We start from the raw sequence: 230,686 nt of genomic DNA on the forward strand, positions 1-230,686 counted from the left end.
CGCCGACGGCAGGCTGTGGGCGGCCAGCGAGTAGCTGCGACCGGTGGAGTCGATCAGCACCGCGAACTGGTTCGAGCGCCCGGCAGCGGCGGCCTTGAAGCCATCACCGGCCTTGTACGACAGGCCCGTGGCGTCGATGTCATGCCCTTTGGCGCAACGCACCCAGCCCTTCTCCGAGAGCACCACGGTGACAGGCTCGGTAGGCATCAGTTCGTTTTCCGACAAGGCCTTGGCCTCGGCGCGCTCGACGATCGGCGAGCGGCGGTCATCGCCGTAGGTTTCGGCGTCTTCGAGCAACTCGGTGCGCACCAGCTTGCGCAGCTTGGTGTCGCTGCCCAGCAGCGTGGTCAGGCGCTTCTGTTCCTTGAGCAGTTCGTCCTGCTCGCCGCGGATCTTCATCTCTTCGAGGCGAGCCAGCTGGCGCAGGCGGGTTTCGAGGATGTAGTCGGCCTGGATCTCGGTCAGCTCGAAACGGGCGATCAGCGCCTGCTTGGGGTGCTCTTCGGTACGGATGATGTGGATCACTTCATCCAGGTTGAGGAACGCGGTGAGCAAGCCTTCCAACAGGTGCAGGCGCTTCTCGACCTTGTCCAGGCGGTGTTGCAGGCGGCGGCGCACAGTACCGATGCGGTACTCCAGCCACTCCAGCAACAGCGCGCGCAGGTTCTTGAGCTGTGGGCGACCGTCCAGGCCAATGATGTTGACGTTGACCCGGTAGGTGCTTTCGAGGTCGGTGGTGGCGAACAGGTGCTGCATCAGCTCGGCCGCATCGACGCGGTTGGAACGCGGGATGATGACGATGCGGCACGGGTTCTCGTGGTCCGACTCATCGCGCAGGTCGGCCACCATCGGCAGCTTCTTGGCCTGCATCTGCGCGGCGATCTGCTCCAGCACCTTGGCCCCGGAGACCTGATGCGGCAGCGCGGTGACGACGATGTCGCCGTCTTCGACGCGGTACACCGCACGCATGCGGATCGAGCCCTTGCCGGTCTCGTAGAGCTTGAGCAGGTCGGCACGCGGGGTGACGATCTCGGCTTCGGTCGGGTAGTCCGGGCCTTGGATGTGCTCGCACAGCTGCTCGACCGTGGCCTTGGGCTCATCCAGCAGGCGCACGCAGGCGCTGGCCACTTCACGCAGGTTGTGCGGCGGCACGTCGGTGGCCATGCCCACGGCGATACCGGTGGTGCCATTGAGCAGGATGTTTGGCAGGCGGGCGGGCAGTACCGCGGGCTCCTGCAAGGTGCCGTCGAAGTTCGGCACCCAGTCGACGGTGCCCTGGCCCAGCTCGCTGAGCAGCACTTCGGAATAGCGCGACAGCCGCGCCTCGGTGTAGCGCATGGCGGCGAACGACTTCGGATCGTCCGGCGCACCCCAGTTGCCCTGCCCGTCGACCAGGGTGTAACGGTAGCTGAATGGCTGGGCCATCAGCACCATGGCCTCGTAACAGGCCGAATCGCCGTGGGGGTGGAACTTGCCGAGCACATCACCGACAGTGCGCGCCGACTTCTTGTGCTTGGAGTCGGCATCGAGCCCCAGCTCGCTCATGGCATACACGATCCGCCGCTGCACCGGCTTGAGCCCGTCGCCGATATGCGGCAGTGCGCGGTCCATGATCACGTACATGGAATAGTTCAGGTAGGCCTGTTCGGTGAAGTCAGCCAGGGAACGGCGCTCGACGCCGTCGAGACTGAGTTCCAGTGAGTCGCTCATGCGGGCCTCGTCATTTCAGGTTCTGGCGCAACAGCATGGTGCCGCCGCGCTGGGTAAATTCAAGTTGTTTCAGGGCGCTCATGCCGAGCAGCACGGCTTGGCCATCTAGGCCTGGCACCACGAGGGCGCGTACGTCGTGCAGGCGGATGTCGCCCAGTTGCAGCGTATCGAGACGGGTGCGATAGCCCTCGGTGCGGCCATTGGCGGTGCTGAGCACGACCGCCGCGCCACGCACCAGATCCAAGTCGCGGGCCAGCGCCTCTGGGATGGCCACATCGGTGGCGCCGGTATCGAGCATGAAGTGCACCACCTGGCCGTTGATCGCGCCGTCAGCGACGAAGTGACCTTGTCCGTTACTGAGCAGGCGCACCTCGATGAAGCCCTCGCCGCGCTCGCTCTGCACCACGCTGTTGGGGTTCTGCTGGCGCTCTTCCCACTGGCCGAAAAAGCGCGTGGCAAGGAACATCGCCGCCGCCCACGCGACGATCATCAATACCTTGCCCGCACGCTGCCCCGGCGGCTTGCTCATGGGTTGGCACTCCAGCCACCGGACGGCGCGGCGAAGCGCCAGACGATCGGGCGAACCTCGCCATCGGCGCGCGGCTGGTCGTTGTTGTCCAGGCCGATCCAGGCACCGTCCTTGTCGATCACCAGCGCCTCGGCCAGCCCGTATGGCTGCTGGTAGCGCCGCGATTCCACCAAGGCGTCGGCGGCGAACGACCAGCAGCGCTCAACCGCGCCGCTGTCGGCATCGCGCCGGCAGATGCGGTAGGCGTTGCGTTCGAGGGTGAACAATTTATGATCGAACCAGGCCAGGTCGGCGAAATCCCGCGACACCGGACGCGCCTCGGGAAATGCCTGGGGCTGCATCTCGACCCCAGCCTCGCTGAGCAGCACGCAGCTGCCTGCACAGGTCCATACCGACTGCTGACGCTGCACGGCCAACAAGCCACGCCGCTCACGCTCGGCGGCGAGCCACAGACGATCGCCAGCGGGATTGATCGCCAAGCCTTCGAACAGCGCATTGAAGTGCAGCAGCATGCCGCTGGCCCGGGCTTGGCGCAGCAGCGCCTGATCAATTTTCAACCAGTTTGCCTCGCCGTCGAGCGGCAACTGCAACACCGCCGCCTGGGCCTCGCTGGCGACATAGAGATTACCCGCCTGATCGCAGGTGATGCCCTCGAAATCCAGCGCGCCGCCACGCACGAACGAGGCAGCCCAGGTACGGATCTTCAGGCCCCACGGTAGGCCGCTGTCCGGCGCCTCGGGGGCGCTGAATACCAGCGGCTGAGCCTGCCAGGTGGGGTTGCTCTGGTCGAGCCGGTAGATGCGGTCGTCGTCGCGGTCCGATACCGTCCACAACGCTCCCCGACAAAGCGCCAGGCCCGACAGGTTGCCACCGTGCATGCCCTCGACCGGATATTCGCCGGTGAGCTTGAGTTCTGGCCACTCGTCAGCCTGCACCGCAAGCGCCAACAGTGCGAGCCAGCCTGCGAACAGCAGACGAATCAAACCAGGACCTCGGCCAGGTTGCCTTTGGTCTCCAGCCAGTTCTTGCGGTCGCTGGCGCGCTTTTTCGCTAGCAGCATATCCATGATTTCGGTGGTGCCCTGTACATCGTCCAAGGTGAGCTGGACCAAGCGCCGGGTGTTCGGGTCCATGGTGGTTTCACGCAACTGCGGCGGGTTCATTTCGCCCAGGCCCTTGAATCGGGTGACCTGTGGCTTGCCGCGTTTCTTCTCCGCCACCAGGCGATCGAGGATGCCATCACGCTCGGCTTCGTCCAGGGCGTAGTAGATCTCCTTGCCCAGGTCGATACGGTACAGCGGCGGCATCGCCACGTAGACGTGCCCGGCTTCGACCAGCGGGCGGAAATGCTGGACGAACAGCGCGCACAGCAAGGTGGCGATGTGCAAGCCGTCGGAGTCGGCGTCGGCCAGGATGCAGACCTTGCCGTAGCGCAGTTGCGACAGGTCGGTGGCGCCCGGATCGACGCCGATGGCTACGGCGATGTTGTGCACCTCCTGGCTGGCCAGCACTTCGCCGCCGTCGACTTCCCAGGTATTGAGAATCTTGCCGCGCAGCGGCAGGATGGCCTGGAACTCTTTGTCGCGGGCCTGTTTGGCCGAGCCACCGGCCGAGTCACCCTCAACCAGGAACAGCTCAGCACGCATCGGGTCCTGGCCGGCGCAGTCGGCCAACTTGCCGGGAAGTGCCGGGCCTTGGGTGATGCGCTTACGCTCGACCTTCTTGCTGGCTTTCAGGCGCCGACCAGCGTTGCTGATGGCCAGCTCGGCCAACTGCATGCCCAGCTCTGGGTGCGCGTTGAGCCACAGGCTGAAGGCGTCCTTGACCACCCCAGAAACGAACGCCGCCGCCTCGCGGGAGGACAGGCGTTCCTTGGTCTGGCCAGAGAACTGCGGCTCCTGCATCTTCATCGACAGCACGAAGCTGATGCGTTCCCAGACGTCCTCAGGGGCGAGCTTCACGCCGCGCGGCAGCAGGTTGCGGAACTCGCAAAACTCGCGCATCGCATCCAGCAGGCCCTGGCGCAGGCCGTTGACATGGGTGCCGCCCTGTGCGGTGGGGATCAGGTTGACGTAGCTTTCCTGGATGCTGTCTCCGCCTTCGGGCAGCCACAGCAAGGCCCAGTCCACCGCCTCCTTGTTACCCGCCAGGCTGCCGCAGAACGGCTCATCGGGCAGGCGCAGAAACTCGCTGACCGAATCGACCAGGTAGGAACGCAGGCCATCTTCGTAATGCCATTCGACCTTCTCGCCGGTGGCCTTGTCCTCGAAGCTGATCGACAGCCCCGGGCACAGCACGGCTTTGGCCTTGAGCACATGCTTGAGACGGCTGATGGAGAACTTGGGTGAGTCGAAATACTTGGGATCGGGGCTGAAGTACACGCTGGTGCCGGTGTTGCGCTTGCCGACAGTGCCGACAACCTCCAGCTCGCTTGCCTTGAAGCCATCGGCGAAGGTCATCTGGTACTCGTTACCGTCGCGCTTGACGCGCACGCGCACCTGGGTGGACAGGGCGTTGACCACCGAAATGCCCACACCATGCAGGCCGCCAGAGAACTGGTAGTTCTTGTTGGAGAACTTGCCGCCGGCGTGCAGTTTGGTAAGGATCAGCTCGACCCCGGACACGCCCTCTTCAGGGTGGATATCCACCGGCATGCCACGGCCATCGTCGCAAACTTCCAGCGAGTGGTCGGCATGCAGGATGACCTGCACCGAGCGGGCATGCCCTGCCAGGGCCTCGTCGACACTGTTGTCGATGACTTCCTGGGCCAGGTGGTTGGGCCGGCTGGTGTCGGTGTACATGCCCGGCCGCTTGCGGACCGGGTCAAGGCCCGAGAGGACTTCGATGGCGTCTGCGTTATAGGCGCTAGCGCTGGGATTGGCCATAGGGTCTCGTCGTCAGTCTGGTGAATGCAAAAAAGCTCAAAATACAGAAAAATCTAATGCCGCATACTGCCCGCGGGCAATACCGGCAAAGGCCAACAACGCCGGCAATTGTGCGGCGAAGCCTTGGTAGCTGTGGTCGCCACCGGCCTGAATGCGCAGCGCACAGGCCCGGTAATGACGCTCGGCCTGGCGATAGTCCAAGGTTTCATCGCCGGTCTGCAACCACACTTGGTAGCGCGAGGCATCCTGGGGCGCAGGCACGTCCAACGCGGCCAGGGCATCCACGTGGTCCAGGGTCAGTTCCCAGGCTTCATCGGTGTAGAGGTTACGCTGGGTGCCGAGATAGCCGTCGAACAACCGGTGCGGGGCGACCGCTGGGTTGATCAGCAGGGCCTTGAGCCCGTGCTGCTCGGCCAGGTGGGTCGCATAGTAGCCGCCCAGAGAGCTGCCGACCAGCAAGGGGGCGCCCAGCTCGGCAATGGCGGCCTGCAATTGCTCGATAGCCTGCCGCGGGTGGTGGTGCAGGGCCGGAACACGCAGTCGGTCAGCCAGGCCAAGCCGCTGCATCACAGCTTCGAGCTGGCGCGCCTTGGTCGAAAGCGGCGAGCTGTTGAAGCCATGGATATAAAGGATGGAACCCGACATGCTGCCCCCGGTGCGCAAAGACGCGCAGTGTAGCGTGTTCGTGGGGGATTGGTTCACCACTGGGGATTTGGCAACACAATCTTCAAACATAGGGCCGCTGCGCACCGCGTACCTGTGTAGGAGCGGCCTTGTGCCGCGAAGGGCTGCGAAGCAGCCCAGGCGACTCTGCAGGATGCCGAAATCCCGGGGCCGCTTCGCAGCCCTTCGCGGCACTAGGCCGCTCTCATAGAACTACACATAACTTGTTGATTTAGCAGGGACCTGTGGGAGCGGGCTTGCCCGCGAACACCGGCGAAGCCGGTGCCATACACCGAGTCGCCTGCTTCGCGGGCAAGTCGGGGCGCCGAACCGCCGCTCCCACAGGGTACGCGGAGCGCTTGCGAAATCAGTTCTCTGCGCGACAGCGCAGCCCAAAGGGCTGGGTGAACTCCTACAGGATCCCCGCTAAATCAACGGGTTATGGCAACGCGGTCCCCTTGGCCTAATACCCAGGGCTATCAAAGTCCAATGTCACCACAAAATCCCGCGCCCGCTCGACGCCGGTCTCTATCTGCCCATCCTCATGCAGACGCAGCCAGCGATACCCCGGCTGTTCCTCGCTGACCTTAAAATCCTCGCTGCCCGGCGTGAACTGGATGCAGGTCGACGGCGTGGCCAGGTAGCGAACCCCCTGCCGCAGTTGGTCCCAGGGCTGGTGCACATGCCCCCACAGCACAGCCTTGACCTGTGGATAAGTGCCCACCCGCGCAAGCAGCGCGTCGGCGTTGCGCAAGCCGATCGGCGCCATCCAGGCGCAACCGATGTCCACCGGCTGATGGTGGCAACACAACAAGCAATGACGCCCATCCGCCGTGGCCAGCGCCTGGTCCAGAGCAGCCAGCTGTTCGTCGGCCAGCCAGCCGAAGGTCGCCCCGACCACTGCCGAATCGAGCATGACGACGCGCCAGGCGCCGATATCAGTGACAGCCTGCACCAGCTCTGGCGCCACCTGGTTCATAGCCAAGGCCTCGTCGTGATTGCCCGGTAGCCAGCGCGACGGTGCACCCAGGACCGCCGTCAGGTCACGGAAAGCCTCGTACGAAGCGGAACTGGCGTCCTGGGACAGGTCGCCGGTGCACAGCAGCAGGTCAATGCGCGACTGCTCGCGGCGCACCTGGCCGATCACATGGGTGAGGCTGTCACGGGTATTGAGGCCCAGCAACGTGCCCGCCGGATCGGCGAACAGATGGGCGTCGGTCAGTTGCACCACATGGATGGGTGATGGGGAAGCAAGTGGTTGCGGCAACGGCCATCTCCTCGGGCGGATTCAGCCCTCGATTATGGCGGCGGATCGCGGCGACGCAAATACGCCGACCCGACCCACGTCACATTTCAACGCACCGCTTCCAGCTCATGGCCGCAGGCCAGGCAGTGGCTGAGCCACTCGCCGAGGAACAGGTTGAGCTGGGCTTTCTCGTCCGGCTGGTGCATGGCCGTATTGGGATAGGGGTAGATACTGCGCAGGCGCCGGGTGTGTTCGGCACTGACCACCTCGGCCATACGTGCATCGTGATACACCTGCACTTCCAGCTCCGGCACCGGCAGCCACGGCAAGCTGTGTTCCTGGCGCACCTTGAGCGTGGTGGTGTATGGGCAGGCCAGCAGCACTTCGAGCACCAGTATCCCCAGCATCTGGTCGCCCTGGGTCATGCCGATGCGCCGCGAGCTCTGCGTGGTGCGCATGTCCGGCAACAGACGCATCAGCCGGGCATAGTTCGCCTCACAGGCGGTTTGCAGCCCGACCAGGTCGACGCGATAGCGCTCACGCAGCAGGTTCACTTCCACATCCCTCGGACTTCGTCACGGTTGAGCGCCAGCCATTGCAGGCCGATGATCGTCGCGGCGTTGCAGATGCGCCCATCGCGCACCGCCTGCAACGCGTCCTCGAACGACCACACGCGCACGCGGATGTCTTCGCTTTCTTCTTCGAGCCCATGCAGGCCGCCTGCACCTTCGCTGACGCAGCGCCCGAGGAACAGGTGCACATACTCGTCGCTGCCACCTGGGGACGGGAAGTAACGGGTCATCGGCCACAGCGCGCTGAAGGTCAGGCCGGCTTCTTCCTCGGCCTCGCGGTGAGCGACTTGCTCGGGTTGTTCGTCCTTGTCGATCAGCCCGGCGACCATCTCGATCAGCCAGGGATTTTTGACCTTGCCCATGGCACCGACCCGAAACTGCTCGATCAGCACCACTTCGTCACGCTGCGGATCGTAAGGCAGCACGCATACGGCATCGTGACGCACGAACAGTTCGCGGGTGAACTCACGGCTCATGCCGCCAGCGAACAGCTCATGGCGCAGGTGCAGCTTATCCAGCTTGTAAAAGCCCTTGAACAGCTGTTCGCGTTTGGCGATCTCGACCTCGGTCGGCACCGAATTCAGCGTATCGGTCATGCAAACTCCTTATTACCTCGTCTACCGCATCGCGCAATCCTACCCTGCGTGCCGCTCGGTTTCACCCCCTTGCAGTGACCGTTCGCACTGCCGGGACAGGCGTCGCGCTCTCTGATAGCTTAGTGGCGAACTGAGGGCCGCGCAGGCGGTCCAAGGCCGATCATCACCGTTGTGAAAGAGGCAACATGACCCTCGTCAAACTGACTTGCGTGGCTGTTCTGGCACTCGCCCTGGGCGCCTGCCAGAGCCTGTTCACCCCCAATTACCGGGCGCCGCTTGAGGTCAAGCGTGATGCCTGGGAGCATCTCAAGCCCGGTTGCAGCGAAAGCGATTGCCCGCTGGTGAACATCGACACCGTGCACTTCCCGGCCCTGCCCAAGCTCGACGCCATCGTCGAGAAACGCCTGCTGCAACTGACCGAGGACAACCAGCGCGGCACCCCGCCAGCCTCGCTGCAAGCCTATGAACAGCTGTACCTGGCACACGCCGACAAGCGCAACAGCAGTTACCTGCAAGCCAAGGTACGCGAGCAGCATGACGGCTTGGTGATCATCGAGCTGTCCAGCTACCTCGACACCGGCGGCGCCCACGGCATGCCGGGGCGCGGCTTCATCAACTATTCACGCAAGCTGGACAAGGTGCTCACGCTGGACGACATGCTGCTGCCCGGCCAGGAGCAGACTTTCTGGAAGACCGTCGAGGAGTCGCACCGCGCCTGGCAGATCAGCACCGGTATGGACAAGGACCCCGAATTCGTCAAGACCTGGCCGTTCAAGCGCTCGCCGCATATCGCCCTGACCTACGGTGCGGTAGTGGTCAAGTACGAGGTCTATGCCATCGCGCCCTACTCCATGGGCCACGTTGAGCTGAAGATCCCCTACCCGCGTCTGAACGGTGTCCTCAGGCCCGAGCTGTTTCCCGGCCGCGGCTGAGCGATAGCAGGCCATGCAGCACCCCTGCCAGCAGCAGAGCCGGCAGGGTCGCGCCAAGCTCCGGTGCCTCGGCGGCCATCAGGTGATAGGCCGCCACACCCACCGCCCACGCCAGCAGCGCTTGCCAGTGCAGACCCGACACCTGTGCAGGCAGGCGGCGGCGACGGACCAGGAAGTGGTCCACCAGCACCACGCCGAACAGCGGCGCGAACACCGAACCGATCAGCAACAGGAAGTTCTGGTACTGGGCCAGCGGCGCCAGCAGCGCGATCAAGGTGCATAGCATGCCGATCGCCAGCGCCAGGTGCTCGACCTTGAGCTTCACCAACAGCCCCGTGGACACCGCCGCCGAGTGGATGTCGGCGAAGGCGTTCTCCGACTCGTCCAGCAGAATCAGCAGCAGCGGGATGCCCAGCCCGGCACCGGCCAGTGCCAGCAGCAGCGCATTGACTTCACCACTCGGGGCGAAGGCCAGGGTATAGGCCACACCCAGGCTCATCAGCCAGGCGTTGCCGATGAAGAACCCCAGCGCGGTGCCGCCGAACACCCGGCTGGCGCGCTTGCCGAAGCGCGAGTAGTCGGCGATCAGCGGCAACCACGACAGCGGCATGGCGATAACGATGTCAAAACCCAGCGCCAGCGACAACGAACCATCGCCCGGACGGCGCCACAGGTCGACCAGATCGGCCTTGGCGAACAGGTTCCAGGTCAGCCACAGGCAAGCCCCCAGCAGCAACCAGATGCCCCATTTGCGCAGCACCTTGCGCACGAACGTCAGCGGCCCGCTGACCGCCAGCAAGGTGGCCAAGGCGCCAAAGCACAGCGTCCACAGCAGCGGGCTGCTCCACACGCTGCCCTCGCCAAAGGTTCGCGCACCCAGCAGGCCGGCGGCGTCGCGCATGACGATGATCTCGAACGCGCCCCAGCCTACCAGTTGCAGCAGGTTGAGCAGTGCCGGCAGGCGCGCGCCGTGACCGCCCAGGGTCAGGCGCAGAGTGGCCATGGCCGACAGGCCGGTGTCGCTGCCGATCACCCCCGCCGAGGCCAGCAACAGCACACCGACGGCGCTGCCCAGCATGATCGCCAGGATCGATCCCGCCAGACCCAGGCCGGGCGCCAACAGACCGCCGACCTGCAGGACCATCAGGCCGATGCCTAAAGAGAACCACAGCGAAAACAGGTCGCGGGCGCCGAACTGGCGGTGCTGACTGGGAACGGGGTGGTCGGGTGAGAAGTGGCTGGGTGTGCTCATGCTGGCGCTCGCCGGAGTTATTGTGAGTATGGGGGCGAGGACTACGTCCTCGTATCGCGGCACAAGGCCGCGCCTACAGAAGATTGCGGTCCCCTGTAGGAGCGGCCTCGTGCCGCGAAAGGGCCGCAAAGCGGCCCCGCTTTTGCTGCCTAGACTTTCTGGTACAACTGGCTGCCTTCCTGGCGGAACCGCTCGGCCTGCTCGCGCATACCCTGCTCGACCGTCACCTCGACAGTGTCGATCTTGGCGGCATATTCACGCACCTCCTGGGTGATCTTCATCGAGCAGAACTTCGGCCCGCACATCGAGCAGAAGTGCGCGACCTTGGCCGACTCCTTGGGCAGCGTCTCGTCGTGGAACGCGCGGGCGGTGTCCGGATCCAGGCCCAGGTTGAACTGGTCTTCCCAACGGAATTCGAAGCGCGCCTTGGACAGCGCGTTGTCGCGGATCTGCGCGCCAGGGTGGCCTTTGGCCAAGTCGGCAGCGTGGGCCGCGATCTTGTAGGTGATGATCCCGGTCTTGACGTCATCCTTGTTCGGCAGGCCCAAGTGTTCCTTGGGCGTGACATAGCAGAGCATGGCGCAGCCGAACCAGCCGATCATCGCCGCCCCAATGCCCGAGGTAATGTGGTCATAGCCGGGGGCTATGTCGGTGGTCAGCGGGCCGAGGGTATAGAACGGCGCCTCGTCGCAGCACGCCAGCTGCTTGTCCATGTTCTCCTTGATCAACTGCATCGGCACATGGCCGGGGCCTTCGATCATGCACTGTACATCGTGCTTCCAGGCGATCTTGGTCAGTTCGCCCAAGGTCTCCAGCTCACCGAACTGGGCCGCGTCGTTGGCATCGGCGATCGAGCCCGGACGCAGGCCATCGCCCAACGAGAAGCTGACGTCGTAGGCCTTCATGATTTCGCAGATCTCGTCGAAGTGCGTGTACAGGAAGTTCTCTTTGTGGTGCGCCAGGCACCACTTGGCCATGATCGAACCACCCCGGCTGACGATGCCGGTGACGCGCTTGGCGGTCAGCGGCACATACCGCAAAAGCACGCCTGCGTGGATGGTGAAGTAGTCCACGCCCTGCTCGGCCTGTTCGATCAGGGTGTCGCGGAACAGCTCCCAGGTCAGGTCCTCGGCCACACCGTTGACCTTCTCCAGAGCCTGGTAGATCGGCACGGTGCCAATCGGCACCGGCGAGTTGCGGATGATCCACTCGCGGGTTTCATGGATGTGCTTGCCGGTGGACAGGTCCATCACCGTGTCCGACCCCCAGCGGATGCCCCAGGTCAGCTTGGCGACCTCTTCCTCGATCGAGGAACCCAGCGCGCTGTTGCCGATGTTGCCGTTGATCTTCACCAGGAAGTTGCGACCGATGATCATCGGCTCAAGCTCGGTGTGGTTGATGTTGGCGGGGATGATCGCGCGACCACGGGCGATCTCTTCACGCACGAACTCGGGGGTGATCTCTTTCGGGATGCTCGCGCCGAAGCTGTGCCCGGCGTGCTGCTGGTCGAGCAGGCCCGCAGCGCGGGCTTCCTGGAGCTTCATGTTCTCGCGGATGGCGACGTATTCCATCTCGGCGGTAATGATGCCCTGGCGCGCGTAGTGCATCTGCGTAACGTTGGCACCGGCTTTGGCCCGGCGCGGGTTGCGCACGTGGGCGAAGCGCAGTTGGGTCAACTCAGGGTCGCTCAGGCGTTGCTGGCCGAAGTTCGAACTCAGGCCCTCGAGGCGCTCGGTGTCGCCACGCGCGTCGATCCAGGCCGAGCGCACATCGCCCAGGCCCTTGCGTACATCGATGATGACGCTGGGATCGGTATAGGGGCCGGAGGTGTCGTAGACCAATACCGGGGCGTTCTTCTCGCCGCCGAAGTCGGTGGGGGTGTCATGCAGGCTGATCTCGCGCATGGGCACGCGGATGTCGGGGCGCGAACCCTGGACATACACCTTGCGCGAATTGGGCAGCGGCTGCACGGACTGCTGGTCGACTTGCGCCGACTCGCTGAGGTGGATCGTTTTTTCTTGTTTGCTCATCACAGGCTCTCCAGACGGCTTCCAGCGGGCGGAATGTCGGGGAAGAACCTGAAGGACGCGGACGCACCCCTTGATGAGTGCAGTGCCGGATACTGGGAGTGCCATCGAGCATGAGCGTCGACAATCCCGGACCTGGCACAAGAGGCTCCCGGGAAGGAGAGCAATCTTGTTCCCTACGCAGGCGCTAACCTGATCAGGTTCAACGGGATCCGCACCTCTGCGATCTCAGCCTTTGCTTCAAGGCACCCCGACAAGAACGTGCGCAGTCTAAGCTGGAGTGGCCGACAAAGCCAAGCGTGTCGAGCCTGCCGTGATGAATGGCAACGCATGGATTGTTGCCGAGGACACATGGCACTACACTGGCGCATCGTTTCGATACTCGAAAGTACAGTAAATAAGAACCTGATCAAGGATTGCCCTATGCTGCGCAAACTTTCACTGGCGATTGCCGTGTCCTGTGCGTCCAACGGCGCGGCCTGGGCAATGGACCCGCCCACCACGGTCAAGACGGACCTGGTCAGCGTCTATCAGGAGGCAGTGGACAACAATGCCGACCTGGCCGCCGCCCGCGCCGACTACGGCGCACGCCGCGAGGTGGTGCCACAGGCGCGCGCCGGCCTGTTGCCGAACCTGTCGGCAGGCGCCGAGATGATGAACACGCGCACCCAGTTGGACGAACCGTCGATGACCTCCAACCGTAGCGGCAACACCTGGAGCGCGACCCTGGCCCAACCGATATTCCGCGCCGACCGCTGGTTCCAGTTGCAAGCCGCCGAAGCGGTCAACGAGCAAGCCGTGCTGGAACTGTCAGCCACCGAACAGAACCTGATCCTGCAAACCGCCGAAAGTTACTTCGCCGTGCTGCGCGCCCAGGACAACCTGGCCTCGACCAAGGCCGAGGAAGCCGCCTTCAAGCGCCAGCTCGACCAGTCCAACGAGCGTTTCGACGTGGGCCTGTCCGACAAGACCGACGTGCTCCAGTCCCAGGCCAGCTACGACACCGCACGGGCCAACCGGTTGATCGCCGAGCGCCGGGTGCAGGACGCCTTCGAGGCGTTGGTCACCCTCACCAACCGCCAGTACAGCTCGATCCAGGGCGTGGTGCACAGCCTGCCGGTGCAGGTGCCGACCCCCAACGACGCCAAGGCCTGGGTCGAAACCGCTGGGCGCCAGAACCTCAACCTGCAAGCCACCAACCAAGCCGTCGCGGCCGCCGAACAGACCCTGCGCCAACGCAAAGCCGGCCATGCCCCAACGCTGGACGCCGTGGCCAAGTACCAGAAAGGTGACAACGACAGCCTCGGCTTCACCAACCCCGCACCGCAAGCCGGCGTGCGTTATGGCGGTGACGTCGAGCAGACCAGCGTTGGCTTGCAGTTGAGTATCCCGATCTACAGCGGCGGGCTGACCAGTTCGCAGGTGCGCGAGGCCTACGCTCGCTTGAGCCAGAGCGAGCAGCAGCGCGAGAGCCTGCGCCGCCAGGTAGTAGAAAACACCCGCAACCTGCACCGCGCGGTAAACACCGATGTGGAACAGGTGCAAGCGCGCAAACAGTCGATCATCTCCAACCAGAGCGCGCTGGAAGCCACCGAAATCGGCTACCAGGTGGGTACCCGCAACATCGTCGACGTGCTCGATGCCCAGCGCCAGCTGTACACCTCGGTGCGCGACTACAACAACAGTCGCTACGACTACATCCTCGACAACCTGCGCCTGAAGCAGGCCGCCGGTACCCTGAGTCCGCAGGACTTGCAAGACCTGGGGCGCTACCTGAAAGCCGACTACAACCCGGACCGGGACTTCCTGCCACCGGATTTGGCGGAAGCGGCGGCGAAGAATTTCGAACGCAGGCCATGATACCGGCGCTGGCTTCTTCGCGGGCAAGCCCGCTCCCACAGGTACAGCACAAGCCTTGAAGTTTGTGATGTCCCTGTGGGAGCGGGCTTGCCCGCGAAGAAGCCAGCGAAGATGTCAGCTAATGAGTTTCGCCACCCCATCCAACAACCGCTGCAACGCCCCCTGATTAGCCACCATCACCGCCCTACCCGCCTCGCCCATGCGCCGGGCGTCCTGCGGCAGCTCGATCAGGCGGCGCACTTCGGCGGCCAAGCCCTCGGCATCATCGACCTGCTTCAACGCCCCCGCATCACGCAACATCGCGCTGATTTCGAGGAAGTTGAACACATGCGGTCCCATGATCACCGGTAATGCCAGCGCAGCAGGCTCCAGCGGGTTGTGCCCACCCGTGGCCACCAGGCTGCCGCCAACGAAGGCGATATCCGCCACGGCGTACAGGAACAGCAACTCGCCCATGGTGTCACCCACCAACACCTGGGTCTGCGCCGACAGCACATCACCGCTGGAGCGACGCAGCGTGGCAAAACGCTCGGCGCACAGGGCATGCACGGCGTTGAAACGCTCCGGGTGGCGCGGCACCAGAATCAGCAAGGCATCGCCATGCACGTCGAGCAAGCGGCGATGGGCATCGAGCACCAGCGCGTCCTCACCCTCATGGGTACTGGCCGCGATCCACACCGGGCGCTGGATGGCGCCCCACTGCTCGCGCAGCGCACGGGCGCGGGGCAGCAGTTGTTCGTCCACTTTCAAGTCGAACTTGATCGAGCCAGTCACCTGTACGCAGGCAGGGCGCGCGCCCAAGTCGCGAAAACGCTGCGCCTCGGTTTCAGTCTGCACGGCGATCAGGCTCATCTGCTCAAGCATCGGCCGGGTCAATCCGGCAAAACGCGCATAACCACGCGCCGAACGCGCCGACAGCCGCGCATTGGCAAGCGCCACCGGAATCCCGCGCCTGGCGCACTGGTGGATATGGTTCGGCCACAGCTCGGTTTCCATGATGATGCCCAACGTCGGGCGCACATGATCGAGGAAACGCCCCGCCGCCCACGGCAGGTCGTAGGGCAGGTAGCAATGCTGCACCCGCGGCTCGTCCTTGAACATCGCAAGGATCCGCTCGGAGCCGGTCGGGGTCATGCAGGTGAGGGTGATCGGCACGTCCGGGTACTGCTTGAGCAACGCGCGAACCATGGGCGCAGCGGCGATGCTCTCACCCACCGACACCGCATGCACCCAGATACCGCCAGGCTTGATCGCGGGCAGTTTGAAGGCGAAGCGCTCAAGAACGCGCGCGCGGTATGCCGGCGCCTTGCGCCCACGCAGATACAGGCGCAGCGCCACCAGCGGCAGGCCCAGGTGAAACAGCAAGGTATAGAGGGTTCTGTTCATGGCGGCGGAGTTTACCCGATCGCACGCAAGTGCACCGCAAAGCGCTCAGCCAGCCATTGCGCAGCCGGGCCCAAGGGCTCGTCGCGGCGCCAGGCCAGCTCGGCGACCAACGCCGGGGGGCGCCATTCGCTGACCAACTCGACCATCTGCGTCTGGTAAGTGGGGTACTGCACCACATGGCGCGGTAGCCAGGCCCAGCCCAGGCCGCGCATCAGCAGTTCGGCCATGGCGTAGAAGCTATCGGCGCGCCAGACCTGCGGACTGGCCACTTCGCCGCCGGGGTAGCCACTTTGCTGTGGCGTGATCAACAACTGCCGGTGCCGCGCCAATTGCTGGCAGCTCACGTAGTCGAGACGCGCCAGCGGATGGTCAATAGCGCACACCGTCACCATCTCGACACTGCCAAGGGCACGCCGCTCAAGTGACGCCGGGATGCTCTCATGATGGAAAAACAGGCCAAGGTCGGCGCGCCGCTCCACCAGCTTGCGCGCCACATCACCCTGGGCGCCACTGGCCAGTTGCACTTCAAGGTAGGGGTAGCGCGTGGCCAGTTCGTCGAGGCTGTCGATCACCGGTTGGTAGGGCATGGCCTCGTCCTGGGCCACTCGCAGCAGCGCCTCCTGGCCGCGCATCAGCGCCAGCGCGCGGCCATCCAGACGCTCGCATTGACGCAGCAGTTCACGGGCGTCCTCAAGCAACGCGGCGCCATTCTCGGTCAGGCGTGGCTGGCGACCGCTGCTGCGTTCGAACAGGGTCACGCCCAGGTCTGCCTCCAGCAGCGCGATGGCACTGCTCACCGCCGATTGCGCCTTATGCTGCTCGCGGGCGACAGCAGAAAACGAACGCAACTCGGCCGTGCGCACGAACAAGCGCAGTTGTTCAAGGTTCCATTGCTCGGTCATTAGCAACCTATCTCCAATTCAGATAGCTAATGACTTTACCGCATCCAGGCTTGCCCTAGAATGCCCAGCCAGAAACGGAGGATCTGCCATGAACGCCTACACCTATCTCGCCATCGCCATCTGCGCCGAAGTCATCGCCACTGCCTCCATGAAAGCCGTCAAGGGCCTGAACACGCCGCTGCCCTTGCTGTTGATGGTGTGCGGCTACGGCGTGGCGTTCTGGATGCTCACCCTGGTGGTGCGCAGCATTCCGGTGGGCATCGCCTACGCCATCTGGTCGGGGCTGGGCATCGTGCTGATCAGCGTCGCGGCGCTGGTGATCTACGGGCAGAAACTCGATGTGCCGGCGATGCTGGGCATGGCCATGATCGTTGCAGGGGTGGTGGTGATCCAGGTGTTCTCCAATACCGCCGGGCACTGATCCCTGCTCCCATGTGAATGTATACTGCGCACCTATCCCGCTTTAGAGGTGCCCCCATGCCATCCGCCATTTCCACTGACGTACTGATCGTCGGCGCCGGGGTCGCAGGCCTTTGGCTCAATGCCCGCCTGCGCCGGCTGGGTTATTCGACGGTACTGGTGGAGCGCGCGAGCCTTGGCGGCGAGCAGACCATCAAGTCGCAGGGGATCATTCACGGTGGCACCAAATATGCCCTGCACGGCGCCCTGACCGGGGCCTCCGAGGCCATCGCCGATATGCCACGACGCTGGCGTGAGGCGCTGGCCGGCACGGGCGAACTGGACCTCAGCAGTACTCGCCTACTGTCCGATGCCCACTACCTGTGGAGCCCCGGCACCCTGGCCGGCAACCTCACCAGCTTCTTCGCCAGCAAGGCCGTACGCGGCCGGGTCGATCAGGTCAAGGGCGAGCAACTGCCACCGGCCCTGCAGGACCGCGCATTCAAGGGCAAGGTTTACCGCCTGGCCGAACTGGTCATCGACGTGCCGAGCCTGCTGGCCAACCTCGCGCAACTGGCCGGCGACAGCCTGCTGGCCGGCGAGCATATCGAACCGCTGCATGAGGCCGACGCACTGGTCGGCCTGCGCGTCGATGGCCGCGAGATTCGCGCCCAGCGCGTAGTGCTCAGCGCCGGCGGCGGCACCGAGGCGCTGCTGCATGCACTCGGCCTGGAGCAACCGGCCATGCAGCGCCGCCCCCTGCACATGGTCATGGCCAAAGGCCCCAACCTCAAGCCGCTGTATGCCCACTGCCTGGGTGGCGGGCCCAAGCCACGGGTCACCGTGACCACCCACCCGGCCGCCGACGGCCAATGGGTATGGTACCTGGGCGGTGATCTGGCCGAAGCCGACGGCGTGGCCCGTGAGCCGGCAGCGCAGATCGCAGCCGCACAACAGGAAATCGCCGGCCTGCTGCCGTGGGTCGACCAGACCCAAGTGCGCTGGGCGACCCTGCGTGTCGAGCGCGCCGAACCGGCACAGTCGGGCCTGGTGCGCCCCGACAACGCCTTCCTCGCCGAACAGCAAGGCCTGCTGGTGGGCTGGCCGACCAAGTTGGCCCTGGCCCCGGACTTCGCTGACCGGGTACTGGCGAGCTTCGAGCGCGACGGCATACGCCCGACCACCCAAGCCGATCTTGCCAACCTGCCACGCCCGCCACTGGGCGTGCCTGCGTGGGAGCAACTGCTGCCATGAGCCTGCCTACCCTGCACGATCATCACCGCGCCCTGGGCAGCACCGGCCTGCGCGTATCGCCGCTGGGCCTGGGCACGGTCAAGCTCGGCCGCGACCAAGGCGTCAAGTACCCCAGCGGCTTCACCATCCCCGACGACGATGCCGCGCGCCTGCTGCTGGCCCAGGCCCGCGAGCTGGGCATCAACCTGCTCGACACCGCACCGGCCTATGGCCGCAGCGAAGAGCGCCTCGGCCCGCTGCTGCGTGGCCAGCGCGAACAGTGGGTGATCGTCAGCAAGGTCGGCGAGGAATTCGACGACGGCCTGTCGCACTTCGACTTCAGCGCTGCCCACACCCGACGCTCGGTGGAGCGCAGCCTCAAGCGTCTGGAAACCGACCGCATCGAGCTGGTGCTGGTGCACTCAGACGGCAACGACCTGGCGATTCTCGAGCAAGCCGAGGTGTACGACACCCTCGCCGCACTCAAGCAGGAGGGCAAGATCCTCGGCTATGGTTTCTCCGGCAAAACCGTCGCCGGGGGGCTGAAGGCCCTGGAGCAAGGCGACTGCGCCATGGTCACCTACAACCTCAACGAACAGGCGGAACGCCCAGTGCTGGACTACGCTGCCGAACACGGCAAGGCGATCCTGGTGAAAAAGGCTCTGGCCAGCGGCCATGCCTGCCTGGCACCCGGCGTCGATCCGGTGCAGGCCAGTTTCGAGCTGCTGTTCGCCCACCCCGGCGTGAGCAGTGCCATCGTCGGCACCATCAACCCCATCCACCTGGCCCACAACGTGGCCACCGTAGCCCGCATCCTCGGTCGCCACTGAAGCGCCTGGCGGGCCCAACGTAAGGAGGAGCCTCGTGCCGCGTACGCTGATCCGCAAGAACCCAAGCGACTTCAAGACCCTGGCGTTGCACGTAGAGGCCACCCCCGATGGCCTCACGTACCAAGGCATCGGTGCTCCCCAGAACTTCGCCCAGACCCTGCAACGGCGCAAGGCCATCGAGCTGCCCAACAGCGAATGCTTCATCATCGAGTTGGCCAACTTGGGCGTTTCGGTGCGCCTGACCCTGGAATGGCAAGGCCGTGACTACTGGGTACTGGTACGCCAGCAACGCCAGGATCGTGGCGACGTGGTGCTCAAGCTGATCTCCGGCTACGTACCGGCCCACGAACTCAACCTGCCGTTGCTCACGGCCCTGCAGGAAGTCGCTGAAGAATGCCTGCTGGAAACGCCGGAAGGCTGGCTTGCCGGACGCTTCGGCGACACCTGGATGCCCGCGCCTTATCAGCACACCCTGCGCTACCGGCAAAATGCCCACTTCACCCTCAGCCCGCTGTCGGGCGCGGCGCGGCCGGTGCATTGCGCGCGCCTGCCACTGATCGAACGCCCACGCGCCTACGTACACACCCCGACCGCCTCCCTACAACTGGTCTACGACCTGCGCCTGACGCTGCCGCGCGATACCAGCCAGCTCAGCCTGCTGCATGTCGACGAACACCTGGAAGAGGGCCAACTGATCGCACGCCTGGACCGCGAGCAGCCCGACCTGTTCCTGCTGCCGGTGCACCAGGAGCGCCCCGGTGCCGAACTGCTGAGCCTGACCGACGGCCAACTGCGCCCGGTCACCAGCGATGGAGTATGGCTATCGGAAAGCTTCGCCGCTCAGGACGGTTGGCTGGTGCATGACGAGCGCATCAGCTGGAAAGACTGGCGGGCACGCTTGCACGCCTGAGCACGGCCAGTACCGTACCCAGACGGGCAGTCACAACTGGAAGATCTGGCCGAACGGTCTTTGCGAGGTTTTTCAGACGTGCAGCAGCCAGTAAATGGCTACTGCACGTCTGAATAGCAGGACAGGCCCGCGACGCGAGAGGCGTCAGTGCTTGCGGATCTTCTCGACGATCGCTGTGGTGGAGCTGTTTTCTACCAGCCCCAGAACTTTCACTGTGCCGCCATAGGCCTTGACGATATCCGCGCCAACCACCTGATCGATGCCATAGTCGCCGCCCTTGACCAGCACGTCCGGCTTGACCTGGCGCAGCAGGTTCTCCGGGGTAGCCTCAGGGAAACTGATGACCCAGTCCACGGCCCCGAGCCCGGCCAGCACGGCCATGCGCCGGTCGACGCTGTTGATCGGCCGGCCAGGGCCTTTCAGGCGACTGACCGAAGCATCGTCGTTGATGGCGACGATCAGGCGATCACCTTGCGCGCGGGCCTGCTCGAGGTAGGTCACGTGGCCGGCGTGCAGGATGTCGAAGCAGCCGTTGGTGAAGACGATCTTCTCGTTGTGCGCACGCGCATCGTCGATGGCCAGCAGCAGTTGTTCCAGGCCCAGCACACCGCGCTCGGAGCCTTCTTCGCGCTGGATCGCGCGACGCAGCTCGGGGGCACTGATCGCGGCGGTACCCAGCTTGCCAACCACGATGCCTGCGGCCAAGTTGGCCAGGGCCACGGCGTGGGGCAGGTCTTCACCGGCAGCGATCGCGGCGGCCAGGGTGGAAATCACGGTGTCGCCGGCACCGGTCACATCGAACACTTCACGGGCACGCGCCGGCAAGTGCAGCGCCGGGTGGCCGGTGCGCAGCAGGGTCATGCCATGCTCGCCACGGGTGACCAGCAAGGCCCCCAGGTCGAGTTCCTCGAGCAGCTTCAGCCCCTTGGCAACCAGCTCGGCCTCATCGCTGCAACGACCAACGATGGTCTCGAACTCGCTCAGGTTGGGGGTGATCAGGCTGGCGCCACGGTAGATGGAAAAATCCTTGCCCTTCGGGTCGGCCAGCACCGGGATGTGCTTGGCGCGCGCGGCCTCGATCAGCGCCTGGTGGTTCTTCAACGCACCTTTGCCATAGTCGGACAGCACTAGCACCTTGACCCCATCAAGCAGGCTGTCGACCTCGGCACTCAGCGACAGCGCATCGGTAGCGAAGGGTTCCTCGAAGTCGATGCGCAGTAGTTGCTGGTGACGGCTCATGACCCGCAGCTTGACGATGGTCGGCTGGTGGGCGATACGCTGGAAGACCGAACGCACGCCGGCTGCCTGCAAGCTATTGGCCAGGCTATCGGCTGCCTCGTCCTGGCCGGTGACGCCGACCAACGCCGCGGGTGCACCCAACGCCGCGATGTTCAGCGCGACGTTGGCCGCGCCGCCCGGACGATCCTCGATCTGGTCGACCTTGACCACCGGCACTGGTGCCTCCGGCGAAATACGCGAAGTACCGCCATGCCAGTAGCGGTCGAGCATGACATCGCCGACCACCAGAACCGGGGCTTGATCGAAACGCGGCATGGACAACTTCATGGACAACCCATCAGACAGAATGAACAGGGGCGGGATATTAGCACAGGCCTAATCCCACCACTTCAACTCAAGATCCGCCGCACCCAGAACAGCTCGTGCCGGCGCACCGCCTTGCGCAAGAACTCGTTGTCGCCCGTGGCCGGCCAGGTGCGCCCGGCCAGCAGGCGCTGGATCTGGCGGCGCAAACGGCGCTTGAACGACAGCGGTCCCTGCAAGTCATGCTGCATACCCAAGGCCATGGCCTTGTCCAACTGGCGCGCCGGATCGAGCAGTGGGCTCCACAGGCGGTCGGCGGGCAACGGCTCGATTGCCGGAGGTAATGCGATACCCATACCGGCCGGGCCCATGGGCCAGCGGTCGTTGTCGTGCAGGTGGTTGGCGTAGAACAACGCTGTGGTCGGCTTATGCGCGCTCAGGGCGATGGCCTGGAAAATCGCCTGGGTGGTAGCCACGTGATCGGCATGCGGGTCGAGTTCAGGGTGCGGGGTAACGACCACCTCGGGCCGGTAGTGCTCGAGCAGTGCCACCAGGTCGGCGACCAGATTGCTCCAGGTCGGCGCCCCATCGCAATCGCCCGGCAGGCTCAGCGGGTTGTGCTGGCGCACGCTGCGGATATCGCCCTCGCCCGACTCGCGCGATGCCAGGGGCTTGTCCGGTTCGGCGGCCATGGCCGGCAGTTGCAGACAGTAATAACCCAGCTGTACGCAATGACTGGCCTTGACCCCGCCCCACAGCGGCACCGCCAGGCTGTCCCAACTGCGCAGGCGGCCCTTCAGGCGGGCAGCGCCAGCCTTGTCCAAGCCCAGTCGCTGGTAGTTCTCGGCCTCGATCTCGCCCTGGGTAAGGGTAACGATGGCCACCTCCGGGCAGCGGCTGTAGTAACCGAACGCGGCCAGCTCCGCGTCGTCGGCATGCGGCGCAAGGATCAGCGTGCGCTGACGGGTGAAATCGGGACTTGCCATGACGTGCAAGGTGGCCTCGGTGGCCACACGGCAGCGCCGGCCACGCACCGTCAGTTCGCCACGGGCCACGGCATTGCGCTGACCAGACAGGTTCAGGTAGCGCACGCCATCGACGCTACGCTCGAAGTCCTGGCGGTCATCGCCCACCTCGACGAACGGGTCCAGCCAACGCCCGAGCCACGTATGGCGCACGCGCACGGCTAGCACCAAGGTCTCGCCGGGAGGCAGTTCGCCAGCCAGTTTCAAGCGCCCGCCCTCGATGATCGCCGCCTGGCTCTGAGCGTCCTCGGGGAAGCAGTACTGATAGTCGTCGCTGCCACGGTAGAACAGGTGATCGGCAAACCACGCCTCATGGGCGACCCAGCCCACCAGCATGAGCAGCGGCACCAGCCACCAGGCCAGGACCACTCCCACCACCAGCAAGGCCAGCAGCGCCAGCAACAGGGCGATACGCTTGTTGCGACGGTGGACTTTCAACAACTGTTGCTTGCGTGCACTCATGGCATCAGACCTGATAGACCGGCACGGTGCGGCACCAGCGGTCCTTGTATTCACGATCGGCGCGGCCGAACGAGTAGCGCAGCGGCTTGCCCAGCGCCCTGGCATCGGCCCAGGCCTGCTGGGTATTGACGAAGCTCAGCACGCTACCGGGACTAAATTCCCGGCTCTGCGGATCGACCCCACCATTGATGTATTCCAGCGACACCCATTGCGGCGCCTCGACCCGGTACAGCACCTGGATCGCCACTGGCGCACCGTCCAGCAAGGCCACCGAGCCTGTCATGAATTCGCGCAACAGGGTGAACACCTCGACCAGCCCCTGCTTGCCCGCCACCTCGAAGCCCCAGCGACGCTCGAACAGGTCGGTGTACATGGCCGCCTGCTCGGCAGGGGTAAATTCAGCCATCGGCCGCATGACCCCGCCCGCTTCTTCGAGCAGACGCAGCTCGCGGCGCTGGTTGTAGCGGAACTTCTTCGAGTAGTCCTCAGGCTCGCGGGCCAGGGCCAGGCCCTCGGGCTGGCTGCGCAGGGTGCTCAGGGAGCCCGCGTTAAGCTCGGAGACATAGCGCATGCGCTGGCGCACCGGGACCTGCACGCCGGCGGCGACCGGCAGAATCACCTCGGCATTGCCCAGGTCCAGCAGGTGGCGCTTGCCCTCGCGCTTGAGCACTTCCTTGGCCAGGGCCAGGTACTGCCCCGAACACGGCATCGCCGCCTGCAACTGGCCCTCGATGAACCAGCCCAGGTAACGCACCGGCACGTCGAGGAAGGCCGACAGACGCGCCACCACTTCGGGGTGAGTGGCAACGCTGCCGCCGAAGCGATACCAGGCCTGGGCGTACTGCGCCGCGTCGATCTCCTGCCAGCCCCGCTCACGCCAACTGCGCAACAGCCTCAGCATGCATCGGTCGCCTGTGCCGGTTTGCCTTGCTCGCCATCCTCGAACTCGCGGGCATGCAGGCGTGCGTAGTGGCCGTTGCGGGCCAGCAGCTCGTTGTGCGAACCCCGCTCGACGATGCGGCCGTCTTCCATGACCAGGATCAGGTCGGCCTTCTCGATGGTCGACAGGCGGTGGGCGATGACCAGGGTCGTGCGGTTCTGCACGACATGGTCGAGGGCCGCCTGGATATGGCGCTCGGACTCGGTGTCCAGCGCCGAGGTGGCCTCGTCGAGGATCAGCAAGGGTGCATCCTTGAGCAGTGCTCGGGCAATCGCCAGGCGCTGGCGCTGGCCACCGGAGAGCAGCACGCCGTTTTCGCCGACCAGGGTGTCGTAACCCTGCGGCATCTTGCGGATGAACTCATCGGCGTAGGCTTCGCTGGCCGCTTTGTGCACCGCTTCGATCGGCGCCCCGGCCAGGTCGCCATAGGCGATGTTGTTGGTCACGGTGTCGTTGAACAGGGTCACCTGCTGGCTCACCAGCGCGATGTGCCGGCGCAGGTTGCGCAGGGTGAAGGCCTGCACTTCGTCGCCGTCGAGCAGGATCTGCCCGTGCTCGTGCTGGTAGAAGCGCGGAATCAGCCCAGCCAGGGTCGACTTGCCGCTGCCGGATCTCCCGACCAGCGCCACCATCTGCCCGGGTTCGACGACGAAACTGATGTCATCGAGCACTTTCTTGTCAGTGCCGGGGTACTCGAAGCTCAGGTTGCGCACTTCGAGGCGGCCTTGCAGGCGCTCGCGCTCGATGGTGCCGTTGTCTACCTCGGCCTCTTCGTCGAGCTGCTCGAAGATACTCTCGGCACCGGCCACACCGCGCTGGATGGTCGAGCTGACCTCCGAAAGCTGACGGATCGGCTTGGGCAGCAGGCCAGCCATAGTGATGTAGGCCACCAGGTCACCGGCTGAGGCCTCGCCGCGCAGCAGCAGGACCAGGAACATGACCACCGCCATGGCGCTGTAGGTAACCAGTTGCAGCGTCGGGGTGTAGACCGCACCGGTCTTGGTCATCGACAGCTGCTTCTCGGTGTTGCTCTGGCTGGCTTGCTGGAAGCGCGCTTTCTCGTAGGTTTCGCCGCCGAAGCTGCGCACCACGCGATAGCCATGGATGGTCTCGGAGGCAACGTGGGTGACATCGCCCATCGAGACCTGGATCTTCTTGCTCTGCTTGCGGAACTTGCGGCTGGTGCTGCTGACCATCAGGGCGATGATCGGCAGGATCGCCACCATCACCAGGGTCAGTTTCCAGTTCATCCACAACAAGGTGACGAACAGGAACACCACGGTCATGCCTTCACGGATCACCACCTTGATCGCATCGGTGGCCGCGCCAGTGACCATGGTGACGTTGAAGGTGATGCGCGAGATCAGGTGCCCGGAGTTGTGCTTGTCGAAGTACTGGTTAGGCAGTTCGAGCAGCTTGTTGAACAGCACCACGCGCAGGTCATGCACCAGTCCGAGCGAAACACGCGCCAGGAAGTAGTTGCCCAGGTACGAGCCGATACCCTGCCAGGCGGCAATGGCCACGATCATCAGCGGCACCGCCTGCAACAGGCGCAGCTCCCCCAGGTAAGGGTTGTTGGGGAACAACACCGCGTCCGGGTTGGCCAGACCATCGACGAAGTATTTGAGGATGTAGGCCAGCATCGGCTGCGTCGAGGCGAACAGCAAAAAGCCGGCGATGCTGAGCAGGAACAGCCCGATGTAGGGCCGCACATAGGTCAGCAGGCGGAAATAGATCGCCAATGTGGACTGGGGGCGAGGTTCAGGACTGCTCATGGGAATCCGCACACGAAAATGAGGCGGGGATCATATCACAGGGCGTTTTTCCCCCAATGAAACCCGGTAGCGGCGATGCCAGGACAAGTCGGCTAAGATAGCCGACCTGTTGATCGGAGGTTACACATGCAAGCACTGGATCACCCCACCTACCTGGCACTGCGCGAGGGCGCGCAAGTGCTCGAAGCCGACGGTTCCGGCGACAAGGTGCTGCGCTTGCGTGACGGACTGATGCTCAAGCTGTTCCGGCGCAAGCGCCTGCTCAGCTCTGCACTGCTGTTCCCGTATGCCGGGCGCTTCGCGCGCAACGCCCAGCGCCTGACCCGACTGGGCATACCCTGCCCCGACATCATCGCCACCTACCGCATCGCCAGCATCGCCCGCGACGCGGTCTACTACCGCCCGCTGCCCGGCCAGACCTTGCGCCAACTGCTGGACGATCCGGCGCAAGCCCAGGCACTGCGCGTGCAGTTCGGACGCTTCGTCGCGCGCCTGCATGAAGCGGGGGTGTATTTCCGCTCGCTGCACCTGGGCAACGTGGTACTCACCCCGCAGAACGAGCTGGGCCTGATCGATATCGCCGACCTGCAACGCCAACACTGGGCACTGCGCGACAGCCAGCGCGAGCGCAACTTCCACCACATGCTGCGCTACCCGCAGGACCGCCAGTGGCTGCTCGGCGAAGACGCCGGCGAAACCTTCCTGTCGGGCTATCGCCAGGAGCTGGAGCGGGGCCAGCACAAGCCCCGTCCGCGCCTGCTGGCCAACCTGCGCCAGTTGCTCGGCTGAAGGATCAGCGGCCGATCACCACGAACGTTGCCTTCTTGCGGTTGGAGAAGCTGGCCAGCACGCGCAACTGGTGCTTTTCCAGCCAGGCGGTCAACCACGGCTCATCGGCCCGCGCCTCGATGGCGAAGTAGCTGAAGCGCTCGGCCTCGGTGCCGTCGAACTCGCGCTCGCGCGGCTGGATCGCCGGGTAGCCACGGCCTGCGTAGTAGGCGACTCGCGCATCCTCGTAGTAGACCTTGGCCTGCGGGTCGACATTACCGGCGATCCAGCGGCCAGCCTCGACGATCTGCGGCTTGCCCGCACCGGTGGAAATCACGTTGGCCAGCATCACCAGTACGCCAACCACCACCAGCGCCTTGCCCAGTCGCGGGAAACGCTGGGCGAACAACAGCGCACCGACTGCCAGCAGCGGCACCGCCAACAGGTTCAGGAAGCTCAGGTAACGACCGTTCATGAACTGCTGACCGATGAAGAACAGCATCAGTACCAACAGGTAGACCGCCGCCGCCCAGGCAAATGGCCGAAACTCGCGCAGGTAGGTGCGCAGCGCCTGCCAACTGCTGCGCTGCAGGAACGGCAGGCAGAAGGGGCCGGTCAGCGCCACGAACTTGATCAGCAACGCCGCGAGCAGGCCAAAGAACACGATGCGCCCTGCCTCGTCGCGCGAATACTTGAATTTCAGGCTGTCGCCGAACTGCCCCGCCAATTCATGGAAGGCCACCAGCACACGCTGCGGACTGATCAGGGTGAGGTAGTAGTCCACGCGCCCGGAGCTCAATCCACCCTTGGCCAGCAACACCGACAGCCCGACGACCAGCGCGACCCCAGGCAGCAGCACGAATTGGGCGAAAGACACCCAGTTACGCCGATCACGCAAGCCGACCAACAGCCAAAGGCCCAGCGCCGCCTCCAGCATCACCGCCTCCATGCGAAACAGCATGGCTGCCGCAATCGCCAGGTGGATGACGCCAGCGCGCAGCCAACCGCCACGCGCCTGCCAGTGCATTACCAACCACAGCGTCAGGATGCAGAAGAACCAGAAGCCATATTCACGGAGGATGTCATTGCGGAACTGGTTGACGGCCGGCATCGCCAGCACCAGCAGACACGCCCAGCCAGCGGCGGACGGGACACGCTGGCGCACGGCATCGACCAGCAACGCACAGGTCCCAGCCATGAACAGCGCGCACCACAGGTAGGCACACCACTCCATGGGCAAGCGGGTGACGTTGTGGCTCGCGGCCAGCAGGTAGGTGAACCATGGCCAATTGAATACCTGCCAGGCGACCTGCGGCCCTTCGACGCTGACGCGCTGGGCAATATTCAGGTAGAACGCCGCATCGCGCCCGAGGGCGCTGGTGCCTAGCACAGCGATCAGCGACAGCAGCAGGCTGCCGATAAATGCCAGTCGCACCGAGTAGGTATCGACCATCCTTGAAACGAAAGAACCCACTGCGATTTCCACCCTGTCAGCAGCCAACATCGATTGTTATCAAACTTTCATCAGTCGCAGGGCCTTGCGCAGGTACGTCCAGCGCATGGCTTGCAACGGGCTCAGGCGCAGGGCCTGGGCATAAAAACGCCGGGCCAGGGCACGCTCGTCGGCCAGCAAGGCCGCCCGGAACAGCGACAGGTAGCGCTGCGCTGTGTAGCGCCGGCGCAGCACCTGACACTCTGCGGGCAGGCTGGCGAAGACCTCGCGCACCATACCCATGGCGTATTCTTCTTCGTTTTCGCGACTATGCCGCAAGCTGTCGGCATGCTTGTGAATGCGCGCGATCGGCGCATTGGTCACCGCCACCTGGGCATTGACCAGAAGAAAGGCGAACACCGGGATGTCCTCGCCGGTGCGCAGGCCTTGCGGATAGGGTCTGCGCAACAGCAGCTCACGGGCGAACAGCGTGCAGCAATGCGACACCGAGATACGCTTTTGCAACAGGTAGCGCCGCGCCAGCTCCAGCGCGCTGGCCCGTGGCACGGGCGTGGGCAGGCGCAGGCGCTCGCGGCCATCGGGGTAGACCGAAAGCTGAGCCCCCAGCACCATGCCCGCCTGCGGGTTGGCCGCCAGAACCTCACGCAGCGCTTCAAGGGCCCCTGGGGTCAATTCGTCGTCAGCATCCAGCAGCAGCACATAGCGCCCGCGCGCCTTGGCGATAGCGTTGTTACGCGCCGCCGCAGCGCCGGCGTTGGCTTGGTCGATCACCTGCAATTGCGGGTAACGTGCCACGTAGCCGGCCAGCACCTCGAGGGTGTTGTCCCGGGAGCCGTCGTTGACCACGATCAGCTCCAGGTCATCGGCCCACTGGCACAGGACCGAGTCCAGTGCCCGTGGCAGCAGTTTCGCGTAGTTGTAGGCGGGTACGACCAGACTGATCAGAACCTCAGGACTCGGCATACTCCGGCGCACCTTCTTTGACGACCAGAATATCTTCCATGATCAGGTACTGCAGGTCCGAGCCGAAGAACATGTTCAGGGCATCGGTCGGCGAGCAGATCATCGGCTCGCCACGGCGGTTGAGCGAGGTGTTCAGCGATACGCCGTTACCGGTCAACGCTTCGAGCGCCTTCATCATGTCGTAGTAGCGCGGGTTGTATTCGCGCTTGAGCACCTGGGCACGCGAGGTGCCGTCCTCGTGCACCACTTCCGGCACACGGGTCTTCCACTCTTCAGCCACTTCGAAGGTGAAGGTCATGAACGGTGCCGGGTGATCGACCTTGATCATCTGCGGACCAACGGTGTCGAGCATCGACGGGCAGAAAGGCCTCCAGCGCTCGCGGAACTTGATTTGCTCGTTGATGCGGTTGGCCACGCCCGGCACGCTCGGGCAGCCGATGATCGAACGACCACCCAAGGCCCGTGGACCGAACTCCATGCGCCCCTGGAACCAGGCCACCGGATTGCCGTCGACCATGATCTTGGCGATGCGCTCGGGCATGTCGTCGATCTTGCGCCACTTGGGCACATTCGGATGACGTGCGCAGGCGGCGATGACATCTTCGTTGGAGTACGAAGGGCCGAGGTAGACGTGCTCCATCTTCTCGACCGGCACGCCACGGGCGTGCGACACGTAGGCCGCCGCACCCACTGCGGTACCGGCATCGCCCGAGGCCGGCTGGACGAACAGCTCCTTCACATCATCGCGGGCGATGATCTTCTGGTTCAGCTTGACGTTCAGTGCGCAGCCGCCCGCGAAGGCCAGCTTGCCGGTCTCTTTCAGGGTGTCGCCCAGGTAATGGTCGATCATTTGCAGGGCGAGCTTCTCGAACAGCGCCTGCATGCTGGCCGCATAGTGGATGTACGGCTCGTCAGCGATGTCGCCTTCGCGCTTCGGACCCAGCCACTCGATCAGCTTGGGCGAGAAGTAGAAGCCTTTGCCCTTCTCTTTATAGCGGCGCAGGCCGATGACGTTAGCGTACTCGGTATTGATCACCAGCTCGCCATTTTCGAAGCTGGCCAGGCGCGAGAAGTCGTACTTGCTGGCGTCGCCATACGGCGCCATGCCCATGACCTTGAACTCGCCGTCGAGCATCTCGAAACCCAGGAATTCGGTGATCGCGCCGTACAGGCCGCCCAGCGAATCCGGGTCGAAGAATTCCTTGATCTTGTGGATCTTGCCGTTTTCGCCGTAGCCGAAGAAGGTGGTGGCGTATTCACCCTTGCCGTCGATACCCAGGATCGCCGTCTTTTCCTTGAAGCCCGAGCAGTGGTAGGCACTGGAGGCGTGGGCCAGGTGGTGCTCGACCGGCTCGATCTTGATCTTCTTCGGATCGAAGCCCAGTTGCTCCAGGCACCAGACGATCTTCTTGCGGTAGCGCTTGTAGCGACGGTTGCCCATCAGCAGCGCGTCGAGGGCGCGATCCGGGGCGTACCAGTAGCGCTTGGCGTAGTGCCAGCGGGCCTTGCCGAACAGGCTGATCGGGGCGAACGGGATAGCCACCACGTCGACGTCCGACGGCTTGATGCCCGCCTGTTCCAGGCAGAACTTCGCCGATTCGTAGGGCATGCGGTTTTTCGCATGCTTGTCACGCACGAAGCGCTCTTCTTCGGCGGCGGCAATCAGCTTGCCGTCGATGTACAGGGCCGCGGAAGGGTCATGGCTAAGGGCGCCGGACAGGCCAAGAATCGTCAGTGCCAAGGGTCTAGCCTCTCAAATCGGTAGAAGTGCGCCACCGGCCTCGCAGGCGGATGGCGGCTAAAGGGGCGGGATTATAACGCAAACCTGAGAGGCTGCACGGCCCTTGTAGGCGCGGGCTTGACCCGCGAAGCAGGCAGCGCGGTGGATGGCACCGGCTACACCGGTGATCGCGGGGCAAGCCCGCTCCTACAGGGGGCTGCGCCGGTTTACTCGGCGATCAGCCAGTCCATGCGCAAGCTACCGGCTGTCTGCGCCAGCTCCTTGGCCAGCCACGGCAGCAGCTCCTTGAGCTCGTCCTCAAGGCCCCACGGCGGATTGGCAATGGCCAGGCCGGAACCGTTCAGGCCCTGCGGGCTGTCCTGGTGATGCACATAGAGTTCGACCCGCAGCAGCTTCGGTGCGCCGGTGCTGGTCAGGTCCTGGTAGAAACGGGTTAGCGAGCGCTGATCCTTGATCGGGTACCAGATGGCGGCGACGGTCTGGCGCATACGACTGATCGCCTCTTTCATCGCCACGGTGCAGCGCTTGAGTTCGTCGGCCTGTTCGAACGGCGGATCGATCAGCATGATCGCGCGCTTTTCCTGCACGGGCAGCAAGGCGCGGGGCACGTGCCAGCCCTCCCCCAGGTGCACGGTCACGCGCGGATCTTTCTTCATGTTCTCTTTGAGCAGCGGCCCGTCTTCGGGGTGCTTCTCGTTGAGCAGCGCGCGGTCTTGCTGACGCATAAGGCGCCGCGCAAGCTCAGGGGAGCCAGGGTAGTAGCGCAGCTCGCCGTCCGGGTTCAGGCGCTTGATGATGCGCAGATAGTCGGCGCAGGCCGACGGTAGGTCGTCGCGATTCCACAGGCGCGCGACGCCTTCGAGGTACTCGCCGGTACGGCTCGCCTGGTCGCCCTGCAAGTCGTAGAGACCCAGGCCTGCGTGAGTGTCGATGTAGGCGAACGGCTGCTCCTTGCGCGACATCAAGGCGATGAGGCGGGTCAGCACGATATGCTTGAGGACGTCGGCGTGATTGCCGGCGTGGAAGGCGTGACGATAGTTCATGGCGGCTCCTGCGAAGCCGACAAGTTTACCCTGCCTTGCAGACCGCGTCAGGTGCAGATCGGCGCCCGCCAAGGGGCGGACGCCGAATCAGCAGGCGTTACTTGTCAGCGTGGTACGCCGCATCGGCGGTTTCGAAACGCGAAACCATGCTGGTCGACGGACGGCCCAACTTGCTCACCACGACGATGGCGATGCTGGCGAACAGGAAGCCTGGAATGATTTCGTACAGACCCAGACCCACGTAGTTCTTCCACAGGATCACCGTCAGCGCACCGACCACGATGCCCGCCAACGCGCCGTTACGGGTCATGCCCTTCCACAGCACGGAAATCAGCACCACCGGACCAAAGGCGGCGCCGAAGCCTGCCCAGGCATAGGCCACCAGACCCAGCACGCGGTTTTCAGGGTTGGCAGCCATGGCGATGGACACCAGCGCCACCGCCAGCACCATCAAGCGGCCTACCCAGACCAGCTCCTGCTGCGAAGCACTCTTGCGCAGGAAGGCCTTGTAGAAGTCTTCGGTCAAGGCACTGGAGCACACCAGCAGCTGGCAGCTCAGGGTACTCATCACCGCCGCCAGGATGGCCGACAGCAGCACACCAGCTACCCACGGGTTGAACAGGATCTTGGCCAGCTCGATGAACACCCGCTCATGGTTCTCGCTAACCGGGCCAGCCAGCTCAGGGTGGGCCGAGAAGTAAGCGATACCGAAGAAGCCCACGGCGCAAGTGCCCGCCAGGCACAGGATCATCCAGGTCATGGAAATGCGACGAGCCTTGGCGATCGACTTGACCGAGTCGGCGGCCATGAAGCGCGCCAGGATGTGTGGCTGGCCGAAATAGCCCAGGCCCCAGCCCATCAGCGAGATAATGCCAATGAAGGTGGCGCCCTTGAACATATCGAAGTGCGCCGGATTGACCGCTTCGATGGCCAGGAACGTGGTGTCGAAGCCACCGGTGGAGATCAGCACGATGATCGGGGTGAGAATCAGCGCGAAGATCATCAGCGAGGCCTGTACGGTGTCAGTCCAGCTCACTGCCAGGAAGCCACCGACGAAGGTGTAGGCGATGGTCGCCGCAGCACCGGCCCACAGCGCCGTCTCATAGGACATGCCGAAGGTGCTTTCGAACAGGCGAGCGCCGGCAACGATGCCAGAGGCGCAGTAGATGGTGAAGAACACCAGGATGACGATGGCGGAAATGATCCGCAGCAGGCCAGTCTTGTCCTCGAAACGGCTGGCGAAGTAGTCCGGCAGCGTCAGCGCATCACCGTTGTGCTCGGTCTGTACCCGCAGGCGACCGGCGACGAACAGCCAGTTGAGGTAGGCGCCGACGGTCAGACCGATGGCGATCCAGGCCTCGGACAAGCCGGCGAAGTAAATGGCCCCCGGCAGGCCCATCAGCAGCCAGCCGCTCATGTCGGAGGCCCCGGCAGAGAGCGCGGTGACCACGCTGCCGAGGCTGCGACCGCCCAGGATATAGTCGGAAAGGTTCTTGGTGGAGCGATAGGCGGCGAAGCCGATCAGCACCATTGCCGCGATGTAGACCACGAAAGTGATCGTGATTGGACTGCCCATGAGTTGTGCCCTGGCATTGTTTTTATCTCTTGCGACCGCCGTGCGTGACGACGGTTGCACCCAGGCGGCGAATCCTATGCAACAACATGAACAAGGTGCAACCATTTTTCATTTGCAAGTTGCACCCCGCGATGGCTTTCGGAGAAAAACCGCTTTTTTGCTTCCTTTCGGAGCAAACACTGCACTTTTGATACTAAAACGCACCAACAATGCCCTATTTGATCCACGTCCAAAGCCCTTCGGACGAGTTGCACCTTAGTCGCGAAAAATTCGGGTTGCACCCGGTTGCACCCGAATTGTCCTACAGGCTAATCTTGCCCTCAGCTTAGGCCACGCCCGTGGCCAATAACGAGGATAAGAAATGGCGACGACCACCCTTGGGGTCAAACTCGACGACCCTACCCGTGAGCGACTCAAGGCCGCTGCGCAGTCCATCGACCGCACGCCGCACTGGTTGATCAAGCAAGCGATCTTCAACTATCTCGAGAAGCTCGAGGGTGGCGCCACCCTGCACGAACTCAACGGCCAGGCGACCGGCCTTGGCGATGACGCCGGCGAAGTGACGGGCGATCACAGCCACCAGTGCTTCCTGGAGTTCGCCGAAAGCATCCTGCCGCAATCGGTGCTGCGCGCAGCGATCACCGCCGCCTACCGCCGCCCCGAGCAGGAAGTCGTGCCGATGCTGCTGGAGCAGGCGCGCCTGCCAGCAGCCCAGGCCGAGGCCACCAACAAGCTGGCCGCGTCGCTGGCCGACAAGCTGCGCAACCAAAAAAGCGCCGGTGGCCGCGCCGGTATCGTCCAGGGCCTGCTGCAGGAGTTCTCGCTGTCCTCGCAAGAAGGCGTAGCGCTGATGTGCCTGGCCGAAGCCCTGCTGCGTATCCCGGACAAAGGCACCCGTGATGCGCTGATCCGCGACAAGATCAGCACCGGCAACTGGCAACCGCACCTGGGCAACAGCCCATCGTTGTTCGTCAACGCCGCCACTTGGGGCCTGCTGCTGACCGGCAAACTGGTCAGCACCCACAACGAATCCGGCCTGACCTCCTCGCTCACGCGCATCATCGGCAAGAGCGGCGAACCGATGATCCGCAAGGGCGTCGACATGGCCATGCGCCTGATGGGCGAGCAGTTCGTCACCGGCGAAACCATCGCAGAAGCCCTGGCCAACGCCAGCAAGTTCGAATCCAAGGGCTTCCGCTACAGCTACGACATGCTCGGCGAAGCCGCACTGACCGAGCACGACGCGCAGAAGTACCTGGCCTCCTATGAGCAGGCGATCCACTCGATCGGCAAGGCCTCGCATGGCCGCGGCATCTATGAAGGCCCAGGCATCTCGATCAAGCTCTCGGCCCTGCACCCGCGCTACAGCCGCGCCCAGTACGAGCGCGTGATGAGCGAGCTGTACCCGCGCCTGCTGTCGCTGACCCTGCTGGCCAAGCAATACGACATCGGCCTGAACATCGACGCCGAAGAAGCCGACCGCCTGGAACTGTCGCTCGATTTGCTCGAGCGCCTGTGCTTCGAGCCGTCGCTGGCTGGCTGGAACGGCATCGGCTTCGTCATCCAGGCCTACCAGAAGCGCTGCCCGTACGTGATCGACTACGTCATCGACCTGGCCAAGCGCAGCCGCCACCGCCTGATGATCCGCCTGGTCAAGGGCGCGTACTGGGACAGTGAGATCAAGCGCGCCCAGGTCGAAGGCCTGGAGGGCTATCCGGTGTACACCCGCAAGGTATACACCGACGTTTCCTACATTGCCTGCGCCCGCAAGCTGCTGGCGGTGCCTGAAGCCATCTACCCGCAGTTCGCCACCCACAACGCCCACACCCTGTCGGCCATCTACACCATCGCCGGGCAAAACTATTATCCGGGCCAGTACGAGTTCCAGTGCCTGCACGGCATGGGCGAGCCGCTGTACGAACAGGTGGTGGGTAAAGTCGCCGAGGGCAAGCTGAACCGCCCGTGCCGTGTGTACGCGCCGGTAGGCACCCACGAAACCCTGCTGGCTTACCTGGTGCGCCGCCTGCTGGAAAACGGCGCCAACACCTCGTTCGTCAACCGCATCGCCGACCACTCGATCTCCATCCAGGAACTGGTCGCCGACCCTGTCGTCAGCATCGAGCGCATGGCCACCCAGGAAGGCGGCATCGGCTTGCCGCACCCACGCATCCCGATGCCGCGCGAGCTGTATGGCCGTGAGCGGGCCAACTCGGCCGGCATCGATATGGCCAACGAACACCGCTTGGCATCACTGTCCTGCGCCCTGCTGGCAACCGCCCATAACGACTGGAAAGCCGCCCCGTTGCTGGGCTGCGCCGCCAGCGAGCAAGCGCTCCAGCCGGTCCTCAATCCGGCCGATCACCGCGATGTGGTGGGCCATGTACAAGAAGCCAGCGTTGCCGATGTCGACAACGCCATCCAGTGCGCGCTGAACGCCGCACCGATCTGGCAGGCCACCCCACCGGCCGAGCGCGCCGCCATTCTCGAACGCGCCGCCGACCTAATGGAGGCCGAAATCCAGCCGCTGATGGGGTTGCTGGTGCGTGAGGCCGGCAAGACCTACGCCAATGCCATCGCCGAAGTACGCGAGGCCGTGGACTTCCTGCGCTACTACGCAGTACAGGCGCGCAACGACCTGCGCAACGACAACTGCCGCCCACTGGGCCCTGTGGTGTGCATCAGCCCCTGGAACTTCCCACTGGCGATCTTCTCAGGCCAGGTGGCCGCAGCGCTGGCCGCTGGCAACCCGGTGTTGGCCAAGCCTGCCGAGCAGACCCCACTGGTCGCGGCCCAAGCCGTACGCCTGCTGCTCGAAGCCGGGATCCCCGAAGGCGTGCTGCAACTGCTGCCAGGCCAGGGCGAGACCGTCGGTGCAGGGCTGGTGGGTGACGAACGCGTCAAAGGCGTGATGTTCACCGGCTCCACCGAAGTCGCCCGCCTGCTGCAACGCAACATCGCCGGGCGCCTGGACAACCAGGGGCGCCCGATCCCACTGATTGCCGAGACTGGCGGCCAGAACGCGATGATCGTCGACTCCTCGGCACTGACCGAACAGGTGGTGATCGATGTGGTGTCCTCGGCATTCGACAGCGCCGGCCAGCGTTGCTCGGCCCTGCGCGTGCTGTGCCTGCAGGAAGACTCTGCCGATCGTGTGATCGAAATGCTCAAGGGCGCCATGGCCGAAAGCCGCCTGGGCAACCCCGAGCGCCTGTCGGTCGACATCGGCCCGGTGATCGACGCCGAAGCCAAGGCTGGCATCGAGAAGCACATCCAGGGCATGCGCGAAAAAGGCCGTAATGTCTACCAGGTGGCCATCGCCGAGGGTGAAGAGGTCAAGCGCGGCACCTTCGTGATGCCGACCCTGATCGAGCTGGAGAGCTTCGACGAGCTCAAGCGCGAAATCTTCGGCCCGGTGCTGCACGTAGTACGTTACAACCGCAAGGACCTGGACCAGCTGATCGAACAGATCAATGCGTCGGGCTACGGCCTGACCCTGGGCGTCCACACCCGCATCGACGAGACCATCGCCAAGGTGGTGGGCAACGTCAACGCGGGCAACATGTACGTCAACCGCAATATTGTTGGCGCAGTGGTCGGTGTGCAGCCGTTCGGCGGCGAAGGCCTGTCGGGCACCGGCCCGAAAGCAGGCGGCCCACTGTACCTGTATCGCCTGCTGTCGACCCGTCCAGCCGACGCCATCGTCCGCCACTTCCAGCGCACCGACGGCGAAAGCAAGGCTGACACCGCCCTGCGTGAGCAGCAGCTCAAGCCGCTGAATGCGCTCAAGGCGTGGGCCGAAAGCAACCAGCTGGGCGACCTGGCGATCTTGTGCGAACAGTTCGCCGAACAATCGCAAAGCGGCATCACCCGCGTATTGCCAGGCCCGACCGGCGAGCGCAATACCTACACCGTCCTGCCACGTGAGCACGTGCTGTGCCTGGCCGACAACGAAACCGACCTGCTGGCGCAGTTCGCGGCGGTGCTGTCGGTGGGCAGCTCGGCAGTGTTCCAGGACGGCGAGCCTGCCAAGGGCCTGCGCAGCCGCCTGCCGAAGGAGCTGCAAGGCAAGATCACCCTGGTGGCTGACTGGAACAAGGATGAGGTGGCATTCGACGCAGTGATCCACCACGGCGACTCGGATCAGTTGCGCGGCATCTGCGAGCAGGTGGCCAAACGGGCGGGTGCGATCGTCGGGGTCAATGGGCTGTCCAGCGGCGATCACCAGATTGCCCTGGAGCGCCTGGTGATCGAGCGCGCGGTGAGCGTGAATACCGCGGCTGCTGGTGGTAACGCCAGCTTGATGACCATCGGTTGAAGCTAAAGGGCTCAAGCTTGATGCAGGTCAGTTGAGCCAACGGGGGCGCTGCGCGCCCCTTTCGCGGCACGAGGCCGCTCCTACACGACCGTGCAAGCCGGCATTCACAGGGCTCACACGGACCTTGTAGGAGCGGCCTCGCGCCGCGAAAGGGCCGCACAGCGGCCCCGGTGGCTTAACAAGCTTGCTTAAGCCTCGACTCTTTTTCTGTGAAGCGGCGAAGCCACCAAAACCCTGTGATCACCTGTATCCGATCAAAGGCTCAAGCAGCAACGTCAATACTAGAGCCAACGTCCCAATCCCCCAAAATACGAAGCCAGGTGCCATCCATAGCCAATTGGCCCACGACATTCGCGCATTCCCGCTACCCGCCTCATCGCCTTCGATCAGATTGACAGCCCGTTGAATCCAGACAACTACCCAGGTCAGCAACGCTAAAGAGCTGAAAATCAATAAAATCGTAATAACGGGCAACAATTCGAGGGTTTTTTCATCAAGCAGCAACAAAGGCACCACTGAAAACAGGTAGAGCATAAACAGCCCCAAAGAAGACCAGCGACAGCGCTGGCCGCTTGAGCGAAGGCTTTGCTCGATGCGCCGCATCAGTGGGTAAAAATACAAAATCTGCCATAACGCACGCATCAGCGGCCACGTCTTGTCGCGCCTGGCGCGCCGTTGATGGACCCAGTGGCGATGGAAGCAGAAGAACCAGTACAAGCCAAAAGTGAAGAAGGTCAGCACGGCCAGCTTCTTCGGTGCCACGATGAAAAAACTCGGGGGTCGGTATTGCGTATGGGTAGGGTCATTCGACATTGATGGGGCTTCCATGGGACGGCAAATTCCAAGCCGTCATCTAACCGCCATCGCCGACGAACATCAGCCCCCTCGTTTCCGAACCGACCGTATGACAACGATCAAAAACAAGTCGGTGAATGGCACTGCTTAGGTAGGAATTCTCCAGCAGTCATCGGCGGGGCCTCCTGAACCCAGGCTGCGACTTGCCCCGCGATGTTCTTGCTAGTGTTTACCGGCCCATGCCCAGTTCCGCATCATCCATCAATGCTTTGGCCAACCCGCTGAGGTAGTGCGAAGCCCACACCAGTTGCGGGTTTTCGTCCATCACGCCGCTGAGGGTCAGGTCGCGCACGTAGCCCATCAATTCCGAGGCCTGCTCTCGAGCGTGCCGGCACGGGATGCCGGGCTCTATGCGAAATAGCGGTTGGGGGCGGCCTTCGCCCTGATAGAAGCAGGTCTTGCCGACGGTGGTCTTGTCTTCGGTGCTCATTGCTTGATCTCCCTGAATCACTTAGATGCGTGCCCCGCGATAAGGCCACTGAGCCTAGTGGAGCACCTGCTCATCGCTCGCCATCTGCACTTGGATCAACGCCGATTCGAGCAACGCTCGCAGCGACTCGACTTCATGCATCGACGCCATCATCAGCACGCTGGCCGGTGAACGGGGTTTGAGCAATACGGCCTGATGGGCCACGGTCAGGGCGCACAGGGCGTACTCCGAGGCCTGGGCCAGGGTGTCTTCGAGGGAGTGGGGATTGCGGGGTGGGTCGGGGATTATTTTGCGCATAACGAACCTCTTGCTGATCGACTGGGACCATCACCTTTCGCTGTCAAACAAAAAGGTGGCAGCTGCATGTGGGTTGACAGACCGGTCAGCAAGAGCAAAACCCCGGCGCACACGAAGTGCCCCACACACAGCCGCCATAGAGGCAAAGCCATTGAGCAAGCTCTTGATAATCGGCCTGTCAAAGCCGGTCGCTGTTTCGCAACGACCGCCCGAGACTAGAGGCCAACCCAGAGCACCGCAATGGCTTGAAAGGGGTTGGGAGCATGTTTGGGAAATGGACTACAAGCAATAGGGAAAAGCTTAAAAAATCCACCTAAATCGCAAGCTGCCTAGCGGTTTCCGGGCGGGCACGATCAGGGGCGCAGGGCCCTCACCACCATACACATCCACCCCGAGACCTATCTGCCTTGCGATACAGAGAGACATCGCCTTTGGGAAGCATCTTGCAGGACAGCCTGCCTAAAGAGCAGAAACATCTTCCCTCCCAAGAACACTTGACTCAGCCCCCTCAGGATGCATAATTCCGCTCAGGACGCGACCGAGGTCGCTCCGTCTCCGAGGCCCGGCATACTTTGTGTGTCGGGCTTTCGTGTTTCTGGAGATATGACATGTACGTCGCTTACCTTGATGAGTTTGGTCACATTGGCCCGTTTGTCTCAAAAGAAGACCCCTCCTTTCATACCCATCCGGTCTTTGGCCTCGCTGGCTTGGTTCTCCCTGCTGAAAAAGTCCGCGAGTTTTCCGCGTTCTTCTTCAATCTGAAGAAGAACGTGCTGGGTGCGAAGATTGAAAAAACCGGCACCCACCCCGCCGCATTCGAGGAAAAAGCTTCCACTTTCTTCAAGACCAGCCAATTTAACGGCCAAAGCCGCGCTCGACGACACAAAATCGACGCGGTGAACCGAATCTTCAGCAAGGTCCGTCAGTTGGGCGGATTTTTCTTCTATGTTGGCATTGAGAAAGATCAATCACCTGAAAACTCAAATGCCAAAGGGCTCTACAAGATCGTGCTACGTGAAGCGATCAAACGCTTGAACGATGAAATGGTGACAAGAAAAAGCCACTTCATGATCGTTCTCGATCAGCAGGACGATATGAACCACAAGAAAGAAAACGGCAATAGCATGCGCCTTGAACTCGTCAAGCAAGCCTCGTTTTCGATGTTTGGCGAAGAGCGGCGCATGACGTTGATCGAGCCTCCGATTCAAGTGGAAAGCCATCTGTACCAAACCATCCAATGCGCTGACTGGATCTGCGGCTTGGTCGGTAAAACGACGTACTACAGCACCCGCCCTGCGGACTGCCCGACATACAAAGTCTTTCATGATCTCTTCGCCGAGCGACTCGCAATGACTCAGCGCCGAAGCGGAGTCCGCACGCGAAAAATCCCCAACGCAGAAGGTATCGACTCGGTCTGATTACCAGGCGTTCTTGGTCACCATCAACGCACCTGATGAAACTCTTCAGGCGTATTACGGCTCGCTAGACTTCGAGGCACCCCGCCCCAGGACCGCCACCATGCCCGAGACCCTGCTCAGCCCCCGCAACCTCGCCTTCGAGCTATACGAAGTCCTCGACGCCGAAGCCCTGACCCAGCGCCCGCGCTTCGCCGAGCACAGCCGCGAGACCTTCGACGCTGCGCTTACCACCGCGCGCACCATCGCCGAGAAATACTTCGCCCCGCACAACCGCAAGGGCGACGAGCACGAGCCGCGCTATGTGGACGGCCGCGCCGAGTTGATCCCCGAAGTGAAACCGGCCGTCGAGGCGTTTCTCGAAGCGGGCTTTCTCAATGCCAACCGCGACTTTGACGTGGGCGGCATGCAGCTGCCCAGCCTGGTGTCGCAAGCCTGCTTCGCCCACTTCCAGGCGGCTAACGCCGGCACCACGGCCTACCCGTTCCTGACCATGGGCGCGGCCAACCTGATCGAAAGCTTCGGCACCGACGACCAGAAACGCCTGTTCCTGCAACCGATGATCGAAGGCCGCTACTTCGGCACCATGGCACTGACCGAGCCCCATGCCGGCTCCTCGCTCGCCGACATCCGCACCCGCGCGCAACCGGCAGGCGATGGCAGCTACCGGCTCAAGGGCAACAAGATCTTCATCTCCGGTGGTGATCACCAGCTGTCGCAGAACATCGTGCACATGGTCCTGGCCAAGCTGCCGGACGCCCCACCCGGGGTCAAAGGCATCTCGCTGTTCATCGTGCCCAAGTACCTGGTCAACCCGGACGGCAGCCTGGGAGCCCGCAACGATGTGCTGCTGGCCGGGCTGTTCCACAAGATGGGCTGGCGTGGCACCACGTCTACCGCGCTGAACTTCGGCGACAACGGCCAGTGCGTGGGCTACCTGGTGGGCCAGCCGCATCAGGGCCTGGCCTGCATGTTCCAGATGATGAACGAGGCGCGCATCGGCGTGGGCATGGGCGCGGTGATGCTCGGCTACGCCGGCTACCTGTATTCGCTCGAGTACGCCCGCCAGCGCCCACAAGGCCGCCTGCCGGACAACAAGGACCCGCAAAGCCCGGCGCTGCCGATCATCGAGCACACCGACGTGAAGCGCATGCTGCTGGCGCAAAAGGCCTATGTAGAAGGTGCCTTCGACCTGGGCCTGTACGCCGCCCGGCTGTTCGACGACACCCACACCGCGGCAGATGACGCCGCGCGCAGCGAGGCCCAGCAGTTGCTCGACCTGCTGACCCCAATCGTAAAATCCTGGCCCTCGGCGTATTGCCTGAAGGCCAACGAACTGGCGATCCAGATACTCGGCGGCCACGGCTACACCCGCGAATACCCGGTAGAGCAGTACTACCGCGACAACCGTCTGAACCCGATCCACGAAGGCACCGAGGGCATCCAATCGCTCGACCTGCTGGGGCGCAAGCTTGCGCAAAACAACGGCGCTGGGCTCAAGCAACTGATCCGCCTGATCGCCGTCACCTGCGAGCGCGCCAGCCACCACCCGACGCTCGACTTGCTGCGCGAGCCACTGGAGCAACTGGTCAATCGCCTGCAAACGGTGACTCTCGCCCTGCTCGGCGACCTGGCCCAGGGCAAGGTCACAAGCGCGCTGGCCAACTCGGCGCTGTACTTGAAAGCCTTCGGCCACTGCGTAATCGGCTGGCGCTGGTTGGAACAGGCGATTCACGCCGAGCTTGGCCTGCTCAAGGGGCATGACCGCGACTTCTACCAGGGCAAGTTGCAGGCCGCGCGTTATTTCCTCACCTGGGAAGTACCGCCCTGCCATAATGACCTCGCATTGCTCGAAGCGCGTGACGACACGTGCCTTGGCATGCAGGAGGGGTGGTTCTAGGGGGAGCCGCCGCGTACCGGAGGTTCCCGCATGTTCGATTCCAGCGGCCTACTGCGCCAGCGCTTCGCCGCGCTGCGCAGCACCGCCGAGCTGTTCTCGCTTCGCCATGTGAAGCAATCGCACCAGTCGTTGTCGGTTCGGCGCAACGTCGCCGAACCGCCGCACTTCAGCCAGGACGAAGGCGCCATGCTCACCGTGCGCGTCGACGGCGTCGAGACCTACGCGGCCACTGCCGACCTGTCGCAAAGCGGATTGCAGCATGCACTGGAGCAAGCCGAAGCCTTGGCCCGGCGCATCAAGCGCCACAGCCTGCTCGACCTGAGCGGCCAGTCAGTCTCCAGCCAGCGCCACGATCACCTCTCGCCCAACCTTGACCGCGCACTACCGAGCCTTGCCGACTGCCTCGAACTGCTCGCCGCAGAATCGGCCAGCGTGCCGAAGGACGCGCGTCTGGTGGACTGGCAGGCCAGCCTGGGGATCACCCGGGTCGAGCAGACCTACCTGAACTCCGTCGGTGCCGAACTGCGCCACGCCCAGCGCTTCATGTTCCCCGGCCTTGGCGTGACCGCAAGCGATGGTCAGGACAGCCAGAGCCGCACCTTGGGCCGGGACAATTTCGGCCAGCAGGGTGGTTTCGAAGTGATCGAGCGCTGCGGCCTGGTCGGCGCGGCACGCCGGGTCGCCGACGAGGCCCTGCAACTGCTGCTGGCGCCCAACACCCCGAGCGGCGTGCGCGACCTGCTGCTGATGCCCGACCAGATGATGCTGCAAATCCACGAGTCCATCGGCCACCCGCTGGAGATGGACCGCATTCTCGGTGATGAACGCAACTATGCCGGCACCAGCTTCGTCAAAACTGCCGACTTCGGCCACCTGCAGTATGGCTCGGCGCTGCTCAACGTGACCTTCGACCCCGGCATCGGCGAAGAGCTGGCCAGCTACAGTTTCGATGACGACGGCACCCAGGCCACTAAGCAATTCCTGATCCGCGACGGGCTGCTGGTACGCCCGCTGGGCGGTGCGCTGTCGCAATGGCGTTCGGGGCTCGATGGCGTGGCCAACAGCCGCGCCTGCGGCTGGAACCGTGCGCCCATCGACCGCATGGCCAACCTCAATATCGAGCCGGGCGAGCAAACACTGGCGCAACTGATCGGCGCTATCGAGCACGGCATTCTGATGCGTACCAACCGCTCGTGGTCCATCGATGATGCGCGCAACAAGTTCCAGTTTGGCTGCGAGTGGGGCCAACTGATCGAAAACGGCGAGCTCAAGGGCGTTGTGAAAAACCCCAACTACCGCGGCATTTCCGCCGACTTCTGGCGCAACCTGTCGGCGGTGGGCGACCGCAGCACCTTCCAGGTACTCGGCACACCCAACTGCGGCAAGGGCGAACCCAACCAGGTGGTGCGGGTCGGCCATGCCTCGCCGGCCTGTGTGTTCCGCCAGATCGACGTATTTGGAGGGGACGCCTGATGAGCATCTATCAGCAACGCTTCGAAGACCTGCTCGGCGCCCTGCGCGATGCACTGCAACCTGGCGAGCAGTTCACCCTCGGCTACAGCGCCGAGCAGTCACAATTCGTGCGCCTGAACCATGCCAAGGTGCGCCAGGCGGGAGAAGTCAGCCAGGCCAGCGTGCAACTGCGTCTGGTCAATGAGGGGCGCCAGGCCGAACAGCAGCTCACCCTGGGCGATGATCCCGAACTGGACCGCCAGCGCCTGTTCGAGGCCCTGGCACAACTGCGCCAGACCCTACCGCTGCTGCCACTCGATCCGTACCTGAGCCTGGATGAAAGCCCCTGGCACAGCCACAGCCTGCACGCGCAGCCGTTGCCCGAGCTGGACGAAGTGCTGGCGCTGGTCGAGCGCGAGGCAGGCGACCTAGACTTGGTCGGCATCTACGCCGCTGGCCCCATCTGTCGAGGCTTCGCCAGCTCGTTCGGGGCGTTCGGCTGGCACCAGGCCAACAGCTTCAATTTCGATTGGAGCCTGTTCCACGCCGACGGCCAAGCGGTCAAGGCCAACTACGCCGGCCAGACCTGGAGCAGCGAAGCCTTCGCCGCACGCCTGCGCCAGGCCCGCGAACAACTGCAGCACCTGGGCCGCCCGGCCATCACCCTCAAGCCTGGCAGCTACCGGGCCTACCTGGCACCTGCGGCCATGGACGAAATCACCGGCATGCTCTGCTGGGGCGGTTTCTCAGCCCAGGACCTGGCTACCGGCAACAGCCCGCTGCAACGCCTGTACAACGGTGACGCCCGGCTCAGCCCGCAGGTGACGCTCAGCGAGCAGGTCAGCGGCTCACTGAGCCCGGCGTTTTCCGACGAGGGCTCGCCGCGCCAGGACCTTTGCCTGATTGCCGAAGGCCAGGCGCAGCAACGCCTGGTCAGCGCCCGCAGCGCTGCCGAGTTCGGCCTTACCGCCAATGGCGCGGACAGCTACGAGTCGCCCTGCGCCCTGAGCCTGGCAGCCGGTAGCCTGCCGAACGAAGAGGTCTTGCAGCGCCTGGGCACCGGCCTGTACATCAGCAACCTGTGGTACCTGAACTACTCAGACCTGCCCGCCGCGCGCATGACCGGCCTGACCCGCTTCGCCACGTTCTGGGTGGAGAACGGCCAGATCCAGGGCCCGGTAAGCACCATGCGCTTCGACGACAGCCTCTATCACCTGCTGGGCAACCAGCTGGAAGCACTGACCTGCGAGCGCGAGATGATCCTGTCCACCAGCACCTACGGCCAGCGCAGTACCGGGTCGAGTCATCTGCCAGGAGCGCTGGTCAAAGGTCTGACCCTGACGTTGTGAATGGCAGGGCCGACCCCTTCGCCGGCGAACCCGCTTCCACAGGGTTGCTGATGAACCTGAAGGGGCCGGCACCGGACAATCGAGAACCTGAGGTAACCCATGCCCGACCGCGCCAACCTGGACCCCATCACCGCACGCTGGCTGCCCTGGGTGGTGGCCATCGCTTTTTTCATGCAGTCGCTGGACGGCACCATCCTCAACACCGCGCTGCCGGCCATGGCCCGCTCGCTGGCCGAAGACCCACTGCGCATGCAGGGGGTGATCATTGCCTACATGCTCACCGTGGCCTTGCTGATCCCAGCCTCGGGCTGGATCGCCGACCGCTTCGGCACCAAGCGCATCTTCTTTGGCGCAATCTTGCTGTTCAGCTTCGGCTCGCTGTTGTGCGCCATGGCCAACAGCCTGGGCATGCTGATCTTCGCCCGCATCGTACAAGGCCTGGGCGGTGCGCTGATGCTGCCGGTCGGGCGGCTGGTAGTGCTGCGCGCCTACCCGCGTACGGAGCTGGTGCGGATCATGAGTTTCATCACCATCCCCGGCCTGCTCGGCCCGCTGCTGGGCCCGACGTTGGGCGGCTGGCTGGTGCAGATCCTGAGCTGGCACTGGATCTTCCTGATCAACCTGCCCGTCGGCGCACTGGGCTGCTACGCGGTGTGGAAGTTCATCCCCGACCTGCGCGGCGCCGAGCGGACGCGCTTCGACGGCCCGGGCTTCCTGCTGTTCGGCGCGGCGATGGTGCTGATCACCATCGCCATGGAGGGCCTGGGCGAGCTGCACCTGCCACACCTGCGGGTGATGTTGCTGCTGTTCGCCGGCATGGCCTGCCTGGCCGCCTACTGGCTGCGTGCAGGCCGCGACCCCGAGCCGCTGTTCTCACCCTCGCTGTTCCGTGTGCGGACCTTCGCCATCGGCATTCTCGGCAACCTGTTCGCCAGGCTCGGCAGCGGTGCCCTGCCGTTCCTGGTGCCGTTGCTGCTGCAAGTGGCGCTGGGCTACTCGCCTGCCCAGGCCGGCATGAGCATGATCCCGCTGGCCGCGGCGGCGATGCTCGCCAAATCGGTGGCACGGCCATTGATCGAGCGCCTGGGCTACCGCATCGTGCTCACCGGCAACACCCTGCTGCTCGGCATACTGCTGGCCAGCCTGGGGCTGGTGACCGAACAGACGCCCTATGCGCTGCTGCTGGTGCAGTTGGCGTTGCTGGGTGCGGTGAACTCGATGCAGTTCACAGCGATGAACACGGTCACCCTGATCGACCTGGACGACGCCAGCGCCAGCAGCGGCAACAGCCTGCTGTCGGTGGTCGCGCAGTTGTCGCTGAGCCTGGGCGTGGCCTGCGCGGGTGCACTACTGGGTGGCTTCACGGCGGCGGGCAATGCCGATGGGGTAGAGACCACGCTGGGGGCGTTCCAACTGACCTTCGTGACTATCGGGGTGATGGCCATGCTGGCGGCAGCGATCTTCCTGCAACTTTCGCCGACGGACGGAAGGCGTGCCCGTCGTCCGGAAGAACACGTCGAGTCGTAGGGCGAATGGCCACGAGGCTGGTAGACTGTGCGGCATTTTTCGCTTCGCAGCAGGCCCGCCCCGTGACCGTTGAAACCACCGCCTTTGCCACCCTCCCGCTGTCCACCGCCATGCTGGCCAACCTGGATGCGCTGGGCTACACCTCGATGACGCCGATCCAGGCGCAGAGCCTGCCGGTCATTCTCAAGGGGCAGGACCTGATCGCCCAGGCCAAGACCGGCAGCGGCAAGACCGCCGCCTTCGGCATTGGCCTGCTCAACCCGATCAATCCTCGCTACTTCGGCTGCCAGGCGCTGGTGCTGTGCCCGACCCGCGAGTTGGCCGACCAGGTCGCCAAGGAGCTGCGCCGCCTGGCCCGGGCCGAGGACAACATCAAGATCCTCACCCTCTGTGGCGGCGTGTCGCTGGGCCCGCAGATCGCCTCGCTGGAGCACGGTGCGCACATCATCGTCGGCACCCCAGGACGCATCCAGCAGCACCTGGACAAAGGCACCCTGTCGCTCAGCGGCCTCAACACCCTGGTGCTCGACGAAGCCGACCGCATGCTCGACATGGGCTTCTTCGATGCCATCGCCAGCATCATCGGCAAGACCCCGTCGCGCCGCCAGACCCTGCTGTTCTCGGCCACCTACCCGGCCGGCATCGAGCAACTGGCCAAGGACTTCATGCGCCAGCCGCAGCAGGTCAAGGTCGAGGCGCTGCACAGTGACAGCCAGATCGAGCAGCGCTTCATCGAGATCGACCCGCAACAGCGCCTGGAAGCAGTGACCCGCGTGCTCGGCCACTACCGCCCGCAATCCTGCGTGGCGTTCTGCTTCACCAAGCAGCAGTGCGAGGACGTGGTCGCCCACCTCACCGCCAAAGGCATCGTCGCCCAGGCGCTGCACGGCGACCTGGAACAACGCGACCGTGACCAGGTGCTGACGATGTTCGCCAACCGCAGCAGCTCGGTGCTGGTGGCCACCGACGTGGCCGCCCGTGGCCTGGACATCGACGGCCTGGACCTGGTGATCAACGTCGAGCTGGCGCGTGACGCCGAAATCCACGTACACCGGGTCGGCCGCACCGGGCGTGCCGGCGAGAAAGGCGTGGCGATCAGCCTGGTGGCCCCGGCCGAAGGCCACCGCGCCCAGGCCATCGAAGACCTGCAAAACACGCCGCTGCGCTGGGAACAGCTGGACAATCTCAAGCACAAGGGCGGCGAGCCGCTGCTGCCAAGCATGACCACCCTATGCATCGGCGCAGGCCGCAAGGACAAGCTGCGCCCAGGCGATATCCTGGGGGCGCTGACCGGCGATGCGGGCATTCCGGGCAAACAGGTGGGCAAGATCGCCATCTTCGATTTCGTGGCCTTCGTGGCCGTGGAGCGGGCGCTGGCCAAGCAGGCCATGCAGCGGCTCAACAGCGGCAAGATCAAGGGCCGCGCCCTTAAAGTCCGTATCATTTGAAGTCAGCAAGTTCCCTGTGGGAGCGGGTTTACCCACGAAAGCGGTAGTGGATGCACCATCGCATTCGCGGGTAAACCCGCTCCCACAGGTTTGGCGTTCCCATATCCATTCCAGACAGGTTTACACCGTGCACTCCACCGACGTGATCATTCTCGGCGCCGGCGCCGCCGGCCTGATGTGCGCCCAGCTCGCCGCCCAACGTGGGCGCCGGGTGCTGGTGCTCGACCACGCCAACAAACCGGGCAAGAAGATCCTCATGTCCGGCGGCGGGCGCTGCAATTTCACCAACCTGTACACCGAGCCTGCCAACTTCCTCTCGCACAACCCACACTTCTGCAAGTCGGCGTTGGCTCGCTACACCCAATGGGACTTCATCGAGCTGGTGTGCAAGCATGGCGTGCCGTACCACGAGAAGAAACTCGGCCAGCTGTTCTGCGACAACAAGTCCAGCGACATCCTCGACATGCTCCTGGCCGAGTGCGACACAGCCGGTGCCGAGCTGCGTATGAACACCAGCATCGAGCAGATCGCCAAGACCGACGCAGGCTACACTCTGCACACCAGTGCCGGGCCATTCGCCTGCCAGTCGCTGGTGATCGCCACCGGTGGGCTGTCGATCCCAACCTTGGGCGCCACCGGCTTCGGTTACCAAGTGGCTCGCCAGTTCGGCCACGAACTGCTGCCGACACGCGCCGGGCTGGTGCCGTTCACCATCACCGAGCCCCAACTCAAGGCACTGTGCACAGAGTTGTCGGGCACCTCGCTGGACTGCGTGGCCAGCTGCAACGGGGTGAGCTTCCGCGAGAACCTGCTGTTCACTCACCGTGGCCTGAGCGGCCCGGCAATCCTGCAGGTTTCGTCGTTCTGGGAGGCTGGCGACAGCGTCGAGATCAACCTGCTGCCGGATCGCGACGCGCTGCAATGGCTGCAAGGCCAGCAGCTCGAGCGCCCCAACAGCGAACTCAAGACCGTGCTCGGTGAAGTGTTCACCCGCAAGCTCGCGAACCTGCTCGCCGAACAATGGTTCGTGTCCAAGCCGCTGAAGCAATACACACCGGCAGAACTGGCCGAGGTCGCCGAAAAACTGGCGGCCTGGCAGGTGGTGCCGGCGGGCACCGAGGGCTACCGCACCGCCGAGGTCACCTTGGGCGGCGTGGACACCCGCGAGGTGTCGTCCAAGACCATGGAGTCGTTGAAGAGCCCTGGGCTGTACTTCATCGGCGAGGTACTGGATGTGAGCGGGCACCTGGGCGGTTTCAACTTCCAGTGGGCCTGGGCTTCGGCCAACGCCGCAGCGCAGTTCGTGTAGAGTAGAATCCATTCAGCAGCACGGAACGCTTCTTGCTGGTCTGTGCTGGAGCGCCATGCTTCGCGGCACCAGGCCGCTCCTACAGAGGTACGCAATCTCATGTGGAGCGGCCTGGTGCCACGAAAGGGCCTCATCAGGTATTCATCCGCTCACTGCCCAGGGCCATCATGTCATCCAGCTCGTTTCGCCATTCATTGCGTCGCCTGTGGGGTCAAGACAAGTTCAGCTATGCCATCCGGGTGACCATCGCCCTGACCGGCAGCATGGCCTGGTGCTGGTACCAGAACGAGATGAGCCTGCTCATTCCGCTGTTCCTCGGCATCATCGCCAGCGCGCTGGCCGAGACCGACGACGGCTGGCAAGGCCGCCTCAGCGCACTGGCCGTGACCCTGACCTGTTTCGCCATCGCCGCGCTGTCGGTGGAGCTGCTGTTCCCCTACCCCTGGATTTTCGCCGCGTCGCTGGCACTGGCCGCCTTTGGCCTGACCATGCTCGGCGCGCTGGGCGAGCGCTACGGGGCGATTGCCTCAGCCACGCTGATTCTCTCGGTGTACACCATGATCGGCGTGGACCAGCGCGGCGGCGAAGTGACCGATTTCTGGCACGAGCCCCTGCTGCTGGTAGCCGGTGCAGGCTGGTACGGCCTGTTGTCGGTACTCTGGCAGGCGCTGTTTTCCAACCAACCGGTGCAACAAAGCCTAGCCAAGCTGTTCTTCGAACTGGGCAGCTACCTCAAGCTCAAGGCCAGCCTGTTCGAGCCGGTGCGCACCCTCGACGTCGAGGCCACGCGCCTTGAGCTGGCCAAGCAGAATGGACGGGTGGTCGCTGCACTCAACGCGGCCAAGGAAATCATCCTGCACCGGGTCGGCAACAGCCAACCCAACTCAAAGGTCAGCCGCTACCTGAAGCTGTACTTCTTGGCGCAGGATATTCACGAACGGGTCAGCGCCTCGCACTACCCCTACAACGCCCTGACCGCGGCGTTTTTCCACAGCGACGTGATGTTCCGTTGTCAGCGCCTGCTACGCAAACAGGGCGCCTCGTGCCAGGAACTGGCCCGCTCGATCCGCCTGCGCCAGCCGTTCGTCCTGGCCAGCGGCTACCCCGAAGCCCTGGAGGACCTCAACGCCTCGCTGGAGCACTTGCGCATCCAGAGCAACCCGGCCTGGCGTGGCCTGCTGCGCTCGTTGCGAGCGCTGGCCGCCAACCTGGCCACGCTGGACCGGCTCCTCAGCGCCGCCAGCAACCCCGACAGCCTGGCCGACGCCAGCGACAGCAGCTTGCTGGACCGCTCGCCGCGCACCCTCAAGGATGTCTGGACCCGCCTGCGCACCCAGTTCACCCCAACCTCGCTGCTGTTTCGCCATGCGCTGCGCCTCTCGCTGGCGCTGCTGGTGGGCTATGGCATGGTGCACCTGATCCACCCGACCCAGGGCTACTGGATCATCCTCACCACACTGTTCGTGTGCCAGCCCAACTACGGTGCAACACGGCGCAAACTGGTACAGCGCGTGGCCGGCACGGCCATGGGCCTGACGGTGGGCTGGGCGCTGTTCGACCTGTTCCCCAACCCGCTGATCCAATCGACCTTTGCCGTGGTGGCCGGGGTGGTGTTCTTCGTCAACCGCACCACCCGCTACACCCTGGCCACGGCAGCGATCACCCTGATGGTGCTGTTCTGCTTCAACCAGATCGGCGATGGCTATGGGTTGTTCCTGCCGCGTCTGTTCGATACCTTGGTGGGCAGCCTGATCGCCATCCTGGCCGTGTTCCTGTTCCTGCCCGACTGGCAGGGCCGACGCCTAAACAAAGTGCTGGGCAACACGCTGGCCTGCGCCAGCCAGTACCTGCGCCAGATCATGCAGCAGTATGCGCATGGCAAACGCGACGATCTCGCCTACCGGCTGGCCCGGCGTAATGCCCACAACGCCGACGCGGCGTTATCCACCACCTTGGCCAACATGCTCATGGAGCCTGGACACTTTCGCAAGGAAGCCGACGTGGGCTTCCGCTTCCTGGTCCTGTCGCACACCCTGCTCAGCTACCTGTCCGGTCTGGGTGCACACCGCGACACCGCATTACCGACCGAGGTGCATGAGCAGTTGATCGACGGCGCCGGGCAGACCCTGGCCGCCAGCCTCGACGAAATCGCCAACGGCCTGAGCGCACGCCTGCCCGTGGCGATCCACAGCGATGCCGAAGAAGCCCTGGCCAATGCCCTGGAGCAGATGCCAGACGAACTGGACGAGCATCAGCGGCTGGTGCAGACCCAGTTAGCGCTGATCTGCCGACAACTGGGGCCGCTGCGCACGCTCGCAGGGCATCTGATCAAGGAAGGGCAGCCGGGCTGAACGGCCGGGCAGGGCGCTGTACGCCGGTTAGCCAGCCCAGCGCCCTAGGCTCTGCGTTCAAAATCCATATTGGTGCATCAGACGCGCGTAGCTGCCATCGGCCTTCATCGCCGCGATGGCCTGCTCGAAGCGCGCAACGATCTGCTGGTGATCGGGATGCTGCAAGCTCACCAGGATATGCAGGCTGTTCTCCCCCAGCGGCGCCTCCACGAAGCGGATGCCATCGCGTACCGACGGCGGTTCGCGCTGCAAGTTGTAGCGCGCAACGTACTCATCCTCCACCGCCAGATCGACCCGGCCAGCCGCCAGCATCCGCACGGCCGAGGAAAAGTTGCGCACCGTCACTTTGTTCAAGCGCGTGTCGCGGTCAAAGGCCGGCGAGTAGGCATAGTCGCGCACCACGGCGATGGTGTAGGGGTACAAGTCAGCCAGGCGCTCATAGGTGAAGCGTTGGTGCTGCTGTTGCAGCAGGCGGATACGGTTGGTGAGGTAGGCGCCAGAGAACTGGCCGATACGTTCGCGCTCGTCGTTGTACCAGGCGTTGACCAACACATCGTAGCGCCCGTCGCCAATGCCCATCAGGGCCCGAGCCCAGGGCACCTCTTCGAATGCCGTGGTGAAACCTGCGCGGTTGAGCGCCGTCGTGACCAGGCTGGTGGCAAGCCCCCCACCCGGCATGCCGCTGTCGCTGAACGGTGGCCAGTTGTCGGCCACCAGGCGCAACCGCTCCTGCGCCAGGGCAGGCACCGCATACAACACGCTCAGTAAGCCAAGAACGCAAAGCAGTGGCCGCATGCTCAAGTCCCTTTGCAGTGGAGGGCCGACGCTGAAGAAGGTGATCCTTACTACCAATCCGCCTTGCAGATTACACAAGCCGACTCGGCTGGGCAGCGGACAATAATGTCATTTAGCCTCTATTTTGGCCGAATGCCGCACCAGCAGCGGTACTCGTACCCGGCATCAGGATTTGCGATGATTCAGCGCCATCCCAGGAGCCCGTTTCATGTCCATCGAATGGATCTGCAAGCACCATACCGACCTCAGCAAAGAGCACCTGTATGCGCTGCTGCAACTGCGCACGCACGTCTTCGTGGTTGAGCAGCGCTGTGCCTATCAGGAAGTCGATGGGCAGGACTTGGTCGGCGATACCCTGCACCTGATGGGCTGGCAGGGCGACAAGCTGGTGGCCTACCTGCGCTTGCTCGACCCTCAGTCACACGAGGGCGATGTGGTGATCGGCCGCGTGGTGACCGCAGAGCACGCGCGCGGCGGCGGGCTGGGCCATGAATTGCTGCTCAAGGGGCTGGAATGCGCGACGCATTGCTGGCCAGGAACGCCGGTGTACCTGTCGGCACAGGCACATTTGCAGGGGTATTACGCCCGGCATGGCTTCGTGGCATTCGGGGAGGTGTATCTGGAGGACGATATTCCGCATATCGGCATGCGCAAGGTTTGAAAGTGCTCCTGCATCAGCCCCATCAACTGAAACGCTTGCTGTAGGAGCGGCCTCGCCGGGGCGCCGGACCGGCCGCGCCTACAGGGATCACCGTCTTACTGCCGTCAGGGATACCCCAGCACATCGCGAATCGTGCGCAGGTGCTGGATGATCCACTGCTTATCAATCGCCCCCCAGTCGCGGATGCGGTAGTGCCCGGCATGGTTGCGCGCGCCGGCCTGCTGCTCGAACTCACAGGCAATGTCCAGGTCGGCCAGGGCGGCGATGGTGTCCTGCGCCGTGCGCCGAGGCATGCCAGTGGCTTCCATCAAGGCAGGCACGCTGGTCGCGGTCTGGCTGTCGATCAGCCAGGCGACATACAGGCGCCGATAGAAACTGCTGCGGGTCTTGCTCACTTGCGTGCTCATGCGGTGCGTGTGCCTCAGGTGGTGCCTGGCAGCTCCCGAAGGGTCAGGTAGACGCGCAGGTCGAATTCCAGTTGATGGTAGTCCGGCTCCATGTGCTCGCAGAGCTGGTAAAACGCCTTGTTGTGATCACGCTCCTTCAGGTGCGCCAGTTCGTGCACCACGATCATGCGCAGGAACTCTGGCGCAGCCTCCTTGAACAGCGAGGCGATGCGGATTTCCTTCTTGGCCTTGAGCTTGCCACCCTGCACCCGCGACACGGCGGTGTTCAGCCCAAGCGCACGGTGGGTCAGGTCCAGGCGGTTGTCGAACATGACCTTGTCCAGCGGCGCGGCGTTGCGCAGGAAGGCCTGCTTGAGGTCCTGGGCATAGGTGTACAACGCCTTGTCGTTCTGTACCGTGTGGCGTTCGGGGTAGCGTTGCTGTAGGTAATCACCCAGGCGCCCACTGGCGATCATCTGGCGGACCTGTTCCTGAAGGTGCGGCGGGTAGGCTTGCAGGTAGCGAAGTACGGTCATGGCAGGCAAATCGGTACAAGGAGCGCCGAGTGTAGCCAATCATGTGCCCCAGGGGAAAACCACCGGAAAATCGCTGGCATCGCTGGCAGTCATTGGCCGCGCCACCAGGAAGCCTTGCACGTAGGCACACCCCGCCGCCTTGAGCCAGTCGGCCTGGGCCTGGGTTTCGACGCCTTCGGCGATCACCGTGATGCCGTATGCGGCACACAAATCGATGACGCTGCGCGCCAGGGCGATGTCCTGCACCGAATCCGGCAGGCGCGCCACCAGATGGCGGTCGAGCTTGAGGGTGTCGATGGGCAGGTCGCGTAGCATGCGCAGCGAGCAGTCACCGGCGCCAAAGTCGTCCAGCGCCACACGAATGCCCAGCTCGCGCAGGCGGTTGATCTGCTTGACCGCTGCATCGATGTTGTACATCAGCGAGGTTTCGGCCACCTCCACTTCCAGCTGGCAACCCTGCAGGCCGTATTCACCGATCACCCGTGCCAGTTCGTCGGCCAGCCCCGGCATGGCAAACTGCGCGCGCCCCAGGCTGATCCCCAGCACCACCCCCTCGCCGAAGCGCTCATGCCACGCGCAGCGCTGGTCGGCGCCTTTACGGTAGATCCAGCTGGCCAGCTGGTTGATCAGCCGGGCCTCTTCGAGCAGTGGAATGAACAGCCCCGGCGGCACGTCGCCAACGCTTGGGTGCTTCCAGCGCAGCAACGCTTCGAAGCCACGCACACGGCCGTCGGCGAAGGCCACCTGGGGTTGGTAGACAAGGGTGAAGTCGTTCTGCTCGATGGCCGCGCGCACGCTGTCCTCGAGCATCAAGCGCGAGCGTGCGCGACCGTTGAGTTCCTGGTCATAGAATCGGTACTGCTGGCGCCCCGCCTGCTTGGCCGCATACATCGCCACGTCCGAGGCCCGCAACAACCCTTCGACGTTGGCGCCACAGTCGGGATAGGTGGCAATGCCGATGCTCACCCCAAGGCTCACTTCCAGGCCATCGACCTCCTTGAACCCTGACATGCGTTCGAGCAACTGCTCGGCGAAGCGCCCCGCCTGCTCCGGGTAAGGCAGCCCATCGAACAATGCGGTGAATTCGTCGCCGCCCATGCGTGCCAGCAACGCCGCACTGCCCAGGCAATCCTTGAGCTGCTCGGAAACCCAGCGCAACACCTGGTCGCCCGCCTCGTGGCCGAGCAAGTCGTTGATCCGCTTGAAGCCGTCCAGGTCCATGTACATCAAGGCCTTGGCCTTCCCGGAACGCTCGTTGCGCAGCAGCGCACTTTCCGCGGCCTGATAGAAGCCACGGCGATTGAGCAGCCCCGTCAGTGGGTCGGTCACCGCCTGATACTCAAGCTGTTGGTGCAGGCTGTGCACCACCGACATGTCCAGCACGGTCACCACCATCGCCCGCTGCTCGGCCGGCAGCGGCGCGCAGGACAGCGCCACCGGCACCAGTTGACCACATGACGTTCGCAACTGGGCATCATGCACACGGAAAATCTCGCGGCCGAGGTAGGCCTGGTAGAAGTCCGAGTCAAACCACAGGTTGGCGCACGGCAACTGGATCAGGTCGAGCACGTGGGCACCTTGCAGCGTGTTCACCGGGGTATCCAGCAACCGGGAAATGGCCGGGTTGGCAAAGCCGATAGTACCCGACTCATCCACCACCAGAATGCCTTCGGCAGCGTTCTCCAGGATCGAAGCATTGAACGCTCGCGCCGCTTCAAGCTCACGGGTCAGGCGCTGCAGCATGCGCCGGCTGTGCTGCTGCTCCAGCAACGCTTGTACCTTGGGCTTGAGGATTTGCGGGTCGAACGGCTTGAACAGGTAATCCACCGCACCACTGGCATAGCCCTTGAGTACAGCCGCTTCGGATTGTTCGTTGGCAGTCAGGAAAATGATCGGTGTCAGCCGCGTGCGTTGGCTGCCGCGCATCAGGCGGGCGACTTCGAAGCCATCCATCTCGGGCATCTGCACATCGAGCAGCACCAGGTCCACTTCATGCTCCAGCAACGTACTCAGCGCTTCCATCCCGGAGCTTGCGGTCAGCACCTGCCAATCCTGGCGTGACAGCAAGGCGCGCATGCTGATGAGGTTTTCCGGATAGTCGTCTACGACGAGTAGCGTCGACCTGCTGTCCGATGTTTGCGTATGAGCGACATCCATGTTGCTTCTCTTGTTAGAACGACCACGGCCTTGATTGGATCCGATATTTACTCTAGACAGCGCACATCAAGACGCAATGCACACTTATGGCGTTCAGCCATGAATCTGATGGTAGCCGACTAACGGTCGATGTGCTTTTTTTTGCCAACTGCGTCACAAATATACGCTACATGACAACCCATCAGTTCGGCTTGCGTGAACGATAGATTCACGTGGACGACAGGTTGTTCACCCCCGAACCTAAAAAAAACCCGCATGAATGCGGGTTTTTTGCACATCGCCGGATCAGTTGACCTTGGCGTTGAGCTCACCTTTGAGGTAGCGCTGGAACATGCCTTCCAGGGAGATCGGCTTGATCTTAGAGGCATTACCGGCAGTGCCGAACGCTTCGTAACGCGCGATGCACACGTCACGCATGGCCTTGACGGTTTCACCGAAGAACTTGCGTGGGTCGAACTCACTCGGGTTCTGCGCCATCAGGCGGCGCATGGCACCCGTGGAGGCCAGACGCAGGTCGGTGTCGATGTTGACCTTACGTACGCCGTGCTTGATGCCTTCGACGATCTCTTCGACCGGTACGCCGTAGGTTTCCTTAATGTCACCGCCGTACTGGTTGATGATCGCCAGCCACTCTTGCGGCACCGAGGAAGAACCGTGCATCACCAGATGGGTGTTCGGGATGCGCTTGTGGATTTCCTTGATACGGTCGATCGCCAGCACGTCACCGGTCGGCGGCTTGGTGAACTTGTAGGCGCCGTGGCTGGTGCCGATGGCGATGGCCAGGGCGTCCACTTGGGTCTTCTTGACGAAGTCGGCGGCTTCTTCCGGGTCAGTCAGCATCTGGCTGTGATCCAGCACGCCTTCGGCGCCGATACCGTCCTCTTCACCGGCCATGCCGGTTTCCAGCGAACCCAGGCAGCCCAGCTCGCCTTCGACCGAAACGCCGCAGGCGTGGGCCATGGCGACGGTTTGCTGGGTAACGCGCACGTTGTACTCGTAATCAGTCGGGGTCTTGCCGTCTTCACCGAGCGAGCCGTCCATCATGACCGAGCTGAAGCCCAGTTGGATCGAACGCTGGCACACGTCAGGGCTGGTGCCGTGGTCCTGGTGCATGCACACCGGGATATGCGGGAACTCTTCGATGGCTGCCAGGATCAGGTGGCGCAGGAACGGGGCACCAGCATATTTGCGGGCACCGGCGGAGGCCTGAACGATAACCGGGGAGTCGGTCGCGTTGGCCGCTTCCATGATGGCGCGCATCTGCTCGAGGTTGTTGACGTTGAAAGCCGGAACGCCGTAGCCGAACTCGGCGGCGTGGTCCAGCATCTGGCGCATGCTAATGAGTGCCATTGTGTATCTCTCTCCCGACAAGCGTCGTTGTTTCGTGCAAGCCTGCCGCAGGGGCGCTTGCTGTTCAAGTAGTGTGGGCCATCGTCGTGGCCCGGCCAGTCACGGTGCCTTGCAGCCCCGCCCAATCAGATCGTCGGTCGCCACCCAGTACACCAAGCCTTCGTTGCCCTTGGTGTGGAAGGCCAGCACGCCGTCACTGTACAGCGCGCCCGAAGCGCCCGGCTCGGACTTGAGCCGGTAGACCTGGTCGCTGCCCGCCAGGCGCACGTCCACCGCGTCCTGCTTGGCGTCGGCGAAGCGCCACAGCACTTGCGCCTTGCTGTCGCACACCCAGCGGGTCCAGTTGTCCGCCGATGCGGGTTGGGCCGGTTGCAGCAGCGAACAGCCTGCCAGTGTCGCCAGGGCTATCAGGGCCAGTAGCGCTTTCATCCGTTAAACCTCATGTTGGGTCCGCTACGCAGCCCCTAGTCCAAGACCACAAAAGCCAAGCTTGGTTGCCCAGGCGCCGATCAAGGGCAGCCCGGCGCCTTGCGCTGGTGTTCGTCGTCGTACTTTTCCAGGCCATCCGGGCCCACGCGCTTGCTGATCACAGGCACCGTCTCGGCCTGCCACTGAGACTGGTAGCAGCCGCCCTTGGACGACTGCGCAGGCTCGGCGTCCGAAGACGGGCTGCTGGCACAAGCGCCGAGCAGGCCCGCGAGGATCAACAACGGCAATTGCTTGACCATCAGGTCGCTCCCTTTGCCTGGCGCCGTGGTGCTCAGGCCTTGGCCCGCTGTTCGAGGATGGCGACGGCCGGCAGGACCTTGCCTTCGACGAACTCGAGGAACGCACCGCCACCGGTAGAAATGTAGGAGATTTCCTTACCGACAGCATATTTGTCGATGGCCGCCAGGGTATCGCCGCCACCGGCGATGGAGAACGCGGCGCTCTCGGCGATGGCCTTGGCCAGCACCTGGGTGCCGTTGCCGAACTGGTCGAATTCGAACACGCCCACTGGGCCGTTCCACAGGATGGTCTTGGACGATTTCAGCAACTCGGCGAAATTGGCCGCAGTTTGCGGGCCGATGTCCAGGATCATGTCGTCGGCGGCAACATCCGCGATGGCCTTGACGGTCGCTTCGGCGTCTTCGGCAAACGTCTTGGCCACCACCACGTCAACCGGCAGCGGCACGCTGACCTTGGCGGCGATGGCCTTGGCGGTTTCGACCAGGTCAGGCTCGTACAGCGACTTGCCGACCGGGTGACCGGCGGCAGCCAGGAAGGTGTTGGCGATGCCGCCGCCGACGATCAGCTGGTCGCAGACCGAGCTGAGGCTGTTCAGTACGTCCAGCTTGGTCGACACCTTGGAGCCGGCGACGATCGCCGCCATCGGCTTGGCCGGGGCCTTCAGGGCCTTGCCCAGGGCGTCCAGCTCGGCGGCCAGCAGTGGGCCGGCAGCGGCCACCTTGGCGAACTTGGCGACGCCGTGGGTCGAACCCTCGGCGCGGTGGGCGGTGCCGAAGGCATCCATCACGAACACGTCGCACAGGGCTGCATATTGCTGGGCCAGTTCATCGACGTTCTTTTTCTCGCCCTTGTTGAAGCGCACGTTCTCGAACAGTACCAGGTCGCCGGCCTTGACCTCGACGCCACCCAGGTAGTCGGCCACCAGCGGCACTTCGCGGCCCAGGGCCTTGCTCAGGTAGTCAGCCACAGGCTTGAGGCTGTTTTCGGCGGAGAACTCACCTTCGGTTGGGCGCCCCAGGTGCGAGCAGACCATTACCGCTGCGCCCTTTTCCAGGGCCAGCTTGATGGTCGGCAGCGCGGCCAGGATACGCGCATCGCTCGCGACCACACCGTCCTTAACAGGGACGTTGAGGTCTTCGCGAATCAGTACGCGCTTACCTTGCAGGTCGAGGTCGGTCATCTTCAACACGGTCATGAATGCAGTCCTTCAGGGCTGTTTGCTGCGGAGTGGTTGGACGACGTGCAAGTAGTGCTGGGCAACGTCGAGCATACGGTTGGCGAACCCCCATTCGTTGTCGAACCAAGCCAGCAGGTTCACCAGGCGAGGGCCGGAAACACGGGTCTGGCTGGCATCGACGATGGCCGAATGCGGGTCATGGTTAAAATCACAGCTGGCGTGGGGCAACTCGGTGTAGGCCAGCAAACCTTGGAGCGGTCCGCTCAGCGCGGCCTCGCGCAACACCCGGTTGACCTCTGCGGCGCTGGTGTCACGAGCGGTTTGCAGGGTGATGTCCAGGCACGAGACGTTCACCGTCGGCACGCGTACGGCTTTGGCCTGAATTCGCCCGGCAAGTTCCGGGAGCAGCCGCTCGATACCCCGGGCAAGCCCGGTCGACACAGGGATCACCGACTGGAATGCCGAACGCGTGCGGCGCAGGTCTTCGTGGTGATAGGCATCGATCACTGGCTGGTCGTTCATTGCCGAGTGGATGGTGGTGATCTGTACGTACTCGATGCCGAATGCCTGGTCCAGCACCCGCAACAGCGGCACGCCGCAGTTGGTGGTACAGGAGGCGTTCGACACCAGACGCTCGGCACCGGTCAGGCCATCCTGGTTGATGCCGTAGACCACGGTGGCATCGACATCGGCCTCACTGGCCATCGGTTGCGAGAACAGCACTCGCGGCGCGCCGGCGTCGAGGAAACGCTGGCCGTCGGCACGGGTGTTGTAGGCACCGGAGCACTCCAGCACCAGGTCAATGTCCAGGGAGGCCCAGTCAATGCCCTCGGGGGTGGCGCTGCGCAGCACTTTCACGCAGTCGCCGTTGATGTGCAGACAGTCGCCGTCGACCTTTACCTCGCCGGGAAAACGGCCATGGGTGGAGTCGAAGCGAGTCAGGTATTCGATGCTGGCCTGATCGGCCAGGTCGTTCAACGCGACGATCTCGAAGCCAGCCTCCGCCCCACGCTCGAACAGTGCGCGCAGGACACAACGGCCAATGCGGCCGTAACCGTTGAGTGCAACTTTATAGGGGCGCGGGTGGGGCATAAGTAGCTCTTGAACTCCGGCGGTTGAACGGGGCCGCTATGCGGCCCATTCGCGGCACAAGGCCGCTCCTACAGGGGACGGCATACGCAATACCCTGTAGGAGCGGCCTTGCGCCGCGAACGAGGGCCAACGGCCCTCGCCTTGCCTGTATCAGTCTTCCAGCAGCTCTTCGGCGGTACCCAGGATGTTCTCCAGGGTGAAGCCAAATTCCTCGAACAGCGCAGGGGCCGGAGCCGATTCGCCATAGGTGGTCATGCCGATGACACGGCCTTCGAGGCCGACGTACTTGTACCAGAAGTCCGCGTGGGCAGCTTCGATAGCGATACGTGCACCGACTTGCAGTGGCAGGACCGACTGCTTGTAGGCGGCGTCCTGGGCGTCGAACACGCTGGTGCTCGGCATCGACACCACGCGGACCTTGCGGCCCTGCTCGCTGAGCTTGTCGAAGGCCTGAACGGCCAGGCCGACTTCCGAGCCGGTGGCGATCAGGATCAGCTCAGGCTCGCCTGCGCAGTCCTTGAGCACGTAACCGCCACGCGCGATATCAGCGATCTGCTGGGCGTCGCGGTCCTGATGTTGCAGGTTCTGACGCGAGAAGATCAGCGCCGATGGGCCGTCCTTACGCTCCAGGGCGTACTTCCAGGACACGGCGGATTCCACCGCGTCGGCTGGACGCCAGGTATCCAGGTTCGGAGTGCTGCGCAGGCTGGTCAGTTGCTCGATCGGCTGGTGGGTCGGGCCGTCTTCGCCCAGGCCGATGGAATCGTGGGTGTAGACATGGATCACACGCTGCTTCATCAGTGCCGACATGCGCACTGCGTTACGCGCGTATTCCATGAACATCAGGAAGGTCGCGCCGTACGGCACCAGGCCGCCGTGCAGGGCAACGCCGTTCATGATGGCGGTCATGCCGAACTCGCGTACGCCGTAGAACACATAGTTGCCGTTGGCGTCATTGGCTTCGACGCCCTTGCAACCCTTCCACAGGGTCAGGTTGGAGCCGGCCAGGTCAGCCGAGCCGCCGAGGAACTCGGGCAGCAGCGGACCGAAAGCGTTCAGGGTGTTCTGGCTGGCTTTACGGCTAGCGATGGTTTCGCCCTTGGCCGCGACTTCGTTGATGTACTGCTGGGCCTTGGCGCTGAAGTCGGCAGGCAGGTCACCGGCAGCACGACGTTTGAACTCGGCAGCCAGCTCCGGGAACGCCTTGGCGTAGGCGTCGAAGCGCTGGTTCCACTCGGCCTCGGCCTTGGCACCGGCAGCCTTGGCGTCCCACTCGGCGTAGATGTCGGCTGGGATTTCGAACGGGCCGTGGTTCCAGTTCAGCTCCTTGCGAGCCAGGGCGATTTCGTCGTTGCCAAGCGGCGCACCGTGGCAGTCTTCTTTGCCCTGCTTGTTCGGCGAGCCGAAGCCGATGATGGTCTTGCAGCAGATCAGGGTCGGACGGTCGCTCTTGCGAGCGGTGTCGATGGCCATCTTGATTTCGTCGGCATCGTGACCGTTGACGTTACGGATCACCTGCCAGTTGTACGCTTCGAAGCGCGCCGGGGTGTTGTCGGTGAACCAGCCGTGCACTTCGCCGTCGATGGAGATGCCGTTGTCGTCATAGAAGGCAATCAGCTTGTTCAGGCCCAAGGTGCCGGCCAGCGAGGCGACCTCATGGGAGATACCTTCCATCATGCAGCCATCGCCCAGGAACACGTAGGTGTTGTGGTCGACGATGGTGTGGCCGTCACGGTTGAACTGGGCCGCCAGGACTTTTTCAGCCAGGGCGAAGCCCACGGCGTTGGCGATACCTTGGCCGAGCGGACCGGTGGTGGTCTCCACGCCTGGGGTATAGCCATACTCCGGGTGACCCGGAGTGCGGCTGTGCAGTTGACGGAAGGCCTTGAGATCGTCGATCGACAGGTCGTAGCCGGTCAGGTGCAGCAGCGAGTAGATCAGCATCGAGCCATGGCCGTTGGACAGCACGAAGCGGTCACGGTCGGCGAAGTTCGGGTTGCTTGGGTTGTGCTTGAGGTAGTCGCGCCAAAGCACTTCGGCGATATCCGCCATACCCATGGGGGCACCTGGGTGGCCGCTGTTGGCCTTTTGCACGGCATCCATGCTGAGGGCACGAATGGCGTTGGCACGTTCACGACGGCTGGGCATCGCTGAGTCTCCTGGGGCTTTAAATAAGTGGTGAAACGAAAAAAGGCGACCATTTTCGCCCAGTGCGGGGGCCGGGGGCAAACATTAAAGCGCCAAGCGGCAAGCTTTAAGCGGCAAGAGCGCCCCGACTTGTGACACCACCGCGCTTTGCTTGCTGCTGAAAGCTTGCAGCCCATCAGCAATATCAAAACTTTTTGATATTGACCTTGCAGGGGCATCGCTGCCTGTCTAGACTCCCGCCCCATGAATTTGCCCACCCCCATTCCACTTCAAAGCAGCGACGAGTTGGCTGCCCTGTGCAAGGCCAGCGGCGATCCGCTGCGCCTGAATGTACTGCGCGCGCTAGCCAGCGACTCGTTCGGCGTGCTGGAGCTGGCGCAGATTTTCGACATCGGCCAGTCGGGCATGAGCCATCACCTCAAGGTACTGGCGCAGGCCGAGCTGGTGGCGACGCGCCGCGAAGGCAATGCGATCTTCTATCGCCGCGCCCTGCCCGACAGCCAGCGCCATGGCGGTCGCCTGCACGCGGCATTGCTCGACGAAGTCGATGCGCTAGGCCTGCCCCAGGATGTGCTGGCACGCATTGATCAGGTCCAGCAACGCCGCGCCGCCACCAGCCAGGACTTTTTCCTACGCGTGGAAGAGAAGTTTCGCGCCCAGCAAGACCTGATCGCCGGCCTGCCGCAGTACCGCGACAGCCTGCTGGCATTGCTCGACAAGCTGCATTTCGGCCCGCATGCCAGTGCCCTCGAAGTCGGCCCCGGCGATGGCGGTTTCCTGCCTGACCTGGCCCGGCGCTTCGCCCAGGTCACGGGCATGGACAACAGCCCGACCATGCTAGACCTGGCGCGACAAGTTTGCGAACGCGAGCAACTGGATAACGTAAACCTGCAGTTGGCCGATGCACTGGGTACAACGGATGTAAACGCCGACTGCGTTGTGCTGAACATGGTCCTGCACCATTTCAGCGACCCGGCCCTGGCTTTGCGCCAGCTGGCCAGACGGGTGAAAGCGGGCGGCAGCCTGCTGGTCACCGAGCTTTGCAGCCATGACCAAGGTTGGGCCCGCGATGCCTGCGGCGACCTGTGGCTTGGCTTCGAGCAGGACGACCTGGCCCGTTGGGCCAACGCTGCGGGGCTGACTCCAGGGGACAGCCTCTACGTGGGCTTGCGTAACGGTTTCCAGATCCAGGTCCGGCATTTCCAGCGGGCCGCTGGCGACACACAACATCGGTAAATTTCAGGAACCCATCGAGATGAGCGAATACTCCCTTTTCACCTCCGAGTCCGTGTCCGAAGGGCATCCGGACAAGATCGCCGACCAGATTTCCGACGCGGTCCTGGACGCGATCATCGCCCAGGACAAATACGCCCGCGTGGCCTGTGAAACCCTGGTCAAGACCGGTGTTGCCATCATTGCCGGCGAAGTAACCACTTCGGCCTGGGTCGACCTGGAAGACCTGGTGCGCAAGGTCATCATCGACATCGGCTACAACAGCTCCGACGTCGGTTTCGACGGCGCGACCTGCGCCGTCATGAACATCATCGGCAAGCAATCGGTGGACATCGCCCAAGGTGTCGACCGTTCGCGCCCGGAAGACCAGGGCGCCGGTGACCAGGGCCTGATGTTCGGCTACGCCAGCAACGAAACCGATGTGCTGATGCCCGCGCCGATCTGCTTCTCGCACCGCCTGGTCGAGCGTCAGGCCGAAGCGCGCAAGTCCAAGCTGCTGCCGTGGCTGCGCCCAGACGCGAAGTCCCAGGTCACCTGCCGCTACGAGAACGGCAAGGTGGTGGGCATCGACGCCGTCGTGCTGTCGACCCAGCACAACCCTGAAGTGTCCCAGAAAGACCTGCAGGAAGCGGTGATGGAACTGATCGTCAAGCACACCCTGCCGGCCGAGCTGCTGCACAAGGGTACCCAGTACCACATCAACCCCACCGGCAACTTCATCATTGGTGGCCCAGTGGGCGACTGCGGCCTGACCGGTCGCAAGATCATCGTCGACTCCTACGGTGGCATGGCCCGGCACGGCGGCGGCGCGTTCTCCGGCAAGGACCCATCCAAGGTCGACCGCTCCGCCGCCTACGCCGGCCGCTACGTCGCCAAGAACATCGTCGCCGCCGGCCTGGCCGAGCGTTGCGAGATCCAGGTGTCCTACGCCATCGGCGTGGCCCAGCCGACCTCCATCTCGATCAACACCTTCGGCACCGGCAAAGTATCCGACGACAAGATCATCCAGCTGGTGCGCGAGTGCTTCGACCTGCGTCCATACGCCATCACCACCATGCTCGACCTGCTCCACCCGATGTACCAGGAAACCGCCGCTTACGGCCACTTCGGTCGTACTCCGCAGCAGAAGACCGTTGGTGACGACACGTTCACCACCTTTACCTGGGAGCGCACCGACCGCGCCGCCGACCTGCGCGCCGCCGCCGGCCTGTAAACGTCCTACAGCCGCTCAGGAAAGCCCCTGCCGAGTTGATCGGCAGGGGCTTTTTCGTGACATATCGGCTAACACCTGCGTGATCGAAATTGCCACTCCCAGGCCTAGGCTGTGGTCTCCACTTCGCCACGCAAGGATGCCGGCCATGCCATGGTTGATGCTGCTGATCCTCCCCCTTCACGTACTCATCGCCCAGGCCAGCGAATGCCCGCCTTGGTCACCCGAGCAGGCTGCCACGGAACTCAGGCAATTACGCGACACCCTGAGTCGCTGGGACGATCACTACCACCGCCAGGGCAAAGCCCTGGTGGCCGACGAACTGTATGACCAAAGCCGCCAGCGCCTGCAGCACCTGCAAGGCTGTTTCGCCCAGCCCGGCGAAACGAATCCGCTAGCCAACGCAAAAGGCCCGATCCCTCACCCGGTTCCACACACCGGTGTCGACAAGCTGCCCGACGCCGAGGCGGTAGGGCGCTGGTTGCAGGGCAAGCACGGCGTCTGGCTGCAACCGAAAGTCGATGGTGTGGCCGCCACGCTGGTCTACCGCAGGGGACGCCTGGTGAAACTGCTGAGCCGTGGCGATGGCATTCAAGGGCATGACTGGAGCCGCCACATCGGCGTGCTGAGCAACATTCCCCAGACATTACCCGAGCCGCTCAACATGCTGCTGCAAGGCGAGCTGTACCTGCGCCTGGACCAGCATGTCCAGGCGCAGGCAGGCAGCGTCGGCGCGCGCGGGGCCGTCGCCGGGCTAATGGCGCGCACGCACATGAGCGCCGAACAAGGGGCCACCGTGGGCCTGTTCGTCTGGGACTGGCCACACGGCCCGAACACCCAAGGCGAACGTCTGGCCAGGCTGGCCGCCTTGGGCTTCGCCGACAGCCAGCGCTTGAGCGTGGCCATCGACCGTTTGGAGGAGGCCGAGCGCTGGCGCCAACACTGGTATCGCACGCCCCTGCCCTTCGCCACCGACGGGGTGATCCTGCGCCAGGACAGCCGGCCACCGGCGCAACGCTGGCAAGCGAAAGCCCCCTACTGGATCGCCGCCTGGAAATACCCGTACTCACAGGCCTTGGCAGAGGTGCGCGCGGTGCAGTTCCGCGTCGGCCGTACAGGCCGGGTTACCCCGGTGCTCAAATTGCGCGCGGTCACCCTCGATGATCGTCAGATCACCCAGGTCAGCCTCGGCTCGCTCGCACGTTGGCAAGCACTCGACATCCGCCCAGGCGATCAGGTCGCCATCAGCCTGGCCGGACTGACTATTCCGCGCTTCGAACAGGTGGTGCATAGAGCCCGCGAACGACCTGCGGTCGCGGCGCCAGCCGCTGAGCAATACGGCCCGCACACCTGTTGGCAAGCCAGCGAGGGCTGCGAAGAGCAGTTCATTGCTCGCCTGGCATGGCTAAGCGGCAAACATGGGCTGGCCATGCCTGGCACTGGGCCTGCGACCTGGAGGCGCCTGGTGCAAGGCGGACAGGTGCGGCGCATGAGCGACTGGCTGACGCTCGACGCCAGCCAACTGGCTGCGCTTCCCGGTTTCGGCGAAACCAGAGCCAAGCACTTGCTGCACAGTTTCAAGGCCGGCCGCTCACGCCCTTTCGAGCAATGGCTACACGGGCTGGGCGTGCCCGCGCCGCGTACCCCGCCACTACTGGGCGACTGGACACAACTTACTACGCGTACGATCGATGAGTGGCGTGCAGTGCCCGGCATCGGCACCAAACGCGCCCACCAGCTTGCGGGTTTCTTTGCCGCGCCCCAGGTACAGGCATTGGCGCAGCAACTACAAAATCTCGGCATCGCAGGTTTCGAATGATGCCCTTAGGCAATAAGCGCTAACAAAAACGCAGGTAGGAAAAGTCCGATCTTGCTTCAGAAAGCTGGAGCAAGGGTTTCTAAATTGTGAAAACCAAGGCAGGATTTGCCGCACTATTTTGCTACCTCGCCCCATCAAGGAGGCTTAGATGAAATTCGCGCCCACCCTCACCCTGCTGGCAACCCTCGCGCTGGCGTTCGGCACAGCACAAGCCGCAGCGCCTGATACCGGGCTGACCGGCTGCGCGGCCAAGCGCAGCGCAATCGAAAACCAGCTCAAGATCGCCCAAGACCACGGCAACACGGCCCAGGCGGCTGGACTTGAAGAAGCACTGCGCGGCGTCGAGAACTGCACCGACAGTGGCCTGCGCAAGGAGCGTGAGCAAAAAGTGCTGGATGCCCGCCACGAAGTGGCACAGCGCGAAATGGACCTGAAAAAGGCCGAGAAGAAAGGCGACGCCGAGAAGATCAACAAGCGCAAGGACAAGCTCGCCGAGTCTCGCAAGGAACTGCAAAAAGCAGTGGACGAGCTGGACCGTTGATCGTTTCAGGTCGCTCGTCAGTACGCGCGATCAATGATTTCGAAACTCTGCATGACACGCTTTGCACGCGGCCTCGACCCTGTCCATCGGCCCCTTGAGCTGCGCGGCGTCCAAGGGCTGCGCGCGCGTCACCGCCACCAGCTCGCCCGTCACGCCCTCCAGTTGCCGGGCCAGGTCCTGAAAACGCGCCTGACGCTCCCACACCTCGGCACGGGCGCTGCTGTCTCCCGCATCCCGTGCCTGCGGGAAGTGCTGCCAAGGTTGATGGGACAGCTCATCGAGCGTCACAGCACCCTCGGCGAACGTCTGCCCATTGAACGGCAAGCGGCCTCGCAGCATGCCGCCCAGGTCTTCACTGGTCTTCAACATCGACTTGAAGATCGCCTTGCGCTGGCCCAACGGCGAGTGCGGATCGACACCATCGCAAGCCGTCAGGGCCAGGGCAGCGAGCAGCACTACGGTCAATCGTTTGAACATCTGGGGTCTCTTCGGCCAGCACAATCGGGCTGCCAGTATCGCTGCCCGCTGGGCAAAGACCAATAGCCATACAAAAAACAGGGCTGAATATTCATGTGCGCCCCCACAGGATTGCAACCATGACCTCTGCATTGCGACACCTCGCCTGGGCCCTGCCGGCACTGGCCCTGCTGGCCGGCTGCAACGGCGGCGAAAGCACCAAGCCCGAGCCACACGCCATCGCCACCTACGTCGATGCGACCTGGCAAGATCTACCCGCCGTCAGCGACGCCGACCTACTGGCCGGTTTCCAGGCCTGGCGTGTCGGCTGCGAGAAGCTCACTCGCGATACGGTCTGGGCCGACACCTGCACCGCCGCAGCCGGGGTCCCCGCCGACCCGGCGCAGGTTCGCGACTTCCTGCAACAGAACCTGCAAGTGCATGGCCTGCGCTCGGCCGAAAACAACGCGAACGGCCTGATCACCGGTTACTACGAGCCGGTCTATCCCGGCAGCCTCACGCGTACCGATAACGCGCAGGTGCCGGTGTATGGCATACCCGAGGACATGGTCGTGGTGGACCTGGCCAGCGTGTACCCCGAACTCAAGGGCAAGCGCCTGCGCGGGCGTCTCGAAGGCCGAGTGCTCAAGCCCTACGACACCGCCGAGGTCATCAACCGCGAGGGTGCCAAGGCGCCAGTGCTGGCGTGGCTGACCGATCCGATGGACCTACAGTTCCTGCAGATCCAGGGTTCAGGCCGGGTGCAACTGCCGAACGGGCGGCAATTGCGCCTGGGCTATGCCGATCAGAATGGCCACCCTTACCGCCCGATCGGCCGCTGGCTAGTCGAGCAGGGCCAGTTGAAGAAAGAGGACGTGACCATGGGCAGTATCCACGCCTGGGCTATGGCCAACCCGCAGCGCGTACCGGAGCTGCTGGCCAGCAACCCCAGCTATGTGTTCTTCAGTACACGCCCGGACAGCAACGAAGGGCCGCGCGGCTCGCTCAACGTCCCGTTGACTGCCGGCTACAGCGTGGCCATCGACCGTAAGGTCATTCCCTTGGGCAGCTTGCTGTGGTTATCCACCACCCGCCCGGACGGCAGCCCGGTGGTACGCCCGGTAGGGGCTCAGGACACAGGCGGAGCAATCACCGGTGAGGTACGCGCCGACCTGTTCTGGGGCACCGGCCCCGCTGCTGGCGAACTGGCCGGTAACATGAAGCAGCAAGGGCAGATCTGGATGCTCTGGCCCAAGGGCAAGCCACTGCCCGAAGTGCCCAAGGTGCCGTGATCGATACAGCGTACTTCGCGGGCTTGCCCGCGAAGACAGCGCAGCGGACTTAGGCCGAAACCACGAAGAACGAGACGATCAACGCCAGCCCCACCAGCCAGACCACCGAACGTAGCACCGCCCAGTCGGCCAGGTAGCAGATGATGTAGAGCAGCCGGCTGGTGATGTACATGACCCCCAGCACATCCTGGGTGACCTGTTCGGCATTCCCGACGATATCCGCCACCAGCACGGCTGCGGCAAATGCCGGAAACGCTTCGTAGCCATTCTGTTGCGCAGCATGGGCGCGTCGCGGCAAACCCGACAAGGTGTCGAGGAAGGCACGCGGGTCATGGTTATCGCTCATACCAAAGCGCCCACTGGCCGCCTTGGCAATCAAGGCGCACAGCGGCGGCAGGCACAGAGCGATGAGAATGCACCAAAGGGCGACGGTCATGGACAGGACTCCTTGTTTACACGGGAAGGGTTCAGAGCTTCATCACCAGCATGCCGGCCAGTACCAGCCCGCAAGCTAGGAGTCTCGGGCCACCAAAAGGTTCTTTGAGGTAGCGCATGCCCAGCAGCACGACCAGGATCACACTCACCTCGCGCAGTGCCGCCGCCTCCGCCACCGACCCCAGGTGCATGGCCCACAGCACCAGGGCATAGCTGAACAGCACACAGAACCCCACCGCCAGGCCCAATTTCCACTGCATGCGCCAGAACAGCACGAATGGCGCACGCCGGGCCACACTCGCCAGCAACGGGAACGGCCAGGCGCTGAGCAGGGTGAGCCAGACCAGATAATCCAGCGGTTTGCCCCACAAGCGCACCGCCTGGCCGTCGAACCAGGTGTAACAGCCGATGCACAGGCCGATCAGCGCGACCACCGGTAACATCGACCAGGGTAGTCGATGGCCGCCACCACCCTGCCACAGCAAGCAGGCCATGCCGCAGGGAATCAACAAAATGCCGATGATTTGCTGCTGGCTCAGGGATTCACCCGCGAACGCCAAGGTCAGCCCCAGCACGACCAGCGGCGACAAACCGCGCATCAACGGATACACCAGCCCAAGGTCTCCGACTCGGTAGGCCTTGATCAGCAGCACCCGGTACACCTGTTCGGCGAAGGCGGAGGCCAACAGCCATGGCCAGACCTGCGTCGGCGGCAGCTCGACGAACGCCACCGCCAGCACCGCGCACACCAGCGCCACCGCATCCATGCTGGCGATCACCAGCAGACGCTCGGCGCTGAACTTGATCAGGGTGTTCCACGTGGCGTGCAGCAAGGCTGCTACCAGCACGAGAGAGGTTGCAAGCACGCCTCGGATCCTTGTTTTCGTTGTTTGGCCAGCACTATATCGCGCCTACCTGGCGATCGGGCCAGCACAGGCTGTCCAGGAACTCATTCAACAAATCCGGTCATAAGGTGTGTCCCGAACCGCACGCCAGGTCATCAAAGAACTGCCCGAGCCATTCGGGTAACGACTTGGAAGCCACTGTCACAGGATTCGGGATGCTTGAATTAGTTGCCGCGTTTATCTGCCTCACCACCCTCCTCACCTACGTCAACTACCGCTTCATCGGCTTGCCACCGGCCATTGGCGTCATGGTCACGGCCCTGCTGTTCTCGCTGATGCTTCAGGGCCTGAGCCTGATCGGGTTCCCTGGGCTCGAAGCGCGCGTCGAAAGCCTGATGAACCAGATCGACTTCAACGACCTGCTGATGCACTGGATGCTGTCGTTCCTGCTGTTTGCCGGCGCGCTTCACGTGAACCTGACCGACCTACGCAGCTACCGCTGGCCCATCGGCCTGCTGGCGACCTTCGGCGTACTGATCGCCACGGTAATGATCGGCTACCTGGCGCACTGGGTTTTCGCGCTGTTCGGCTGGAACGTGCCGATGATCTATTGCCTGCTGTTCGGCGCGCTGATTTCGCCGACCGACCCGATTGCCGTGCTCGGCGCACTGCGCACGGCCAACGCGCCCAAGCCGCTGAAAACCACCATCGTGGGTGAATCACTGTTCAACGATGGCACGGCGGTCGTGGTGTTCACCGTGTTGCTGGGCATCATCGAACTGGGCGAGACCCCAAGTGTGGCCGACACCGCCACCCTGTTCGCCCGCGAAGCCATCGGCGGCGTGGTGTTCGGTGGCCTGATCGGCTACGCCACCTACCGCATGATCAAGAGCGTCGAGCAGTACCAGGTGGAGGTGATGCTGACCCTGGCCCTGGTGATTGGCGGCTCGGCGATGTGCTACGAGCTGCACGTATCGGCGCCGATCGCCATGGTGGTGGCGGGCCTGATCATCGGCAACCTGGGGCGCAACCTGGCGATGAACGACATGACCCGTCGCTACATGGACGCGTTCTGGGAGCTGATCGACGACATGCTCAACGCCTTGTTGTTCGCCCTGATCGGCCTGGAACTGCTACTGCTGCCGTTCAACTGGATGCACCTGGCAGCCGGTGGCGTGCTGGCGCTGGCAGTGCTGCTGTCGCGTCTGCTCACCGTGGCGCCCGCCATTGTCCTGCTGCGCCGCTGGCGAGCAGTGCCGCAGGGGACCGTGCGGGTTCTGACGTGGGGTGGCTTGCGTGGCGGCGTATCGGTGGCCCTGGCGCTGTCGTTGCCCATGGGCGAGGAGCGCGACTTGCTGCTGTCGATCACCTACATCGTGGTGCTGTCGTCGATCCTGGTGCAGGGCCTGACCATCGGCAAGGTGGTGCGCGGGGTCAGCCAGCCTTCGGCCTGAACCCAGGCGTGGGCGGGGCACCGCACGTGCCCCGCGGCCACCCGGTCAGCGCTCACTCGACCGCAGAGTCCGGGAACTGGTCCTGGATGTACTTGATCTCGGTACGCCCGTGCGGCGCCGGCAAGCCGTCGTCGCCCAGGTTGACGAAGACCATCTTGTCGACGGTGAGAATTGCCTTGCGGGTGATCTTGTTGCGCACTTCGCACTTGAGGGTGATGGAGGTACGGCCGAATTCGGTGGCGGTAATGCCTAGCTCGATGATGTCGCCCTGACGCGACGCGCTGACGAAGTTGATCTCGGAAATGTACTTGGTCACCACGCGCTGGTTGCCCAACTGCACGATGGCGTAGATCGCCGCCTCTTCGTCGATCCAGCGCAGCAGGCTGCCGCCGAACAGCGTGCCGTTGGGGTTGAGGTCTTCGGGTTTAACCCACTTGCGGGTGTGAAAGTTCATCGATACTCCTAACCTGCATGTTTGACGTGCCTCCATGATGGCAGACCGGCGAGTCACGCTCCATTGAGCATCGACTATCGTCGCGATAAATCGACAGAAAGTCTTGGGTGTGTCACATAGCCCCGGCTATAATCCCCGCCGATTCCAATGGCCCCCGCACGGGCGGCCATCCCGCCACCCGGTCGAGGGGCGCTGCAGCAGGTTCACCCTGTCAGGCTCGAACGGGGCGTTGTCCGCCACGCGGACGCTCAACGCACAACGGCGCCCATTCGCACACTACGAATGGAGGCTCTTCATGAGCGCTGTAAACACGCCTGCAGGTTTCACCGATTTCAAAGTCGCCGACATCTCCCTGGCCGCCTGGGGTCGTCGCGAAACCATCATTGCCGAATCGGAAATGCCTGCGCTGATGGGCCTGCGTCGCAAGTACCTCGCCGAGCAACCGCTCAAGGGTGCGAAGATCCTGGGCTGCATCCACATGACCATCCAGACTGCCGTGCTGATCGAGACCCTGGTTGCCCTGGGCGCCGAAGTACGCTGGTCGTCCTGCAACATCTTCTCCACCCAGGACCAGGCCGCCGCCTCCATCGCCGCTGCGGGTATCCCGGTGTTCGCCTGGAAAGGTGAAACCGAAGAAGAATACGAGTGGTGCCTGGAACAGACCATCCTCAAGGATGGCCAGCCATGGGACGCCAACATGATCCTCGACGACGGCGGCGACCTGACCGAACTGCTGCACAAGAAGTACCCGGCGGTTCTTGAGCGCGTACACGGCGTCACCGAAGAGACCACCACCGGCGTGCACCGCCTGCTGGACATGCTGGCCAAGGGCGAGCTGAAGGTCCCGGCGATCAACGTCAACGACTCGGTCACCAAGAGCAAGAACGACAACAAGTACGGCTGCCGTCACAGCCTCAACGATGCCATCAAGCGCGGTACCGACCACCTGCTTTCGGGCAAGCAAGCCCTGGTGATCGGCTACGGTGACGTGGGCAAGGGTTCGGCCCAGTCGCTGCGTCAGGAAGGCATGATCGTCAAGGTGACCGAAGTCGACCCGATCTGCGCCATGCAGGCCTGCATGGACGGCTTCGAGCTGGTCTCGCCGTTCATCGACGGCATCAACGACGGTACCGAAGCGAGCATCGACAAGGCCCTGCTGGGCAAGATCGACCTGATCGTCACCACCACCGGTAACGTCAACGTCTGCGACGCCAACATGCTCAAGGCCCTGAAAAAGCGTGCCGTGGTGTGCAACATCGGTCACTTCGACAACGAAATCGACACCGCCTACATGCGCAAGCACTGGGCATGGGAAGAGGTCAAGCCGCAGGTGCACAAGATCCACCGTACCGGCGCTGGTGAGTTCGACCCACAGAACGACGACTACCTGATCCTGCTGGCCGAAGGCCGTCTGGTGAACCTGGGCAACGCCACTGGTCACCCAAGCCGCATCATGGACGGCTCGTTCGCCAACCAGGTCCTGGCACAGATCTTCCTGTTCCAGCAGAAGTACGCTGACCTGCCAGCCGAGAAGAAAGCCGAGCGCCTGACCGTCGAAGTGCTGCCCAAGAAACTCGACGAAGAAGTGGCCCTGGAAATGGTCCGTGGCTTCGGTGGCGTGGTGACTAAACTGACCCAGCAGCAAGCCGACTACATCGGCGTGACCGTCGAAGGTCCGTTCAAGCCGCACGCCTACCGCTACTAAGCGGCAGGCATGCAGCTGCAAGCGGCAAGAAACGGCAGAGCCTGCCGTTGCAACCTGCAGCTCAAGCCTGACTGTCCTTGAACGATGCCCAAGCCAGATCGGCCATCACCGATCTGGCTTTTACTTGCAGCTTGCCGCCCAACGCTTGCTGCTGAGGACCGAGAGATGTCACAAGAACGCCGCTACAGTTTCGAGTTCTTCCCCACCAAGACCGATGCCGGCCACGAAAAACTGATGGGCGTCGCCCGCCAGCTGGCCAGCTACAACCCGGATTTCTTCTCCTGCACGTATGGCGCTGGTGGCTCGACCCGCGACCGCACCCTGAACACCGTGCTGCAGCTGGAAAGCGAAGTGAAGGTTCCGGCCGCCCCGCACCTGTCCTGCGTGGGTGACACCAAGGCCGAACTGCGTGCCCTGCTGGAACAATACAAGGCTGCCGGCATCCAGCGCATCGTCGCCCTGCGCGGCGACCTGCCTTCGGGCATGGGCATGGCCAGCGGTGAGCTGCGCTACGCCAGCGACCTGGTCGAGTTCATCCGCCAGGAAAGCGCTGACCACTTCCACCTCGAAGTGGCCGCTTACCCCGAAATGCACCCGCAGGCTCGCCACTTCGAGGCAGACCTTGCCAACTTCGTGCACAAGGTCAAAGCCGGTGCCGACAGCGCCATCACCCAGTACTTCTTCAACGCCGACAGCTACTTCTACTTCGTCGAACGAGCGCAGAAGCTGGGCGTGGACATCCCGGTGGTGCCAGGCATCATGCCAATCACCAACTACAGCAAGCTGGCGCGCTTCTCCGACGCCTGCGGCGCGGAGATCCCACGTTGGATCCGCAAGCAACTCGAAGCCTATGCCGACGACACCGCCAGCATCCAGGCCTTCGGTGAAGAAGTGATCACCCGCCTGTGCGAACAGCTGCTGCAAGGCGGCGCACCGGGCCTGCACTTCTACACCTTGAACCAGGCCGAACCAAGCCTGGCGATCTGGAACAACCTCAAGCTACCCCGCTGAAGGTCATGGGCAAGGTGTTGAAGCCATTCAAGGCCTTGCCCACACCAGCACCGCGACCTGCACGCAGACACTGGCCTAGATCGTGCGCCCAGCGTACTCTCCCGCCATGCGTACACTGACCCTTGCCTGCCTGTTGCTGTTCGCGTGCCTGAGCCCTGTGGCCCAGGCCGACCGCCTGCGCATCGTCAGCGACGACTGGGCCCCCTACATCTACCTGGAAAACGGCCAGCCCAAGGGTATCGACTACGAAGTCACCAACGAAGTGTTCCGCCGCCTGGGATACGAGGTGCAGTGGGAGTTCATGCCGTGGCGGCGCTGCCTGGCGATGGTCCAGCAGGGCCTGGCCGATGGCGTGATGGATATCTTCCAAAGCCAGGCGCGGGAAACGTTCCTGGTCTACCCCGACGAACCCATGTCCCAGGTCGAATTCGTGCTGTTCCAAGCCAGCACTCGCCCGCATCAGGTCGAGCGTCTCAAGGACCTTGCAGGGCTGACCGTGGGCACCTCGCCGGGCTACAACTATGGCGCCGGGTTCAACGACTCGCCACTGTTTCGCCGCGAGCCAGCCCCCACCCAGGAGGCCAACTTCGGCAAGCTGATGCTCGGGCGCATCGACTTGCTGGTGACCGACCGTCAGGTTGGCCGCTTCCTGCGTCGACAACTGGGGCTGCAAGCACGTGTCGACGAGCTGCCGCTGGTCATCAGCCGCCAGTTGCAATACCTGGGCCTGGCCCGTAAACCGGGCCGCGAAGCCCTGGCCATAGCCTTTTCCGCGGAGCTGCGACGCTTCCGACAGGAGCCGGCCTATGCCGAAATTCAGGCGCGTTACGACAGCACGGGCGATTTTCCTTTCACCGTTGAGCAGCAGGAACGCAGCACACCCTGATTGCTCTGTTATACTCGGGCCTTCCCGCCCGGCTCACGCCCGGACGCTCGGCCCCGCCACAGCCTTCCAGACACACGGCAGCGCACTGTTCAGTGCAGACCTGCCATGAACCTGGATGCGCCGTGACCGCCCAGCTGGACCGGACGCGATCGCATCCCTCAGATGCCCGTCGCGCCAGGCAGAACACCCCATAGGGCCCAGCCCCCACGAGAACAGGATTGCCCATGTCCTTTGCTTCCCTCGGTCTCTCCGAGGCTCTTGTCCGCGCTATCGAGGCTGCGGGCTATACCCAGCCCACTCCGGTGCAACAGCGGGCTATCCCCGCCGTGTTGCAAGGCCGCGACCTGATGGTTGCCGCCCAGACAGGTACTGGTAAGACCGGCGGCTTCGCGCTGCCGATTCTCGAGCGCCTGTTCCCGGGTGGCCACCCTGACAAGTCACAGCGCCACGGCCCACGCCAGCCTCGCGTGCTGGTGCTAACGCCGACTCGCGAACTGGCCGCCCAGGTACACGACAGCTTCAAGATCTATGCGCGCGACCTGAACTTCATCAGCGCCTGCATCTTTGGCGGCGTCGGCATGAACCCACAGGTCCAGGCCATGGCCAAGGGCGTCGACGTACTGGTCGCCTGCCCAGGCCGCCTGCTCGACCTCGCCGGCCAAGGCAGCGTCGACCTGTCCAAGGTCGAGATCCTGGTACTCGATGAAGCCGACCGCATGCTCGACATGGGCTTCATCCACGATGTCAAGAAAGTGCTGGCACGCCTGCCGGCCAAGCGCCAGAACCTGCTGTTCTCGGCGACTTTCTCCAAGGACATCACCGACCTTGCCGACAAGCTGCTGCACAACCCCGAGCGCATCGAGGTCACGCCGCCGAACACCACCGTCGAGCGCATCGAGCAGCGCGTCTATCGCCTGCCGGCCAGCCACAAGCGCGCCCTGCTGGCGCACTTGATCACCCTGGGCGCCTGGGAACAGGTGCTGGTGTTCACACGCACCAAGCATGGCGCCAACCGCCTGGCCGAGTACCTCGAGAAACACGGCCTGACTGCTGCAGCGATTCACGGCAACAAGAGCCAGAACGCCCGCACCAAGGCGCTGGCCGATTTCAAGGCCAACAGCGTACGTGTGCTGGTGGCCACCGACATCGCCGCACGCGGCCTGGACATCGACCAACTGCCGCACGTGGTCAACTTCGAGTTGCCCAACGTCGAGGAAGACTACGTCCATCGTATCGGCCGTACCGGCCGTGCCGGTCGCTCGGGCGAAGCTATCTCGCTGGTCGCACCCGATGAAGAAAAACTGCTCAAGAGCATCGAGCGGGTCACCAAGCAGAAGATCCCGGACGGTGACCTGATGGGCTTCGACGCTTCGCAAGTCGAAGCCGAGAAACCCGAAGTACGCGAGCGCCAGCAGAACAACGGCCGCGGTGGACGCAACCAGCAGTCCCGTGGCGAAGCCGGCAAGGAAGGCAGCGGCGGGCGCAAGGACAAGGGCAAGGACAAAGGCAAGAACAAGCCTGCGGCCGAGAAGCCTGCCGACAAGGAAAAGTCCGGCGACAAGCCACAAGGCCAACAGCGCAAGCAGCGTGACAAGAAGCCACGCCAGCAACAGGCCGCGCAAGGTCAGGGCGCCATCCCAAAACCCGCTGCCGACCGTGACCCGGAAGAATTCCTGGATGACGACGTCGACAACTTCGGTAACCGCGCCGACTACGTCAGCCCCTACCAGAATGCCAAGAACCAAGGCCGCAACCGCCGTCCGGGTGGCAATGGTGGCCAGGGTCAGGCGCAGGGTCAACGCAGCGGTGGTGGTGGTCAGGGTCAAGGCCGTGGCAATGGCCAGCAGCGCCAAGGCCAGGGTTCCGGTGAAAAACGCGCCCGCAATGGCGGCGCTGGCAACAACGGGGCCCGTCGCGACAACAACGGCGGCCGTAACCGCCGCGATGACACCGCTCGCCAGGAACCCGCCGTGCGCAACCCGCGCGACTCGCAGCCGGCGCCGGTGATCATCCGCAAGGAATCCAAGCTCGACCGTTACCCAACCCCCGAGCAACTGGACGATCTGCCAAGCCGCCCACGCGGCGAGCGCCCGGCGCTGCTGACCCGCAAGGGCTGAAGGACCGCGCCAGCGCCCACAGCACTGTAGGCGCTGGCAAACCTTCGATGAAGCACCTGTCGCACAAATAAAAACGCCGCCCCTAGGGCGGCGTTTTCGTTACTGGCGAAGCCGATTACTTCTGCTTCACGCCTTCGACGCTGATATCCAGGTCCAGGGTCTGCGAGGTTGGGCCCGGGCCCTTGATGCCGAAGTCGTTCAGGTTCAGGGTGGTGGTGGCATTGAAGCCAGCACGCTCGCCGCCCCACGGATCCTTGCCCTCACCGTTGAAGGTAGCCTTGAAGGTGACCGGCTTGGTCACGCCGTGCAGGGTCAGGTCGCCAGTCACGTCAGCGGTCTTGGCACCGGTGGACTTGACGGCGGTGGAGACGAACTTGGCGTCTGGGTATTTCTTGACGTCCAGGAAGTCGGCACTGGCGATGTGCTTGTCACGTTCGGCGTGGTTGGACCACACGCTTGCGGTTTTCAGGTCCACGCTGATCTTGCTGGCTTCAGGCTTGGCACTGTCCCAGGTGAAGTTACCGTCGAAGTCCTTGAAGGTACCGTGGATGAAGCTGTAGCCCAGGTGGCTGATTTTCCAGTCAACGAACGCGTGCTGGCCTTCCTTGTCGATCTTGTATTCGGCGGCCATGGCCTGGCCGGCACAGATCAGAGCGGAACCGAGCGCCAGAGCGGCAAAAGTCTTTTTCAACATCCTTACTTCCTTCCTTTGCAATTGAGGTTGAGAGTCAAGCTTTGCGGCCCAGCATACGGGTGAGGGTCGCGTCACGGTCGATGAAATGATGTTTCAAGGCTGCCAGGCCATGCAGCACGGCAAAAATCACCAGCCCCCAGGCCAACCACAGGTGGATCACCCCGGCGGTATCGGCCTGATCAGGCAAATCGCTGATCAGTGCCGGTACTTCGAACAGTCCGAACACCGGGATACCCACACCGTCGGCGGTAGAAATCAGGTAGCCCGCCGCCATGACTGCGAACAACCCGAGGTACAACGCCAAGTGGCCGAGTTTGGCCGAAATCCGGGTCAGTGGGCCATGATTGGCTGGTGCCGGCGGCGGTGGGCTGACGAAGCGCCAGAGCACCCGCAGCACCATGACCGCCAGCAAAACCATGCCGATGCTCTTGTGCAGGTCAGGACCCGACTTGCGCCATGGACTGTAGTAATCCAGCCCCACCATCCACAGCCCAAGGCCGAACAGGCCAAACACTGCCAGTGCCACGCCCCAGTGCAGGACGAGGCTGACAGCGCCATAGCGAGAAGATGAGTTGCGCAATTGCATGTTGGCGTATTTCCCCGTGAAAGCTGTCCACAGACTAGCGCGTAACGTATCGAATAAAAGCGGAAAAAATTGCTTCGGATTATCTAATAATCCGATATTTAGTGTGCAAGCGTCCCGTTAAGGAAACATTAACGCCAGAGGCACGCAAGGGGGATTTGGAGACACACCGCCGGGCAAGCCCACCCCCCATCGTGTAGTGCGGAGCGGGCCTGGCCGGGGCTCACATCAGTTGGCCTTGGCCTGGGTGTTGGTCACGGCCTTTTTCGCAGGCTCGGTCTTGGCGGCGGACTTCTTCGCCGGCGCAGGCTTGGCGGCAGGCTTGTGCGTCTGCTTGGCGGCCGGCTTGTGGGCTGCAGGTTTGGCTGCAGCGGGCTTGGCAGGCGCCACTTTGGCCGGCGCTTGCTCAGCCACGCTGGCAGCCGGGGTCGGTGCAGGGGCGGCGGGCGCTGCAGGAGCGGCGACCGGCGCCGGGGCCACGGTCTCAGCCTTGGCGGCCGGAGCGGCCTTGACCTCAGGCTTGTCACCCATCCCGAACAGACGCGAGAAGAAGCCAGGTTTGTCTTGCTTGGGAGCTTCAGCCTTAGCGGCCTCTGGCTTGGCCTCAGTCTTGGCGGACGAACCGCCGAACAGGTTGGAGAAGAAGCCGCCCTTGTCCTTGGTCGCGACGGCAGCGGCCGTCCCTGCAGCAGCAGCCGCCGCTACCGGTGCAGCCTTGACCGGGTCGAACGATTTGCCCGCCGCCAGATCCTGCACTTGGCTGGCGGCGCGCTGGCCACTGCGCAGTGCGCCTTCCAGCGTACCGGGGTACAGCGCATCGGTGTGCTCGCCCGCGAAGGCGATTCGCTGTACCGGGCGCTCCCACAGGCGCCAGAACTTGCTGATCTGGCCCGGACCATAGGCCAGGTAGGCGCCTCCTGTGCCTGCGTCGGTGCTGTAACGACGAACCTCGTAGCCGGTGAAGGCTCCACGGGCCTGTGGATAGAAGGCGTGCAGGCGGATCAGCACCTGATCGACCATCTGCTTGTCGCCAAACGCCTGCAACAGGCGGGCGTTATCGCCAGACAGGTTGATCACCACATTGGCGCCACCCTTGAGCGCCGGCTCGATCCACAGCATACCAAGGCCGGTGTTGCTGAAGATCTCGCCCGACATGCGCGCACGGCTCTCCCACACCGGGTTCTTGAACTTGAGCATCAACTGGTCGCGCCAGCCGTAGTTGGTGCCCTTGAGCGCGGCCAGGTGCTGGTTGTCCAGGCCGGGTGTGATCTGGATCTTGGCCAGTGCGCGCAGCGGCACGGCCATCACCAGGTAGTCGGCCTGGTAGCCTACAGCACCGACCTTGACCGTCACGCCGTCCTTGTCCTGCACGATGGCGGTGACCGGCGAGCTGGTCTTGATGGTCTTGAGCTGCTTGACGAAGGCCTGGGCCAGCACCGGGCTGCCACCAGGCAGGCGCGCAGCGCGCAGGTCGCGGTCGCTGACGTTGCGGTACACGCGGTTCTGCTGGGCGAAGTACAGCAGCGACAGGCGCGAAGGTTCGTCATAGCGCGTGCGGATCTGCTGGTTGACCAACTGGCGGGCGGTGGCGGGCAGTTGCAGCTTATCCAGCCAGGTGGCGACGTTGATCTGGTCGAGCGCGAACAAAGTGCTGTTGGCGGCCGGGTTCAGCGGGTCTTCAATCGAGCGCGCGAGGTCATCGAGGGTCTTTTCGTAACGCTTGAGCGCCTCGGCCGTGGCCGGTTGCTTGGCGGCCAGGTCGGCGGCGCTGAAGTACTCGCCGTCGATCAGATAGCCAGGGGTGCGCACGAACTCAGGCGCCGGCAAGGTGCCAACCTTGAAGCGCTCCAGGTACTGGTTGAGCACCGGCTGCGTCTTGCCATTGCCAATCCATTCACTGGTGGCCAGGCCAGAGCGCCCGCCGATACCCGACTTGGCTTCGAGCAAGGTCACCTGCCAGCCCTTGCCTTGCAGCTCGTAGGCCGCCGTCAAACCTGCCAGGCCACCGCCGACGACGATCGCCGTCGGGGTTTTGTCCTTGGCCAGGGCCGCACCACTGGACACACCAATCAATACCAACGCGCACAGGCGCACCCAAGCAGCAGCCATGTCGGCGAACTCCGGATCAGAAGTGACAGAAATAAAGGGGAGGAACGCCCCGAGAAAAGTGCGCTAAGAATACGTCAGCCCCCGCCCCCCCGCCAGCACAGCGACATCAAGTGCCTTTGCCGGCTGGTTTTTTCATCTTCGGCTGCGGTTGTCCTGCCCCTCGGCATTGCTTAGGCTAACGCGGTCAAACCAAGCCGTACCGCCAGGAGAAGTGCCCATGGGCCTCAACGATCAGTGGATGCAGCGCGACCTCAAGGTCCTGTGGCACCCCTGCACCCAGATGAAAGACCACGAGCAACTGCCGCTGATCCCCATCCGCCGTGGCGAGGGCGTCTGGCTCGAAGACTTCGAGGGCAAACGCTACCTCGATGCGGTCAGTTCCTGGTGGGTCAACGTGTTCGGTCACGCCAACCCACGCATCAACCAGCGCATCAAGGATCAGGTCGATCAGCTGGAGCATGTGATCCTGGCAGGCTTCAGCCATCAGCCGGTGATCGAGCTGTCCGAGCGCCTGGTGGCGATGACCCCGGCAGGCCTGGAGCGGGTGTTCTACGCCGATAACGGCTCATCGTGCATCGAAGTTGCGCTGAAAATGAGCTTTCACTACTGGCAGAACACCGGCAAGCCGGACAAGAAACGCTTCGTCACCCTGACCAACAGCTACCACGGCGAAACCATCGCCGCGATGTCGGTAGGCGACGTGCCGCTATTCACCGAAACCTACAAGGCTCTGCTGCTGGACACACTGAAGGTGCCCAGCCCGGACTGCTACCTGCGCCCCGAAGGCATGGGCTGGGAAGAGCATTCACGCAACATGTTCGCCGCCATGGAGCAGACCCTGGCCGAACACCACGCCAGCATCGCGGCGGTGATCGTCGAGCCGCTGATCCAGGGTGCCGGTGGTATGCGCATGTACCATCCGGTGTACCTCAGGCTGCTGCGCGAGGCCTGCGACCGCTACGATGTGCACCTGATCCACGACGAGATCGCCGTGGGCTTCGGCCGCACCGGCACGATGTTCGCCTGCGAGCAGGCCGGCATCCGCCCGGACTTCCTGTGCCTGTCCAAGGCCCTGACCGGGGGCTACCTGCCGCTGGCCGCCTGCCTGACCACCGACAAGGTGTACCAGGCGTTCTACGACGACTACCCGACCCTGCGCGCGTTCCTCCACTCGCACAGCTACACCGGTAACCCACTGGCCTGCGCGGCCGCGCTGGCGACCCTGGATATCTTCGAGCAGGACAACGTGATCGAGGCCAACAAGGCCCTGTCCGCGCGCATGGGCAGTGCCACTGCGCACCTGGCCGAACACGCCCATGTCGCGGAAATCCGCCAGACCGGCATGGCCTTGGCGATCGAAATGGTCCAGGACAAGGCCGGCAAGGTCGCCTACCCCTGGCAGCAACGGCGCGGCCTGAAGGTGTTCGAGCATGCCCTGAGCCGGGGCGCGCTGCTGCGTCCGCTGGGCAGCGTGGTGTACTTCCTGCCGCCCTACGTGATCACCCCCGAGCAGATCGACTTCCTTGCCGAAGTGGCCAGCGAAGGGATCGACATTGCCACCCGCGATAGCGTCAGCGTGGCGGTGCCTGCAAACTTCCACCCTGACTTCCGCGATCCGGGCTAGACCCTAACCTGTACGCGCCCGTGTGTAGGAGCCGCCTTGCGCCGCGAAAGGCCGCAACGCGGCCCCTGCTATTTCCGCTGCGAAGCTGCACTCTGGGGTCACTTCGCAGCCCTTTGCGACCGGTCCGGCGCCCCGGCAAGGCCTCACACAGGGCGATGTCCGCCACCACATTCCGAGCCTGAACATGAGACTGTCCCGCTTTTTCATCGACGCCCCCCTGAGCCTTGGCGAGCACGATCTCCCCGAAGCCCAAGCCCACTACATCGGCCGCGTGCTGCGCATGGCCGCCGGCGACGCCGTGCAACTGTTCGACGGCAGTGGCCAGGAATACCTCGGCCAACTGCTTGAAGTGGGCAAGAAGAGCGTGCGCGTGAGCCTCGAACAAACCCTGCCCGGTCAGGCCGACTCACCGTTGCATGTGCACCTTGGCCAAGGCCTGTCGCGCGGCGAGCGCATGGACTGGGCGATCCAGAAAGCCACTGAACTGGGGGTCAACGCCATCACCCCGATCGTCAGCGAACGCTGCGAAGTACGGCTCAAGGATGAACGCGCCGACAAGCGCCTGGCCCACTGGCGCCAAGTAGCGATCAGCGCCTGCGAGCAATGCGGTCGCTCGACCCTGCCTGTGATCCACCCGCCGCTCACCCTGGCCGAATGGCTCAAAGCGACCGAGGCGGACCTCAAGCTGGTGCTCCACCCCGTTGCGCAGCCGCTGACCAGCCACGCCAAACCCGCCCGCCTGGCGTTCCTGATTGGCCCCGAAGGCGGTCTGAGCGATGCCGAGGTGGAGCAGGCCAAGACCGCCGGTTTCCATGCCGCGCGCCTCGGCCCACGGGTGCTGCGCACCGAGACCGCGCCGGTGGTGGCGCTGTCGGTGGCGCAGCAACTGTGGGGTGATTTCTAGCGGACGTAGAAAAATACCGCGATGAAGTGCATCAGGCTGCCAGCGATGACGAACAGGTGCCAGATGCCGTGCCAGTGGCGAAAACGGCTGTCGAAGGCGAAGAAAATGATGCCGACGGTGTACAACACACCGCCAGCCGCCAGCCAGCCAAAGCCCGCCGTGCCCAGGCTGTGCAGCAGCGGCTTGACCGCTACCAGCACGATCCAACCCATCACCGCGTAGATCACGATCGACAGGATCCGCGCCTCAGAGCGCGGCTTGATCTCTTGCAGCATGCCGATCAGCGCCAGCCCCCAGACCACCCCGAACAGGCTCCAGCCCCACGGCCCGCGCAAGCTGACCAGGCAGAACGGTGTGTAGCTGCCGGCGATCAGCAAGTAGATCGACAGGTGATCGAGCTTGCGCATCACCCGCTTCGCTCGCCCGCGCGTGCTGTGGTACAGGGTGGAAATGCTGTAGAGCAACAGCAGCGTGAAGCCGTAGATGGAGAAGCTGACGATCTTCCACGGATCGCCCTGCAGGCCGGCACCGACGATCAGCCAAATGGCCCCGATACAGGCAAGGACCGCACCGACCAGATGCGTCCAGGCGTTGAAGCGTTCACCGTAATACATGCAAACACAGACCTCTTCGCTAGCCTCAAGTTTCAAGCTGCAAGCACCAAGCAAGAGGGGAGCCGCAGTGATCAGCTTGCCGCTTGCAGCTTACAACTTGAAGCTCAAGAAAGTTGCGCGTCACGCACCAGTCTTTCCAGCCCCGCCAGGTCCGGCACTCGGGCGACCTGCTCGCCCACCTGTACCGCCGCCAGTTCAAGCCCGGCCAGCGGCACATCGACGTAGTTGAGCTGGCTGTCCAACTTGCACGAGCGCGGAATACCCTGCAGCAGCACCGCCAAGTAGCGCAGCCCGGTATCGCCCAACGCGTTGAGCACCACGATCCGGGCCCGCTCACCGCACGGTGTCTGCCCGCCACAGGCCGCCTCGAAGCCGATCAACGGCAGGCGCTGCTGGCGCCAGTCCACCCAGCCCAGATGCCAGGTGTGCTCACCCGGCTCGCACACTGGCGCGCGTTGCCCGATCAGCTCGGCCACGGCGACATTCGGTAACACCAGGGTACGATCACCCAGGGGCAGCAAAAGCCCGGTCAGGCTGCTGCGCTGTCTGGCGATATGTTCAAGCATGCGGCTGGCTCCAATGGGCGATGCTGTGCAACAGGACCGACTCCTGGTAGGGCTTGCCGAGGTAATCGTTGACCCCGATGGCCATGGCCCGGTCACGGTGCTTCTGCCCGGTGCGCGAGGTGATCATGATGATCGGCAGGTGCTGCAAACGCGCATCGCGGCGGATCCGCGTCGCCACTTCGAAACCGTCCATGCGCGGCATCTCGATATCCAGCAGCAGCACATCGGGGCGGTGCTCTTCGAGCAGGGCCATGGCGTCGACTCCGTCCTTGGCGGTCAGCACGCTCATTCCGTGGCGCTCCAGCAGGCGGCTGGTGACCTTGCGCACGGTCACCGAGTCGTCCACCACCATCACCAGCAGCGGCCGACGCGGTGCCGGGCCGATCAACGAGCGCGGGTTGTCGGCCTCCCCCGGCAAGCGCGCCAGGCGCCGCTGCTGACCGCGCAACTGGCCCAGCAGGTCGAGAATCAGCACCACCCGGCCATCCCCCAACAAGGTCGCACCCGACAAGCCAGGTACCGCCGCGAACTGCGGCCCCAGGCTCTTGACCACGATCTCGCGGCTCGCTGACAGGCTATCGACCTGGATCGCGAACGACTGCTCGTGCGAATGCGTCAACAGCACCGGCAGTGGCACGCTCTGCCCCAGCAAGGCAGGCTGGCCACTGCCCTGCACCAGCTCACCAAGGTAGCGCAGGGCATAATCGTGTCCGGCATAGCTGTAGCGCGGCGGATCGCGGCGATAGCAAGCCTCCAGCTCCGCAGGTGGCACCCGTACGATGCCCTCGATGGTGTTCAGCGGGATGGCGTATTGCTCATCGCCCAGGTGCACCATCAACGCGCGGTTCACCGACACGGTGAACGGCAGGCGAATCAGGAAGCGCGCGCCCCGGCCTGGGCTCGACTCGATGCTCATCGAGCCGCCGAGCTGCTTGACCTCCTCATGCACCACGTCCATGCCCAGCCCACGCCCAGAGATCTGGGTAATTTTTTCTGCCGTGGAAAAGCCGGGACGCAGGATGAACTGCAAGATTTCATGGTCGCTGAGCTGCGCATGGGGTGACAGCAGCCCACGCTTGATCGCCTTGCTGCGCACGGCCTCCAACGGCACACCGGCGCCGTCGTCACTCATCTCGATGACGATATCGGCGCCTTCGTGCAGCAAGTTAAGGTGAATGGTGCCCAACTCCGGCTTGCCGGCGGCCAGGCGCGCCTCGCGCGACTCCAGACCGTGGTCCACGGCGTTGCGCAACATGTGTTCGAGCGGCGCCACCATACGCTCCAGGACGCTGCGGTCCAGCTCGCCCTCAGCGTTGCCCACCACCAGCTCGACCTGCTTGCCCAGTTCGCTGGCGACCTGCCGCACCACCCGTTGCAGGCGTGGCACCAGGCGCTCGAACGGCACCATCAACGTGGCAGTCAGGCCCTCTTGCAGTTGGCTGTTGACCCGCGCTTGCTGCTGCAAAAGGCTGTAAGTCTCCTGCGAGCGCTGTAGCAGCGTCTCGCGCAGGTCGAGCAGGTCCGAGGCCGACTCGAACAACGCCCGCGACAGCTGCTGCAACTGCGAGTGACGGTCCATCTCCAGCGGGTCAAAGTCGTCGTAGACGTCGCTTTCGAACGCCTGGCGGCTCAGGATCCGCCCTTGGGTCTCGATATCCAGGCGCAGCAGCTGGTCACGCATGCGCTCCAGGGTGGTTTCCATTTCGCTGAGGGCGAACTGGGCATCGTTGACCTGTTGCTCGATCCGCCCGCGAATCACCGCATGCTCGCCGGCCAGGTTGCCCAGGTCGTCCAGCAACTCGGCATCGACCTTGACCATGTCAGCAGCCCGCTCCGGGGCGACGGCAGGCGCCTCGGCCGTTGCCGTCTCGAGGTGCGGCTGGCCTGCGGCGCTATCGGTCAATGCGGCGCTGGAGAAGTTGCGGATGTAGTCGATCAGCGCAGTGGCAGCATGCAGTGGCTGGCCGAGGCGCACCGCATCAAGCATGTGCGCCAGGCGGTCATGGCAGTTTTGTAGCAGGCTGAACAACGCTGGCGTCGGCGGCAAACGCCCGGCGGCGAGCAGTTCGTAGAGAAATTCCAGTTCATGGGCCAGGTCGCCGATGGCGGCGATCTCGACCATGCGCGCACCGCCCTTGAGGGTGTGCAGGTCGCGCAGCAGGTTTTCGACCTCCACCGTGCTACGGGGGTCGGCCTGCCAACGGGCCAGGGATTCGGCGGCGCTCTCGACGATGTCCGAGCTTTCTTCGAGGAAGACCTCCAACAGTTCCTTGTCGCCGGCGTTCGCTTCGGTGTCATCCGGCGCCACCGCCAGCGGCTGTACCGTCTGGCCGCCGACCACCCCCAGCGCGCTCGGGTCGAGGGCATCGTCGAGCAGCCCGCGCAAGGCCGCCAGGCACTCGGGACGGGCACTCGGGTCCTGGCCTGCGGCAATTTCGTCGAGCAGGTCGAACAGGCTTTCGTGGCCCTCGCGGGCCACGCCGAAGAAGCGCGCCGAGGCCGACAAGCTACCCTCCTCCACGGCCCCGTACAGGTCGAGCAAGCCTTCGCAGACTTCGTCCACCTGCCACAGCTCGGCCTGGTGTGCGGCGTGGCCGAGCTGGGTCATGACATCGAGCAGGGTTTCGAGCCCCTGGCGCTGCGTGGGGTGTTGCTCCCACTCGGCCAGCAAGGTGTCGGCCTCCAGCAGGATATCCATGGCTTGGCCGAGGAAGGCTGCGAGCAACTGCGGATCGCGGCGGCTGCGGCGTGCCGGATGCAGCTCGGTGTGCTGCTGGGCGAGCCGCGCATCGACGGTCTGGCCGACCTGCTCGATCAGCTCGACCGCACCAGGGATCGGAGCCAACGGCGTGCTGCCCAACTGCGCCAGGCCCAGGTGGAACAGCGCCCGGGCGGCTTCCAGCAATTCGATCTCCACCAGCAGCAGGGGCTGCTCGTGGGCTTTGTATTCGCGGACCAGGCGATCCAGCGCCGTGGCCAGTTCTGCCACTGGCATCACCCCAGCCATCGCCGCGCTGCCCTTGAGGGTGTGCAGGGCGCGCTGCAAGCTGTCGCTGACTGGCGTGCCTGTGGGGTCGGCGGCTTGCAGGCAGGCATCGAGCCCGGCCAAGTGGCCCTGGGCTTCGTTGCGGAAGATCTCCAGTAGGTTCGGGTCGAGCCCGTCAATGTTGGCCCCGGGCGCGGCATCGTTTAGCGCCAGCGCGTGCAGGTGGGCGGCCAACTGCTCGACTTCGGCGGTAGCCGGCACCAGGCCGGCGGCAAAGTCGGCCAACAGGTCGGGCAGGCGCACGAACACCTGCTGCAACGCCACCAGCCCTTCGGCGCTAAGCACGATGCGCCCTTCGAGCACACGGTTGAGCAGGTGCTCGGCGCCCCAGGCCAGCTCTGCCAGGGCCTGGGCGTGCACCATGCGCCCACTGCCCTTGAGCGTGTGCAGGGCACGGCGCACTTCCACCAGGGCATCGCGCAGGCTGTTGTCGGCGCGCCATCGTAGCCAGTGCCGCTCAACCTCCGGCAGCAGCTCGCCGGCCTCTTCGAGAAAGACCTCGCGTAGCTCGTCGTCGATGCCATCGATCGCCGCCAAGGCCTGCGGGCTGGCCTCGCAGGAGCGGCACTGCACCCCAAGCGCGGCCAGGCTGGCGTGGGCCATGTCGATGAAACGCTGCGCGTCGGCCAGCGGATCGGCCACGCGCCATTGCAGGTAGGCCTCACAGGCGCACAGGGCATCGGCCAGGTGCGCCAGCTCGTCAGGCAACGGCTCTTGCTCCAGATGCCCCAGCCAGCCTTGTACGTAGCCTGCGCAACCGGCAAACAGTTCGGCGGCCACCGGCAGCATGAGCATGGCCATGGCCCCGCGAACTTGGTGGAACAAGCCGGGCAGCGCTTGCAGGTGTTGGCGTGACCAGTCCGACTCAAGGCAATCGCCGATCAGGTCCTTGGCCTGCTGCAACACGTTCAGCGACTCATTGAGCACCAGTTGGCGGGTATCGGCCAGGTCCGCGCCAGGCAGGCTGCCAGGTGTGGTCTCTTCCAACGGCCCGACCATGCCGTTGAGGGTCGCCTCGACATATAACAGTGCGCCGGCTACATCCATGAGCAGCGCTTCGTCGGCCGCATCGTCCTGCTCGACCAGGGCTTGCAGCGCCAGCACCTGGTCGATGATCACCCGTCGCGGCTGCTGGAAGCCCAGCACCGCAAGGGTGTCGGCGACATGCCGCAGCGGCGCGATCAGGGCCTGCAGCGGTTCGCGCGGTGGGCGCTCGGCATTCACGACAGGGTCCAGGTGCTCCTTGATACGCATCAGGTCATCGCACAAGGCCATCACTACCGAGCGCAGCGCGTCGCGCCCAGGGCCGGCCTGCATGTGCTCGCGCCAGCTGCCCAGCGACAGGTCGAGGTCGGCCAGGTCCGCCGCACCCGCCAGGCGCTGGCCGAACTCACCCAGCAGGCTGCCTTGGGCCAAGGGTTCGGCACCACGGCACTGCCGCAACTGGTTGAGCAGCGGCAGAACCACCAGCGGCAGGTCATGCCGCGCACCGCGCAGCCGGTCGAGGTAGGGCGGCAGTTGCTCAAGCCCGCGGAACAACGCCCCCAGGCAATCGCCGCGCGGGCTGACCTGGCCCTCGGCCAGGGCTCGTCCGAGCAGTTCCAGCTCTTCGGCCAGACGCGTGGCGCCGGGTAGCTGGAACATACGCAGGCAGCCATGTACCTGATGCAGGTTGTCGATGAAGAAGGCCAGGATCGACACGTCGTCCGGGGTGCCGGAAAAGCGCTCCAACGCCTGGCGCGCCTGGCCCAGGCAGTCGAGGATCGGCGCCTTGGCCCAGGCCAGGGCCACGGTGTCGTGGCGGGTATCACCCGCCATCACGCCATTCACGAGCGCTCGACCTTGGGCAAGGTGAAACCGGACACCGAGCGGCGCATCTCGCTGGCCATGCGCGCCAGGTGGCGAATGCTATCGGCAGTGGCGCCGGAGCCTGCGGAGGTCTGCGCGGTGATCTGCTGGATCACCGCCATGGTGTGGGAAATCTGCCCGGCTGAAGAGGTCTGCAACTGGGCGGCATCGGAAATGCTGTGGATCAGCTCGGCCAAGGTCTGCGACACGCCTTCGATCTCGGCCAGCGCCACGCCGGCGTCCTGGGCTAGCCGCGCGCCACGGACAACCTCGGCGGTGGTCTGCTCCATCGAGGTGACTGCCTCGTGGGTGTCGGCCTGGATGGTGCGTACCAGCGCTTCGATCTGCCGAGTGGCCGAAGACGAACGCTCGGCCAGGCGTTGTACCTCGTCGGCTACCACGGCGAACCCACGCCCGGCCTCGCCGGCCAGCGAGGCCTGGATCGCCGCGTTGAGGGCGAGAATGTTGGTCTGGTCGGCAATGTCGTCGATCAGGCTGACGATATCGCCAATCTCCTGGGAAGATTCGCCCAAACGCTTGATCCGTTTGGCGGTATCCTGGATCTGCTCGCGGATGTTGTCCATGCCATGGATGGTGTTGTGCACCACCTCATTGCCCTTGTTGGCGATGGCCACCGAGCGCTCGGCCACCTTGGCCGACTCGTAGGCGTGGGCCGATACCCGGTCGATCGACTCGACCATGTCGCCGACAGCCTCGGACGCCTCGCTGATCTGGTCGGCCTGATGCTCCGAAGCCTTGGCCAACTGGCGCGCAGTGTTCTGCGTGTCTTGCACCGCCGCCGCCACCTGCTCGGCACTGTGGTTGATAGTGGCGACCAGGTCGCGCAGTTGGTCGACCGAGTAGTTGATCGAATCGGCGATGGCCCCGGTGAAGTCCTCGGTGACTGACACTGTGACGGTCAGGTCGCCGTCGGCCAGCTCTTCGATTTCGTCCAGCAGGCGCATGATCGCCTGCTGGTTACGTTCGTTCTTCTCGGCGGTCTCGCGCAACTGGCGGTGGGTGGCGCGCACCATCACCAGCCCGATGAGGATGATCGAGGCCAGTGCCAGCAGGCCAAGCACGTAGCCGCCTACGGTATCCAGGGTGCGTCCGCCTGCAAGGTTCTCGAAGCCGTTGGCCAGGTGCGAGGCTTCATCAAGCAGGGTCTGGGAAAGACTGAAGATGTTGCTGGCGGCCTCGCGTACGCGAAACAGCTCGGGCGAGGTTTCGAGGATCTCGTCGACCGAACCTGCGACAAACTGGAACAGCTCGGAGATTTCCGCCAGACGCGCACGCGCGTCGGTGTCCTCGACCCGGGTCACGTGAATGGCCGGATTGCCCGCCAGCATGCCTTCGAGCACTTGGCCGAAACGGCTGGCATCGCGGCCAAACGCATCGGCGGCCTGCACCGAGGCTTCGTCGCCCGCCAGCACCGTATTGACCGATCCGAGGATGCGCTCGGCCAGCAGCAACTGGCGTTGGGCCACGGCCACCTGAGCGGCCGGGGCGCCACTTTGCAGCAGAATCTCGACCACCTTTTCATACTCGACCTGCAACTGTGGCACGGTTTCGGCCAGGGTCGCCGCTACCTGGTGCAGCGACAGCACGGTCTGCTCGCTGCCCAGGATGGTGTCGGTGTTCTTGCGCAGGTTGTCCCAGTCCTGGCGCACCGCATCCATTTCCTCGCGCACGGCGGCCGGTGCCGACGGCAAGCCGGTGCTCTTGTCGCCATGACGCAGGTAGTCCCAACGCCGCTCGAAATCGTTGCGCGCATCGCTCAGCTGACGGAACGCCAAGGCTTTGCCGGTGGCCGCCTCGGTGGCGTTCTTGGCGATGCGCTGGGAGAGCACGCGCAACTCGCCGGCATGCCCGATGTACTGCTTGTCGTGATTGGACTGGGTGTTGAGGTAGGCGAAATTGGCGAACAGCAGAATGATCGACAGGATCAGGACCACGAACAGCACGGTGATCTGCGCAGTACTGCGCGGGCGCTGGGCCACGGCGGCGGGAGAAACGGAAGGGCCCGGCTTGTTCACGTCGAAAATCCTCTACAACGCCACATCGAGAAAGCCCGGCGCCTGGGCCAGGGCGAACGGGCTGAAGATCGCCCAATTGCGCTCACGCGGGAAATGCCCCTGGACGTAAGGCGCGGCCGCGCGGATCAGCGGCTGCGGCGGCGACAGCTCCAGACTGTTCAAAGCGAAGTGCTGTAGCCCCATCACCTCGTCGACCAGCAACCCGGCAAACAGATCTTCGTAATCAAGCACCAGTACCCGGCGCTGCTTGCCTGGCGCTGCCGGCCCCAGTCCGAAAAACGCACACAGATCCATCACCGGCAGCAACCGCCCACGCAGGTTAGCCATCCCGCGCACCCAGGGCTGTACACCCGGCACACGGCTGCTGCGGGGCTCACGCAGAACCTCGGCGACCTCGCCCATGGGCGCGACGAACCACTGCCCGGCGATGCGAAAGCCGATGCCGCTCCACTGCTGCAGGCGGGTGTCTTGCAGCGGCTGGTCGGCCACCAGCAGGCGACAGCGCCGGTCAATGTCCAGCAGCAACTCGAAGGCGGTCAGCGACGCGCCCTGGGGGCGGGTGGTCAAGCGCCGAGCACCTCGCTGAGCTTGGCGATCAGCGCGTCTTCCTCGACCGGCTTGGTCAGGAAATCCCGGGCGCCCTGGCGGGCCGCCCAGATGCGGTCGGTTTCCTGATCCTTGGCAGTCACCACCACCACCGGAATGGCGCTGGTTTCCGGGTCCTTGCTCAACTGGCGGGTGGCCTGGAAGCCGTTCATGCCAGGCATGACGATGTCCATCAGCACCGCGTCGGGTTTTTCCTGGCGGGCCAGGGCCACGCCGTCGGCGCCGTTGTCGGCCTTGAGGACCTGGTGGCCGTGTTTTTCGAGCCACTCGGTCAATCGGTACATTTCTGTCGGCGAGTCGTCGACAATCAGAACTCGGGCCATGCTCTTTCCCCATGAGGAACGTGAAACGCCGCCTCGGCGGGCGGTGTCAGGGTGCGTGTTGCGGCTGCTCGACGAAACCGGGCACGTGGGCACGGATCGCATCGAGCAGTTCTTCCTTGCTGAACGGCTTGGTCAGGAACTGGTCGGAACCCACCACCCGACCGCGGGCCTTGTCGAACAGGCCATCGCGGGAAGACAGCAGGATCACCGGGGTGTCGCTGAATTCGTGGTTGTGCTTGATGACCGCGCAGGTCTGGTAACCGTCCAGGCGCGGCATGAGCACATCGACGAAGATGATGTGCGGCTTGTGATCGACGATCTTGGCCAGGGCATCGAAGCCGTCGCTGGCGGTGATCACCTCGCAACCGGCCTCGCCGAGCAACATCTGCGCAGTGCGGCGGATCGTGCGCGAATCGTCGATCACCATCACCTTCAGGGGGTGTTCCATAGATTTTGCCACCATTGCTGCTCTCGCCTGAGCGGCAAGCTGCGAGCACACGCGGCAAGAAAGAGCAGATCGCTGCACAGGGCTTCATTCTTGTAGCTTGCGGCTCGAAACTTGAAGCTTGTTCGCGCCTTTTTAACACAGTCCCGGTAGCCATTCCATCTGCCCGCCCCTTGACCAGGCGCGCGCCCGGCGCCACCCTGAGCCACTTTCATTTTCGTGCCATCGCGGCCAGTGGCCGCCAAGAGGAATTACCCCATGAGCGTTCGCCTCGGGATTGTCATGGACCCCATCGCGTCCATCTCCTACAAAAAGGACAGCTCGCTGGCCATGTTGCTGGCCGCCCAGGAACGTGGCTGGGAGCTGTTCTACATGGAGCAGCGCGACCTGTACCAGGCCCAGGGCAAGGCCCGCGCACGGATGCGCCCGCTGAAGGTGTTCGCCGACCCGGCGCGCTGGTTCGAGCTTGGCGATGAACAGGACAGCCTGCTGTCAGAGTTGAACGTGATCCTGATGCGCAAGGATCCGCCTTTCGACATGGAGTTCGTCTACAGCACCTACCTGCTGGAGCAGGCCGAAGCCGAAGGCGTGCTGGTGGTCAACCGCCCGCAAAGCCTGCGCGACTGCAACGAAAAGCTCTTTGCCACGTTGTTCCCGCAGTGCACCCCGCCGACGCTGGTCAGCCGCCGCCCGGACATCATCCGCCAATTCGCCGCCGAGCATGGCGATGTGATCCTCAAGCCGCTGGACGGCATGGGCGGCACCTCGATCTTCCGCCACCGCGCCGGTGACCCGAACCTGTCGGTTATCCTCGAAACCCTTACCGCCCTGGGCGCGCAGCAGATCATGGCGCAGGCCTACCTGCCGGCCATCGTGGACGGCGACAAGCGCATCCTGATGATCGACGGCGAGCCGGTGGACTACTGCCTGGCACGCATCCCGGCCAGCGGCGAGACCCGCGGCAACCTGGCCGCCGGTGGACGTGGCGAGGCCCGCCCGCTGACCGAGCGCGACCGCTGGATCGCCGCCCAGGTCGGCCCGACCCTGCGTGCCAAAGGCCTGCTGTTCGTCGGCCTGGACGTGATCGGCGAGCACCTCACCGAAATCAACGTCACCAGCCCAACCTGCATCCGCGAGATCGATGCAGCGTTCAACACCAATATCGGTGGCCAGTTGATGGACGCCATTGATCGCCAGTTGCAGGCACGCTGACCGAGGACACGCGGCAATACCGCGCAGTGGGGTATGATGCGCAGCCGCAAGCTTCAAGCCGCAAGCCACAAGCACCAACCGGCCTGCACCGAACCGCTCTTGCTTGGAGCTTGCAGCTTGTAACTCGAAGCTGCCCTTGGATATCCGATGACGCTCCCCGCCGACATCCCCTCCGACCTGCTGCCACCCCGCGTCCGCCCGGTGGACCGGCTAGGCTTTACCCTGTTCCTGGCGGCCCTGGTGCACCTGGCGCTGATCCTCGGCGTGGGTTTCAGCGTGGTCAAACCAGCCGACATCCGCCAGACCCTGGACATCACCCTGGCCACCTTCAAGAGCGAGAAAGCGCCCGAGAAAGCCGACTTCCAGGCCCAGGAAAACCAGCAGGGCAGCGGCACGCTGGACAAGAAGGCGGTTCCCAAGACCACTGAAGTGGCGCCGTTCCAGGACAGCAAGATCAACAAGGTCACCCCGCCCCCTGCCGCCCGCCAGGAGGTGCCACCGCCTGTGGTGCAGCACAAGTCCGCCGTCACCACCCAGGCGCCCAAGGCGCAGAAGGTCGAGCCCAAGCCAAAGGAAACCAAGCCCCAGCCGCAGGCCGAGGCCAAAGTGCCAGACTTCGACAGCTCGCAGTTGTCGAGCCAGATCGCCAGTCTTGAGGCGGAGCTTTCCAACGAGCAGCAGCGCTACGCCAAGCGCCCGCGCATTCACCGCCTGAACGCCGCCTCGACCATGCGCGACAAGGGCGCCTGGTACAAGGAAGAGTGGCGCAAGAAGGTCGAACGCATCGGCAACCTCAACTACCCCGAGGAGGCCCGGCGCCAACAGATGTACGGCAGCTTGCGCCTGATGGTGTCGATCAACCATGACGGTTCGCTGTATGAGGTACTGGTACTGGAGTCGTCTGGCCAGCCGGTGCTGGATCAGGCGGCCCAACGCATCGTGCGGCTGGCGGCGCCGTTCGCGCCATTCACCGGCGACATGGCCGAGTTCGACCGGCTGGAAATCATTCGCACCTGGCGCTTTGCCCGTGGGGACAAGCTGTCGAGTAACTGACAAAGACCCGCCTGGCCCGTGTAGGAGCGGCCTTGTGCCGCGAAAGGGGCGCGTAGCGGCCCCGACGATAGGTGCCATAGGCAAGATCCTGGGGCCGCTGCGCAGCCCTTTCGCGACACAAGGCCGCTCCTACAAGGGAGTGCATGGCGCATCGAGCACCTTGTCAGCCTCGCCACCTGGCGCCACACTAGCGCTCATGAAAACCATCAGCCCCAGCTACCTAAAGCACCAGTTCCTGATCGCCATGCCGCACATGAGCGACCCGAACTTCGCGCAAACGCTGACTTACATCGTCGAGCACAACGCCAACGGCGCCATGGGGCTGGTGGTCAACCGGCCGCAGGAGCTGAACCTGGCCGATATCCTGGAGCAACTGCGCCCCGACGAGCAGCCGCCGGCCAGCACCTTGCAGGTGCCCATCTACCAGGGCGGCCCGGTGCAGACCGACCGCGGCTTCGTGCTGCACAGCAACGAGTGCAGCTTCCAGGCAACGGTGGCGCTTGAAGGGCTGTCGCTGACCACCTCGCAGGACGTGCTGCTGGCCATCGCGGCGGGCGTGGGGCCCAAGCAGAGCCTGATCACCCTCGGCTACGCCGGCTGGGAAGCAGGGCAACTGGAAGCCGAGCTGGCCGACAACGCTTGGCTCAACTGCCCGTTCGACTCCGAGATCATCTTCGGCCTGGCCAGCGACCTGCGCCTGGACGCTGCCGCCGCGAGCCTGGGCATCAACCTCAGCCTGCTCACCAGCCAGGCAGGCCACGCCTGATGGCCGAACTGCGCCTACTGCTGGGCTTCGACTACGGCAGCAAACAGATCGGCGTGGCGGTCGGCCAGGTGATCACCGGCCAGGCCCGCGAGCTGTGCACGCTCAAGGCCCAAAACGGCGTGCCGGACTGGAACCAGGTGGAGAAGCTGATCAAGGAATGGAAGCCCGATGCCATCGTCGTTGGCCTGCCGCTGAACATGGACGGCACCCCCAGCGAGATGAGCGAGCGCGCCGAAAAGTTCGCCCGCCGCCTGCACGGGCGCTACAACCTGCCGGTACACACCCACGACGAGCGCCTGACCACCTTCGAAGCCAAGGGCGAGCAGATGGCCCGGGGCAACCGTCACGGCAGCTATCGCGACAACCCGGTCGACGCCATCGCCGCCGCGCTGCTGCTGCAAGGCTGGCTGGAGGCCAACACTTAAATCCGCTTTGCCGCCGGAGCCATCCGGCACCCCGCCCAAGGAGCACGCAATGAGCCTACCCAATCCCGCCGAGCTGATCCGGCAGATGGCCGTCGACCTTCGCGCCCACCTGGCCCGCCGTGCCATTACCGAACCACGCTACATCGGCATCCGCACCGGTGGCGTGTGGGTGGCCCAGGCGCTGCAAGCCGAGCTGGGCGACAGCAGCCCGCTGGGCACGCTCGACGTCTCGTTCTACCGTGACGATTTCAGCCAGAACGGCCTGCACCCGCAGGTGCGCCCCTCGGAGCTGCCGTTCGAGATCGAAGGCCAGCATCTGGTGCTGATCGACGACGTGCTGATGAGTGGCCGGACCATTCGTGCCGCCCTCAACGAACTGTTCGACTACGGTCGCCCGGCCAGCGTAACGCTGGTGTGCCTGCTCGATCTGGACGCCGGTGAGCTGCCGATCCGCCCCAATGTGCTAGGTGCCACCCTGTCGCTGGCTGCCCATGAACGGGTAAAATTGACCGGACCCGCCCCGCTCGCCCTCGAGCGCCAGGACCTCGCACCCGCATCCGCCCTTTAAGAGTCCCCCGCGATGACGCCATTCGACGCCAAGCGCCCGCTGCAGCTCAATGATCAGGGCCAGCTACGCCATTTCCTCTCGCTCGACGGTTTGCCCCGCGAACTGCTCACCGAGATCCTCGAGACCGCCGACTCGTTCCTCGAAGTCGGCGCTCGGGCCGTGAAGAAAGTCCCGTTGCTGCGCGGCAAGACAGTGTGCAACGTGTTCTTCGAGAACTCCACCCGCACCCGCACTACGTTCGAACTGGCAGCCCAGCGCCTGTCGGCGGACGTGATCAGCCTCAATGTGTCGACCTCCTCGACCAGCAAGGGCGAAACCTTGTTCGACACCCTGCGCAACCTCGAAGCCATGGCCGCCGACATGTTCGTCGTGCGCCACTCCGACTCCGGTGCTGCGCACTTCATCGCCGAGCACGTTTGCCCGGACGTGGCCGTGATCAACGGTGGCGATGGCCGCCACGCACACCCGACCCAGGGCATGCTCGACATGCTGACCATCCGCCGCCACAAAGGCAGCTTCGAGAACCTCTCGGTGGCGATCGTCGGCGACATCCTGCACTCGCGCGTGGCCCGCTCGGACATGCTCGCGCTCAAGACCCTGGGCTGTCCGGATATCCGCGTGATCGGCCCGAAAACCTTGATTCCGGTGGGTATCGAGCAGTATGGCGTGAAGGTCTACACCGACATGGCCGAAGGCCTGAAAGACGTCGACGTGGTGATCATGCTGCGCCTGCAACGTGAACGCATGGCCGGCGGCCTGCTGCCCAGCGAAGGTGAGTTCTACCGCCTGTTCGGCCTGACCACCGCGCGCCTGGCCGGCGCCAAACCCGATGCCATCGTCATGCACCCAGGCCCTATCAACCGCGGCGTGGAGATCGAGTCGGCGGTCGCCGACGGCAAACATTCGGTGATCCTCAACCAGGTCACCTACGGCATCGCCGTCCGCATGGCGGTGCTGTCCATGGCCATGAGCGGACAGAACGCGCAACGTCAATTCGACCAGGAGAACGCCCTGTGACCATCAGTATCATTGGCGCCCGGGTGATCGATCCGCACAGCGGCCTGGACAGCGTTACCGACCTGCACCTGGACGGCGGGCGCATCGTTGCCCTCGGCGCGGCGCCGACCGGCTTCAGCGCCAGCCGCGCGATCGAGGCGCATGGCCTGGTGGCCGCGCCAGGCCTGGTAGACCTGGGCGTATCGCTACGCGAGCCGGGCTATAGCCGCAAAGGCAACATCGCCAGCGAAACCCGCGCGGCGGTGGCTGGTGGTGTCACCAGCCTGTGCTGCCCGCCGCAAACCAAGCCGGTGCTCGACACCCCAGCGGTGGCCGAGCTGATTCTCGACCGTGCCCGCGAAGCTGCCAACAGCAAGGTCTACCCGATCGGCGCCCTGACCAAGGGCCTGGAAGGCGAGCAACTGGCCGAGTTGGTGGCGCTGCGCGACACCGGCTGCGTAGCGTTCGGCAACGGCCTGAAAGAGATCCCCAACAACCGCACCCTGGCCCGCGCGCTTGAGTACGCCGCGACTTTCGACCTGACCGTGGTGTTCCACTCGCAGGACCGCGACCTGTCGCAAGGTGGCTTGGCCCACGAAGGCCCGATGGCCAGTTTCCTGGGCTTGCCCGGCATCCCTGAAAGCGCCGAAACCGTAGCCTTGGCGCGCAACCTGCTGCTGGTCGAGCAAAGCGGCGTGCGTGCCCACTTCAGCCAGATCACCAGTGCCCGTGGCGCGCGGCTGATCGCCCAGGCCCAGCAACTCGGGCTGCCGGTGACCGCCGATGTGGCGCTGTACCAGCTGATCCTCACCGACGAGGCGCTGCGCGACTTTTCCAGCCTGTACCACGTGCAACCGCCGCTGCGTACCGCCGCCGACCGCGACGGCCTGCGCGAGGCGGTCAAGTCCGGTGTGATCCAGGCGATCTCCAGCCATCACCAGCCCCACGAGCGTGACGCCAAGCTGGCCCCATTCGGTGCCACTGAGCCGGGCATCAGCAGCGTCGAGTTGCTGCTGCCGCTGGCAATGACGCTGGTCGAGGATGGCCTGCTCGACCTACCAACCCTGCTCGCACGCCTGTCCAGTGGCCCGGCCGCTGCACTGCGCCTGCCAGCGGGCGAGCTGAAAGTCGGCGGCGCGGCAGACCTGGTGCTGTTCGACCCACAAGCCTCCACCGTGGCGGGCGAGCAATGGTTCTCGCGCGGCGATAACTGCCCGTTCATCGGCCACTGCCTGCCGGGTGCGGTGCGTTATACCCTGGTCGATGGGCACGTCTGCCACGAGGCCTGAGCGCGTCATCCGTTGCCTGCGCGATCCCTGTAGGAGCGGCCTTGTGCCGCTCCTACAGGGGCGGTGCAAAGGCGACCATTCATCTTCCCCGGTTGAAATCCTTCCCCCCACCCCCATATGTCTCTGCATCAGGCATTTTCGCCCCGCTGCGTGGAGACTCTCCCTTGACTACCATCGTTTCTGTCCGCCGTAACGGCAAAGTCGTCATGGGCGGCGACGGCCAGGTTTCCCTCGGCAACACCGTGATGAAAGGCAACGCCAAGAAAGTCCGGCGCCTGTACAACGGCCAGGTAATCGCAGGCTTCGCCGGCGCCACTGCCGACGCCTTCACACTGTTCGAGCGCTTCGAAGCCCAGCTGCAGAAACACTCCGGCCATCTGGTGCGTGCTGCCGTGGAACTGGCCAAGGAATGGCGTACCGACCGCTCGCTCAGCCGCCTGGAAGCGATGCTGGCCGTTGCCAACAAGGACGCCTCCCTGATCATCACCGGCAACGGCGACGTGGTCGAACCCGAAGACGGCCTGATCGCCATGGGTTCCGGTGGCGCCTACGCCCAGGCCGCCGCCCGCGCCCTGCTGAACAAGACCGACCTCTCGGCCCGTGAAATCGCCGAGACCGCCCTGAACATCGCCGGTGACATCTGCGTGTTCACCAACCACAACCTGACCATCGAGGAGCAGGACCTGGCCGAGTGATCAGCTGTTCTGGCGCCCCACCTCGGTGGTGGGGCTTTTCCACGCTGACCCATTCTGCTCGAGGACCGTATTCACCATGTCCATGACCCCCCGCGAGATCGTCCACGAACTCAACCGCCACATCATCGGCCAGGACGACGCCAAGCGCGCCGTGGCCATCGCCCTGCGCAACCGCTGGCGGCGCATGCAGCTACCCGCCGAACTGCGCCAGGAAGTGACCCCCAAAAACATCCTGATGATTGGCCCCACCGGCGTGGGCAAGACTGAAATTGCCCGACGCCTGGCCAAGCTGGCCAACGCGCCGTTCATCAAGGTCGAGGCGACCAAGTTCACCGAGGTCGGCTATGTCGGCCGTGACGTCGAATCGATCATCCGCGACCTGGCCGATGCCGCCCTGAAGATGCTGCGTGAGCAGGAAATCGTGCGGGTGCGCCACCGCGCCGAAGACGCCGCCGAAGACCGCATCCTCGATGCCCTGCTGCCGCAGGCACGGGTCAGCAGCTTCAGCGAGGAAGCCCAGCAGAGCAGCAGCGATTCCAACACCCGCCAGTTGTTCCGCAAGCGCCTGCGTGAAGGTCAGCTGGACGACAAGGAAATCGAAATCGAAGTCGCCGAGAACATGGGCGTCGAGATTGCCGCGCCGCCCGGCATGGAAGAGATGACCAACCAGCTACAAAGCCTGTTCGCCAACATGGGCAAGGGCAAGCGCAAATCGCGCAAGCTGAAGGTCAAGGACGCCCTGAAGATGGTTCGCGACGAAGAAGCCAGCCGTCTGGTCAACGAGGAAGAACTCAAGGCCAAGGCCCTGGAAGCGGTCGAGCAGCACGGTATCGTGTTCATCGACGAAATCGACAAGGTGGCCAAGCGCGGCAACGTCGGCGGCGCCGATGTGTCCCGCGAAGGTGTACAGCGCGACCTGCTGCCGCTGATCGAAGGCTGCACGGTCAACACCAAGCTGGGCATGGTCAAGACTGACCATATCCTGTTCATCGCCTCTGGCGCGTTCCACCTGAGCAAGCCGAGCGACCTGGTGCCTGAATTGCAAGGCCGCCTGCCGATCCGTGTCGAGCTCAAGGCGCTGACCCCGGAAGACTTCGAGCGCATCCTCAAAGAGCCGCACGCCTCGCTGACCGAGCAATACCGCGAGCTGCTCAAGACCGAAGGCCTGAACATCGCCTTCGCCGACGAGGGCATCAAGCGTCTGGCCGAGATCGCCTTCCAGGTCAACGAGAAGACCGAGAACATCGGTGCCCGTCGCCTGCACACCCTGCTTGAGCGCCTACTCGAAGAGGTGTCGTTCAGCGCCGGCGACTTGGCCAGCGCCCACGACGAGACGCCGATCAACATCGACGCTGCGTATGTGAACAGCCACCTGGGTGAGCTGGCACAGAACGAAGACCTGTCGCGTTACATTCTGTAAGCGCCAAGCTGAAAGCTGCAAGCGACAAGCTCGATTGTGTCGCTTGCAGCGGCGCTGCTCTACGGGTCTATCTGCGGCGCAAGGTGCATCGCCTCTTGAAGCTTGAAGCTTGAAGCTTGAAGCTTACAGCCTGAAGCTCAAGAGAGAACGCCCATGGCCCGCCTGCCCACCGCCATCAACCTGCACAAAGCCTCGAAAACCCTGAGCCTTACCTATGGGCCAGAAGAGGTCTATCACCTGCCCGCCGAATTCCTGCGGGTACACTCCCCCTCCGCCGAAGTCCAAGGCCACGGCAAGCCCATCCTGCAATTTGGCAAGATCAACGTAGGCCTCTCTGGCCTGGAGCCGGCCGGCCAATATGCACTGAAACTGACCTTCGACGATGGCCATGACTCAGGCCTGTTCACCTGGGAATACCTCGAACAACTCTGCCTGCGCCAGCAGCAGCTGTGGACCGAATACCTGGACGAACTTCACAAGGCCGGCAAATCCCGAGACCCCGCCGAATCCGTCGTGAAACTGATGCTCTAGCTCAAGGTTCCTACGAGTTAGAGCGCATTTTCTAATCTCATCTGCTTGAATGCCTGACAGACGGCCAGAGACGGGCTGTCTTGCGCATTACATGAAAGTCGGGTAACCAATGGAGCTGGCAAGTTCCCTGCATCGCCTCACCGGCAAGCAGGGCCAGGCCGGTACGTCGTGGTCTCGAGCGAAAGCAGGCTGTCTTCACACGCAAAACACCCCGCCGCTCATCACCGACACGTCGCCGGTCGCAGCACCGCTGTTCCTTATCACTGGTCACCCCGAGTAACAGTACCGGGCTGTCACAGCACGCCGGTACTCGTCTCAGGACAACGGAGCGTCGTAGATGAGTAACAAGAACAACGATGAGTTGCAGCGGCAAGCCTCGGAAAACACCCTGGGGCTGAACCCGGTCATCGGCATTCGTCGCAAGGATCTGCTGAGTTCAGCGCGCACTGTGTTGCGCCAGGCCGTGCGCCAGCCGTTGCACAGCGCCAAGCACGTGGCGCATTTCGGCCTGGAATTGAAGAATGTGCTGCTGGGCAAGTCCAGCCTGCAACCCGAAGGCGACGACCGCCGCTTCAGCGACCCGGCCTGGAGCCAGAACCCGCTGTATCGCCGCTACCTGCAAACCTATCTGGCCTGGCGCAAGGAACTCAACGACTGGGTCAGCAGCAGCGACCTGTCGCCCCAAGACATCAGCCGCGGCCAGTTCGTCATCAACCTCATGACTGAGGCCATGGCCCCCACCAACACGCTGTCCAACCCCGCAGCGATCAAGCGCTTCTTCGAAACCGGCGGCAAGAGCCTGCTCGATGGCCTCTCCAACTTGGCCAAGGACATGGTGCATAACGGCGGCATGCCCAGCCAGGTGAACATGGAAGCGTTCGAGGTGGGCAAGAACCTGGGCACCAGCGAAGGCGCGGTGGTGTTCCGCAACGACGTGCTGGAACTGATCCAGTACAAGCCCATCACCGAGCAGGTGCACAGCCGCCCCCTGCTGGTGGTGCCGCCGCAGATCAACAAGTTCTACGTGTTCGACCTGAGCCCGGAAAAGAGCCTGGCGCGCTTTTGCCTGCGCTCGCAACAGCAGACCTTCATCATCAGCTGGCGCAACCCCACCAAGGCCCAGCGCGAATGGGGCCTGTCCACCTACATCGACGCGCTCAAGGAAGCGGTCGACGCGGTGCTGGCGATTACCGGCAGCAAGGACTTGAACATGCTCGGCGCCTGCTCCGGCGGCATCACCTGCACCGCATTGGTCGGCCACTACGCCGCCCAGGGCGAGAAGAAGGTCAATGCCCTGACCCTGCTGGTGAGCGTGCTGGACACCACCGTCGACACCCAGGTGGCGTTGTTCGTCGACGAGCAGACCCTCGAGGCGGCCAAGCGCCACTCTTATCAGTCCGGGGTGCTCGAAGGCAGCGACATGGCCAAGGTATTCGCCTGGATGCGCCCCAACGACCTGATCTGGAACTACTGGGTCAACAACTACCTGCTGGGCAACGCGCCACCTGTGTTCGACATCCTGTTCTGGAACAACGACACCACGCGCCTGCCGGCCGCCTTCCATGGCGACCTGATCGAGATGTTCAAGAACAACCCCCTGACGCGCCCCAATGCGCTGGAGGTGTGTGGCACCGCGATCGACCTCAAGGCGGTCGACTGTGACATCTACAGCGTCGCCGGCACCGCCGACCACATCACGCCATGGCAGTCGTGCTACCGCTCGGCGCACCTGTTCGGCGGCAAGATCGAGTTCGTGTTGTCCAACAGCGGCCACATCCAGAGCATCCTCAACCCGCCAGGCAACCCCAAGGCCCGCTTCATGACCGGCGAAGACCGCCCGGACGATCCGCTGGCCTGGCAGGAAAACGCGATCAAGCACGCCGACTCCTGGTGGCTGCACTGGCAGAACTGGCTCGGCGAACGCGCAGGCGAGTTGAAGAAGGCGCCCACACGCCTGGGTAACCGTACCTATACCGCCGGCGAAGCTGCGCCGGGCACCTACGTCCACGAACGCTGAGAGACCCCTGCGCGGCGCCCGTGCGCGCCACGCAGCCTACTCAACCACAGAGCCACGTGCATGCCGCAACCGTATCTGTTCAGGACCGTCGAGCTGGACGACCAGTCGATCCGCACGGCAGTCCGCCCGGGTAAACCACATCTGACCCCGCTGCTGATTTTCAACGGCATCGGCGCCAACCTCGAACTGGTGTTTCCGTTCATCGAGGCACTGGACCCGGACCTGGAAGTCATCGCCTTCGACGTGCCCGGTGTCGGCGGGTCGTCGACGCCCCGCCACCCTTATCGGTTTAGCGGGCTGGCCAAGCTCACCGCGCGCATGCTCGATTACCTCGATTACGGCCAAGTCAACGTGATTGGCGTGTCCTGGGGGGGCGCGCTGGCGCAACAGTTCGCCCACGACTACCCCGAGCGCTGCAAGAAGCTGGTGCTGGCCGCCACTGCCGCAGGCGCGGTGATGGTGCCGGGCAAGCCCAAGGTGCTGTGGATGATGGCCAGCCCCCGGCGCTACGTCCAGCCTTCCCACGTGATCCGCATCGCGCCACTGATCTACGGTGGGGGCTTTCGCCGCGACCCGGAACTGGCGATGTACCACGCCTCGAAGGTGCGCTCCGGCGGCAAGCTCGGCTACTACTGGCAGTTATTCGCCGGACTCGGCTGGACCAGTATCCACTGGCTGCACAAGATCCATCAGCCCACGCTCGTGCTGGCCGGCGACGACGATCCACTGATCCCGCTGGTCAACATGCGCCTGCTGGCGTGGCGGATTCCCAATGCACAACTACACATAATCGACGACGGCCACCTGTTCCTGATCACCCGGGCCGAGGCCGTCGCCCCCATCATCATGAAATTCCTCCAGCAGGAGCGTCAGCGGGCGGTCATGCACCCTCGGCCGGCGCCGGGCGGCTGATGGCCCACCTCGCCCCTTGTGGGAGCACCTGCTGGATCAACCCGTGATGGCCCGATTGCTAAACGATGGAGTGTTGGCATGAAAGACAAACCGGCTCCCGGGACAGCCCCGGCCCCCGCCGCCAGCATGAACGTGCAGAACGCGATCACCGGCCTGCGTGGCCGTGACCTGATCTCGACCCTGCGCCATGTCGGTCGCCACAGCTTGCGCCACCCGCTGCACACCGCCCGCCACCTGCTGGAGCTTGGCGGCACCCTGAGCCGGGTTATGCTGGGCGACACCCCCTACCAGCCGCATCCGCGCGACAGCCGCTTCACCGATCCGACCTGGAGCCAGAACCCGTTCTACCGCCGTGGCCTGCAAGCCTATCTGGCCTGGCAGAAGCAGACCCGTCTGTGGATCGAACAAAGCGCCCTGGACCACGATGACCGAGCCCGTGCGCAGTTCCTGTTCAACCTGATCAACGACGCAATCGCCCCCAGCAACTCGCTGCTCAACCCCCTGGCAATCAAGGAACTGCTCAACACCGGCGGCCAAAGCCTGCTGCGCGGAGCCAGCCACCTGCTCGACGACCTGCGCCACAACGATGGCCTGCCACGTCAGGTGGACGAACGCGCCTTCGAAGTCGGCGGCAATCTGGCCGCCACACCCGGCGCAGTGGTGTTTCGCAACGAGATGCTGGAGCTGATCCAGTACAAGCCGTTGAGCGAAAAGCAGTATGCAAGGCCCTTGCTGGTGGTGCCGCCACAGATCAACAAGTTCTACATCTTCGACCTGGGCCCGACCAACAGCTTCGTGCAGTACATGCTCAAGCACGGCCTGCAGGTGTTCATGATCAGTTGGCGCAATCCCGAGCCACGGCACCGCGAGTGGGGCCTGTCGAGCTATGTGCAGGCGCTCGAAGAGGCGCTCAACGTCTGCCGGAGCATCAGCGGCAACCGCGACCCCAATTTGATGGGCGCTTGCGCCGGTGGCCTGACCATGGCCGCCCTGCAAGGCCACTTGCAGGTTAAAAAGCAACTGCGCAAGATCCGTAGCGCCACCTACCTGGTGAGCCTGCTGGACAGCCAGTTCGAAAGCCCGGCCAGCCTGTTCGCCGACGAACAGACCCTCGAGGCTGCCAAACGCCGCTCGTACCAGCGCGGCGTGCTCGACGGTGGCGAGGTGGCGCGGATTTTCGCCTGGATGCGGCCCAACGACCTGATCTGGAACTACTGGGTCAACAACTACCTGATGGGCAAGACCCCACCGGCCTTCGATATCCTCTACTGGAACGCCGACAACACACGCCTGCCGGCGGCGCTGCACGGCGACCTGCTGGACTTCTTCAAGCATAACCCGCTGACTTTCGCCGACGGACTGGAGGTCTGCGGCACGCCCATAGACCTCAAGCAGGTGAACCTCGACAGCTTCACCGTCGCCGGCAGCAACGACCATATCACCCCATGGGATGCGGTGTACCGCTCGGCACTGCTGCTCGGTGGCGAACGGCGCTTCGTGCTGGCCAACAGCGGGCATATCCAGAGCATCATCAACCCGCCTGGCAATCCGAAGGCCTACTACCTGGAAAACTCCCGGCTTTCCAGTGACCCACGCGCCTGGTTCCACGATGCCAAACGCCACGAAGGCAGCTGGTGGCCGCTGTGGCTGGAATGGATCGGCGCGCGCTCAGGCCCGTTGAAACCACCGCGCGTGGAGCTGGGCAATGCCACCTACCCGGTGCTGGGCCCTGCGCCAGGCACCTACGTGTTGGCGCGCTGATCCGATGAAAACTCGCGACCGCATCCTGGAATGCGCCCTCACACTGTTCAACCAACAGGGCGAGCCGAACGTCTCGACCCTGGAAATCGCTAATGAAATGGGCATCAGCCCTGGCAACCTGTATTACCACTTCCACGGCAAGGAGCCGTTGGTGATCGGGTTGTTCGAACGCTTCGAAGAAGCCTTGATGCCACTGCTCGACCCACCCCTGGACGTGCGCCTGGAGGCCGAGGACTACTGGCTGTTCCTGCACCTGATCGTCGAGCACATGGCCAAGTACCGTTTCCTGTTCCAGGACCTGTCCAACCTGAGCGGCCGCTTGCCCAAGCTGGCGCGCGGCATGCGCAGCCTGATCAACGCGCTCAAGCGCACCCTGGCGGCATTGCTGGCCAGTCTCAAGCGTCACGGCCAGATCACCAGCCACACCCAGGCGCTGGGACAGTTGGTGGAGCAGATCACCCTGACGTTGATGTGTTCGCTGGACTATCAGCGGGTTTTGGGACGCGAAGGCGATGTGGGGGTGGTGGTGTACCAGGTGATGATGCTGGTGGCGCCGCACTTGCAGGCCCCGGCGCGTACGGCAGCCGAGCAGCTAGCGATGCGCTATCTCGAAGGCTGAGTAAGCCCGCCCCACAGGTGCAGCGCACAATGCAGGCATTGCACCCTCCTGTAGGAGTTCACCCAGCCCTGCCGGGCTGCGCTGTCGTGCAGAGAACTGATTTCGCAAGCGCGCCGCGTACCCTGTGGGAGCGGCGGTTCGGCGCCCCGACTTGCCCGCGAAGCAGGCGACTCGGTGTATGGCACCGGCTTCGCCGGTGTTCGCGGGCAAGCCCGCTCCCACAGGTCCCTGCTAAATCAACAAGTTATGTGTAGTTCTATGAGAGCGGCCTCGTGCCGCGAAAGGCTGCGAAGCAGCCCCGACGGTCTTGCATGATGCCAAGCCTTGGGCCGCTCCTACAGGGTTTGTAAGGCCCTGTGGGAGCGGGCTTGCCCGCGCTCAAGACGACGCGGTTCAGGCCTGGGTGGTCGTGTTTGCCGGTGCCGACGGGGTGCTGCTGGCCGGGGCGGCGCTGGGCGCAGGCGCTGCGGTAGCGGCCGGAGCTGTGGCTGGCTTGGCGGCAGCCGGCTTGGCCGGGGTCTTCTTCACCGCAGGCTTCTTGGCCGCAGCGGGTTTGGCAGCTGGCTTGGCCGCAACCGGTTTGGCCGCAGGCTTGGCCGCCGGTTTTGCCGCTGCGGTTTTCGCCGCGGGCTTGGCAGCCGGTTTAGCAGCGGCGGCCTTGGCGGCAGGTTTGGCCTTGGCCAATGGCTTGGCCGCCGTCTTGCTGGCGGCGGCCTTGGAGATCGGCGTTACCGACGCACCGGTGAGTTTCTCGATCTGCTTGGTCAGCGTGTCGACCTGCTGGTGCAGTGCCTTGATCTCGTTACGGTTGGGCACGCCCAGGCGCGAGATAGCGCTATTGAGTCGCTTGTCGAAGGCCTCTTCGAGTTCGCTCCACTTGCCCAGGGCACGGTCCTTGACACCGGAGACCCGCGAAGTGGTCGAAGACTTGGCGGTTTCGGCCACATCTTCGGCAGTTTTCTTCGCCTGCTTTTCGGCTTTCTCGCCATCCTTTACCAGCGAGTCGAACAGCTTCGGACCGTCCTGATCGATCTTGGAGTAGATCCCCAGCCCTGCCAGCCAGATCTTGCGGGAATATTTCTCGATCCCGCCGACCCAGGAGCTGCTTTCTTTGTCGGAATTCTTCTTGCCAGCCATCCTGCTCTCCTTATGGTTTGTGCGCGACGCGCTCAAGCAGCTCGTGCAGCTGTTCAAGCTTGATGGACAACGCCTCAACGTCATGTTTAGACGCAATGCCAAGGCGATTCAAGGCGCGCCCTACGCGCTCGTCGAAGGCTTTCTCGATTTTGTCCAGTTGGGCCTCGACCCGGCCTGGTACGCGGACGACTTCCTGGGTGGCTTCGTCGATCTGGGTGTTGGCGGCATCGACAGCCTTGTCCAGGCGTTTCTTGCCGCGTTTCTCGACGCCTTCGCCGGCCTTGACCAGCTCCTTGAAGTAGTCGGAGCCTTCCTGGCCGACGCGGGCGTAGGCACCGATGCCCGCCAGCCAGATCTTGCGCGCGTAGCCGCGCACCTCGCCCAGGGTGCCCTGGGTTTCATCTTTTTGCTTCAGGTTCACTTTGGCCATGCTCTGCACCTCATGCTCATGCTAGGGAGGGAGGAACTGCCCGTGGGGTTTGGGCTTGAGCATAAGGTAGGGAAGGAAATTAGAATTCTCACCCTAAGAGCAGCTGCAAGCTGCAAGCAAAAGCAGATCGCCGCTTTTTCTTGAAGCTTGCAGCTGCCCCTCTCAGGCCAGCGCCTTGTCCAGCGCCCGCTCGATCTCTCCCTTGATCGTGCTGCTCATCATCGACAGCATCATCCCAAGCTTGAGTTCGACGCGGATGGCGTCCTCGAAAATCTGCACGCTGCCATTGGCGCCACTGCGCGAGACGTCGACGCGATCGCCGCTCCAGCTGGCCTTGAGGTCGTATTCGCGGGTCAGCTTTTCAACCAGCACCTCGGCCTTGGCACGGGCGGCCTCGCGGCCGAGGGTATGTTTGCGTTCGACGCTGATCTGGGTCATGCGGGTGATCCTGAGGACAAAGACATAATCGCCATTATGCCCGCCACCTGCATGCGGCACACCCCGCCAAGACAAATCCGCCCGTAGCCCCTAGAATGGCCGTAATTTTTTTCTGGTGAAGCGATATGACCGACCCGCGCAAAGGCGACCACGCCGAACCCACCACCCATTTCGGCTACCAGGACGTGCCTGAGAGCCAAAAGGCGAAGAAAGTCGCCGAAGTGTTCCACTCCGTCGCCGCCAAGTACGACCTGATGAACGACGTGCTATCCGGCGGCATGCACCGCCTGTGGAAGCGCTTCACCATCGAGCTGTCGGGCGTACGCAGCGGCAACCGCGTGCTGGACATCGCCGGTGGCACGGGCGACCTGGCCGCCAAGTTCTCGCGCCTGGTCGGTCCGACCGGCCAGGTGGTGCTCGCCGACATCAACGAATCGATGCTCAAGGTCGGCCGTGACCGCCTGCTCGACCGTGGCGTGGCCGGCAACATCGAGTTCGTGCAGGCCGATGCCGAAAAGCTGCCGTTCCCGGACAACCACTTCGACTGCGTGACCATCGCCTTCGGCCTGCGTAACGTCACCCATAAGGACGAAGCCATCCGCTCGATGCTGCGCGTGCTCAAGCCAGGCGGACGTCTGTTGGTGCTGGAGTTCTCCAAACCTACCAACAAACTCATGTCCAAGGCCTACGACGCGTACTCGTTCGCCTTCATGCCGCTGGCTGGCAAGCTGATCACCAATGACTCCGAGAGCTACCGCTACCTGGCCGAGTCGATCCGCATGCACCCTGACCAGGAAACCCTGAAAAGCATGATGGTCGAGGCCGGCTTCGACCGCGTCACCTACCACAACATGACCAGCGGCATCGTTGCCGTGCACCGGGGGATCAAGCCCTGATGCTCCTGGCCGGCCTTCTCGCCAGCGCCGAGCACGGCATCAACCGTGTGCTGCGCATGGACAGCACCGCGTTGCCGCGCCTCGCCGCGCTGGAGGGCAAGGTGGTCGAGATCGACTGCCTACAGCCGGCCCTCAAGCTATTCGTGCTGCCCGATGAAGAAGGTCTGATGCTCGCCGCCCACTGGGAAGGCGAGGTCGACTGCACGCTGCGCGCCCCGGCCGGGCGCCTGGCGCAGCTAGCCCTCGCCAAGGACAAGACGGCCGTGCTGCACAGCCCGCAAGTCCAGTTGCACGGTGACAGCGCCGTGCTCCTCGACCTGTTCGGCGTGCTGCAAGACCTCGAACTGGACTGGGAACACGAGCTGCAACGCTGGCTCGGCCCGGTGCCAACCGCCTTGCTGGCTGGTCATGTGCGCCTGCGCGCGCGCTGGACCAAACAAGGCCTGGCCCGTTTCAGCCAGAACCTTTCGGAGTACCTGGCCGAGGAGTCCCGCACTTTGGTCGGCCAACGTGAAGCCGAAGCGGCGTTCAGCGAACTCGATGCGCTGAAAGTCGACATCGAACGCCTTGAGGCGCGCCTGCGTCGTCTCGCCCACATTCTTGATACCAGCGATAACGCATGAAGCTGCTCGCCGTCCGCCGTCTGTTGCGCATCCAGCGCGTCGTGATCCGCTACCGCCTCGATGACCTGTTGTTCGAACAGCCCTTGCTGCCATGGTGGCTGGCCAGCCTGCGCCTGCTGATGCCCTGGCGCTGGCTGCCGCGCAAGCCACTTGAGCTGAGCCGGGGCGCGCGCCTGCGCCTGGCGCTGCAAGATCTGGGGCCGATTTTCATCAAGTTCGGCCAGTTGCTCTCGACCCGCCGCGACCTGCTGCCCACCGACATCGCCGACGAGCTGATGCTGCTGCAAGACCGCGTGCCGCCATTCGACCCACAAAAGGCCGTGGCGCTGATCGAAGCACAACTCGGCGCCAAGGTCAGCGAGGTGTTCAGCCGTTTCGACGTCGAGCCACTGGCCTCGGCCTCGGTTGCCCAAGTGCATGCCGCGCGGCTTAAAACCGGCGAGGAGGTGGTGGTCAAGGTGGTACGCCCTGGCCTGAAGCCGGTCATCGCCCAGGACCTGGCCTGGCTGTTCCTGATCGCCAAGGCCGCCGAGCGCGCCTCGGCCGATGCCCGACGCCTGCATCCGGTGGAGATCGTCGGCGACTACGAAAAAACCATCTACGACGAGCTCGACCTGCTGCGCGAGGCTGCCAATGCCAGCCAGCTGCGGCGTAACTTCGAGGGCTCGGAGCTGATGTACGTACCCCAGGTGTACTGGGACTTCTGCCGCCCGAAAGTGCTGGTGATGGAGCGCATCTACGGTGTGCCGGTCACCGACATGGCCACCCTCGCCGACCAGCGCACCGACATGAAGATGCTCGCCGAACGCGGTGTCGAGGTGTTCTTCACCCAGGTGTTCCGCGACAGCTTCTTCCACGCCGACATGCACCCGGGCAACATTTTCGTCAGCACGGTCAAGCCCTGGAGCCCGCAGTACATCGCCATCGACTGCGGCATCGTCGGCAGCCTCACTGACGAGGACCAGGACTACCTGGCCCGCAACCTGATCGCCTTCTTCAAGCGCGACTACCGCCGCGTGGCACAACTGCACATCGATTCGGGCTGGGTGCCGGCGCAGACCAAGGTCAACGAGTTCGAAGCGGCGATCCGTACCGTGTGCGAGCCGATCTTCGAAAAGCCACTCAAGGACATCTCCTTCGGCCAGGTACTGATGCGCCTGTTCCAGACAGCACGGCGATTCAACATGGAAGTCCAGCCGCAACTGGTGCTGCTGCAGAAAACCTTGCTCAACATCGAAGGACTGGGTCGCCAGCTGTACCCCGACCTGGACCTGTGGAGCACCGCCAAACCGTTCCTGGAGCGCTGGATGCGCGAACGCATGAGCCCCAAGGCGGTGATCGGCAACCTGTACAGCCAGGCCGAGCAACTGCCGCACCTGGCCGACATGACCCGTGACTTGCTCGAGCGCCTGTCGCAACCCCACCTGCACGACCCGCAACTGCCCGAGCGCCGCCGCGTCGGCGACAACTGGGCGCTGCGCCTGCTCGGTGCCGGTCTGCTGGTCGGCGGCGCCACGCTCGCCGCTGGCGCGGTCAGCCTCAGCGCCCCGACCGCCTGGCCAGCCTGGCTGATGCTGGCAAGCGGCCTGTACCTGATCGTGCGCCGATAGCCAGCCGCGCCGCTGGCTGGCACACTAACGCCGAGGGGCCCGTACGAGCGCGGGCCCGGTTTGGAGTCGACGATGAAAGACTGGCTGGACGAGATCAAGTGGAACAGCGATGGCCTGGTACCGGCCATCGCCCAGGACCACAAGACCGGGCGCGTGCTGATGATGGCCTGGATGAACCGTGAATCGTTACTGCTCACCGCCACCGAACAACGCGCCATCTACTGGTCGCGCTCGCGGGGCAAGCTGTGGCGCAAGGGCGAGGAGTCGGGGCATGTGCAAAAACTGCACGAAATGCGCCTGGACTGCGACGCCGACGTGATCATCCTGATGGTCGAGCAACTGGGTCATATCGCCTGCCATACCGGCCGCGAAAGCTGCTTCTATCGCGTCTTCGATAACGGCCAGTGGAAAATCGTCGACCCGGTCCTGAAGGACCCGCACGCCATCTATAGCGCAGGACACTGACATGAGCGACACCCTCGACCGCCTGGCTGAAGTGCTGGAGCAACGCAAACAGGCCGCCCCTGACAGCAGCTATGTAGCCAGCCTGTATCACAAGGGCCTGAACAAGATCCTCGAGAAGCTCGGCGAAGAATCCATCGAGACCATCATCGCCGCCAAGGACGCCGCCATCAGCAACGATTGCAGCGATGTCATCTATGAAACCGCCGACTTGTGGTTCCATAGCCTGGTGATGCTCAGCGCGCTGGGCCAGCACCCGCAGGCGGTACTCGATGAGCTGGATCGTCGTTTCGGGCTGTCCGGGCATGACGAAAAGGCCGCGCGGTCTGAATGAATGCCGGGGGCGCTTTGCGCTCCATCGCGGCACAAGGCCGCTCCTACAGGAGCGCGTGCCGCCCGAATGACCGCCGATCCCTGCAGGAGCGGCCTTGTGCCGCGATGGGCTGCAAAGCAGCCCCCAGGGCCCGACAGACAGACACACAACTTCAGGAGTTAAAAATGGGCATTTTCGACTGGAAACACTGGATCGTCCTGTTGATCGTGGTGGTACTGGTATTCGGCACCAAGAAACTGAAGAACTTCGGCAGCGACCTGGGCGAATCGATCAAGGGCTTCCGTAAGGCCATGAACGAAGAAGAAACCAAGCCCTCCGAAACCCCGCCACCTGCCCAGCCTGTGCCACCAGTCCAGCAGAACACTGCCCAGCAGGCCCAAGGTCACACCCTCGAAGGCCAGGCCCAGCCGGTCCAAGAGCCACAGCGGAAAGACTGACCCATGTTCGGCATCAGTTTCAGCGAGCTGCTGCTCGTCGGCCTGGTCGCACTGCTGGTACTCGGCCCCGAGCGCCTGCCCGGCGCCGCGCGTACCGCAGGCCTGTGGATCGGCCGCCTCAAGCGCAGCTTCAACGCCATCAAGATGGAGGTCGAACGCGAAATCGGCGCCGACGACATCCGCCGCCAGCTGCACAACGAGCACATCCTGCACATGGAAGAGCACGCCAAACGCATACTCAACCCGCAGAAACCTGAGCCCACCAGCCAGGCCAGCTCTGAAACACCCACAACGCCCGCCGCCGCTGCCTCGCCGCAGACGGCCGCGCCAACCCCTTCCGAGCCGCCACAACCCCCGCGAGCCCCATGAGCGAGAATCCGGAACATGACCAGCCCATGCCGCTGGTCTCGCACCTGACCGAACTACGCACCCGCCTGCTGCGCTGCGTGGCCGCTATTTTCCTGATCTTCGCCGGGCTGTTCTCCTTCGCCCAGCAGATCTACACCCTGGTCTCCGCGCCACTGCGCGCGCACCTGCCGGCCAACGCGACGATGATCGCCACTGACGTGGCCTCGCCGTTCCTCACGCCGTTCAAGCTGACCATGATCGTTTCGCTGTTTCTGGCGATCCCGTTCATTCTCCAGCAGATCTGGGGCTTCATCGCCCCGGGCCTGTACCGCCACGAAAAACGTATTGCCATTCCACTGCTGATCTCCAGCATCCTGCTGTTCTATGCCGGCATGGCCTTCGCGTATTTCCTGGTGTTCCCATTGATGTTCAGCTTCTTCGCCGCCGCGACCCCCGAAGGCGTGTCGATGATGACCGACATCGCCAGTTACCTCGATTTCGTCATGACCTTGTTCTTCGCCTTCGGCGTCGCCTTCGAGATTCCCGTGGCGGTGGTGCTGCTGGTATGGATCGGCGTGGTCGATGTGCAATACCTGAAGAAGGTCCGTCCCTACGTGATCATTGGCTGCTTCGTGGTCGGCATGATTCTGACCCCGCCAGACATCTTCTCTCAGACCCTACTGGCCGTACCGATGTGGATGCTGTTCGAGGTCGGCGTGCTATGCGGCAGCCTGATTCGCAAGCGCAGCCAGGCTGACGAAGCCGCGGACGATCACAACGACCAGCCACCTGCGACTCAACCGTGAACCTGCTACTGCTTGAGGAGGCCGACTTCGTCGCGGCCGACCGTGTCGTCCTGGCTGACCGCCGTTTCACCCACATGCAGGAGATCCATCGCGTGGCGGTGGGTGACCAGCTGCGGGTCGGACGCATCGGTGGGCTGATGGGCAAGGCCGAGGTCATTCGCCTGGAAGGCCACGAAGCCGAACTGCATGTGGCCTTCGACCAACCGCCACCGGCCAAGCTCCCGCTGACCCTGGTACTGGCTGTGCCACGGCCAAAAATGCTGCGCCGCTTGTTCCAGACCATCGCCACCCTCGGTGTGCCACGCTTGATCCTGGTGAACAGCTACAAAGTCGAAAAGAGCTTCTGGCAGACGCCTTTCCTGAGTCCCGAGGCCATTCGCGAAAACCTGATCCTGGGCCTTGAGCAGGCCCGCGATACCGTGCTGCCGGAGGTGATCATCGAAAAACGCTTCAAACCGTTCGTCGAAGACCGCCTGCCTGCCATCGCCGCCGATACCCTCGGTCTGGTCGGGCATCCTGGCCCCTACCCTGCCTGCCCGCGCGCGGTGCAAGGCCCGGTTACCCTGGCAATCGGCCCCGAAGGCGGCTGGATCCCGTACGAAGTCGACCTGCTGGCCAAGGCAGGCCTGCAACCGGTGCAGTTGGGCGAGCGCATCCTACGGGTCGAGACAGCCGTCACGGCCCTCCTGTCGAGAATTTTCTGACGGCCTGATCAGAATTTTCGCCGTCAAGTTTCCCCGCGCTACGCCGATGTCATGGGCAACAGAACAACAATCCGCACTGCCGAACCGGGGAGTCGTCTATGTACCGTTGGTTTGCCCAGACACTGGGGAACATAAGCGTCAATCGTAAATTGGGGATCGGTTTCGGGCTGGTGCTGCTGCTAACGCTAGGCATCACCTTCACCGGCTGGATGGGCATCGATAATGTCACCAAGCGCGGCGACACGCTCGGCAATATCTCGGTGATCCACCAGTACACCCAAGACCTGCGCATCGCCCGCCAGCACTATGAACGCACCCGCGACGACGTTGCCGTGGCCGAGCTGGAAAAGGCCCTGGCCAATATCGAACGCCAGGTACAGTCAATGATCGGCCAGATCGAACAGCCTGCCGACCATCAACGCCTGCTCCAGCAGCAGGAAGCCGTGCGTCAGTACCAAGCCGCGTTCGCCGAGCTGCGCCAGGCGGCCCAACGCCGCGAGGCCGCCCGTGGTGTACTGGGCGACAGCGCCGACAAGGCCGCTGCACTGATGGACAAGACCCAGCAGCGCCTGCTGCAAGCTGGCGATATCCAGCAATACCAGGAGGCCGTGCAAGCCAGCGCCTTGCTGCAACAGGCACGCTTCCAGGTACGCGGCTACACCTACAGTGGCAAAGCCGAGTTCCAGCAGACCGCGCTCGACGCCATCGATCAATCACTGGCCCTGCTCAAGTCCTTGCCGGCACGCCTGCCTGCCGAATATGCCGCCAGCCTCGATGACGCCGCCAGTGCCATGGCCGCCTACCGCGACGCGGTGAACCAGGTCGGTAGCGCCCAAAGCGCCAATGAACAAGCCTTGCAGCGCATGGCCGACCAAGGCCAGGTACTGCTCGAAACCAGCCAGGCACTGACCAAATCGCAGACCGCCGTTCGCGACCAAGGCACCCAGCAAGCCAAGACCCTGCTCGGGGGCGCCACCACCTTGGCCTTGCTGCTCGGTATGCTGGCAGCCTTTATCATCACCCGGCAGATCATCGTACCGCTGCGCCAGACCCTGGCCGCCGCCGAACGCGTGGCCAATGGCGACCTGCGCCAGGACCTGCTGGTAGAGCGTCGCGACGAGCTGGGCCAGCTGCAAACCAGCATGCAGCGCATGAACCAGGGCCTTCGCCAGCTGATCGGCGGCATCGGCGATGGCGTCACGCAGATCGCCAGCGCTGCCGAGGAGCTGTCGGCGGTGACCGAGCAGACCAGCGCCGGGGTGAACAACCAGAAGGTCGAGACCGATCAGGTCGCCACTGCCATGAACGAAATGGCCGCTACCGTGCAAGAGGTCGCGCTCAATGCCGAACAGGCCCGCGAAGCCGCCCTGATGGCCGACCAGCAAGCCCGCGAGGGCGACAAGGTGGTCGGTGAGGCGATCGCCCAGATCGAGCGCCTGGCCTGTGAGGTGATCAACTCCAGCGAGGCGATGAACCAGCTCAAGGCCGAGAGCGACAAGATCGGCAGCGTGCTCGATGTGATCAAGTCGGTGGCCCAGCAAACCAACCTGCTGGCGCTCAACGCCGCCATCGAAGCCGCCCGTGCGGGCGAGGCCGGGCGTGGCTTCGCAGTGGTGGCCGATGAAGTGCGTAGCCTGGCCCAGCGTACCCAGCAGTCCACCGAGGAAATCGAAGAGTTGATCGCCAGCCTGCAAAATGGCACCCAGCGAGTCGCCAGTGTGATGGACAACAGCCGTGCGCTGACCGACAGCAGCGTGGAACTGACACGCCGTGCCGGTGGCTCGCTGGGCACCATCACCCGTACCGTGTCGTCGATCCAGGCGATGAACCAGCAGATCGCCACCGCCGCTGAGCAGCAAAGCGCAGTCGCAGAGGAGATCAACCGCAGCGTGATGAACGTGCGCGACATTTCCGACCAAACCTCCGCGGCCAGCGAAGAAACCGCCAGCTCCAGCGTCGAGCTGGCCCGCCTGGGCACGCACCTGCAAGGGTTGGTGGGCCAGTTCCGGCTGTAGTCGATCTGCGGCTCGGGCGTTCGGAATGAGCGCCCGAGCAAAATGCCCACCACGCCACGGGAAATCTCCTACAGCATTTACAGGTCCAGTCCTACGCAACCCCGGCCGATGAGCTGAGGGTCCGCGCCTTGCGGCGTGTACCCCTTTCCATTGCTGGAGACTCATCATGCTCGGACCTTTCAACAGGATGCTCAGCCACCTCAGCGTTCGCGCGAAACTGGCCAGCGGATTCGCCGTAGTACTGCTGCTGACCCTGCTCACCACACTGACCGGCTGGTTCGCCTTGGACGATGCCATCGAACGCTCGGAAAAGCTCACCCAGATTGCCCACCTCAACGACTACAGCAAGGACCTACGCGCCGAGCGCATCACCTATCGCGTACTCGCTGACGAGCACAGCCGTACCCAGGTAGAAAGTGCGATCCAGCAGATCGAAGGCCTGCTTGACCAGATGCGCCCGCGTTACAACAGCCCTGAAAGCCTCCGCGTGCTAGCCAACACGCGCGACATCGTCAGTCGCTACCGGAGCGACTTCAGCAACCTGCAAAAGGCAGTAGCCACACGCCAGCAGCAACAGCAGGCACTCACGACGCAGCAGACAACGCTGGACACGGTCAGTACGCAGGTGCAGCAAAAATTGGTGGTACAGCTGAGTCAAGTGGATCAGACGGCCACGAAAAGCCAGGCCTTCTACCTATTGGATAAGGTCATCCGGCACATCGAAATGTCCAGCCAGAGCGCTGCAAGCCCAGCCTATTTCAGCGAGCCGCTGCAAGCCTTCGCGCAAGTCGGCCAACCTGCCGTTGCCTCTGCCGACGCCGCTCTAGGTGAATTGCGCACGCTGCTGCCCCAGGCTCAGCAACTGATCGAGCCATTGAGCAATCACCTGGCGCGCTACCGCGAGCAGTTGCAGCAATACGCCCGCGCCGCCATCGCCGTCGAAGAGCTACAGGCCGACATGGAGCGGTTGGGCGACCAGATCACCGCCAGCAGCCGTGAAATGAGCGACAACCAAGTCGTGCTGCGCGACCAGCAAGCCTTGGCCGCCCGCAGCCTGATGAGCAGCGTGGCGCTTATAGCCCTGTTGATCGGCAGCCTGGCAGCCTTGCTGATCAGCCAGCAGATCACCGGGCCGCTGCGTCTGACCCTGCAACAAGCCGAGCGCATCGCTCATGGCGACCTGAGCCAGGTCGACGAGGTGCACCGTGAGGATGAACTAGGGCAATTGCAACGCAGCATGCGCAGTATGACCTTGAGCCTGCGCGAGCTACTGGGCGGTATCGACAAAGGGGTGTCGCGACTGTCCCAGGCTACGACTGAACTGTCGTCGGTCAGCGTGCAGACCCAGCAGCGTGTCGGCCAGCAGCGCGAGGAAACCGACCAGGTCGCCACGGCCATGAACCAGATGAGCGCTACCGTGCAGGAGGTGGCACACAACGCCGAACTGGCCTCTCAGGCGGCGACCACGGCCGATCAGCAGGCGCAAGTGGGGGATCAGGTGGTGGCCGAGGCGATCGGCCAGATCGAGCAACTGGCCGAGCAGATGGACCATTGCCTGGGAGCGATGAACCACCTGGCAGCGGAAAGCGAGCGGATCGGCACGATTCTCGATGTGATCAAGTCGGTATCCGAGCAGACCAACCTGCTGGCCCTCAACGCCGCCATCGAAGCGGCACGCGCCGGTGAGGCAGGACGCGGGTTCGCGGTGGTGGCCGACGAAGTACGCGGCCTGGCCCAACGCACCCAGCAGTCCACCGAAGAAATCGAAAAACTGATCGAAAGCCTGCACGGCGGTACCGACCAAGTGATGACACTACTGGGAGACAGCAAGCGCTTGACCGAGCAGAGCGTCGAACTCAGCCGCAAGGCGGGCGAAGCGCTGGGGCAAATCACCAGCACCGTGTCGACCATCCAGGGCATGAACCAGCAGATCGCCACGGCCAGCGAAGAACAGAGCGTGGTGGCCGAGCAGATCAACCGCAGCGTGATCAATGTGCGCGACGCCTCGGACCAGACCAGCACGGCCAGCGAGCAGACAGCAGCATCAAGCGTCGAATTGGGGGACTTGGGGCGGGAACTGCGTACGATGGTGGGGCGTTTCAGGCTCTGAAACAGCTACAAGCTGCAAGCTGCAAGAAAAAGCCAGACCGCGACATCCCTACATTCTGGGTCTGGCGTTGCTTGTCGCTTGCAGCTTGCAGCTTGCTACTGCTTCACAGCACCTGGCGCAGAAATGCCTGGGCACGTGGGTCTTTCGGCGCATCGAAGAACGCCTGGGGCACCGAGTCCTCCAGCAGCTTGCCGTGATCGAAGAACAGCACGCGGTCGGCCACTTCACGGGCAAAGCCCATCTCGTGGGTGACGCAGACCATGGTCATGCCTTCCTGGGCCAGGGTCTTCATCACGTCCAGCACCTCGCCGACCATCTCCGGGTCGAGCGCCGAGGTGGGCTCGTCGAACAGCATCACCTTGGGCTCCATCGCCAGGGCGCGGGCAATTGCCACGCGCTGCTGCTGGCCACCGGACAGGCGCGAGGGGTACTCGTTGGCCTTCTCGGCGATGCCGACCTTTTTCAGCAGCGCGTGTGCTTTGGCTTCGCGTTCGGCCTTGTTGCGCTTGCGCACCACCTTCTGTGCCAGGCACAGGTTCTCCAGCACAGTCATGTGCGGGAACAGGTTGAAGTGCTGGAACACCATGCCGACTTCGCGGCGGTAGGCGTTGATGTCGGTCTTCGGATCGTCCAGTTGCAGGCCGTCGATGGCCACATGCCCGGCATCGAAATGCTCCAGGCCGTTGAGGCAACGCAGGAAGGTCGACTTGCCCGAGCCCGACGGGCCCAGCACCACCACCACCTCTCCCTTGGCCACGCGGGTGGTGACGTTGTCCACGGCGCGAACCAGCATGCCGCGGGTGTCGAAGACTTTCAGCAGGTCACGAACTTCAATCACTTTGCGCAAGCCTCCGCTCAAGCCGGCTGGCGATATGCGACAGCGGCAGGTTGATCAGCAGGTACAGGCCAGCCACGCAGAACCAGATCTCGAAGGTCGAGAACGAGGTGGTGATGGCTTCGCGACCGCTCTTGGTCAGCTCGGTGATCGCGATCACCGACACCAGCGAGGTGTCCTTGACCAGGCTGATGAACTGCCCGGCAAGTGGCGGCAGCACACGTTTGAAAGCCTGCGGCAGGATCACGTGGCGCATCGACTGGCTGCCGTTCAGGCCCAGCGAGCGCGCAGCCTCGTTCTGGCCCTTGGCGATCGACTGCACGCCGGCACGCACGATCTCGGCCACGTAGGCGCCAGTGAACAGTGCCAGCGCCGCGACCCCGGCGAACTCGCGGGACAGGTTGAGCACGGTGCCGATGAAGAAGTAGAAAATGAAGATCTGCACCAGCAGCGGCGTACCGCGCACCAGCTCTACATACACCGTCGACAAGTCGCGCAGGGTCGGGTTGGCGGACAACCGGCAGAGGCCTGCGAACAGGCCGATCAACAGCCCCAGGGCACCGGAAATCACCGAGATCCACAACGTAGTCCACAGGCCCCAGGCCAGGGGGCCTGCGGCCCAATGACGGGTGACGCCGATGGCATCGCCTTCGGCCACATCGTCGCCACGCGATAATTGCAGGCTGTCGTTGGCCACGTCGATGACTTGCGTGGTGCCGCTGTCATCTTTCAGGGTGACCCGGGCGTTGTCGCCGGACACCACGATTTGCTCGACGGTGCCGTAGTTGGCGGCACGCTGGGTTTCCTCGGCCTTGTAGGCGAAGTATTGCGGAACGCGGTTCCAGCGCCACTCGTAGGAAATCATCGAGGTGGCCAGGTACAGGCTAACCGCCAGGCCCACCAGGACCAGCGCGGTCAGCCCATGCCAGGGCCACTGAGCTTTCTTGTGTTTGATCACGTGTCAACTCCAGAAAGCGACAAGCCGCAAGCTACAAGCTGCAAGGCAAGCGGACCCAAGGTGGACCTGCTTCTTCTTGCAACTGGCAACTTGCGGCTTGCAGCTGTCTCTTATTCCATTTCCTTCAGCCAGTCCTTGCTCTTGAACCACTTATCGTGGATACGATCGTAGGTCCCGTCATGCTTGATCTGGTGCAGGAAGTTGTTGATGTAGTTGATGCTGTCGTAGTCGCCTTTCTTCAGGCCGAAGGCCAGCGGCTCGTAGGTGAAGGGTTCTTCCAGGAACACCAGCTTGCCAGCGCCGGCTTTCTCCACGGCAACCACGTTGTAGGGCGAGTCGTAGACAAAGGCATCGGCCTTGCCGTTGACCACGTCCATCACGCCTTCCTGTTCGTTGTCGTAACCGTGGTACTTGGCTTTGCTGATCAGCTTCTTGGCCACCATCTCGCCGGTGGTGCCGAGCTTGGAGGTCAGGCGGTACTTCTCGTTGTTCAGGTCCTTGTACGACTTGATCTCACCGGCCAGTTCCTTGCGGATCAGCAGGGTCTGGCCGACCACGATGAAGGGCTCGCTGAAGTTCAGGCGCAGGTTGCGTTCCTGGGTCAGGGTCATGCCGCTGCCGATGAAGTCGAACTTGTCGGTCATCAGGGCCGGGATGATGCCGTCGTACGCGGTGGAAACCATCTCCAGCTTGACGCCCATAGACTTGGCCATCGCCTTGAGAATGTCCACCTCGAAGCCGATGATCTCACCGCGCTTGTTGGTCATCTCGAACGGCATGTAGGTCGGGTCCATACCGACACGCAGGGTGCCGCGCTTGACCGCATCGTCGATGGCGCCAGCCTGGGCTGTGCTCACCGCGACCAGTGCGGTCACGCCGAGCAGCAGTCGCGACAGGTATTTCTTCATCATCACCAAGTCCCCTGAAAAAAATAGTCTGCAGTTGTTCTTATAGGCACGGCCGTACCGACCTGTGCGATATGTCGGGTGGGATGCTAACGCATGCGCGGCCTGGGACCTAGTGCCGGGGGGGACTTTGTTGGCCAAATTCGCCGCAAAAGCATCGCGGGCAAACCCGCCCCCACAGGTCGGTGAAGATCCTGTGGGAGCGGGCTTGCCCGCGATTGGGCCGCTAAGCAGCCGCTAAGCGCATCAAGCCAAAGCCGGCTGGGCCTGGCTCTCTGGATGCAGCGGCAGCAGTGGCGAGTGCGGATCGTTGTCGATCGATGCGCGCCACACGTCGATCCACGCCGAGTGATGCCCGGCCCAGACCTGCTCGTGCAGGCGCGACAGAGCCACTGGATCGCTCAGCAAGGCCAAGCGGGTATTGCCGTCCAGCCCCTTTGGCCCGACTTCCAGCGCCTTGGCCACTCGCTCGGCACGCAACGCCTCGATTGGCGCAGCCTTGCCATGCCGCGCCGTGGCCATGGCACAAGCCAGCGCGTTCTGGCGCGGGTCGACCACGGCCCGCACGAAACCGTCGTGCAGGGCGTGCCAGCGGTTCTCGTGGGTGTACTGGTCGGTGGCCAGCAGCGCTTGCGGCGTGGCGTACTCCTCAGGAATCAGGAACAGCTTCTCGTCACGGGCCGCCAGGCCCAGGCGCACACGGCTGGAGATAACCGATACCGGGATCGACAACACCAGCGAACCCACGATTGGCGCCAGCCACCACAGGAAGCTCGGATTCAACCATGCCACCAGGCCAGCCCAGGCAACGCCGAGCAGGGTCTGCGGACCGTGGCGGCGTACCGCCTCGCTCCATGGAGTGGAGTCATCGTCACGCTGCGGCGAGTTCCAGGTTGCGGCCCAGCCGAGGAACGCAGCCAGCACGAAACGGGTGTGGAAGATCATCCGCACCGGCGCCAGGAGCATGGAAAACAGCATCTCCATCAGCATCGACAGGGTGACTTTGACGCGCCCACCGAATTCGGTGGCGCCCTTGGCCCAGATCAGTACCACGCTCAGCAGCTTCGGCAGGAACAGCAGCACAATGGTGGTGGAGAACAGCGCGATGGCTTTTTCCGGGTGCCACTGCGGCCACAGCGGGTAGAGCTGGAACGGCTCGATGAAGTATTGCGGCTCCATCAATGTGTTGGTCGCCAGCAACGCCGTCGACAACACCAGGAACAGGAACCACAGCGGTGCCGACAGGTACGACATGACACCGGTGAGGAACACCGCGCGGTGTACCGGGTGCATGCCCTTGACCAGGAACAGGCGGAAGTTCATCAGGTTGCCGTGGCACCAGCGACGGTCACGCTTGAGTTCATCGAGCAGGTTCGGCGGCAGCTCTTCGTAACTGCCCGGCAGGTCGTAGGCAATCCAGACGCCCCAACCGGCACGACGCATCAACGCGGCTTCGACGAAGTCGTGGGACAGAATAGCCCCGGCGAACGCGCCCTTGCCCGGCAACGGCGCCAACGCGCAGTGCTCGATAAAAGGCTTCATGCGAATGATCGCGTTGTGGCCCCAGTAGTGCGACTCGCCCAGTTGCCAGAAATGCAGGCCGGCGGTGAACAGCGGGCCATACACCCGGGTGGCGAACTGCTGCATGCGTGCATACAGGGTATCCATGCCCGAGGCCTTCGGCCCGGTCTGGATGATGCCCGCATCCGGGTTGGCCTCCATCAGGCGCACCAGGCTGCTCAGGCATTCGCCGGTCATGACGCTGTCGGCGTCGAGCACGACCATGTACTTGTACTCGCCACCCCAGCGACGGCAGAAGTCGTCGAGGTTGCCGCTCTTGCGTTTGACCCGGCGCCGACGGCGGCGATAGAAGATGCGCCCGAAACCTTTGGTCTCGCGGCACACGTCCAGCCAGGCCTGTTGCTCGGCCACGGCGATATCGGTGTCGTTGGTGTCGCTGAGCACGAAGAAGTCGAAACGGTCGAGGTTGCCGCTGGCGGCCACCGACTCGAACGTCGCCCGCAGGCCGGCGAACACACGCGGCACATCTTCGTTGCAGATCGGCATAACCAGCGCGGTGCGCGCCTCGGGAGCGATTGGCTCATTGCCTGCGCTGCTGCCCGAGATGCGGTACTTGTCACGCCCGGTGAGCAGCTCCAAAAAGCCCATCAACGCGGTCCAGAAACCGGCCGATACCCAGCAGAACAGGATGCCGAACAGCACCAGGATGGACGTCTGCAAGGCATACGGCCAGACCTGCACCACGGTGTCCCACAGCGGCTGGTTGAAGATCTCGTCGAAATCGACGAACGACCAGCCCTGGTAAGGCAGGATACCCTTCATGTACCAGCCGGCAACGAACGTCTGGCCGATCATCAGGGTCAGCAGGATGTAGCGACGGATCGAGCCAACCGTACGCCAGCGCGCTGGCGGCAGCTCGCGCTTGGGCGGCTGCGGGGCGTTGGTGCGACCGGTCATGCGCCGCCAGATACGGATCAGCACGTTGGTGCGCCACGGCTCGGGCACGACCTTGGTGCGCTTGATCGGCGGGGCGATCTTCAGGCACAGCCGCCCACTGCCGTCGACGCCGAGCATTTCGGCCTCTTCCAGCTCGGCGGCGCTGCCAATAGTCAGGCGCGAACCCACCGAGGCCTGCACGGCCTCGGTAGTGCTGGCGGCAGGTTGCGCCGCCAGGCGTTGGTGCAGCTCGCTGAACGAGGTGCAGCTAGCGAGTTCCGCACGCTGCTCGTCGCTCAGAGGAAGGTGGGCCAGGTATTCGCCAAGCGATTCTGGCCTTGGGCTTGAGTTACTCATCGGCAGGCAACTGATAGCTCCAGGTCTCGGTCAGCACTTTCTCAGTGGTGGCCGGGGCCTCGGTGGTGGACGCCGCGTCGGCGGCAGGTTGCTCGGCAGCTTTCTCAGCCTTGGCTTTCTCGGCCTTGGCGTGGACGTTCTTGGCGGCGGCCTTGGTTTCCTTGGCAGGCTTAGGCTGCTCGACCGGCACGTCACGCACCAGGGCGGCACGCATTTCGGTGGACTTCTTCGGATCCTTGATCTTCAACCGCAGGGTCAGGCGCCAGCCTTTGGTTTCCGGGTTGTAGCGCAGGTTGTTCTCGACCACCTCGGCGTTGTCGCCGGTGCTGACCTGGCTACGCACAGCGGCGTCGGCCGGCAGGGCGGCGAGGTTGGGGCCGACGAAGTCGACCAGCAGGGCGACGCTGCCATCGAGCTGGCGAATCAGGTTGGCTTGCTTGACGTCACCGCTGGAGCGTAGGGTCTGCTTGACCCAACCCAGGTCCTGGGCGTGCAGTTGGTCTTCCTTGATGGTCCAGCGCAGGCGATAGTCGTACTCGAACGGCTTGCCTGGCTCAGGCAAGGTTTCCGGGCTCCAGAAAGCCACGATGTTGTCGTTGGTCTCGTCGGCGGTTGGGATCTCGACCAGATCGACAGTGCCTTTGCCCCAGTCGCCTTTAGGCTCGATCCAGGCGCTCGGGCGCTTTTCGTACTCGTCGTCGAGGTCTTCGAAGTCGCTGAACGCGCGCTGGCGCTGCAAGAGGCCGAAACCACGCGGGTTTTCCACGCTGAAGTTGCTGACTGCCAGGTGCTTTGGGTTGTTCAGCGGGCGCCACAGCCATTCGCCGTTGCCCGCGTGGATGCTCAGGCCTTCGGAGTCGTGCAGGGCCGGACGGTAGTTCTGTACCTTGGACGGCTGGTTGGGACCGAACAGGAACATGCTGGTCAGCGGGGCGATGCCCAGGCGGCTGACGTGGTCACGCAGGTACACGCGCGACTTGACGTCGACCAGGGTGTCTTCGCCCGGACGCAGGGTCAGCTTGTAGGCCCCAGTGGAACGCGGCGAGTCGAGCAGTGCGTAGATCACCAGATGCTTGTCGTTAGGCTTGGGCTTCTCGACCCAGAACTCGCGAAAACGCGGGAACTCTTCGCCCGACGGCAGTGCGGTGTCGATGGCCAGGCCACGGGCCGACAGGCCGTAGCGGTGGCCCTTGCCGACCACGCGGAAGTAGCTGGCGCCAAGCAGGGTCATGATCTCGTCCTGCTTGTCGGCCTTGTTGATCGGGTAGAGCACGCGGAAGCCTGCATAACCCAGGTTCTTGGTGGCCTCGGCGTCATGCGGCACGTCGCCGAACTCGAAACGGCTTGGGTCGTACTTGATCTCTTCGACCTTGTTGGCGGTGATCTCGTTGATTTTCACCGGCGTGTCGAAGTGCATGCCCTGATGGTAGAAGGACAGCTTGAACGGCGTCTTGTCCTTGGCCCACTCGGCCTTTTCCTGGAGGAAGTGGATCTTCTGGTAGTCGGCGTACTTCATGTCGCGGAACACCGGCGGCAGATTGCTCTTCGGTGCCTCGAACTTCTGACCGGCCAGATCCTTTGCCTTGGCTGCAACATCGTCCAGATTGAATGCCCACAGCTGGCCTGCGCTCATCAGGCCGACCAGCGCAACGCCAGCCAGCACGACCTTACGTAGCCGGGTGCCGGGGATTCTTGGTGCAATACAGGGGCTTACAATCACGAGCAATCCTCGCCGAAAAACAGATCATGAAACCAACGGCCAGCGACAAATGCCGGGTTGGCGAGCACTGTTCGGACCCCGTGAGGGCGTAATGATTCCCCAAACGGATCCAGACAATGCTCGTGTCAAAGTGAACCGAACCTACGAACGCAGGCTCACGCAGCGCGCGATTATCCAGCAGGTCGCGTTACAACGCATCAGGCTGGACAAAGTATTTATCGTACAAAACCCCTTGTTTTCCTACAAACAAGGGGTTTTTTGACCTCATATTTGTAACATAAATGTTACCGGGCCATCATTGACCAGGTGAACCTGCATATCGGCACCAAAACGCCCGCTGGCCACGTTCGGGTGTTGGCGCCCAGCCTGCGTGAAAAGATACTCGAACAACTCGGCGCCAAGTGCCGGAGGGGCCGCGGTCGAGAAGCTCGGGCGCATGCCGCTGCGGGTATCTGCCGCCAGGGTGAATTGTGAAACCAGCAGCAGCCCACCGCCGACATCTGTCAGCGAGCGATTCATCTTGCCCTGCTCGTCACTGAACACCCGATAGTTGAGCAGCTTGTGCAGCAGTTTATCGGCATGTTCCCGAGAATCTTCAGGCTCAACCGCCACCAGCGCCAGCAAACCCTGGTCGATGGCGCCGACGATCTCGCCGGCAACTTCGACCCGTGCGCCGCGCACACGCTGGATCAGGCCTTTCATGCTTCGTCCAGGGGCAGGTCGAGCAGGCGGCGGGCCATCTGGTCGGCAGCGCGCACCAGAGCATCGGTAATACCGGGTTCGGAGGCCGCGTGACCGGCGTCGCGGATCACCTTCAACTCGCTGTTCGGCCAGGCCTGGTGCAGCGCCCAGGCGTTATCCAGCGGGCAGATCACGTCATAGCGGCCATGCACGATCACCGCTGGCAGGTGGGCAATCTTCGGCATGTCGCGGATCAGTTGGTCCGGTTCGAGGAACGCGTTGTTAGTGAAATAGTGGCACTCGATGCGGGCAATCGACAGCGCGCGCTGCGGCTCGGAGAAACGATCGACCACCAACGGGTTGGGACGCAGCGTGGCGGTGCGCCCTTCCCAGGTGGACCAAGCCTTGGCCGCGTGCATCTGGGCGATCTGGTCGTTGCCGGTAAGGCGCTTGTGGAAGGCACCGACCAGGTCGCCCCGCTCTTCGGGCGGGATCGGCGCGATGTAGTCCTGCCAGTAGTCGGGGAACAGGCGGCTGGCACCTTCCTGGTAGAACCAACTGATCTCCTGCGGGCGGCACAAAAAAATGCCACGCAGGATCAAGCCGTGCACGCGTTCTGGGTGCGTCTGGGCATACGCCAGGGCCAGGGTCGAACCCCATGAGCCGCCGAACAACACCCACTTGTCGATCCCCAGGTGCTCGCGAATACGCTCGAGGTCCTCGACCAGGTGCCAGGTGGTGTTGTTCTCCAGGCTCGCATGGGGCGTGGAACGGCCGCAGCCACGCTGGTCGAAGGTGACGATACGGTACAGGTTCGGGTCGAAGTAGCAACGGCTCTGGGCATCGCAACCAGCGCCAGGGCCGCCGTGGATGAACACCACTGGCAGACCTTCTGGCGAGCCGCTTTCATCGACGTACAACACGTGCGGCGCTTCCACGGCCAGATCGTGCCGGGCGTAGGGTTTGATCTGCGGGTACAGGGTCTGCATTGCGCACTCCGTGTGAGGATTTAGTCAGCCGTTGGGCATCATAAACCTGAATTGCGCTTTGAGCATGTGTCTCGGCGAGATCATCTTGTGCATAGGCAGTAGGCAAGGCCCATTACCCACCGCCCACCTGCAAATTACCCGACAAGCCGATGCCGACCTGCACGCGCAGCCACTCAGCCAAAGGCCTGTGAAGCACATATATCTACCACTTTCGCGCCAGGCGGAACCGCCAAAGTCCGTTGCCCTCATCACGCAATGGAGCTCGCTATGCCAACCTCGCCCAACATCCACTACGCCACGATCGAACAAAAGATCCCTGCCTGGCTAAAACAAACCTCCGCGCCAGTGCACCACGCGCTGCGCAAGGCGCAACAGGCACCCGCCTGGCTGGTGGCGGCGATCCAGCGACAGCCCGATGTCGCCAAGGCCTGGAGCGATGAGCATGCGCGCCACCGTGAACACCATGCACGCGTGCAGGAACTGTTCGCCCAGTTGCCCGACCTGGAGAGCTTTGCCAGAAAGGTGCTGAGCGATGCCATCGAAGAACGGTTCAGCCCCACGTCCCCCATCGATGTGGACAAGACCTATCTCATCGACGCACGCCTGATCGACACGACCCATGCCATCGACAGCCGCCAGGCCGTGAACCGCGCGACACGTTCACTACTGCAATGCGCTCTGCACAACTTCGATACCGACTCGGCAGCCGAGCATGGCATGGACGCACCCGATGCGCTGTTGAAGAAGTCAGTGATCGTCGATCACCGCCGATTCATGGGCACACTGCCCATCAACAACCGGATCGACATCACCGCCGAAGCCTTTGCCGGCCTGTGCCGCAGCCTGGATATCGGGGCTAGGTATCATGAACGGGTGCATGCCATCTATTACCCCGCAGCCACCGTCGAGCGCAGCGCCGACGAGGTGGCGCTGGAGGTCTACCAAACATTGGGTAGAGCCGAAGTCTCGGCATTCCGGCAGTCCTTGCACTTCGCAAGGCTCAAGGGCGATATCGATCAAGGTTTCTACGACGCAGCCCTTGCCTTGCCCATGGACGAAGCACCGAAGGCAAACGCCACCATCACCTTCAACACACTGAGCCTCTGGGAAGCCGAGCTGACCGGCGTTGTCCTCATCGAGCGGGAAGCCGACGGGCAAAAGACGCACACGCTGTACATCCCACAAGACGACGAGACACCGCTCAAGACATTTTCCTCCATCGAGGCACTGGACAAGGCGCTTAGCGACCGTCTACGGGCGAACATGGGCTACTTGAACCCGCATATTGCCGATCGCGACAAAGCCTCGGTGCAAACCCGCCTGGCAGACCGCCTTGCACCGCTTGGATGGAGCACGCGTGGCCTGCACGAGCGCTTACCCGACCCACATGCCAGCCTGTACCCGGTAGCCCACCCGTTCAGACATGCCTTCCAGGGCAAGATGGCGTTCCAGAAGGCCGAGCGCCATGAAAAGGATGCCCTGTACAACGCCACCCCCACCGAAATCGTCGATCGTCGTGCCGCCCAGGCCCACCGCGAACTGGTCTTCGCACGCGTGCTGACCGGATTGAACATTGCCGGCTTCTTCGTGCCGGGCCTGGGCCAGTTCATGCTTGCAATCTGCGTGACGCAATTGGCCTTCGAGGTATATGAGGGTATCGAAGCCTGGCACAACGACGAACGCGACACCGCGCTTAATTACCTGGTCGACGTCATTGAGAACGTTGCGATCATGGCCGCACTCAGCGCTGCGCATAAGGGCCTCAAGGGTATGAAGGGTGAAGCCAATGGCCCGGAAGAAGAACTTGAGGTCGAGCGCATCCCGGTGGAAACGCCATCCTTCATCGAAGAGCTGGAAGACGTCGTGATGCCTGACGGCCAGGTACGCTTGTGGAAACCGGACCTTACGGCTTACCACAGTAGCGAGACACTCCCTGATGACCTGGAACCCGATGAACGTGGTCTGCGCCAGTACCAGGGCAAGCAATGGCTGGTGATCGAAGGCCAGCAATACCAAGTCGAACAAACGCCAGCGACGGATGAGTATCGCCTGCGACATCCCACCAACACGCGCCGTTACCAGCCCCGCGTCACGCATAACGGCTCCGGTGTCTGGCTGCTGCCCGGCGACCAGCCATCTGAATGGACAGGCTCGGCATTACTGCGCCGGCTTGGGCATGCGAGTGCGCATTTCGACGAGGCCACGTTGCAACGCATGCTCGACATCAGCGCCACCCACGAGGATGTACTCCGCCGAGCGCTGACGGAACACCAGCGTCTACCCGCTTTGCTAGAAGACACCTTGCAACGCTTCAAGCTGGACCAGTCCATCCGCCAGATGCCAGACCACAGCGCTTGGCCTGAAGCGTTCACCCAGGCCTACAAACGCATCCACATCATCCAGGCACCCCACAGCGAGATCATCCAGCGTATCTATCCCAGCCTGCCCGGCGCGGTCGTCGACGAGCTGGTACGCAATGCCAGTGCCAGCGAACTGCAAGCACTCAGTACGGGTAAGGTCCCCCTGCGTCTGAGCGAAGAAATTCGCATCTATCAGCAACACATTCGCCTGGCCCGTGCCTACGAGGGGCTGTACTTGGCCAGCGTGCAAAGCTGGGACAGCGACCGGCTGGTCTTGCAAACCCTGGCACACCTGCCTGGCTGGCCCGCTGACTGCAAGCTGCAAATACTCCAGCGCAGCGTCTGGCCTGACCAGCAATATGCCATTGGCCCTCAGGACACACGCCCCGACACGACGATCACCCATGCACATGCCGGCTACATCGTCCATGATGCGAGTCGGCCCGGGGCTGCTGTGAGCGCTCACCCGGACATTTACACTGCATTGCACGAAACGCTGCCTGAAGTCATGGCACAGCTCGGCGCGGCAGATGGCAAGGCGCTTCAGTTCCTGATGCAGCAGAGCCCGTTGCTACCCCGCGCAGCCCTGCGCGAGGCGCTGGGCATGCAACCTATTCGACCCGGATACCGTTCACCCATGCGCCTTGCCGATGGCCGCATCGGTTACCCCTTGAGCGGCGGCAACAGCGACTCGCCAGGGAGCACGCGCCAGCATCTGCTCGCTATGGTCCAGGCAACAGGTATCCCAGAACGCACCGGCAGGTCCGCCGAGCACATTCTGACCTCGATTGCCAGCCAAGGCCGCAACCGGCTGCAGATCCTTGAATACCTGAACACCCTGGAGGAGGAACGTAACACGCTGCAAAGCCGTCTTGACGACTGGAGTGAAGCCATTTCACCCGCATCCGACGAGGCCGCTCGCGCCTACGACACCCTACGTGAATCGATCATGCAACACTGGTACGAGACAGCCCTGGAAGATGATGCCGCGCTGGCAGCCGAGCTGAGCGTACAGGGTGTGGCGTTGACAGATATCCCGATGACCCTGCCTGATTTTTTTTACCGGCGTATCCGCAGCCTGCGCCTGCTCGACCTGCCGAGCGGAACCCTCTCAGGTTGGGGACAACACGACCGCCTCGTGCAACGCTTGCTCGCACTAGTGCCACGTCTCGAGTCGCTGGAAGTCAGCAGGCCCTACACGTCCAGAGCAACCCCCTCACTGTGGCTGTCCAGCGCCCCGATCATCGCGACGGCATTGCCCAACTTGCGCAGGCTGGCACTGACAAACCAGAACATCGCCTTGTCCGGCAGCGACCTGAACGCACTCGCAGAGCTTGCGCATCTAGGCCACCTGGACCTCAGCGGCAACCGGCTACAGCAGGTCAGTGACAGGCCCAGCTTCCATGTGTTTAGCCTGGATTATCTCGGTCTGGACCGCATGCAGTTGAGCCAATGGCCCGCAGGCATCGGTAGCGATGCCCTGGACCGAATCGGCCATCTGTCCCTACAACAGAACAACTTGACGGCGCTGCCCTCGTTCTTGCTTAACGAAGCAGACACGCTGACCCGACCGCCGGTCATCTCGTTACAAGGCAACCCCATCAACGAAACTCACCTGCAACGTCTGTTGCTGAACGAGCGACCCGAGACCGCGCAGGTGTCGGTGGATCAATCAGCATCACTCAATGAGCGGCTAGAACGTGTCCGTAACGAGCGGCAAGCGTTGCGCGATGCGATCGATGGCTGGGTCCAGGCCTCCAGCTCAAGCAACCCGTTGAGCCAGGCCGCCCTCGCAGACAGGCAACGGATCGCTTCCTCCATAAATGAATTCTGGGAGCGCCAGGAGCAGGGTCAGCGATACCTTCGCCTGCAACTGGAGGACATCGCGATCGAGCACTTCCCCCGTCGGCTTCCCGCGTTCTTCGGCGAACGCGTGGACTCGATGGCACTGACCCGTTTGAGCGGCACGGCCGCGCAGCTCGATGAACTGCTCGGTCACTTCCCGAACATCACCCGCCTGACCCTCGATGCACACCAAGCAGCAACCCCCGCACTGGTATCCGCATTGCCACGCCTTTCCCAACTGACCTACCTCGAGTTCCGCAACATGGGCCTGGAGGTCGACCAGGCTATGCTGGACACCTTTGCCCAGCTGGAACACCTAAACTCGCTCGACCTGTCAGGCAACCGTTTGGGCACCATCACGCAAGTGCCCGCGCGGTTGTCCACCAATCTGACGTCACTCGGACTCACCAACATGAACCTGCAAGCCTGGCCGAACTGGTGCAATGATTTACTACCGCTGGAACTGCTGGATCTGAGCTCCAACAACCTTACCGACTTGCCCGAGCACATCCTTTCCAACCTGAACAACACCATGCCAATTTCGTCGATTTCCCTGTTCGACAACCCCTTGCCCATGGAAACCATCCTGCGTGTACGTACGTTCTCGGACAGCCAAAATAGCTACTCTTTCGCCTTGGACATTCCCGAGAACCTCCTGCTGGTCAACGCCTCCAGCGAAGAGGCCCTGGAACATCCGCATTTTCCCTTGCAGGGCGACGACACCCCCAGGTTGGCAGACTGGATGCTGGGGAACGCGGCACAGAACGAGGCGTTACAGGACTGTTGGACACAACTCGAAGGCAGTGACCTGCTGCGCTTGGTTGGCCGTTTGCACAATGCTGCACCGTTCGTCGATCTGAGCACCCGGGCCAGCTTCTGCGAGCGAGTACGACTGATGCTTGTGGCGGCGGTGGCCAACGAAGCCCAACGCCCGATCATGGAAAGCATTGCCGCAGCGGCGCTACCTGATCCTGAAACAGGCTCGCAAACCTGCCATGATGGCGCGCTGCAAGAGTTCAACAATATCGAACTTCATCTGATGACTGAACGCGTGCTGATCGACGCTGGCGATACCCTGCAAACTCTGTACAAGCGACTGCTGCAGTTGTTCCGCGTCGAGCAACTGGAGAAGCTTGCCAGCACACGCAACCAACCCGGTGATCGGGTTTCGGTACGCCTGGCCTATCGCCGTGAGCTGGCCAAGGAACTGGACTTGCCGATTGCGGACAGCATGCGTTTTCGAAGCGCCGCCAATCTGGCGCATGGCGAACTGTCCAGCGTGCTGGAGAGCGTGCGTCAGAGTGAACACAGCGAGGCCTTCATCGACTACCTGCTGAACAACGCCGATTGGAGCACACGCCTACGGGCCGAACATGCATCTCGCTTTGCCGAGGTCGAGGCAAGATTCCGTCAACGCGTACTCGACCTGGCCGGTGCCGACCACGCGCTTCAGGAGGAATTGGACCTGCAGCGAAGCCTCCAGATCAGCAAGGAGCAGGAAGAGACGGCTCTTCTACGCGAGCTGACTATCACCTACGTCGATAACAGCTAAGCAGCCCAGCACAAGGCGACGTCCGTGCGTGGGGCGTCGCCACCGCTCAGCGTGGGTAACGCTCGCGCCCCCAGGCCAGCAGCGTCTCCAGCAACCGCCGCAACACCTCCTGCGTCGGCTGCGCCAGATCCTCGCGGTAGGCGAACGGCTCGACCTCCTGCATATAGGTACGCTGCGCCAGCTCCAGCTGGACCGCATGGATATGGTTGGCCGGATCGCCATAATGGCGGGTGATGTGCCCGCCCTTGAAGCGCCCGTTGAGCACATGGCTATAGGCCGGAAACTCCGCACACACAACCTTCAAGCGTTCAGCCAGTTTGGGATCGCAACTGGCGCCGTTGAAGGTGCCGAGGTTGAAATCCGGCAGCTTGCCTTCGAACAGATGCGGGATCTGCGAGCGGATCGAGTGGGCATCCCACAGCAGCGCATAGCCGAATGTCTCGCGCAGGCGGGCCAACTCGCGACGAATCGTGTCGTGGTAAGGGCGCCAGATGTGCGTCAAGTACTCGGCCCGCTGCTCGGCCGTCGGGGCCTTGCCCTCCTGGAACAGCGGCTCGCCTTCGAACAGCGTGGCCGGGTACAGGCCGGTGGTGGCGCCGACGTACAGCGGCTTGTCGTCGTCGGGGCGGTTGAGGTCGATGACGAAGCGCGAGTACTCCGCCGCCACCACACTGGCACCCAGCTCACGGGCGAAGTCGTACAGTTGCGGGATGTGCCAGTCGGTGTCCGGCAGGCTGCGCGCAGGGGCGACCAGACCGTCAGCCACCGCCTCGGTCAGGGCCAGGCCTGCGTGGGGCATGCTGATCAGTAGCGGCAGTTGACCCTGGTGAAAACTCAATACCTTGTCCATATGACTCCTGAGGTTGCTACACCCTAAACCTAGCCAACGGGGCCGCCTTGCGGCCCTTTCGTGGCACGAGGCCGCTCCTACAATGTCCGCGTGAGCCCGGTGAATGCCGGGTTTCAGTTGGATATTTCATGACCCAGGCGCACCACGCGCTTGGGCAGGTCGCCGCCAAGCCAGTAGGCAAGGTCAGCAGGGCGCTCGATCTGCCAGGCGACGAAGTCGGCGACCTTGCCCTCTTCCAGCGAGCCGTGGCTGTCACCCAATCCCAACGCGATGGCGGCGTGCAGGGTGACGCCTGCCAGGGCCTCCTCGGGCGTCATGCGAAACAGCGTGCAGCCCATGTTCAGCATCAGGCGCAGCGACAGCCCCGGCGATGTGCCAGGGTTGAGGTCGCTGGCCAGGGCGATCTTCACGCCATGCCGACGCAAGGCGTCCATCGGCGGCAGCTGGGTTTCGCGCAGGAAGTAGAACGCGCCCGGCAGCAACACTGCGACCGTGCCGGCCTCGGCCATGGCGATGGCGTCTTGCTCGGTCATGAATTCCAGATGGTCGGCCGACAGCGCCTGATAGCGCGCCGCCAGGCTGGAGCCATGCAGCGACGACAGTTGTTCGGCATGCAGCTTGACCGGCAGCCCCAGTTCGCGAGCCTTGATGAACACACGCTCAACCTGCGCCGGGGAGAACGCCAGGTGCTCGCAAAAGGCGTCCACGGCGTCCACCAGGCCTTCGGCAGCCAGCGCCGGGAGCATCTGCTCGCAAATATGCGTAATGTAGTCATCGGCCCGGCCCGCGTACTCGGGCGGCAGGGCGTGAGCGGCCAGGCAGGTGGTACGCACGCCCAACGGCAGTTCTTCGCCCAGGCGCCGCGCCACGCGCAGCATCTTGCGCTCGCCGGCCAAGTCCAGGCCATAGCCGGACTTGATCTCCAGGGTGGTCACACCGTCGCGCATCAGCGCCTGGACACGCTGGCGGGCACTGGCCAACAGCGCTTCTTCGCTGGCCGCACGGGTAGCCCGCACGGTGCTGGCGATGCCACCGCCCTGGGCGGCGATCTCGGCGTAGCTCACACCCTGCAGGCGCTGTTCGAACTCACCGCTGCGGTTACCGCCGAACACCGCATGGGTGTGGCAGTCGATCAGCCCCGGCGTCACCCAGGCGCCGCCCAGGTCGACGATGCGGTCGGCGGCCACGGGCGGCACGTCGTTACGCGGGCCGATCCATTCGATCAGGCCTGCACGGGTGACGATCGCGGCGTCCTCGATGACCGAGTAACGGCCCTCGCGAAGGGTCGCGGCATGGCAGTGCTGCCAGAGGGTTCTCATATACAGGCTCCGTTGTTGCAAAGTTCTACGGCCAGACGCGCTCCCCTGTAGGAGCGGCCTTGTGTCGCGATGGGCCGCGCAGCGGCCCCGAGGTCGGCGCGCAAACTCAACACATGCGGGGGCCGCTTTGCGGTGCTATCGCGACACAAGGCCGCTCCTACAGAAATTGTGTGATCACAGGCTCGGCAACACACCCGCTGGCAGCAGTCCGGTCAGGGTGCCTTTGGCCAGAAGGTCGGCGGCCACTTCGATGTCCGGCGCAAAGAAACGGTCGCGGTCGTAATGCGGCACCTCGCGGCGCAGCACCTGGCGGGCATGCTCCAGCTTTACCGAGGTCTTCAGCCCTTTACGCAGGTCCAGCCCCTGGCAGGCCCCCAGCCACTCGATGGCCAGCACGCCACGGGTGTTCTCGGCCATTTCCCACAGGCGTTTGCCAGCCGCCGGGGCCATGGACACATGGTCCTCCTGGTTGGCCGAGGTGGGCAGGCTGTCGACGCTGTGCGGATGCGACAGGGCCTTGTTCTCGCTGGCCAGGGCCGCCGCGGTGACCTGGGCGATCATGAAGCCTGAGTTCACCCCGCCGTTCTCCACCAGGAACGGCGGCAACTGCGACATGTGCTTGTCCATCATCAGCGAAATGCGCCGCTCACTCAGCGCGCCGATCTCGGCGATTGCCAGGGCGAGGTTGTCAGCGGCCATGGCCACTGGCTCGGCATGGAAGTTGCCGCCCGACACCACATCCCCCTCGGCAGCGAACACCAGTGGATTGTCCGACACCGCGTTGGCCTCTATGCCCAGCACTTCGGCCGCCTGGCGCAGCTGGGTCAGGCAGGCGCCCATGACCTGCGGCTGACAGCGCAGGGAATACGGATCCTGCACCTTGTCGCAATTTTTGTGCGACAGCGACACCTCGCTGCTGTCGCCCAGCAGCTCACGCAAGCACGCGGCGCTATCGATCTGCCCGCGCTGACCGCGTACGGCATGAATACGGGCATCGAATGGCGCCCGCGAGCCCAGCGCCGCCTCGACGCTCAAGGCGCCACAGGCGATGCCAGCGGCGTACAGGTCTTCGGCCTGGAACAAACCACGCAGGGCGTAGGCGGTGGATGCCTGAGTACCGTTGAGCAGCGCCAGCCCCTCCTTGGCCGCCAGGGTCAGCGGCTCCAGGCCTGCAACGGCCAGAGCCTCGGGAGCCGACAGCCACTGCCCCTGATAACGCGCCTTGCCCTCCCCCAACAGCACCAGCGACATGTGCGCCAGCGGCGCCAGGTCACCCGAGGCCCCGACAGACCCCTTGAGCGGAATGTGCGGGTAGACCTCGGCGTTGACCAGGGCGATCAACGCATCGATGACCTTGCGGCGGATCCCCGAAAAACCCCGGCTCAAGCTATTGATCTTGAGCACCATGATCAACCGCACCAGGTCGTCATCCAGCGGCGCGCCGATACCCGCAGCGTGCGACAGCACCAGCGAGCGTTGCAGGTTCTCAAGGTCGTGGCTGGCGATGCGGGTCGAGGCCAACAGGCCGAAACCTGTGTTGATGCCATAGGCGGTGCGGTCTTCGGCAATGATCTGCTCGACACAGGCGACGCTGGCGTCGATCGCCGGCGCGGCGCTGTCATCCAGTTGCAGGCGCACCGGCCCGTGGTGGATACGACGCAGGTCGGCCAACGTCAGGTGGCCGGGCAGCAGGTTCAGGGGTTGCATAGTCAGTTCCTTGTCATTGTTCAGTGCAGCGCCGCCAACACAGGCTGCGCCAACCAGGGTCGGTTGGGGACGCGTTGCCCCCCAACGGCCCATCAGCCAGTGATCATCGGCAGGTTCAGGCCCTGCTCCCTGGCGCAATTGATCGCGATTTCATAACCGGCATCAGCATGGCGCATCACACCGGTTCCAGGATCATTGGTCAGCACCCGCGCGATGCGTGCAGCCGCTTCGTCTGTACCATCGCACACAATCACCATGCCAGAATGCTGCGAGAAGCCCATGCCCACCCCCCCACCGTGGTGCAGCGAAACCCAGGTGGCGCCGCTGGCAGTGTTCAAAAGTGCATTGAGCAGCGGCCAGTCGGACACCGCGTCCGAACCGTCGCGCATGGCCTCGGTCTCGCGGTTGGGGCTGGAGACCGAGCCCGAGTCGAGGTGGTCGCGGCCAATCACGATCGGTGCCGACAACTCGCCGCTGCGCACCATCTCGTTGAACGCCAGGCCCAGTTTGGCACGCTGACCCAGGCCCACCCAGCAGATACGCGCTGGCAGGCCTTGGAAGCTGATGCGCTCGCGGGCCATGTCCAGCCAGCGGTGCAGGTGGGCGTCATCGGGGATCAGTTCCTTGACCTTGGCGTCGGTCTTGTAGATGTCCTCGGCGTCGCCGGACAGCGCCGCCCAGCGGAACGGGCCGATGCCCCGGCAGAACAGCGGGCGGATGTACGCCGGCACGAAGCCTGGGAAGTCGAAGGCGTTGGCCACGCCTTCCTCCTTGGCCATCTGGCGGATGTTGTTGCCATAGTCGAAGGTCGGTACACCCGCCTTCTGGAAGTCCAGCATGGCTTGCACATGCACGGCTATGGACTGCTTGGCCGCCTTGACCACGGCAGTAGGGTCGGTCTTGGCGCGGTCGCGATACTGCTCCCAACTCCAGCCAATCGGCAGATAGCCGTTGAGCGGGTCGTGGGCGCTGGTCTGGTCGGTGACCAAGTCCGGGCGCACGCCACGGCGCACCAGCTCCGGCAGGACTTCGGCTGCGTTGCCGTGCAGGGCGATGGAAACCGCCTTGCCTTCGGCGGTGTACTTGGCGATACGCGCCAGCGCGTCATCCAGGTCGCTGGCCTGCTCGTCGACGTAGCGGGTGCGCAAGCGGAAGTCGATGCTGGTCTGCTGGCACTCGATGTTCAGCGAGCAGGCGCCGGCAAGGGTGGCCGCCAATGGCTGCGCACCGCCCATGCCGCCGAGGCCGGCGGTGAGCACCCACTTGCCCTTGAGGCTGCCGTTGTAGTGCTGGCGACCGGCCTCGACGAAGGTCTCAAAGGTGCCCTGGACGATGCCCTGGCTGCCGATGTAGATCCAGCTACCCGCGGTCATCTGGCCGTACATGGCCAGGCCCTTGGCATCGAGTTCGTTGAAGTGCTCCCAGTTGGCCCAGTGCGGCACCAGGTTGGAGTTGGCGATCAGCACCCGTGGGGCATTGCTGTGGGTCTTGAACACGCCCACCGGCTTGCCCGACTGCACCAGCAGCGTCTCGTCGTCGTTCAGTTCCTTGAGCGTCGAGACGATCTTGTCGTAGCACTCCCAGTTGCGCGCCGCGCGGCCGATACCGCCATACACCACCAGCTCCTTGGGGTTTTCGGCCACTTGCGGATCGAGGTTGTTCATCAGCATGCGCAGCGGCGCTTCGGTCAGCCAGCTTTTGGCAGTGAGCGTGGTGCCACGCGGGGCGCGGATCTCGACGTCACGGAAGGTGTTGAACGCTTTGTCAGTCACGAAGGGGCTCCTTGAGCGATCGTTTCAAACCCGGCGAGATCGGCGGGCCAGTTAAGTCGGTGCGTGCAGCGCGAAAGGGACGGCCTAACTACTATCGCGCACTTAGCTTTACTTGTACATACAAGCATAGGCAATTGAAATGCCAAGTTCTGAATCGCGCCCGAGCGAGGGCCCGATGCCGCTGTGCAGGCCGCGTGAATAGAGGGTTCAGGAGGAAGGGAAATCTACGCAGGGCGTAAGCGAGGGGCGCAAAACGATCAAAGCATTGCGCCATCTTGGGGCGTTCGGTAACAGCGCGCCGCTGTTGCGGGCGCTACCGGGGTAACTCATTTATCAAAAGCGACACTGCCCCTGTGAGAGCGGTGTCAGGCGGGAAACTCAGCGAATCTCGGTCAGCTCGATCACGCAGCAACGCCCGACCACATCCACTTCCAACAAACGCTCGTTACCACTCAGGCGCAGACAGTCATAACGGCCCAGCGAGACTGGCGGCTGGCCGCTGATCGTCACCGGCAAGTCCGTCTGCGCACTGAACACCATCAGCGCACCCGCAGCACTGAAGAGCCGGGTACCGCCATTGAACCACTGCAATCGCGCGCGGTAGCGGTCCGGCGCGTAGATCAGGTTGAAATCCCGGATTGGCCCGCCCAGCAGCGCGCAGCCCACGTGGCTTTCGCCGCTAAAGGCAAATGCGTCGAACGGCACCAGAGGCCGACTGTCATGGCCGTCTACTGTCAGACGCATGCCATCGCCCTGCAGCACGGTGATGATCCGCTGGTAACCGGCAAAACTCGAAAAGCCGCCGGACGCTTCGATGTCGGCAATCGACAGGCGCCAGCCGAACCCTTCAAGGCCCGTACCGGCATCGCGGGTGATCTCTTCGGTGGAGCCACCGCCATTCTTCCAGGGCATGCGCAGGTAGTCGCCTGCACGCAACACTTGCAACGCGCTCATTTGCTGAAACGTCCTTCCAGACGGTGACGGGAACCGGGGTGGATCAGCCGTGCGGCCGTCACCGGCTGACGCCCCGACCAGGTACGTCGGCGAATCAACAGGCACGGCTCGCCGCGCTCGATCTGCAACAACCGGCATTCGTCCGCTTCGGCCAGGATCGCCTCGACCACGTGCTCGCCCTCGGTGAGTGGCGCGACGTGCGAAAGGTATTCATAGGGGGTCTGGCGGGTGAAGTCCTGCTTGAGGTAGTCCGGGGCCACGCTGGCGTTGACATAGCGATCCTCGATCTGCACAGGCACGCCGTTCTCGCAGTGCACGATCAGCGAGTGGAACACACGCTGGCCTTCGCGCATGTCCAGCGCCAGCGCGCGCTCGGAGCCCGCCGCCTCCTCCACCAGGGTGATCACCTGGCAGCTATGCTGATGGCCGCGCGCGGCGATCTCGTCAGCGATGTTGTTGACCTCGAACAGTGCCGAACGGGTCTTGGGTTCGGCGACGAAGGTGCCCACGCCCTGCATGCGCACCAACAGCCCTTCGGCGGTCAGCTCGCGCAGGGCACGGTTGATGGTCATGCGGCTGAAGCCCAGCTGATTGACCAACTCACTCTCCGAAGGGACCCGGTGATGCGGCGGCCAGCTGCCGTTTTCGATCTGCTGGATGATCATCTGTTTTACCCGCGCATAGAGCGGCGCCGGCCCTTCGCCCATCTGGGCAACCAGTTCGGAGACAGGAGGTTTGGGCACGACGTGAGGTCCTTGTGCGATTGGAGTGAGCGGTAGCTTGCCGGAGTTTACCCGGCAGGCAAACGGCTGTATATGTATATACAAGTTAATCCCTGACAGAGAAATGACCCATGCCCGCCTATTTCGCCGAACGCGCCCTGCTGCCCACAGGCTGGGCACGCAACGTCCGCCTGGAGGTCGCCAACGATGGTCGTCTGGCCTCGGTGAGCGCAGATGCCCAGGCCGACGGTGCCGAGCGGCTGGCTGGGCCGTTGTTGCCAGGCATGCCCAACCTCCATTCGCATGCCTTCCAGCGGGCCATGGCCGGCTTGGCGGAGGTGGTCGGCAACCCCAACGACAGTTTCTGGACCTGGCGCGAACTCATGTACCGGCTGGCGGGCAACGTCAGCCCGGAGCAATTGCAGGTTATTGCGCAACAGGTGTACATCGAGATGCTCAAGGCCGGGTACACGTCGGTGGCCGAGTTCCACTATGTCCACCACGACCCACACGGTCAGGTCTACGCCGACCCCGCCGAGCTGTCGCGCCGCATCAGCGCCGCAGCGGCCTCGACAGGTATCGGCCTGACCCTGCTGCCAGTGCTCTACAGCCATTCAGGCTTCGGCGGCCAGGCACCCAGCCACGGGCAGCGGCGCTTCATCAACAGCACCGAGCAATACCTGCACCTGCAACGACAACTTGAACCTCTGCTGGCCGCGCAACCGGCACAGCGCCTGGGCCTGTGCTTCCATTCGCTGCGCGCGGTCACCCCCGCACAAATCGCCGAAGTACTCGACGCCAGCGACGCCCACAGCCCGGTGCATATCCATATCGCCGAACAACACAAGGAAGTCGAGGACTGCCTGGCCTGGAGCGGCCGACGTCCGCTGCAATGGCTGTACGAGCATGCCGAGGTCGACGCGCGCTGGTGCCTGGTCCACGCCACCCATGCACAGCCCGACGAAGTGCGTGCCATGGCCCGTAGCGGCGCGGTGGCCGGGCTGTGCCTGACCACCGAGGCCAACCTGGGCGACGGCATTTTCCCAGCGGTGGACTACCTGGCCCAGGGCGGGCGCCTGGGCATCGGCTCGGACAGCCATGTGTCATTGAGCGTGGTAGAGGAATTGCGCTGGCTGGAATACGGCCAGCGCCTGCGCGACCAACGCCGCAATCGACTGCACCGCAGCGATCAGCCGGGGGTCGGGCGCACGCTCTACGACGCAGCCCTGGCCGGTGGTGCACAAGCACTGGGGCAGCCGATAGGCGAGCTGGCGGCGGGCAAACGGGCGGACTGGCTGGTGCTGGACGGGCAAGACCCGTACCTGGCCGTGGCCGAAGGCGATGCGATCCTCAACCGCTGGCTGTTCGCCGGCAGCGATCGCCAGGTGCGTGACGTGATGGTCAACGGACAGTGGGTGGTGCGCCAGGGGCGGCACGGGCTGGAGAGCGAGAGCGCGGTGGCATTTGCCGAAGTGTTGCGCCAGTTGCTGGGCTGACGCGGCCTGTTGTAGGAGCGGCCTTGTGTCGCCAAAGGGGTGCGTAGCGCCCCCAAGATTCCAGCCAAGGCACACATCGTCGGGGCCGCTTTGCGGCCCTTTCGCGACACAAGGCCGCTCCTACATGGGTCGCGTTGCGTCTTCAGTGCCGGGCGACGATATCGCGATCCGGCGTGCGCCAGATCAGCCGGCTGGTGTCATAACCCTGCTGACGCGCCTTGGACATCAGGCTCTCACGTTCCCAGGCCGGCATCGATGGCGTGCGCGACAGGATCCACAGGTACTTGCGGTCAGGGCTGCCGACGATCGCGGTGCGGTAGCGCTCATCGACGTACAGAATCCAGTAATCCCCCTTGGCCACCCCTGGCACTAGGCGGGTGAACCAATTATCGAACTCCACCCACAGCTTGTCGGTGTGTCCAGGCTGCTGCGCCGTGGCATGGCCCTCTGCGCGCAGCCATTCGTCACCGAGGGTCCGGCAACGGTTGAGCACGCCGACGCTGCCGTCGGGCTTGAGGTTGTAGTGGGCTTCGGATTGCGCGCAGCCTTCCTGGTACTTCATCGGCAGGCGCGCCAGTTCGAACCATTTGCCCTGGTAACGCTTGAGGTCGACCGCACCTGCGGTCTTCGGCGCCAGCGGGTCGGTGGCAGAGGTGGCACAGCCACCCAACAGCATCACCAGGCACACGCCCAGCAGCAGGTGCAGACGCCTCATTTGAGGCCCTGCCCGGAATACATCAGGACCTTGTCAGCCGCGTACTGCACGCTGATGAAGCTCTTCTCGTCACCCCAGGTGCAACTGCTCATGCCCAGCGCGCCAGAGCACTCGGTCGGCGTGCCGAGCAACTGCTCGACCTCGGCTTTGTGCATGCCGGCCTTGAGCTTGGCATAGTTTTCCTGGTTGATCTTGCTGCAGGCGGTCAGGATGACGCACAAGGACAACAGGGCGAGGGAACGCAACGACATGAAGGGACACTCCTGGAGGTGGATACACAGGCTTGAAGGCCTGCAGGGAGCTTAGAAGGGAAAAAGGGTCCTCGGTTCCCTGCCTGCACAGGTTTTCGTCGGCCACCGCTGGTCGGACGGCGCCTAAACGCTTCATGTTTTCAACCGGCAGGTCGAAACAGTCTACGACGGTACGGCCTTGCGCCGCGCCAGCCCTCCTTCGTGCCCGTGCGCAGACCTTAGAAAAATGACCAAGAACCTCAAGTTCAGCCACAAGATCCTGCTGGCTGCCGCCCTCGTCGTAGCGGTAGCCTTCACCTGCTTCGTGCTGTTCAACGATTACCGACAACGTCAGTCCCTGCGCAGTGACGCGCAGACCACGCTACAGGAACTGGGCAACCTGACTGCGGGCAACATCCACAATTGGCTCGACAGCCGCATCCAGCTACTGAACACCTTCGCCCAACAGGTGGCCGTCGATGGCCCCGGCAAAGCCAGCCTGGACCGCAGCCTGGGGCTGCCGGTGTATGCCAGCAACTTCATGCTGACCTACTTTGGCGGTCAGGATGGCAGCATGCAGTCCGTCCCGGTGGGCAACCGCGCCGCCGACTACGACCCGCGTGCGCGCGGCTGGTACAAGGCAGCCAGTGCGGCCGGCCAAACCATCGTCACCGAGCCCTACCTGTCGGCCTCGGCCGGCAAACTGGTGATCACCCTGGCCACGCCTGTGCAGCAGGCGGGCAAGTTGATCGGTGTGAGCGGGGTGGATACCGACCTGCAAACCATCAGCAAGCTGATCAACACCCTCAACTTCGATGGCCGCGGCCATGCCTTCATCGTCAACGGCGAGGGCAAGATTCTCATCCACCCTAACGCCGAGCTGGCGCTCAAGACCCTCGCCGATGTCTATCCCGGCGACACCCCGCGCATCGGCAGTGGCTTGAAAGACGTCGAAAGCGACGGACGCAAGCAGTTCATCAGCTTCAGCCATATCGATGGCGTACCCTCGGCAGACTGGTACGTAGCGCTGGTACTGGATCAGGACGCCGCCTTCGCGATGCTCAGCGAACTGCGCACCTCGGCACTGGTGGCCACCCTGATCGCGGTACTGGTGATCATCGGCCTGCTTGGGCTGCTGATCCGTGTGCTGATGGAACCGCTGCACGTGATGGGCCGAGCCATGCGTGACATCGCCGAAGGCGAAGGCGACCTGACCCGGCGCCTGACGATCCACGCCCACGACGAGTTCGGCAGCCTGGCGCTCTCGTTCAACCGTTTCGTCGAGCGTATCCACACCTCGATTCGTGAAGTGGCCTCGGCCACCGACCAGGTCAACAGCGTGGCCAGCCAAGTAGTCAGCGCCTCCAATGCTTCGATCCACAACGCCGACCAACAGTCCAGCCGCACCAACAGCGTGGCGGCGGCGATCAACCAGTTGGGCGCCGCAGCGCAGGAGATCGCCCAGAACGCCGCCCTCGCCTCGCAGCACTCCAGCGACGCGCGTGGCCTGGCCGAGGAAGGCCAGCAGGTGGTGGGCGAGACCATCGAGGTGATGAACCAACTGTCATCGCGCATCAGCGATGCCAGCGGCAACATCGAGACACTCAACCACCATACGGTGAACATCGGCCAGATTCTCGATGTGATCAGTGGCATCTCCCAGCAAACCAACCTGCTGGCGCTCAACGCCGCCATTGAGGCAGCCAGGGCCGGCGAGGCAGGACGTGGGTTCGCCGTGGTGGCCGATGAGGTGCGCAACCTGGCGCACCGCACGCAGGAATCGGCGCAACAGGTACAGCGCCTGATCGAGGAATTGCAGGCCGGCGCGCAAATGGCTGTGAGCACCATGAACCAGAGCCAGCAGCACAGCGACCGCAGCGTGGGCATCGCCAACCAGGCCGGCGAGCGCCTGGGCAGCGTCACCCAACGGATCGGCGAAATCGATGGCATGAATCAGTCGGTGGCCACCGCCACCGAAGAGCAAACCGCCGTGGTCGAGTCGATCAATGTCGACATCACCGAGATCAATACGCTGAATCAGGAAGGGGTGCAGAACCTGCAGAGCACCTTGCGTGCCTGCAACGACCTGGAGCTTCAGGTAGAGCGGTTGAAGCATCTGGTGGGTAGTTTCAGGATCTGAAATCGGCGCCGCCTGCTTCGCGGGTAAATCGGGGCGCCGAACCGCCGCTCCCACAGGAATGTGCAAAGCCTGAATCCAGCGCTGTACCTGTAGGAGCGGCTTTAGCCGCGAACACCGGCAAAGCCGGTGCCATCTACCAAGTCGCCTGCTTCGCGGGCAAGCCCGCTCCCACAGGGATGTGCAAAGCCTAAATCCAGCGCTGTACCTGTAGGAGCGGCTTTAGCCGCGAACACCGGCAAAGCCGGTGCCATCCACCGCGAAGAGGCAGGATCGGGCTTTCACCACTCAGAACCTGGACCCAGGCTCCAGCAAGAAGTCCATCTCTTCACTGGTGCTAGGCCGGCCAAGCAGCAGGTTGCGCTGCGGGAAGCGACCAAAACGGGCGATCACCCGCTGGTGCTGCTCGGCGTAATCCAGGAACCCTTCGAACAGCCTGCGGTTGGCTTCAGGCTGCTCGTCCAGCAAGGCCTGGTAGCGCTCCACGCAAAGGTTCTGCCAGTCCAGCACTTCGGCGTGCTCCAGCACCAGCAGCACGAACACCCGCTGAATTGGCAGCAACTGGTAATCCCAGCCCTTCTGCAAGCCCTGCAAAGCCACCACCTGCGCCCGCCGGTCGCCTTCGAAGGCGCGCGGCGTGTCGCGGTAGAGCATGCGCGGCAACTGATCCAACAGGATCAGCAGCCCCAGCCAACCCTGCGGGCTTTGCTGCCACTCCTCGAGCCCGCCCGCCAGGGCCTGCTCGACCAAGTCGCCGAACAGCGCCTGCGCGTCGGCATCGTGCTGCTTGCCGAACCACAGCGTACTCTTCTCGTCAGCCACGGCCTGGGGACTGGTGCCCCAACCGAACCACCACTCCAGCAACGGCTGCCAAGGTGCGAGCATGACTTACTCCTTGTGGTAGGCGGTGGCGCGCTCGACCTCTTCCTTCGAGCCCAGGATCACCGACACACGCTGGTGCAGGCTCTCAGGCTTGATATCGAGGATGCGCTCGTAGCCGTTGGTGGAGGCGCCACCGGCCTGCTCGATGATGAACGACATCGGGTTGGCCTCGTACATCAGGCGCAGCTTGCCCGGCTTGCTCGGCTCGCGGGCATCACGTGGGTACATGAACAGGCCGCCACGGGTCAGGATGCGGTGCACGTCGGCCACCATCGAGGCGATCCAACGCATGTTGTAGTTCTTCTTCAGCGGACCGGTCTCACCGGCCAGCAGCTCGCCAACATAGCGCTGTACCGGGGCTTCCCAGTGACGCTGGTTGGACATGTTGATGGCGAACTCGGCGGTGCTTTCCGGGACGCGGATGTTCTCGTGGGTGAGCACGAAGCTGCCCAGCTCGCGGTCCAGGGTGAAGCCCTTGACGCCGTTGCCCAGGGTGAGGATCAGCATGGTCTGCGGGCCGTAGATGGCGTAACCGGCGGCGACCTGCTGGGTGCCTGGTTGCAGGAAAGCGTTCTCGTTCAGGGTTTCGTTCTGGCTCAGGTACTCGTTGGGGCAACGCAGGACCGAGAAGATAGTGCCGACCGAGACGTTGACGTCGATGTTCGACGAGCCGTCCAATGGGTCGAAGACCAGCAGGTAAGCGCCTTTGGGGTACTTGCCCGGGATCTGGTAGGCGTTGTCCATTTCTTCGGACGCCATGCCGGCCAGGTGGCCGCCCCACTCGTTGGCTTCGAGCAAGATGTCGTTGGAGATCACGTCGAGCTTCTTCTGCACTTCGCCCTGCACGTTTTCGGTGCCCATGCTGCCCAGCACGCCGCCCAGGGCGCCCTTGGAAACGTGGTGGCTGATCTCCTTGCACGCACGCGCCACCACCTCGATCAGGAAGCGCAGATCGGCAGGGGTATTGTTGCTGCGGGTCTGCTCAATCAGATAGCGACTCAGGGTAACGCGGGACATGTATGGCTCCGAAAAGGATAGGGGGAGAAAAACCCCCGCAGTTTACAGGGAGTGATGCGGGCTAGCGAGCAAAGAGACTCGCTTGAAGGGGTTAGGTTCAGCCCACAGCCTGCCAATGGTCGGCGTGGCGGCCTTGCAGCCCTTAGCCGGCAAGCCCGCGCCCAACGGTACGGCGCAGCTCTGGATATCAGCGCTGTACCGTGGGAGCGTACTTGCCCGCGAAGGGCGGTAAGGCGATTCACAGCCTCAATCGAGCGCCTTCCAGATCTCGTCCGCATACTCGCGAATGGTCCGGTCCGATGAGAACCAACCCATTCGCGCGGTGTTGAGCACGGCCATGCGCCACCACTCCTGGGGGGTATGCCACAGCTCCTCGACTCGCCGCTGGGCGTCCCAGTAGGCATCAAAGTCTGCGCATACCAGGAAGCGGTCGTAGCCGACCAGTCCATCGATCAGCCCGGTGTAGCGCGATGGATCGTCCGGCGAGAACACCCCGCTGCGAATCGCCTGCAATACATCCCCCAGCCGACTGGAGGCGGTGATCGCGGCATTCGCGCCAAAGTCGCCGGACTTGCCGCGCGCGCCCACCTGCTGCGCGGTCAGGCCGAAGATGAACATATTCTCCGCTCCCACCTGCTCGCACATCTCGACGTTGGCGCCATCGAGGGTGCCGATGGTCAATGCACCGTTGAGGGCGAACTTCATGTTGCTGGTGCCCGAGGCCTCATAACCGGCGGTGGAGATCTGCTCGGAGAGGTCGGCAGCCGGAATGATGCTTTCGGCCAGGCTGACGTTGTAGTTGGGCAGGAACACCACCTTCAACAGGCCACGCACGGTGGGGTCGTTGTTGACCACCCGGGCGATGTCATTGGCCAGCTTGATGATCAATTTGGCCTGGTGGTAGCTGGCCGCAGCCTTGCCGGCGAAGATCTTCACGCGTGGCACCCAGTCGGTGCTCGGATCGTTACGAATGGCCTGGTACAACGCCACGGTATGCAGCAGGTTGAGCAACTGGCGCTTGTACTCGTGGATGCGCTTGACCTGCACATCGAACATCGCCTCGGGGTTAACCGTCACCCCAATGCGGTCCTGGATGATGCTGGCCAGGGCTCGCTTGCTATGCAGGCGCTGGGCAGCGAACTGCTTGCGGAAGGTTGCCTTGTCGGCGAACGGCTCCAGCGCCTTGAGCTTGCCTTGCGGGTCGTCCAGCACGCCCTCGCCCAGTGCCTCGACCAACATGGCGGTGAGCGGTGGGTTGGCCTGGTACAGCCAGCGGCGGAAGGTGATGCCGTTGGTCTTGTTGTTGATGCGCTGCGGATAGAGCTTGTGCAGCTCGGCGAACACCGTGCTCTTCATCAGCTTGCTGTGCAGCGCCGACACGCCATTGACGCTGTGCGAGCCGAGGAACGCCAGGTTGCCCATGCGCACGCGGCGGCCGTTGTCTTCTTCGATCAGCGACACCGCGCGCAGCACGTCGAAATCGTGCAAGCCTTTGGCGCGCAAGGCGTCGATATGGTAGGCGTTGATCAGGTAGATGATCTGCATGTGCCGCGGCAACATGCGCTCCATCAAGGCCACCGGCCAGGTTTCCAGGGCCTCGGGCAACAACGTGTGGTTGGTGTAGGCGAGGGTCCCGACGGTCAGTTCCCAGGCTTTATCCCACGGAATTTCATGCTGATCCACCAACAGGCGCATCAACTCGGCCACGGCGATCGAGGGGTGCGTGTCGTTGAGCTGGATGGCCGCAGCATCAGGCAGGTTGAGCAGGTCCTTGTGCATGTTCAGGTGCCGGCGTAGCAGGTCCTGCAACGAAGCCGAGACGAAGAAGTACTCCTGGCGCAAACGCAGCTCCTGCCCGGCCTCGGTACTGTCGGCTGGGTACAGCACCCGCGAGATGCTCTCGGCGCGGGCCACTTCAGCGACCGCGCCCAAGTGGTCGCCGGCATTGAAGCGCTCCAGGTGCAACTCTTCCAGCGCCCTCGCCCGCCACAGGCGCAAGGTGTTGACGCTGGAGCCGCGCCAACCGACCACCGGCGTGTCGTAGGCCACTGCCCGCACCGTTTCGCCGGGCGACCACACCTGGCGTTGCTGGCCATTGCTCTCGCTCACGGTCTCGACACTGCCGCCGAAGCTGATCGGGTAGATCACCTCGGCCCGCTCGAACTCCCACGGGTTGCCGAAATCCAGCCAGTTCTCGGTCTGTTCCTGCTGCCAGCCATCGACCAACGCCTGGCGGAACAGGCCATGTTCGTAGCGGATGCCGTAGCCGTGGGCGGCGATGCCAAGGGTCGACATGCTTTCCATGAAGCACGCCGCCAGGCGCCCGAGCCCGCCGTTGCCCAACGCTGCGTCCGGCTCCAGCAGGCGGATGCGCTCAAGGTCCACGTCCAGGCCTTCCAGGGCCTCGCGGGCGATGTCCAGGTAGCCCAGGTTGCTCAGGCTGTCGTACAGCAAGCGGCCGATGAGAAATTCGAGAGAGAGGTAATACACCCGTTTCTGGCTGCGTCGGTAGGCTTGGCGGGTGTGGTCCATCCAGTGATCGACCATGTGATCGCGGGCAGCCAGGGCGATGGCCTCGAACCAGTCGTGGTCGAAGGCGTGTTCCGGGTCCTTGCCGACCGCGTAGGTCAGCTTGGCCAGCACGGCGGCGCGGAAGTCGGCCACCTCTTCGTGTCGAGCTTTGGCCTCACGGGCCTTGTTTTCCTGGGACATGCGGCATCCTCGGGCAAGTAGGCTAAAGCGCAGGGAGATGATTGAGCCTAGACGCTCTGACACAGAGCGACAGCGCCGGTTCGCGGTTTTCATGAATCAGGCGAAAGGTTGTTCACAAATTGAACAACTCCGGTATGATCGCGCGCCCCAAGACCGTGATACGCCCCCAAAAAATGAAAACGACCCTGATCGCCGCCGCCGAAGTCGACCGCCTGGAGACTTGGCAGCGCTACGCCAGCCACATGTGCGGTGGCTGCCATTCGACCTGCTGCACCTTGCCGGTGGAGGTGAAGATCAAGGATCTGATCCGTATTGGCGTGGTGGATGAGTTCGAGAAAGACGAGCCGCCGAAGAACATCGCCAAGCGCCTGCAAAAGGACGGCATCATCGAGCGCTTCAACCAGAAGTCGGGGATTTTCACCCTGACCCGGATGAGCAACGACGACTGCCTGTACCTGGACCGCAAGAGCCGCCTGTGCACCATCTACGACAAGCGCCCGGACACCTGCCGCAACCATCCCAAGGTCGGGCCGCGGCCGGGATATTGCGCCTACAAGCCCAAGGTGGCTGGGCGTTGAAGCTGTTTTTTGCTTGAGCATCTGGGGCTGCTACGCAGCCCTTTCCGGCCGGTCCGGCGCCCCGGCAAGGCTGCTCCTATAGAACTGTACATAACTTGTTGATTTAGCGGGGATCTGTGGGAGCGGCGGTTCGGCGCTCCCACAGGACTGTGCAACGGGCCGCAAAATCCACAGGCAAACAAAAACGCCCCCGGCCTTGCGACCGGGGGCGTTTTCGTTTCAGCTCAGGCTAGACGATCAAGCCTTGGCTTTCTTGGCAGCGCGGGTACGCTCGCCTTCGTCGAGGATCTTCTTGCGCAGACGGATCGACTTCGGCGTGACTTCGCACAGCTCGTCGTCCTGGATGAATTCCAGGGCCTGTTCGAGGGTGTGGCGAACCGGCGGCACCAGGGCGATGACTTCGTCTTTGCCCGAAGCACGCATGTTGTCGAGCTTCTTGCCTTTGGTTGGGTTCACGCCCAGGTCGTTGTCACGGCTGTTCAGACCGATGATCTGACCGTTGTAGATCTCCTGGCCGTGCTCGACGAACAGCTTGCCGCGCGCCTGCAGGGTTTCCAGCGAGTAGGTCAGGGCCTTGCCAGTCTCGACCGAAACCAGCACACCGTTCAGACGGCCGGACATCTGGCCTGGCTTCATGGTGTCGTAGCGGTCGAAGATCGAGGTCAGGATGCCTGCACCGTTGGTCAGGGTCAGGAACTGGTTACGGAAACCGATCAGACCGCGAGCAGGTACGTTGTACTCCAGACGTACACGGCCCTTGCCATCCGGGACCATGTTGGTCAGGTCGCCCTTACGCAGGCCCATCTCTTCCATGACCTTGCCCTGGGATTCTTCAGGGATGTCGATGGTGACGTTCTCGAACGGCTCCTGCTTGACGCCGTCGACTTCACGGATGATCACTTCAGGACGGCCCACAGCCATCTCGAAGCCTTCACGACGCATGGTTTCGATCAGTACCGACAGGTGCAGCTCACCACGGCCCGAAACCTTGAACTTGTCTGGGGAGTCGGTTTCCTGAACGCGCAGGGCAACGTTGTACAGCAGTTCTTTGTCCAGACGGTCCTTGATGTTGCGGCTGGTAACGAACTTGCCTTCCTTGCCGCAGAACGGCGAATCGTTGACCTGGAAGGTCATCGAAACGGTCGGCTCGTCGACGGTCAGCGGCTTCATCGCTTCGACCGCGTCCGGGGCGCACAGGGTATCGGAGATGAACAGCTCGTCGAAGCCGCTGATGCAGACGATGTCGCCGGCCTGGGCTTCTTCGACGTCGACGCGGTGCAGGCCGTGGTGGCCCATCAGCTTGAGGATACGACCGTTACGCTTCTTGCCGTTGGTGTCGATGGCGACCACCGGGGTGTTCGGCTTGATGCGGCCACGGGCGATACGGCCAACGCCGATAACGCCGAGGAAGCTGTTGTAGTCCAGTGCCGAAATCTGCATCTGGAACGAGCCGTCACGGTCAACGTCCGGCGCCGGTACGTTGTCGACGATCGACTGGTACAGGGCGGTCATGTCTTCGCCCATGGCAGTGTGGTCCAGACCGGCGATGCCGTTCAGGGCCGAGGCGTAGACGACTTTGAAGTCCAGCTGTTCGTCGGTGGCGCCGAGGTTGTCGAACAGGTCGAAGATCTGGTCCAGAACCCAGTCAGGACGCGCGCCCGGACGGTCGACCTTGTTGATCACGACGATTGGCTTGAGGCCAGCTTCGAAGGCTTTCTTGGTCACGAAGCGGGTTTGTGGCATCGGGCCGTCTTGGGCGTCGACCAGCAGCAGCACCGAGTCAACCATCGACATTACACGCTCAACCTCGCCACCGAAGTCGGCGTGACCGGGGGTGTCGACGATGTTGATGTGGTAGCCGTTCCAGTTGATGGCGGTGTTTTTCGCCAGAATGGTAATGCCGCGCTCTTTTTCCTGGTCGTTGGAGTCCATGACGCGCTCGTCGTTGAGCTCGTTACGCTCCAGAGTGCCGGACTGACGCAGGAGTTTGTCGACCAGGGTGGTTTTACCATGGTCAACGTGGGCGATGATGGCGATGTTACGCAGATTTTCGATCACAACTGTATCTCGATCAGAGGATTCGGTTGCCGCCTAGTCTAGGTGGCGAATATGTAAGGTTTGAGGCTCAGCGGGCCCGGCGGTCGGGAGGGCGATGGCGGATGCTGCCGCCATACAGCCCTGGCGTCTTATGCCGGACGATAAACACGCACATTGGCATGTCCCTCACTGAGCAGGTGGTGTGCGTGCAAACGGCTCATCACACCTTTGTCGCAATACAGCAAGTACTGGCGCGTAGGGTCCAGGTGCTTGAACTTGCTGTTGATGGCGTAGAACGGCATGGCCTGGACTTCGATACCGTCCAGCGCCAGAGGTTCGTCTTCCTGGGCGTCGGGGTGACGGATGTCGATAACGATCTGGCCAGGCAGCGCCTCGGCCACCTCTTCGATTTCGATGTCCTTACCCAGTTCGTCGATCACGTGGTCGATGGAGATGAACTTGGCGCGCTCCAGGGCGCGCTCCAGTACCGCCATGTCGAACTGTTTCTCTTCGTGCTCCATGCGGTGACGCTTGGCATGGGTGGTCGGGTTTACCGAAATCACGCCGCAGTACTCAGGCATGTGCTTGGCGAAGTCGGCAGTGCCGATTTCGGTGGCCTGGTCGATGATGTCCTGCTTGTGGCTGGCCAGCAGCGGGCGCAACACCAGCTTGTCGGTGGCCGAGTCGATGATCGACAGGTTCGGCAGGGTCTGACTCGACACCTGCGAGATCGCCTCGCCGGTGACCAGCGCGTCGATCTGCAGGCGCTCAGCCATGTGCGCGGCACCGCGCAGCATCATGCGCTTGAGGGTGACGCCCATGTAGCTGTTGTCGACCTTGTTGAGGATCTCGCCAACCACTTCCTCGAACGGCACGCTGATGAACAGCACGCGCTGGCTGCTGCCGTACTTCTTCCACAGGAAGTGCGCCACTTCCATCACCCCCAGCTCGTGGGCACGCCCGCCGAGGTTGAAGAAGCAGAAGTGGGTCATCAGACCGCGACGCATCATCTGGTAGGCCGCCACGGTGGAGTCGAAACCACCGGACATCAGCACCAGGGTCTGCTCCAGCGCGCCCAGCGGGTAGCCGCCGATGCCGTTGTGTTGGTTGTGGATCACGTACAGGCGCTGGTCACGGATCTCGATGCGCACCAGCACTTCGGGGTTCTTCAGCGTGATGCCGGCGGCGCCGCATTGCTGGCGCAGTTGGCTACCGACGTAGCGGTCGACATCCATCGAGGTGAAGTCGTGGTGACCACCGCGCTTGCAGCGCACGGCGAAGTGCTTGCCGGCCAGCAGATGACCGAAGTGGTGCTTGCACTTGGCGACGATGTCGTCGAAGTCTCCCAACGGGTATTGCTCGACCTGCAAGAAGTGGGCGATCCCCGGGGTGCAGGTGAGGCGCTCGATCATTTCGCGCTGGATCTTCTCGTCCTCGACGCGGGTGACCACCTCGAGATTGTCCCAGACACCATCGACCGCAAGCTCAGGATCGAGATCCTTGAGCACGTTGCGGATGTTCTTGCCGAGCTGGCGGATGAAGCGCTTGCGCACCGGCCGGCTCTTGATGGTGATCTCAGGGAAGACTTTGACGATAAGTTTCATTGGGTTAACAGCGCGCGCAGGGCCTGCCGAAAATAGGGGGCGCGAATTATAGCGGAAATTGCTCAGCTTTTGAGCAACTTTTGATCAGAAGCTTTCAGATCGCTGCGCTGGGAGATTTCTGTAGGTGGCGCTGGCGTACAGAGCACCGATATCGCAGGCGCGCCGCGTACCTTGTGAGAGCGGCTTTAACCGCGAAGCAAGCAACGCGTTGGATGGCACCGGCTGCGCCGGTGTTCGCGGCGCGCCTGCGAAATCAGTTCTCTGCGCGACAGCGCAGCCCTAAGGGCTGGGTGATCTCCCACAGGTGCGGCGCTTTGTAAAAGTCCCTGCTACATCAACACTTTATGTGCCGATCCCTGAGCGCCGCCACCGCTCGATCAGCAGCTTGGCTTGCCTGCGGTGTACTTGTCCGCCGGATTCACCGCCGCCTTGAACGCTTTCAAGGCCTTGGAGCCGACCAGCAACGGATAGTTGAAGCTGCTGCGATCAACCAAGTTGACCTCGACGGTACGCTTCACATCGCCCAGACACAGCTCCAGGTCCACTACCGGGCGGTGCGACAACTCAGGGGCGTCGCCCTCTTCATCCTCGTCGGCGCGGTTCTTGATCTTGCTGATGCGCGAGACCTCATGCTCGTAGACCTTGCCATCGGCGTCCTTGGTCGCCAGGCGGAAACGCACCCACTCCTCGCCATCGCGGGTGAACAGCTCAATGTCCTTGGCCGACAGCGACGCGGTATAGGCGCCGGTGTCCATCTTGGCCCGCAGGGTCTGGCCGATCTCGGGCACGCCGATCCGCTCGTAACGGCCATACAGCGTGGGTTCGGCAGCCATGACCGGCAGCGCCAGGAAGGACAACAGAGCAATCAGGGATTTCACGGGGGCAGGCTTCCTTTTTCGAGCGGGTTGGTTTCGAGCTGCAAGTAACAAGCTGCAAGTTAAAAGCGGATAGCGGCAACCTACACTGAACTGCTTAGCTTGTAACTTGCCGCTTGTAGCTTGTAGCTGCTGCGCCAGCAGCCTACCCAACATAATGTGAAACATTTGTTCCACCCGCCGGGCACTGGAGGTTTGGCGTAGGCCGCTGCCCTGCTTATCATTGCCAGCCGTACATTCCATACAACAAGAGTCTCCTCTATGCGTCGCCTGCTGACCGGCATCCTCACCACTACCCTGCTGCTGCTCAACACCTTGGTGATGATCGGCCCGCTGCTGGTCTTCGCCCTGCTCAAGCTGGTGTTGCCCGGCCGCTGGCGCGACTACGCCTCGGCGGCGGTGATGTGGATCGCCGAAAGCTGGTCGGAGGTGGACAAAGCCATCTTCGCCCTGTGCATCCCGACCCAGTGGGACATTCGCGGTGCCGAGAACCTGGGCAAGCACACCTCGTACCTGTGCGTCAGCAACCACCAGAGCTGGGTCGACATTCCCGCGCTGATCGAGGCGCTCAACCGACGGGTGCCGTTCTTCAAGTTCTTCCTCAAGAAAGAACTGATCTGGGTGCCGCTGCTGGGCCTGGCCTGGTGGGGCCTGGATTACCCGTTCATGAAGCGCTACAGCAAGGCCTTCCTGGAAAAGCACCCCGAGCTCAAGGGCAAGGACCTGGAGATCACCAAGGCCGCCTGCGAGCTGTTCAAGCGCCAGCCGGTCACCGTGGTCAACTACCTCGAAGGCACCCGCTTCACCCAGGCCAAGCACGACCAGCAGCAATCGCCCTACCGTAACCTGCTCAAGCCCAAGGCAGGCGGCGTGGCCTTCGTGCTGGCGGCGCTGGGCGAACAGCTCGACGCGCTGCTGGACGTCACCATCGTATATCCCGGCAACCAGGCACCGGGGTTCTGGGCGCTGCTCAATGGCAGCATCGACCGGGTGATCATCGACATCCGCGTACGTGAGCTGGACCCAGCGCTCAGCGCAGGTGACTACGAGAACGACCCGGCGTTCCGCCAGACGGTACAGGCATGGGTGAACCAGCTGTGGGCCGAGAAAGACCAGCGCATCGAGCAGTTGCGGGCCGAGCGGCGCTGAGCCGGCTCCGCCTCCGGCAAGCCCGAATCCACCGCCGCTCCTGTGTAGGAGCGGCCTCGTGCCGCGAACACCGGCGAAGCCGGTGCCATACACCGAGTCGCCTGTTTCGCGGGTAAACCCGCTCCCACAGGTCCCCGCTAAATCAACAAGTTATGTGTAGTTCTATGAAAGCGGGTTTACCGGAGTGCCGGATCACCGCGAACACGGGCGAAGCCCGTGCCAGACAACGCGTCGTTTGGCTTCGCGATAGCCCGGCAACCAGCGCCCGCAGATTCAGCACCGTGCTCTAGACCGACGGCTGAACCAACGGCGCCGGCGTCGTCCACAAATTCCCCAGGTTCTGCAACAACGACCCGGCAATCCCCTGTTGCCCCAGGTATTGCAGGATCAACGGCGCAAACTGCCCGATCATCCCGGTATCCATGCCCAACGCCTTGAACGCATTGTCCAGGTCGGTGCGGTTCTCTACCTCACCGCCCAGGGCATTGCCCAACGGCGTCGCGTTCTTGTCCCCACCGAGCAACTGCCCCAGCCCGCTCAAGCCGCCCAATGCGTTTGCGCCAGACAGCAGGTCCAGCCCCGGCACCGCCTTGGTCAATTGCCCATAGTCATCGCCACTGAGGTTGTTACGCGCCAGCCCCAACATCGCACCAGCACCACCGATGGCCTGCTCAGGGGTGATCTTCAGTTCGCTGCCCAAGGTGTTGAGCAAGTTGGCCTGGCCAGCCGGCGCTTGCACCTGGGCGCCCTGCTGCGGATGCTGCGTGGACGAGACCGCACTGGCCACATCGCTGAGGTTGAAGGCGAGCACCGGGCTTGCGGCCAGGGTCATCAGGGTTGCCAGGGTGAATGCTTTCATCAGGAAGAACCTCATTGGCCGGGATGGCCAGGAAACGAGGCATTCGACTGAGCACCCGAGCCTTTGTTCCAGCCCGACGGTCGGCTCCCGGTCGGGCCAGACGACGAGGCAAGTCACCGACCATCCAGCCCTAGGGACTGCCGCTAAACCTGTGGAAGCGGGCTCAATCCTCGGGCCGCTTCTCGACTGCACGGGTCAACGCATCCGCCTGGCCCCAGGCAATCTGCATGGCCCGCAGCCCGAGTTGCAGCAACTGCCGGGTTTCCTCGTCTTTGATGCGATCCAATGCGCGGTGGCTGTCGCTGAAGGCGAACATCAGGTAGTGGGAGACGTTCATCAGCACGTACTCCATCGGCACGACACCATCCTGGATGGCACGGGCGAGGGATTTGTCGGGGGGAAGAATGAATTGATGGGGTGGGTCGGGGACGATTTTTTTCATTAGGCACCATACCTTGTCAGGTCCACCTGCTGCTTCCACCCATCAGGGTGACAGTTGCACGCGGGGTGGAAGACCAGGCGTATGGCGAACCCGGTAGACCCAAAGGTCTCCCGCGTGCAACTGTCATAACGACAGCCATCGACATTGCCGGGCTTCCACACCCGATCGCTGAACCCTCAGCGACGGACAGAGCCTAGTGGGCAGTGTTTCCCCGGACAATCAGACGCTTATCGACAGACTGCGTAGGATAATTCCGTCAACTCCCAGTGACTGTAGGAAGCAGGCCATGAACACGTAGGCCGTTTCTGCATAACTAGCATTTTTGCCAGTAGCCGCCATCTACGTACCGCCTGACTATTTAGCTCCCTACCTGACCTGATCCAAACGCAGGAGAGCGATCGTGGAAACTCAAGCAGGCAAAACGTTGCACTTTTATCAAGGAGACTGGCTCGTCACCATCAATCGCGCCGGCCAACCACGTGCAATTCTCCGCGCTACGGACATTCCCTTGGCCGAGCATTCAAAGGGAAGTCAAGCAACCAAAATATTGGCCGTAGATAAAAAAGGCTCGGCTTTGATCGCACTGAATGCTAATAAAAAACAACATGCCTTCACTGCGTATGGCCACTCACCCTCAAGTGAGGAAAGCATGAGTTCAATTCAATTCAATGGCCAATATGCAGACCCACTGACTGCCAGCTATCTCCTAGGAAATGGCTATCGAGCCTACTGCCCCAGCATTATGCGCTTCAATAGCCCCGATACACTTAGTCCATTTGAAGAGGGTGGGCTGAATGGCTATGCCTATGTTCAGAACGACCCAGTAAACTTTATCGACCCTTCAGGTCATTTTAGTTTTTTCAGCCATTCGCGAACGTTCAGGGGTGAAGCCAGGGTTATCGAGGCTGGGGCTTTCGCCTTTATGGCGAAACATCCAACTAACAAAGGAAAGCAAGCCATAACCTTAGCAGTTCATGGATCAGGCGGAAAAATTCATGGCCAACGTAAATCTCTGGATGCAAAGGGAATAATTAGTAACCTGGAAAAAGAAAACTTCAAAACTAAAGATTACGATATCCACCTCATTTCCTGCACATCTGCCGACACCCCCAAAGGCGCTGAATATTCTCTGGCGCAAGAGATCGCAAACTTAACCAAAAAAACTGTAATTGGATACTCCGGAACTGTACACGCCAGCACAAAGTTTAACAGACAAGGGCGACACACATTTATTAGTCACACCGTCTGGGAGGAAATATCATCATTCCGTCCAAAAACAAAAGTAAACTTCGACAGAAAAGTCTTTAAACCGCAAGCTCAGACCAATAATTTGCGGAAGTCGTAGCTGAAATCCGCCAGGGCTGCGCATCCATGTCAAATTAACTACGTGGAAGCACTCCCGCCCTGTGATTAAGTCAGCACAGGCAAGCTCACTGAACCTGTCGCGGCCATCGCGGGGTAAACCCTCGGGCTCAACACACAGGACGGTCCTCGCCTGCACTGTTCAGCGCATCCGCCCAGGTCGGTGTAAGGCGTTTTTGCATAACTAGAATTTTTGTCAGTATAAAACGGGCATGTTTCCTATCAGAATCAACTAGAGACTGTTTTCTAGAGCTGCCGCAATAAGGAAACCAACATGGCAACCAACACATCAATAAACCTTATTTTCTACAAACATTTCAAATTGATTAAAATTCAAAAAGGCGAACAAGCTTGCGCCATATTCCGCGCAGCGACAACGCCTCTAGAGGAGCACCAAACAGCCTCAGCCGAAGTCAATTTACTGGCGACAAACAAAAACAGTTCAATACTGTGAACAGGACGAAAATATATTTTATTGGCGAGACCCAAGCGCTAATCGCGACGATTCACTAAAATAAATAAGCCTGAATACGTTGATTATTAATTTTTTCCAGCAACCTCAGCCCTCAACAGTTACCAGCCTCTGTCTGAGCATTATTGAAAGCACTGACTGTACATAGGAGATCGCCATGAAGCGCCAAGTCAACAGCACTCAATTTTTCTACCAGAACGGCAAACTAGCAACCGTCAGTCAACCGGGCCAGCAGCGCGCGATCTTCCGCAGCGCCGAACTTCCTCTGGCCGAATTGGAGGCAGGAAGCAGCCCACACGCCGCACTGCTGGAAACCGACCAAAGCGGCTCCGTGCTGGCCGCCCAGCGAGATAGCGACGAGGAAGAACACTATTGCTACACCGTGTATGGGCATGATCCATCACAGCCTTCGGTACGCACGCAGGCTGGTTTCAATGGCGAACGTATTGAGGCCGTGGCGCAAGGGTACCTACTGGGTAATGGCTACAGGTTATACAACCCTGCACTGATGCGCTTTCAGGCACCGGACAATGTCAGCCCTTTCGACGAAGGTGGCTTGAATGCGTACAGCTATTGCCAAGGCGACCCGGTGAATAACACTGACCCTAGCGGACATTTCTCTCTCTGGCGGCCGCAGACTTGGATTACCACGCGCACTACACGAAATGAGCAGCGCCTTGCGGCTCTGAATAAACTGATACCTGATATTGAAGCTAAAACCTCACAAATCGCAGCGCTAAATGGGGGCTACACCGACCTCTCCAAAAATGCTGCAAAAAAAATCTTTTCCGCGAAACTAGAAAGATTAATTGAAAGAGCAGAAAGAAAGGCTAACAAACTTGACACATATAAATACAACAAACCTGAGCGCACTTGGGAAATCATAGAAGACGCTAAAATCACAATAAAACCGCCTGAAAAATACATACACCCTCAGAAGGTAAATAAAGGACCCTTTGGACGTAACGACAGGAGACCTAACCCATATGGTGACGGCGGTGAAGACCAGTCAAAATCTACCTCCATCACAATGAATGTTATCCGCAAAACCTGACAACAACCTGGAATACGCTAGCTGCTCATTACCCTGCAATAGCTAGTGAATATAAAAAGCATTTCAGTGTGCCGAGGATATGTGCCCCATCTGAAAGTTTCCATAACTATCGAGTAGGAGGCGGCTTTACAGCCGCCGTCCTCTTACACCACCGTGCGTACGGTTCCGTACACGGCGGTTCAGGTTATGCGGCTAAGCCGGTTAATTTTATCCAGCATCGATTGTTCCAGTCCGGTGGTCGGCTCTAGATCAGACCGTCGACGAGGACGATTACAGATCATTCAGCCCCTTGGGTTGCGTTGTCACGCGGAGAACTGATTCCGCAAGCACGCCTCGCACCCTATGGGAGCGGGCTTGCCGGAGTGCCGGACTACCACGAAGCAGACGACGCGGTAGAGGATCGGGGACGATTTTTCATATGATCACCATATTGGCTATGGGCCACCCGTTCGTTTCCACACATTGGGGTGACAGCTGTACGCGGGGTGGAAAACCAGGCATATGGCGGACCCGGTAGGCCCAAAGGTCTCCCGCGTGCAACTGTCATAACGACAGCCATCGACATTGCCGGGCTTCCACACCCGATCGCTGAACCCTCAGCGACGGACAGAGCCTAGCGGGCAGTGTTTCCCCGGACAATCAGACGCTCATCGACAGACTGCGTAGGATAATTCCATCAACTCCTAGTGACTGTAGGAAGCAGGCCAGGAACACGTAGGCCGTTTCTGCATAACTAGCATTTTTGCCAGTAGCCCTAGCGCCCAACACCAATTCAGCATCCTGCTTCAGCACGATTGAAAAGCACTCACTGCAAACAGGAGATCGCGATGAAGCGCCAAGCTACCACCACTCAATTCTTCTACCAAAACGGCAAGCTCGCTACGGTCAACCAGGGCGGACAGAAGCGGGCCATCTTCCGTAGCGCCGACATGCCGTTAGCCGAACTCTCGACAGGCGAACGCCAAGAAACCGGGCTGCTTGAGGTCGACCAGAATGGCTCTGTGCTAAAAGTCTCGGGGGATGCCGATGATGAAGAACGCCATGTTTACTCAGCATACGGCCATGATCCGTCCCTGCCCTCGCAGCGCACTATGGCCGGGTTCAACGGCGAGCATATCGAAGCGGTAGCAGCAGGTTATTTGCTGGGGAACGGATATAGGCTATTCAACCCTGCGCTAATGCGTTTTCACTCAGCTGACAGCCTCAGTCCTTTCGGTATAGGTGGCCTTAATGCTTACAGTTACTGCCAAGGCGACCCGATAAACTTTAAAGACCCTTCCGGCCACACTTTACAAAGGCTATTGATTTCTTTAGGCCTCAGAAAGAGGCGCGCAGGCGTAGCTGAGCTAATAAAATCCACTTCAAACATTTCGAAACACTTGGTAAATCGAGACTATAACTTGCCAAGTTATAAAGCGGCTCTTAGGGAGTTTGGCTACGATGGCGTTCCTTCTCCGAAATACACCACCTTACCTACCCAGGGGCAATCTGTAATAACCGAGCCGATGTTCGAAGGCATACCAATAAACATTAGTTCAGGTGCGGTTTCAAGCAAAATTCGAGCAGTGGACCGTCGCCTGGAAAACCTTAGAAGCGAATTAGAAGGCCTCAAACCAGAACAACCTGGCTCAGCACAACTGGCTGGAACTCACATCAAAGAGATCGAGGCACTGGAGACTATGGAACGGATGCTCATAATCCGCAGCGAAAGGCTAAATCTAAATAGATGAACGGGCATTTAGAAACTATCCTAAAAAGGAGCCCCTCGACTCAAGGGGCTCTGTAGTCAAACCACGGAGTTCAAGCCGCACCCCACATCTTATGCGGGTCAATCACAAACTTCTTCGGCACCCCTGCATCGAACTCGCCATACCCTTCCGGCGCCTGATCCAGATTGATCACCTGCACCCCCACCACTTCAGCAATATTGATGCGGTCCCACATGATCGCCTGCATCAGCTGGCGGTTGTATTTCATGGTCGGGGTTTGCCCGGTGTGGAAGCTGTGCGACTTGGCCCAGCCCAGACCGAAGCGGATGCTCAACGCGCCGATCTTGGCAGCGGCATCCACCGCGCCTGGGTCTTCGGTCACGTACAGGCCCGGAATACCTATGCTGCCGGCCACCCGGGTCACTTGCATCAGCGAGTTGAGCACCGTGGCCGGGGCCTCGTGCTTGGCGCCTTCGTGGCCGTGGCCACGGGCTTCGAAGCCTACCGCGTCAACGGCGCAGTCCACTTCTGGCTCGCCGAGGATATCGACGATCTGCTCGTGCAGCGGGGTATCTTTGGACAGGTCGACCACCTCGAAGCCTTGCGACTTGGCATGGGCCAGGCGTGCCGGGTTCAGGTCGCCGACGATCACGCAGGCGGCGCCCAACAGGCGCGCCGAGGCAGCGGCGGCGAGGCCGACCGGGCCGGCACCAGCCACATACACGGTGCTGCCTGGGCCGACACCGGCAGTAACGGCGCCGTGGTAGCCGGTGGGCAGAATGTCCGACAGGCAGGTCAGGTCACGGATCTTTTCCATGGCCTTGTCGCGCTCGGGCAGTTTCAGCAGGTTGAAGTCGGCATACGGCACCAGCACGTACTCAGCCTGGCCACCGGTCCAGTCGCCCATGTCGACGTAGCCGTAGGCGCCACCGGCGCGGGCGGGGTTGACGGTCAGGCACACGCCGGTGTGCATTTCCTTGCAGGAGCGGCAACGGCCGCACGCGACGTTGAACGGTACCGAGACCAGGTCGCCGATCTGCATGCGCTCGACGTCACGGCCTTTCTCGACGATTTCACCGGTGATTTCGTGGCCCAGAACCAGGCCGACTTGGGCAGTAGTGCGGCCACGGACCATGTGCTGGTCGGAGCCGCAAATGTTGGTGGAAACCACCTTCAAAATGACGCCGTGCTCGATCTTCTTACCGCGCGGATCCTGCATCTTGGGGTAGTCGATCTTCTGCACCTCGACCTTACCTGCGCCGAGATACACCACTCCACGATTACCAGACATGCTCTTACCTCGCTTGATTTTTATTTATGCAGCGGTGGTTGAACCTGCCGCCATCCCTGGGCGGCATGTGTTACTGGAATGAGGAGGATTGTGGGCCCGATAGGGGATGTCGCGGTGACTGGAAACGACAGGGAGATGCCTCTTAGCGGCAAAAAAAACCGGGGCCGCTTTGCGGCCCTCTAGCGACACAAGGCCGCTCCTACAGGGGATCGCGTGGTCCTGTAGGAGCGGCCTTGCCGGGGCGCCGGACCGGTCGGAAAGGGCTGCAGAGCAGCCCCAATGTCAAAGCACGACGGTACGATTGGCGTTCAGGAACACCCGGCGCTCGATGTGGTACCCCACCGCTCGCGCCAGGGTCAGGCATTCGATATCGCGCCCCTTGGCGATCAGGTCTTCCGGGTAGTGGCTGTGGTCCACCACCTCGACGCCCTGGGCGATGATCGGGCCTTCGTCGAGGTCGTTGTTGATGTAGTGCGCGGTGGCACCGACCATCTTCACGCCCTTGTTGTAGGCCTGGTGATACGGCTTGGCGCCCTTGAAGCCGGGCAGCAGCGAGTGATGGATGTTAATCGCACGGCCATCGAGCTGGCGGCACAGCTCGGGCGACAGCACCTGCATGTAGCGGGCAAGAATCACCAGCTCCGCGCCGGTCTGCTCGATCACCTGCAACACCTTGCGCTCTTGCGCCGGTTTGTCGTTCGGGTCGAGGGCGAAGTGGTAGTACGGAATCTTGTGCCAGTGCGCCAGCGGTTCAAGGTCGGGGTGGTTGGACACCACCGCGACCACGTCCATGCCCAGCTGGCCAATGCGCTGGCGATACAGCAGGTCGTTCAGGCAATGGTCGGCCTTGGACACCATGATCACCACCTTGGGGCGGTGATTTGGCGCGGTCAGCTCGAAGGCCATGCCGAACGCTGCGCTACGCTCGGCAAGGCCGGCCCGGAAACCGTCCTCGTCGAAACCGTCAGGAGCGCGGAACTCCACGCGAATGAAGAACCGCCCCGACAGCCGGTCGTCGAACGAATGGTGCTCGGTGACGTAGCAGCGCTGCTCGTAGAGGTGACGCGTCACTACATCGACGGTGCCGAGCATGCTCGGGCAGTCGGCAGTGAGAATCCAGGTGTCCGGTGCCCGACTCATGCTGTGTGCTCCTTAGGCTTCGATGGCCAAGCCGTACTCGGCCGATGCGTCCTGCAGCCACAGCCACCAGTAGTCGGAGAAGCTGCGACGGATCATCAGTTCCCAGGTGTCTTCGGCGGTACGGCGGATCACCAGCTGCGACTTGGCGAACACGGTGCCGATGGCCTTGCCGACCGGGAAGTTGTTGGGGTGTACGTCGTAGCTGGTGGACTTCATCAGCACGTCACGCACGTTCGGGCCGCGCAGTTCGAGCAGGGTCTGCCCGCCGCTGACGTTGACCACCTGGATGTGCTGGCCGTCGAGGGCTGCACGCAGCTTGTTCTCGACTTCCACTTCCTGGCCGCCAGGCACGATCAGCAGATACTCGTCCGGGCCCATCCATTGCAGCGACATCTCGCCGTTGGCGACCACGGTCAGGGCCACCGGCAGTTCCAGGCCCAGGGCCTTGTGCACGCCGCCGGCAAAGGCCGGGTCATGGCCATCGCCACGCAGGGTGAGGTGGCCGAGGAATTTCTTCTCGCGCAGGGTCACACCTGCGTTCTTGCGGCCTTTGCCGACCAGGCTGGCCAGGTCGGCGTGGTGCAGCGGCGACTGAGCCTTGGCGTTGCCGCCAGGGTTTTGCTCGAAGACGTTGATAGCGCTCATTTGTTACCTGCCTTGAATTCTTGTTGATCGCAAAGACTGGAGATCAGGCAAAGGGCGCCTAGGCGCAGGCGGTCCTGTGGGAGCGGGCTTGCCCGCGAAGAAGGCGGCGTTGCCACCATCGCATTCGCGGGCAAGCCCGCTCCCACAGGTACCTCTTCTGGCCATCGGCGCGCGGTTTGCCTCACGCAGCCTTAAACGTTCTGCCGCTCACCCTTCGGATCGAAGAACACCGAAGACACGATTTCCGCCTCGATCACGCTGCCATCGGCTTGCGGCGAGTAGACGCGTTCACCCATGCGCTTCAGGCCGCCCTTGACCACGCCCATGGCGAACGAATAGCCCAGGGAGTTGGAGGCGTAGCTGGAGGTGACGTGACCCACCATGTCCATCGGGATCGGCTGCTTGGGATCGAACACCAACTGAGCGCCCTCAGGCAGCCACTTGGTCGGATCGATCGGCTTGAGGCCGACCAGCTGCTTGCGGTTCTCGCGCACGCAGTCCTCGCGGTTCATGCCGCGCAGGCCGATCCACGAGAACGGCTTGTTGCGGCCCACGCACCAGCTCATATTGAGGTCGTCCGGGGTCATCGAGCCGTCGGTGTCCTGGCCCACGATGATGAAGCCCTTCTCGGCCCGCAGCACGTGCATGGTCTCGGTGCCATACGGGGTCAGGTTGTACTTCTTGCCGGCCTCGATGATCTGTTCCAGCACGCCCATGGCGTAGTTAGCCTGCACGTTGACTTCGTACGACAGCTCGCCGGTGAACGAGATACGGAACACGCGGGCAGGCACACCGCCGACGTTGCCTTCCTTCCAGGTCATGAACGGGAAGGCTTCCTTGTCCATGTCGATGTCGGTCAGCTCGCTGAGCAGCTTGCGGCTGTTCGGGCCGGACAGGGTCATGGTGGCCCAGTGGTCGGTGACGGAGGTGAAGTACACCTTCATGTCCGGCCATTCGGTCTGGTGGTACAGCTCCAGCCATTGCAGCACGCGGGCGGCGCCGCCGGTGGTGGTGGTCATGATGAAGTGGTTGTCGCCGACGCAGGCAGTCACGCCGTCGTCGAAGACCATGCCATCCTCTTTGCACATCAGGCCGTAGCGGGCCTTGCCCACGTCGAGCTTGGTCCAGGCGTTGGTGTACACGCGGTTGAGGAACTCGCGCGCATCCGGGCCCTGGATGTCGATCTTACCCAGGGTCGAGGCGTCGAGCAGGCCAACGCTGTCACGTACCGCCTTGCACTCGCGCTCAACGGCAGCGTGGATGTCTTCACCGGGTTTTGGGAAGTACCACGGACGCTTCCACTGGCCGACGTCCTCGAACTCGGCGCCATTCTTCACATGCCAGGCATGCAGGGCGGTGAAGCGCACCGGCTCGAACAGGTGGCCACAGTGACGACCGGCAACGGCGCCGAAGGTCACCGGGGTGTAGTTCGGGCGGAACATGGTGGTGCCCATTTCCGGGATACCGATGCCCAGCGAACGGGCGGCGATGGCCAGGCCGTTGATGTTGCCCAGCTTGCCCTGGTCGGTACCGAAGCCCAGCGCGGTGTAGCGCTTGACGTGCTCGACCGACTCGAAGCCTTCGCGGGTGGCCAGCTCGATGGCGGCGGCAGTGACGTCGTTCTGTTGGTCGACGAACTGCTTGGGCGCACGCGCCGTGCCTTTGTCATGCGGCACCTGGAACAGGGCCACGGTGGCCTCTTCCTTGCGTGCCACGGTTTTCGGGACGCTGCCGGCGACCGCCTTGAAACCGGCCTCGGTGGCGGCGCGGGCGCCACCTTCGAAACCATCGGCAATCACGTCGCTCAGTGGGTAGACACCGTTCACACCGCCCACGCAGACGCGTTTCTGCGGCGCATCGCCCGGCACGAAGCCGAGGATGTCCTCACGCCATACCGGGCGACCGCCCAGGTGCGAGGCCAGGTGAACCACAGGGCTGTAGCCACCGGAGGTCGCGATCAGGTCGCAGTCCAGGGTCTCGCCGGGGCTGGTGACCTGGTGCGCCTGCACATCGATGGCGGCCACGCGGGCGCCGGTAACGTGCTTGCTGCCCTTGGCCTCGATCACGGCGCTGGAGGTCAGGATACGGATGCCCTTGGCGCGCGCTTCCTCGACCAGCGAACCACGCGGGTTGTGGCGGGCGTCAGCGATGGCGACTACTTGCAAGCCAGCGTCATGCCAGTCCAGTGCGGTGCGGTAGGCGTGGTCGTTGTTGGTCGACAGCACCAGCTTGCGGCCCGGTGCCACGCCGTAACGGCGTACGTAGGTCGACACGGCGCCGGCCAGCATGTTGCCGGGCACGTCGTTGTTGGCGTAGACCAGCGGACGCTCATGCGCGCCGGCGGCCAGCACCACACGCTTGGCGCGTACGCGGTGGACCCGGTGGCGAACCTGGCCAATCGGTGCGCGATCACCGAGGTGGTCGGTCAGACGCTCATGAATGGTCAGGAAGTTGTGGTCGTGGTAGCCGTTGACCGTGGCGCGCGGCAGCAAGGTCACTTCTGGCAGGTTTTCCAGCTCCTTGACCACGCTGGCGACCCACTCGGCGGCCGGTTTGCCGTCCAGGGTCTCGCGGGTGTCGAGCAGGCTGCCGCCGAACTCTTCCTGTTCATCGGCCACAATCACGCGGGCGCCACTGCGCGCGGCAGAGAGTGCCGCGGCGAGGCCGGCAGGGCCTGCACCGACCACCAGCACGTCGCAGTGCTGGTTCATGTAGTCGTAGCTGTCCGGGTCGTTCTGCAGCGGCGCGCGGCCAAGACCTGCGGCCTTGCGGATGTACTTCTCGTAGGTCATCCAGAACGACTTGGGGTACATGAAGGTTTTGTAGTAGAAGCCCGGCGGCATCATGCTGCCCCCGACTTTACCCAGGATACCCATCATGTCGTTGTTGACGTTCGGCCAACCGTTGGTGCTGGTGGCGACCAGACCGGCGTACAGCGCCTGCTGGGTGGCGCGCACGTTGGGGATCTGGGTGGCTTCGCTGGAGCCAATCTGCAAGATGGCGTTCGGCTCCTCGGGGCCTGCGGCGATGATGCCGCGCGGACGCGAGTACTTGAAGCTGCGACCAACGATGTCGACGCCGTTGGCCAGCAGGGCAGCGGCCAGGCTGTCGCCGGCATAGCCCTGGTAGGTCTTGCCGTTGAAGCTGAAGTTCAGCACCTTGCTGCGGTCGATACGGCCGCCGCTGGCGAGGCGATAGGTCTGGCTCATACTTTTTCCCCTTGGCCCTTGGCGGTCGCGGCGCCCGCGCCTTGCTTGCCGGCAGCGGTAACTTGAGGCTTCTCGCCGATCTTGTAGGTTTCCAGAATTTCGTAGGTCACGGTGTCGCGGGTGACGTTGAAGTACTGGCGGCAGCCGGCGACGTGGTCCCACAGTTCATGGTGAATACCGCGCGGGTTGTCGCGGTAGAACATGTAGGTGCCCCACTCCTGGTCGGAGCAGGCGTTGGGGTCCAGCGGACGGGCAATGTGCGCCTGGCCAGAGGCGTGGAACTCTTCTTCGGAGCGCAGCTCGCCGCAGTGGGGACAGAAAATGTGCAACATGACGGTGTCTCCGGTTAGTGGGCGACGGCAGCGGCGCCGTGTTCGTCGATCAATGCGCCGTTGTAGAAACGGTCCATGGAGAACGGTGCGGCCAATGGGTGCATTTCGCCCTTGGCCAGGCTCGCAGCGAACACGTTGCCCGAACCTGGGGTCGCCTTGAAGCCGCCGGTGCCCCAGCCACAGTTGAAGAACAGGTTCTTGACCGGGGTCTTGGTGATGATCGGGCAGGCGTCGGGCGAGGTATCGACGATGCCACCCCATTGACGGTTCATGCGCACGCGCGAGAGGTTGGGGAACATCTCGACGATCGCTTGCAGGGTGTGCTCGATCACCGGGTACGAACCGCGCTGGCCGTAGCCGACCCAACCGTCGATACCCGCACCGATGACCAGGTCGCCTTTGTCGGACTGGCTGATGTAGCCGTGCACCGCGTTGGACATGATCACGCTGTCGATGATCGGCTTGATCGGCTCGGACACCAGCGCTTGCAGCGGGTGGGATTCGAGCGGCAGGCGGAAGCCTGCGAGCTTGGCCATGTGCCCGGAGTTACCGGCAGTGACCACACCGACGCGCTTGGCACCGATGAAGCCCTTGTTGGTCTCGACACCGATGACCGCGCCGTTTTCCTTGCGGAAACCGGTCACCTCGGTCTGCTGGATCAGGTCCACGCCCAAGGCATCGGCGGCACGCGCGAAGCCCCAGGCCACGGCGTCGTGACGCGCCACGCCGCCACGCCGTTGCACGGTCGCACCGAGGATCGGATAGCGGGTGTTCTTCGAGCAGTCCAGGTACGGAATCTCGGCGGCGACTTGCGCCGTGTTGAGCAGTTCGCCGTCCACGCCATTGAGGCGGTTGGCGCTGACACGGCGCTCGGAGTCACGCATGTCTTGCAGGGTGTGGCACAGGTTGTAGACACCGCGCTGGGAGAACATCACGTTGTAGTTCAGGTCCTGCGACAGGCCTTCCCACAATTTCATGGCGTGTTCGTACAGGTGCGCCGACTCGTCCCACAGGTAGTTGGAACGCACGATGGTGGTGTTACGGGCGGTGTTGCCGCCGCCCAGGTAACCCTTCTCGATCACCGCGACGTTGGTGATGCCGTGTTCCTTGGCCAGGTAGTAGGCGGTGGCCAGGCCATGCCCGCCACCGCCGACGATGACCACGTCATAGACCTTCTTAGGGGTCGGCGTGCGCCACATGCGCTGCCAGTTTTCGTGGTGGCTGAGGGAGTGTTTGAAGAGGCCGAAGCCCGAATAGCGTTGCATGGTGTGTTACTCCACTCAGCGGTAGACCGGGAAGTCGGCGCACAGCGCGGCGACGTTCTTGGCGACATCGGCCTCGACGTCGGCATCGCCCAAGTTGTCCAGCACATCGCAGATCCAGCCGGCCAGCGCGACGCACTGAGCGACCTTGAAACCGCGAGTGGTGACCGCCGGGGTGCCGATACGCAGGCCCGAGGTGACGAACGGCGACTGTGGGTCGTTCGGCACGGCGTTCTTGTTGACGGTGATGTGGGCGCGGCCGAGGGCGGCATCCGCGTCCTTGCCGGTCAGGCCCTGACGGATCAGGCTGACCAGGAACAGGTGGTTGTCGGTACCGCCCGAGACCACGTCATAGCCACGCTCGATGAACACCTGGGCCATGGCCTGGGCGTTTTCGATGACCTGCTGCTGGTAGGCCTTGAAGCCAGGCTCCAGCGCTTCCTTGAAGCACACCGCCTTGGCGGCGATCACGTGCATCAGCGGGCCGCCCTGGGCGCCAGGGAAGACGGCGGCGTTGAGCTTTTTCTCGATCTCTTCGTTGGCCTTGGCCAGGATCAGGCCACCACGCGGACCGCGCAGGGTCTTGTGGGTGGTGGTGGTGACCACGTCGGCGAAGGGGATCGGGTTCGGGTACAGGCCTGCGGCGACCAGGCCGGCAACGTGGGCCATGTCGACGAACAGCAGCGCACCGACTTTGTCGGCGATGGCGCGGAAACGTGGGAAATCAAGGGTTTTCGAGTAGGCCGAGAAGCCTGCGACGATCATCTTGGGCTTGTGCTCGACGGCCAAGCGCTCGACTTCATCGTAGTCGATCAAGCCGGTATTGGTATCGATACCGTACTGAACAGCGTTATACAGCTTGCCCGAGCTGGATACCTTGGCGCCGTGAGTCAGGTGGCCGCCGTGTGCCAGGCTCATGCCCAGGATGGTATCACCGGCCTGCAGCAGGGCCAGGTACACGGCGCTGTTGGCCGAGGAGCCGGAATGCGGCTGGACGTTGGCGTAGTCGGCGCCGAACAACTGCTTGGCGCGCTCAATGGCCAACGCCTCGACTTTGTCGACGTGCTCACAGCCACCGTAGTAGCGCTTGCCCGGATAGCCTTCGGCGTACTTGTTGGTCAGGCCGCTGCCCTGGGCCTGCATCACGCGCTTGCTGGTGTAGTTCTCCGAGGCGATCAGCTCGATGTGATCTTCCTGGCGCTGTTCTTCGGCATTCATCGCCGCCAGCAGTGCATCGTCATAACCCTGGATCTGGTCTTGCTTGCTGAACATCGTGTTTCTCCCGGCAGCGATCAGTTCTTGTTTGGAGAGGGATTAGTCACCCTTTGCGGCGATGTTATGACTGGGCCGGGGGGCACAGATGCCTGCGCGCGCCTTGCAATGGCGCGTTTACGACATTGACCGATTGGCAGTGATGGTCCTTTCGCGGTGGTCCGGTATTCCGGCCCGCTCCCATAGTCTTCGAGAGCGCTACAACCCCTGTGGGATCGGGCTTGCCCGCGCAAGGGCCAGTCCAGGCTAACAAGGCACCCCGGTTGTATAGGCAACCTGCGAATCAATGGTTTAGAGTGCTTTCCTGCGTCGTAAAAAGGACAGGCGTCATGACCGACAACAACCAACAATTCGCCAGCGACAACTACTCCGGCATCTGCCCTGAAGCCTGGAGCGCGATGGAAAAGGCCAACCAGGGCCATGAACGCGCCTACGGCGACGACCAATGGACCGAACGCGCCGCCGAGTATTTTCGTAAATTGTTCGAAACCGACTGCGAGGTGTTCTTCGCCTTCAACGGCACCGCTGCCAACTCTCTGGCCCTGGCCTCGCTGTGCCAGAGCTACCATAGCGTGATCTGTTCGGAGACTGCCCACGTCGAGACTGACGAGTGCGGCGCGCCGGAGTTCTTCTCCAATGGCTCCAAGCTACTCACCGCTGCCAGCGTCAGCGGCAAGCTCACCCCGCAGTCGATCCGCGAAGTGGCGCTCAAGCGCCAGGACATCCACTACCCCAAGCCACGCGTGGTGACCATCACCCAGGCCACCGAAGTTGGCACCGTGTACAGCCCCGAGGAGCTCAAGGCGATTAGCGCTACCTGCAAGGAGCTGGGCCTGAACCTGCACATGGACGGCGCGCGCTTCACCAACGCCTGTGCATTCCTCGGCTGCTCGCCGGCAGAGCTGACCTGGAAAGCCGGCGTCGATGTACTGTGCTTTGGCGGCACCAAGAACGGCATGGCGGTAGGCGAGGCGATCCTGTTCTTCAACCGCCAACTGGCCGAAGACTTCGACTACCGCTGCAAGCAGGCCGGGCAACTGGCCTCGAAGATGCGCTTCCTGTCTGCGCCCTGGGTGGGCCTGCTGGAAGACGGCGCCTGGCTGCGCCACGGCGCACATGCCAACCACTGCGCGCAGTTGCTGGCATCGCTGGTGAGTGACCTGCCGGGCATCGAGCTGATGTTCCCGGTGCAAGCCAACGGGGTGTTCCTGCACATGCCGGAGCCGGCCATCGAGGCCCTGCGCGCCAAGGGCTGGCGCTTCTACACCTTCATTGGCAGCGGCGGCGCGCGGTTCATGTGTTCGTGGGACACCGAAGAGGCGCGCGTGCGTCAGCTGGCGGCGGATATCCGCAGCATCGTCGGCGCCTGACGCCTAATCCTGCGCCCTTGCCGGGGCGCAGGACTTTTACTGCTCGCCGATGGTACGGCTGATGGCATCGACCGTGGCGTCGATCTGCGCTTGTGTGCGCTCAAGCGTCTGCTGATGCTCGCGCTGTAGCTCGATCTGCTTGGAGCACAGGTTCAGGGCAGCCAACACCAGGAGCTTGTCGCCAATCAGAGTCGGGTAATTGCGCTTGGTTTCGGCCAGGGCGGCATTGAGCATGCGCACGGCTTGGGACAGCGTCTCTTCCTGCCCCTCGGGCGCCTTGAGCGAATAGTCGTTGCCCAGGATCGACACGACATTGATCGGCTGCGCGTGCAGTCTCATGCGCCGACAACGCCAGCGCTGGCGCGGTCGACCAGCGCCTGGATGCGCGCGGCGGTCGCGCCGTGCTTCTCTTCCTGCTCCATCAGCGACAGTTGCAGGGTTTCGTTCTCTTCCTTGGCTTGGGCCAGTTCTTGGGCCAGTTGCGCGTTTTTGTGCATCAGGTCAGTGACCAGTTGCTCGAGTTGATTCAGGGAAGTTTCCAGCATGGGGGCAATCTCGGGTTGTTGCAGAGGGCGCACACGATAAGGAAAAACCTGCGCCACCGCCATTAAATATCGGATTCATAAGGTTTTTGCCTGGTCAGGTTGACCTGAGATTGGCCGGCTTGTTCCGGCTATGGGCAACCACTGGTCAGGAAACACCGCCGCCCCCGCCGCGCTGGTGCGCCCACAAGCAAACGCGGGCAAGCGCACCCCCTTCGAGATCGCTTGATCCCTGTGGGGGCGGGCTTGCCCGCGAAGTTTCGAATTCGAGGCGGATCAGTATTCGATCCGTACGTCCCCTTTTGGCACGCTACAGCACGACAGGATATAGCCCTCGGCTTCATCCTCCTCGGTAATCCCGCCGTTGTGCTCCATGGTCACCTCACCACCCAGCTTGAGCACCTTGCAGGTGCCGCAGATGCCCATGCCGCAGGCCTTGGGAATCATCAACCCGACCTTGGCCGCAGCAGCATGCACGGTTTCGCCAGGGGCGATGCGGATGCTCTTGTCGCTGTCGACGAACTCCACCAGGTTCAGGTCGCTGGCGTCGAGCTGTGGCGCATCGGCGGCAGCTTCGGCATGCTCCACCGCGTCGGCCTTGGCCTCGGGCGGCGTCGCGCCGAACGACTCCTCGTGGTAGTTCTTCATGTCGAAGCCAACCGCTTCGAGCATGCGCTTGACCGCGTTCATGTACGGCGTCGGGCCACAGCAGAAGATCACCCGCTCCATGTAGTCCGGGGCGATCAGTTCCATCAACCGCTGGTTCAGGTAACCCCGGTAGCCTGCCCAAGGCTCACCCAGGCCATGCTTCTCGCAAATGATGTGCAGGCTGAAGTTGGGGATGCGCGAGGCCATCTGTTCCAACTCACGGTGGAAGATGATGTCTTTCGGCGACCGGGCACTGTGTACGAAGACCATATCAACATTGGCGTTGGTGTCGTAGAACCAACGCGCCATCGACATGACCGGGGTGATGCCGACACCACCGGACAGGTACAGCATTTTCTGCGCCGGGAAATCGATGGCGTTGAACAAGCCCACCGGCCCGTGCACCGGCAGCTCGGTGCCTTCGTGCATGGTGTCGTGGAGGAAGTTGGAGACCAGCCCGCCGGGTACGCGCTTGACCGTGATCGAGAAACTGTAGGGCACCGACGGCGAGCTTGAGATGGTATAGGAACGCATCACCGGCTTGCCTTCGATCTCCAGCTCCAGGGTGACGAACTGCCCGGGCTTGAAGAAGAACATGATCGGCTGGTCCGCCATGAAGCAGAAGGTCCGCACGTCCCAGGTCTCCTGGATGACCTTGACGCAGCGCACGATGTGGCGGCCATTGGCCCAGGTCTGGGTGGTGACCGGATTGAGGAAGGTATCGGACATGTTCATCTCCAGCAGCCGACGATCGGCCTTTCTTATGGCTGCGATGATGCGCACTCCAGCGGCGCCGTACATTCCCATCCGCGACATCGGCGTACTTATCGCGACCAGCCCCACACCATAGGGGTTGGCGAGTCGGGATTCGATTCGGCCATGTCGCCCATGGATATGGTTCCTGGCGGCTTCGAACGCACACTCCTCGGCAAAACAACATGCTGTTTATCCACAAGCAGCCTTGCGGCACCACAACAACGATTAGCCACCTTTTTCCGGCCCCACACGGCCCCGAGGAATACACGATGGACGTCACCGCAACCCTGAGCCTGGGCGATCCACTGGAACCTGCACGCAAGGCCACCGCCGAGATGTTGCAGACCCGCGAGCGCACCTTCTCGCTGCCGCAACCGTTCTACACCGACGAGCGTCTGTTCCAGATCGACATGCAGGAGATCTTCCACAAGGAGTGGCTGATCGCCGGCATGACCTGCGAGATCCCGGCCAAGGGTAACTACATCACCCTGCAGATCGGCAAGAACCCGATCATCGTGGTGCGCGGCACCGAAGGCAAAGTGCATGCCTTCCACAACGTCTGTCGTCACCGTGGTTCGCGCCTGTGCGTGAGCGACAAGGGCAAGGTGGCCAAGCTGGTGTGCCCGTACCACCAGTGGACCTACGAGCTCGACGGCCGCCTACTGTTCGCCGGCACCGAGATGGGCGCCGACTTCGACATGAACCAGTACGGCTTGAAGCCTGTGAACGTGAAGGTGGCCGGCGGCTACATCTTCATCAGCCTGGCCGAGAACCCACCGGCAATCGACGAGTTCCTGGCAACGCTGGACCACTACATGGAACCGTACGACATGGAGAACACCAAGGTGGCGGTGCAAACCACCTTGATGGAGAAGGCCAACTGGAAGCTGGTGCTGGAAAACAACCGCGAGTGCTACCACTGCAACGGCTCGCACCCTGAGCTGCTGCAAACCCTGCTGGAGTGGGACGACACCAACGACCCGCGCGCCAGCCAGGAATTCAAGGACCACGTGGCCGCCTCGGCCGCCGCCTGGGATGCCGAGAAGATTCCTTACCTGCACAAGAGCCACGGCCTGCGTAACCGCATCGTGCGCATGCCGCTGCTCAAGGGCACCGTGTCGATGACCATGGACGGCAAGCAGGCCTGCCAGAAACTGATGGGCCGTATCAAGAATCCAGACCTGGGCTCGATGCGCATCCTGCACCTGCCGCACTCGTGGAACCATTGCATGGGCGATCACATGATCGTGTTCACCGTCTGGCCGATCAGCGCCCAGGAAACCATGGTCACCACCAAATGGCTGGTGCACAAGGACGCGGTCGAAGGCGTTGACTACAACCCCGAGAACATGCGCAAAGTGTGGGACGCAACCAACGACCAGGACCGCCGCCTGGCCGAAGAGAACCAGCGCGGGATCAACTCCACCGCTTATCAGCCAGGGCCTTACTCGAAGACCTATGAATTTGGCGTGGTGAACTTCATCGACTGGTACAGCCAGCGGGTGCTGGAGAACCTGGGGGCGGAGCCAGCGCCTTATTTGAAGGAAGTGAAGGCGCAGTAACTTGCATCACCTCCTGGCACGCCCCGGTCTCGTGTCAGGAGGTTCTAAGTGGAGCGAACTTCATTCATCTCGACACGTATATCGGTATTGGCACCGGGCGACGCTGGTGGGGCGCTTGGTTGATATGCCCAGTTGCGCCATGCCTGCACAGCTGAATGATAAGTCGATGCCAAGCGCCCCCCAAGATTACGCGCACGCTCCCACGCGTAGGATGCTCCATCCATGACAAGCCTTGCGCCAGTAACTTCATAGAAAGTCTCCCAAGCAACCCTGCCAGCAGAAACCCCGGGGCGCCCCAAGCGTTGCCATACATCCGCAGCAGCATCAAAATTCGCCATGCTGCCCCCGAATATATTCCCCAAGGCATTGCTAAGGCCCAGCCGGCTTCCATTGCTACCAAGCATATTGCCAACCCAGCCCTGTTCGACGCCACGCAGCGCAGTCCCGCTCACCCCCATTGCCCCGGTGTAGAAGTAAGCGATATTGCCGAGGCGAACTCTCAAGTTCGGCTGAGCAAGCGTCGGGTTGGGATTGTTCTGGTCAAGTCGGTGGACCACACTCCGCGCCGTTCGGGTGACAGCTCCAGCAGCGGTGGCTGAACTGGACAGCATGCTCACGGCGCTGATGAGGCGATTGAGGAACCTACCTGTGGGATCGACGTTGTTCACCGGGTCTCCCCCGCAATAGGCATAGGCGTTGACGCCTCCTCTGCCAAAAGGGCTGGCACTGTCCGAACTCACAAAGCGCATCAGTGTAGGGTTGTAGAGGCGATGACCATTTCCAAGGTGGTAACAACCTGTCAGGTCATCTCGGCGCTCACCGCAGAACGCACTCATCGGCCCGCCGTCGAGACGCGACAAGCCATAGGGTAGGTAGGCCCTGGGCGTGCCAGTGCCGAATCTGATGACTGACCGTTGGATGTCAGTAGCCAATAGGACAGAGGTCATGCGCATGCTCCTGGATCGCTACCGAGCAAGCTAACGCTCAAGGGCACCCGCGAAAACTAGCAAAAATGACAGGTAACGCTACCAACAGGTTATCCACAGGCTTGTACACAGCGCTCAGTTGCTCGTCGCAGGTAACCGCGCCTTCGATCATCAAGCAGCTACTGGTTAAATTTTGTACAAAACCACCAAAGCCACGTAAATAAAGGCTCGCAGCGCTTAGCGAACATCTTGTCCACAGAGCCGCCAACAAAATTTGTGTGGAACGGACAAGCACCCGAAAACGTGCTGTGGAAAAGTGCTTTAACCTCAGGAAATCAGCCGCTTGCAGGGTGATTCGGAAGGATTGATCAAAAAACGATCTGATTCTTGCAGCCCTTTGAATCCGGGCCTTTCAGCGAAGGGCGAACATGTTATCCACAAAGCGGCCAACAGTGATTGTGGGCAAAGTGAGTGACAGAGTTCTGCCATTGTCCACAAAACACTTGATCAATAATTGATCAAATCAATACAGCCCTTGATTTTAAAGGGCTGTAGCGAAGCGCAAACACTTTACCCACAGCTTGGCAAACAGATTTCGGGGGCAAGTCTGGAACACAGTTCCCTGTAGGAGATCACCCAGCCCTTTGGGCTGCGCTGTCGCGCAGAGAACTGATTTCGCAAGCGCTCCGCGTACCCTGTGGGAGCGGCGGTTCGGCGCCCCGACTTGCCCGCGAAGCAGGCGACTCGGTGTATGGCACCGGCTTTGCCGGTGTTCGCGGTGGTCCGGCACTCCGGCAAGCCCGCTCCCACAGATTCCTTCTAAATCAACAAGTTATGTGTAGTTCTATGAGAGCGGCCTTGCCGGTCCGGCGCCCCGGCAAGGCCGCTCCTACAAGGGGTACGCGTGGGTTTCAGCGCAGAACGCCCTCCTCCACCAGCAGCTTGAGGATCGCCTCTGCGCCTTCCTGCGGCGACACATCCTTGAGCACCTTGCCCCCACCGCCACTGGCCTTAGCCGTGGCGGCCTTCATGCGGTCAGCGCCGCTCTTGGCCTTGATCACCTTCAACCGCTTGGGCCGTGGCCGCGCCGGTTGCAGGGCGTCTTCCGCCAGTACAGGGTCATCCACCACCGCCACATTACGCGCTGCCAACACACCGCGTCGGGCGGGGCCAAAGGCGCTCTGGCGGGGCTTGGGCGCGGCGTTATCCACAGTCGCCAGCAGCGGCAGGCGCACCTTCAACCGACGCCGCTGACCGCGCGGCAAGGCTTGCAGCACCTGGGCGGTGCCGTTCTCAATCGACTCCACCTCGGCCAGGCCCACCACCAACGGCCAGCCAAGCTTCTCGGCCAGCAAAAACGGGAGCATGCCGGACCCTTCGCCGGTTTCTGCCTGGCTGCCGGTCAGCACCAGTTGGGCACCCGCTTCACGCAGGTAGTCGCCAAGCACCCCGAGCACATCGGCGCCAGCAGGCTGCTCCAGCACATCCAAATGCTCCAGGCCCATGCCCAAATAAGCACGCAGCGCTTCTTCGCGGGGGTCGCCGGCATGTACCACCTGCAAGTTATCCCCAGCCAACTGCAAGCCCAGCTCCACGGCGCGGGCATCCTGCTCGGCACGACGCGCGCGGCCAGAGCTTGGGTGGGCACCAATCGAGACCAGGCTGATGACTTTCGTACTCATGCTCATGCCCTTATGCCGCGTCGCGCTGGCCGCCACTGCGGAAGTTGTCCACAGCCTCGATCAGCGCTTTCAGAATTGCCGAACTGTCGCCAATCACCGACAGGTCAGCCCGTTTGATCATGTCGCAGCCGGGGTCCATGTTGATCGCCACCACCTTGTCGCAAGCGCCGATGCCTTGCAGGTGCTGGATCGCACCAGAGATCCCCACCGCCACATAAACCCGCGCCGTGACCCAGGTGCCGGTTGCACCGACCTGACGATTGCGCGGCATGAAGCCGTCGTCCACTGCCACCCGCGATGCGCCTTCGGTGGCTCCCAATGCAGCGGTGGCCTTGTGGTACAGGTCCCAGTCCTTCACGCCGTTACCGCCCGAGACGATGAACTCGGCCTCGGCCATGGCAATAGCCGCCGGGTCGACCGCCACCGAGCCCAGGTCTTCGATGCGCGACAGGCTGCGTGCCACGCCTGTGGACAACTCTACCGGCAGCGCTTCGTGGCGGGTTTCACTGACCGGTTCCGCGCATTCGGCGGCGGCCAGGATCAAGCGTGGCAACGCGCGCTGGACATCCTGCTGGCCAGCCCCGGCGCGGCCAATGCACTGCCCGTCCTTGACCTGCCATACCCGCGTTGCCGGGCGCTCGCCCAGCGCTGCGGCGAAACGTCGGCCCAGCTCACCGCCACCGGTGCGGCTGTCGGGCAGCAGCCAGTGGCGTGGGGCGAACTGGTTATCCACAGCGCGCAGGCCCTGCACCAGTTGCTCCGGTGCATAACCTTCGAAGGCCTCGCCCTCGATGACCAGCACCCGGTCGACACCGGCTGTGGAAAAGTTGTTTTCCTTATGCTCGCCAAACACGATGGCGAGCACCGCACCGTCGCTGCCGGCCAGGCTGTGCGCCAGCCCCAGCAAGTCGCGGTCGTGGCTGCCAAGACGGCCACCGACCATATCTGGCACCACGGCGATGTAGAACGCAGGCTCCAACACTTGATGCAGCGGCAACTGCACTTCGGCGGCGGCAGTGCGGCGCCCGCCCACCCCAGTGCCCTGCTGGGCGCCGCTGCGGTCGATGCGCTTGAGCCCGGCCGGGCCAATGAAGCCGGCAGCAATCGCGTGAGGGTTCTTGCGCAGCAGGCCATTGGGGCCCATCCAGCGGGTCTGTTGCGTCTGCATCGCGGCGTGCAGCGGATGCAGGCGGTTACGGGCGATCCACTCGGCACGTGGGTCGCGGCGGATGATGTCGCTCATCAGTGCACCTCCGCAGGTTCACGTTTGGCCGGCTGCGACTTCGCGCCAGCAGGGGCTTCTTCGATCAGCACATCGGCTACCAACTCGGCGAGGTCCTTGATCTGCGGGCGCGGCTCGACCACGCCTTCGAGCATCGCCGTGCACTGTGGACAACCCACGGCCACCAGCTCAGCTTCGGTCTCGCGGATATCGTCCATGCGCATGTCGGGAATCCGCTGCTTGCCGGGGATATCGGTAATCGGCGCACCGCCGCCGCCGCCGCAGCAACGCGAACGGAAGCCCGAGCGCTGCATCTCACGCACTTCGATACCCAAGGCCTTGAGCACGTCGCGCGGGGCTTCGTATTCGCCGTTGTAGCGGCCCAGGTAGCACGGATCATGGTAGGTGACACTGCCGCCCTTGTGCTGGCCCAGGTTGAGCTTGTTCGCCGCGATCAGCTCGGCGATGTAGGTGCTGTGGTGCTGCACCTGATAGTCGCCGCCCAGCGCGCCGTACTCGTTCTTGAGCACATGGAAGCTGTGCGGATCGCACGTGACGATGCGCGCGAAACGGTACTTGCCCAGCGTCTGGATATTGCGCTTGGCCAACTGCTGGAAGGTCGCTTCGTCGCCCAGGCGCCGGGCCACGTCGCCGCTGTCGCGCTCTTCGAGGCCGAGCACGGCGAAGTCCACCCCAGAAGCCTTGAGCACCTTGACGAAGGCGCGCAGGGTGCGCTGGTTACGCATGTCGAAAGCACCGTCGCCAACCCAGAACAGTACCTCGGTGGTTTTCACCTCCGAGAGCAGCTTGAGGTTCAGGTCAGCCGCCCAGTTCATGCGCCCGCCTGGCGCGAAGCCGCCTGGGTTATCGGTAGCGATCAGGTTGTCCAGCACCTCGGCGCCCTTGTTCGGGGTAGCGCCTTTTTCCAGGGTGAGGTGGCGGCGCATGTCGACGATGGCGTCCACGTGCTCGATCATCATCGGGCACTCTTCCACGCAGGCGCGGCAGGTGGTGCACGACCACAGGGTTTCGGCATCCACCAGGCCATTGACGATCGGCTGGTGCGGATGGCCGCCGTGCTCACCGACCGGTTTGCCCGGATAGGGGCTGCCGGCAAATTGCGCATCGGTGCCACCGGCCAGGCCAATGACCATGTCCTGGATGAGCTTTTTCGGGTTCAGCGGCTGACCGGCGGCGAACGCCGGGCACATGGCCTCGCATTTGCCGCACTGCACGCAGGCGTCGAAGCCCAGCAGTTGGTTCCAGGTGAAATCAACCGGCTTTTCCACGCCCAGCGGCGCGTTCGGGTCTTCCAGGTCAAGCGGTTTGAGGCCGGTGGAGCGCCCACCACCGAAGCGCTCGGCGCGGCGGTGCCAAGCCAGGTGCAAGGCGCCGGCGAAGGCGTGCTTCATTGGCCCGCCCCAGGTCATGCCGAAGAACAGCTCGGATACACCCCACAGCACGCCGACGCCCAGCACGGCCACCAGCACCCAGCCACCGGTGCCTTCGGGCAGGATACCCGCCACCGGCAAGGTCGCGATGAAGAAGCTCGCCGCGAACATCAGCAGGCTCTTGGGCAGGCGCATCCACGGGCCTTTGGACAGCCGTGAGGGCGGGTTCAAGCGACGTTTGAAGACGAAGATCGCACCGCTGAACATGATGACCGTGGCCACCAGCAGGGCGTAGCCGAGGATCTTGCTGTGCAGGCCAAAGCCATGCACCAGGATCGCCAGCACGGCCGATAGCACGAAGCCGCCAGCGGTGGCCACGTGGGTCTTGGACATGTACTTGTCGCGCTCGACTATGTGGTGCAGGTCCACCAGGTAGCGGCGCGGCATGGCCAGCAGGCCACCAAGCAGATTCACCGGGCTCGGCCGGCCACGCCGCCACATGCGCACCCGGCGCACGGCGCCGAGCAGCGCCAGGGCGAGGGCCGCGAACAGCAGGATGGGTAGAAGGGTGTTCAACATGGGAAGCTCCCACAACAGCGGTTGCAAGGGGGTCAGGCCCCTGGAATCCTGCACCGGCCCTGTGGGAGCGGGCTTGCCCGCGAATGCGTCAGGTCAGACAATCCTGTTGTTCGTGCTAACGCTTTCGCGGGCAAGCCCGCTCCCACAGGGGCCGGTGTGTGCCGACAGATCGATCAGAAGTCCTTGCACAGGCGCAAGGCGTCGTAGATCGCCGCATGCACGTTGCGCTGGGCCACACAGTCGCCGATGCGGTACAGCAGGTAGCCTTCACCCGGCTGGCTGAGGATCGGCTGCGGCTTGATCGCGAACAGTGCTTCCACGTCGATCTGGCCCTTGTTACGCGAACCGTCCTTGAGCGCGTAGTACAGCTGCTCGTCAGGTCGCACGCCGTTCTCCACCACCACCTGATCCACCACCCGCTCTTCCTTGGCACCGGTGTACTCGTTCTCGAGCACCGCCACCAGCTTGTCGCCCTCGCGGTAGACCTTCTCCAGCATCATGTCGCCGGTCATGACCACTTCTTTCGGGTACATGCTGCGGTAGTAGGTTGGGAATGTCGTACCGCCCATGGCCACGCCCGGCTTGATGTCGTCGGTGACGATTTCGACCTGGCTGCCCTTGTCGGCGATGAAGTCCGCCACCGACATACCGGTGAACTCGCAGATGGTGTCGTACACCAGCACGTTCTTGCCAGGTGCGACCTTGCCGTCGAGCACATCCCAGCTGCTGACCACCAGTCCCTCGGCGGCACCCCAGTGCTCGTTCTGCTCAAGGAACGAATGGCCACCCACCGCCAGTACGATGATGTCCGGGCGCAGGTCCTGGATGGTCGCCACGTCGGCGGCGGTGCCCAGGCGCAAATCGACCTTCAGGCGGGTCAGTTCCAGTTGATACCAGCGAGTAATACCGGCGATCTGGTCACGTTGCGGGGCCTTGGCGGCGATGGTGATCTGCCCGCCGATCTGGTCTTTCTTCTCGAACAGGGTCACGTCATGGCCACGTTCGGCCGCCACTCGCGCGGCTTCCATACCGGCAGGGCCGGCACCGACGATCACGACCTTGCGCTTCTGGCCGGTGGTTTTTTCGATGATGTGCGGCACACCCATGTATTCACGGGAGGTCGCGGCGTTCTGGATGCACAGCACATCCAAGCCTTGGTACTGACGGTCGATGCAGTAGTTGGCGCCGACGCACTGCTTGATCTGGTCCACCTGGCCCATCTTGATCTTGGCGATCAGATGCGGGTCGGCCATGTGCGCGCGGGTCATGCCGACCATGTCGACGTAACCGCCTTCGAGAATGCGCGTGGCCTGGTTCGGATCCTTGATGTTCTGCGCGTGCAGCACCGGGACCTTGACCACTTCCTTGATACCCGCCGCCAGGTGCAGGAACGGCTCTGGCGGGTAGCTCATGTTGGGGATGACGTTGGCCAAGGTGTTGTGGGTGTCGCAACCCGAGCCGACCACGCCGATGAAATCGAGCATGCCAGTGGCATCGTAGTAGGCCGCGATCTGTTTCATGTCCTCGTGGCTCAGGCCATCGGGGTGGAACTCGTCACCGCAGATACGCATGCCCACGCAGAAATCATCGCCCACCTCGGCGCGCACGGCCTTGAGCACTTCCAGGCCGAACTTCATGCGGCCTTCGAAGGTGCCACCCCACTCATCGGTACGTTTGTTGACCCGCGGGCTCCAGAACTGGTCGATCATGTGCTGGTGAACCGCCGACAGCTCGACGCCGTCCAGGCCACCTTCCTTGGCACGCCGCGCAGCTTGCGCGTAGTTGCCGATCACCCGCCAGATCTCTTCTACCTCGATGGTCTTGCAGGTCGCGCGGTGCACCGGCTCGCGGATGCCCGACGGCGACATCAGCGTCGGCCAGTTGAAACCGTCCCAACGCGAGCGGCGCCCCATGTGGGTAATCTGGATCATGATCTTGGCGCCATGCTTGTGCATGGCATCTGCCAGGTTCTGGAAGTGCGGAATGATACGGTCGGTGGACAGGTTCACCGAAGACCACCATTCCTGCGGGCTGTCGATGGCCACCACCGACGAGCCACCGCAGATCGCCAGGCCGATGCCGCCCTTGGCCTTCTCTTCGTAATACTTCACGTAGCGGTCGGTGGTCATGCCGCCGTCAGTGGCGTAGACCTCGGCGTGCGCGGTGCTGAGCACGCGGTTGCGGATGGTCAACTTGCCGATCTGAATCGGCTGGAACATTGCTTCGAATGCCATGACGCTATCTCCGGCTTACAACGGCTTGGTGACGAACAGGCCATCTTCGTGGCCTTCTTCCGAACCGCCGTAGACCTGTTCGGCCACGGTGCGGATCGAGCTGCCGCGGGCAGCGAGAATCTGGTCCATGGCGCCGGCGAACCAGCCGGTGAACATGTAGTCGACCTTGCGACCGCACTTGCCATACACGTACACGAACGCCGAGTGCTTGAGCTTGACGCTGCAAGTGCCCTTGTCCAGGTCGATGTCCTGGATCTCGAACAAGCCCCAGCCACGCTGGCTCAGGCGCTTCATGTAGTGTTCGAACACCGCCACGCCTTCCAGGCCATGGCACTCGGCTTCTTTCTCGCACCAGTGCCAGGCGGATTTGTAACCGGCCTTGTAGAGGATTTCAGCGTACTTCTCGGCGCCGAGCACTTCTTCGATGCCCATGTGGTTGTTGACGAAGAAGTGGCGCGGCACATACAGCATCGGCAGGGCGTCGCTGGTCCACACACCGGTTTCGCTGTCGACTTCGATTGGCAATTGGGGGGCGATTTTGGCCATGGAAACTCAACTCCAGAAAATTTTTTATTGGTGTGCCCCGGCGTTGCTGGCAGGGGCTATCAGGCTTGGAGTGCGGCTTATTCGCCCCACACATCCTTGAGGACGTTGACCCAGTTCTCACCCATGATCTTGCGTACCACACGCTCGGAATGGCCGCGTTTGAGCAGGGTTTCGGTGAGGTTGGGGAACTCGCCGACGGTGCGGATCCCCAATGGGTTGATGATCTTGCCGAAGTTGGTCAGGCGGCGGGCGTAGCCCTTGTCGTGGGTCAGGTACTCGAAGAAGTCCTGGCCGTGGCCCTGGGTGAAGTCGGTACCAATACCGATGGCGTCTTCACCGACGATGTTCATGGTGTACTCGATGGCCTCGGCGTAGTCGTCGATGGTCGAGTCGATGCCCTTGGCCAGGAACGGCGCGAACATGGTCACACCAACGAAGCCGCCATGGTCGGCGATGAACTTCAGCTCTTCATCGGACTTGTTGCGTGGGTGTTCCTTGAGCCCCGACGGCAGGCAGTGTGAGTAGCACACGGGTTTTTTCGATTCGAGGATGACTTCCTCGGAGGTTTTCGAGCCCACGTGCGAGAGGTCGCACATGATGCCAACACGGTTCATCTCGGCGACGATCTCGCGGCCGAAGCCCGACAGGCCGCCGTCACGCTCGTAACAGCCGGTGCCGACCAGGTTCTGGGTGTTGTAGCACATTTGCACGATGCCCACGCCGAGCTGCTTGAACACGTCGACATAGGCGATCTGATCTTCGAACGCATGGGCATTCTGGAAACCGAAGAGGATGCCGGTCTTGCCCAGCTCCTTGGCCTTGCGGATATCGGCGGTGGTGCGCACCGGCATCACCAGATCGCTGTTGTCGCGGATCAGCTTCTGGCTGGCGGCGATCTGGTCGACGGTCGCCTTGAACCCTTCCCACACCGATACCGTGCAGTTGGCCGCAGTCAGCCCGCCCTTGCGCATGTCCTCGAACAGCTCGCGGTTCCATTTGGCAATGATCAGACCGTCGATGACGATGCTGTCGGCGTGAAGTTCGGCTGGGCTCATCAGGCTGTCCCCTTTTTGACTTGGGCTGCGCCTGACCTTGTGCCGGCGCTTTGGGGCCAGCATATGCCTGTGCTCGCAGGCGCCCCGATGCAAAAACGACAGGGGGTTTGCCGAAAGCGTCAAGCGGTTGCGCATGGGCGGGTACAGGGCTTCCCATCCCTGCATCGCCTCCCTCTGCAATACCCCTGCGCGATTACGCACGCTTGGTCCGCAACCCGCAATCGGGACAATCCCGCCACTGGAGAAATGACCATGCTGCAATCCGAAACCAACCAGTACCTGTCCGAGATCATCCTGCCGCGTCGCCCAGCGCCACGTGCGCGCATGGGACTGCTTCAGTCCGCACCGAGCTTCTACTCTGCGTCCGACTTGATCACCCCTGGGCAGGAAAACGGTGCCGTCATTGGTGAAGCGGTGGTCGGTATGACCGATCGCCTGTCGGAAGACAATGCCATCGACGTCATGAACTGCGTGTCGCTCGCGCAACAAATCGCCGAATCCAAATTCAACAAGGAGCGCGACCTGCCCGCCTGGACAGAGGAATACAACAAAGCCCTACGGATGTTTGGCTGGACCACCGCCAACTACATTCGCCAACGCTACTCGCCGTCGGCCACCTCCTTCAGCATGGATCAGATCGCCCTGGACATCATCCGGGCGGCGGCAGGCGGTGCCTCGGAACTGACGAGCATCGCAGAAAAGGCATTGATCGGCACCGAACAGAACGCAAAGGCGCTCAACCTGCTGGAAAACAACAGTGCCTCCGAATCCTTGGCAACCTTCCAGACCCTGCCGTGCACCGAGTCATCCAGAGGTGTGCCGTCGATGATCATGATGAGTATCGACTTCAAGAAAGAGGTGAGAACCAAACGGGTGCTGTTCTTCAAGTTCAGCAAAACCGAGGTAACCATCAACCGAGCTGCCGGACGCTACGAGCTCAACGTCAGGGCCTACGCCAACATCCGCAACCGGGTGGAGGATCTGCTGGCTCAGGGCGCCAATGACTATCTGGAAGGCATCACTCTGTGAACCCTCCGCGCTGGCCAGGGTTTGGCCAGCGCATCAGCCAAGGAAAACACCATGCCTAAAGCTCACCATGCCTATGTCAATGCCGCCCAGATCGTCGTCTGCGCGCCCAACGTGTCAGCTCAGCTGGAAAAAGACGCCCTGCAATCGGCCCTGTGCGCCCAATTGCTGGCCGACAAAGCCGATTACCGCAGCACCAGCGACTGGCAGCATCAATACAGCAAGGCGTTGCTGAAAATGCTTTGGCTACGTACATCGTTCTCAACCGCCCAGCTGAACCTTGCAGGCAACAGCCAATCGCTTATCGAGCTCGTCAGGCAATGCCTGAGCGATCCATCGCTCAGGGCTATTGGGCACAAGGTATTGGGCAATCTGCGCAGGTCGCTGAACGCACCGGCGCTGCAAGTGCTGCACGACTCACTGAAAAAACCCAATCAAGGCCCGCACGCGACAGGTATCTACATTGAAATAGTGCTGCTAGAGAGCGAAAAGTCGATCCACTCACTCAGCCTCACCCTTGACAACGTGCGGTTGCCCTCAACGAAGAACTGGCTGGTTGACCCGCTCGTGGTTACCGGCCAGCGAGCGCATGGGTACGCGCAGCTAGCGGCCTATCAACTGCAACCGACCTATCGCAACCTGCGCGCCACGGTGCAAAGCAAGCTCAATGACTGGCCGGACCGGCTGACGCTCGCCATTCTGAATGTCGAGGACACCGTCCCAGGGTGGGTCGACGCTGATCCTGCCAACGGGCTACATGGCGCCTCCCCAATCACGAAACCTGTAGGCCAGTTGCCTGACTGATCGGCAATGTCTGCTGCACGCCCGGCAATGGCTCTGTTCATGCCGGGCAACCCTGTTCAACGCTGCGGCTCTGAGCGAGAATCCGCTTTCGTTGGCTACAGAAGCCAGGAGAGAGCAAAAATGAGAACGTTGGCAGGGCTGCTGTTAGTGACATGCGCATGGGCGGCACACGCCGCGAACGATGAAAGCACGCCGTGCGACAACGTCGAGAACGATCAACAGAGTTACGCCTGTGCCGCGTACAACCGGCAAACCGCAGAGCGTGAACTCAAAGCTGCCTACGACGACCTGATCCAGCGCATTCGCGACCAGTACGCAGACGAAAGCGACAAGGCCAGTGCGCTGACCGGGCGTATGGAGGCGGCCGAAAAGCTCTGGCTGCAATTGCGCGATGCCGATTGCAAGGTCGAGACATACGCCGAGAAACCCGGCAGCAAGGCATTCGAGGCGGCGTGGAATACCTGCGTGGCGCAGCGCAGTGACGAGCGCTCAGAGTATCTGCAAGGGATTGGCCAGCAGTAAGCCTGCCCGAGCCCGTAAGTGGTCGCTTCTACGGTCGTGTAGGAGCGGCCTCGTGCCGCGAAAGGGCTGCGCAGCAGCCCCGGCGGTGGTGATAGGTCTCAGATCCTGGGGCGCGTAGCGGCCCATCCAGCCAGAACAGACGAACGTCAAACCGCCGCGGCTGACCGGTCCTGGCGCGGACAGCGCTCGAACCGCGCCCGATAGCACCGGGTAAAGTACGACGCCGACTCGAACCCGCACGCCACCCCTACCTCCAACACGCTCATCTCGGTCTGGCGCAACAACTGCCGTGCCTTGTCCAAGCGCAAACGCAGGTAGAAACCGCTCGGTGTGTCGTCCAGGTGCAGTCGGAACAAGCGCTCCAGCTGGCGCCGGGTCACCCGCACCGCGTCGGCCAAGACTTGTGTGTTCAGCGGCTGTTCGATATTGCGTTCCATCTCGCCGATCACCTTCACCAGCTTCTTGTTGCGCAAGTCATAGCGTGCCGCAATCTCCATGCGCTGGTGGTCCTGACGCGGACGGATACGCCCCAGCACGAACTGCTCCGAGACTTGCACCGCCAGCTCGCTACCATGGGCCTGGGCGATCAGGTCGAGCATCAGGTCGATGGACGCGGTGCCGCCCGCGCAAGTGATGCGCCGGCGGTCGATCTCGAACAACTCCTGGGTGGCTTGCAGGCGCGGGTAGCGCTCCTTGAACGCCTCCAGGGCTTCCCAGTGCAGGGTCGCGCGGTGGCCGTCGAGCAGCCCCGCCTCGGCCAGCAGCATGGCGCCGGTGTCGATACCACCGAGCACCACATTGTCGTGGTCGAGCCGGCGCAGCGCCTGTTGCAGCGCGGCGCCATAACAGGCCAGCGGTTCGAAGCCGGCCACCACCAGCAGCATCTGCGCGCCAGCCGCTTCACCCAGCGCGCCGTCGGCGTTCACCGACATGCCGTTGCTCGCCAGCACCGCACCGCCATCCAGGCTAAGCACCTGCCAGCGGTACAACCCCACGCGAAAGCGATTGGCCACCCGCAACGGCTCCAGCGCACTGATGAAGCCCATCGCCGAAAAACCCGGCAGCAACAAGAAGTGAATGGTATGCGGCATCGCCTGCTCCACGATCAAGGTGGTCGCCCCAGTGCAATTGTTGGTCGCCAGGGTGCGATTTTCTACCCCGGCGCCAGCGTAGCGTATCCACACGGTCCGCAAGAGGCCGCCTTCAATAACAATACGTACTGCCGATGGAGAGCCACCATGCACCGCTTTGTCCGCTGCAGCCTGTTATCCCTCGCACTGAGCACCACCGTGGTCACCCCGCTGTTCGCCGCCGAACCCGCCGCCTGCAAGGACGTGCGCCTGGGCGTGGTCAACTGGACCGACGTCATCGCCACCAGCGCCATGGCCCAGGTGCTGCTCGACGGATTGGGCTACCAGACCAAGCAGACCAGCGCCTCGCAGCAGATCATCTTCGCCGGCATCCGCGACAAGCGCCTGGACATGTTCCTAGGTTACTGGAACCCGATCATGACCCAGACCATCACGCCGTTCATCGATGCCAAGCAAGTCAAGGTACTCGACAAGCCCAGCCTCGAAGATGCCCGCGCCACCTTGGCGGTACCCAAGTACCTGGCCGACAAGGGCCTGAAAACCTTCGCCGACATCCACAAGTTCCAAAAGGAGCTGGGCGGCAAGATCTACGGCATCGAGCCAGGCTCGGGCGCCAACACGCAGATCAAGGCGATGATCGCAAAGAACCAGTTCGGCCTGGGCAAGTTCCAGCTGGTGGAGTCCAGCGAAGCCGGCATGCTCGCAGCCGTCGACCGCGCCGTACGGCGCAAGGAAGCGGTGGTGTTCTTCGGCTGGGCGCCGCATCCGATGAACGTGAACATCGACATGGTCTACCTAGGCGACAGCCAGGGCGCGCTGGGCCCCGACGAAGGCCGCGCCACCGTATGGACGGTGACCGCGCCTGACTACGCCGACCGCTGCCCCAACGCCCACCGCCTGCTGGCCAACCTGAACTTCAGCGCCGAGGACGAGAGCCGCATGATGCAGCCGCTGCTCGACCACAAGGACGCGCTGGAGTCGGCCCGCCAGTGGCTCAAGGACCACCCCGAGGACAAAGCCCGCTGGCTGGAAGGTGTGACCACCTTCGACGGTAAACCGGCAGCCGACAACCTCAAGCTCAGCGCCAACTGACATTCCCTGATTGCCTGTAGGGGCGGCCTTGTGTCGCGAAAGGGCTGCGCCAGCAGCCCCAGGATTTGTGCGCGCTACTGAAAACGTGGGGCCGCTTCGCGCCCCTTTCGCGACACAAGGCCGCTCCTACAAGCGATTGGGCCAGACCTGAATAAGGAACCACCATGAACCACGACGTCATCATCACCTGCGCCCTCACCGGCGCTGGCGACACGGTCGCCAGGAGCCACCTGGTCCCGGTCACCCCCAAACAGATTGCCGCAGCCGCCGTCGAAGCCGCCAAGGCCGGTGCTACCGTGGTCCACTGCCATGTCCGCGACCCGCACACGGGCCGCTTCAGCCGCGATGTGGCGCTGTACCGCGAAGTGATGGAGCGCATCCGCGAGGCCGATGTGGACATCATCGTTAACCTCACCGCCGGCATGGGCGGCGACCTGGAAATCGGCCCGGGCGAGTCGCCCATGGAGTTCGGCGCCGGCACCGACCTGATCGGCCCGCTGGAGCGCCTTGCGCATGTCGAGGCGCTGCTGCCGGAGATCTGCACCCTGGACTGCGGCACCCTCAATTTCGGCGACGGCAACGCCATCTATGTCTCCACCCCTGCACAACTGCGTGCTGGTGCCAAACGCATCACCGAACTGGGGGTGAAGGCGGAACTGGAGATCTTCGACACCGGCCACCTGTGGTTCGCCAAGCAGATGATCAAGGAAGGCCTGCTGGACGACCCGCTGTTCCAGCTGTGCCTGGGCATCCCCTGGGGCGCACCGGCCGACACCACCAGCATGAAGGCGATGGTCGACAACCTGCCAGCCGACGTGACCTGGGCCGGTTTCGGGATTGGCCGCATGCAGATGCCCATGGCTGCGCAAGCCGTGCTGCTCGGTGGCAACGTGCGCGTGGGGCTTGAGGACAACCTGTACCTGGACCGTGGCGTATTGGCCAGCAACGGCCAGTTGGTCGAACGCGCGGTGGAGATCATCAACCGCCTCGGCGCCCGCGTGCTGAGCCCTGCCGAAGGCCGGGCAAAGATGAACCTCACGCGTCGGTGATCGACGCTGTATCGCCCCGCAGAGCATTTTCAGGAGTTGCACATGCCTTTCATCACCACCCCCAAGACCTTCGCCGCACTGGGTAGCGGCGTCATCGGCAGCGGTTGGGTCGCCCGCGCCCTGGCCCATGGCCTGGACGTCGTCGCCTGGGACCCAGCCCCCGGCGCCGAAGCGGCCCTGCGCAGGCGCATCGCCAATGCCTGGCCGGCCCTGGAGAAACAAGGCTTGGCACCCGGCGCATCGCAACATCGCCTGAGCTTCGTGAGCACCATCGAAGCCTGCGTGCGCGACGCCGACTTCATACAGGAGAGCGCCCCCGAACGCCTGGAGCTGAAGCTCGACCTGCACGCGAAGATCAGCGCCGCCGCCAAACCTGATGCGATCATCGCTTCGAGTACCTCAGGCCTGCTGCCCAGCGAGTTCTACGAGTCGTCCACGCACCCGCAACGTTGCGTGGTCGGCCATCCATTCAACCCGGTTTACCTGCTGCCGCTGGTGGAGATCGTCGGCGGTCGCAACACCAGCGCCGAAGCCATCGAAGCCGCCAAGGTCATCTACACCACGCTGGGCATGCGCCCGCTGCACGTGCGCAAGGAGGTGCCCGGCTTCATTGCCGACCGCCTGCTCGAAGCGCTATGGCGCGAGGCCTTGCACCTGGTCAACGACGGCGTGGCCAGCACCGGCGAGATCGACGACGCCATCCGCTTCGGCGCTGGCCTGCGCTGGTCGTTCATGGGCACCTTCCTCACCTACACCCTGGCCGGAGGCGATGCAGGCATGCGTCACTTCATGGCGCAGTTCGGCCCGGCGCTGAAATTGCCTTGGACCTACCTGCCCGCGCCAGAACTGACCGAAAAGCTGATCGACGATGTGGTCGAGGGCACCGCCGAACAATTGGGCGAGCGCAGCATCGCGGCGCTTGAGCGCTACCGCGACGATACCCTGCTGGCGGTGCTGGAGGCGGTGAAGACCAGCAAGGCCAACCACGGCATGGCCTTTGGCGATTGAGGAGAGCTGCATGCCCGCACTGATCACCTACCGCACCCCGGTTCAGGCAGACTGGGTGGACTACAACGGGCACCTGCGCGATGCCTTCTACCTGCTGATCTTCAGCTACGCCACCGATGCGCTGATGGCGCGCATCGGCCTGGATGCCGACAGCCGTGGACAGAGCGGGCATTCGCTGTTCACCCTGGAGGTGCATATCAACTACCTGCATGAAGTGAAGCTAGGCACCGAAGTGTGGGTGCAGACGCAGATCATCGGCTTCGACAAGAAGCGCCTGCACCTGTACCACAGCCTGCACCGGGAAGGCTTCGACGAGGCGCTGGCAGCCAGTGAGCAGATGCTGCTGCATGTGGACCTGGCGGGGCCGAAGTCAGCGCCATTCACCGAAAACACCGCCGCGTTGTTGCAAGGCCTGCTGGAAGGGCAGCGGGAGCTGCCAACTGCTGCTTACGCCGGGCGGACAATCGCGTTGCCGGGATAACCGCTCGATGGTTCTTGCACAAAAAAACAACCCCGGAAAGCCGTGAGCGTCCGGGGCCAAGAGCGAGCAACATCCACTGTGCGAGGAGCGAGGGTGACCAAACCCTCGGTGCCGTGAATGACTTCAGTGTGCTGGCTTACCGACGTGGCGATTTAGCCGTAAACGACCTGTTCTTAGCCAATGCAGCCATCGCGGCAATCTGCCCTTGCCGGGCTGTCGCAGGCGACACAGAATCGGTCGCATACAACAGCAGCATTCTCTTTCGCGACAAAAGGGACAATAGCCATGATGCATGCGGATCTGATTGACCAGGACGACCTGCTGGGCCACCTTCGCGCCCGGGGCTTCGATATTCCCGCTGGAGCCAGCGCCGAGCAGGCCTGCGAAGTGGTCGTACGCGGGCTGACCGAACCCAACGCGCGCGCCCTCAAAGGCATGGTGGAGCAGATGTACACCGGCAGCGCGACGATCCTGCCGGCGGTGCGCCAGGCCATCGACAAACAGTTGCTGCCGGCGCTGGCGCAGTTCAGCAACCGCGGCTGACCGGGCTTTCCTGGGCCGGCCTCTTCGCAGGCTCGGCCAGTTTCTCCAGCTCGACGGTACGCTCGAACAGCCCCACCAGCCCTTCCTGGTGGGTCACCCCGACCACGGTGCACGCTGGCAGCTCACGCCTGAGCATCTGCAACAACGCCTTGGCGCTGGTCAGGTCGAGCTGGCTGGTGGCTTCGTCCAGGTACAACGTATCGGGCCGATAAAGCAATGCCCGCGCCAGCCCCAGGCGCTGCTGCTCACCGCCAGACAACACCCGCTCCCACTCCTGCTCGTCGTCCAGCCGCTCGCCCCATGCAGCCAGCCCCACCTTGTCCAATACGGCCAGCAACGCTCGGTCACCGAAGTGCTCGAGCTGTGGATAAGCCAGCAGGCTGCGCAGGCTCATGCGCGGCAGATAGGGTTTCTGCGGCAACAACAGGCTGCGCCCGGCCGGCAATTGCCAGTCGCCCAGGCAGTAGGGCCAAAGCCCCTGCAAGGTGCGTAGCAACGTAGACTTGCCCAACCCGCTGCGCCCAGCCAGGCGCAACCACTGCCCCGGCTGCGCGCGCAGGTGCAAGTCGTCCAACAGCACGCTGCCATCGGGACGGCACAGGGTCAGGCCCTGGGCGCACAGGCAGTCGCCCTGTGGTGGCGCGGTGACTTTAAGACGACTGGCGGCGATGGCCTGTTCGAACTGGTCAAGCCGTTCCAGAGCCGCGCTCCAGCGCACCAGCTTGCTGTACAGCTTGATGAACCAGCTCAGCGAGTCATGCACCGCGTTGAACGCGCTGCGAATCTGCATCAGCCCGCCCAGAGTGATGGCCTTGGCCATAAACGCGGGCAAGGCGGCGAACACGGGGATAATCAGGCTTAGCCGCTGGTAGGCCACAGTGAACAGGCTCAGGTCGCGTTCACGACCCATGAGCTGGCGCCAGTTCTCGGCAATCGCAGCGAAGCGCTGCGCCAAGTGCTGGCGCTCGACGCTTTCGCCACGGTACAGGGCGATCTGCTCGGCATGCTCGCGCTTGCGCAACAGGCTGGCGCGAAAGTCGGCCTCGCGATGCTCGCGCTCGTAGTTGAGGCGGTGCAGTGGCTTGCCGATCCAGTGGGTCAGCAGGCTGCCGAACAGGGTGTAGGCCAGCACGATCCACACCAGATAGCCATGCACCGTGAAGTGTTCACCGAACAGGCTAAAGGTCTGCACCCCCGACAGGTTCCACAGGATCACCACGAACGCACCGACCTGCGCCAGGTTGATCACCAGCGAGGCCACCAGTTCGATCGACAGGTCGACCATCACATCCACGTCCTGGGCGATGCGCTGGTCGGGGTTGTCCGGCTCACCGCCCAGCCCCAGGCGGTAGAAGGCCTGGTCGGCCAGCCAGGCATCGGTCAGGCGCGCGGTCATCACCTGACGCCAGCGCAGCACCAGGCCTTTGCGGACGTAGTCGAGAAGCACGTAGATCAGCACATACGCGGCCAGATAAAGCGTGTACTCAGCCACCAATCCGTACAGTGCGCCGGTGTCGAACGCGCTGAGGGTGTCGTAGAAAGTCTTGCTCCAGCCGTTGATCAGCACGTTGATCTGCACCACCAGCAGGCCCAGGCCGATCACCGTCGCAAGCATCAGCCACGCTAGCCACTGGCCACGCTCGCACCAGAAGGGCCGGCTCAGGCGGTAGAAGATCCGCAGGGTGCTCACCGGGCCTGCTCCCAGGCGCTGGCCGACGGCAGCACGCGCAGTTGCACCTGGTTAGCCTGCGGGAACAGCTGGCGCGCTTGCTGTTGCAGCTCGGCCAGGGTCAGGGCTTCGGGCAGTTGCTGCTGGGTTTCGAGGTAACGCGGGTCGTGCCAGCGTCGATCGCTCAGCACCAGGCGCTTGAACTGGGTCTGTGGGTCTTCGCGGCGCAGTGTTTCCTGGCGCAGCAGACTGCGCCGTTCGCTGTCGACCCAGGCCTGGTCGACATCGAGGCTGGCCAGGGTGCGCTGGGCCATGGCCCACAGCTCGTCGACCCGGGCCGGATCGCAGGTGAAGCTCAGGCTGCTTTCGACACGCTGGGTGTCGGGGTTGAGCTCGCTGTCGAAGCGCAGGCGGTAGACCCCCGAGGCCTCACCGCGCAGTTGCTCCTTGAGGCGCTGGTTGGCCAGCTCACGCAGCGCCGCTACGCGCACCGCAGCCTCTGGGCTCCAAGGCTGCTCGTGGAAGCTGCTGGCTTGCAGCACCGCACGTGGTTCCAGGGCGACCGCCAAGTCTTCGCGACGCTGGCCGGGCTGTTGCAGGGCCAACTGGCCGCCAACTGCAACGGCGCTGCGTGGGATAGTCGCAAGCCCTGCGCGGACCAACGGTTCGACCTGTTCTACGGGCAGATCGGTCATCAGGTAGTAAGTCACCGGCACGCTGACCTGGCGCAGCCAGTCGGCATCCAACTGCTGGGCGGTCAGGGTTTCCAGAGTGTCTTGGTCCGGCGCCTGCCACAGGTCTGCGCCATAGCGCAGTTGACGTTGTACGCTCTCCTGATGGCTGCGCACATCCTCCGGGCGGCTGCGCAGGCGTTGCAGCAGCTCATCGCGGGACTGCTCGAACAGCTCAGGCTCGATGCTAGCCACCTGGCTCACGCGATAGCTTTGCACCACGGCCAACAACTGCTCGGGCGGGGCCGTGAGGCTCAATTGCAAGCGCTCGGGACGTTGCTCGACACTGAGTGTCGCCTGGTTTTTCTGGCGCCAGTCGGCCAGGCCTTGGGAGGGCATGCCAACAGTGCCGCTGCGCACCGCCAGTTGCGCGGCCATTTGCACGCGCCAGGCCGGCGCGTCAGGCAGGTGATAACCGGCGGCCGACTCTGCCTGCAACAGCAACTTGCCTCCTGGGCCTGGGCGCTTGAGCCAGACCAAGCGGTCGCCGTTGCTCAGGCGCCAGTGCTCGACCTGCTGCGCGGGAAACGCCTTGCGCTCGACGATGCTCGCCGCCGCTGGGTTGGCCGCCATTTGCAGGGGCTCCTTGGCAGGCGCCACTGGCGCCTTGCGCACCGGCTCGTCCAGGTCCTGCGCGGACAGTGCGGCTTGTAGTGCCTGAACCTGGGCAATGCTCGGCAGGCTCAGGGGCGAATTACCGGGGGCGCTGATCTGCAACACCCGATCCGGGCTTTGCAGCCACAGGCGCAGGCGAGCGTTCAGGTCACGCAGGCGCACCTTGCCCAGGACTTTCTGGTAACGCCGGGCAACCGCTTCGCGCTCAATCACAGGGCGGTCCTGCACAGCGGCGTTGTTCAGTTGCTCTACCCACTGCTCGAAGGTGCGTGGGGTCTGTTGCTTGACGGCCTTGTTGGCCAGTCGGGCGATGTGCACACGCTGGCGGTTCAGGTCAGTCTTGCTGAAACCATGCTGGCGCAGACGCTCGATCTCAGTCAGCAGGGCCTGCAAGGCCTGCTCATGGGCCTGGCCTTCGACACTGGCGGCAATGCCCAGTACCGTCGAGTGCTCGCCGATCAGGGTCTTTTGCGCGGTCAGGCTGCGCACGCTGGCTTCACGCGGCTGGCGGCGTAGCGTGTCGACCAGCGCGGCCAGGGCCATGCGGTCGATCAAGCGTTCGCGCAGGGCCACGTGCGTGGTCCCACGGCTGTCTGGCTCATGCAGGCGGAACAACAACGCCACCTGGTTGCTGCCCGACTGAGGGTCTTGCAGGCGGAAGATTTTCAGCGTGTCGTCCAGCGGCAGCTCGCGCTGCTCGCGGTCCGGCACCTCGCCGGCCTTGGCTTGGCCGAACGCCTGCGCGATCTGCACCTTGAGCTGCTCGGGATCAAAGTCGCCGACCGCCGAGAGCACCATGTTGTTGGGCAGATACCAACGGTCCTGAAACGCCTGCAAGCTGGCCAGGCTGGCCGAGCGAATCGCCGCTTCGTTACCGATGGTGCGATGTCCAGGGTACGCCGAGCCGACTCGCTGCGACGCAGTACGCTGCTCGTTCATGCGCTGGGCAACGCCCAGGCCGCCGCGCCACTCCTCGATGACGATTGGACGCTCGCGCTCAAGGTCGGCGGCGCTGTAGTCACGCGCGAAGACCAGGTCAGCCAGCGCTTGCAGCGCCTGGGGCGCCTGACGCACACCGGCTGGCGGGCCGATCAGGTACTGGGTGCGCTCGTAGTTGGTCACGGCGTTGAAATGGCGGCCCTGCACCCAACCAAGCGCGGTCATGCGCTGGCGTAGGTTTCGCTCGCCACCAGCGCGGCTGTGGAAGGTCAGGTGCTCGACCATGTGCGCGACGCCGACTTGGTCGTCGGCTTCATCCACAGAGCCTGCCTTGACCGTCAGGCGCAGGTCCAGGCGGCCGGCCTGGGAGGTGTCGCGCACCAGTCGGTAGGCCAGGCCATTGGGCAGTTGGCCATGCACCACTTGGCTGTCCCAGGGCAGCGGCGCGTCGGACTCGGGGATCGAGGCGCAGGCGCCTAGCAGCAGCGGGCCGAGCAAGCCTGCGAGGAGCTTTTTCATCAGGGCATCCGTTTTTTGTGTACGGTCAGAAGCGGTAGCCGACTTCAAGCCAATACTGGCGGCCGACTTCGTAGGTGATCAGGTTGGTCGAGGTACGGCTGGCAATCTTGTTGACTTGGTCGGTGACGTTGGTCACATCGACGTTGACGAAGAACGCCTGGTCCTTGCCGGTGGGAATATCCCAGGCGAAGCGCATGTCCCAGGTGGCGGCACCAGGGGTGGCGGCGGTCTGGTAGTTGCTGTAGGTCTTACCGTCGATTTCGGCATCCGGGCTGACCTTGACGATCTGGTCGTAGGGGCCGCGATAGCGCAGGAAGTTGCTGATCTCAAGGTTCCATTGCGGGATATCGGTGATGGTCACCAGGCGCGCAGTCCACGGGCGGTTGAAATCGCTGGGCGGTAGCGCTTCGTAGGGCACCAGCTTGCCGTCGAAGACAACGTCTTCGTTGTCCATCTCTTCACGGTCCACGCCGGCCTCGTAGGTTTCGCCATGGGCGCCCTCGCTGCGGGACCAGTTCAGGGCAAGCTGCATGCTGGTACTGGTGCCTATGAAGCGCAGTGGCTTGAGTGGCGCCACGGTGAGACTGACGGTGTCGGTCGTACTGGTACCGGCATTCAGGTAGACGTAGTGATCCTTGCTATAGCCAGCCGGAATGTCCTTCTGGTCGAGGTAGTAGTACGGCCGAGTGCGGTAGATCTGATCATGCCCCTTGCGGTTGATGTACTTGAGCTGGAACTCGGCGCCGAGCATGCGCTGGTTGAAGCCGAGCATCAGCTCGTCGTCATAGGGGATGTCCATGCTGGTGAACTTGCTCATGTTCAGGTTACTGCTGGCCAAGGCCCAGTCGTCGGTCTGGTTGGTGCGCGTCCAACGCGAGGTGAAGGCCTGGCGGCCATCGGCCAAGCGGTACTTGAACAGGTTGCGGCCGTAGTAGCGGTTGGCACCGAACACCAGTACCGAGCTGCGGTCGCCGAAAAAGTCGTAGTCACCGGCAAAGCGCGGCGCCAGCGACTTCTTCTCCATGTAGTCGTCGGCATCCAGGCGCAGACCGGGGCGCAGGGTGAGATTGCCGTAGCTGATCTGGTCATCGACGAACAGCGCGTACTTCTTCTGCTGCATGTCCAGCTGACCCGCACCGTAGATCATCATGGCCGAGCCGTACTGGCGGTTGTTGCCGTTGGCCAACCGGCCGATCGAGCAGTAAGGATCGCTGCCACAGTCGGTGCCGTTGTCGCGCTTGAAGGTGGTCACCGCCGCCGCGTCGTCCTCGCGCTCCCAGGTGGCGCGCTGGTACCCCAGCTCCAGGCCAGTGCTGACGGTGTGCAGGGTCGGGCCCAGGTTGAAGGTCTGCCATTCGGCCTTGAGCTTGTAGTCGATGCTGCGCTGGGTCTGGTACAGACTGCCGAACGAGCCCTCGGCGCTGCGCGCGTTGCCGCTCAGTGGATTGCCCCAGTTCTTGACGTCGGACCAGTACCAGTTGATCAGCGTGTCGGTGTCGGCCTCGCGCGAGGCGTACAGGTCGCTCACCGCAAGTTGCTGGGTCCAGCGGGCACTGTCGCCTTCGTAGATGGCCTTGATCGAGGTCTGCCAGCCGCCGTTGATGTTGGTGTACTCCGAGTCGCGGTAGTCCTCACGGAAGTACACGTTCTCTTGCGGGGCGTAGACGATCGAGGTGTCCAGGGTCAGGCGATCATTGACCGTCCAGTAGGTCTTGAGCAGAAAGTTGTCCAGCGCCCGGGTCTGCTCTTGCTCGTTGTCATTGTTCGGGCTGTTGTAGCCATTGGCGTAGGTGCGCAGCGGCAGGTACGAGCGCTTCTGGGAAAAGTTGAGCAGTGCGCCGAAATCCTCGGTCAGGTGGCCTTCGAGGGTCCCGCGCACGGTGGTCTTCTTGAACTCGGGCTGGTTCTTTTCGTTGGACGAGGTTTTGAACGTCTCCTCGCTCTCGCGGCTGATGTGATAGCGGGTCCAGTCCGAGCTGGTCATCGCGTACGAGAGCTTGCCGTGCAGGTCCTGGCTCGGACGGCGGGTGATTGCATCGACCACGCCGCCGTTGAAGCCACCGTACTCCACCGGCACGTTGCTGTCGTAGACCTTGATCTCTTCCAGCAGGTCAGCGTCCAGGGCGATGCCGTGCGAGCGGCTGGGGGCCGAGTCGAACTGGCGGGTTTCGTTGTAGCCGTGGGCACCGGGGTCGAGGTCGTTGTTGATCGAGATGCCGTCGATCATGAAGTTGTTCTGGTAGAACTTGGCGCCGTTGATGCTAACGTCGGCCGGGTCGATTTCGCCGGGGGTGTTGGAGCTTTTCTGATCGGTGCTGAACTGCACATTGGGGTGCATCTGCAGCAGGGTAGTGATGTCGCCGTTGGCACCGGGGAAGGCTTGGACCGCCTTGCGATCGAACACCGTGGCCCCCATGAAGCTATTTTCCTGGGTGTCGCCGAGAATCAGCGTGTTGTGGAGTTCGACCGCGCCGCTGTCGGCGTGCAGCAAGCGAAAGGTCAGCGCGCCGTATTCGTAGTCCCAGGTGATGCCGGTGCCCAACAGCAGTTGCGCCAGCGCGGCCTCGCTGCTGAGCTGGCCGCTGACGGCGGTGGATTGCTGGCCTTCGAGCAGGTCAGGGTCGACCGTCACCTGCAAGCCACTCTGCTGACCGAAGTTGATCAGGGCGATGGCCAGTTTCTGCGCCGGAATATCGAACACATGGGTCTGGGCCAACACGTTGCGCACGCCCATCTCGTCGGCCTGGGCGGGCACTACGCCGCTGGCGCAGCACAGCCCTAGCAGGCCAGCACCGGCCAGCTGTTTTAGTTGCCACGACCAATCCCACGCGCAGCGCGGCTTCCGGCTTGTCGTTTGAGTCATCCCACATCCCCGCCCCGGACAGTCGCCGGGCAGCAAAATTGAATACGAATCGCTATCAGTTATTGCGCGCGGGGGATAAGACGGGGCAGTTCAGCGATTTTTCAGAAAATTTTGAAAAAAGTTTTCAAGAGGAGATGCCTCATGGGCAGCGGCGCTGCGCCGCTGTCCAAATGGGCGGTCTCAGGGCTTGCTCAGCACCAGCAGCCAAGGCCCATAGCTACGGACTTCGCCACCATGCGGGCGGACCACTGCTCGCAGCGCGACCTCAGGCTTGCGTAGGTCATATACGCCGGTCACGCGCTTGGCGCCGAGGGCTTCGTCGCGCAGCAGCACCGTGCCCGGCAGGTAGCGGGCCAGTGCCTGCACCAGCTCAGCCACCGACTGATCGTCGGCGATCAATTGGCCTTGGCGCCAGGCGGCCGTCTGAGACGGCACGAACGCACTGAGCTGTACCTGACCATCCAGGTAGCGCAAGCGTTGCCCGGCAGTCAGCGCCGCCGCCAGCACGCGGGCCGAGTCCTCGACCCGCACCGAGCCATGCTGCACATCGACCCCTACCCTACCCGCGCGCATCTCGACGTTGAACGCGGTGCCGGTGACGGTCACCCGTAGACTATCGGCACGCACGTGGAACGGCTTGCGCTTGTCGGGTTTGACTTCGAAAAACGCCTGCCCGGCCAGCAGGCGTACGTCGCGGTGGTTGTCGGCGTAATCGACGGCAATAGCCGTGTCGCTGTCCAGTTGCACCACGCTGCCATCGGCCAGGGTGATGTCACGGGTTTCGCCTTGGGCCGTGCGGTAGTCGGCTTGCAGGCGCAGGCTCAACGACGGCGCCACCGCTAGCATCAAGCAAGCCGCCAGCGCAGCACCCAGCCACCAGCGGCGTGGCACCTTGCGCCGTACCGGCAATTGCACCACCTCGGCGCTGGCCGGCCATTCGGCGGCCGTGCTCGGCGCCAGCTCCGCGCTCAGGCGCCATAGGCGCTCGGCCTTGCGGTAGGCCTCAGGATTAGCGGCGTCGGCAGCCAGCCATTGCTCGAACGCATCGCGCAGCAGCATGTCCTGTGGCGCCTGCTGCAAGCGCAGGAGCCAGTCCAGCGCCTGCTCACGGCGGCTGGCTGTGAGGTCTGCTGACGTCATGTCCGGCAAGTCTCCTGATGGCTCGGGGGCGCGAAGGGTCGCACAGAGTCGTCCCGTTGAGCAAAAGACGTGGCAGCCAGAGGTTTTTTCACAGATCTTCCTCCAGCCGTTCCAGACAGTGACGCAGGGCATCGTGCACCAGTTGATGCACCAGGCTGACCGAGACCTCCAGGTGATTGGCCACTTGCTGCAAGGTGTAGCCCCCCAGGCGGTGCATCTCGAAGGCGGTGCGGGTACGCAGGGGCAGTTCCTCGAGGGCGCGACTGATGGCGCCGAGCTCGCTCTGCTGGCTCACCGACTGCTCCGGCGAGGCGGTGCTGGCCGGCAGTTCGGCAAGTATCTCATCGCCTCCAGGCTGGGCTTTTTCGGTGGCTGTGCGGCGGGTCTGGTCCAGCGCCAGGTTGCGCACGATGCGGTACAGGTAACTGGCGGGGTGGCGAATCTCAGCGTCCAGCGGCTGGCTGCTCAAGCGCAGCCAAGCCTCCTGGACCACATCCTCGGCGCGGGCGCGGCAACCGACGATCGGCGCGGCGTAGTCCACCAGCGCCGGGCGGTGGGCCAGGTAGAGCTCGAGTTTATCGTCCGCCACGGGGTGGTATGCCAAGGATGTTTCAGAGGCGGCGATGTTACCCGTAGTCGAGAATCATTATCAACAGATGGATTTATACAGCCGCCGCTGACTGCTTCGCAGTACCTGTGGCACCACGAAGCAAGCAGCGCCGTGTCAGAGCCTCACACTGGCGAACGTCGACTCGTTGCGCGCCTGACTCAGCGCCGCCATCGGCCCGCTGTGCGGCGACAGGGCCATGGCTTGCGGAATCGGCATCATCGCCACCTGCTGGGTGGTGTTGGAGCCCACGCGTTCGTCACGCGGCGGAATGCCGAAGTATTCGCGGTAGCACTTGGAGAAATGCGGCGTGGAGACGAACCCGCACACCGAAGCCACCTCGATGATCGACATCGGCGTCTGCTTGAGCAGCTGCCGGGCGCGGATCAAGCGCAGCTTGAGGTAGTAGCGCGACGGCGAACAGTGCAGGTACTTCTGGAACAGGCGCTCAAGCTGGCGGCGCGAAACCGACACATACACGGCCAGTTCGTCCAGGTCGATTGGCTCTTCGAGGTTGGCCTCCATCAGCGCGACGATTTCCTGCAACTTGGGCTGGTTAGTGCCGAGCATGTGCTTGAGCGGCACGCGCTGGTGGTCCTGCTCGTTGCGGATGCGCTCGTAGACGAACATCTCGGAGATCGCCGCCGACAGCTCGCGGCCATGGTCGCGGCTGATCAGGTGCAGCATCATGTCCAGCGGCGCGGTGCCGCCGGAGCTGGTGAAACGGTTACGGTCGAGGGTGAACAGACGGGTGCTCATGTTCACCCGCGGGTAGGCCTCCTGCATGGCGGCCAGACACTCCCAGTGCACGCTGCAATCGAAGCCGTCGAGCAGACCGGCGCAGGCCAGTGCCCAACTGCCGGTGCACACCGCACCCAGGCGGCGCGACTGGCGGGCCTGGGCTTGCAGCCAGGTCACATGCTCACGGGTAACCGTGCGCTGGATGCCAACGCCGCCACAGACGATCACGGTGTCCATCGGCGGGGCGTTGTGCATGGCCGCATCGGGGGTGATCTGCAAACCGTCGCTGGCCCATACCTGGCCACCGTCCAAGGTCAGCGTGTGCCAACGGTACAGCTCGCGGCCGGACAGCTGGTTGGCCATGCGCAGCGGTTCCACTGCCGAGGCCAGGGAAATCAGGGTGAAGTTGTCCAGCAGGAGAAAGCCGATCGACTGCGGGGCTGTGCGGTTCTGGGTTGGATTCCCGGAGCTGTAGGACGTCATCGCGATTTCTCCTCACACTGATGCTGGATGTGTCTCAGGCGGACACTGGTTTCTTGTTATTGCCCCCGTTTCGTATGCAGGGGCTTTGCCAATCTCAACGCAATCGCCGTGCCTAAATTGAACGACCATCCGAAAAAACCCAAAAACGACCTCATGTGATTGACGTAGTTGGGTTTGCGAGGCTGTTCAGGATCAAGCGCAAAGGGGCGGGCCAGCGCCGTTGCGCGTCACTACTGAGCAATTCGGTAGCACTTTTGAGTAGGTTGCCCAGAAGCGACAGACTTGAGTGTCACCGACAACGACCCTACTGGTAACGACAGCCGACGGCCGGTAGAAAGACGGCGACTGCGCCATAAGATGGCGCAGTCGCCGTGCGTGATCAAAAACGGCGCATCAGCACTCGATGGCGCTGACCGCGAGGCCTCCGCGAGAGGTTTCTTTGTACTTGTCGTGCATGTCGGCACCGGTGTCACGCATGGTGCGGATCACCTGGTCGAGGGAAATGAAATGCTCGCCGTCGCCGCGCAGGGCCATTTGTACGGCGTTGATGGCCTTCACCGCCGCAATCGCGTTGCGTTCGATGCACGGCACCTGCACCAACCCGCCCACCGGGTCGCAGGTCAGCCCAAGGTTGTGCTCCAGGGCGATTTCGGCGGCGTTCTCCAACTGCGCCGGGGTCGCTCCGAGCACTTCGGCAAGGCCGGCCGCGGCCATGGCGCAGGCCGAACCCACTTCACCCTGGCAACCGACCTCGGCCCCGGAGATGGACGCATTCTTCTTGCACAGGATGCCCACCGCAGCGGCGCCGAGGAAGAAGTCGACCACGTTGCTTTCATCCACTACGTCGGAGAAGCGCATGTAGTAGTGAAGCACCGCCGGGATGATGCCTGCCGCACCGTTGGTGGGTGCGGTAACCATGCGTCCGCCAGCGGCGTTCTCTTCGTTGACCGCCAGGGCGAACAGGTTGACCCACTCCATGGCGCTCATGGTCGAACCAATCACATTAGGTTTGCCCAGCTCCTGCAAGCTACGGTGCAGCTTGGCGGCGCGGCGGCGCACGTTGAGTCCGCCTGGCAGCGTACCTTCGTATTTCAGGCCGTTGTTCACGCATTCCTGCATGGCTTGCCAGAGCTTGAGCAAACCTGCGCGAATCTCGGCCTCGCTGCGCCAGACTTTTTCGTTGGCCATCATCAATTGCGACACGCGCAGGTCGTTTTGCTTGCACAGGCGCAGCAGCTCGGCGGCGCTGTTGAAGTCGTACGGCAGCACGGTCTGGTCAGCGTCCAGCACACCGCTGGCAGCCTGTGCGGCGTCCACCACGAAGCCACCGCCCACCGAGTAATAGGTGTCGCGGTGCAGCTCGCCAGCCTCGCCTTCGGCCACCAAGGTCATGGCATTCGGGTGGTACGGCAGGTTCTCGTCGAGCAGCAGCATGTCGCGCGCCCAGACGAATTCGATGGGCAACTGGCTGTCGAGCTGGAGCACGTTGGTTTCGCGCAATTGCGCAATGCGTGGTGCGATCTGGGTAGGGTCGATCGCGTCGGGCCATTCGCCCATCAGCCCCATGATCGTGGCGTTGTCGGTGCCATGGCCGACGCCAGTGGCCGACAGCGAGCCGTACAAGCGCACTTCGATGCGCCGCACCTGCGCAAGGTCGCCGCGCTCACGCAGCCCCTGGACGAACAGCGCGCCGGCGCGCATGGGGCCGACGGTGTGTGAGCTGGAGGGCCCGACACCGATCTTGAACAGGTCGAACACGCTGATGGCCATTGTCGCATCACCTCTTGATGGGCTGTCTGGACGCGCCAAACGATGCCTTGCACAACTGCTAGGCTGAATCGTCGAGCCGCCTTGGAATGCACGCATCATCGGGCTTTTACCTACCCCTTCGCCGTCTGCAACCGACGTACTTTTGTCCGGCAGCGCCGCTGCCGATCCGACCCTGCCTGCGCCGTTTTCCAGCGGCCAGGCGACGTGAAAACAGGGGTGCGGGGGTGGAAAAGCTCAGTTGCGACATCGCCCGTACTGGATGCGACCCGTCCTGTACTGGATACGACGCCACCAGTAGGCGATTGCCGAACGCTGGAGGATTATCGAAAGCGACTCGTTTTGCACGGCCTCGCATCCTGCCCTCTGCAGGCCTGGCTGACCGGCTCCCTAGAAAGCGCTGGCAGCCCTTCGCGAACCCGAAGATAAAATCACAGGAGTCCACCTATGAAAGCTTCACCCTCGCTGTTGCTGGCCGCGATGCTCTGCGCACCGCTGCTGACCCAGGCCGCCGAACCCGAGCAGTGTCAGACGGTGCGCTTTTCCGATGTCGGCTGGACCGACATCACAGTGACCACCGCCACCACCAGCGTCGTGCTCGAAGCGCTGGGCTACAAGACCCACACCACCATGATCTCGGTGCCGGTCACCTACAAATCGCTGGCCTCAGGCAAGGATCTGGACGTGTTCCTCGGCAACTGGATGCCGACCATGGAAAACGACATCAAGCAGTACCGCGACGCCGGTACCGTCGAGACCGTACGTGCCAACCTGGAAAACGCCAAGTACACCCTGGCGGTGCCCCAAGCGCTGTACGACAAGGGCCTGAAGGATTTCGCCGACATCCCCAAGTTCAAGCAGGAGTTGGGCGGCAAGATCTACGGTATCGAACCGGGTAACGACGGCAACCGAACCATCCAAAGCATGATCGACAAGGATGCCTTCGGCTTGAAGAGCGCCGGTTTCAAACTGGTGCAGTCGAGCGAGGCTGGCATGCTGTCGCAGGTCGACCGGGCGCAGAAGCGCGGCGAGGCCGTAGTGTTCCTGGGTTGGGAACCGCATCCGATGAACACCCGTTTCAAGATGCAGTACCTGACCGGTGGCGATGACTTCTTCGGCCCCGAGTTCGGCAAGGCGACCGTGCTGACCAACACCCGCAAGGGGTACACCCAGGAGTGCAGCAACGTCGGCCAACTGCTGAAGAACCTGTCGTTCGAACTCAAGGATGAAAGCACGATGATGGGCTATGTCCTGGACGACAAGATGAAACCCGAAGCCGCTGCGAAGAAGTGGCTCAAGGACAATCCCGGCAAGCTGGATACCTGGCTGGCGGGCGTGACGACCGTGGATGGCAAACCAGGCCTTGAGGCGGCCAAGGCCAAGCTGGCGCAATAACAAACAACGCAATAGCGCTATCTCGGGGCGGGACCGTGCCGCCCCGGACTGATTTCAATCTTTGCAGGTGGAAGCTCGCTATCATGCTTATCGATCAAAAATTACCGTTGGGGCAGTACATCGCCTCATTCGTCGAATGGTTGACCCAGAATGGCGCCAATTACTTCGACGCCATCGCTCGGGGCCTGGAGTTCATGATCCATGGCGTCACCAGCACCCTGACCTGGTTCAACCCGTTCGTGCTCATCGCCCTGTTCGCCGCCCTTGCGCACCTCATCCAGCGCCGCGTGGGGCTGACGGTATTCGTCGCGCTGTCGTTCCTGCTGATCCTCAACCTGGGTTACTGGCAGGAAACCATGGAGACCCTGGCGCAGGTCAGTTTCGCCACGGTAGTGTGCGTGGCCATCGGCGTGCCGCTGGGCATCGTCGCTGCACACAAACCGATGTTCTACACCGCCATGCGTCCGGTGCTGGACCTGATGCAGACCGTGCCTACCTTCGTTTACCTGATCCCCACGCTGACCCTGTTCGGCCTTGGCGTGGTGCCGGGGCTGATCTCGACCGTGGTGTTCGCCATCGCCGCGCCGATCCGCCTCACCTACCTGGGCATCTGCGATGTGCCACAGGAACTGATGGATGCCGGCAAGGCGTTTGGCTGCTCACGCCGCCAACTGCTGACCCGTATCGAACTCCCCCACGCCATGCCAAGCATCGCGGCAGGCGTGACGCAATGCATCATGCTGTCGCTGTCGATGGTGGTGATCGCCGCCCTGGTGGGCGCCGACGGCCTGGGCAAACCCGTGGTCAACGCACTGAACACCGCCGATATTTCCCTGGGCTTCGAAGCAGGCCTGGCCATCGTGCTGCTGGCAATCATGCTCGACCGTATCTGCAAGCAACCGGAGCTGCCAGCAAGGGGTGAGGCATGAGCATCATTCGTTTCGAAGACGTCGACGTCATTTTCTCCAGCAAGCCACGCGAGGCACTGGCCTTGCTCGACAAGGGCCAGACCCGCGAGCAGATTCTCAAGCAGACCGGCTTGGTGGTGGGGGTCGAGAAAGCCAACCTGGACATCAACAAGGGCGAGATCTGCGTGCTCATGGGCCTGTCCGGCTCGGGCAAGTCGAGCCTGCTGCGCTGCATCAACGGGCTGAACACGGTCAGCCGTGGCAAGCTGTTCGTCGAGCACGAAGGCAAGCACATCGATATCGCCCACTGCACCCCGGCAGAACTGAAAATGATGCGTACCAAGCGCATCGCCATGGTGTTCCAGAAGTTCGCCCTGATGCCGTGGCTCACGGTGCGCGAGAACATCAGCTTCGGCCTGGAAATGCAGGGTCGTCCCGAAAAAGAACGGCGCAAGCTGGTGGACGAGAAGCTCGAACTGGTGGGCCTGACCCAGTGGCGCAATAAAAAGCCCGACGAACTGTCTGGCGGTATGCAGCAGCGTGTAGGCCTGGCCCGTGCACTGGCGATGGACGCCGACATCCTGCTCATGGACGAACCGTTCTCGGCCCTCGACCCGCTGATCCGCCAGGGCCTGCAAGACGAGCTGCTGACCCTGCAAAGCAAGCTGAACAAGACCATTGTGTTCGTCAGCCACGACCTGGACGAAGCGCTGAAGCTGGGCACCCGTATCGCGATCATGAAAGATGGTCGGATCATCCAGTACAGCAAGCCTGAGGAAATCGTGCTCAACCCTGCCGACGAGTATGTGCGGACCTTCGTCGCCCATACCAACCCGCTCAACGTGCTGTGCGGGCGCAGCCTGATGCGCAGCCTGGACGACTGCAAGCGGGTCAACGGCTCGGTGTGCCTGGATCCTGGCGGCGATTCCTGGCTGGACCTGGGCGAGGGCAATTCGATCAAGCGCGCTCGCCAAGGCCAGAACGGCCTGGACATGCAGAACTGGGTGCCGGGCCAGGCGGTGGAAGGCCTGGGACGCAAACCGACCCTGGTACACGCCGATATCGGTATGCGCGACGCCTTGCAGATTCGCTATCAGACCGGCAACAAGCTGGTGCTGCAGGACAACGACAAAGTGGTGGGGATTCTCGGGGACACCGAGCTGTACCACGCGCTGCTCGGCAAGAACCACGGCTGAGGCCTTGGGCCGCGTGGCGGCCCATCGCGGCGCAAGGCCGCGCCTACAGGGATATGCGTTACCCTGTGGAGCGGCCTTGCCGGAGCGCCGGACCGGCCGCAAAGGAGGGCAAAGCCCTCCTAGCTATCTATCAGCGAACAACGATTCCACGCTCAGCCATGTAGGCCTTGGCCTCTGGCACCGTGTACTCACCAAAGTGGAAGATACTCGCCGCCAAAACCGCGCTGGCGTGGCCTTCCAGAATACCGTCAGCCAGGTGCTGCAAGTTACCCACACCCCCGGAGGCGATCACCGGAATGCCCAGCGCATCGCTGATGGCACGCGTGACGCCGAGGTCGAAACCGTTCTTCATGCCGTCCTGGTCCATGCTGGTCAGCAGGATCTCACCGGCCCCCAGGCCTTCCATCTTCTTCGCCCACTCCACGGCATCCAGTCCGGTCGGCTTGCGCCCGCCATGGGTGAAGATCTCCCAGCGCGGTGCCTCGCCCGGGCCAGACACCTGCTTGGCATCGATGGCCACGACGATGCACTGTGAGCCGAAACGGTCGGCGGCCTCGCCGACGAACTCCGGGTTGAACACCGCGGCGGTGTTGATCGACACCTTGTCGGCACCGGCGTTGAGCAGGTTGCGGATGTCCTGCACGGTGCGCACGCCACCGCCCACGGTCAGCGGGATGAACACTTGGCTGGCCATGCGTTCGACGGTATGCAGGGTGGTGTCACGGCCATCGACGCTGGCGGTGATGTCGAGGAAGGTGATCTCGTCGGCGCCCTGCTCGTTGTAGCGGCGGGCGATCTCCACCGGGTCACCGGCGTCGCGGATGTTCTCGAACTTGACGCCCTTGACCACCCGGCCGTTATCCACGTCCAGGCAAGGGATGATGCGTTTGGCTAGAGCCATGAACTTCTCCCAGAGCAGCAAGCATCAAGCGGCAAGCTACAAGTAAAGGCTGACGCGGTCTGCCTGCTTGCTGCTTGCCGCTTGGCGCTGGCTACTGCGCTTAGTAGTTGTCGCAGAAGGCCTGGGCCTCGGCGACGTCGAGGGTGCCTTCGTAGATGGCACGGCCAGTGATAGCGCCGATGATGCCAGGCGCCTTGGCGTCCAGCAGGGCCTTGATGTCACCCAGGTTATGGATGCCGCCCGAGGCGATCACCGGGATCGAGGTGGCTTCGGCCAGGGCCTTGGTGAAGGGCACGTTGCAGCCCTGCATCATGCCGTCCTTGGCGATGTCGGTGTAGACGATCGCCGAGACACCATCGGCCTCGAAACGCTTGGCCAGGTCGATGACCTGGACGCTGCTGACCTCAGCCCAGCCGTCGGTGGCGACGAAACCGTCCTTGGCGTCCAGGCCAACGATGACCTTGCCAGGGAAGGCCTTGCACGCTTCGGCGACGAACTCAGGCTGCTTGACCGCCTTGGTGCCGATGATCACGTAGCTGACGCCGGCCTTGACGTAGTGCTCGATGGTTTCCAGCGAACGGATGCCGCCGCCGATCTGAATCGGCAGGTTCGGGTAGCGCTTGGCGATGGCGGTAACCACCTCACCGTTGACTGGCTGGCCTTCGAAGGCGCCGTTGAGGTCGACCAGGTGCAGGCGACGGCAGCCACCTTCGACCCACTTGGCAGCCATGCTCACCGGGTCATCGGAAAATACCGTGGAGTCTTCCATGCGGCCCTGGCGCAGACGCACGCAGGCGCCATCCTTCAGATCGATAGCGGGAATAATCAGCATGTTATTTCCTTCGTCAATTCAAGCGGCAAGCTGCAAGCGACAAGCTGCAAGCAATGCGCGTCGTGCATTCGATAGGCGATCGGGCTTTGGCTTGCAGCTCGTGGCTTGCAGCTTTCAGCTCTTCTCCAGCGCCCACAGGTCGCTTTCGATGCTCTCGAAGCGCTCCTTGAGGTGCAGCTGAACATCGGCAATCGCCCTGTTGTAGTAGTGGGGTGCAATCTCTTTGCTGAACAGTTCGAGGACCTCGGCCACCTCGAATGACCCAAGCTCCAGCTCGAAGCGATCTTCGAGAAAACGCTTGAGTACATGAAGCGCTTCGCGCTCCTGCTCGGGGGCCAGGGTAATGACCGGGGCCTTGGTCTTCGACCTGCTCATTTACCAGCGCCCGTCCCAGGCGACGAAGTTCTGCAGCAGTTGCAGGCCATGGGTATGGCTCTTCTCTGGGTGGAACTGCACGGCAAAGCGCGAGCCGTCGGCCAGCGCGGCGGCGAAATCGTTGCCGTAGTGGCCGCGACCGACCACCTGGCCCGGCTTGCCGGCATTGATGTAGTAGCTGTGCACGAAGTAGAAGCGCGCGCGGTCCGGGATGTCGTGCCACAGCGGATGGTCGATGGTCTGGCTCACTTCGTTCCAGCCCATGTGCGGCACCTTCAAGTGCTCGCCGTCTTCCTCAAGGTCTTTGCCGAAGAAGCGCACCTGGCCTGGGAACAGACCGATGCAGTCGACACCGTCGTTTTCTTCGCTGTGCTCGAGCAGTGCCTGCATGCCTACGCAGATACCCAGGAACGGGCGATCCAGGCTGACTTCACGCACCAGGCTGTCGAAGCCCAAGCGACGGATCTCGGCCATGCAGTCGCGAATCGCGCCGACGCCGGGGAACACCACGCGGTCGGCTTCGCGGATGACCGCAGCATCGCTGGTCACCAGCACCTTGCCGGCACCGACGTGCTCCAGGGCCTTGGCGACCGAGTGCAGGTTACCCATGCCATAGTCGATTACGGCTACCGTCTGCATTTACAGGCACCCTTTGGTGGACGGCATCTGACCGGCCATGCGCTCGTCGAGGGTAACGGCCATGCGCAGCGCGCGACCGAAGGCCTTGAACACGGTTTCGATCTGGTGATGGGTGTTGTGGCCGCGCAGGTTATCGATGTGCAGCGTCACCAGGGCGTGGTTGACGAAACCCTGGAAGAACTCCTGGAACAGATCGACGTCGAAGCCACCGACACTGGCACGGGTGTACGGTACGTGCATCTGCAGGCCCGGACGGCCGGAGAAATCGATCACCACGCGCGACAGGGCTTCGTCCAGCGGCACATAGGCGTGGCCGTAGCGGAAGATGCCTTTCTTGTCGCCGATGGCCTGGGCGAACGCCTGGCCGAGGGTGATACCGACGTCTTCGACGGTATGGTGGTCGTCGATATGCAGGTCGCCCTTGCACTCGATGTCCAGATCGATCAGCCCGTGGCGGGCGATCTGGTCCAGCATGTGTTCGAGGAAAGGCACGCCGATATCGAATCGGGCCTTGCCACTGCCATCGAGGTTGATCGAGCACTTGACCTGGGTTTCCAGGGTATTGCGCTCGACGGAAGCCTTACGTTCAACCATCACCAGCTCCGCAAAATCATTGGGCGAAAAGGGCTCCATTATAGGCCCAGAACGCGCCGGCTTGAAACGCGGATGACATATGGCAGGAGTAGCAATTGCGGGGGGATGACTGCGGTACAGGTCTATACAAGCTGGGGATGGGGCTGCTTTGCAGCCCATCGTGGCACAAGGCACTCCTACAGGGACCGTGTGAACCCAGCGCTTACACGGTCTCTGTAGGAGCGGCCTTGTGCCGCGAAAAGGGGCGCAACGCGCCCCTCGGGTTCACATCAATGGAACAGCACGGCGGTTTTCTGCAGGGTAATCCACACACCCCATGCCAGCGGAATCACCACCACCGCCCAGGCCAGCAGCACCAGCGGCAGGCTGCCCGGTGCGGCTTTCCACTCCAGCGAACGCGCGCCGTCGGCGCCTTTGTCGTGGCTCAAGGCCCGCTCTGCGGCCAGCTCGGCGTCGGTCATGAAGTACTTGTCGGCCACCGGGCGCACCAGCATGTTGCAGATGAAGCCCAGTACCAGCAGGCCTGCCAGGATGTACAGGGTCATGTCGTAGGCCGCTGCGCGCTCTACGCCCGCCGCCAACTGCGCCTCGCGCAGGTAGGTAATCAGCACCGGGCCGAGCACGCCAGCCGCCGCCCAGGCAGTCAGCAGGCGACCGTGGATGGCACCGACCATCTGCGTACCGAACAGGTCGGCCAGGTATGCGGGCACGGTGGCGAAACCACCGCCGTACATCGACAGGATGATGCAGAACGCCGCCACGAACAGCGCCACGTTACCGATGTGGCCCATGTTCGGCACCAGGCTGTAGAGGCCCACGCCCAAGGCGAAGAAGGCGAAGTAGGTGTTCTTGCGGCCAATGTAGTCCGAGAACGACGCCCAGAAGAAGCGCCCACCAATGTTGAACAGGCTCAGCAAGCCGGTGAAGCCGGCGGCAATCGCGGCGATCTGCGCCAGTTGCGCGGCGTTCAGTTCGCTGAAGGTCAGCTCGTTACCCAGCAGCTTGCCGGCGAACACTTCCTGCAACAGCGGCGAAGCCATGCCCAGGATGCCGATACCGGCCGAGACGTTCAGGCACAGCACCAGCCACACCAGGGCGAACTGCGGGGTTTTCCAGGCCACGCTGACGTGCACGTGGCGGTCGGTGACCATAGCGTTGGCCTTCTTGGCCGGCGGCGTCCAGCCTTCAGGCTTCCAGCCGGTCGGCGGCACGCGGTAAGCCAGGGCTCCAGCGGTCATGAACACAAAGTAGATCGCGGCCATGGCGACGAAGCTCTGCCATACGCCGACTTCGGTGCTGCTGGCGAAATGGCCCATCAGTGCGGTGGCCAGAGGAGCGCCCACCATGGCACCTCCACCAAAGCCCATGATTGCCATGCCGGTCGCCATGCCGCGCTTATCCGGGAACCATTTGATCAGGGTCGAAACCGGCGAGATATAGCCCAGTCCAAGGCCGATACCACCGATTACGCCCGAACCCAGCCACATCATCCACAGCTGGTGAGTCTTCACGCCAATCGCCGAGATCAGCAGGCCGCCGCACCAGCACAGCGCCGATACCAGGCCAGCTTTGCGGGGACCTGCGTGTTCCAGCCAGCCGCCCAGCACCGCGGCCGAGCAGCCGAGGAAGACGAAGAACAGGGTGTAGATCCAGCTGAGCATGGAAATCGGCCAGTCGCACTCGGCGCTGAACAGGCGGGCGATGAAGCCCATGTCGGCCGCACAGGCCACCGGCGCGGTGATGCCCAGCGCCTGCGACAGCGGCAGCCAGAACACCGAGAAGCCATAGGCCATGCCGATGCACAAGTGAATGGCCAGGGCTGCCGGGGGGACCAGCCAGCGGTTGAAGCCCGGGCGGGCGATGATGCGCTCCTTCGACAAGAAGCCTGGGGTGCTGGCTCCTGACGTGATACTGCTGCTCATGAAATGTTCCTTCTTGTAGGTGGGCTTGACCTACGGACGTATGGCCCGGCTCTGTGTGGCTGCACGCAAGAGCAGCCCGGCCGTTGCTGGCGACCCGCCGCGACAATGAGTCGCGGGGGCTCCGCAGGCGGGCGCAAGATTAGCAGCACCCGATGACATGAAAGCAATCTGATATCGTTATTTTTTCGATAGCTGAATCGGTATTGCTTGTATCGAGGTGATGTTCTGTCACCTTTTCGGGCGCTTTCGAAGGGACACCGGCCCACGGCGCCATGCGTTGAGCGGATGCGGACAGGCCCTGCTACAGCGCCCGAACGACACGCGAGTGAACTGAAACGTCGCCACTTGTCGAAATGTAGGATACGCAGAGCCAATCGTCGCGGCGCTATACTCGCCGCTGAATTCAAATCGGACTACAAGGACTCGCCCATGAAAGCGTTCGGCAAAATCCTGGGGCTGGGGCTTCTCGGGTTGTTGCTGATCATCGTGGCGCTGGGCTTCGCCCTGACCCACCTCTTCGATCCCAACGACTACAAAGACGAAATCCGCAAGCTGGCCCGCGACAAGGCCCACGTGGAACTGACCCTCAATGGCGATATCGGCTGGAGCCTGTTCCCCTGGCTGGGCCTTGAGCTGCACGAGGCGAGCATCGCCACACTGAACAACCCCAAGGTGCCGTTCGCCGATTTGCAGATGCTCGGCTTGTCGGTACGGGTCCTGCCGCTGCTGCGCCGCGAAGTACAAATGAGCGATGTGCGCGTCGAGGGCCTGAACCTGACCCTGGTGCGCGACGCCAGCGGCCACGGCAACTGGGAAGACATCGGTAAGCCTCTGCCCGAGCCGAACGTGGCCAGCGCGCCGCCCTCCAGCGAGCCCGCACAAACACCGACGAGCAAGCCTGAAGGCAACAGCGAACGCGCGGTCAAGCTGGACATCGACAGCCTCACCGTGAACAACGCGCGGGTGCTGTATACCGACGAGAAAGCCGGCCAGAGCTACAGCGCCGAAAGCATCCAGTTGAGCACCGGCGCGGTCCACGAAGGGGTGAACATCCCGCTCAAGGCCAGCGCCTTCCTCAGTGCCAGCCAGCCAAACATCAAGGCGCGCACCGAACTGACCGGCGAGCTGCGCTTCGATCGCAAGCTCAAGCGCTACAACCTCGAAGACATGCGCCTGTCTGGCGAAACCTCGGGCGAGCCGCTGGCCGGCAAGACCTTGACCTTCGCCGCACAAGGCCAGGTGCTGGTCGACCTGGCCGCCAACGTCGCCTCCTGGAGCGGGCTGAAAGTCTCGGCCAACCAGTTGCGCGCCCTGGGCGAGCTGAACGTGCGCGACCTGGACAAGACCGCGCAGCTAAGCGGCGCCCTGTCGGTGGCGCAGTTCGACCTGCGCAGCTTCCTCGACGGGATCGGCCAGACCCTGCCGGCGACCGCCGACCCGGCAGTGTTCAAGAAGCTCGAACTGGTCACCCGCCTGGAAGGCTCGCCAAACAGCCTGGCCTTCGAAGACCTAGCGGTGAAACTCGACGACAGCACCTTCAGCGGCCGCGTCGCCGTCGAAGATTTCGCCAAGCAGGCCCTGCGCGTGCGCCTGAAGGGCGACAGCTTCGACGCCGACCGCTACCTGCCGGCCAAGAGCGAGCAAGCCAAGGGCGCCAGCGCCGCACGCCAGGCCGAGGTCAAGCAACAGGAAGCCAGCGCGGTGGCCGGCGCCGGCACCACGCCGCTGCCCAACGCACCCACGCAACAAGCCTGGAGCGAAGACAAACTGCTGCCAGTCGAGCGTCTGCGCACCCTCGACCTGCACGCCGAGCTGGCGTTCGACGCGCTGACCCTGGACAAGCTGCCAATCACCGACGCACAGCTCAATGCCACTGGTCAGGGCGGCCTGATCACCCTGCAGACCCTGCGCGGCGGCCTGTACAATGGCAGCTTCGAGGCCAAGGGTAGCGTCGACGTGCGCCCAGCCGTGCCACAGCTGGGGATCAACACCAAGATCAACCGCGTACCGGTGGAGCACTTCATCAAGCGTGAAAGCCCCGACCAGGCGCCACCAGTCAAAGGCCTGCTGACCCTCGCCAGCGACCTGACCGCTACCGGCAACAGCCAGAAGACCCTGGTGGACACCCTCAACGGCACCGCCAGTTTCACCATCAACGACGGTGTGCTGGTCAACGCCAACCTCGAACAACAGCTGTGCCAGGCCATCGCCACGCTCAACCGCAAGCAGCTCAGCGGCGAGCCGCGCGGCAAGGACACACCGTTCCAGGAACTGCGCGGTAGCCTAGTGATCCGCAACGGCGTGGCTAGCAACCCTGACCTGAAGGCGCGAATCCCCGGCCTGACCGTCAACGGCAACGGCGACCTCGACCTGCGCGTGCTGGGCATGGACTACAACGTCGGCGTGGTGGTCGAAGGCGACCAGCGCGCCATGCCGGACCCGGCCTGCCAGGTCAACGAGCGGTATGTGGGCGTGCAAGTGCCACTGCGCTGCCGAGGCCCGATGGAGTTGGGCGCCAAGGCTTGCCGCCTGGACCAGGAAGGCCTCGGCAAGGTCGCCGCGACCCTGGCTGGCAACCGCTTGAAAGACAAAATCGATGAAAAGCTCGAAGAGAAACTTGGAGACAAAGTGAGCCCGGAACTCAAAGATGCGCTCAAGGGGCTGTTCAAACGATGAGCCCCCAGCAGTTCTCCAGCGCCGTGCTGGAGTGGTACGACCAGCACGGTCGGCATGACCTGCCCTGGCAACAGGGCATCACCCCCTACCGGGTGTGGGTCTCTGAAATCATGCTGCAGCAGACCCAGGTGAGCACCGTGCTCAACTACTTCGACCGCTTCATGCAGGCCCTGCCGAGCGTGCAGGCCCTGGCCGCGGCGCCGGAGGACGAAGTGCTGCACCTGTGGACGGGGCTGGGCTACTACACCCGCGCGCGCAACCTGCAAAAGGCCGCAAAGATCGTCGTCGAGCAGCATGGCGGCGAGTTTCCGCGCAGCGTCGAGCAGCTCACCGAGCTGCCCGGCATCGGGCGTTCCACCGCTGGCGCCATCGCCAGCATCAGCATGGGCATTCGTGCACCGATCCTCGACGGCAACGTCAAGCGCGTGCTGGCCCGCTACACCGCCCAGGCCGGCTACCCAGGCGAGCCCAAGGTGGCCAACCAGCTGTGGGCCAGCGCCGAGCGCTTCACCCCGATGACCCGGGTCAACCACTACACCCAGGCGATGATGGACATGGGCGCTACGCTGTGCACGCGCAGCAAGCCCAGTTGCCTGATCTGCCCGTTGCAGCACGGTTGCGAAGCGCACCTGCACGGCGAGGAGACGCGCTATCCCGAGCCCAAGCCGCGCAAGGCCCTGCCCCAGCGCAAGACACTGATGCCGCTGCTGACCAACCACGACGGCGCCATCCTGCTGTACCGCCGGCCCTCCAGCGGTCTGTGGGGCGGCCTGTGGAGCCTGCCGGAGCTGGACAACCTGGAGCAGCTCGACGACCTGGCCTACCAGCACGGTCTGCGCCTGGCCAGCCGCCAGGCCCTGCAAGGCCTGACGCACACCTTCAGCCATTTCCAGCTGGCCATCGAGCCGTGGCTGGTGCGTGTCGACCCGCTCGGGTCGCACGTGGCCGAGCCCGACTGGCTCTGGTATAACCTCGCCACCCCGCCGCGCCTGGGCCTCGCCGCCCCGGTCAAGAAGCTGCTGCAACGCGCGGCCGACGAACTGATTGCAGGAGAAGCCCCATGACCCGCACCGTGAAGTGCCGCAAGTACAACGAAGAACTGCCAGGCCTCGACCGCCCGCCGTACCCCGGCGCCAAAGGCCAGGACATTTTCGAGCACATCTCGCAGAAAGCCTGGACGGAGTGGCAGGGCCACCAGACCATGCTGATCAACGAGAAACGCCTGAACATGATGAATGTCGACGACCGCAAATTCATCCTGGCCGAGATGGACAAGTTCTTCGCTGGCGAGGAGTACGCCCAAGCCGAAGGCTACGTTCCGCCCTCGAATTGAGCCACGGATCGTAAGCGACGGAATTAATTTAAATTTTTTTCAAAAAGTCGTTGACGACCTCTGAGAAAATCTATTTAATTCACCCCGTCGCCCAGATAGCTCAGTCGGTAGAGCAGAGGATTGAAAATCCTCGTGTCGGCGGTTCGACTCCGTCTCTGGGCACCACCTTCAAGCTTCTGGTGGTTGCAAAGTTACCCGAAGCGACACAAAAAACCCGCCTAGTGCGGGTTTTTTGTTGCCTGCGATTTTTACCCAAGCATCGGCCAAGCCCCCGCACTCAAAGCCCACCCCCAGCAGATGACCTGCATGAGGGCGACCGTTCGTTCGTCGCCCCTACGCCGACACCCCTTCGATTGACTGATATCAAAAAGCCTACAGCCGCTTCTCCCTAGCATGCTGAGTGGACATCCGAATCGATCAAGAAGGACCGCCAATGAGCGAAGATTCCACCTTGCTGCCCCCCTCAGCCACCGAAGCCGCCCCTGCCAACCCCGAGCCCGTTACCCGCACTCGCCGCCCGCGCACACGCAAAACCGCGAGTGCAGCGCAGCCCATCACCCAGGTCAGCCAGCAACCCGCCGCCCTGGAAGTGGCCAACGCCCGCAAAGGCAGCAACGAGGACAGCACCTCGGCGCGCCTGCCGGCCAGCTACCCCTACCGCACGCGCCTGCGCCGCCAGGACTACGAAAAGGCCAAGCACGCCCTGCAAATCGAGCTGCTTAAAGTGCAGAGCTGGGTGAAGGAAACCGGCCAACGCATCGTCATCCTGTTCGAGGGCCGCGACGCGGCGGGCAAAGGAGGCACCATCAAGCGCTTCATGGAGCACCTGAACCCGCGCGGTGCACGTATCGTCGCGCTGGAGAAACCGTCAGAGCAGGAAACAGGCCAGTGGTATTTCCAGCGCTACGTGCAACACCTGCCCACGGCCGGTGAAATGGTGTTCTTCGACCGCTCCTGGTACAACCGCGCCGGTGTCGAGCGGGTGATGGGGTTCTGCTCGCCACCGCAGTACCTGGAGTTCATGCGCCAGGCCCCGGAGCTTGAACGCATGCTGTGCAACAGCGGCATTCTGCTGTTCAAGTTCTGGTTCTCGGTGAACCGTGAAGAGCAGCTGCGCCGCTTCATCTCGCGCCGGGACGACCCGCTCAAGCACTGGAAGCTTTCGCCCATCGACATCAAGTCGCTGGACAAATGGGAAGACTACACCGCCGCCAAGGAGGCCATGTTCTTCCATACCGACACCGCCGATGCCCCGTGGACGGTGATCAAGTCCGACGACAAGAAGCGCGCACGCATCAACTGCATTCGCGCGTTCCTGCACGCGCTGGACTACCCCGGCAAGGACCACAGCGTCGCGCACGCACCGGACCCATTGCTGGTGGGACGGGCATCGCGCGGGTTCGAGGAAGACGAAGGGCCACAGGTCGCCTAGGCACTTGGGTTTCCCTGGCAACTACGCTTCAATACGCGCCTTTGACCAGACACCCCAAGGACCTACCCCATGGCCACCAACACCAAACAACAGAAACGCGCCAAACGCGCCGCCACCAAGGCCAAGCAGAACCGCATGGTGCGCAGCGGCCAGGCGGTCAAGGGCAGTGCCGGCGACAGTGCCAGCGTCGAGCAGGTGTTCAACAAGGCCATGGAGTCGGGCAGCTACAACAGCCTGTTCGACAAGATGAAGCAAGCCCAGGAAACCGGCCTGGTGCCGATGATCTCGGTGTTCCTGGTGGACCCACTGCTGGCCCTGGTGCTCAAGGGCCACAAGGAAGAACACGCCACCGACTACATCGTCATGGTGTTCACCGCCTACCGCAAATGGCTCGACGGCAGCGACGAAGACGCGACCATGGCCTGGCTGGAAAGCGATGAGTTCCAGGAGGCCTACATCACCGCCTCCGAGGTGGTTGCCAAGCAGCAGCAACAGCAGAAACAGTTCGGCTGATAGCGATTTATAAGCAGGGCCGGCCTCTTCGCGGGCAAGCCCGCTCCCACAGGGCCCTGCACAAATCCTGTGGGAGCGGGCTTGCCCGCGAAGAGGCCAGCACAGACAAACAAAAAGGCCGCGCCCTTCACAGGACGCGGCCTTTTCATTTCAGCGATGCCGCTCAGCTATCCAGCGCAACGCGCCCGGCAGCCGCACGCTTGCGGTGCACCAACAGCCCCGCAGCCACCACGCCAATGCTGAGGAGCGCCGTGGCGATGATCTCGACACGGTGGTCTTCACGCAGAGCCATCACCACCAGCACAGCGACGATAAAGGCGATGGTCGCCCAGGTCAGGCCGGGGAACAGCCACATCTTGAACGCGATCTTCTCGCCCTTGGCTTCACGCTGGGCGCGCATGCGCAGTTGCGACACGGCAATCACCAGGTATACCAGCAGCGCAATGGCGCCGGAGCTGGCGAGCAGGAACTCGAACACCGCCGCTGGGGCCAGGAAGTTAGCGAACACGGTCAGGAACGCCGCCGCCGTAGACAACAGCACCGCCCAATGCGGGGTGCCCGCCTGGGTGGTGCGCTGGGCCACGGCCGGTGCATCGCCGCGCTTGCTCAGCGAGAACAGCATGCGCGAGGAGGTGTACAGCGCCGAGTTCAGGCAGCTGGTTACCGCGATCAGCACGACGATGTCGACGATCAGCTTGGCGTTCGGCACGCCGATCAGGCTAAGTACGGTCTGGTAGGACCCCTTCTCGGCCAGGGTCGGATCGTTCCACGGCACCATGGCCACGACCAGGAAGATCGACACCAGGTAGAACAGGCAGATACGCCAGATCACCGAATTGGTCGCCTTGCTGATCTGCTTGCCTGGGTCTTTCGATTCGGCGGCAGCAATGGTGACGATCTCGGTGCCCATGAACGAGAACATGGTGGTCAGCATGGCCGCCAGCACCGCGCCCAGGCCGTTGGGCATGAAGCCTTGGGTATCGAACAGGTGGCTAACGCCGCTGACCTGGCTGTTGGGCACCATGCCGAACATGGCCGCGCAACCGACGACGATGAAGCCGATGATCGCCAGCACTTTGAGCAGGGCGAACCAGAACTCGAACTCACCGTAGTTCTTCACGCTGAACAGGTTGGTGATGGTCAGCGCCAGGGTGATGACCAGCGAGAACGCCCACAGGTCCACGGACGGGAACCAGGCATGCAGGATGGCAGCGGCGGCGTTGGCTTCCAGCGGGATGACCAGCACCCAGAACCACCAGTACAACCAACCGATGGTGAAACCGGCCCAGCGCCCGATGGCGCGGTCGGCATACGTTGAGAAAGAACCTGTGTCGGGAGAGGCGACAGCCATTTCACCGAGCATGCGCATGACCAGCACCACCAGCGTGCCGGCAGCGGCATACGCTAACAGTACTGCCGGGCCTGCGGCCGCGATGGCGTGGCCGGAGCCGACGAACAAGCCGGCGCCGATCACGCCTGCGATGGACAGCATGGTCACATGCCGTTGTTTGAGCCCCTGAGCGAGGTCATTGGAATTGTTACCGCTCATAAAACTACCTTTGTAAGGAGTGGACTGCCCGAATGAAAGAAAAACGAAGCGTGCCTGTGGGCGCCGCCGCATTCGGTGCTCTCCCTCTGGCAATAAGCGCGCCATTCCTCGGTTGCGCCCATCGGCATGCTGCCCGAGCCCAATAAATCCGTAGCATTGCGCCCAATGCGCCAGGTCATGGCCGAATGCACGTCAAAACCGCATGCCAAGTTCAGATTACTGAAATACTCACTTACAACTGCACCAAAGGTGCTCCTCGGTAACACCTTTGCACCGATGCAACGCATAAAAGTGCAACCCGACGGTACAACCTATCCATTCAGATACGCAGGCATCTGTCAGCCCCGCGCCACGGCCTGTCACATTGGCTTTACCGGCAAATGGTCCAAAAGCGCTTCCCTGCTCCGGCCAAAGCTGGCACCATCGCGCCTTTTTTCATCAAGGCTCCGGTGCCGGGCAAAGTGCCATTGCGGACATCCTCGCGACAGTCCACTGCAGCGATGCGACAAACTGCCCCACCAGCCGCCGAAGCCCCTTGCGACCCGGTTGGCCGCTGTAGGCCGCTATGCTAGCGTGGCGCTCGCCAGGAAGGCCGCCAACAGCTGGGAACGCACCCGAACACATGAGGACCGCACATGGCCCAGGCCACGCCCGCGCTGGAAATCCGCAATCTGCACAAACGCTACGGCGAGCAGGAAATTCTCAAGGGCATTTCGCTGACCGCGCGCGACGGTGACGTGATCTCCATCCTCGGCTCGTCCGGCTCGGGCAAGTCCACCCTGCTGCGCTGCATCAACCTGCTGGAGAACCCGCACCAAGGGGAAATCCTGGTCGCCGGCGAGGCGCTCAAGCTCAAGGCGCAGAAGAACGGCGAGCTGTTCGCCGCCGACAACCGCCAGATCAACCGCCTGCGCAGCGAAATCGGTTTCGTGTTCCAGAACTTCAACCTCTGGCCACACATGTCGGTGCTCGACAACATCATCGAAGCGCCGCGCCGCGTGCTTGGCCAGAGCAAGGCCGAAGCCATCGAGCACGCCGAAGCGCTGCTCAACAAAGTCGGCATCTACGAGCGCCGCCACGCCTACCCAGCCCAGCTTTCTGGTGGCCAGCAACAGCGCGCTGCCATCGCTCGCACCCTGGCCATGAAGCCCAAGGTGATCCTGTTCGACGAGCCCACCTCGGCGCTCGATCCGGAAATGGTCCAGGAAGTGCTTAACGTCATCCGCGCCCTCGCCGAAGAAGGCCGTACCATGCTGCTGGTGACGCACGAGATGAACTTTGCCCGCCAGGTGTCCAGCGAAGTGGTCTTCCTGCACCAGGGCCTGGTCGAAGAGCAGGGATCGCCGCAGCAGGTCTTCGAAAACCCGACTTCGGCGCGTTGCAAGCAATTCATGTCCAGCCACCGCTAACGGAGCAATACATGCACACTTACAAGAAGTTCCTCCTGGCAGCCGCTGCCACGCTGGTGATGTCGGCCAACGCCATGGCCGCAGAAAAACTGCGCATGGGCATCGAAGCCGCCTACCCACCGTTCAACAACAAGGATGCCAGCGGCCAGGTGGTCGGCTTCGACAAAGACATCGGCGACGCCCTGTGCGCCAAGATGAAGGTCGAGTGCTCGGTGGTCACCTCCGACTGGGACGGCATCATCCCGGCCCTGAACGCCAAGAAGTTCGACTTCCTGGTGTCGTCGCTGTCGATCACCGACGAGCGCAAGCAGGCTGTCGACTTCACCGACCCCTACTACTCCAACAAGCTGCAGTTCATCGCACCGAAAAACGTCGACTTCAAGACCGACAAGGCCTCGCTCAAGGGCAAGGTGATCGGCACCCAGCGCGCCACCCTGGCCGGCACCTGGCTGGAAGACAACTTCGGTAGCGATGTCGATATCAAGCTGTACGACACCCAGGAAAACGCCTACCTCGACCTGGTTGCTGGCCGTATCGACGGCATCCTGGCCGACAAGTACGTGCAGTACGAGTGGCTCAAGAGCAAGGACGGCATGAACTTCGAGTTCAAGGGCGAGCCTGTGGTCGACAGCGACAAGATCGGCATCGCCGTGCGCAAGGGTGACCCGCTGCGCGAGAAGCTGAACAAGGCCCTGGCCGAAATCAAGGCCGACGGCACGTACAAGAAGATCAACGACAAGTACTTCCCGTTCAGCATCGAATGATTCACCTCGACCGACACCGCCCTGCGCGGTGTCGGTCCCTTGAACGCACCTACCCATGAATATCGACCTGCACGGATTCGGCCCGGCCATGATGGCCGGCACCCTGATGACCGTAAAACTGGCGCTCTGCGCCTTGCTGCTGGGGCTGGTCCTGGGCCTGCTCGGCGCCTTGGCCAAGACCTCGGCGATCAAGCCCTTGCAATGGCTTGGCGGCTTCTACTCGACATTGGTACGCGGCGTGCCCGAACTGCTTTGGGTACTGCTCATCTATTTCGGCACCGTCGGGCTGATGAACAGCATCGGCGAAGCCCTCAACCTGCCGGGCCTGGAACTCAGCGCGTTCGCCGCCGGGGTGATCGCCCTCGGGCTGTGCTTCGGCGCCTACGCCACCGAAGTGTTCCGTGGCGCGATCCTGGCCATCCCCAAGGGCCACCGCGAAGCCGGCCTGGCCCTGGGCCTGTCCAAAGGCCGCATCCTGTCGCGGATCATCCTGCCGCAGATGTGGCGCATCGCCCTGCCGGGGCTGGGCAACCTGTTCATGATCCTGATGAAGGACACGGCCCTGGTGTCGGTGATCGGCCTGGAAGAAATCATGCGCCACGCACAGATCGGCGTGACCGTGACCAAGGCGCCGTTCACGTTCTATGCAGTGGCCGCGTGTATCTACCTGGGCCTGACCATCATTGCCATGACCGGTATGCACGTGCTGGAAAAGCGCGCCGCTCGCGGCTTCATGAGGGCCGAATAAATGAACTGGGAAGTCATCATCAAATGGCTGCCACGCCTGGCCCAAGGGGCAACCCTGACCCTGGAGCTGGTGGCCATCGCGGTGGTCGCCGGACTGATCCTGGCCATCCCGCTGGGCATCGCGCGGTCCTCGCAGCGCTGGTACGTACGCGCCGTGCCCTACGGCTACATCTTCTTCTTCCGTGGCACGCCACTGCTGGTGCAGTTGTTCCTGGTGTACTACGGCCTGGCCCAGTTCGACGCGGTGCGCTCAAGCGCGCTGTGGCCGTACCTGCGCGACCCGTTCTGGTGCACCGTGCTGACCATGACCTTGCACACCGCCGCGTACATCGCCGAGATCCTGCGCGGTGCGCTGCAAGCGATCCCCAAGGGCGAAATCGAAGCCGCACGGGCGCTGGGCATGTCGCGAGGCAAGACGCTGCTCTACATCATGCTGCCGCGCGCCGCACGCATCGGCCTGCCGGCCTACAGCAACGAAGTGATCCTGATGCTCAAGGCCAGCGCCCTGGCCAGTACCGTGACGTTGCTGGAGCTGACCGGCATGGCGCGGACCATCATCGCCCGCACCTACCTGCCGGTGGAGATCTTCTTCGCTGCCGGGGTGTTCTACCTGGTGATTTCGTTCGTCCTGGTGCAGGCCTTCAAGCTGCTCGAACGCTGGTTGCGCGTGGACGCGAGCCAAGGCCGCTGAACCACCAACCCCCAAACCCGGCCGCTTTCCTCCTGTAGGAGCGGCCTTGTGCCGCGATGGGCTACACAGCAGCCCCTTCCCTTGGCGCCCCGGTGCTCGCATGAACACGCCCACTCACCTACAAGGCCCCAAGCTGCTCGAGCGCTTCCAGGCCCTCGACCAGTTCCTCTGCCAGCACCAGCACCTATGGCGCCCGCGCCCGTTCACGGCGCTGCGCCTGGAATGGGAAGCCGAGCACCCGGCGCTGTCTGCCTGGCTACGCCACCGCACCTTGGAACAAGCCGAAAGCACCCAGCAGCCTCTCGACGCCCCCGCGCCATTCCCCTCGCTGGCCGCACAGGCCCAGCAGCTGTCAGCCATCGGTGAACTGCCCGACGCCGGCCTGCACCCAGCCGGCCACCGCCTCGACGTCAACGTGCCAGGGCGCAAGTGGCAACAGATCGAAGCCTTCAGCCGCCGCCTGGCCTTCGCCAACCCCGCCCGGCACTGGCTGGACTGGTGCGCGGGCAAAGGCCACCTAGGCCGTCGCCTGCTGCAACCCGGCCAACGCTTGACCTGCCTTGAGTACGACCGCGCGCTGGTCGAATCTGGCCAAGCGCTGAGCGATCACCACCAGTTGCCCGCCATCCATCTGCACCAGGATGTGATGGCCACCAGTTGCAGCCAGCACCTCGATGGCGACAAGAGCGCGGTAGCCCTGCACGCCTGCGGCGATTTGCACGTCCGCCTGCTGCAACTGGCCAGCCAGCAGGGCTGCCGCCAACTGGCCGTGGCCCCGTGCTGCTACAACCGCATCCAGGGGGATAGCTACCTGCCGTTGTCCAGCGCCGCGCAAGCCTCGGCGCTGCGCTTGTCGCGCGATGACCTGGGCTTGCCCCTGAGTGAAGCCGTCACCTCCAGCGCCCGCGAGCGCCGCCAGCGTGACACATCCATGGCCCGACGCCTGGGCTTCGACCTGCTGCAACGCCAGCAACGCGGCAGCGACACCTACCTGCCAACGCCTTCGCTGCCCAGTGACTGGCTCGGCAAACCGTTCGCGCAGTACTGCCGCGACCTGGCCGAACTAAAAGGCTTTACCGTGCAGGGTGAACCCGCTTGGCAGGCACTCGAAGCAGGCGGCTGGCAACGCTTAGCCGAAGTGCGCAACCTAGAGTGGGTGCGCAATCTGTTCCGCCGCCCCTTGGAGCTGTGGCTGGTACTCGACCGTGCGTTGTTCCTCACGCAACAGGGTTACACGGTGCAGGTAGGCACGTTCTGCGACTACCCCCTCACCCCCCGCAACCTGCTGCTGCTCGCCGAACGCGGCGAAACGCCGCAGCACGGTTGATAGCCTGTGGATAAGTCTGTGAACAAGCTTGTGATGAAAATCACTGTTTGATGGATCCAATCGCTATTCAAGACCCTCGGCTTATTCCAAACAGTCGCTGAAAACCAGCAAAAACAGGCCTTTGCGCAAAGACCGGTGGTAACCGGTGTCGGCATGCCTTTGGCGCAAGCAATCAATGCCGCTTGTGCATAAGCGTTTACGCCCAGGCGCCGGCCAAGGTGTTCAACACGATGCCAAGGCCCTACAGCCGAGCGCACACGGCATCGGCACTAGACAGGCACGGTTACGGCTGTGAAGGGAGGGAGAGGCTAGAGATCGCCGGTCCAATGACGTTCACGCCAATCCGACGACGCCATTAATTTGCCACCCCTGTACGCCAATGCCTGGCGCGCCAGTGTATGATGCGCACCGGCTCAGTATTTCCGAGCGTATAGCTGACGCCTGCCTACACCCTGATCTGCCTGTGCAACCGGATGAGTGCCCGATCTGCTGCGCAGCTGGGGCGTCACAAAAGGGAAGCAGTTCACAGCCCCCAGCGCGCGTACTACCCGCGCCCGGTTGTGACAGTTAAAATACTGGCCTTGCCCTGCGCCCTGCGGCGGCACCCTCCAGTGCCTATAGAACCCAGACCGACCTGGAACGGACTCGAACATCGTGAAACACGCCAAGCCTTTCGCCCTGCTCACCGTCGCCCTGGCGATGACCGGTTGCGCCAGCCCCACGCCCACCGCCAAGCCCACGTCGCTGGACTGGAACATGCCGGGTATGCAGTTGGGTGGCGACCGTGGCCTGCCCCTGCACACCGAAGCCCCGTGCCGTAAGCGCGGCTGCGACAACGACAAGCTGTTTTTCAACCCCGGCAAATCCGAACCGAGCGTGACCACGCTCCACCGTGGCTGGTAAGAAAATTCTCCTTTTGCCTCGGTGACTTAGAGGATTGCGTAATGATTGCGAGGAAGTGGTTTACAGCCGCGAATCCATCGCTATAATGACGCCCCTGTGCCGGTATAGCTCAGATGGTAGAGCAACTGACTTGTAATCAGTAGGTCCCGGGTTCGATTCCTGGTGCCGGCACCATATCCAGCTCCATCGCGTTCCACCGAATGCCTTGGAAGCCCCTAAAACCCGCCCTTTGGCGGGTTTTTTCGTTCCAGGACCCTCCGTCGGGATCCAACAAAATACCCCATCCCCGGGGGTATTTTTAGGGTACAGCGTCTTGCCTGCATGGAGAACGTACCCTTATGCCACGCCTAGCCGTTCCTCTCAGCGACCTCAAATGCCGTACGGCGAAACCTCGCGAACGTGCCTACAAGCTATTCGATGGTGGCGGCATGTACCTCTTCGTGAAACCCAATGGCGTAAAAACGTGGCGATTGCGCTACTTCAAGCCCAGCGGCAAGGAAGGCACGCTGATCATCGGCAACTACCCCATCATCTCGCTGGCCGTCGCGAGGACCAAGCGCGATGAAGCCAAGGCCCTGTTGATCGACAACCTCGACCCGATGGAAGAGAAGAAGAAAGCAAAGCTAGCTGCTCAACGAGCTTCCCTGCTTTTTGAAACCGTCGCCCTGGAGTGGCACGCCGAAATGTCGCGGCGCTGGACGGAGGGACACGCCAAGACCGTCATGAGCCGGTTGCGCACCCACGTCTTCCCCCTGATCGGCCAACGCCCCATCGCTGAGCTTGATACCCATGATCTGCTTGAGGTCACTCTGCGTATCAAAGAGCGCGGCACCATGGACGTTGCCCTGCGCGTGCAAAATTATCTCTCCACCATCATGCGGGGCGCAAAGCGGGCGCGGCAGATCAGCCAGAATCCGGCGCTCGATCTGGCAGGGTCAATTCATGCCCCGCGCACCGTGCACCGCCCTGCCCTCTCACTCAACCGCCTCCCCGAACTACTCAACCGTATCGACAACTACAACGGCCGTGAGCTAACCAAGCTGGCTGTACTGCTGACGCTGCACGTGTTCGTGCGCTCCAGCGAACTGCGCTTTGCGCGCTGGGATGAGTTCGACCTGCAAAGGGCGATGTGGGAGATCCCAGACACCCGTAAGCCAATCGACGGCGTGCGCAATTCCACTCGTGGTACCAAGATGAGCGGAGACATACAGATGGTGCCGCTCTCTCCGCAAGTCATCGCGATCCTTGAACGGCTGCGCGGCTTGAGTCGCTTCTCCGAACTGGTGCTGCCCGGTGACCACAAGTACTGGAAGCCAATGTCAGAGAACACGGTTAACCAGGTGCTGCGCAACGTTGGCTACGACACATCCAAGGAGGTATGCGGGCATGGATTCAGGACCATGGCCTGTAGCGCCTTGCTGGAGTCAGGGCTGTGGACAGACGCGGCTATTGAGCGGCAGATGAGCCACAAGGAACGCAATCGCGTGCGCGCCGCCTATATCCACAAAGCCGAATTTTTAGAGCAGCGCAGGCTGATCATGGCGT

General features: G+C 63.2%; 195 protein-coding genes, 2 tRNA genes, 3 pseudogenes and 2 riboswitches (2 of these 202 only partly in view). Of the genes and pseudogenes, 94 read left to right on the forward strand and 106 right to left on the reverse strand.

Annotated elements, in window-relative coordinates; translation table 11 throughout:
- The 8 genes from parC to FEM01_RS09455 all read right to left on the reverse strand — a co-directional run.
- Nucleotides 1–1,710 carry the 5' portion of a DNA topoisomerase IV subunit A gene (gene parC, locus FEM01_RS09415; RefSeq protein WP_138219167.1) on the reverse strand. The gene continues 549 nt to the left of window position 1, outside the view, so the window shows 1,710 of its 2,259 coding nt (coding positions 1–1,710); the start codon lies at nucleotides 1,708–1,710; the stop codon falls past the left edge of the window.
- A 10-nt stretch (nucleotides 1,711–1,720) separates the two neighbouring features.
- Complete coding sequence (locus FEM01_RS09420) at nucleotides 1,721–2,239, reverse strand: retropepsin-like aspartic protease family protein (protein ID WP_138219168.1); 519 nt, start codon at nucleotides 2,237–2,239, stop codon at nucleotides 1,721–1,723.
- Nucleotides 2,236–3,222, reverse strand: a complete 987-nt coding sequence (locus FEM01_RS09425) for an esterase-like activity of phytase family protein (protein WP_138219169.1) — start codon at nucleotides 3,220–3,222, stop codon at nucleotides 2,236–2,238. Before FEM01_RS09425 ends, FEM01_RS09420 begins: the two co-directional genes overlap by 4 nt.
- Nucleotides 3,219–5,123, reverse strand: coding sequence for a DNA topoisomerase IV subunit B (gene parE / locus FEM01_RS09430; protein WP_138219170.1), 1,905 nt, complete (start codon nucleotides 5,121–5,123; stop codon nucleotides 3,219–3,221). Before parE ends, FEM01_RS09425 begins: the two co-directional genes overlap by 4 nt.
- Nucleotides 5,124–5,159: 36 nt before the next feature.
- Nucleotides 5,160–5,768 (reverse strand): YqiA/YcfP family alpha/beta fold hydrolase, encoded by a 609-nt coding sequence (locus FEM01_RS09435; protein WP_138219171.1) that lies wholly within the window; start codon nucleotides 5,766–5,768, stop codon nucleotides 5,160–5,162.
- A gap of 481 nt (nucleotides 5,769–6,249) precedes the next feature.
- On the reverse strand, nucleotides 6,250–7,053 hold the full coding sequence (cpdA, locus tag FEM01_RS09445) for a 3',5'-cyclic-AMP phosphodiesterase (RefSeq protein WP_138219172.1): 804 nt from the start codon (nucleotides 7,051–7,053) through the stop codon (nucleotides 6,250–6,252).
- 86 nt (nucleotides 7,054–7,139) lie between these two features.
- The gene (locus tag FEM01_RS09450; RefSeq protein ID WP_138219173.1) at nucleotides 7,140–7,592 is read right to left on the reverse strand and encodes a DUF1249 domain-containing protein; all 453 of its coding nucleotides are present in this window, start codon (nucleotides 7,590–7,592) and stop codon (nucleotides 7,140–7,142) included.
- Nucleotides 7,583–8,200: an NUDIX domain-containing protein gene (locus tag FEM01_RS09455; protein ID WP_138219174.1), complete on the reverse strand. Its 618-nt coding sequence runs from the start codon at nucleotides 8,198–8,200 to the stop codon at nucleotides 7,583–7,585. The genes FEM01_RS09450 and FEM01_RS09455 overlap by 10 nt, the downstream gene beginning before the upstream one ends.
- A gap of 185 nt (nucleotides 8,201–8,385) precedes the next feature.
- Here FEM01_RS09455 and FEM01_RS09460 point away from each other — a divergent pair, with 185 nt between their 5' ends.
- Complete coding sequence (locus tag FEM01_RS09460; RefSeq protein WP_138219175.1) at nucleotides 8,386–9,132, forward strand: RsiV family protein; 747 nt, start codon at nucleotides 8,386–8,388, stop codon at nucleotides 9,130–9,132.
- Here the strand turns inward: FEM01_RS09460 and cytX are convergent.
- Together cytX and thiC are read right to left on the reverse strand one after the other, a co-directional pair.
- A complete protein-coding gene (gene cytX / locus FEM01_RS09465) occupies nucleotides 9,101–10,384 on the reverse strand; it encodes a putative hydroxymethylpyrimidine transporter CytX (protein WP_138219176.1) in 1,284 nt (427 codons plus the stop codon). The genes FEM01_RS09460 and cytX overlap by 32 nt on opposite strands.
- A 149-nt stretch (nucleotides 10,385–10,533) precedes the next feature.
- Nucleotides 10,534–12,414, reverse strand: coding sequence for a phosphomethylpyrimidine synthase ThiC (gene thiC, locus FEM01_RS09470; RefSeq protein ID WP_138219177.1), 1,881 nt, complete (start codon nucleotides 12,412–12,414; stop codon nucleotides 10,534–10,536).
- 153 nt (nucleotides 12,415–12,567) lie between these two features.
- Nucleotides 12,568–12,674: riboswitch (TPP riboswitch) on the reverse strand.
- A gap of 160 nt (nucleotides 12,675–12,834) precedes the next feature.
- Here thiC and FEM01_RS09475 point away from each other — a divergent pair.
- Nucleotides 12,835–14,271 (forward strand): TolC family outer membrane protein, encoded by a 1,437-nt coding sequence (locus FEM01_RS09475; RefSeq protein WP_138219178.1) that lies wholly within the window; start codon nucleotides 12,835–12,837, stop codon nucleotides 14,269–14,271.
- Between the two features lie 114 nt (nucleotides 14,272–14,385).
- On the opposite strand, the gene waaA is transcribed toward FEM01_RS09475, so the two are convergent.
- Together waaA and FEM01_RS09485 are read right to left on the reverse strand one after the other, a co-directional pair.
- The gene (gene waaA / locus FEM01_RS09480; RefSeq protein ID WP_138219179.1) at nucleotides 14,386–15,657 is read right to left on the reverse strand and encodes a lipid IV(A) 3-deoxy-D-manno-octulosonic acid transferase; all 1,272 of its coding nucleotides are present in this window, start codon (nucleotides 15,655–15,657) and stop codon (nucleotides 14,386–14,388) included.
- Nucleotides 15,658–15,668: 11 nt separating this feature from the next.
- Nucleotides 15,669–16,559: a LysR family transcriptional regulator gene (locus FEM01_RS09485; RefSeq protein WP_138219180.1), complete on the reverse strand. Its 891-nt coding sequence runs from the start codon at nucleotides 16,557–16,559 to the stop codon at nucleotides 15,669–15,671.
- 88 nt (nucleotides 16,560–16,647) lie between these two features.
- On the opposite strand from FEM01_RS09485, the gene FEM01_RS09490 reads away from it, so the two are divergent.
- The 4 genes from FEM01_RS09490 to FEM01_RS09505 are packed head-to-tail and all read left to right on the forward strand — an operon-like array spanning nucleotide 16,648 to nucleotide 19,931.
- Nucleotides 16,648–16,980 (forward strand): DMT family transporter, encoded by a 333-nt coding sequence (locus FEM01_RS09490; RefSeq protein ID WP_138219181.1) that lies wholly within the window; start codon nucleotides 16,648–16,650, stop codon nucleotides 16,978–16,980.
- A gap of 56 nt (nucleotides 16,981–17,036) precedes the next feature.
- Nucleotides 17,037–18,212, forward strand: coding sequence for an NAD(P)/FAD-dependent oxidoreductase (locus FEM01_RS09495; RefSeq protein WP_138219182.1), 1,176 nt, complete (start codon nucleotides 17,037–17,039; stop codon nucleotides 18,210–18,212).
- Nucleotides 18,209–19,021 (forward strand): aldo/keto reductase, encoded by an 813-nt coding sequence (locus tag FEM01_RS09500; protein ID WP_138219183.1) that lies wholly within the window; start codon nucleotides 18,209–18,211, stop codon nucleotides 19,019–19,021. The genes FEM01_RS09495 and FEM01_RS09500 overlap by 4 nt, the downstream gene beginning before the upstream one ends.
- A gap of 34 nt (nucleotides 19,022–19,055) precedes the next feature.
- The gene (locus FEM01_RS09505) at nucleotides 19,056–19,931 is read left to right on the forward strand and encodes a metal ABC transporter ATPase (protein WP_240791740.1); all 876 of its coding nucleotides are present in this window, start codon (nucleotides 19,056–19,058) and stop codon (nucleotides 19,929–19,931) included.
- A gap of 144 nt (nucleotides 19,932–20,075) precedes the next feature.
- On the opposite strand, the gene hldE is transcribed toward FEM01_RS09505, so the two are convergent.
- The 4 genes from hldE to msbA form a co-directional block, all read right to left on the reverse strand.
- Nucleotides 20,076–21,497 (reverse strand): bifunctional D-glycero-beta-D-manno-heptose-7-phosphate kinase/D-glycero-beta-D-manno-heptose 1-phosphate adenylyltransferase HldE, encoded by a 1,422-nt coding sequence (gene hldE, locus FEM01_RS09510; RefSeq protein WP_138219184.1) that lies wholly within the window; start codon nucleotides 21,495–21,497, stop codon nucleotides 20,076–20,078.
- A gap of 62 nt (nucleotides 21,498–21,559) precedes the next feature.
- Nucleotides 21,560–22,960, reverse strand: coding sequence for a PIG-L deacetylase family protein (locus FEM01_RS09515; protein WP_138219185.1), 1,401 nt, complete (start codon nucleotides 22,958–22,960; stop codon nucleotides 21,560–21,562).
- Between the two features lie 4 nt (nucleotides 22,961–22,964).
- Nucleotides 22,965–23,861 carry a GNAT family N-acetyltransferase gene (locus tag FEM01_RS09520; RefSeq protein ID WP_138219186.1) on the reverse strand — a complete coding sequence of 299 codons (897 nt, stop codon included), beginning with the start codon at nucleotides 23,859–23,861 and terminating at the stop codon, nucleotides 22,965–22,967.
- Entirely contained in the window at nucleotides 23,855–25,675 is a 1,821-nt protein-coding gene (msbA, locus tag FEM01_RS09525) for a lipid A export permease/ATP-binding protein MsbA (protein WP_138219187.1), read from the reverse strand. The genes FEM01_RS09520 and msbA overlap by 7 nt, the downstream gene beginning before the upstream one ends.
- A gap of 126 nt (nucleotides 25,676–25,801) precedes the next feature.
- On the opposite strand from msbA, the gene FEM01_RS09530 reads away from it, so the two are divergent.
- A complete protein-coding gene (locus FEM01_RS09530; RefSeq protein ID WP_138219188.1) occupies nucleotides 25,802–26,464 on the forward strand; it encodes a phosphotransferase in 663 nt (220 codons plus the stop codon).
- 4 nt (nucleotides 26,465–26,468) lie between these two features.
- Here the strand turns inward: FEM01_RS09530 and FEM01_RS09535 are convergent, their stop codons facing one another.
- From FEM01_RS09535 to putP, 5 genes are all read right to left on the reverse strand, one after another.
- Nucleotides 26,469–27,917, reverse strand: coding sequence for an ArnT family glycosyltransferase (locus FEM01_RS09535; protein ID WP_240791741.1), 1,449 nt, complete (start codon nucleotides 27,915–27,917; stop codon nucleotides 26,469–26,471).
- Nucleotides 27,918–27,956: 39 nt separating this feature from the next.
- Nucleotides 27,957–28,859: a glycosyltransferase family 2 protein gene (locus FEM01_RS09540; protein WP_138219189.1), complete on the reverse strand. Its 903-nt coding sequence runs from the start codon at nucleotides 28,857–28,859 to the stop codon at nucleotides 27,957–27,959.
- Nucleotides 28,846–30,600, reverse strand: coding sequence for a carbamoyltransferase family protein (locus FEM01_RS09545; RefSeq protein ID WP_138219190.1), 1,755 nt, complete (start codon nucleotides 30,598–30,600; stop codon nucleotides 28,846–28,848). Before FEM01_RS09545 ends, FEM01_RS09540 begins: the two co-directional genes overlap by 14 nt.
- A 206-nt stretch (nucleotides 30,601–30,806) precedes the next feature.
- Entirely contained in the window at nucleotides 30,807–31,643 is an 837-nt protein-coding gene (locus FEM01_RS09550; protein WP_138219191.1) for a 23S rRNA (adenine(2030)-N(6))-methyltransferase RlmJ, read from the reverse strand.
- Nucleotides 31,644–31,740: 97 nt separating this feature from the next.
- Nucleotides 31,741–33,219, reverse strand: a complete 1,479-nt coding sequence (gene putP, locus FEM01_RS09555; RefSeq protein ID WP_138219192.1) for a sodium/proline symporter PutP — start codon at nucleotides 33,217–33,219, stop codon at nucleotides 31,741–31,743.
- Between putP and FEM01_RS09560 the strand changes: the two genes are divergently transcribed.
- Nucleotides 33,218–33,478 carry a hypothetical protein gene (locus FEM01_RS09560; RefSeq protein ID WP_138219193.1) on the forward strand — a complete coding sequence of 87 codons (261 nt, stop codon included), beginning with the start codon at nucleotides 33,218–33,220 and terminating at the stop codon, nucleotides 33,476–33,478. The genes putP and FEM01_RS09560 overlap by 2 nt on opposite strands.
- Before the next feature lie 102 nt (nucleotides 33,479–33,580).
- The gene (gene putA / locus FEM01_RS09565) at nucleotides 33,581–37,534 is read left to right on the forward strand and encodes a trifunctional transcriptional regulator/proline dehydrogenase/L-glutamate gamma-semialdehyde dehydrogenase (protein ID WP_138219194.1); all 3,954 of its coding nucleotides are present in this window, start codon (nucleotides 33,581–33,583) and stop codon (nucleotides 37,532–37,534) included.
- Between the two features lie 240 nt (nucleotides 37,535–37,774).
- Here putA and FEM01_RS09570 read toward each other — a convergent pair whose 3' ends face one another.
- The 3 genes from FEM01_RS09570 to FEM01_RS09580 all read right to left on the reverse strand — a co-directional run bounded on the left by FEM01_RS09570 (nucleotide 37,775) and on the right by FEM01_RS09580 (nucleotide 39,116).
- On the reverse strand, nucleotides 37,775–38,362 hold the full coding sequence (locus tag FEM01_RS09570; protein ID WP_138219195.1) for a hypothetical protein: 588 nt from the start codon (nucleotides 38,360–38,362) through the stop codon (nucleotides 37,775–37,777).
- A gap of 196 nt (nucleotides 38,363–38,558) precedes the next feature.
- Nucleotides 38,559–38,819 carry a DUF3077 domain-containing protein gene (locus FEM01_RS09575; protein ID WP_138219196.1) on the reverse strand — a complete coding sequence of 87 codons (261 nt, stop codon included), beginning with the start codon at nucleotides 38,817–38,819 and terminating at the stop codon, nucleotides 38,559–38,561.
- Between the two features lie 54 nt (nucleotides 38,820–38,873).
- Nucleotides 38,874–39,116 carry a hypothetical protein gene (locus FEM01_RS09580; RefSeq protein WP_138219197.1) on the reverse strand — a complete coding sequence of 81 codons (243 nt, stop codon included), beginning with the start codon at nucleotides 39,114–39,116 and terminating at the stop codon, nucleotides 38,874–38,876.
- Nucleotides 39,117–39,724: 608 nt separating this feature from the next.
- Between FEM01_RS09580 and FEM01_RS09585 the strand changes: the two genes are divergently transcribed.
- The 8 genes from FEM01_RS09585 to yccS all read left to right on the forward strand — a co-directional run bounded on the left by FEM01_RS09585 (nucleotide 39,725) and on the right by yccS (nucleotide 51,867).
- The gene (locus tag FEM01_RS09585; protein ID WP_138219198.1) at nucleotides 39,725–40,534 is read left to right on the forward strand and encodes a DUF3800 domain-containing protein; all 810 of its coding nucleotides are present in this window, start codon (nucleotides 39,725–39,727) and stop codon (nucleotides 40,532–40,534) included.
- 100 nt (nucleotides 40,535–40,634) lie between these two features.
- Nucleotides 40,635–42,431, forward strand: a complete 1,797-nt coding sequence (locus FEM01_RS09590; protein WP_138219199.1) for an acyl-CoA dehydrogenase — start codon at nucleotides 40,635–40,637, stop codon at nucleotides 42,429–42,431.
- 30 nt (nucleotides 42,432–42,461) lie between these two features.
- Nucleotides 42,462–43,904, forward strand: coding sequence for a TldD/PmbA family protein (locus tag FEM01_RS09595; protein WP_138219200.1), 1,443 nt, complete (start codon nucleotides 42,462–42,464; stop codon nucleotides 43,902–43,904).
- Complete coding sequence (locus tag FEM01_RS09600; RefSeq protein ID WP_138219201.1) at nucleotides 43,904–45,232, forward strand: TldD/PmbA family protein; 1,329 nt, start codon at nucleotides 43,904–43,906, stop codon at nucleotides 45,230–45,232. Before FEM01_RS09595 ends, FEM01_RS09600 begins: the two co-directional genes overlap by 1 nt.
- Nucleotides 45,233–45,331: 99 nt before the next feature.
- On the forward strand, nucleotides 45,332–46,759 hold the full coding sequence (gene mdtD / locus FEM01_RS09605; RefSeq protein ID WP_138219202.1) for a multidrug transporter subunit MdtD: 1,428 nt from the start codon (nucleotides 45,332–45,334) through the stop codon (nucleotides 46,757–46,759).
- A 110-nt stretch (nucleotides 46,760–46,869) separates the two neighbouring features.
- Nucleotides 46,870–48,207, forward strand: coding sequence for an ATP-dependent RNA helicase DbpA (gene dbpA / locus FEM01_RS09610; protein ID WP_240791745.1), 1,338 nt, complete (start codon nucleotides 46,870–46,872; stop codon nucleotides 48,205–48,207).
- A 127-nt stretch (nucleotides 48,208–48,334) separates the two neighbouring features.
- On the forward strand, nucleotides 48,335–49,516 hold the full coding sequence (locus FEM01_RS09615) for an NAD(P)/FAD-dependent oxidoreductase (RefSeq protein ID WP_138219204.1): 1,182 nt from the start codon (nucleotides 48,335–48,337) through the stop codon (nucleotides 49,514–49,516).
- A 167-nt stretch (nucleotides 49,517–49,683) separates the two neighbouring features.
- Nucleotides 49,684–51,867, forward strand: coding sequence for a YccS family putative transporter (gene yccS, locus FEM01_RS09620; RefSeq protein WP_138219205.1), 2,184 nt, complete (start codon nucleotides 49,684–49,686; stop codon nucleotides 51,865–51,867).
- A 57-nt stretch (nucleotides 51,868–51,924) separates the two neighbouring features.
- Here yccS and FEM01_RS09625 read toward each other — a convergent pair whose 3' ends face one another.
- Nucleotides 51,925–52,662 (reverse strand): substrate-binding periplasmic protein, encoded by a 738-nt coding sequence (locus FEM01_RS09625; protein WP_138219206.1) that lies wholly within the window; start codon nucleotides 52,660–52,662, stop codon nucleotides 51,925–51,927.
- Between the two features lie 208 nt (nucleotides 52,663–52,870).
- On the opposite strand from FEM01_RS09625, the gene FEM01_RS09630 reads away from it, so the two are divergent.
- Nucleotides 52,871–53,323 (forward strand): GNAT family N-acetyltransferase, encoded by a 453-nt coding sequence (locus tag FEM01_RS09630; protein WP_138219207.1) that lies wholly within the window; start codon nucleotides 52,871–52,873, stop codon nucleotides 53,321–53,323.
- Between the two features lie 104 nt (nucleotides 53,324–53,427).
- On the opposite strand, the gene FEM01_RS09635 is transcribed toward FEM01_RS09630, so the two are convergent.
- The 9 genes from FEM01_RS09635 to tkt form a co-directional block, all read right to left on the reverse strand.
- Complete coding sequence (locus tag FEM01_RS09635; protein ID WP_138219208.1) at nucleotides 53,428–53,730, reverse strand: winged helix-turn-helix domain-containing protein; 303 nt, start codon at nucleotides 53,728–53,730, stop codon at nucleotides 53,428–53,430.
- 14 nt (nucleotides 53,731–53,744) lie between these two features.
- Entirely contained in the window at nucleotides 53,745–54,245 is a 501-nt protein-coding gene (locus FEM01_RS09640) for a M48 metallopeptidase family protein (RefSeq protein ID WP_138219209.1), read from the reverse strand.
- A 39-nt stretch (nucleotides 54,246–54,284) separates the two neighbouring features.
- Entirely contained in the window at nucleotides 54,285–56,402 is a 2,118-nt protein-coding gene (locus FEM01_RS09645) for a putative bifunctional diguanylate cyclase/phosphodiesterase (RefSeq protein WP_138219210.1), read from the reverse strand.
- Nucleotides 56,403–56,687: 285 nt separating this feature from the next.
- Nucleotides 56,688–57,752: a class II fructose-bisphosphate aldolase gene (fba, locus tag FEM01_RS09650; RefSeq protein WP_138219211.1), complete on the reverse strand. Its 1,065-nt coding sequence runs from the start codon at nucleotides 57,750–57,752 to the stop codon at nucleotides 56,688–56,690.
- Between the two features lie 99 nt (nucleotides 57,753–57,851).
- Nucleotides 57,852–58,181, reverse strand: coding sequence for an MliC family protein (locus FEM01_RS09655; RefSeq protein WP_138219212.1), 330 nt, complete (start codon nucleotides 58,179–58,181; stop codon nucleotides 57,852–57,854).
- Nucleotides 58,182–58,261: 80 nt separating this feature from the next.
- Nucleotides 58,262–58,480 carry a hypothetical protein gene (locus FEM01_RS09660; protein WP_138219213.1) on the reverse strand — a complete coding sequence of 73 codons (219 nt, stop codon included), beginning with the start codon at nucleotides 58,478–58,480 and terminating at the stop codon, nucleotides 58,262–58,264.
- 32 nt (nucleotides 58,481–58,512) lie between these two features.
- Nucleotides 58,513–59,676, reverse strand: coding sequence for a phosphoglycerate kinase (locus FEM01_RS09665; RefSeq protein ID WP_138219214.1), 1,164 nt, complete (start codon nucleotides 59,674–59,676; stop codon nucleotides 58,513–58,515).
- A 12-nt stretch (nucleotides 59,677–59,688) separates the two neighbouring features.
- Entirely contained in the window at nucleotides 59,689–60,750 is a 1,062-nt protein-coding gene (gene epd / locus FEM01_RS09670; protein ID WP_138219215.1) for an erythrose-4-phosphate dehydrogenase, read from the reverse strand.
- Nucleotides 60,751–60,900: 150 nt separating this feature from the next.
- Nucleotides 60,901–62,898, reverse strand: coding sequence for a transketolase (gene tkt, locus FEM01_RS09675; RefSeq protein ID WP_138219216.1), 1,998 nt, complete (start codon nucleotides 62,896–62,898; stop codon nucleotides 60,901–60,903).
- A gap of 243 nt (nucleotides 62,899–63,141) precedes the next feature.
- Between tkt and FEM01_RS09680 the strand changes: the two genes are divergently transcribed.
- The 4 genes from FEM01_RS09680 to FEM01_RS09695 all read left to right on the forward strand — a co-directional run bounded on the left by FEM01_RS09680 (nucleotide 63,142) and on the right by FEM01_RS09695 (nucleotide 67,701).
- A complete protein-coding gene (locus tag FEM01_RS09680; RefSeq protein ID WP_138219217.1) occupies nucleotides 63,142–64,134 on the forward strand; it encodes an ArsR/SmtB family transcription factor in 993 nt (330 codons plus the stop codon).
- 19 nt (nucleotides 64,135–64,153) lie between these two features.
- Nucleotides 64,154–65,344: a methionine adenosyltransferase gene (gene metK, locus FEM01_RS09685; protein WP_138219218.1), complete on the forward strand. Its 1,191-nt coding sequence runs from the start codon at nucleotides 64,154–64,156 to the stop codon at nucleotides 65,342–65,344.
- 145 nt (nucleotides 65,345–65,489) lie between these two features.
- Nucleotides 65,490–67,160 carry an NAD-dependent DNA ligase LigB gene (gene ligB, locus FEM01_RS09690; RefSeq protein WP_138219219.1) on the forward strand — a complete coding sequence of 557 codons (1,671 nt, stop codon included), beginning with the start codon at nucleotides 65,490–65,492 and terminating at the stop codon, nucleotides 67,158–67,160.
- Nucleotides 67,161–67,308: 148 nt separating this feature from the next.
- Nucleotides 67,309–67,701 carry a DUF1090 domain-containing protein gene (locus FEM01_RS09695; protein ID WP_138219220.1) on the forward strand — a complete coding sequence of 131 codons (393 nt, stop codon included), beginning with the start codon at nucleotides 67,309–67,311 and terminating at the stop codon, nucleotides 67,699–67,701.
- A gap of 30 nt (nucleotides 67,702–67,731) precedes the next feature.
- Here the strand turns inward: FEM01_RS09695 and FEM01_RS09700 are convergent, their stop codons facing one another.
- On the reverse strand, nucleotides 67,732–68,178 hold the full coding sequence (locus FEM01_RS09700; protein ID WP_138219221.1) for a c-type cytochrome: 447 nt from the start codon (nucleotides 68,176–68,178) through the stop codon (nucleotides 67,732–67,734).
- Between the two features lie 119 nt (nucleotides 68,179–68,297).
- On the opposite strand from FEM01_RS09700, the gene mltA reads away from it, so the two are divergent.
- Nucleotides 68,298–69,449 (forward strand): murein transglycosylase A, encoded by a 1,152-nt coding sequence (gene mltA, locus FEM01_RS09705; RefSeq protein ID WP_138219222.1) that lies wholly within the window; start codon nucleotides 68,298–68,300, stop codon nucleotides 69,447–69,449.
- A 49-nt stretch (nucleotides 69,450–69,498) separates the two neighbouring features.
- On the opposite strand, the gene FEM01_RS09710 is transcribed toward mltA, so the two are convergent.
- Nucleotides 69,499–69,885, reverse strand: a complete 387-nt coding sequence (locus tag FEM01_RS09710) for an MAPEG family protein (protein ID WP_138219223.1) — start codon at nucleotides 69,883–69,885, stop codon at nucleotides 69,499–69,501.
- Nucleotides 69,886–69,916: 31 nt separating this feature from the next.
- Nucleotides 69,917–70,750, reverse strand: a complete 834-nt coding sequence (locus FEM01_RS09715; RefSeq protein WP_138219224.1) for a DMT family transporter — start codon at nucleotides 70,748–70,750, stop codon at nucleotides 69,917–69,919.
- A 194-nt stretch (nucleotides 70,751–70,944) separates the two neighbouring features.
- Here FEM01_RS09715 and FEM01_RS09720 point away from each other — a divergent pair, with 194 nt between their 5' ends.
- Entirely contained in the window at nucleotides 70,945–72,183 is a 1,239-nt protein-coding gene (locus tag FEM01_RS09720) for a cation:proton antiporter (protein WP_138219225.1), read from the forward strand.
- 52 nt (nucleotides 72,184–72,235) lie between these two features.
- Here the strand turns inward: FEM01_RS09720 and FEM01_RS09725 are convergent, their stop codons facing one another.
- Nucleotides 72,236–72,637, reverse strand: a complete 402-nt coding sequence (locus FEM01_RS09725) for an acyl-CoA thioesterase (protein ID WP_138219226.1) — start codon at nucleotides 72,635–72,637, stop codon at nucleotides 72,236–72,238.
- 178 nt (nucleotides 72,638–72,815) lie between these two features.
- Nucleotides 72,816–72,911: riboswitch (S-adenosyl-L-homocysteine riboswitch) on the forward strand.
- A 21-nt stretch (nucleotides 72,912–72,932) separates the two neighbouring features.
- Between FEM01_RS09725 and ahcY the strand changes: the two genes are divergently transcribed.
- The 4 genes from ahcY to FEM01_RS09745 all read left to right on the forward strand — a co-directional run bounded on the left by ahcY (nucleotide 72,933) and on the right by FEM01_RS09745 (nucleotide 78,356).
- Nucleotides 72,933–74,342: an adenosylhomocysteinase gene (gene ahcY, locus FEM01_RS09730; protein WP_138219227.1), complete on the forward strand. Its 1,410-nt coding sequence runs from the start codon at nucleotides 72,933–72,935 to the stop codon at nucleotides 74,340–74,342.
- A gap of 165 nt (nucleotides 74,343–74,507) precedes the next feature.
- Nucleotides 74,508–75,353, forward strand: a complete 846-nt coding sequence (gene metF / locus FEM01_RS09735) for a methylenetetrahydrofolate reductase [NAD(P)H] (RefSeq protein WP_138219228.1) — start codon at nucleotides 74,508–74,510, stop codon at nucleotides 75,351–75,353.
- A 106-nt stretch (nucleotides 75,354–75,459) separates the two neighbouring features.
- The gene (locus FEM01_RS09740) at nucleotides 75,460–76,239 is read left to right on the forward strand and encodes a substrate-binding periplasmic protein (protein ID WP_138219229.1); all 780 of its coding nucleotides are present in this window, start codon (nucleotides 75,460–75,462) and stop codon (nucleotides 76,237–76,239) included.
- 224 nt (nucleotides 76,240–76,463) lie between these two features.
- Entirely contained in the window at nucleotides 76,464–78,356 is a 1,893-nt protein-coding gene (locus FEM01_RS09745) for a DEAD/DEAH box helicase (RefSeq protein ID WP_138219230.1), read from the forward strand.
- Between the two features lie 115 nt (nucleotides 78,357–78,471).
- Here FEM01_RS09745 and FEM01_RS09750 read toward each other — a convergent pair whose 3' ends face one another.
- The 3 genes from FEM01_RS09750 to FEM01_RS09760 form a co-directional block, all read right to left on the reverse strand.
- Nucleotides 78,472–79,050 carry a YceI family protein gene (locus FEM01_RS09750; RefSeq protein ID WP_138219231.1) on the reverse strand — a complete coding sequence of 193 codons (579 nt, stop codon included), beginning with the start codon at nucleotides 79,048–79,050 and terminating at the stop codon, nucleotides 78,472–78,474.
- Nucleotides 79,051–79,084: 34 nt separating this feature from the next.
- Complete coding sequence (locus tag FEM01_RS09755; protein ID WP_138219232.1) at nucleotides 79,085–79,636, reverse strand: cytochrome b; 552 nt, start codon at nucleotides 79,634–79,636, stop codon at nucleotides 79,085–79,087.
- 225 nt (nucleotides 79,637–79,861) lie between these two features.
- Nucleotides 79,862–81,742, reverse strand: coding sequence for a flavin monoamine oxidase family protein (locus FEM01_RS09760; protein WP_138219233.1), 1,881 nt, complete (start codon nucleotides 81,740–81,742; stop codon nucleotides 79,862–79,864).
- Between the two features lie 217 nt (nucleotides 81,743–81,959).
- Between FEM01_RS09760 and FEM01_RS09765 the strand changes: the two genes are divergently transcribed.
- Nucleotides 81,960–83,366 carry an adenosylmethionine--8-amino-7-oxononanoate transaminase gene (locus FEM01_RS09765; protein WP_138219234.1) on the forward strand — a complete coding sequence of 469 codons (1,407 nt, stop codon included), beginning with the start codon at nucleotides 81,960–81,962 and terminating at the stop codon, nucleotides 83,364–83,366.
- Between the two features lie 184 nt (nucleotides 83,367–83,550).
- Nucleotides 83,551–84,270 (forward strand): 16S rRNA (uracil(1498)-N(3))-methyltransferase, encoded by a 720-nt coding sequence (locus FEM01_RS09770; RefSeq protein ID WP_138219235.1) that lies wholly within the window; start codon nucleotides 83,551–83,553, stop codon nucleotides 84,268–84,270.
- On the opposite strand, the gene trhA is transcribed toward FEM01_RS09770, so the two are convergent.
- The 7 genes from trhA to FEM01_RS09805 form a co-directional block, all read right to left on the reverse strand.
- Complete coding sequence (gene trhA / locus FEM01_RS09775) at nucleotides 84,267–84,884, reverse strand: PAQR family membrane homeostasis protein TrhA (protein ID WP_138219236.1); 618 nt, start codon at nucleotides 84,882–84,884, stop codon at nucleotides 84,267–84,269. The two genes, FEM01_RS09770 and trhA, sit on opposite strands and share 4 nt — an antisense overlap.
- A gap of 104 nt (nucleotides 84,885–84,988) precedes the next feature.
- Complete coding sequence (locus FEM01_RS09780; RefSeq protein WP_138219237.1) at nucleotides 84,989–85,450, reverse strand: chemotaxis protein CheW; 462 nt, start codon at nucleotides 85,448–85,450, stop codon at nucleotides 84,989–84,991.
- Nucleotides 85,443–90,314, reverse strand: coding sequence for a hybrid sensor histidine kinase/response regulator (locus FEM01_RS09785; RefSeq protein ID WP_138219414.1), 4,872 nt, complete (start codon nucleotides 90,312–90,314; stop codon nucleotides 85,443–85,445). Before FEM01_RS09785 ends, FEM01_RS09780 begins: the two co-directional genes overlap by 8 nt.
- 8 nt (nucleotides 90,315–90,322) lie before the next feature.
- Nucleotides 90,323–92,344 carry a methyl-accepting chemotaxis protein gene (locus tag FEM01_RS09790; RefSeq protein ID WP_431188581.1) on the reverse strand — a complete coding sequence of 674 codons (2,022 nt, stop codon included), beginning with the start codon at nucleotides 92,342–92,344 and terminating at the stop codon, nucleotides 90,323–90,325.
- Nucleotides 92,345–92,392: 48 nt separating this feature from the next.
- Entirely contained in the window at nucleotides 92,393–92,947 is a 555-nt protein-coding gene (locus FEM01_RS09795) for a chemotaxis protein CheW (protein ID WP_138219239.1), read from the reverse strand.
- Nucleotides 92,944–93,309, reverse strand: a complete 366-nt coding sequence (pilH, locus tag FEM01_RS09800; protein ID WP_138219240.1) for a twitching motility response regulator PilH — start codon at nucleotides 93,307–93,309, stop codon at nucleotides 92,944–92,946. The genes FEM01_RS09795 and pilH overlap by 4 nt, the downstream gene beginning before the upstream one ends.
- A 46-nt stretch (nucleotides 93,310–93,355) precedes the next feature.
- Entirely contained in the window at nucleotides 93,356–93,757 is a 402-nt protein-coding gene (locus FEM01_RS09805) for a response regulator (RefSeq protein ID WP_138219241.1), read from the reverse strand.
- A 255-nt stretch (nucleotides 93,758–94,012) separates the two neighbouring features.
- On the opposite strand from FEM01_RS09805, the gene gshB reads away from it, so the two are divergent.
- From gshB to FEM01_RS09875, 14 genes are all read left to right on the forward strand, one after another.
- A complete protein-coding gene (gshB, locus tag FEM01_RS09810; RefSeq protein WP_138219242.1) occupies nucleotides 94,013–94,966 on the forward strand; it encodes a glutathione synthase in 954 nt (317 codons plus the stop codon).
- Between the two features lie 147 nt (nucleotides 94,967–95,113).
- Nucleotides 95,114–96,019 (forward strand): energy transducer TonB, encoded by a 906-nt coding sequence (locus FEM01_RS09815; RefSeq protein ID WP_138219243.1) that lies wholly within the window; start codon nucleotides 95,114–95,116, stop codon nucleotides 96,017–96,019.
- Between the two features lie 196 nt (nucleotides 96,020–96,215).
- On the forward strand, nucleotides 96,216–96,785 hold the full coding sequence (locus FEM01_RS09820) for a YqgE/AlgH family protein (RefSeq protein ID WP_138219244.1): 570 nt from the start codon (nucleotides 96,216–96,218) through the stop codon (nucleotides 96,783–96,785).
- Nucleotides 96,785–97,210, forward strand: a complete 426-nt coding sequence (gene ruvX, locus FEM01_RS09825; RefSeq protein ID WP_138219245.1) for a Holliday junction resolvase RuvX — start codon at nucleotides 96,785–96,787, stop codon at nucleotides 97,208–97,210. Before FEM01_RS09820 ends, ruvX begins: the two co-directional genes overlap by 1 nt.
- Nucleotides 97,211–97,259: 49 nt before the next feature.
- Complete coding sequence (gene pyrR / locus FEM01_RS09830; RefSeq protein WP_138219246.1) at nucleotides 97,260–97,778, forward strand: bifunctional pyr operon transcriptional regulator/uracil phosphoribosyltransferase PyrR; 519 nt, start codon at nucleotides 97,260–97,262, stop codon at nucleotides 97,776–97,778.
- A gap of 12 nt (nucleotides 97,779–97,790) precedes the next feature.
- Complete coding sequence (locus FEM01_RS09835) at nucleotides 97,791–98,795, forward strand: aspartate carbamoyltransferase catalytic subunit (RefSeq protein ID WP_138219247.1); 1,005 nt, start codon at nucleotides 97,791–97,793, stop codon at nucleotides 98,793–98,795.
- Nucleotides 98,792–100,063 carry a dihydroorotase gene (locus tag FEM01_RS09840; protein ID WP_138219248.1) on the forward strand — a complete coding sequence of 424 codons (1,272 nt, stop codon included), beginning with the start codon at nucleotides 98,792–98,794 and terminating at the stop codon, nucleotides 100,061–100,063. The genes FEM01_RS09835 and FEM01_RS09840 overlap by 4 nt, the downstream gene beginning before the upstream one ends.
- A gap of 164 nt (nucleotides 100,064–100,227) precedes the next feature.
- Nucleotides 100,228–100,758, forward strand: coding sequence for an ATP-dependent protease subunit HslV (hslV, locus tag FEM01_RS09845; protein ID WP_134690445.1), 531 nt, complete (start codon nucleotides 100,228–100,230; stop codon nucleotides 100,756–100,758).
- Nucleotides 100,759–100,834: 76 nt separating this feature from the next.
- On the forward strand, nucleotides 100,835–102,178 hold the full coding sequence (gene hslU / locus FEM01_RS09850; RefSeq protein ID WP_138219249.1) for an ATP-dependent protease ATPase subunit HslU: 1,344 nt from the start codon (nucleotides 100,835–100,837) through the stop codon (nucleotides 102,176–102,178).
- 153 nt (nucleotides 102,179–102,331) lie between these two features.
- The gene (locus tag FEM01_RS09855) at nucleotides 102,332–102,709 is read left to right on the forward strand and encodes a gamma-butyrobetaine hydroxylase-like domain-containing protein (RefSeq protein ID WP_138219250.1); all 378 of its coding nucleotides are present in this window, start codon (nucleotides 102,332–102,334) and stop codon (nucleotides 102,707–102,709) included.
- A gap of 337 nt (nucleotides 102,710–103,046) precedes the next feature.
- Nucleotides 103,047–104,726 carry a class II poly(R)-hydroxyalkanoic acid synthase gene (phaC, locus tag FEM01_RS09860; RefSeq protein WP_138219251.1) on the forward strand — a complete coding sequence of 560 codons (1,680 nt, stop codon included), beginning with the start codon at nucleotides 103,047–103,049 and terminating at the stop codon, nucleotides 104,724–104,726.
- Between the two features lie 60 nt (nucleotides 104,727–104,786).
- On the forward strand, nucleotides 104,787–105,638 hold the full coding sequence (gene phaZ, locus FEM01_RS09865) for a poly(3-hydroxyalkanoate) depolymerase (protein ID WP_138219252.1): 852 nt from the start codon (nucleotides 104,787–104,789) through the stop codon (nucleotides 105,636–105,638).
- A 78-nt stretch (nucleotides 105,639–105,716) separates the two neighbouring features.
- A complete protein-coding gene (phaC, locus tag FEM01_RS09870; RefSeq protein ID WP_138219253.1) occupies nucleotides 105,717–107,399 on the forward strand; it encodes a class II poly(R)-hydroxyalkanoic acid synthase in 1,683 nt (560 codons plus the stop codon).
- Between the two features lie 4 nt (nucleotides 107,400–107,403).
- Nucleotides 107,404–108,018, forward strand: coding sequence for a TetR/AcrR family transcriptional regulator (locus FEM01_RS09875; protein ID WP_138219254.1), 615 nt, complete (start codon nucleotides 107,404–107,406; stop codon nucleotides 108,016–108,018).
- A gap of 393 nt (nucleotides 108,019–108,411) precedes the next feature.
- On the opposite strand, the gene FEM01_RS09885 is transcribed toward FEM01_RS09875, so the two are convergent.
- From FEM01_RS09885 to FEM01_RS09895, 3 genes are all read right to left on the reverse strand, one after another.
- Nucleotides 108,412–109,155 carry a phasin family protein gene (locus FEM01_RS09885; RefSeq protein WP_138219255.1) on the reverse strand — a complete coding sequence of 248 codons (744 nt, stop codon included), beginning with the start codon at nucleotides 109,153–109,155 and terminating at the stop codon, nucleotides 108,412–108,414.
- A gap of 10 nt (nucleotides 109,156–109,165) precedes the next feature.
- A complete protein-coding gene (locus tag FEM01_RS09890) occupies nucleotides 109,166–109,585 on the reverse strand; it encodes a phasin family protein (protein WP_138219256.1) in 420 nt (139 codons plus the stop codon).
- 162 nt (nucleotides 109,586–109,747) lie between these two features.
- Nucleotides 109,748–110,023, reverse strand: a complete 276-nt coding sequence (locus FEM01_RS09895) for a polyhydroxyalkanoic acid system family protein (RefSeq protein WP_138219257.1) — start codon at nucleotides 110,021–110,023, stop codon at nucleotides 109,748–109,750.
- A gap of 125 nt (nucleotides 110,024–110,148) precedes the next feature.
- On the opposite strand from FEM01_RS09895, the gene ubiE reads away from it, so the two are divergent.
- The 13 genes and pseudogenes from ubiE to FEM01_RS24740 all read left to right on the forward strand — a co-directional run bounded on the left by ubiE (nucleotide 110,149) and on the right by FEM01_RS24740 (nucleotide 120,368).
- Nucleotides 110,149–110,919 (forward strand): bifunctional demethylmenaquinone methyltransferase/2-methoxy-6-polyprenyl-1,4-benzoquinol methylase UbiE, encoded by a 771-nt coding sequence (ubiE, locus tag FEM01_RS09900; protein WP_138219258.1) that lies wholly within the window; start codon nucleotides 110,149–110,151, stop codon nucleotides 110,917–110,919.
- The gene (locus tag FEM01_RS09905; protein WP_138219259.1) at nucleotides 110,919–111,542 is read left to right on the forward strand and encodes a ubiquinone biosynthesis accessory factor UbiJ; all 624 of its coding nucleotides are present in this window, start codon (nucleotides 110,919–110,921) and stop codon (nucleotides 111,540–111,542) included. The genes ubiE and FEM01_RS09905 overlap by 1 nt, the downstream gene beginning before the upstream one ends.
- Nucleotides 111,539–113,152, forward strand: coding sequence for a ubiquinone biosynthesis regulatory protein kinase UbiB (ubiB, locus tag FEM01_RS09910; protein WP_138219260.1), 1,614 nt, complete (start codon nucleotides 111,539–111,541; stop codon nucleotides 113,150–113,152). The genes FEM01_RS09905 and ubiB overlap by 4 nt, the downstream gene beginning before the upstream one ends.
- Nucleotides 113,153–113,224: 72 nt before the next feature.
- Nucleotides 113,225–113,617 carry a phosphoribosyl-AMP cyclohydrolase gene (gene hisI, locus FEM01_RS09915; protein ID WP_138219261.1) on the forward strand — a complete coding sequence of 131 codons (393 nt, stop codon included), beginning with the start codon at nucleotides 113,225–113,227 and terminating at the stop codon, nucleotides 113,615–113,617.
- A gap of 1 nt (nucleotide 113,618) precedes the next feature.
- Complete coding sequence (locus FEM01_RS09920; RefSeq protein WP_138219262.1) at nucleotides 113,619–113,948, forward strand: phosphoribosyl-ATP diphosphatase; 330 nt, start codon at nucleotides 113,619–113,621, stop codon at nucleotides 113,946–113,948.
- Nucleotides 113,949–114,112: 164 nt separating this feature from the next.
- On the forward strand, nucleotides 114,113–114,385 hold the full coding sequence (locus FEM01_RS09925) for a twin-arginine translocase TatA/TatE family subunit (RefSeq protein WP_138219263.1): 273 nt from the start codon (nucleotides 114,113–114,115) through the stop codon (nucleotides 114,383–114,385).
- A 3-nt stretch (nucleotides 114,386–114,388) separates the two neighbouring features.
- Nucleotides 114,389–114,754 carry a Sec-independent protein translocase protein TatB gene (gene tatB, locus FEM01_RS09930; protein WP_138219264.1) on the forward strand — a complete coding sequence of 122 codons (366 nt, stop codon included), beginning with the start codon at nucleotides 114,389–114,391 and terminating at the stop codon, nucleotides 114,752–114,754.
- A complete protein-coding gene (tatC, locus tag FEM01_RS09935; protein ID WP_138219265.1) occupies nucleotides 114,751–115,539 on the forward strand; it encodes a twin-arginine translocase subunit TatC in 789 nt (262 codons plus the stop codon). The genes tatB and tatC overlap by 4 nt, the downstream gene beginning before the upstream one ends.
- Nucleotides 115,536–116,243 (forward strand): 16S rRNA (uracil(1498)-N(3))-methyltransferase, encoded by a 708-nt coding sequence (locus FEM01_RS09940; RefSeq protein ID WP_138219266.1) that lies wholly within the window; start codon nucleotides 115,536–115,538, stop codon nucleotides 116,241–116,243. Before tatC ends, FEM01_RS09940 begins: the two co-directional genes overlap by 4 nt.
- Nucleotides 116,244–116,452: 209 nt before the next feature.
- Nucleotides 116,453–117,397, forward strand: a pseudogene (locus tag FEM01_RS24725) (methyl-accepting chemotaxis protein); the annotation flags it as partial.
- A gap of 147 nt (nucleotides 117,398–117,544) precedes the next feature.
- Nucleotides 117,545–118,258: a methyl-accepting chemotaxis protein gene (locus FEM01_RS24730; protein ID WP_416781174.1), complete on the forward strand. Its 714-nt coding sequence runs from the start codon at nucleotides 117,545–117,547 to the stop codon at nucleotides 118,256–118,258.
- A 187-nt stretch (nucleotides 118,259–118,445) separates the two neighbouring features.
- Nucleotides 118,446–119,465 (forward strand): annotated as a pseudogene (locus FEM01_RS24735) (methyl-accepting chemotaxis protein); the annotation flags it as partial.
- A 198-nt stretch (nucleotides 119,466–119,663) separates the two neighbouring features.
- Complete coding sequence (locus tag FEM01_RS24740; RefSeq protein WP_416781175.1) at nucleotides 119,664–120,368, forward strand: methyl-accepting chemotaxis protein; 705 nt, start codon at nucleotides 119,664–119,666, stop codon at nucleotides 120,366–120,368.
- Nucleotides 120,369–120,471: 103 nt separating this feature from the next.
- On the opposite strand, the gene FEM01_RS09955 is transcribed toward FEM01_RS24740, so the two are convergent.
- The 7 genes from FEM01_RS09955 to pip form a co-directional block, all read right to left on the reverse strand.
- Nucleotides 120,472–121,206, reverse strand: a complete 735-nt coding sequence (locus FEM01_RS09955; RefSeq protein WP_138219270.1) for an amino acid ABC transporter ATP-binding protein — start codon at nucleotides 121,204–121,206, stop codon at nucleotides 120,472–120,474.
- A complete protein-coding gene (locus FEM01_RS09960; protein WP_138219271.1) occupies nucleotides 121,199–122,161 on the reverse strand; it encodes an amino acid ABC transporter permease in 963 nt (320 codons plus the stop codon). The genes FEM01_RS09955 and FEM01_RS09960 overlap by 8 nt, the downstream gene beginning before the upstream one ends.
- Before the next feature lie 110 nt (nucleotides 122,162–122,271).
- Nucleotides 122,272–123,069, reverse strand: coding sequence for a transporter substrate-binding domain-containing protein (locus FEM01_RS09965; protein ID WP_138219415.1), 798 nt, complete (start codon nucleotides 123,067–123,069; stop codon nucleotides 122,272–122,274).
- A gap of 243 nt (nucleotides 123,070–123,312) precedes the next feature.
- Nucleotides 123,313–125,880 (reverse strand): glucans biosynthesis glucosyltransferase MdoH, encoded by a 2,568-nt coding sequence (mdoH, locus tag FEM01_RS09970; RefSeq protein WP_138219272.1) that lies wholly within the window; start codon nucleotides 125,878–125,880, stop codon nucleotides 123,313–123,315.
- Complete coding sequence (locus FEM01_RS09975; RefSeq protein ID WP_205884547.1) at nucleotides 125,873–127,600, reverse strand: glucan biosynthesis protein G; 1,728 nt, start codon at nucleotides 127,598–127,600, stop codon at nucleotides 125,873–125,875. Before FEM01_RS09975 ends, mdoH begins: the two co-directional genes overlap by 8 nt.
- A gap of 264 nt (nucleotides 127,601–127,864) precedes the next feature.
- A complete protein-coding gene (gene dtd, locus FEM01_RS09980) occupies nucleotides 127,865–128,302 on the reverse strand; it encodes a D-aminoacyl-tRNA deacylase (RefSeq protein WP_138219273.1) in 438 nt (145 codons plus the stop codon).
- The gene (pip, locus tag FEM01_RS09985) at nucleotides 128,299–129,270 is read right to left on the reverse strand and encodes a prolyl aminopeptidase (protein WP_138219274.1); all 972 of its coding nucleotides are present in this window, start codon (nucleotides 129,268–129,270) and stop codon (nucleotides 128,299–128,301) included. Before pip ends, dtd begins: the two co-directional genes overlap by 4 nt.
- 267 nt (nucleotides 129,271–129,537) lie before the next feature.
- Between pip and FEM01_RS09990 the strand changes: the two genes are divergently transcribed.
- On the forward strand, nucleotides 129,538–135,027 hold the full coding sequence (locus tag FEM01_RS09990) for a dermonecrotic toxin domain-containing protein (RefSeq protein WP_240791742.1): 5,490 nt from the start codon (nucleotides 129,538–129,540) through the stop codon (nucleotides 135,025–135,027).
- Nucleotides 135,028–135,073: 46 nt separating this feature from the next.
- Here FEM01_RS09990 and hutG read toward each other — a convergent pair whose 3' ends face one another.
- The 6 genes from hutG to hutC all read right to left on the reverse strand — a co-directional run bounded on the left by hutG (nucleotide 135,074) and on the right by hutC (nucleotide 142,336).
- Nucleotides 135,074–135,877 carry an N-formylglutamate deformylase gene (gene hutG / locus FEM01_RS09995; RefSeq protein WP_138219275.1) on the reverse strand — a complete coding sequence of 268 codons (804 nt, stop codon included), beginning with the start codon at nucleotides 135,875–135,877 and terminating at the stop codon, nucleotides 135,074–135,076.
- Between the two features lie 113 nt (nucleotides 135,878–135,990).
- A complete protein-coding gene (hutI, locus tag FEM01_RS10000) occupies nucleotides 135,991–137,196 on the reverse strand; it encodes an imidazolonepropionase (RefSeq protein WP_138219276.1) in 1,206 nt (401 codons plus the stop codon).
- A gap of 174 nt (nucleotides 137,197–137,370) precedes the next feature.
- Nucleotides 137,371–138,903 (reverse strand): histidine ammonia-lyase, encoded by a 1,533-nt coding sequence (gene hutH, locus FEM01_RS10010; protein WP_138219277.1) that lies wholly within the window; start codon nucleotides 138,901–138,903, stop codon nucleotides 137,371–137,373.
- A gap of 92 nt (nucleotides 138,904–138,995) precedes the next feature.
- Nucleotides 138,996–140,675 (reverse strand): urocanate hydratase, encoded by a 1,680-nt coding sequence (gene hutU, locus FEM01_RS10015; RefSeq protein ID WP_138219278.1) that lies wholly within the window; start codon nucleotides 140,673–140,675, stop codon nucleotides 138,996–138,998.
- 378 nt (nucleotides 140,676–141,053) lie between these two features.
- Nucleotides 141,054–141,629, reverse strand: coding sequence for a HutD/Ves family protein (locus FEM01_RS10020; protein ID WP_138219279.1), 576 nt, complete (start codon nucleotides 141,627–141,629; stop codon nucleotides 141,054–141,056).
- Nucleotides 141,626–142,336 carry a histidine utilization repressor gene (gene hutC / locus FEM01_RS10025; RefSeq protein ID WP_171030931.1) on the reverse strand — a complete coding sequence of 237 codons (711 nt, stop codon included), beginning with the start codon at nucleotides 142,334–142,336 and terminating at the stop codon, nucleotides 141,626–141,628. The genes FEM01_RS10020 and hutC overlap by 4 nt, the downstream gene beginning before the upstream one ends.
- A gap of 146 nt (nucleotides 142,337–142,482) precedes the next feature.
- Here hutC and FEM01_RS10030 point away from each other — a divergent pair, with 146 nt between their 5' ends.
- Entirely contained in the window at nucleotides 142,483–143,847 is a 1,365-nt protein-coding gene (locus tag FEM01_RS10030) for a formimidoylglutamate deiminase (RefSeq protein ID WP_138219281.1), read from the forward strand.
- A 142-nt stretch (nucleotides 143,848–143,989) separates the two neighbouring features.
- On the opposite strand, the gene FEM01_RS10035 is transcribed toward FEM01_RS10030, so the two are convergent.
- Together FEM01_RS10035 and bamE are read right to left on the reverse strand one after the other, a co-directional pair.
- Nucleotides 143,990–144,562 carry a lipocalin family protein gene (locus FEM01_RS10035; RefSeq protein WP_138219282.1) on the reverse strand — a complete coding sequence of 191 codons (573 nt, stop codon included), beginning with the start codon at nucleotides 144,560–144,562 and terminating at the stop codon, nucleotides 143,990–143,992.
- Nucleotides 144,559–144,813, reverse strand: coding sequence for an outer membrane protein assembly factor BamE domain-containing protein (gene bamE / locus FEM01_RS10040; RefSeq protein ID WP_138219283.1), 255 nt, complete (start codon nucleotides 144,811–144,813; stop codon nucleotides 144,559–144,561). Before bamE ends, FEM01_RS10035 begins: the two co-directional genes overlap by 4 nt.
- A gap of 226 nt (nucleotides 144,814–145,039) precedes the next feature.
- Here bamE and FEM01_RS24745 point away from each other — a divergent pair.
- Nucleotides 145,040–146,074: pseudogene (locus FEM01_RS24745) on the forward strand (HAMP domain-containing protein); the annotation flags it as partial.
- A 132-nt stretch (nucleotides 146,075–146,206) separates the two neighbouring features.
- Nucleotides 146,207–146,932 carry a methyl-accepting chemotaxis protein gene (locus tag FEM01_RS24750; RefSeq protein WP_416781177.1) on the forward strand — a complete coding sequence of 242 codons (726 nt, stop codon included), beginning with the start codon at nucleotides 146,207–146,209 and terminating at the stop codon, nucleotides 146,930–146,932.
- Between the two features lie 285 nt (nucleotides 146,933–147,217).
- On the opposite strand, the gene FEM01_RS10050 is transcribed toward FEM01_RS24750, so the two are convergent.
- The 3 genes from FEM01_RS10050 to FEM01_RS10060 all read right to left on the reverse strand — a co-directional run bounded on the left by FEM01_RS10050 (nucleotide 147,218) and on the right by FEM01_RS10060 (nucleotide 151,540).
- The gene (locus FEM01_RS10050; protein ID WP_138219285.1) at nucleotides 147,218–147,814 is read right to left on the reverse strand and encodes a DUF924 family protein; all 597 of its coding nucleotides are present in this window, start codon (nucleotides 147,812–147,814) and stop codon (nucleotides 147,218–147,220) included.
- Between the two features lie 3 nt (nucleotides 147,815–147,817).
- Nucleotides 147,818–148,828, reverse strand: coding sequence for a class 1 fructose-bisphosphatase (locus FEM01_RS10055; RefSeq protein WP_138219286.1), 1,011 nt, complete (start codon nucleotides 148,826–148,828; stop codon nucleotides 147,818–147,820).
- A 246-nt stretch (nucleotides 148,829–149,074) separates the two neighbouring features.
- Nucleotides 149,075–151,540: a glycogen/starch/alpha-glucan phosphorylase gene (locus FEM01_RS10060; protein ID WP_138219287.1), complete on the reverse strand. Its 2,466-nt coding sequence runs from the start codon at nucleotides 151,538–151,540 to the stop codon at nucleotides 149,075–149,077.
- A gap of 173 nt (nucleotides 151,541–151,713) precedes the next feature.
- On the opposite strand from FEM01_RS10060, the gene FEM01_RS10065 reads away from it, so the two are divergent.
- Nucleotides 151,714–152,118 (forward strand): YkgJ family cysteine cluster protein, encoded by a 405-nt coding sequence (locus FEM01_RS10065; protein ID WP_138219288.1) that lies wholly within the window; start codon nucleotides 151,714–151,716, stop codon nucleotides 152,116–152,118.
- 237 nt (nucleotides 152,119–152,355) lie between these two features.
- On the opposite strand, the gene typA is transcribed toward FEM01_RS10065, so the two are convergent.
- The 3 genes from typA to FEM01_RS10080 all read right to left on the reverse strand — a co-directional run bounded on the left by typA (nucleotide 152,356) and on the right by FEM01_RS10080 (nucleotide 156,637).
- Nucleotides 152,356–154,176, reverse strand: coding sequence for a translational GTPase TypA (typA, locus tag FEM01_RS10070; RefSeq protein ID WP_138219289.1), 1,821 nt, complete (start codon nucleotides 154,174–154,176; stop codon nucleotides 152,356–152,358).
- A 128-nt stretch (nucleotides 154,177–154,304) separates the two neighbouring features.
- Nucleotides 154,305–155,759: a tRNA uracil 4-sulfurtransferase ThiI gene (gene thiI / locus FEM01_RS10075; RefSeq protein WP_138219290.1), complete on the reverse strand. Its 1,455-nt coding sequence runs from the start codon at nucleotides 155,757–155,759 to the stop codon at nucleotides 154,305–154,307.
- Nucleotides 155,760–156,136: 377 nt separating this feature from the next.
- A complete protein-coding gene (locus FEM01_RS10080) occupies nucleotides 156,137–156,637 on the reverse strand; it encodes an ATP-dependent zinc protease family protein (protein WP_138219291.1) in 501 nt (166 codons plus the stop codon).
- A gap of 258 nt (nucleotides 156,638–156,895) precedes the next feature.
- Between FEM01_RS10080 and FEM01_RS10085 the strand changes: the two genes are divergently transcribed.
- Nucleotides 156,896–157,783: an acyltransferase gene (locus FEM01_RS10085; protein ID WP_138219292.1), complete on the forward strand. Its 888-nt coding sequence runs from the start codon at nucleotides 156,896–156,898 to the stop codon at nucleotides 157,781–157,783.
- A 286-nt stretch (nucleotides 157,784–158,069) separates the two neighbouring features.
- Here FEM01_RS10085 and FEM01_RS10095 read toward each other — a convergent pair whose 3' ends face one another.
- Nucleotides 158,070–158,642: a DUF2780 domain-containing protein gene (locus FEM01_RS10095; protein ID WP_138219293.1), complete on the reverse strand. Its 573-nt coding sequence runs from the start codon at nucleotides 158,640–158,642 to the stop codon at nucleotides 158,070–158,072.
- Between the two features lie 163 nt (nucleotides 158,643–158,805).
- Nucleotides 158,806–159,084: a hypothetical protein gene (locus FEM01_RS10100; protein WP_138219294.1), complete on the reverse strand. Its 279-nt coding sequence runs from the start codon at nucleotides 159,082–159,084 to the stop codon at nucleotides 158,806–158,808.
- A gap of 400 nt (nucleotides 159,085–159,484) precedes the next feature.
- Between FEM01_RS10100 and FEM01_RS10105 the strand changes: the two genes are divergently transcribed.
- From FEM01_RS10105 to FEM01_RS10120, 4 genes are all read left to right on the forward strand, one after another.
- Entirely contained in the window at nucleotides 159,485–160,429 is a 945-nt protein-coding gene (locus FEM01_RS10105) for an RHS repeat-associated core domain-containing protein (protein WP_138219295.1), read from the forward strand.
- A gap of 291 nt (nucleotides 160,430–160,720) precedes the next feature.
- Entirely contained in the window at nucleotides 160,721–160,900 is a 180-nt protein-coding gene (locus FEM01_RS10110; RefSeq protein WP_138219296.1) for a hypothetical protein, read from the forward strand.
- A gap of 175 nt (nucleotides 160,901–161,075) precedes the next feature.
- Nucleotides 161,076–161,972 (forward strand): RHS repeat-associated core domain-containing protein, encoded by an 897-nt coding sequence (locus FEM01_RS10115; RefSeq protein WP_138219297.1) that lies wholly within the window; start codon nucleotides 161,076–161,078, stop codon nucleotides 161,970–161,972.
- Between the two features lie 827 nt (nucleotides 161,973–162,799).
- Nucleotides 162,800–163,702: an RHS repeat-associated core domain-containing protein gene (locus tag FEM01_RS10120; RefSeq protein WP_138219298.1), complete on the forward strand. Its 903-nt coding sequence runs from the start codon at nucleotides 162,800–162,802 to the stop codon at nucleotides 163,700–163,702.
- Between the two features lie 70 nt (nucleotides 163,703–163,772).
- Here FEM01_RS10120 and fdhA read toward each other — a convergent pair whose 3' ends face one another.
- The 7 genes from fdhA to FEM01_RS10155 form a co-directional block, all read right to left on the reverse strand.
- On the reverse strand, nucleotides 163,773–164,972 hold the full coding sequence (fdhA, locus tag FEM01_RS10125) for a formaldehyde dehydrogenase, glutathione-independent (RefSeq protein ID WP_138219299.1): 1,200 nt from the start codon (nucleotides 164,970–164,972) through the stop codon (nucleotides 163,773–163,775).
- Nucleotides 164,973–165,254: 282 nt separating this feature from the next.
- Complete coding sequence (gene purU / locus FEM01_RS10130) at nucleotides 165,255–166,112, reverse strand: formyltetrahydrofolate deformylase (RefSeq protein WP_138219300.1); 858 nt, start codon at nucleotides 166,110–166,112, stop codon at nucleotides 165,255–165,257.
- A 12-nt stretch (nucleotides 166,113–166,124) separates the two neighbouring features.
- Nucleotides 166,125–166,757: a sarcosine oxidase subunit gamma gene (locus tag FEM01_RS10135; protein ID WP_138219301.1), complete on the reverse strand. Its 633-nt coding sequence runs from the start codon at nucleotides 166,755–166,757 to the stop codon at nucleotides 166,125–166,127.
- 191 nt (nucleotides 166,758–166,948) lie between these two features.
- Complete coding sequence (locus FEM01_RS10140; RefSeq protein ID WP_138219302.1) at nucleotides 166,949–169,966, reverse strand: sarcosine oxidase subunit alpha; 3,018 nt, start codon at nucleotides 169,964–169,966, stop codon at nucleotides 166,949–166,951.
- The gene (locus tag FEM01_RS10145) at nucleotides 169,963–170,298 is read right to left on the reverse strand and encodes a sarcosine oxidase subunit delta (protein WP_138219303.1); all 336 of its coding nucleotides are present in this window, start codon (nucleotides 170,296–170,298) and stop codon (nucleotides 169,963–169,965) included. The genes FEM01_RS10140 and FEM01_RS10145 overlap by 4 nt, the downstream gene beginning before the upstream one ends.
- A 14-nt stretch (nucleotides 170,299–170,312) precedes the next feature.
- Entirely contained in the window at nucleotides 170,313–171,563 is a 1,251-nt protein-coding gene (locus tag FEM01_RS10150) for a sarcosine oxidase subunit beta family protein (protein WP_138219304.1), read from the reverse strand.
- A 15-nt stretch (nucleotides 171,564–171,578) separates the two neighbouring features.
- A complete protein-coding gene (locus tag FEM01_RS10155; protein WP_138219305.1) occupies nucleotides 171,579–172,832 on the reverse strand; it encodes a serine hydroxymethyltransferase in 1,254 nt (417 codons plus the stop codon).
- A gap of 329 nt (nucleotides 172,833–173,161) precedes the next feature.
- On the opposite strand from FEM01_RS10155, the gene FEM01_RS10160 reads away from it, so the two are divergent.
- The gene (locus FEM01_RS10160) at nucleotides 173,162–174,202 is read left to right on the forward strand and encodes a threonine aldolase family protein (protein WP_138219306.1); all 1,041 of its coding nucleotides are present in this window, start codon (nucleotides 173,162–173,164) and stop codon (nucleotides 174,200–174,202) included.
- 36 nt (nucleotides 174,203–174,238) lie between these two features.
- Here the strand turns inward: FEM01_RS10160 and FEM01_RS10165 are convergent, their stop codons facing one another.
- The 3 genes from FEM01_RS10165 to gbcB form a co-directional block, all read right to left on the reverse strand.
- Nucleotides 174,239–174,541, reverse strand: a complete 303-nt coding sequence (locus tag FEM01_RS10165; protein WP_138219307.1) for a cell division protein ZapA — start codon at nucleotides 174,539–174,541, stop codon at nucleotides 174,239–174,241.
- Nucleotides 174,538–174,747, reverse strand: a complete 210-nt coding sequence (locus tag FEM01_RS10170) for a hypothetical protein (RefSeq protein ID WP_138219308.1) — start codon at nucleotides 174,745–174,747, stop codon at nucleotides 174,538–174,540. The genes FEM01_RS10165 and FEM01_RS10170 overlap by 4 nt, the downstream gene beginning before the upstream one ends.
- A gap of 273 nt (nucleotides 174,748–175,020) precedes the next feature.
- A complete protein-coding gene (gene gbcB / locus FEM01_RS10175; RefSeq protein ID WP_138219309.1) occupies nucleotides 175,021–176,121 on the reverse strand; it encodes a glycine-betaine demethylase subunit GbcB in 1,101 nt (366 codons plus the stop codon).
- A gap of 296 nt (nucleotides 176,122–176,417) precedes the next feature.
- Here gbcB and gbcA point away from each other — a divergent pair, with 296 nt between their 5' ends.
- Nucleotides 176,418–177,710, forward strand: coding sequence for a glycine-betaine demethylase subunit GbcA (gbcA, locus tag FEM01_RS10180; RefSeq protein WP_138219310.1), 1,293 nt, complete (start codon nucleotides 176,418–176,420; stop codon nucleotides 177,708–177,710).
- 44 nt (nucleotides 177,711–177,754) lie between these two features.
- Here gbcA and FEM01_RS10185 read toward each other — a convergent pair whose 3' ends face one another.
- From FEM01_RS10185 to FEM01_RS10225, 7 genes are all read right to left on the reverse strand, one after another.
- Complete coding sequence (locus tag FEM01_RS10185) at nucleotides 177,755–178,657, reverse strand: RHS repeat-associated core domain-containing protein (protein WP_240791743.1); 903 nt, start codon at nucleotides 178,655–178,657, stop codon at nucleotides 177,755–177,757.
- Nucleotides 178,658–179,547: 890 nt separating this feature from the next.
- Entirely contained in the window at nucleotides 179,548–180,318 is a 771-nt protein-coding gene (locus FEM01_RS10195; RefSeq protein WP_138219313.1) for an electron transfer flavoprotein subunit beta, read from the reverse strand.
- A 10-nt stretch (nucleotides 180,319–180,328) separates the two neighbouring features.
- Nucleotides 180,329–181,561, reverse strand: a complete 1,233-nt coding sequence (locus FEM01_RS10200; protein WP_138219314.1) for an electron transfer flavoprotein subunit alpha/FixB family protein — start codon at nucleotides 181,559–181,561, stop codon at nucleotides 180,329–180,331.
- Nucleotides 181,561–183,510 (reverse strand): dimethylglycine demethylation protein DgcB, encoded by a 1,950-nt coding sequence (gene dgcB / locus FEM01_RS10205; protein WP_138219315.1) that lies wholly within the window; start codon nucleotides 183,508–183,510, stop codon nucleotides 181,561–181,563. Before dgcB ends, FEM01_RS10200 begins: the two co-directional genes overlap by 1 nt.
- A 173-nt stretch (nucleotides 183,511–183,683) precedes the next feature.
- Nucleotides 183,684–185,744, reverse strand: a complete 2,061-nt coding sequence (gene dgcA, locus FEM01_RS10215) for a dimethylglycine demethylation protein DgcA (protein ID WP_138219317.1) — start codon at nucleotides 185,742–185,744, stop codon at nucleotides 183,684–183,686.
- A gap of 15 nt (nucleotides 185,745–185,759) precedes the next feature.
- Nucleotides 185,760–186,290, reverse strand: a complete 531-nt coding sequence (locus FEM01_RS10220) for a DUF5943 domain-containing protein (protein WP_138219318.1) — start codon at nucleotides 186,288–186,290, stop codon at nucleotides 185,760–185,762.
- 77 nt (nucleotides 186,291–186,367) lie between these two features.
- Nucleotides 186,368–187,345, reverse strand: a complete 978-nt coding sequence (locus FEM01_RS10225) for a dipeptidase (RefSeq protein ID WP_016497618.1) — start codon at nucleotides 187,343–187,345, stop codon at nucleotides 186,368–186,370.
- 252 nt (nucleotides 187,346–187,597) lie between these two features.
- Between FEM01_RS10225 and FEM01_RS10230 the strand changes: the two genes are divergently transcribed.
- The 3 genes from FEM01_RS10230 (at nucleotide 187,598) to FEM01_RS10240 (ending at nucleotide 189,697) form a co-directional block, all read left to right on the forward strand.
- Nucleotides 187,598–188,374 carry a hypothetical protein gene (locus FEM01_RS10230; RefSeq protein ID WP_138219319.1) on the forward strand — a complete coding sequence of 259 codons (777 nt, stop codon included), beginning with the start codon at nucleotides 187,598–187,600 and terminating at the stop codon, nucleotides 188,372–188,374.
- A gap of 51 nt (nucleotides 188,375–188,425) precedes the next feature.
- Nucleotides 188,426–189,175 (forward strand): hypothetical protein, encoded by a 750-nt coding sequence (locus tag FEM01_RS10235; protein ID WP_138219320.1) that lies wholly within the window; start codon nucleotides 188,426–188,428, stop codon nucleotides 189,173–189,175.
- A gap of 120 nt (nucleotides 189,176–189,295) precedes the next feature.
- A complete protein-coding gene (locus FEM01_RS10240; protein WP_138219321.1) occupies nucleotides 189,296–189,697 on the forward strand; it encodes a lysozyme inhibitor LprI family protein in 402 nt (133 codons plus the stop codon).
- A 146-nt stretch (nucleotides 189,698–189,843) separates the two neighbouring features.
- Here the strand turns inward: FEM01_RS10240 and FEM01_RS10245 are convergent, their stop codons facing one another.
- Entirely contained in the window at nucleotides 189,844–190,788 is a 945-nt protein-coding gene (locus FEM01_RS10245) for a GlxA family transcriptional regulator (protein ID WP_138219322.1), read from the reverse strand.
- 147 nt (nucleotides 190,789–190,935) lie between these two features.
- Here FEM01_RS10245 and choX point away from each other — a divergent pair, with 147 nt between their 5' ends.
- From choX to FEM01_RS10270, 5 genes are all read left to right on the forward strand, one after another.
- On the forward strand, nucleotides 190,936–191,880 hold the full coding sequence (choX, locus tag FEM01_RS10250; protein WP_138219323.1) for a choline ABC transporter substrate-binding protein: 945 nt from the start codon (nucleotides 190,936–190,938) through the stop codon (nucleotides 191,878–191,880).
- Between the two features lie 164 nt (nucleotides 191,881–192,044).
- Nucleotides 192,045–192,929 carry a 3-keto-5-aminohexanoate cleavage protein gene (locus tag FEM01_RS10255; protein WP_138219324.1) on the forward strand — a complete coding sequence of 295 codons (885 nt, stop codon included), beginning with the start codon at nucleotides 192,045–192,047 and terminating at the stop codon, nucleotides 192,927–192,929.
- A 42-nt stretch (nucleotides 192,930–192,971) separates the two neighbouring features.
- Nucleotides 192,972–193,937 (forward strand): L-carnitine dehydrogenase, encoded by a 966-nt coding sequence (locus FEM01_RS10260; RefSeq protein ID WP_138219325.1) that lies wholly within the window; start codon nucleotides 192,972–192,974, stop codon nucleotides 193,935–193,937.
- Between the two features lie 10 nt (nucleotides 193,938–193,947).
- Nucleotides 193,948–194,418 carry a thioesterase family protein gene (locus FEM01_RS10265; RefSeq protein ID WP_138219326.1) on the forward strand — a complete coding sequence of 157 codons (471 nt, stop codon included), beginning with the start codon at nucleotides 193,948–193,950 and terminating at the stop codon, nucleotides 194,416–194,418.
- 285 nt (nucleotides 194,419–194,703) lie between these two features.
- A complete protein-coding gene (locus tag FEM01_RS10270; RefSeq protein ID WP_138219327.1) occupies nucleotides 194,704–194,961 on the forward strand; it encodes a hypothetical protein in 258 nt (85 codons plus the stop codon).
- Here the strand turns inward: FEM01_RS10270 and FEM01_RS10275 are convergent.
- From FEM01_RS10275 to FEM01_RS10305, 7 genes are all read right to left on the reverse strand, one after another.
- Complete coding sequence (locus FEM01_RS10275; RefSeq protein WP_138219328.1) at nucleotides 194,945–196,651, reverse strand: ABC transporter ATP-binding protein/permease; 1,707 nt, start codon at nucleotides 196,649–196,651, stop codon at nucleotides 194,945–194,947. The genes FEM01_RS10270 and FEM01_RS10275 overlap by 17 nt on opposite strands.
- Complete coding sequence (locus FEM01_RS10280) at nucleotides 196,648–199,434, reverse strand: M16 family metallopeptidase (protein WP_138219329.1); 2,787 nt, start codon at nucleotides 199,432–199,434, stop codon at nucleotides 196,648–196,650. Before FEM01_RS10280 ends, FEM01_RS10275 begins: the two co-directional genes overlap by 4 nt.
- 25 nt (nucleotides 199,435–199,459) lie before the next feature.
- The gene (locus FEM01_RS10285; RefSeq protein ID WP_138219330.1) at nucleotides 199,460–202,297 is read right to left on the reverse strand and encodes a TonB-dependent receptor; all 2,838 of its coding nucleotides are present in this window, start codon (nucleotides 202,295–202,297) and stop codon (nucleotides 199,460–199,462) included.
- 180 nt (nucleotides 202,298–202,477) lie between these two features.
- Nucleotides 202,478–203,437, reverse strand: coding sequence for a FecR family protein (locus FEM01_RS10290; protein WP_138219331.1), 960 nt, complete (start codon nucleotides 203,435–203,437; stop codon nucleotides 202,478–202,480).
- 88 nt (nucleotides 203,438–203,525) lie between these two features.
- Nucleotides 203,526–204,041 carry a sigma-70 family RNA polymerase sigma factor gene (locus FEM01_RS10295; protein ID WP_240791744.1) on the reverse strand — a complete coding sequence of 172 codons (516 nt, stop codon included), beginning with the start codon at nucleotides 204,039–204,041 and terminating at the stop codon, nucleotides 203,526–203,528.
- Between the two features lie 120 nt (nucleotides 204,042–204,161).
- Complete coding sequence (locus FEM01_RS10300) at nucleotides 204,162–205,268, reverse strand: GlxA family transcriptional regulator (protein ID WP_138219332.1); 1,107 nt, start codon at nucleotides 205,266–205,268, stop codon at nucleotides 204,162–204,164.
- 393 nt (nucleotides 205,269–205,661) lie between these two features.
- Nucleotides 205,662–207,038 carry an L-serine ammonia-lyase gene (locus FEM01_RS10305; protein WP_138219333.1) on the reverse strand — a complete coding sequence of 459 codons (1,377 nt, stop codon included), beginning with the start codon at nucleotides 207,036–207,038 and terminating at the stop codon, nucleotides 205,662–205,664.
- 444 nt (nucleotides 207,039–207,482) lie between these two features.
- On the opposite strand from FEM01_RS10305, the gene FEM01_RS10310 reads away from it, so the two are divergent.
- From FEM01_RS10310 to choV, 3 genes are all read left to right on the forward strand, one after another.
- On the forward strand, nucleotides 207,483–208,430 hold the full coding sequence (locus FEM01_RS10310) for a choline ABC transporter substrate-binding protein (RefSeq protein ID WP_138219334.1): 948 nt from the start codon (nucleotides 207,483–207,485) through the stop codon (nucleotides 208,428–208,430).
- Nucleotides 208,431–208,510: 80 nt separating this feature from the next.
- Nucleotides 208,511–209,359, forward strand: a complete 849-nt coding sequence (gene choW, locus FEM01_RS10315) for a choline ABC transporter permease subunit (RefSeq protein WP_171030933.1) — start codon at nucleotides 208,511–208,513, stop codon at nucleotides 209,357–209,359.
- Nucleotides 209,356–210,534 (forward strand): choline ABC transporter ATP-binding protein, encoded by a 1,179-nt coding sequence (choV, locus tag FEM01_RS10320; RefSeq protein ID WP_138219336.1) that lies wholly within the window; start codon nucleotides 209,356–209,358, stop codon nucleotides 210,532–210,534. The genes choW and choV overlap by 4 nt, the downstream gene beginning before the upstream one ends.
- 130 nt (nucleotides 210,535–210,664) lie before the next feature.
- On the opposite strand, the gene hisF is transcribed toward choV, so the two are convergent.
- From hisF to FEM01_RS10350, 6 genes are all read right to left on the reverse strand, one after another.
- Nucleotides 210,665–211,435 (reverse strand): imidazole glycerol phosphate synthase subunit HisF, encoded by a 771-nt coding sequence (hisF, locus tag FEM01_RS10325; protein ID WP_138219337.1) that lies wholly within the window; start codon nucleotides 211,433–211,435, stop codon nucleotides 210,665–210,667.
- A gap of 100 nt (nucleotides 211,436–211,535) precedes the next feature.
- Nucleotides 211,536–212,267 carry a 1-(5-phosphoribosyl)-5-[(5-phosphoribosylamino)methylideneamino]imidazole-4-carboxamide isomerase gene (hisA, locus tag FEM01_RS10330; RefSeq protein WP_138219338.1) on the reverse strand — a complete coding sequence of 244 codons (732 nt, stop codon included), beginning with the start codon at nucleotides 212,265–212,267 and terminating at the stop codon, nucleotides 211,536–211,538.
- 114 nt (nucleotides 212,268–212,381) lie between these two features.
- Nucleotides 212,382–212,642 carry a DUF2164 domain-containing protein gene (locus FEM01_RS10335; RefSeq protein ID WP_138219339.1) on the reverse strand — a complete coding sequence of 87 codons (261 nt, stop codon included), beginning with the start codon at nucleotides 212,640–212,642 and terminating at the stop codon, nucleotides 212,382–212,384.
- Nucleotides 212,643–213,281: an imidazole glycerol phosphate synthase subunit HisH gene (gene hisH / locus FEM01_RS10340; protein ID WP_138219340.1), complete on the reverse strand. Its 639-nt coding sequence runs from the start codon at nucleotides 213,279–213,281 to the stop codon at nucleotides 212,643–212,645.
- Nucleotides 213,282–213,875, reverse strand: coding sequence for an imidazoleglycerol-phosphate dehydratase HisB (gene hisB, locus FEM01_RS10345; RefSeq protein ID WP_133327498.1), 594 nt, complete (start codon nucleotides 213,873–213,875; stop codon nucleotides 213,282–213,284). It lies immediately after the preceding gene.
- Between the two features lie 269 nt (nucleotides 213,876–214,144).
- A complete protein-coding gene (locus FEM01_RS10350) occupies nucleotides 214,145–215,797 on the reverse strand; it encodes an OFA family MFS transporter (protein ID WP_138219341.1) in 1,653 nt (550 codons plus the stop codon).
- 429 nt (nucleotides 215,798–216,226) lie between these two features.
- On the opposite strand from FEM01_RS10350, the gene FEM01_RS10355 reads away from it, so the two are divergent.
- From FEM01_RS10355 to FEM01_RS10380, 6 genes are all read left to right on the forward strand, one after another.
- On the forward strand, nucleotides 216,227–218,473 hold the full coding sequence (locus tag FEM01_RS10355; protein ID WP_138219342.1) for an AsmA family protein: 2,247 nt from the start codon (nucleotides 216,227–216,229) through the stop codon (nucleotides 218,471–218,473).
- The gene (gene mutY / locus FEM01_RS10360; RefSeq protein ID WP_138219343.1) at nucleotides 218,470–219,537 is read left to right on the forward strand and encodes an A/G-specific adenine glycosylase; all 1,068 of its coding nucleotides are present in this window, start codon (nucleotides 218,470–218,472) and stop codon (nucleotides 219,535–219,537) included. The genes FEM01_RS10355 and mutY overlap by 4 nt, the downstream gene beginning before the upstream one ends.
- Entirely contained in the window at nucleotides 219,534–219,806 is a 273-nt protein-coding gene (locus FEM01_RS10365) for an oxidative damage protection protein (RefSeq protein ID WP_138219344.1), read from the forward strand. Before mutY ends, FEM01_RS10365 begins: the two co-directional genes overlap by 4 nt.
- Nucleotides 219,807–219,895: 89 nt before the next feature.
- A tRNA-Phe gene (locus FEM01_RS10370) sits at nucleotides 219,896–219,971 on the forward strand.
- A 268-nt stretch (nucleotides 219,972–220,239) separates the two neighbouring features.
- Nucleotides 220,240–221,238 (forward strand): polyphosphate kinase 2, encoded by a 999-nt coding sequence (gene ppk2, locus FEM01_RS10375; protein WP_138219345.1) that lies wholly within the window; start codon nucleotides 220,240–220,242, stop codon nucleotides 221,236–221,238.
- A gap of 69 nt (nucleotides 221,239–221,307) precedes the next feature.
- A complete protein-coding gene (locus FEM01_RS10380) occupies nucleotides 221,308–221,751 on the forward strand; it encodes a hypothetical protein (protein ID WP_138219346.1) in 444 nt (147 codons plus the stop codon).
- A 163-nt stretch (nucleotides 221,752–221,914) separates the two neighbouring features.
- Here FEM01_RS10380 and gabP read toward each other — a convergent pair whose 3' ends face one another.
- The gene (gene gabP / locus FEM01_RS10390; protein WP_138219348.1) at nucleotides 221,915–223,300 is read right to left on the reverse strand and encodes a GABA permease; all 1,386 of its coding nucleotides are present in this window, start codon (nucleotides 223,298–223,300) and stop codon (nucleotides 221,915–221,917) included.
- A 635-nt stretch (nucleotides 223,301–223,935) separates the two neighbouring features.
- On the opposite strand from gabP, the gene FEM01_RS10395 reads away from it, so the two are divergent.
- From FEM01_RS10395 to FEM01_RS10430, 8 genes are all read left to right on the forward strand, one after another.
- The gene (locus tag FEM01_RS10395; RefSeq protein WP_138219349.1) at nucleotides 223,936–224,709 is read left to right on the forward strand and encodes an ABC transporter ATP-binding protein; all 774 of its coding nucleotides are present in this window, start codon (nucleotides 223,936–223,938) and stop codon (nucleotides 224,707–224,709) included.
- A gap of 11 nt (nucleotides 224,710–224,720) precedes the next feature.
- Nucleotides 224,721–225,473, forward strand: a complete 753-nt coding sequence (locus FEM01_RS10400) for an ABC transporter substrate-binding protein (protein WP_138219350.1) — start codon at nucleotides 224,721–224,723, stop codon at nucleotides 225,471–225,473.
- Nucleotides 225,474–225,528: 55 nt separating this feature from the next.
- Nucleotides 225,529–226,221, forward strand: coding sequence for an ABC transporter permease (locus FEM01_RS10405; protein ID WP_138219351.1), 693 nt, complete (start codon nucleotides 225,529–225,531; stop codon nucleotides 226,219–226,221).
- Nucleotides 226,222–226,911 (forward strand): ABC transporter permease, encoded by a 690-nt coding sequence (locus FEM01_RS10410; protein ID WP_138219352.1) that lies wholly within the window; start codon nucleotides 226,222–226,224, stop codon nucleotides 226,909–226,911.
- Between the two features lie 100 nt (nucleotides 226,912–227,011).
- Nucleotides 227,012–228,238: a methyltransferase gene (locus FEM01_RS10415; protein WP_138219353.1), complete on the forward strand. Its 1,227-nt coding sequence runs from the start codon at nucleotides 227,012–227,014 to the stop codon at nucleotides 228,236–228,238.
- Nucleotides 228,239–228,937: 699 nt separating this feature from the next.
- The gene (locus FEM01_RS10420; RefSeq protein ID WP_416781178.1) at nucleotides 228,938–229,141 is read left to right on the forward strand and encodes a hypothetical protein; all 204 of its coding nucleotides are present in this window, start codon (nucleotides 228,938–228,940) and stop codon (nucleotides 229,139–229,141) included.
- A 98-nt stretch (nucleotides 229,142–229,239) separates the two neighbouring features.
- Nucleotides 229,240–229,315: transfer RNA gene (locus tag FEM01_RS10425), tRNA-Thr, on the forward strand.
- 164 nt (nucleotides 229,316–229,479) lie between these two features.
- Nucleotides 229,480–230,686 carry the 5' portion of a tyrosine-type recombinase/integrase gene (locus FEM01_RS10430; protein WP_138219355.1) on the forward strand. The gene runs 122 nt beyond the window's last position, so 1,207 of the gene's 1,329 nt are visible here — the first part of the coding sequence; the start codon lies at nucleotides 229,480–229,482; its stop codon lies beyond the right edge, outside the window.

The sequence above is a fragment of the Pseudomonas mosselii genome (assembly GCF_005796105.1).
Lineage (GTDB): Bacteria > Pseudomonadota > Gammaproteobacteria > Pseudomonadales > Pseudomonadaceae > Aquipseudomonas > Aquipseudomonas mosselii_C.

Bases quoted from the DNA above. Each gene is read 5' to 3' on its own strand.
- FEM01_RS09420 (WP_138219168.1), bottom strand. From the start codon at position 2,239: ATGAGCAAGCCGCCGGGGCAGCGTGCGGGCAAGGTATTGATGATCGTC.
- parE (WP_138219170.1), bottom strand. From the start codon at position 5,123: ATGGCCAATCCCAGCGCTAGCGCCTATAACGCAGACGCCATCGAAGTC.
- FEM01_RS09435 (WP_138219171.1), bottom strand. From the start codon at position 5,768: ATGTCGGGTTCCATCCTTTATATCCATGGCTTCAACAGCTCGCCGCTT.
- FEM01_RS09455 (WP_138219174.1), bottom strand. From the start codon at position 8,200: ATGACCGATACGCTGAATTCGGTGCCGACCGAGGTCGAGATCGCCAAA.
- FEM01_RS09460 (WP_138219175.1), top strand. From the start codon at position 8,386: ATGACCCTCGTCAAACTGACTTGCGTGGCTGTTCTGGCACTCGCCCTG.
- cytX (WP_138219176.1), bottom strand. From the start codon at position 10,384: ATGAGCACACCCAGCCACTTCTCACCCGACCACCCCGTTCCCAGTCAG.
- thiC (WP_138219177.1), bottom strand. From the start codon at position 12,414: ATGAGCAAACAAGAAAAAACGATCCACCTCAGCGAGTCGGCGCAAGTC.
- FEM01_RS09475 (WP_138219178.1), top strand. From the start codon at position 12,835: ATGCTGCGCAAACTTTCACTGGCGATTGCCGTGTCCTGTGCGTCCAAC.
- waaA (WP_138219179.1), bottom strand. From the start codon at position 15,657: ATGAACAGAACCCTCTATACCTTGCTGTTTCACCTGGGCCTGCCGCTG.
- FEM01_RS09485 (WP_138219180.1), bottom strand. From the start codon at position 16,559: ATGACCGAGCAATGGAACCTTGAACAACTGCGCTTGTTCGTGCGCACG.
- FEM01_RS09490 (WP_138219181.1), top strand. From the start codon at position 16,648: ATGAACGCCTACACCTATCTCGCCATCGCCATCTGCGCCGAAGTCATC.
- FEM01_RS09495 (WP_138219182.1), top strand. From the start codon at position 17,037: ATGCCATCCGCCATTTCCACTGACGTACTGATCGTCGGCGCCGGGGTC.
- FEM01_RS09500 (WP_138219183.1), top strand. From the start codon at position 18,209: ATGAGCCTGCCTACCCTGCACGATCATCACCGCGCCCTGGGCAGCACC.
- hldE (WP_138219184.1), bottom strand. From the start codon at position 21,497: ATGAAGTTGTCCATGCCGCGTTTCGATCAAGCCCCGGTTCTGGTGGTC.
- FEM01_RS09515 (WP_138219185.1), bottom strand. From the start codon at position 22,960: ATGAGTGCACGCAAGCAACAGTTGTTGAAAGTCCACCGTCGCAACAAG.
- FEM01_RS09520 (WP_138219186.1), bottom strand. From the start codon at position 23,861: ATGCTGAGGCTGTTGCGCAGTTGGCGTGAGCGGGGCTGGCAGGAGATC.
- msbA (WP_138219187.1), bottom strand. From the start codon at position 25,675: ATGAGCAGTCCTGAACCTCGCCCCCAGTCCACATTGGCGATCTATTTC.
- FEM01_RS09530 (WP_138219188.1), top strand. From the start codon at position 25,802: ATGCAAGCACTGGATCACCCCACCTACCTGGCACTGCGCGAGGGCGCG.
- FEM01_RS09540 (WP_138219189.1), bottom strand. From the start codon at position 28,859: ATGCCGAGTCCTGAGGTTCTGATCAGTCTGGTCGTACCCGCCTACAAC.
- FEM01_RS09550 (WP_138219191.1), bottom strand. From the start codon at position 31,643: ATGAACTATCGTCACGCCTTCCACGCCGGCAATCACGCCGACGTCCTC.
- FEM01_RS09560 (WP_138219193.1), top strand. From the start codon at position 33,218: ATGAGTTGTGCCCTGGCATTGTTTTTATCTCTTGCGACCGCCGTGCGT.
- putP (WP_138219192.1), bottom strand. From the start codon at position 33,219: ATGGGCAGTCCAATCACGATCACTTTCGTGGTCTACATCGCGGCAATG.
- putA (WP_138219194.1), top strand. From the start codon at position 33,581: ATGGCGACGACCACCCTTGGGGTCAAACTCGACGACCCTACCCGTGAG.
- FEM01_RS09570 (WP_138219195.1), bottom strand. From the start codon at position 38,362: ATGGAAGCCCCATCAATGTCGAATGACCCTACCCATACGCAATACCGA.
- FEM01_RS09575 (WP_138219196.1), bottom strand. From the start codon at position 38,819: ATGAGCACCGAAGACAAGACCACCGTCGGCAAGACCTGCTTCTATCAG.
- FEM01_RS09580 (WP_138219197.1), bottom strand. From the start codon at position 39,116: ATGCGCAAAATAATCCCCGACCCACCCCGCAATCCCCACTCCCTCGAA.
- FEM01_RS09585 (WP_138219198.1), top strand. From the start codon at position 39,725: ATGTACGTCGCTTACCTTGATGAGTTTGGTCACATTGGCCCGTTTGTC.
- FEM01_RS09590 (WP_138219199.1), top strand. From the start codon at position 40,635: ATGCCCGAGACCCTGCTCAGCCCCCGCAACCTCGCCTTCGAGCTATAC.
- FEM01_RS09595 (WP_138219200.1), top strand. From the start codon at position 42,462: ATGTTCGATTCCAGCGGCCTACTGCGCCAGCGCTTCGCCGCGCTGCGC.
- FEM01_RS09600 (WP_138219201.1), top strand. From the start codon at position 43,904: ATGAGCATCTATCAGCAACGCTTCGAAGACCTGCTCGGCGCCCTGCGC.
- mdtD (WP_138219202.1), top strand. From the start codon at position 45,332: ATGCCCGACCGCGCCAACCTGGACCCCATCACCGCACGCTGGCTGCCC.
- dbpA (WP_240791745.1), top strand. From the start codon at position 46,870: ATGCTGGCCAACCTGGATGCGCTGGGCTACACCTCGATGACGCCGATC.
- yccS (WP_138219205.1), top strand. From the start codon at position 49,684: ATGTCATCCAGCTCGTTTCGCCATTCATTGCGTCGCCTGTGGGGTCAA.
- FEM01_RS09625 (WP_138219206.1), bottom strand. From the start codon at position 52,662: ATGCGGCCACTGCTTTGCGTTCTTGGCTTACTGAGCGTGTTGTATGCG.
- FEM01_RS09630 (WP_138219207.1), top strand. From the start codon at position 52,871: ATGTCCATCGAATGGATCTGCAAGCACCATACCGACCTCAGCAAAGAG.
- FEM01_RS09635 (WP_138219208.1), bottom strand. From the start codon at position 53,730: ATGAGCACGCAAGTGAGCAAGACCCGCAGCAGTTTCTATCGGCGCCTG.
- FEM01_RS09640 (WP_138219209.1), bottom strand. From the start codon at position 54,245: ATGACCGTACTTCGCTACCTGCAAGCCTACCCGCCGCACCTTCAGGAA.
- FEM01_RS09645 (WP_138219210.1), bottom strand. From the start codon at position 56,402: ATGGATGTCGCTCATACGCAAACATCGGACAGCAGGTCGACGCTACTC.
- fba (WP_138219211.1), bottom strand. From the start codon at position 57,752: ATGGCACTCATTAGCATGCGCCAGATGCTGGACCACGCCGCCGAGTTC.
- FEM01_RS09655 (WP_138219212.1), bottom strand. From the start codon at position 58,181: ATGAAAGCGCTACTGGCCCTGATAGCCCTGGCGACACTGGCAGGCTGT.
- FEM01_RS09660 (WP_138219213.1), bottom strand. From the start codon at position 58,480: ATGGTCAAGCAATTGCCGTTGTTGATCCTCGCGGGCCTGCTCGGCGCT.
- FEM01_RS09665 (WP_138219214.1), bottom strand. From the start codon at position 59,676: ATGACCGTGTTGAAGATGACCGACCTCGACCTGCAAGGTAAGCGCGTA.
- epd (WP_138219215.1), bottom strand. From the start codon at position 60,750: ATGCCCCACCCGCGCCCCTATAAAGTTGCACTCAACGGTTACGGCCGC.
- tkt (WP_138219216.1), bottom strand. From the start codon at position 62,898: ATGCCCAGCCGTCGTGAACGTGCCAACGCCATTCGTGCCCTCAGCATG.
- FEM01_RS09680 (WP_138219217.1), top strand. From the start codon at position 63,142: ATGAATTTGCCCACCCCCATTCCACTTCAAAGCAGCGACGAGTTGGCT.
- metK (WP_138219218.1), top strand. From the start codon at position 64,154: ATGAGCGAATACTCCCTTTTCACCTCCGAGTCCGTGTCCGAAGGGCAT.
- ligB (WP_138219219.1), top strand. From the start codon at position 65,490: ATGCCATGGTTGATGCTGCTGATCCTCCCCCTTCACGTACTCATCGCC.
- FEM01_RS09695 (WP_138219220.1), top strand. From the start codon at position 67,309: ATGAAATTCGCGCCCACCCTCACCCTGCTGGCAACCCTCGCGCTGGCG.
- FEM01_RS09700 (WP_138219221.1), bottom strand. From the start codon at position 68,178: ATGTTCAAACGATTGACCGTAGTGCTGCTCGCTGCCCTGGCCCTGACG.
- mltA (WP_138219222.1), top strand. From the start codon at position 68,298: ATGACCTCTGCATTGCGACACCTCGCCTGGGCCCTGCCGGCACTGGCC.
- FEM01_RS09710 (WP_138219223.1), bottom strand. From the start codon at position 69,885: ATGACCGTCGCCCTTTGGTGCATTCTCATCGCTCTGTGCCTGCCGCCG.
- FEM01_RS09720 (WP_138219225.1), top strand. From the start codon at position 70,945: ATGCTTGAATTAGTTGCCGCGTTTATCTGCCTCACCACCCTCCTCACC.
- FEM01_RS09725 (WP_138219226.1), bottom strand. From the start codon at position 72,637: ATGAACTTTCACACCCGCAAGTGGGTTAAACCCGAAGACCTCAACCCC.
- ahcY (WP_138219227.1), top strand. From the start codon at position 72,933: ATGAGCGCTGTAAACACGCCTGCAGGTTTCACCGATTTCAAAGTCGCC.
- metF (WP_138219228.1), top strand. From the start codon at position 74,508: ATGTCACAAGAACGCCGCTACAGTTTCGAGTTCTTCCCCACCAAGACC.
- FEM01_RS09740 (WP_138219229.1), top strand. From the start codon at position 75,460: ATGCGTACACTGACCCTTGCCTGCCTGTTGCTGTTCGCGTGCCTGAGC.
- FEM01_RS09745 (WP_138219230.1), top strand. From the start codon at position 76,464: ATGTCCTTTGCTTCCCTCGGTCTCTCCGAGGCTCTTGTCCGCGCTATC.
- FEM01_RS09750 (WP_138219231.1), bottom strand. From the start codon at position 79,050: ATGTTGAAAAAGACTTTTGCCGCTCTGGCGCTCGGTTCCGCTCTGATC.
- FEM01_RS09755 (WP_138219232.1), bottom strand. From the start codon at position 79,636: ATGCAATTGCGCAACTCATCTTCTCGCTATGGCGCTGTCAGCCTCGTC.
- FEM01_RS09760 (WP_138219233.1), bottom strand. From the start codon at position 81,742: ATGGCTGCTGCTTGGGTGCGCCTGTGCGCGTTGGTATTGATTGGTGTG.
- FEM01_RS09765 (WP_138219234.1), top strand. From the start codon at position 81,960: ATGGGCCTCAACGATCAGTGGATGCAGCGCGACCTCAAGGTCCTGTGG.
- FEM01_RS09770 (WP_138219235.1), top strand. From the start codon at position 83,551: ATGAGACTGTCCCGCTTTTTCATCGACGCCCCCCTGAGCCTTGGCGAG.
- trhA (WP_138219236.1), bottom strand. From the start codon at position 84,884: ATGTATTACGGTGAACGCTTCAACGCCTGGACGCATCTGGTCGGTGCG.
- FEM01_RS09780 (WP_138219237.1), bottom strand. From the start codon at position 85,450: ATGCTTGAACATATCGCCAGACAGCGCAGCAGCCTGACCGGGCTTTTG.
- FEM01_RS09785 (WP_138219414.1), bottom strand. From the start codon at position 90,314: ATGGCGGGTGATACCCGCCACGACACCGTGGCCCTGGCCTGGGCCAAG.
- pilH (WP_138219240.1), bottom strand. From the start codon at position 93,309: ATGGCCCGAGTTCTGATTGTCGACGACTCGCCGACAGAAATGTACCGA.
- FEM01_RS09805 (WP_138219241.1), bottom strand. From the start codon at position 93,757: ATGGAACACCCCCTGAAGGTGATGGTGATCGACGATTCGCGCACGATC.
- gshB (WP_138219242.1), top strand. From the start codon at position 94,013: ATGAGCGTTCGCCTCGGGATTGTCATGGACCCCATCGCGTCCATCTCC.
- FEM01_RS09815 (WP_138219243.1), top strand. From the start codon at position 95,114: ATGACGCTCCCCGCCGACATCCCCTCCGACCTGCTGCCACCCCGCGTC.
- FEM01_RS09820 (WP_138219244.1), top strand. From the start codon at position 96,216: ATGAAAACCATCAGCCCCAGCTACCTAAAGCACCAGTTCCTGATCGCC.
- ruvX (WP_138219245.1), top strand. From the start codon at position 96,785: ATGGCCGAACTGCGCCTACTGCTGGGCTTCGACTACGGCAGCAAACAG.
- pyrR (WP_138219246.1), top strand. From the start codon at position 97,260: ATGAGCCTACCCAATCCCGCCGAGCTGATCCGGCAGATGGCCGTCGAC.
- FEM01_RS09835 (WP_138219247.1), top strand. From the start codon at position 97,791: ATGACGCCATTCGACGCCAAGCGCCCGCTGCAGCTCAATGATCAGGGC.
- hslU (WP_138219249.1), top strand. From the start codon at position 100,835: ATGTCCATGACCCCCCGCGAGATCGTCCACGAACTCAACCGCCACATC.
- FEM01_RS09855 (WP_138219250.1), top strand. From the start codon at position 102,332: ATGGCCCGCCTGCCCACCGCCATCAACCTGCACAAAGCCTCGAAAACC.
- phaC (WP_138219251.1), top strand. From the start codon at position 103,047: ATGAGTAACAAGAACAACGATGAGTTGCAGCGGCAAGCCTCGGAAAAC.
- phaZ (WP_138219252.1), top strand. From the start codon at position 104,787: ATGCCGCAACCGTATCTGTTCAGGACCGTCGAGCTGGACGACCAGTCG.
- phaC (WP_138219253.1), top strand. From the start codon at position 105,717: ATGAAAGACAAACCGGCTCCCGGGACAGCCCCGGCCCCCGCCGCCAGC.
- FEM01_RS09875 (WP_138219254.1), top strand. From the start codon at position 107,404: ATGAAAACTCGCGACCGCATCCTGGAATGCGCCCTCACACTGTTCAAC.
- FEM01_RS09885 (WP_138219255.1), bottom strand. From the start codon at position 109,155: ATGGCTGGCAAGAAGAATTCCGACAAAGAAAGCAGCTCCTGGGTCGGC.
- FEM01_RS09890 (WP_138219256.1), bottom strand. From the start codon at position 109,585: ATGGCCAAAGTGAACCTGAAGCAAAAAGATGAAACCCAGGGCACCCTG.
- FEM01_RS09895 (WP_138219257.1), bottom strand. From the start codon at position 110,023: ATGACCCAGATCAGCGTCGAACGCAAACATACCCTCGGCCGCGAGGCC.
- ubiE (WP_138219258.1), top strand. From the start codon at position 110,149: ATGACCGACCCGCGCAAAGGCGACCACGCCGAACCCACCACCCATTTC.
- FEM01_RS09905 (WP_138219259.1), top strand. From the start codon at position 110,919: ATGCTCCTGGCCGGCCTTCTCGCCAGCGCCGAGCACGGCATCAACCGT.
- ubiB (WP_138219260.1), top strand. From the start codon at position 111,539: ATGAAGCTGCTCGCCGTCCGCCGTCTGTTGCGCATCCAGCGCGTCGTG.
- hisI (WP_138219261.1), top strand. From the start codon at position 113,225: ATGAAAGACTGGCTGGACGAGATCAAGTGGAACAGCGATGGCCTGGTA.
- FEM01_RS09920 (WP_138219262.1), top strand. From the start codon at position 113,619: ATGAGCGACACCCTCGACCGCCTGGCTGAAGTGCTGGAGCAACGCAAA.
- FEM01_RS09925 (WP_138219263.1), top strand. From the start codon at position 114,113: ATGGGCATTTTCGACTGGAAACACTGGATCGTCCTGTTGATCGTGGTG.
- tatB (WP_138219264.1), top strand. From the start codon at position 114,389: ATGTTCGGCATCAGTTTCAGCGAGCTGCTGCTCGTCGGCCTGGTCGCA.
- tatC (WP_138219265.1), top strand. From the start codon at position 114,751: ATGAGCGAGAATCCGGAACATGACCAGCCCATGCCGCTGGTCTCGCAC.
- FEM01_RS24730 (WP_416781174.1), top strand. From the start codon at position 117,545: ATGAACGAAATGGCCGCTACCGTGCAAGAGGTCGCGCTCAATGCCGAA.
- FEM01_RS24740 (WP_416781175.1), top strand. From the start codon at position 119,664: ATGAGCGCTACCGTGCAGGAGGTGGCACACAACGCCGAACTGGCCTCT.
- FEM01_RS09965 (WP_138219415.1), bottom strand. From the start codon at position 123,069: ATGAAGAAATACCTGTCGCGACTGCTGCTCGGCGTGACCGCACTGGTC.
- mdoH (WP_138219272.1), bottom strand. From the start codon at position 125,880: ATGAGTAACTCAAGCCCAAGGCCAGAATCGCTTGGCGAATACCTGGCC.
- dtd (WP_138219273.1), bottom strand. From the start codon at position 128,302: ATGAAAGGCCTGATCCAGCGTGTGCGCGGCGCACGGGTCGAAGTTGCC.
- pip (WP_138219274.1), bottom strand. From the start codon at position 129,270: ATGCAGACCCTGTACCCGCAGATCAAACCCTACGCCCGGCACGATCTG.
- FEM01_RS09990 (WP_240791742.1), top strand. From the start codon at position 129,538: ATGCCAACCTCGCCCAACATCCACTACGCCACGATCGAACAAAAGATC.
- hutG (WP_138219275.1), bottom strand. From the start codon at position 135,877: ATGGACAAGGTATTGAGTTTTCACCAGGGTCAACTGCCGCTACTGATC.
- hutI (WP_138219276.1), bottom strand. From the start codon at position 137,196: ATGAGAACCCTCTGGCAGCACTGCCATGCCGCGACCCTTCGCGAGGGC.
- hutH (WP_138219277.1), bottom strand. From the start codon at position 138,903: ATGCAACCCCTGAACCTGCTGCCCGGCCACCTGACGTTGGCCGACCTG.
- FEM01_RS10020 (WP_138219279.1), bottom strand. From the start codon at position 141,629: ATGAGCGCGTTGCAAGTGTTGCGTGCAGGCGACTACCTGCGCATGCCC.
- hutC (WP_171030931.1), bottom strand. From the start codon at position 142,336: ATGGGCGAAGGGCCGGCGCCGCTCTATGCGCGGGTAAAACAGATGATC.
- FEM01_RS10030 (WP_138219281.1), top strand. From the start codon at position 142,483: ATGCCCGCCTATTTCGCCGAACGCGCCCTGCTGCCCACAGGCTGGGCA.
- FEM01_RS10035 (WP_138219282.1), bottom strand. From the start codon at position 144,562: ATGAGGCGTCTGCACCTGCTGCTGGGCGTGTGCCTGGTGATGCTGTTG.
- bamE (WP_138219283.1), bottom strand. From the start codon at position 144,813: ATGTCGTTGCGTTCCCTCGCCCTGTTGTCCTTGTGCGTCATCCTGACC.
- FEM01_RS10050 (WP_138219285.1), bottom strand. From the start codon at position 147,814: ATGCTCGCACCTTGGCAGCCGTTGCTGGAGTGGTGGTTCGGTTGGGGC.
- FEM01_RS10055 (WP_138219286.1), bottom strand. From the start codon at position 148,828: ATGTCCCGCGTTACCCTGAGTCGCTATCTGATTGAGCAGACCCGCAGC.
- FEM01_RS10060 (WP_138219287.1), bottom strand. From the start codon at position 151,540: ATGTCCCAGGAAAACAAGGCCCGTGAGGCCAAAGCTCGACACGAAGAG.
- FEM01_RS10065 (WP_138219288.1), top strand. From the start codon at position 151,714: ATGAAAACGACCCTGATCGCCGCCGCCGAAGTCGACCGCCTGGAGACT.
- thiI (WP_138219290.1), bottom strand. From the start codon at position 155,759: ATGAAACTTATCGTCAAAGTCTTCCCTGAGATCACCATCAAGAGCCGG.
- FEM01_RS10085 (WP_138219292.1), top strand. From the start codon at position 156,896: ATGCGTCGCCTGCTGACCGGCATCCTCACCACTACCCTGCTGCTGCTC.
- FEM01_RS10095 (WP_138219293.1), bottom strand. From the start codon at position 158,642: ATGAAAGCATTCACCCTGGCAACCCTGATGACCCTGGCCGCAAGCCCG.
- FEM01_RS10100 (WP_138219294.1), bottom strand. From the start codon at position 159,084: ATGAAAAAAATCGTCCCCGACCCACCCCATCAATTCATTCTTCCCCCC.
- FEM01_RS10110 (WP_138219296.1), top strand. From the start codon at position 160,721: ATGGCAACCAACACATCAATAAACCTTATTTTCTACAAACATTTCAAA.
- FEM01_RS10115 (WP_138219297.1), top strand. From the start codon at position 161,076: ATGAAGCGCCAAGTCAACAGCACTCAATTTTTCTACCAGAACGGCAAA.
- FEM01_RS10120 (WP_138219298.1), top strand. From the start codon at position 162,800: ATGAAGCGCCAAGCTACCACCACTCAATTCTTCTACCAAAACGGCAAG.
- fdhA (WP_138219299.1), bottom strand. From the start codon at position 164,972: ATGTCTGGTAATCGTGGAGTGGTGTATCTCGGCGCAGGTAAGGTCGAG.
- purU (WP_138219300.1), bottom strand. From the start codon at position 166,112: ATGAGTCGGGCACCGGACACCTGGATTCTCACTGCCGACTGCCCGAGC.
- FEM01_RS10135 (WP_138219301.1), bottom strand. From the start codon at position 166,757: ATGAGCGCTATCAACGTCTTCGAGCAAAACCCTGGCGGCAACGCCAAG.
- FEM01_RS10140 (WP_138219302.1), bottom strand. From the start codon at position 169,966: ATGAGCCAGACCTATCGCCTCGCCAGCGGCGGCCGTATCGACCGCAGC.
- FEM01_RS10145 (WP_138219303.1), bottom strand. From the start codon at position 170,298: ATGTTGCACATTTTCTGTCCCCACTGCGGCGAGCTGCGCTCCGAAGAA.
- FEM01_RS10150 (WP_138219304.1), bottom strand. From the start codon at position 171,563: ATGCAACGCTATTCGGGCTTCGGCCTCTTCAAACACTCCCTCAGCCAC.
- FEM01_RS10155 (WP_138219305.1), bottom strand. From the start codon at position 172,832: ATGTTCAGCAAGCAAGACCAGATCCAGGGTTATGACGATGCACTGCTG.
- FEM01_RS10160 (WP_138219306.1), top strand. From the start codon at position 173,162: ATGACCGACAACAACCAACAATTCGCCAGCGACAACTACTCCGGCATC.
- FEM01_RS10165 (WP_138219307.1), bottom strand. From the start codon at position 174,541: ATGAGACTGCACGCGCAGCCGATCAATGTCGTGTCGATCCTGGGCAAC.
- FEM01_RS10170 (WP_138219308.1), bottom strand. From the start codon at position 174,747: ATGCTGGAAACTTCCCTGAATCAACTCGAGCAACTGGTCACTGACCTG.
- gbcB (WP_138219309.1), bottom strand. From the start codon at position 176,121: ATGTCCGATACCTTCCTCAATCCGGTCACCACCCAGACCTGGGCCAAT.
- gbcA (WP_138219310.1), top strand. From the start codon at position 176,418: ATGGACGTCACCGCAACCCTGAGCCTGGGCGATCCACTGGAACCTGCA.
- FEM01_RS10185 (WP_240791743.1), bottom strand. From the start codon at position 178,657: ATGACCTCTGTCCTATTGGCTACTGACATCCAACGGTCAGTCATCAGA.
- FEM01_RS10195 (WP_138219313.1), bottom strand. From the start codon at position 180,318: ATGAGTACGAAAGTCATCAGCCTGGTCTCGATTGGTGCCCACCCAAGC.
- FEM01_RS10200 (WP_138219314.1), bottom strand. From the start codon at position 181,561: ATGAGCGACATCATCCGCCGCGACCCACGTGCCGAGTGGATCGCCCGT.
- dgcB (WP_138219315.1), bottom strand. From the start codon at position 183,510: ATGTTGAACACCCTTCTACCCATCCTGCTGTTCGCGGCCCTCGCCCTG.
- dgcA (WP_138219317.1), bottom strand. From the start codon at position 185,744: ATGGCATTCGAAGCAATGTTCCAGCCGATTCAGATCGGCAAGTTGACC.
- FEM01_RS10220 (WP_138219318.1), bottom strand. From the start codon at position 186,290: ATGGCCAAAATCGCCCCCCAATTGCCAATCGAAGTCGACAGCGAAACC.
- FEM01_RS10225 (WP_016497618.1), bottom strand. From the start codon at position 187,345: ATGAGCCCAGCCGAACTTCACGCCGACAGCATCGTCATCGACGGTCTG.
- FEM01_RS10230 (WP_138219319.1), top strand. From the start codon at position 187,598: ATGCTGCAATCCGAAACCAACCAGTACCTGTCCGAGATCATCCTGCCG.
- FEM01_RS10235 (WP_138219320.1), top strand. From the start codon at position 188,426: ATGCCTAAAGCTCACCATGCCTATGTCAATGCCGCCCAGATCGTCGTC.
- FEM01_RS10240 (WP_138219321.1), top strand. From the start codon at position 189,296: ATGAGAACGTTGGCAGGGCTGCTGTTAGTGACATGCGCATGGGCGGCA.
- FEM01_RS10245 (WP_138219322.1), bottom strand. From the start codon at position 190,788: ATGCCGCATACCATTCACTTCTTGTTGCTGCCGGGTTTTTCGGCGATG.
- choX (WP_138219323.1), top strand. From the start codon at position 190,936: ATGCACCGCTTTGTCCGCTGCAGCCTGTTATCCCTCGCACTGAGCACC.
- FEM01_RS10255 (WP_138219324.1), top strand. From the start codon at position 192,045: ATGAACCACGACGTCATCATCACCTGCGCCCTCACCGGCGCTGGCGAC.
- FEM01_RS10260 (WP_138219325.1), top strand. From the start codon at position 192,972: ATGCCTTTCATCACCACCCCCAAGACCTTCGCCGCACTGGGTAGCGGC.
- FEM01_RS10265 (WP_138219326.1), top strand. From the start codon at position 193,948: ATGCCCGCACTGATCACCTACCGCACCCCGGTTCAGGCAGACTGGGTG.
- FEM01_RS10270 (WP_138219327.1), top strand. From the start codon at position 194,704: ATGATGCATGCGGATCTGATTGACCAGGACGACCTGCTGGGCCACCTT.
- FEM01_RS10280 (WP_138219329.1), bottom strand. From the start codon at position 199,434: ATGAAAAAGCTCCTCGCAGGCTTGCTCGGCCCGCTGCTGCTAGGCGCC.
- FEM01_RS10285 (WP_138219330.1), bottom strand. From the start codon at position 202,297: ATGACTCAAACGACAAGCCGGAAGCCGCGCTGCGCGTGGGATTGGTCG.
- FEM01_RS10290 (WP_138219331.1), bottom strand. From the start codon at position 203,437: ATGACGTCAGCAGACCTCACAGCCAGCCGCCGTGAGCAGGCGCTGGAC.
- FEM01_RS10300 (WP_138219332.1), bottom strand. From the start codon at position 205,268: ATGACGTCCTACAGCTCCGGGAATCCAACCCAGAACCGCACAGCCCCG.
- FEM01_RS10305 (WP_138219333.1), bottom strand. From the start codon at position 207,038: ATGGCCATCAGCGTGTTCGACCTGTTCAAGATCGGTGTCGGGCCCTCC.
- FEM01_RS10310 (WP_138219334.1), top strand. From the start codon at position 207,483: ATGAAAGCTTCACCCTCGCTGTTGCTGGCCGCGATGCTCTGCGCACCG.
- choV (WP_138219336.1), top strand. From the start codon at position 209,356: ATGAGCATCATTCGTTTCGAAGACGTCGACGTCATTTTCTCCAGCAAG.
- hisF (WP_138219337.1), bottom strand. From the start codon at position 211,435: ATGGCTCTAGCCAAACGCATCATCCCTTGCCTGGACGTGGATAACGGC.
- hisA (WP_138219338.1), bottom strand. From the start codon at position 212,267: ATGCTGATTATTCCCGCTATCGATCTGAAGGATGGCGCCTGCGTGCGT.
- FEM01_RS10335 (WP_138219339.1), bottom strand. From the start codon at position 212,642: ATGAGCAGGTCGAAGACCAAGGCCCCGGTCATTACCCTGGCCCCCGAG.
- hisH (WP_138219340.1), bottom strand. From the start codon at position 213,281: ATGCAGACGGTAGCCGTAATCGACTATGGCATGGGTAACCTGCACTCG.
- hisB (WP_133327498.1), bottom strand. From the start codon at position 213,875: ATGGTTGAACGTAAGGCTTCCGTCGAGCGCAATACCCTGGAAACCCAG.
- FEM01_RS10350 (WP_138219341.1), bottom strand. From the start codon at position 215,797: ATGAGCAGCAGTATCACGTCAGGAGCCAGCACCCCAGGCTTCTTGTCG.
- FEM01_RS10355 (WP_138219342.1), top strand. From the start codon at position 216,227: ATGAAAGCGTTCGGCAAAATCCTGGGGCTGGGGCTTCTCGGGTTGTTG.
- mutY (WP_138219343.1), top strand. From the start codon at position 218,470: ATGAGCCCCCAGCAGTTCTCCAGCGCCGTGCTGGAGTGGTACGACCAG.
- FEM01_RS10365 (WP_138219344.1), top strand. From the start codon at position 219,534: ATGACCCGCACCGTGAAGTGCCGCAAGTACAACGAAGAACTGCCAGGC.
- ppk2 (WP_138219345.1), top strand. From the start codon at position 220,240: ATGAGCGAAGATTCCACCTTGCTGCCCCCCTCAGCCACCGAAGCCGCC.
- FEM01_RS10380 (WP_138219346.1), top strand. From the start codon at position 221,308: ATGGCCACCAACACCAAACAACAGAAACGCGCCAAACGCGCCGCCACC.
- gabP (WP_138219348.1), bottom strand. From the start codon at position 223,300: ATGAGCGGTAACAATTCCAATGACCTCGCTCAGGGGCTCAAACAACGG.
- FEM01_RS10395 (WP_138219349.1), top strand. From the start codon at position 223,936: ATGGCCCAGGCCACGCCCGCGCTGGAAATCCGCAATCTGCACAAACGC.
- FEM01_RS10400 (WP_138219350.1), top strand. From the start codon at position 224,721: ATGCACACTTACAAGAAGTTCCTCCTGGCAGCCGCTGCCACGCTGGTG.
- FEM01_RS10405 (WP_138219351.1), top strand. From the start codon at position 225,529: ATGAATATCGACCTGCACGGATTCGGCCCGGCCATGATGGCCGGCACC.
- FEM01_RS10410 (WP_138219352.1), top strand. From the start codon at position 226,222: ATGAACTGGGAAGTCATCATCAAATGGCTGCCACGCCTGGCCCAAGGG.
- FEM01_RS10415 (WP_138219353.1), top strand. From the start codon at position 227,012: ATGAACACGCCCACTCACCTACAAGGCCCCAAGCTGCTCGAGCGCTTC.
- FEM01_RS10420 (WP_416781178.1), top strand. From the start codon at position 228,938: ATGACCGGTTGCGCCAGCCCCACGCCCACCGCCAAGCCCACGTCGCTG.